The organism is Bradyrhizobium sp. C-145 (assembly GCF_023375135.1).
In the GTDB taxonomy this organism is placed as follows: domain Bacteria; phylum Pseudomonadota; class Alphaproteobacteria; order Rhizobiales; family Xanthobacteraceae; genus Bradyrhizobium; species Bradyrhizobium zhanjiangense.
In genome coordinates this window covers 4,521,855-4,751,010 of record NZ_CP088150.1, presented here as the reverse complement: position 1 = coordinate 4,751,010, position 229,156 = coordinate 4,521,855, and the positions used below count along the sequence as shown (strand labels likewise).

Genomic DNA, 229,156 nt, shown 5'->3' with positions numbered 1-229,156 from the left:
GCTTCCTGGTGTCGTACCTGTTCTACATCCGCCGGCCGTATCTGCCGGTCGAGCTGGCGAAGACGCAGCCGATGCTGTACCAGTTCCTGCTCAACAAGTGGTACTTCGACGAACTCTACGACGTCATCTTCGTCCGTCCGGCGAAGTGGATCGGCTATCAGCTCTGGAAGAAGGGCGACGGCTTCATCATCGACGGGCTCGGTCCCGACGGCGTCTCGGCGCGCGTGCTGGACGTCACCCGTAACGTCGTGAAGATCCAGACCGGCTATCTCTATCACTACGCATTCGCCATGCTGATCGGCGTCGCCGGCCTGATCACCTGGTTCATGTTCGGCTTTGGAGGCCAGTAAATGACAACCTGGCCCATCCTTTCCGTCACCACCTTCCTGCCGCTGGTCGGGACGCTGATCGTCTATCTCAGCCGCGGCGACGACGAGGCCGCGCAGCGCAACTCGCGCTGGATCGCGCTGTGGACCACGCTGATCACCTTCGCGGTGTCACTGATCCTGGTAGCGCGCTTCGATTCCTCGACCGCCGACTTCCAGTTCGTCGAGAAGGCGAACTGGCTCGCCACCGGCATCACCTACCACATGGGCGTGGACGGCATTTCGCTGCCCTTCGTGATCCTGACCACCGCCTTGATGCCGTTCTGCATCATCGCGAGCTGGAAGGTTACGAGCCGGGTGCGCGAATACATGATGGCGTTCCTGATCCTGGAAACGCTGATGGTCGGCACCTTCTCGGCGCTCGACCTCGTGCTGTTCTACCTGTTCTTCGAGGGCGGCCTGATCCCGATGTTCCTGATCATCGGCGTGTGGGGCGGTCCGCGCCGGGTCTATGCCTCGTTCAAGTTCTTCCTCTACACGCTGCTCGGCTCGGTCCTGATGCTGCTCGCCATCATGGCGCTGTACTGGAACGGCAACACCACCGACATTCCGACCCTGATGCACACGGCCGTGCCGCGGTCCTTGCAGACCTGGGCGTGGCTGGCATTCTTCGCCTCCTTCGCGGTGAAGATGCCGATGTGGCCGGTGCACACCTGGCTCCCGGACGCACACGTCGAAGCGCCGACCGCCGGCTCGGTGATCCTGGCGGCGATCCTCCTGAAGATGGGCGGCTACGGCTTCCTGCGCTTCTCGCTGCCGATGTTCCCGCTGGCCTCGCATGACTTCGCGCCGCTGATCTTCACGCTGTCCACCATCGCCATCATCTACACCTCGCTGGTGGCGATGATGCAGGAGGACATGAAGAAGCTGATCGCGTACTCCTCGGTCGCGCATATGGGCTTCGTCACCATGGGCATCTTCGCCGGCACCATGCAGGGCGTCGCCGGCGGCGTGTTCCAGATGATTTCGCACGGCATCGTCTCCGGCGCGCTGTTCCTCTGCGTCGGCATCGTCTACGACCGCATGCACACCCGCGAGATCGCGGCCTATGGCGGCATCGTCAACCGGATGCCGCTCTACGCCATGACCTTCATGGTCTTCACCATGGCCAATGTCGGCCTGCCGGGTACCTCCGGCTTCGTCGGCGAGTTCATGACGCTGCTCGGTACCTTCAAGACCTCGATCCCGACCGCGTTCTTCGCCACATCAGGCGTCATCCTGTCGGCGTGCTATGCGCTCTGGCTATACCGCAAGGTCGTGTTCGGATCCTTGGTAAAGCCGTCGCTGATGACCATCAAGGACCTCACCTTCCGGGAGTGCCTGACGCTGTTCCCGCTGATCGCGCTGACGATCCTGTTCGGCGTCTATCCGCAGCCGGTGCTCGACATGTCGGCCGCCTCGGTCCAGCAACTCGTCAACAATTACAACACCGCTGTGACGGCCGTGAAGGCCGCCGCACTGCTCCAGTGAGCGGGCAGGTCAGGACATCGCCATGAGCTTTGAGACTGCAGGATATCAACTGGCGCCGGTGCTGCCCGAGCTCTTGCTCGCGGTCGGCGCGATGGCGCTTCTGATGCTGGGAGCCTATCGCGGGCAGGAGACGACCAAGACCGTCACCTTGCTGGCGGTGGTGCTGCTGATCGTGGTCGGCGCGCTCGTCTACATGCAGCCCGCGGGCAAGCAGGTCACCTTCGGTGGCAGCTTCATCGTCGACGATTTCGCCCGCTTCATGAAGATCCTGGCCCTGATCGGCTCGGCGGTGACACTGGTGCTGTCGACCGAGTTCCTATCCGATCCGTCGCGGCGGATCTTCGAATATTCGATCCTGGTGCTGCTTTCGACGCTCGGCATGATGGTGCTGATCTCGGCCGGCGATCTGATCTCGCTCTATCTCGGCCTCGAATTGATGTCGCTGGCGCTCTACGTCGTGGCGGCCTCGAACCGGGACAATGCCAAGTCGAACGAGGCGGGCCTGAAGTACTTCGTGCTGGGCGCGCTGTCCTCGGGCATGCTGCTGTACGGCGCCTCGCTGATCTACGGCTTCACCGGCACCGTCAGCTTCACCGGCATCGCTACCGCCGCGACATCAGCGAATGTCGGACTGGTGTTCGGCCTCGTCTTCCTGCTTGCCGGCCTCTGCTTCAAGATCTCGGTGGTGCCGTTCCACATGTGGACGCCCGACGTCTATGAGGGCGCGCCGACGCCGGTCACGGCCTTCTTCGCCTCTGCGCCGAAGGTCGCCGCGCTCGCCGTCTTCACCCGCGCGACGCTGACCGCGTTCCCCGGCATCGTGCCGCAGTGGCAACAGATCCTGGTGTTCGTGTCGATTGCCTCGATGGCGCTCGGCGCCTTCGCGGCAATCGGCCAGAGCAACATCAAGCGCCTGATGGCCTATTCCTCGATCGGCCATATGGGTTTTGCCCTGGTCGGGCTTGCCTCCGGCACCGTCGAGGGTGCGCAGGGCGTACTGATGTACATCGTGATCTATGTGACGATGACGCTCGGCGCGTTCTCGGTCATCCTCGCCATGAAACGCAACGGCCAGGCGGTCGAGCAGATCAGCGATTTCGCCGGTCTGTCGCGGACCAATCCGCTGCTTGCCTTCTTCTTCGCGATGCTGCTGTTCTCGCTCGCGGGCGTTCCGCCGCTCGCCGGTTTCTTTGCCAAGTGGTACGTCTTCGTCGCCGCGATCAAGGCCAACCTGTTCACGCTCGCCGTCATCGGCGTGCTGACCAGCGTGGTGGGCGCCTACTACTATCTCGCCGTCGTCAAGACGATGTATTTCGACGAACCGGCCGGCCAGGTCGATCCGGTGCGCGTTGAGGTGCGGACGGTTCTGGCGGTCGCGGGTCTGTTCAACATCCTGTTTGCGCTGTTCGCGGGCCCGGTGGTGAGCGTGGCCTCCGCAGCGGCAAAGTCGCTGTTCTAGGATGGAGTTCGCGCTCGGTCCTCGCGCACAGGCCGCGGGCTTCAAGCTCGCGGCTTTCGAACGGACCGGCTCGACCAATACCGACGCGATCGAGCACGCCCGCGCCGGCGAACGCGGCCCGATGTGGTTCGTGACGTCCGAGCAGACTGCCGGCCGCGGCCGGCGCCAGCGCGCCTGGATCGCGCCACGGGGCAATCTCGCAGCCAGCATCCTCGAAGTCATGGACGTAGCCCCGGCGGTCGCCGCAACGCTCGGCTTCGCCGCCGGGCTGGCGGAAGAGGCCGCGCTGGAGAAGGTCAGCCTGGAGGCTGCGCTCCGCCTCGGCGAGGGCCGTCCCCGCTACGCCCTGAAATGGCCGAACGATGTGCTTGCCGGCGGCAAGAAGCTCGTCGGCATTGCGCTCGAGGCCGAGGCCATTGGCGATCGTCTTGCCGTCGTCGTCGGCATCGGAACCAATGTCGTGGCCGCGCCCGAGGGCACGCCGACGCCGGCGGTCTCGCTCGCCGCCCTCGGCGTCCAGATCAGCGCGGAGGATTTGTTTGCGGCGCTGTCCGACGCCTGGGTCGAGTTTCGCGGCATCTGGGACAATGGCCGCGGCTTTGCAGAGATCCGAAAGCTCTGGCTGGAGCGCGCCGTCGGCCTCGGCGAGAAGGTCGCAATCCACACGGGAACGATGACGCTGGAAGGCATTTTTGACACCATCGACGACACAGGCTGTCTGATCGTCCGCACCGCGGAAGGGCGGCGGGTGCCGGTTGCGGCGGGCGAGGTGTTCTTCGGCCCGGCCGCCTCCGTGGGAGCCGCGTGATGGCGAGGCCCGACGAACTGGTGTTTGCGCCGCTCGGCGGCGTCGGCGAGATCGGCATGAACCTGTCGATTTACGGCCTCGGCAACCGCCACCAGCGCGCCTGGCTCGCGGTCGATCTCGGCGTCTCCTTCGGTGACGAGGAGCATCTTCCAGGTATCGACCTGATCATGCCGGACATCTCCTTCCTGGAGAAGGAGCGCAAGAACCTGATGGGCCTGGTGCTCACCCATGCCCACGAGGACCATTTCGGCGCCATCATCGATCTCTGGCCGAAGCTGCAATGCCCGATCTACGCGACCAAGTTCAGCGCGGCGCTGTTCGAGGCCAAATGCGCCGCCGAGCGCGGTGCGCCCAACATTCCGGTGACGGTGGTCCCGTCCGGGGGGCGCGTCGATGTCGGGCCGTTCAACGTCGAGTTCATCCCGGTCGCGCATTCGATTCCGGAAGCGCATGCGCTGGCGATCCACACCGAAGCCGGCACGGTGCTGCACACCGGCGACTGGAAGATCGACCCGACCCCGACGCTGGGGGCCCCGACTGACGAGAGGCGCCTGCGCGAGCTGGGTGAGCAGGGCGTGCTCGCCTTGATCGGCGATTCCACCAACGCGGTGCGCGACGGCCGCTCGCCGTCGGAGGCCGAGGTCGCCCGGACCATCATTGATCTCGTGAAATCCGCCAAGGGCCGCGTCGCAGTGACGACCTTCGCCTCCAACGTCGCCCGCGTCAAAGCGGTGGCCGATGCGGCGAAAGCCGCTGACCGCGAGGTCGTCGTGGTCGGCCGGGCCATGGAGCGCGTGGTGCAGGTCGCGCGCGAGACCGGTTATCTCGACGGCGTGCAGAACTTCCGCTCGCCCGAGGTCTATGGCCATCTGCCGCAGGACAAGGTGCTGGCGCTGTGCACGGGAAGCCAGGGCGAGCCGCGCGCCGCGCTGGCGCGCATCGCCAATGACGACCACCCTGAAATCACGCTGAACCGCGGCGACAGCGTCATCTTCTCCTCGCGCACCATTCCTGGCAACGAGAAGGCGGTCGGCTCGATCATCAACAATCTGGTGCTCCAGGGCGTCGAGATCATCACCGATCGTGACCATCTGGTCCACGTCTCCGGCCACCCGCGCCGCGACGAACTGCGCGATCTGATTTCCTGGGTGAAGCCGCAGCTTCTGATCCCCGTCCATGGCGAGGCCCTGCATCTGCACGAGCACGCAAAACTTGCGCGCGCCGCCGGCGTGCCGCGCGTGCTGGTCTGCCGCAACGGCGACCTTGTCAAGCTCGGTCCCGGTGATCCCGGCATCGTCGGCGAGGTACCGTCGGGCCGTCTCTACAAGGACGGCATGATCCTGGAGGACGCAAAATCCCGCGCGGTGGTCGAGCGCCGCCGCATGGCGTTCTCCGGCTGTGCCTTCGTCGCCATCGCCATGACGGAGCAGGGCGAGCTCGCCGACGATCCCGAGGTCGATCTCGTCGGTATCCCGGACAAGAACAGGGCGGGTGAGGGCTTCGACGACATCGTCTTCGATGCCGTTGTCTCCACCATCGAAGGCTTGCCGCGGCCCCGCCGCCGCGATCCGGATGCGCTGGCCGAGTCAGTGCGACGCGCTGTCCGGGCCGTGATCAACGAACATTGGGGCAAAAAGCCCCCCTGTCTGGTACACGTGCTGACAGTGTAGACTAGGCGTGGTCTCCGGATCACGCTGTGAGGGAGAAGAAACATGCTGGGTCGCCTCAATCATGTCGCGATCGCGACCAAGGACGCCGTCAAGGCCGCAAAGATCTATGGCGCCGCATTCGGGGCGCAGATTTCGGAAGCCGTGGCGCTGCCCGAGCATGGCGTCACCACCGTGTTCGCGACGCTGCCCAACACCAAGATCGAGTTCATCGAGCCGCTCGGCGAAGCCTCGCCGATCGCAAAGTTCCTCGAGCGCAATGCCGACGGCGGCATCCACCACGTCTGCTACGAGGTCGTCGACATCATCGCCTCGCGCGACACGCTGGTGAAGGAGGGCGCGCGCGTGCTCGGCGACGGCGTGCCCAAGATCGGCGCCCACGGCAAGCCGGTGCTGTTCCTGCACCCCAAGGATTTTTCCGGCGCTCTGGTCGAGATCGAGCAGGCATAAGGCCGCCCCCATGGCCATCCAGATCTCAACGGCGATCGCGATCTACTTCATCATCTGGTGGATCGCGCTGTTCCTGACGCTGCCGTTCGGCGTGCGCAGCCAGCACGAGGACGGCGTCGGCGCGCCCGGCACCGACCCCGGCGCGCCGATCCTGACGCGGATGGGGCGCAAGCTGATCTGGACCACGATCATCTCGGCGATCATCTACGGCCTCGGCATGGCCGCTTATCACGCCGGCTATCTCTCGATCGAACGCCTGTCGAAGATGATGGGAATGCCGTTCTAGACGTTTTTTGCTGATTATTGTTTTGGGGGGGAAGAATGACTTTTCAGCGCATCGTCATCGCGCTTCTGGTGCTGATCGTCGCCGGCCTTGGCGCGATCGGCTATGTCGAATGGAAGATGGCGGTGCAGGTCCGCACCCTGAAGGTATTCGTCGAGGGCTACGTCTTCAACGAGGCGGTGATGGCCTGCGAGCAGGCCAAGAGCTCGACGCCGTTCAAATGGAACGGGGGCAAGAGCACCTCGGTGATCGGCCTGAACTCAGTCAAGCTGGACCAATACACCGTCAGCGCCAGCTACACGCTGGTGGCGGACAGCGTCTATTGTGATTACGATCCGATCAAAAGAAAGGCCGGGATCGGCTCGAGCTTCCTGGAGCGGGAGTAACGATCCGGCCATGTCAAGAGTATGATCCGGAAAAGTGCGAAGCGGTTTTCCGAGAAGATCATGCTCAAATAATAATCTAAAGCGCGATCTCATCGCGCCTTAGCATGGGATGGGATCGTCATGGCGCAGGAGCAGGGGGACTACCGGATTCTGCATGAGGGTGCCTTGCGGGATTATCTCGCAGGCCTGCCTGAAATCGCCGGACTTCTTGGCGGTGAGCCACTATCCTGGGCGATCACCGAAGTCGGCGACGGCAATCTCAACCTCGTCTTCATCGTCAAAGGTGGGCGCGGCGGCATCGCGGTGAAGCAGGCGCTGCCTTACGTGCGTCTCGTCGGCGAGAGCTGGCCGCTGCCGCTGTCGCGGGCCCATTACGAATATCTGGCGCTGTCGAAGCAGGCCCAGCTCGCACCCGGACTTGTGCCAGCGTTGTTGCATCACAACGAAGCTTTAGCGCTGACGGTGATGGAGCTGCTCGAGCCCCACATCATCATGCGCAAGGGGCTGGTTGCGGCAACGCAATATCCGCGCTTTGTCGACGACATCAGCACCTTCATGGCGCGGACGTTGTTCTTCACCTCCGATCTTGCGCTTCCCGCGGCCGAGAAGAAGCAGGGCATCGCCGCCTTCGCCGGCAATCACGCGCTGTGCAAGATCACCGAGGACCTGATCTTCACCGATCCCTACCGCATCGCCGAACAGAACCGCTGGACCGCGCCTTACCTCGATGGCTTGGCCGCGAGCCTGCGCGACGACATGGACCTGCATGTCGCGATCGCCCGGCTGAAGCTGAAGTTCATGGCAAGCCCCGAGGCGCTGATCCACGGCGACCTCCACACCGGCTCGATCATGGTCACGGAGAGCGAGACGCGGGTGATCGACCCGGAATTCGCGTTTTACGGCCCGATGGGATTCGACGTCGGCGCCGTGCTGGCCAACCTGCTGATGGCCTATTTCGCCGCCGCCGGCCACGAGCGCTCGCCGGCCGAGCGGGCCGCATTCGAGGGCTGGGTGCTGGAGACCGTCGAGCAGGCCTGGAACGAATTCGCGCGAAAATTCCTCGACCTCTGGCGGTCGGAGGCCAGCGGCGATGCCTATCCGGTCTCACTCTTTGCCGGCGAGAGGGGTGTCGCACGTCTTGAGGCCGAGCGGCAGGCCTACATGCAGCGCCTGTTCACTGATACGGTCGGCTTCGCAGCCGCAAAAACCATCCGCCGCATCTTCGGTCTCGCCCACAATATCGACTTCGAGCTGATCGAGGACCCGAAGAAGCGGGCGATCAGCGAGGCCCGCGCCGTGCGTCTGGCAAGGGCGATGATGGTGGAGGCGGCGGCGTTTCGGACGATCGCTGACGTCACCGGCGCCGCGCGTAAATTGCGGGATTGGACGCCGGAATTGTCAAACTGAGGACCTCGCGAGAGCACTCCGTCATTGCGACCAACGGGTTCGCGCGAAGCGCGGCCCGATGACAGGCTCCGCGAAGCAATCCAGAGTCCCTCTCCGGAAAGACTCTGGATTGCTTCGTCGCAAGGGCTCCTCGCAATGACGGTGGAGACAGCTGCGCTCGCAATGACGGGGAGGGATTGTCGCGGGACGTCAATAAAGCCGCACCGTGAGCAGGACGCCGTGCGCGATCCCTCGGGCTCAGATAACGATCCTGAGCTTGGTCGCGCCGATCGCGAAAAATGTTCACTGGTTCGGGTCGCTCGATGACGCATCGCGTCAATTGGCGGCTTGCATCGCCCGGGGGATACAACCTGAGACCGAGCTCTCCGTCGAAGGGCTGCTATCCGGAACCGGCATCGGTTGTCACCAAAAACGAAGCTTGCTTTCGACCGGCGACGAATGATCAAATCCCTGATCGGAATACCTGCGTTGTTGGGGGACACATGATGTTCAGGATGATTGCGGTCGTCGCTGGTTTGGGTCTGGCGCTGGTCACCACGGCAGAGGCCCAGACCCCGCGCAAGGGCGGAACCATCCGCATGACCGCGCCCTATGGCTCGAGCTTCTCCAGTCTGGACATTCACACGACACAGCGCGCCCAGGACGAGATCTACGCCAAGGCCCTGCATCGGTCGCTCTACATCTGGAATTCCGCGGAAGGCAAGCCGGTCCTGGAGCTTGCCAAGGAGGACGTGGTCTCGGGCGGAGGCCTGGTTCACACCTTCAAGCTGCGAGACGATGCCTATTTTCATAACGGCCGCAAGATGACGGCTGACGACGTCATCTGGTCGTACAATCGCATCATGGACGGCACCAAGGCCTATCCCGGCGCGCGTTTCGTCCGGGTGATCGAGGGCGCGGCCGCAGTGGAGAAGGGCCAGGCCAAGGAGATCTCCGGCCTGAAGAAGATCGACGACTTTACCGTTGAGATGAAGCTGACCGAGAAGGTCGATCCGGGCTTCTATTTCTTCAACGCGCTGACCTCGATCTATCCCGCAGACGAAGGTGCAAAGGAAAGCTTCATCCAGAAGCCGATCGGCCTCGGCCCGTTCAAGTTCGTCGAGCACGTGCCGGGATCGCGCATCGTCCTGGAACGTTGGGACCGGTTCTACAAGCCCGGCAAGCCCTATGCCGACAAGCTCATCGTGTCGGTCATGGGCGAGGCCGCGGCCCGCGATGTCGCCTTCCGCAACAAGGAGATCGACACCTCGGTGCTCGGGCCTGCACAATATGTCGCCTATCAGGCCGACCCTGACCTCAAGGGCACCATCGTCGAAGTCGCCGAGGTCTTCACGCGTCACATGGGGATGAATCCGGCATTCAAGCCGTTTGCCGATAAGCGCGTCCGGCAGGCGATCAACCACGCGATCGATACTGACCTGATCATCAAAAAGCTGGTCAAAGGCAAGGCCTATCGCGCCACCAGCTGGCTGCCTCTGACCTCGCCAATCTACGACAAGACAATGAAGCCCTACGCCTTCGATCCCGCGAAAGCAAAGCAGCTGCTTGCGGAGGCCGGCTATCCCACGGGCTTCGAATTCGAATGGACGACCAGTCAGAATGAAAGCTGGGGTCTGCCGATCGTCGAGGCCATCATCCCGATGCTGGACCGCGTGGGCATCAAGGTGAAGGTCAAGCAGGTCGAGACCGCGGTGCTGGCGGAGGTCATTAAGAAAGGCGACTTCCAGGCCTATGTCTATTCCATGGCGACAGGGCCGGATCCTCAGGCGGCGCTGAAATGCTTCTACTCGTCGACGCCGCAATCAGCCTGCAATTACACCTCCTTCAAGAACGCGGATTTCGACAAGCTGATCGACGAAGCCGGGCAGACCGACGACGCTGCAAAACGCGACCAATTGCTGCAGAAGGCCAATGCCCTGCTCTATGAGGAGGCACCGGTCTGGTTCTTCAACTACAACAAGGCGGTCATGGCGGTGCAGCCGTGGCTGAAGGGGATTCAGTTGAATGCGACGGAACTGACCCATCAGAACGTCGAGGACCTCTGGGTGGACGAGTCGTCGCCCGCCAAGTGACACGCGCTCTCACCCTCCCTCCATCGCAGCAAGCGATGAAGGGAGGGAGGAACAGTTGCAATGCTCGCCTTCCTGACCCGTCGAATCCTGCAAACCGTTCCGACCGTGCTGGCCGTGGTGCTGGTGGTCTTCGTGCTGTTCAGCGTGGTCCCGGGCAGCATCGTCTCGAGCATGAGCGATGACGGCCGAGGCGCAGCGGACCCGCAGGTCGTGGAGCGCATGAGAAAACAGCTCGGCCTCGACGATCCCGTTTACATGCGCTTTGGCTCCTACATCGCCAAGCTTGCGACCGGTGATCTGGGGACGTCGTTCCGGACCCGTGAGCCGGTGACGATCATGATCGCAAAACGGATGTGGCCGACGCTGCAATTGATATTCGCAGCCTTGACGTTTGCGATTGCGATTGGCGTTCCGCTCGGCTTCGTCGCAGCATTGCGACCGGGCGGCATCGTCGACACGGTCTCCATGGTTGTCGCCGTCTCGGGCCTGTCAATGGCCAAATTCTGGCTCGGGCTGCTGCTGATGTACCTGTTCGCCTTGAAGCTCGGCTGGCTGCCGAGCTTCGGCTATGGCGACGGCAGCCTCAAATATTTGATCCTGCCGGCGGTGACACTCGGCGTCTCGCCGATGGCGCTGCTGGCCCGGACGACGCGCGCCGCGGTGCTCGAGATCATGACCGCCGATTTTGTCCGCACGGCGCGCTCCAAGGGCATGAGCGAGATGCGTGTCGTGAAGTGGCACGTGATGCGCAACGCGCTCGTCCTGATACTCACGACAATGGGCCTGCAATTCGGTGCATTGATGGGACAGGCGGTCGTCGTCGAGAAATTGTTCTCGTGGCCGGGCATCGGCTCGCTGCTCGTCGACAGTGTCCTCCAGCGCGACATTCCCGCCGTTCAGGGCTCCATTCTCGTGGTGGTGCTGGCCTTTCTCGCGATCAATTTGCTGATCGACGTGCTCTACGGCGTGATCGATCCCAGGATCAGATACGCATGAAGCTCCGCGCCAATCTCATCATCGGTGGCGTATTGTTCGCGCTTGCGATCCTGGTCGGCCTGCTCGCGCCGTGGCTGGCGCACACCGATCCCGTCATGGACGCCAACCTCATGAACGCAGAGGAGGCGCCGAGCTGGACCTGGTGGTTCGGCACCGACGGGCAGGGCCGCGACATCTATTCCCGCGTCGTCTACGGTGCGCGCGTCTCGCTGACAGTCGGTATCGTCTCCCAGCTCATCAACAGCATCATCGGCGTGGCACTGGGCCTGAGCGCCGGGTACTTGGGCGGCTGGTGGGACGATGTCGTCAACGCCCTGACCAATCTCATGCTGGCGATCCCCTCCCTGATCTTCGCGCTGGCCATCATGGCGGTGCTTGGGCCCGGCCTGACCAGCCTGCTCATCGCGCTCGGCTTGACCAACTGGTCCTTCACCTGCCGGATCGCACGGGCCTCGGCTCTGTCGCTGAAGAGCCAGGGCTATGTGCAGGCCGCAACCGTGCTCGGCTATGGCGATCTGCGCATCATGATCACGCAGCTGCTGCCCAACATGCTCGGACCGATCGTCGTCATCGGCACGCTCGGCATGGGCAGCGCGGTCCTGTCCGAAGCCGCATTATCGTTCCTCGGCCTCGGCGTCCGCCCGCCGTTTCCGAGCTGGGGCAGCATGTTGTCGGAAGCCCGCGACCAGATCACGACGGCGCCGTGGCTCTCGGTTTTTCCCGGCCTTGCCATCTTCCTGACGGTGCTCGGCCTCAACCTGCTCGGCGACGGCCTGCGCGACATTCTCGATCCACAATCGCGGAGCCGGCGCACATGACGGGCTCGCCGCTGATCGAAGTCGAGGATCTGCGCATCGATCTCGACGACGGATCCCGCAAGGTGCCCGCCGTCGAGAACGTTTCGTTCCGCATCGATCGTGGCGAGACGTTCGGCTTGGTCGGCGAATCCGGCTGCGGCAAGAGCATCACGGCGCTCGCCTTGATCGGACTGCTGCGGCCACCGTTGTCGATTGGCGGTGGCGTCATCCGCTTCGAGGGGCAGGAGATCCAGAGACTTTCCGCCGCCGGGCAGCGGGAGCTGCGGGGCAACCGCATCGCGATGATCTTCCAGGAGCCGATGACGGCCCTGAACCCGGTCTCGCCGGTGGGACGGCAGATCGCCGAGATGTTCGTGCTGCACAAGGGCAAGAGCTGGCGGGAAGCCAACCAATTGGCGGTCGAGGCGCTGGCGAGCGTCCGCGTCCCCGCGCCGGAGCGGCGCGTGAAGGATTACCCGCATCAGCTCTCGGGCGGCATGCGTCAACGCGTGATGATCGCCATCGCGCTGGCATGCGGTCCGGATCTCCTGATCGCAGACGAGCCGACCACCGCGCTCGATGTGACCGTGCAGGCGGAAATCATCGAGCTGATGCGCAATCTGTGCGCCGAGAGAGGGACGGCGATCCTAATGATCAGCCACGATCTCGGCCTAGTCGCCAATGTCTGCCGCCGCGTCGCCGTCATGTATGCCGGCCGCATCGTCGAGGAGCGCGGCTCGGCCGATATCTTCCGAACGCCTTCGCACCCCTATACGCAGGGCCTCGTCGCCTCGCTGCCGCGGCTTGGCAGCCGCGCCGCGCTTGGCCGTAGCAGACTGAAGGAGATCGCGGGCGTCGTTCCGGCCATCACCAGCTTCCCAGACGGCTGCCGGTTCAATCCGCGTTGCGCGCAAGCGACCGATATTTGCCGGACCACCGCGCCAGAGACCGATTTGCTGGAAGCAGGCGGTCTTGTCAGGTGCCACCACCATGCATGAACCGCAGGGGAGAGCGGATGACGATGTCATCCTCAGCATCGAGGATCTCGCGGTTCATTTTCCGCTCGGGGGTGGCTTGCTGGGTCGCGAGAAGCGGCTGCTCCGTGCCGTCGACGGCGTCGATCTCAGCTTGAGGCGAGGCGAATGCCTCGGCCTCGTCGGCGAGTCCGGCTCGGGCAAGTCGACGGTCGCATTGTCGATCCTTGGTCTCCTGACGCCGACGCGCGGGCGCATCGTGGTGGACGGGCAGGTCGTCACGAACCGGCAATCCGGTGATCGGAAGGCGCTGGCCCGTATCGTGCAGATGGTATTTCAGGATCCGTACGCCTCGCTCAATCCGCGCCAGACCGTTTGTCGTGCGCTGGAAGATCCGCTGCGTGTGCACGGCGTGACCGCGAAAAGCGAGATCGAGGACCGCGTTGCGACGATGCTGCGGCATGTGGGCCTGCGGCCCGAACAGGCGGGCCGCTACCCGCATGAATTCTCCGGTGGCCAGCGCCAGCGCATCGGCATTGCGCGTGCGCTGATCCTCAATCCCAAGATCGTCATCTGCGACGAACCGGTCTCGGCGCTCGACGTCTCGATCCGTGCCCAGATCATCAATCTGCTGCTGGAACTGAAGGACACGCTCGGCCTCTCATTCATCATGATCAGCCACGACCTCGGCGTCGTCGAGCACATGAGTGACCGCGTCGCCGTGATGTATCTCGGCCGCATCGTCGAGAATGGCCACTGGCGCGAGATCTTCGAACGACCTGCGCACCCCTATACCCAAGCTCTGATCGCTGCCATCCCCGATCCCTTACGCCACGCACCGTTAGCGACGACAGGGGGCGACCTGCCCAATCCGCTCAATCCGCCAAACGGATGCGCGTTCAGCCCGCGCTGCCGCCACGCCGAAGCCCTGTGTCGCCGCGAGCCTGGGCCGGTGCTTGAAACGCGCCGCGACGGGCATGCGGTGCGGTGCTGGCGAAGCGACGAGATTGCGGCGCAGGCGAGATTGGCAACGACAGAGGGCCGCCTCAACGTCCGCTGATGCCGACCAGGCGAGGGCGGCGGTGGTTTGTGCGCGGGTTGTCGGCGAGGAAGGCGCGCAGCCATTCGCGGAAGCTGACGACTTCAGGGCAATCCGCGGTCCCTTCAGGCGCAACCAGCCAATCACCGAGACCAGCCCCCTCGCTGACCCGATCGCAGCGATAGCCCGGATGGTGGCCAAGACCGCGCGCGATCAGCAGGTCGACCTTGCCCTCGACCAGCTCGTGCAAGCCGGCGGGCTGCAGCACCCGCAGACCGATGTCTGGATGCGCGCTGCGAAACTCCGCCAATTCGAGGCGACGCAGGTCGACGCTGCCATGGACTCCCAATTGCAGCAGCGCCGCACCTGCCGGCTTCAATTGCGAGGTCGCCTCCGCAATGTGACGAAAGCCTTCGGATATCCCGGGCAGATAGGCCTGACCGGCCGCGGTCAGGATGAGCTGCTTATGTAGCCGATCGAACAGGCGTACGCCGAGGCGCGCCTCCAGGGCCTTCACCTGCTGCCCCACGGCGGCGGGCGTTACGTGCAACTCGTGCGCGGCCAATTTGAAGCTGAGATACCGCGCGGCGGCTTCGAATGCGCGGAGCGCATTGAGCGGAGGAAGGATGTAAGTCATCGCTGCCCAGTTTGTCACTGAATGGCCGCGCGCTTGCAATAGATTTTCTTGCGCTGAACCGCAGCAACATTGCTTTGCGCCGGCGCGATGCAGCCGGTTAGGGTCGATCGATCGCAAACCCGAGCGAACAGGAGACAATCTGACATGACTCAAATCGTCAGTCATAATCCACCATCGGTTCATGCTCCCGCCGGTGGCTACAGCATGGGGCTTGAATTCAGTCAGCATCGCCGCCTGCTGTTCATCAGCGGCCAGGTGCCCGAGACATCTGACGGCAGCGTGCCCGAAGGTTTCGAAGCGCAATGCGAGCAGGCCTGGCGCAATGTCATCGAGGTGCTCGCCGCCGCCGGCCTCGGCGTCACGCATCTGGTCAAGGTCACCACGTTCCTGACCGACATCAGTCAGGTCGTGCCCAATCGTGCCGTTCGCCGCAAGATGCTCGAAGGACACGAACCCGCGCTGACGGTCATGATCGCTGAAACCGTCGACAGCAAATGGCTGCTGGAGATCGAGGCGATCGCCGCGGAATGAAGCGGATCCAAGGGGCAATCGCTCACGGCGCCCGAAATGGAACGTCTCGCCGCGGAGCGTCAATTCATGTCGTCGGAGGACCAGACGTTACTTCGCGAGCAGGCTGCAACAGGCGGCACAAAAGCCATCAGGCTGGAAGGTAGCGGCGTTCTCAGACTCCGCCGTGCACGTGGTCGAGCTCTCTGCCACCACATCGTCATTGCGAGCGCAGCGAAGCAATCCAGAAATGATCCGCGGAAAGACTCTGGATTGCTCGCTGCGCTCGCAATGACGAGACTGGTACAGCGAGCGTCGCTCTATGTCCGTCATCCTGAGGTGCCGGAGCATAGCGGAGGCCTCGAAGGACGACGGCCCGGCTGCACATCTCGGCCGTTCCTCCTTCGAGGCTCCGCATACGATGCGTTCGCATCGCTTGCCCCGCACCTCAGGATGACGGATATTTGTTTGCGCTGAACGTCAGAGCGTTCAGGCAGCGCTGCCTCGGGCCGAAACATCGCTATGGTGCCATCCTGCTCCTGTTTTGCCCGACGTGTCAAATGGATTTCGTGAAATCCGCAATTGTACCGCGTCACCGGCAAGCCATTGATTCCGCTAGCCCCGGCTACTGTGCATGGGGTTGTTTTCGCACTTTTTTGTTTGAGCGCCGTCTACTCCGCCGCTTTTTCTCTCAGCCGCTGGGCGTAGACGTTGATGACCAGCGCCGCCAAGAGGATCAGGCCGCGGATCAGGATCTTCAGGAAGCTGTCGATGTTGACGTGGTCGAGGCCGTTGTTGAGGACGCCGAGCACGAACAGGCCGACGATGGTGTTGCCGATGCCGCCGCGGCCGCCGAACAGGCTGGTGCCGCCGACCACGACGGCGGCGATGGAGTCGAGCAGGTAGGTGTCGAACTCGTTCTGCTGCGCGCTGCCGAAATGGGCGACGCCGAGCATGCCGCCGATGCCGGAGCAGACCGCCGAGATCACCATCACCGCGCCGAGGATGAGCTTGACGTTGAGGCCGGAATATTCCGCCGCTTCGCGATTGCCGCCGACCATGTAGATGTAGCGGCCGAAGCGCGTGTAGGTCAGCACCAGATGCCCGCCGAGCAGCATGATGGCGGCAACGATGACGATCCAGGGAATGCCGCCGATCGAGCCCGAGCCGAGCGTCGTGATCAGGCTCGGCACCTTGTAGGCGATCTGGCCGCGCACCAGCAGGGCCGAGATGCCGGCCGCGATCTGCATCATCGCCAGCGTCATGATGAAGGAGGGGATGCCGATCACGGTCAGCCCCAGCGCATTGACGAGGCCGAGCAGCGCACAGAGCAGAATCGACAGGATGATCGCGACCGCGCCCGGCAGCGGCACATTGGCGATGTTGACGTAGGATTCCTGGAGCGTGAAATAGGCGACGGCGATGCCGGTGACGTTGGCGATGCTGGCGATCGACAGGTCGATCTCGGCGCAGAGGATCACGAAGGTGAGGCCGACCGCGATGATGCCAGTCACTGACACCTGGGTCAGGATGTTGCCGAGATTGTCGAGCGTCGCGAAGGAGGGGCTGGCGAAGGCGAAGAAGCCGGACAGGAAGATCAGGGTGAGGAACGGCGCGATGTTGCGCATCTGCGAGCGCAGGAAGGGCGCAACGCCCCGCGCTCGCGCAGCCGCCGCCGGAACCGTTTCACTGCTCGTCATGGTGCTGCTCCATCACGCCGCTTCCAGCAGGCGGTCCTTGCTGACCGGCTCGTTCCTGAATTCCCGCACCAATGCGCCGCGCTTGAGCACGAGGATGCGGTCGGCCAGCGACAGCACCGTTTCCGGCTCGGTCGACAGCACGATGATGGCAAGCCCCCTGGCGCGAAGGTCGCGGACGATGTTGATGACGTCGTTCTTGGCGCCGACATCCATGCCGCGGGTCGGCTCGCACAGCACCAGAAGCTTGGGCGGATAGGTCAGCCACTTTGCCAGCGCGACCTTCTGCTGGTTGCCGCCGGAGAGCATGCCGAGGTCGAGGCCGACCACGGGCGGCCGGATCTGCAACTGATCGACCTGGCGCTTGGCGATATCGCGCTCCTGTGCCGGCTTGAGCAGCAGGGACGAGATGCGATCCAAAATGCTGATCGAGATGTTCTTGTAGACCGGCTCCTGGTGAAACAGCATGTCGCGCCGGCTCTCCGGCACCAGCGCCACGCCCGCCCGCCGCGCCGCCGCCGTGCTGGCGAAGGTCTTTGGCGTACCCTCGACGGCGAGCGTGCCGCTGTCCGGCTTCAGCTTGCCGAACAGGATGCGCGACAGCTCCTGCTGGCCGCAGCCCATGAAGCCGTAGATGCCGAGCACCTCGCCGGCGCGGGCCTCGAACGAGACGTCCTGAAGGCTGCGGGCGAGGGATAGCTGGTCGACCTTCAGGACCACCGGACTGCCGCTCGGCCGCGGCAGCATCAAATCGTCGGTGTAGCTGTGCTCGAGCACCTCGCCGCCGCGGCCGATCATGGCCTCGATCAGCGCGCCCTTGCTGGTCGCGGCGCTCGCCGTCTCCGCGACTTTCCGTCCGTTGCGGAACACGGTGACAGTGTCCGACACGCGAAGAATGTCCTCGATGAAATGCGAGATAAAGACGATTGCGGTGCCTTCCTCGCGCAGTCGCCTGAGCGTTGCGAAGAGGCGCTCGACCTCGGGTGGGGAGAGGGCGGAGGTCGGCTCGTCCAGGATGACGATGCGCGCGCCGGAGAACAGCACGCGGGCGATCTCGATCAGCTGCTGAAGCCCGATCGGGAGGTCGCCGAGCCTGCTCATCGGGTCGACGTCGATGCCGAAGCGGGCGAGCTGCTCGCCGGCTTCGCGCGCCATCCGCCGCCATTGCACGAGGCCGAAGCGGTTGGTCGGCTGGTTGCCCAGGAAGACGTTCTCCGCGACCGTGAGGTCGGGCGCGACAGAGAGCTCCTGGTGCACCATGGCGATGCCGGCCGCATGCGCATCGCGCGCCGAGCGGAAATGCGTCTCCACCCCGTCGATCAGGAAGCGGCCGGAGAATTCGGCATGCACGCCGGCGATGATCTTCATCAGCGTGCTTTTTCCCGCGCCGTTCTCGCCGACGAGACCGTGGATCTCGCCGGGAAGAAGCGCGAAGTCGACACCACGAAGCGCTTCGACGCCGCCGAAGCTCTTCGTGATGCCCTTCAGTTCCAGGATGGGCGAACGAACCTCTGGCATGGAGGACTAAATCAGGAAATGGTCTTCCATCCACTGCATGCCGGGGGCATTTGCCTTGGTCACGACCGGGCCGTCAGTGACGACGTTTTTCGGGATGCCCTGTCCGCTCTTCTCGCCGCCGACCACGGCCGACACGCCTGCAATGATGGCGCCGCCATGGATGCGGCAGGACGGATTGCGCACGGTCGCGAACATGCGGCCCTCGCTCACCGCCTGGATCGCCGGCGGCATGGCATCGACACCGCCAATCAGGATGTTGGTGCGGTTGCGGGCCTTCATGATGTTGTAGGCGGCGAGCGCCATGTCGTCATTGTGGAAGAACGCCGCGTCGATCTGCGGATATTTCGTGAGATAGGTCTCCCAGAGGCGGGCGGTCTTGGAGACGTCCCAGTCGGCCGGCTGGGTGTCGAGCACCTCGATGCCAGGGAATTGCTTGACCACCGAGTTGAACCCCTTGGCGCGTCCTTGCGCGCCGGTGTGGCCGAGCGCGCCTTGCGTCATGATGATCTTGCCCTTGCCGCCCATGGCGTTGCACAGCGCCTGCGTCACCGAGGCGCCCATGAACTCGTTGTCGGGGGCAAGGAAGGAATGGACATTGATCTGGTCGAGCGGCGCGATCAGCGTATCCATGTCGATCACGGGCGTGCCGGCGTCGATCATCTTCTGCACGGGCTGGGTGAGGGTGCCGATGCCGAAAGCCTGGATCGCGACGAAATCCCATTTCTGCGAGGCCATGTTGTCGATCGCGGCGCGCTGCTTGACGGCGTCGAGCTGACCATCGAACCAGGTCACCTCGACATTGAACAGCTTGCCCCAGAATTCCGCGGCCTGCTTGCCCTGCGCGCACCAGGTGGCCTGGAGGCCTGCGTTGGAGAAGGCCGCTTTCAGCGGCTTCTCGGATCGTCCGACTTCGGCTGCAAGTGCTGGGTTTATGCCCATGCTGCCGAGGATGGCAGTCGCTGCGCCGGCGGTCGCTGCCGCCTGAAGAAGATCGCGCCTCGTCGTCGAGAAATCTTTCGTCCCGGACATCGCTCGCTCCCGTAAAATTTTATCGTCGGCGCGTCATTGCTTGCGCGACCGATGTCTGAAAGTGTCTCACAAGAGCTGACGTCACTCAATCTGCAATCAATCGCGCGATCGCAGCAAGCCACCCTTGGTGCAGCGCAAAGCGTCAGGCCGGCACGCCGGCGAATGCGTCGATCGCCACGAGCAATGCATCCCAGGCCTCTGCAATGTCCGGTGACCATTCATCACCGAGCAGATCGCGGAGCGTCTCCCTGATGATCGCAAAGAAGGCAATGAAGAGGTCGCGTGACGTGCCGTAAGCCTCGTGCGAGGCGGCCTCGCAGGCGATCAGCCGGAAATGCCCAGAACGCTCATCGGTGAAGTCGAGGACCGCCTCGATGGCCAGCGCGAGCATCGACCCCATCACGAGCTCGCTGCCTTGCGAGCGAAACATCATCCGGGTTTCCGGATGCTCTTCGAACAGGCGCTGATAGACCCTCGGCGTCAGATCGGCGCAGCGCGAGGCCGCCAGCTCAAAACTGCGTTCGATCGGATGGGGGGGGGGAGCCTTCATCGGTGCTTCAGCCATGCAGGCAAAAAAAGAGCGGGGCCCTGGCCCCGCTCAAAAATTGTGTCGACCCTATTATCCCCGATTCTAAGATTTGCTCTTGATTGACGGGGCGACGCTGCGTTTTGCGCGCCAGGGGCTCCTCCCGAGACTTGGACCACCAGGCCACGACCTCGCGGTCAGCGCCTGAGCAAGAGAATGCTAGATCAACTTTTCTCACTTGTCATCATTTTCGGCAACGATTGTTCAAAATAAGAGCAGCTGACGAAATGATCGGGTTTGCGGCTTTATAAGTATATGACAAATATAGGAAATCTGTGGACCGTGGGGGCCTTTGACTTGTCTCAAATGCCGGCCCTCCGACCTTGGGTAGGGGGCTCCGACCACAGTTTTTCGAGAAATTTGCGCCGGGGCAAGCAGACGGTGGAACTGACCTCGACTTGGGGCAGGCACGATGTTTAGTTAGCAGGCGAACGAATGGTTCGGCGGATGCACGCGCGGCTGCAAAAATTCCTACCCGTTGTCCTGCTCGCCCTGGCGATGCAGGTGCTGGCGCCGATTGCCGCCTGTCTGGCGGCCGGTCAGGCCGGTGTCGATCCGCTGTCCGCCGGCGTCATCTGCCACAGCGGGGGTGAGCAGGGGGGCCTGAACGATCAAACCGGCGGCCCCAGCGCACACGCCGGTGCGTGCGCGCTGTGTTGCCTGGCGCAGGCGGGCGCATCGCTCGATTCGCCGCCGCAGCCGGCGTTCGCGATTCCCTCCCGCCACGTCGAAAGCGTAGTGTGGCACGCGGCGGATGTATCTGCCGTTTTCACCCACAAGGGCTCAAGTACCCAGGCGCGCGCGCCTCCTCGAATTTCCTGACGACCTCCACCGTCGCCGCGGCTCGTCCGCTGGCGATTGATGCTGTCGAACAGCCGGGAAGAAAGCCGGCGTCAGGAATGCCCCATGTTACGTTGTCATGCCCGCCGCGGCGTGAGCATCGTTGCCATTCAGGCCGCGCTGCTGGCGTCGTCGAGCGGAGTTTTCGCTCAGAGCAGTAACGTCGTGCTGCCGCCGGTCACCGTCGATGCCCCCGCGGTAGTGAAGCCCAAGCCGCGCAAGCCGGCGGCGCGTACGGTCGCCGTCCAGAACCGGTCGGCAAAGCCCGCCACCGAGCGGGCCGCCCCCGCCGTCGCGGCCGAGCAAGGTGCAGGCAGTGCCCGCGTGTCACTCGAGCCGCCGGCCGCCGTGGCACGTTATCAATTGCCGCAGCGCTCCTTCAGCGTCACGGCGAAAGAGGTCGACGAGACTATCAACCTCAAGGACCCCGAGGACGCCGTCAAATATATGCCGAGCCTGTTCGTGCGGAAGCGCAACGACGGGGACAACAATGCCGTGCTCGCGACGCGAAGCTGGGGCCTCAATTCGAGCTCGCGGACGTTAATCTACTACGACGATCTCCTGATCTCGGCGCTGATCGGCAACAACAACACGAATGCCTCGCCGAAGTGGAACCTGATCTCGCCAGAAGCGATCGGTCGGGTCGACTATCTCAACGGGCCGTTCGCGGCCGCCTATCCCGGCAACTCGATCGGCGGCGTGCTGCTGATCTCGTCAAAGATGCCGGACAAGCCGTTTGCAGTCGCCAAGGAAACCGTGTCCGTGATGCCCTGGAATCAATACGGCACCAAGGACACCTACGTGACCAGCCAGACCAGCGCCGCTGCGGGCAATCGCGACGGCAAGCTGTCCTGGCTCGTCAGCGCCAACTATCTCGATAGCTACCAGCAGCCCCTGACCTACACGACGAGTGGCAGCATCCCGGCCGGTACGACCGGTGCGTTTTCGGCGCTCAACAAGCAGGGCGTTGCGGCCAACGTGGTGGGCACGGGCATCCTCGCGCATTCGCAGCAGACGTCCGGTAACATCCGCCTTTCCTATGACGTGACGGCGCAGGTGCAGGCGACCTATTCGTTTGCGATCTGGAATAACCACCAGGTCTCCGATCCCCAGACCTACTTGAAATCAGCAGCGACGGGTGCGCCCACATTCGCGGGCCTGTCCGGATTTGCCACGGGCAAATATGTCTGGGACCAGACCCATGTCAGCAACGCCGTTGCGATCAAGAGCGACACCAAGGGCACCTACGATTTCGACCTTTCGGCGTCGAGCTACAACTATCTCCAGGACATCCAGCTCAATCCGTTCACGATCACGCCCACAGGCGTCGGCTATTCCCAGAACGGGAAGATCACGAGGATGGACGGCACCAACTGGCAGAATGCCGATGCCAGGGGGATCTGGCGGCCGTATGGTTATGACGGACCGCACGAGGTCAGTTTCGGCATGCATGGTGATCGTTATCGCCTGGAAAGTCCCGTTTATGCGTCATCCGTTTGGAATACGACGGGAGACACCGGGACGGGCACGCTCTACTCGCAGGGGCAGGGTGAGACCCGGACCGGTGCGATTTGGCTTCAGGATGCCTGGAGGATCCTTCCCAATCTGAAGCTCACGCTCGGTGGTCGGTTCGAAACCTGGCGAGCCCAGGATGGTTTCAATATCAGCACCGCGACGAACGCTGCCGGCGCGATTACATCGATCGCTGCGGTTCAACAATCGCAACTCGCCTCGACGAATTTTTCACCGAAGGCGTCGCTGTCCTTTGATCCGAACAAGGACTGGAATATCACGGCAAACTTCGGGCAGGCCTATCGCTATCCGACCGTCATGGAGCTCTATCAGAACCTGACAGTCGGCGGCGTAGCGACGATCGCCAATCCCAACCTGTTCCCCGAGCAGGATCTGACAGGTGAGCTGAACATCGAGCGCAGATGGAGCGACGGCCGCATCCGCTTGACCCTGTTCCGGGAGCACACCGATCATGCGATCATCTCCCAGACCAACCTCGTCACCAATCCGATCACGAAGGTGCAAACGCCGACGACCGTGATCAGCAATGTCGATGCGATCAGGTTGCAGGGTATCGAGTTGTCCGCCGACAAGGACAACGTTCTCGTCAGTGGTCTGCAGCTGTTCGGCAGCGTAACTTATGTCGACTCGCGAATCCTGGCCGACGCGGGCTGGGCCGGAATTGATCCTCTGACGAATCTGCCCACGACTGTGGTCGGCAAGCGCGTGCCTTACGTGCCCGACTGGCGCGCTAAGTTCGGCGTGACCTACCGGCCGAACGATAGCTGGGCCTACACGGTTGCTGCACGCTACAGCGGCAAGCAGTACTCGACGCTGGACAACACGGATCGCGTCTCCCACGTCTATGGCGCGTTCGATAACTTCTTCGTTGTGGACTTGAAGGTGCACTATAACGCGACGAAGAACTTCGCATTCGACTTCGGCATCGATAATCTCTTCAACGAGCAGTACTTCCTGTTCCATCCGTTCCCGGGGCGAACCTTCATTGTCGCCGGCAAGTACACGTTCTGAGGGGTGGAGTGATGTTTACGACAAGAAAGGCAAAGGACATGACCAAGCTCTCACGCATCCTCGCGCTCGCAGCGCTTTCCGCCGCAATGTTCGCCGCCCCCGTGCGCGCCGACGACGTCAAGGCCGGCGATCTCGTCATCTCGCAGGCCTGGAGCCGGGCGACGCCGGGCGGCGCCAAGGTCGCGGGCGGCTATCTCACCATCGAGAACAAGGGGGCGGCGGCGGACAGGCTGGTCAGCGTTTCCGCCGACATCGCGGGGAAGGCCGAGATTCACGAGATGGCGATGGACAATGGCGTGATGAAGATGCGCCCGCTCGACAAGGGGCTCGTCATTGATCCCGGCAAGACCGTGAAGCTTGCGCCCGGCGGCAATCATTTGATGCTCCAGGAGCTAAAGGGCCCGTTCAAGCAGGGCGACAAGGTGCCGCTGACACTTCAGTTCGAGAATGCCGGCAAAGTCGCCGTCTCTCTCGACGTCCAGGCTGTTGGCGCGCCGGCGCCCGGCGGCGCCGGGCACTCCGGCCATATGGACATGAAGAAAATGCCGGATCACTCGGGAATGAAGATGTGATGAGGCTGATCTGGCCTCCGGGAGACCGAATATGTTGAAGCGATCCTGCCCGATCCTGATTGCTGCGTTCGCCATCTCGCCGGCGGCGGCGCACGTGTCGCTCGAGACGAAGCAAGCCACGGTCGGCGCGTCGTACAAGGCTGTGTTTACCGTACCGCACGGCTGTGCGGGCTCGCCCACGGTGAAGATCCGCGTGCAGATCCCTGAAGGGGTGATCGCTGTCAAGCCGATGCCGAAGGCGGGCTGGAACGTCGATGTCGTCGAGGGCAAATATGCCGGGGAATACGACTATCACGGCAACAAGCTCTCTTCCGGCGTCAAGGAGGTGATGTGGTCCGGCGGCAAGCTGCCGGACAAGAACTATGACGAGTTCGTCATGCACACGGTCCTGACTGGCTCGCTAAAGCCAAACACGACCCTGTACTTCCCCGTCGTCCAGGAATGCGAGACCGGCGTCAGCCGCTGGATCGAAATCCCGGCAGAGGGGGCAGGAGGGCATTCACACGAGGGCAAGTCGCCGGCGCCCGGGGTGAAGCTACTGCCGAAACCGTGATGCGCCTGCTCGCCGCGCTTGCGACGCTACTCATCGTTGTCGGCTTCGCGACCGGCGCGTCCGCGCATGCGGCGCTGGTCGCGGTCGAGCCGGCCAGCGGCAGCATGCTTGCGCGCGCGCCGAAGGCCGTGGTGCTGCGCTTCAACGAGGCGGTGACACCGGGCGCGGTCCAGCTGATTGATGGCACGGGCAGGGCGCGGGACGGTGTGCGCATCAACGCGTCGGGCGAAACGATTTCGGTTGCGGTGCCGCCGGACCTGCCGCAGGGCACGGCGGTCGTCAGCTATCGCGTGATTTCGCAGGACGGCCATCCCATCGCGGGATCGGTGGTCTTCTCGATCGGCCTGCCGACAGGGACGAAGCCTCCCGCGAATACAGAAGGCGGGTTGAGCGCGCTCATCTGGCTGGCGCGGGTCGGCCTTTACCTCGGGCTGTTTGTCGGCGTCGGCGGCGTATGGTTTGCGCGCTGGATCGCGTGGTCGATGACGGGCACGACCGTGCCGCGTGTGGCACTCGCGGTCGGCCTTCCGAGCGCGGTGGTGTCCCTTGGTGCGTTGGGCCTCGATCTCCTCGGCTTGCCGCCAGTGGCTCTTGCGACCATGGCCCCCTGGATGGTGGCGTTCGCGACGAGCGCGGGTCCCGCATCGCTGATCGCCATCGCCGCGATGCTGCTTGCGTTGGTGGCGCTGCGCAGCGCGTGGTACCCGCGCGGTCTTGCGTTCATCGCGTTCATCGGCGTCGGCCTGTCGCTGGCCATGACCGGGCACGCCGCCACGGCTCCGCCCGAAATGTTGACGCGGCCGGCGATTTTCCTCCATGGCCTTGGCGTCGCGTTCTGGATCGGGGCGCTGGCGCCCCTCGTTGCGCTGGTGTCGAAGCCGGTGGCCATGGCCTTGCCTGTCGTAAACCGCTTCTCCCGCACCGCCGTGCCGGTCGTCGCCACGCTGGCATTGACCGGCCTTGTGCTCGCCATCGTCCAGCTCGAAAAGCCATCGGCGCTGGTCGAGACCCGCTACGGCCTCATCGTTTCCATCAAGCTCGCGCTGGTCCTCGTGCTGCTCGCACTCGCCGCGCTCAACCGCTTTCACCTGACCCCGACGCTGGCAAGGGATCACGAGGCCGCGTCCCTCAAGCGCTCGATCCTGTTCGAATGCGCGATCGCACTCATCATCTTCGCGGTCGTCGCCGGCTGGCGCTTCACGCCGCCGCCGCGGAGCATCGTTCCGGAGACGCCCTTGGCGATCCATATTCACAGCGACAAGGCAATGTTCCAGGTGCTGGTGTCTCCTGGGAAGGCCGGCGTCGACGATTTCGTGCTTCAGCTCATGACCGGCGAGGGGACGTCGCTCGCGGCCAAGGAGGTGACATTGACGCTGAGTCTGCCTGAGCGCGGCATCGAGCCGATGGAACGGGATGCCTCGTTGGGGCCGGACGGCTACTGGCATGTCCGCAAGGTCGAGTTGCCCTTCGCCGGCCGCTGGCACGTGCGGATCGACGCGCTGGTGACCGACTTCGAGAGGATCACGCTGGAGGATGAACTGGAGGTGGCGTCGCCCTAGGAGCGCCGGCTTTGCAGGGCATGCTGCTGCTCAAGTCAAACCTGAAGTCGACGGAAAAATGACAGGAATTCCGCCGCGTTAGCGGCTTTTCCTCATTCTCGGTCTTGTGTTTTCGCTCCCAATCCGGTTTCACTGCAACCCGTCACTGATTCCTAGAGTGTTGCCATGCGGTTGTCGCGATTCTTTCTGCCCATCCTGAAGGAAAATCCGAAAGAGGCGGAGATCGTCTCGCATCGGCTGATGCTGCGCGCCGGCATGATCCGGCAGGAGGCCGCCGGCATCTATGCCTGGCTGCCGCTCGGCTTCCGCGTGCTCAAAAAGATCGAGCAGATCGTGCGCGAGGAGCAGGACCGCTCCGGCGCGATCGAGGTATTGATGCCGACCTTGCAGCTCGCCGATCTCTGGCGCGAGAGCGGCCGCTACGATGCCTATGGCCCGGAGATGCTGCGCATCGCCGACCGCCACAAGCGCGAGCTGCTGTACGGACCGACCAACGAGGAAATGATCACTGAGATCTTCCGCGCCTATGTGAAGTCCTACAAGAACCTGCCGCTCAATCTCTATCATATTCAATGGAAATTCCGCGACGAGCAGCGTCCGCGGTTCGGCGTGATGCGCGGCCGCGAGTTCCTGATGAAGGACGCCTATTCGTTCGACCTCAACGAGGCGGCGGCGCGGGTCGCCTACAACAAGATGTTCGTCGCCTATTTGCGCACCTTCGCACGGATGGGACTGAAGGCGATTCCGATGCGCGCCGAGACCGGCCCGATCGGCGGCGATCTCAGCCACGAGTTCATCGTGCTGGCAGAGACCGGCGAATCCGGCGTGTTCATCAATCGCGACGTGCTGGACCTGCCGGTGCCGGGCGAGGACGTCAATTATGAGGGTGACCTGACACCGATCATCAAGCAGTGGACCTCGCTGTACGCTGCGACCGAGGACGTTCACGATTCCGCGCGGTTCGAGCAGGAGGTGCCTGCGGACAAGCGGGTGAACACCCGCGGCATCGAGGTCGGCCAGATCTTCTATTTCGGTACGAAATACTCTGGGCCGATGAAGGCGCTGGTGGCCGGCCCCGATGGCGTCGACGTGCCGATCCATGGCGGCTCCTACGGTGTCGGCGTCTCGCGCCTGCTTGGCGCCATCATCGAGGCCTGTCACGACGACGCCGGCATCAAATGGCCGGAGGCCGTCGCGCCGTTCCGCGTCTCGATTCTCAACCTCAAGCAGGGCGATGCGGCCGTCGATGCGGCCTGCGAGAAGCTTTATGCCGAGCTCACGGCCAAGGGCGTCGACGTGCTCTACGACGACACCGACCAGCGCGCCGGCGCCAAATTCGCTGCCGCCGACCTGATCGGCATCCCCTGGCAGATCATGATCGGGCCGAAGGGGCTCGCCGACGGCAAGGTCGAGATCAAGCGGCGCAGCGACGGTGCCCGAGAGACCATGTCGCCTGCGGACGCGGTCGCAAGACTTGTGGGCTGATAAGGCTGGTTGGCTGAATATTGTTCATCGCGCGATATCGCGGCCGCCAATCCGGCCACAATTGACCCCGAATCATGGGATTATCGAGCGATGGATGAGACCATGACCGAAACCGTGCAGACCGCGCCTTTTGCGCCATTCGAGTGGATGCTGTCGGGGCGCTATTTGCGGGCGCGCCGCAAGGAGGGATTCATCTCGGTCATCGCCGGGTTCTCCTTTCTCGGCATCATGTTGGGCGTGGCGACGCTGATCATCGTCATGGCCGTCATGAACGGCTTCCGCAAGGAGCTGCTCGACAAGATCTTGGGTCTCAACGGCCATATCCTGGTCCAGCCGCTGGAATCGCCGCTGACCGACTGGAAGGACGTCGCGGACCGCCTCAGCCAGGTCGAGGGCATCCGGCTCGCTGCTCCCGTGGTGGATGGTCAGGCGCTGGCGTCTTCGCCATGGAACGCTTCGGGCGTCCTGGTGCGCGGCATCCGCTCCGACGACCTCAACAACCTCACCTCGATCGCCAAGAACATCAAGCAGGGCTCGCTCGAAGGCTTTGACGAGGGGCAGGGCGTCGCGATCGGCCGCCGCCTCGCCGACCAGCTGTCGCTGCATGCCGGCGACAGCGTGACGCTGGTGGCGCCGAAGGGCGCGGTCACCCCGATGGGCACGACGCCGCGCATCAAGCCGTACAAGATCGTCGCCGTGTTCGAGATCGGCATGTCCGAATACGATCTCGGCTTCGTGTTCATGCCGCTGGTGGAGGCACAGGCCTATTTCAACCGCAGCAACGACGTCACCTCGATCGAGGTGTTCACCACCAATCCCGACAAGATCGACGCCTTCCGCAAGGCAGTGACGGAGGCCGCGGGCCGCCCTGTGTTCCTGGTCGACTGGCGGCAGCGCAACTCGACCTTCTTCAACGCGCTCCAGGTCGAGCGCAATGTGATGTTCCTGATCCTGACCATGATCGTGCTGGTCGCGGCCCTGAACATCGTCTCCGGCCTGATCATGCTGGTGAAGGACAAGGGCAGCGACATCGCGATCCTGCGCACCATGGGCGCCTCGCAGGGCTCGATCATGCGCATCTTCCTGATCACGGGCGCCTCGATCGGCGTGGTCGGCACGCTGGTCGGCTTCTTCGTCGGTCTCGTGATCTGCCTCAACATCGAATCCATCAGGCAATTCCTGTCCTGGCTCACCAGCACCGAGCTGTTCTCGCCGGAACTCTATTTCCTGTCGAAGCTGCCCGCCGAGATCGACATCGGCGAGACCACGGCGGTCGTCGTCATGGCGCTGACGCTGTCGTTCCTGGCGACGCTGTACCCGTCGTGGCGCGCCGCGCGCCTCGATCCCGTCGAAGCGCTCCGGTACGAGTGAGGGGCTGATGGAGCAGCAGCAGGGGGCGGAAGATGTACCGGTCATTTATCTCCACGAGATAAAGCGGCAGTACTTGCAGGGCGAGGTGCCGCTGACGATCCTCGACGGCGCCAAGCTGGCGTTGTGGCGCGGGCAGTCGGTCGCGCTGGTGGCGCCGTCGGGCTCGGGCAAGTCGACGCTGCTGCACATCGCGGGGCTGCTCGAGGCGCCGGATTCCGGGGAGGTCTATGTCTCGGGCGTGCCGACCTCGCAGCTGCCTGATATCGAGCGCACGCAGCTGCGCCGCACCGATATCGGCTTCGTCTACCAGTCGCACCGGCTGCTGCCGGAGTTCTCGGCGCTGGAGAACGTCATGCTGCCGCAGATGATCCGCGGCCTGAAGAAGTCCGAGAGCGTCAAACGCGCCAAGGATATCCTGGGCTATCTCGGCCTCGGCGACCGCATCACCCATCGCCCGGCCGAGCTGTCCGGCGGCGAGCAGCAGCGCGTCGCGATCGCGCGAGCGGTCGCCAATGCGCCACGCGTGCTGTTTGCGGACGAGCCGACCGGCAATCTTGATCCGCATACCGCGGACCACGTCTTTCAGGCCCTGATGCAGCTGGTCAAGGCGACCCAGGTGTCGATGCTGATCGCCACCCACAACATGGAGCTCGCCAGCCGCATGGACCGGCGAGTCTCGCTGTCGAACGGCCAGGTCGTCGAGCTCGATTAAAAAAACGCGAAAACAACCCCATGCACAGTAGCCGGCTGCTGCCGGCCACGATCGGGGTCATGCATTGCAGCTATTTGATATATCCAGCAAATCGGCTGCGACGGCGCATCGCAGCGCCGCGCCGCCGTTACGGCCGAATCACGGTCAATTTGAACGTCCCGCTATTGGCCGCGGCTTGTGCCACCGCCTCGTTGGCGTGGTCGAGATCGAACGCCGTCACCTCGTACTCGTCGAGCCTGAGCAGCCCGGCGCGCACCAGCGCGATCAGGCGGCTGGCGGCGTCCGGCGGGTACATCCAGACGCCGTGGATGGTGATGCAGTTGCGCATGATCCAGGGGTAGGGCAACTCGAGCCCCGCGCCGCCCGCCATGCCGACGCCGCCCATCAGCACGACACGGCCGTAAGCGCGCACCGCCATGATCGCCGCGCGCACCACATTCGTGCTGACCGAGGGCGGCATGATGTCGAACACGCAGTCGATCGGGCCCGGTGCGGCGCGCTTCATGCTCTCGCGGTCGTCGTCCTCAACGCCGGTGAGCTTGACCGGCTTGACCCGCGCGCCGAAGCGGCGGACGAGGTCGGCCAGGATCTTCTCGTTGCGGCCGGGGGCGACCACGCAGGCCGCGCCCATCGCCAGCGCGACCGAGACGGCGGCGCTGCCGAAATTGCCGGTGGCCCCGCTCACCAGGACGGTCTCGCCTGGTCGCAGGTTCGCGGCGAGGAAGCCGCCATAGGGCACCAGGAGCGTGCCAAGGGCGCACCATTGCGTCGCTTCCTCCGGCGCGATCGCGCCGAGGCGTGTGACGTTCTCGGTCGGCAGGCGCATCTGCTCGGCAAACGAGCCGTGGCGAAAATGCTTTTGCAGGCGCAGGCCGCCGGGGCCGGCGGCGGTGAGCCCTTGCAGGGCGATGTCTGGCGCAACGGCATCGTCGCGCGAACGCACCGTCGGGTCGCAGAACACCCAGTCGCCGATGGCAAGCTTGGTTGCGTCCGGGCCGATCGCGCGCACCCGCCCAATGCCGCCGGGTCCGGGGATGATCGGCAGGTCGAGCGCATAATTGCGCGTCCCGTCGAAGACCTCGTTCATGTAGGACAGCACGCGCGTGGCGACGACGTCGACGATGACCTCGCCGGTGCCGAGCACCGGTTCGGGGGCATTCTCGATCACCAGCGGCGAACCGAAAGATTTGAGCACGGCAGCTTTCATGATGTTCACCTCAAAGTCGGTGAAGCGCATATGCGCCGCCTTGTAGGGGACATGAAGGCCTGGTATTATCCTAGTATTCTAAGGACCCTCCATCGCGGGAGCGACAACAATGGCCGACCCACGCCGCGTCGAATTCGGCGATTTCCTCAGGTCCCGCCGCGAAAAGCTATCGCCGAAATCCGTGGGTCTTCCGGCGGGCCGCCGGCGGCGCACCGCGGGGCTGCGGCGTGAGGAGGTCGCGCAGCTCGCTGGTATCGGCGTCGACTGGTACATCCGCCTCGAACAGGGCCGCACCGTCAGCCCCTCGGTCACCACCGTCGACGCACTGGCCCGTGCGCTGCGGCTCAGCAAGACCGAGCACGCCCATCTGAAGGCGCTGGCGCGCGACGGCGCGAGGGCCGCCTTCGTGCCCGAGATCGTGCCGCCGCCCATCCGGCGGATGATCGAGAGCCTGACGCAGCCGGCCTACATCACCGGCCGGCGCTGGGACGTGCTGGCCTGGAACGCGGCGGCCGAGGAGGTCTTTGGCTTCGGACAGCTGCCGGAGCAGGATCGCAATACGCTGCTGCTGGTGCTGACGAACAAGCAGACGCGAAAATTCTACGGCGCGGGCTGGACCGAGGTCGCCAAGAGCATGGTCGCGATGTTTCGCGCCACTCACGACGTCTGGGCCGGCGATCCCGCCTTCACCGAGCTGCTCACGCGACTGCGCCAGGGCAGTCCGGAATTCGTCAAATGGTGGGAGGCGCACGAGATCCGCAGCACCGCCTCGGGCCTGAAGACCATGAACCATCCGACCAAGGGCGTGCTCCGGTTCGAGCACACGAGTTTTCAGGCCAACGACGATCCCGCGCTGAAGCTCGTGATTTATACACCGGTGTAGGACACGGAGACACCAAGGCCAGCGCGTCTCCTTTCGAATGGCCGGAGACGTTGCTGGTCAATTTGGACTGAACCGCAGTAACGGGGAGTGGACATCTCGAAGGACACGAAGAAGCGGATCAAGGACTTGACCGTAACCACTCCGAGAAGGCCCGGATGGTTCGCGCGCGCGGATGGCCTGGCTTACTGACCACATGGAAGCCGTAGCCAGGCAAGCTCAACTTGAACGCCTTCACGAGCGTACCAGCCGCGAGGTCGTGTGCCACGAGCACATCACTGAAAACCCCGACTCCTTGCCCGGCGATCACCGCCTCGATGGCGTGCAGTTCCTCCCGGAAACTCAGGTGCTGCATGTCCTTGAACTGGGGCACTTCGCGCCACCCGCGCTGAGCCGCGGCGAGCCATCTCTGCCATGTCGGCGGCTCACGATCGGCCGGCGACCAATAGGAGTGAATCAGAACGTGGTTTGCAAGGTCGACTGGTCTCTTCAGGCGCTCCGTTGCAAGCAAACGCGGACTGCAAACCGGCCAGAATGTATCGCTGAAGAGATCATCGACGATTCCGTCTGTCGGCCGTGCCCGGCTAGTCGCATAGCGAATGGCGACATCGCCATCTCCGGCCTGCAAGTCGAGCACCGAGTCAGTGCCGATGACTTCCAGTGGCACATCGGGATGCAGCTTCCGCCACAGGGGCAGGCGGGGCACGAGCCAGCGGCTGGCAAAAGCATTGGTTGTCGTCACCCGGAGAGGCTGTTGGTCGCCTTCGTGCCTGACGGCCGCAATGGCAGCGGCAAACACCTCAAGGCCGCCACGAATGGCGGGGAAAAGCCGCGCTCCGGCATCGGTCAACGAGAGAGGCCGTGGTCTGCGGCGGAACAGCGCGCGACCACAATACTGCTCGAGCAACCCGATCTGGTGGCTGATCGCAGTTGGCGTGACGCCGAGTTCTGCCGCCGCTTTCTTGAAGCTCAGATGGCGGGCGGCAGCTTCGAAAGCACGCAGCTCGATCAGGGGCGGCAGCTTGTACATGCCGCCAGTCTAGGTGAAATCAATTCATCGTCACCTGAAATCTTCGGATTTGCTCCAAGACAGGCCACGATCGAGGATATGACGGGTCAAGCTGAGGAGACCATGTCATGTCGTCCATCGCATCTGTCGCCAGCGCTGCCGCCGATCTCAACGCCTCGTTCGGAGGACAACTCCTCAAGCCGGGGGACGAGGGCTACGAGGAGGCGCGAAAGATCCACAACGGGCTGGTCGACAAACGGCCGGCATTGATCGCCAGGTGCCGCAGTGTGTCCGATGTCGTGGATGCCGTCGTTCTTGCGACCAAGCTCGGCCTCGAGGTCGCGGTTCGCGGCGGCGGCCATAATGTGGCAGGTCGTGCGACCATCGACGGCGGTATCATGATCGACCTCTCGCCCATGAAGGGCGTCCGGGTCGACCCTGTCGGCAAGACGGTGTGGGCGCAGGGCGGGGTCACCTGGGGCGAGCTTAATCGCGAAACACAACTTCACGGGCTTGCGGTCACCGGGGGCGTGATCTCGACCACCGGGATCGCCGGGCTGACGCTCGGCGGAGGACTGGGCTGGCTGATGGGCAAGTACGGCCTCGCACTGGACAATTTGCGGGCCGTCGAACTTGTTACCGCCGACGGCAAGGTTTTGCGGGTCAGCAAGCAAGACGGGCCTGATCTGTTCTGGGCGATCCGCGGCGGCGGCGGAAACTTCGGGATCGCCACCAGTCTCGAATATGATCTTCATACGGTCGGGCCGATCATCACCGGCGGTCCGATCATCCACCCCATCGAGCGCTCCCGTGACGTGCTGGAATTCTTCCGGGCCAGCACGCGCTCGCTCGCGGACGAGCACATGTTATTCGCATCCCTGACCCATGCGCCCGATGGGTCCGGCACGGAGGTCGCGGTCCTGGTCACCAGCCATTGCGGTCCGGTGGCGGAGGCCGAACGAGCGATGCGGCCGCTGAAACAGTTCGGGGCTCCGATCCTGGATGCAGTCGGGCCGATGCCCTATTGCGAGCTCAACCGCATGCTCGACGCCAACTATCCGAAAGGCGCTTTCAACTATTGGAAATCGAACTTCCTGAGGGAGCTGAGTGATGGTGCGATTGGGACCATGATCGAATGTTTCGCGCGCTGTCCGACTCCCATGGGGCAGCTGCTTCTTGAGCACATCCACGGTGCGGCGGCCCGTATCGATGCCGGGGACACGGCATTTCCGCATCGGCAGGAAGGCTACAATTTCTTGATCCTCGCGCAGTGGACGCAGGCTAGCGATACGAGCCGCTGCATCTCCTGGGCGCGCGAAACCCATGAGAGGATGCGGCCCTTCTTTGCCTCCGGCCGCTATGTCAATTATCTCGATGATGATGAGACAGGCGATCCCGTCGCTGCTGCCTATGGACCGAACTACCGGCGCCTGCAGCGGATCAAGGCGAAATACGACCCGACGAACTTCTTCCGCATGAACCAGAACATCCGGCCGCTGGCCTGATTCCCGGCTGAGGATTTCGTCGCTCTCATCCTGTTCAGGATGTCAGTCGAAGGCGCTACGCTCCGGCCCGACTGCGGTTGGCCGGGCGTGCTGATCCCGGGGAGGATTCGAGAATGGCTGTCGTGTGCCGACCGGCTCGCATGGACGACTTGGCGAGAGCCGACGAGATCGTGGTCGCCAGCATCAACGAACTTACTGAGAGGCGGGGCTTTGGAAAAATGGCATCCTCCCGCCCGCAGAATTTTCAGGCCTTCTCGCTCACGGACGATCCCGGAGGTTTATGGGTCGCCGATGATGACGGAGAAATCGTCGGCTTCGCGTGGAGTTGGGTTTGTGGCGAGCTTTGGTTTCTGGCGCAGCTGTTCGTGACCCCGGATCGCCAGAGCGACGGCATTGGCAATCAACTCATCAGCAAGATGTTTGCTCACGCAGAGAAGCGCGGAGCATCTGTCAAAGCGCTGATCACCTTCACGTTCAACAACGTGTCTCAAGGCCTCTACATCCGCAACGGACTGTTCCCGCGCTGTCCGATCTACATGGTCAGCGTGTCTCGTGACCGGCTGGCGTCGCGGTTGGCTGAGCCGCGGCTTCGTCTTGAATCTCTCACGGCCAAGACGGCCGGGTTGGATGAGCTGGCGCCCATTGATGTCAGTGCACTCGGTGTTTCCAGGGAGAAGCATCATCGGTATCTCCTGGGCGACAGCCAGACGAGCGGGTTCACCATCCACGCCGGCAGCGAGTGCGTCGGGTATGTCTATATTTCGGATGGACACATTGGCCCGCTTGCCGTCCGCCGGCCAGATCTCATGGGCTCGGCGCTTGCTGCTGCGTTGTCGTTCGCGGCGCAGAGCGATCTTCCGACCATTTCGGCCTTCGTGCCGGGCGCGAGCGAGCCTGCACTCAAGGCGGCGATCGACCACGGGATGCGTCTGACGTTTCCGATGCTGCTGATGTCGAACCGACAGTTCGGAGATTGGGGCAGCTACCTCCCGCGCAATCCGGGTTTCATGTAGCTCAATCCAGATGCATTGAACGTGGCGTCGTGGGTGGCGGCCTCACCGGATGGATACAGGGGCTCATCGATCCTGCGCAGCTTGGCGCCGACCGTTCAGTGCGATCACGCCGTGATCGCCACCCGAAGCGGGGCTTTGATCGTCACGCTGGTGGGTGAAGGTCACCGAACTCGGAATCTGATCACGTAATACGGTCGATGATCTGAAGGAGCCGATCACAGGACGCCTCGATCCTCTTTAGCGGAGACGTCGCGACGCCCAGCAACAGTCCCGGGCGGGCCCAAGCCCTCGACGCATACCAGAGCGATAGCGGCGTGGGCGCCAGTCCAAGCGGTGCTGCTTCCCTGGCGATGGCAAGATCGGCTGCTTCCTTCGGCAACCGCAGGACAGCCGCCAATCCGGCAATCGCAACATTTGCAGTGCGCGGGCGAAGGTATTTCAGCAATGCATCGCCTTGCGCTGCGTAGACCCGCTTCGTTCGCCGAAGATGCCGGAGATAATGGCCGTCGCGCATGAAATCGGCGGTCGCGAGCTGCACCGCTGGCCCGGGCGCCGGCGCGAGGCACGCCGCAGTTTCGGCAAACCGCGACGCCAGTGCGGCCGGTGCAACCACAAAGCCGAGCCGCAAGGCAGGGGTTATGGTCTTGCTGAAGGAGCCGATGTGAATGACGCGGCCGGCGCGATCGAGGGAGGCGAGCGCCGGCGTGGCCCGGCCCTTGAGCTGAAGCTCGCTCAGATAATCATCTTCGATCACCCACGCCTTGTTTTGGGTCGCCCAGTCGAGCAGGCGCGAGCGTCTTGCCAGCGACAGCGTGAATCCGAGCGGCGCCTGCTGCCCTGGCGTCACCACAACCAGTGCCGCATCAGGCGCATGTTTCAAGCCGAAGTCGACATCGATGCCGTCAGCGTCAACCGGGATCGGCGCGATCGACAATCTCGCAAGCTCGAGGCCGCGCCGCGTAAAGGGAAAGCCGGGATTCTCCACCCAGACTTTCTTCTGCTCGAGACCAAGGACACGGAGCGCCAGACCAAGCCCGCCGCTAAAGCCGCTGGTGATGATGATCTGGGACGGCGCGCATTCGATCCCGCGCGCCAGCGCAAGGTAGGCCGCGATCTCGCGCCGCAACTCCAACTCGCCGCGCGGGTCACGGTAAATCGCCGGCGCGCTCACCTCAACGCGAACCGCCTGCGCGCGCATCCTCGCCAGCAGCGTCGCAGGAAGGGTCTCCTGCGCAGGCACGCCCATCTGGAAGATCGCCGGCCCTGCGGTGAGTTCCTGGTACATCTCCATGAATGAGCCGGGGGCCGGGGCTTTGTCCCGCCGAACGGGGAAGGACGGCCGGTCCACGACATGCGTGCCTGTGGCGCGGGCTGCAACGATCAGTTGGGCGGATGAGAGCTTTTCATACGCCGAACGCACGGTGCCGCGCGCGACGCCGAGCTGGGCCGCCAAATCCTGCCATGAGGGCAGGCGAGCGCCCGGGGCGAGCACACCGCTCTCGATGGCAGCTCTGATCCCCCTGTGGATCTGCTCCGCCAGTGGCGTCTTCGCGGATCGATCGAGCTCCAGCCGCAGCGATTTGGTCATGCACCTTGGTACACGAGTTTTGTAGGTTTTTGGTACTTTTTTGTGGACTAGTGCAGGGGCACCTAACGGGCGAAGGGAGCATTTCATCCCCTGATCCATCAAGGAGAAAGCAGATGAGTGAACGTCTCAACTACAACCGCATCGCGCCGGCAGGCGCGAAGGCACTGGGCGGCGTCTACGGCTACGTCATGCAGAGCGGACTGCCTGCGACACTGGTCACCCTCGTCTATCTCCGCGTTTCGCAGATCAACAACTGCGCCTATTGCTTGGACATGCACACCCGCGACCTGCTCAAGAGCGGCGTGAAGATCGAAAAGCTCGCGTTGCTGCAGGCATGGACCGAGGCCGGCAATCTCTTCGACGAACGTGAGCGCGCGGCGCTCGCCTGGGCCGAGACGGTGACCCGCGTCGCCGAGACCAACGTTCCGGATGAAGCCTATCAAGCCGCCCGCAAGGTCTTCAGCGAGCGCGAGCTGGTCGATCTCACGATCGCGATCAGCTTGATGAATGCGTACAATCGCATGTCGATCAGCTTCCGAAAGACGCCACAGGCTGCGCTCGAGAAGGCAGCCTGACCGCGAAGGGCATCAGCCGAAACAGAAACCAGGAGCCTGAAAATGACGAGTGTGATCTCCGGTGTCGAAATTCCTGACAGCAAGCTGGCGCGCGAAGCCACCGAGCTGGTGCGCAGTTACGAAGACGAGATGTTGTTCAACCATTCGGTTCGCGTCTATGTGTTCGGCGCGATCAAAGGGCTGCGTCAGAAGCTGAAGTTCGATTCCGAGCTGCTCTATGTCGCAGCGCTGTTTCACGACCTCGGCCTCGTTGATCACTACCACACCGAGACCAAGCGATTTGAGGTCGACGGCGCAGACGCCGCGCGCGACTTTCTGCAGGCGCGCGGCATTGCCGAGCCGCAGGCCGATCTGGTGTGGGAAGCGATCGCGCTGCACACCACCCCCGGCATTCCGCAATATATGAGGCCGGAGATCGCTCTCACCAACGCAGGCGTTCTGGTGGACGTCGTCGGTGTTGGATATGACGACTACACACCGGAGCAGCGCGACCAGGTGATCACTGCGTTTCCGCGTGGTGACTTCAAGAACGAGTTCCTGAAGGTGCAGACCTGCTCAGCCCTGAAGAAGCCGCAGACGACGTTCGGGACGGTCAATTTCGACTACATCGAAGATCACGACCCCAGCTTCCGCAAGCCAAACGCGTGCACGCGCATCCGCAACACGCCCTGGCAAAGCTGAGAGATACGAGGCCATAGGATCGTTGGGATTATCCGACGCCAGCGGCGGCAGGGCTCGATCGGCGAGGGGGCGTCGGTGTCCTTGATGGGAAATACGGGTTCACGATGCAGCTCGCCGAACGCCCGACGGCGAGATATCTGCACTGCTCAAGTGAGCCATAGCGGCAGTCGAAATAGCCGACGGGACCGTAGATCTGCATGCAGACCGGATAGCGCGGATCATAGGTCTGCGCGTGCGCAGGCGCGCTCGCAAGGAGCATGCTGGCTGCGATCAGCGTAGGCCACGCGCGGCGCATCTCAGCGCGACAGGAAATAGCCTGATGAATAGCCTGGCGTCTGCGCGCGCGGACGATTTTGATAGGCGTAGGGATCATCGCTCTGGCCTGCGAAGAACGGATTGGCGATGCAGGTCAGCGCGCGCCCCGATGCGCTCGCCTGACACTGCGCGTAGCTATCGAACCTGCAATTGCTCAGCCCCGGCCATTCGTCGCCGGTGAGACAGAATGGATGATTCTTGCCGAAGGCGCGCGCCGGCGTGCTTGCGTTGAGCGCGAGCGCAAATGTGGCGAGAGCGAGCGAAAATGTGGCGACAATGGGGAGAGTAACTCGGGCTCGCATCTGGATTCTCCAATCACGCGAATGTGCGCGCGACGTTGTTACGCGCGCATGCAGTTTATGTCGTGTTGTCGACATTGGAACTACAGAAAACACTTGTTTCATAGGGTTTCCCACGCGCTCTGCTAAACGTTCATTAATGAAGCGCGGCCCTTTGGCTCTAACTGTTGCGTCGAAGTTACAGCAATTCCGTCGATCGCTGATATGACGACCCACGGCCCGGGGGCCTACTGAAGAAACTGGAACGGGAATCAAATGAAGAAGAATTTGTTGCTTGCCGCTGTCAGCCTGATCGCGCTCAGCGCGGCTGCGCCGGCGGTGGCTGCTGACCTCGCGGCGCGGCCCTACACCAAGGCTCCGCCTGCGGCGATCGCTGCGGTCTACGACTGGGGCGGCTTCTACATCGGCATCAACGGCGGCGGCGGTTCGGCTCGCACCACCTGGGATTTCGTTGGCGTCGGCCGCGAAGGCTCGCACGATGCGACCGGCGGCACGGTCGGTGGTCAGATCGGCTATCGCTGGCAGTCCGGCCAGTTCGTGTTCGGCGTGGAAGGCCAGGGCAACTGGGCCGACTTCTCCGGCGACAATGTCAGCGCGCTGTTCGCCACCCGCAACCGCACCAAGATCGATGCGTTCGGCCTGATCACCGGCCAGGTCGGTTATGCCTGGAACAACGTCCTGCTCTACGTCAAGGGCGGTGCGGCTGTGGTCAGCGACAAGTACGAGATCTCCGACCTCGGCGGCGGGCTGCTCGCGTCGACCAGCGACACCCGCTGGGGTGGTACTGTTGGTGCCGGCCTCGAGTACGGCTTCGCGCCGAACTGGTCGGTTGGCGTCGAGTACAACCACATCTTCCTGGCCGACAAGGACGTGACGTTCGCCGGCTTCGCTGGCACGGAGCGCATCCGTCAGGACGTCGACATGGGCCTCGTCCGCCTGAACTACAAGTTCGGCGGCATGCCTATCGCGCGCTACTGAGACTGATCGCTCAATTCGAGCGTCGTCGAAAGCCCCGGCCTTGCGCCGGGGCTTTTTTATTGTTCGAGTTCAACAAGTTAACCATGCCCTTGCGGAATGGTTCAGGCGGCTTGACTCCTGAGAACGAAATGAGAACAATGTTCTTTATACGTTCTAGGCAAGGGAGCGAGACATGTTCAGGGTTTTCGTGGAAGAAGCGGCTGCACTGGCGTCGATCACGCTGTTCGTCGGGATGATCGCGATCTGGGCCCAGGTGATTCCGCAGCTCTGAGGAGGCGCGGTTGGGGAAAAGCGGGACGACGCGGCGGATTGGCCGCTCCGGCGTGGACTCTCGCGGCGCCACACCCCACCATCGGGAAGCGAGTCGGCCGGGCGAGTGCATAATGCCTTGAGGAGCTGGCGACCGCTCCACTTCACCTGCAAGAGGCCATTACGCGACCATGGCGAGCGCCGGATTTGTCCACCTTCACGTTCACTCGGCCTATTCGCTGCTCAAGGGCTCGATCAAGATCGCCAAGCTTGCCGAGCTCGCCAAGAAGGACCACCAGCCGGCCCTAGCGCTGACCGACACCGACAACATGTTCGGTGCGCTGGAATTCTCCGACAAGATGGCGGGATCCGGCATCCAGCCGATCGTCGGCTGCGAGCTCGCGATCGATTTCGGCGACCAGGATCCGAACGCGCGCAATGCGCTGGGGCCGTCGCGCGTGGTGCTGCTGGCGGCGCAGGAGCGCGGCTATCGCAGCCTGATGCGGCTGAATTCGCGGGCGTTCCTGGAGACGCCGGATACCCATGCCTCCCACATCAAGTTCGACTGGCTCGAAGGCGAGACCGAGGGCCTGATCGCGCTCACCGGCGGTCCGGACGGACCGATCTCGCTGGCGCTTGCCACCGGGCAGGCCGAAATTGCGGCGTTGCGCTGCGAGCGTCTCGCCAGCCTGTTCGGCGACCGCCTCTACATCGAATTGCAGCGCCACAACACCGACAAGGAACGCCGCATCGAGAGCGGCCTGATCGACATCGCCTATGCCAAAGGCCTGCCACTGGTCGCGACCAACGAGCCATATTTCGCCGCGACCGACGATTACGAGGCGCACGACGCGCTGTTGTGCATCGCCGGCGGGCGACTGATCGCCGAGACCGAGCGCGAGCAGCTCACGCCTGATCACCGCTTCAAGACCCGCGCCGAGATGGCGGTGCTGTTCGCCGACATTCCGGAGGCGCTGGCCTCGACGGTGGAGATCGCCGAGCGCTGCTCGTTCCGACCGATGACGCGCAAGCCGATCCTGCCGTTCTTCACCGTCGGCGCCGCATCGAGCTCGGATGCGGCCGCGGTCGAGGCCGCCGAATTGAAGCGCCAGGCGGAGGAGGGGCTCGCCAACCGCCTGCGCGTCCACGGCCTGTCGCAGGGCACGACGGAGGAGACATACGCCAAACGGCTTGCCTTCGAGCTCGACGTCATCATGCGCATGAAATACGCGGGCTACTTCCTGATCGTGTCGGACTTCATCAAATGGGCGAAGTCGCAAGGCATTCCGGTCGGGCCGGGCCGCGGCTCCGGCGCAGGCTCGCTGGTCGCCTGGGCGCTGACCATCACCGACCTCGACCCGATCAAGTTCGGCCTGCTGTTCGAGCGCTTCCTCAATCCCGAGCGCGTCTCGATGCCGGACTTCGACATCGACTTCTGCCAGGACCGCCGCGGCGAGGTGATCCAGTACGTGCAGCAGCGCTACGGCCGCGACCAGGTCGCGCAGATCATCACCTTCGGTACGCTGCAGGCGCGCGGCGTGTTGCGCGATGTAGGCCGCGTGCTGCAGATGCCCTACGGCCAGGTCGACAAACTCACAAAACTGGTGCCGCAGAATCCCGCTGCGCCGGTGACGTTGGCGGCTGCGATCGAGAGCGAGCCGAAGCTCCAGGCGTTCCGCGACGAAGACCCGGTGGTGGCGCGCGCCTTCGACATCGCCCAGCGCCTCGAAGGCCTCACCCGTCACGCCTCGACGCATGCGGCCGGCATCGTGATCGGCGATCGCCCCTTGAGCGAACTCGTGCCGCTCTACCGCGATCCCAAATCCGACATGCCGGTGACCCAGTTCAACATGAAATGGGTCGAGCCGGCGGGCCTCGTGAAGTTCGACTTCCTCGGCCTGAAGACGCTGACCGTGCTCGACGTTGCTTGCAAGCTGCTCAAGCCGCGCAACATCCACGTCGATCTCGCGACGCTGCCGATCGACGATGCCGAGAGCTACCAGATGCTGGCGCGCGGCGACGTGGTCGGTGTGTTCCAGGTTGAAAGCCAGGGCATGCGGCGCGCGCTGATCGACATGCGTCCCGACCGTTTCGAGGACATCATCGCGCTGGTGGCGCTCTATCGCCCGGGTCCGATGGCGAACATTCCGACCTATTGCGCGCGCAAGCACGGCGACGAGGAGCCTGATTATCTGCACCCCGTGCTGGAGCCGATCCTGAAAGAGACCTTCGGCGTCATCATCTACCAGGAACAGGTGATGCAGATCGCGCAGGTGATGTCGGGCTATTCGCTCGGCGACGCCGACCTGTTGCGCCGCGCCATGGGCAAGAAGATCCGCGCCGAGATGGACAAGCAGCGCGACATCTTCGTCGCGGGCGCGGTGAAGAACGGCGTGCCGAAAGGGCAGGCCGAGACCATCTTCGAGCTGCTGGCGAAGTTCGCCGATTACGGCTTCAACAAGAGCCATGCGGCGGCCTATGCGCTGGTGTCCTATCACACCGCCTACATGAAGGCGCATTATCCGGTGGAGTTCATCGCGGCGTCGATGACGCTCGATCTCAACAACACCGACAAGCTTTCCGAATTCCGCTCCGAGGCGCAGCGCCTCGGCATCAAGGTCGAGCCGCCGAACATCAATCGCTCGGGTGCGACCTTCGAGGTCGGCGAGAAGACGATCTACTACGCGCTCGCCGCGCTGAAGGGCGTCGGCATCCAGGCGATCGACCAGATCATCGAGGAGCGCACGAAGAACGGTCTCTTCACCTCGCTCGCCGACTTCGCCGCGCGGGTCAATCCGCGCGCGATCAACAAGCGCATCATCGAGAGCCTCGCCGCCGCCGGCGCCTTCGACACGCTGGAGCCGAACCGGGCGCGCGTCTTCGCCGGCGCGGACTCGATTCTGGCCGCCTGCCAGCGCGCGCACGAGGCCGCCACCATCGGCCAGAACGACATGTTCGGCGGCTCGGCGGATGCGCCCAGCATCATGCTGCCGCAGGTCGAGCCGTGGCTGCCGGCCGAGCGGCTGCGCCGCGAATACGACGCGATCGGCTTCTTCCTGTCGGGACATCCGCTCGATGATTACGCCACCGTGCTGAAGCGTCTGCGGGTGCAGAGCTGGGCCGAGTTCTCGCGCGCGGTGAAGACCGGCGCCACTGCCGGTAAGGTCGCGGCCACCGTGGTCTCGCGCATGGAGCGGCGCACCAAGACCGGCAACAAGATGGGCATCATGGGCCTGTCCGATCCGACCGGCCATTTCGAGGCGGTGCTGTTCTCCGAAGGCCTCGCGCAATATCGCGACGTGCTGGAGCCGGGCGCCGCCGTGCTGCTCCAGCTCGGCGCCGAGCTCCAGGGCGAGGACGTCCGCGCCCGCGTGCTGCATGCCGAGCCGCTGGATGACGCCGCGGCCAAGACGCAAAAGGGCTTGCGCATCTTCCTGCGCGACACCAAGCCGCTGGAATCGATCGCCAAGCGTCTCGCCGGACCCGAGATGGCGCCAGCGAACGGTGCCGCGCCGAAGATCGGCAGTCCCGGCATCGCGCCGCGCTCCAACGGCGACGGCGAGGTCTCGCTGGTGATGATGCTCGATCTCGAGACCGAGGTGGAGATGAATCTGCCCGGCCGCTTCAAGGTCTCGCCGCAGATCGCCGGCGCGATCAAGGCGGTCGCAGGCGTGGTCGACGTGCAGCAGCTCTAAGACCCGGTCTGCGCGATCCACACAGTGGTCGTGGGATGTGGTTGCAACCTGTCGCTGATTCCAGCTAGCATGCCCGGGGAATGGGCTGGGGTGTGCGATGCTGCGACGGGGCGCGTTGTTGTTGGCCGTCGGTGCGATGCTGGTGGGCTGTGTCAGCGATCAGGTCGGAACCGACTTTGCCTCTGTGTCGAAAAAGGTCGGGCCTCCGCGCGCCGGGCACTCGCGCGTCGTCCTGCTCCAGGACAAGAGGAATGGCCTCAGCATGGCGATCTGCGCCTGTGAGGTGAGGCTCGACGGTGCGCCGCTCGGCAAAGTCGTGGCTGGGAAATACGCCTATGCCGATCGGCCGGCGGGTCGCCACGAATTGCTGGTGACGGAGCTGATGTTTCCGGGCGACACCAAGCGCGAGATCGTAATGGAGGCCGGCCGGACGCACTTCTACCTCATCAAGAGCAGCCCCAGGCACGACGCAGCGACCGGCGGCGCGATCGTCGGCGGCTTGGCCGGGCTTGCCGTCGTTTCCGTGGCGACAGCAGGAGACGCCAATCCCGGGCCGGCCGAACTCGTTGCGCTGGACGAGGCGACCGCGCGGACGAAGCTCGCCGAGCTGCAAGCTGTGGAGTGAGGTGCGCTGCATGACGATCCGATCGCACAGGGTAGGGACTTGAAGGAGCCTTGCGCCGTTTCGAGCTGACTTGAGGCTGACTTGAGGGTGATCTGGAGCTGACGGCAGCAGCGGCGTGGCCATGCCATCGCCTCAATCCGAGCTTTTCGTTCAACCGCCGTTCAGCCGGCTGCGCGCTTCATGCGTGGTGGCACCTCAACAACAATAGCGGGCAAGCAAGCCATGCGTGGGACGCTCAAAGTCTTCATTTGCCTTCTCCTGCCGATCGTGGCCCTTGCCGCCGGCGCGCCGGGACCCGTGCGCGCCCAGCAGCAGGAAAAGCGCATCGCGCTCGTGGTCGGCAACGGCGCCTATGCCAAATCGCCGCTGGCGACCACCGCGAACGATGCCGGCCTGATCGCCCAAACATTGCAGGCGGCGGGCTTCGACGTCGTCGGTGCGCGCGATCTCGACGGCGATACGCTGCGCAAGAGTTTTCGCGATTTCATCCAGAAGGCGCAGGCCTCAGGCCCCGGCACCGTCGCGATGATTTATCTCGCCGGCTATGGCGTGCAGCTTGCCGGCGAGAACTATTTCATCCCGGTCGATTCCAACATCACCCGCGACACCGACATTCCGACCGAGGCCTTGCGCGTCAGCGACTATGTCCGCCAGCTCGCCGCCATTCCGCTCAAGGCCAACATCGTCGTGCTCGATGCGGCCCGCGCGCAGCCCTTCATCGAAGGCGGCCAGCCGATCGCGAGTGGCCTCGCGCTGGTTGAGCCCGAGGCGAACATGCTGATCGCCTTCAATGCGGCGCCCGGCACGGTGGCGCCGGAGGAGCCGGGCCCCTACGGCATCTATGCGCAGTCGCTTGCCGAGATGATCCGCACCGGCGGCCTGCCGCTGCCCGAGGTGTTCGATCGCGTCCGCCTGCGCGTCAACGAGGCCAGCAAGGGTGCGCAGGTGCCCTGGAACGAGCAAAAGATTACCGCCCCATTTTCGTTCTTCGAGCGTGGGCCGGACGCGCCACCGCCGGAGGCCGCGCCCGACCAGGTTGCCGCGATCCGCAGCAAGCCGATCCGCGATCTCGGCGTGCAGGATGCCTATGCCGCCGCGCTCGAGCGCGACACGCTGCCGGCCTATGAGGAATTTCTCGCGGCCTATCCGAATGATCCGCTCGCAAAGCGCGTGATGGCAATCGTCGCGGCGCGCCGCGAAGCCATCACCTGGCGACGGACCTATCGGACCGACACGCCGGAGGCCTATTGGTCGTATCTGCGCCGCTATCCGCGTGGCCCGCATGCGGCCGATGCGCGCCGGCGCCTGGCGATCCTCACCGCGCCGGCCGAGCCGCCGCCGTCCTTTGCGATGATCGATTACGACGTGCCGCCACCGCCGCCGGAGGAGGTGGTCTATGTCGATCGCCCCGTGCTGTATTTCAGCGATCCCGATTTCGGCTTCGCGCCGCCGCCGCCGCCCCCGGTCTACTATCTGCCGCCGCCGCCGCCGGATTTCGTCGTGCTGCCGCCGCCGCTGCCCGTGGTCGGCCTGTTCGTGCTGCCGCAGCCGGTGTTCGTGCCGATCCCGGCGTTCGTCCAGCCGCCGGTCTATGTCGCGCCGCCACCGAACAACATCATCTACCAGAACATCCACAACACCACGGTCATCAATACCGTGATCAACCGTCCGCCGGCCGCGCCGACGGGCGCGGCGCCCGCGCTGGGCAATCTGGCGCCAGCGGTTGCCGGACGCGCCAACCCGGCCGGTCCAGCGGTGCCACAGGCCGTCGTCCAGCGCGCTGCCCTGATCCAGCAGGGCAAGGCGCCGATGCCGCCGAGTGCGAGCATCCAGCCGACGGCTAGACCTACGGCTAGACCTGGAGCGCCTGCCGCGACGCCGGCGAATGTCGCTCCGACTGTTGCGCCAACCGCTGCGCCACCGACCAGGCTGCCGCAGGCCAACACGCTGCCGGTCCCTGGCGCTCACGGCGGCCCGCCGGCGCCGCCCGCGGGGGCGGGGCCTCTGCCGGGCGGAAGGCCCGTGCCGCCGACGGCGACTGCACCCGGTGCGCCGTCGCCGACCCATCCGGGGGCGCCGACGACTGCTGCCCCCGGCACAACACCGCCGGCTCATTCCGGTGCCCCAACGGCTGCCGCGCCAGGGACGGCTGCGCCCACCGCGACAAGCCCGGCCGCCGGACCCGGCCAACCGCCGAAGCCGCCGGTGGCACAGACCCCACCCGGGGCCGGCCCTGCGGATCACGCCAAATCCGCGACCCGCGAGCCGGCCAGCTTGCCGCCGCCAGCGGCGGGTGGGCACGGCACGCCTCCGATCACCGCCGGCAGACCGGTCACGCCGCCACCCTCGGCCGCGCGCGAGCCGATCAAGCCGCCGAATCATCCGTCGGCTGCGCCGGCGCAGGCTGCCCGGCCGTCCGCACCGCCACCGCGGCCGCAAGCCGTGGCACGACCGACGCCTCCGCCGCCGGCCGCCGTCGCGCGCCCGGCACCGCCGCCTCCGCCGCATGTCGCATCGCCTCCACCGGCACGGGTGGCTCCGCCCGTGGCGGCTGCGCGGCCGGCGCCGCCGCCGGTCACAAGGCCAGCGCCGCCGCCGATGGCACGGCCCGCGCCGCCGCCGCCGGTGGCTCGGCCGGCACCACCGCCGCCGCCTCGGATGGCCGTCGCGCCTCCGCCGCCGCCGCGCCCGGCAGCGCCTCCGCCACACCCCGCGGCTCCGCCGCCGGCGGCAAAGAAGTGCCCGCCGAACCAGCCGAAGTGCTAAGGCTCGGCCCGATCTCTCTAAAAAAGGGGCCTCTCGCGGGCGAAAACCGCCCCCCGAAATGCCCTTATTTCCTTGCTTCTGGCCGAAATGGCGCTATATAGCGCGCCATCTCACACGGAAACATGGCTCACAAGGCCGTCCGGTGGCAACCGGGGCGAGAACGCTCCGTTTTGCTCACACGTTTCCGGAGGAACCAACCGGAGAATTAGAACGATGGCGCTACCTGATTTCACCATGCGTCAGCTGCTCGAAGCTGGCGTGCACTTTGGTCACCAGTCTCACCGCTGGAATCCGAAAATGGCACCGTTCATTTTCGGCACCCGCAACAACATCCACATCGTCGACCTCGCCCAGACCGTGCCGATGCTGCACCAGGCCCTCCAGGCCGTCAGCGACACGGTTGCCAAGGGCGGCCGCATCCTGTTCGTCGGCACCAAGCGCCAGGCGCAGGACGGCGTTGCCGACGCGGCCAAGCGCTGCGCGCAGTATTTCGTCAATTCGCGCTGGCTCGGCGGCACGCTGACCAACTGGAAGACGATCTCGGCCTCGATCAAGCGCCTGCGTCACCTCGATGACGTGCTCTCGGGCGGCGAAGCCAATTCCTACACGAAGAAGGAGCGCCTGACGCTGCAGCGCGAGCGCGACAAGCTCGACCGCTCGCTCGGTGGCATCAAGGACATGGGCGGTCTGCCCGACCTGATCTTCGTGATCGACACCAACAAGGAAGACATCGCGATCCAGGAAGCCCAGCGACTCAACATCCCGGTCGCGGCGATCGTCGACACCAATTCGGACCCCAAGGGCATCACCTATGTGGTGCCGGGCAATGACGACGCCGGTCGCGCCATTTCGCTGTACTGCGATCTCATTGCGCGTGCGGCGATCGATGGCATTTCGCGCGCCCAGGGCGATTCGGGCATCGACATCGGCGCCTCGGCCCAGCCGCTCGCTGAAGAGCTGCCGGCGCCCTCGTCGAGCGGTTTCCAGGGTCTTGCAGGTCCCCGCGGCACCGCGGACGACCTCAAGAAGCTGCCGGGCGTGTCCGGTGCGATCGAGAAGAAGTTCAACGATCTCGGCATCTTCCACTACTGGCAGCTCGCCGAGCTCGACCACGACACCGCGCACACGATCGGCGAAGAAGTCGGTCTGCCGAGCCGTGCGGATGCCTGGGTGGCCAAGGCCAAGGCGCTGACCGCGGAAGCGGAATAGTCAAAAAGAGCGATGGGTTGGCCGGATAGGATCCGGCCACCATTTCAGTTGACGCGAATTCCTGAGATGGACCGCGGCGGGGTGCTTCGATGCCGCGCCGCGGCAAACCGGCAGGCACAAAGGATTTTCAACGATGGCAACGATCACAGCTGCGATGGTCAAGGACCTGCGCGAGTCGACCGGCGCGGGCATGATGGACTGCAAGGCCGCCCTGACCGAAAACGACGGCAACATGGAAGCGGCGCAGGACTGGCTGCGCAAGAAGGGCCTGTCGAAGGCCGCCAAGAAGTCGGGCCGCGTCGCGGCTGAGGGCCTGATTGGCGCGCTCACCAAGGGCACCAAGGGCGTCGTGGTCGAGGTCAACTCCGAGACCGATTTCGTGGCGCGCAACGGCCAGTTCCAGGGGCTGGTCAAGATGATCGCCCAGGTCGCGTTCGACGTCGGCGCCGATGTCGAGAAGATCAAGGCCGCCAAGGTCGGCGACGTCACGATCGAGACCGCCATCAATGACGCGATCGCCACCATCGGCGAGAACATGACGCTGCGCCGCGCCGCCCAGCTCGAAGTCAGCCAGGGCGTGGTGTCGCACTATGTCCACGGGGCTGTCGTCGACGGCGCCGGCAAGATGGGCGTGATCGTAGCGCTGGAATCGCCGGGCAAGGCCGACGAGCTCGCAACGCTCGGTCGCCAGATCGCGATGCATGTCGCCGCCACCAACCCGCTGGCGCTCGATCCGTCCGGCCTCGATCCGGCGGTCGTCAAGCGCGAGAAGGACGTGCTCGCCGACAAATACCGCCAGCAGGGCAAGCCCGAGAACGTGATCGAGAAGATCGTCGAGTCCGGCCTCAAGACCTATTACAAGGAAGTCTGCCTGCTCGAGCAGGCCTTCATCCACGACACCGGCAAGTCGGTGGCGCAGGCAGTGAAGGAGGCCGAGGGCAAGGTCGGCGGGCCTGTGAAGATCGCGGGCTTTGTGCGCTATGCTCTCGGTGAGGGAATCGAGAAGCAGGAAAGCGACTTCGCAGCCGAGGTCGCGGCGGCCAGCGGCAAGAAGTAAGCGCCGGAACACCTCCTTCCGGCGTGCCGCCGGAAGCGGCGCCCGGACAAGGAAAGTGCTCATGACTGATCCGGTCTATCGTCGCGTCGTGATCAAGCTGTCCGGCGAATACCTCGCGGGACAGCAGGGCTTTGGTATCGACCAGCCGACCGTGGACCGGGTTGCGGATGATCTGATTGCCGCCCGCAAGCTCGGCACCGAGGTCGCGGTCGTGATCGGCGGCGGCAATATCGTGCGTGGTGTCGAGGTGTCATCCCGCGGCGTATCGCGCCCGACCGGCGACACCATGGGCATGCTCGCCACCATGATGAACTGCCTCGCGCTGGAAGCGGCGATCGAGCGCAAGGGCTCGCCGGCGCGCACGCTGTCGGCCTTCGTCATGCCGGAGATTTCCGAGCTGTTCACCCGCGCCGCGGCGCACAAATACCTCGCCGAGGGCCGGATCGTGCTGCTCGGCGGCGGAACCGGCAATCCGTTCTTCACCACCGACACGACCGCGGTGTTGCGCGCCGCCGAGATCGGCGCCCAGGCGGTGCTGAAGGCGACCAATGTCGACGGCGTCTACTCGGCCGACCCGAAGAAGGATCCGACCGCCACGCGGTTCGACCGGCTGACGCATTCGCAGGCCATCGAGGGCGACTACAAGGTGATGGATGCCACCGCCTTCGCGCTTGCCCGCGAGACGTCGCTGCCTATCATTGTATTCTCGATCGCGCAGTCGGGTTCGATCGGTGCGATTCTGCGTGGTGCCGGCCACGGAACCATTGTCGCCGGCTGACGGCTCGTCGTCGCGCCCCGAGAGAAGGGCGCGGAGCGGTCGCCGGGATTTTGAAGGAGAAACGTGATGGCCACGGGTAGTTTCGACCTCAACGAAGTGAAGCGCCGCATGCAGGGCGCCGTCCAGTCCCTCAAGCACGAGCTTGGCGGCCTGCGGACGGGGCGCGCCTCCGCCTCGATGCTCGATCCGGTGCAGGTCGACGCTTATGGCACTCACATGCCACTCAATCAGCTCGCCACCGTCAGCGTGCCGGAGCCGCGCCTGATCTCGGTGCAGGTCTGGGACAAGTCGATGGTCAAGGCCGTGGAGAAGGCGATCGTCGATTCCAACCTCGGCCTGTCGCCCGCGACCGAAGGCCAGGTGCTGCGCCTGCGTATTCCCGAGCTCAACGAGGAGCGCCGCAAGGAGCTGGTGAAGGTCGCGCACAAATACGCGGAGGCCGCCAAGGTCGCTGCGCGCCATGTCCGTCGCGACGGTCTCGACGTGCTCAAGAAGCTCGAGAAGAATCACGAAATGTCGGAGGACGACCAGAAGCGTCACGCCGACGAGGTGCAGAAGGCGACCGACGGCACGATCACCGAGATCGACCAGCTGCTGGCCGCCAAGGAAAAAGAAATCCTCACGGTTTAAGGCATCGCCTTCATGTCCAACGCCGCCGCGCCCGCAACCGAAGGACCCGACCGGTCCGACGCGCCTGCGCATGTCGCCATCATCATGGATGGCAACGGGCGTTGGGCGGCTGCGCGCGGCTTGCCGCGTGCGGAAGGGCATCGCCGTGGCGTGGACGCGCTGCGCCGCGTGGTGCGCGCCTCGCACGAGCTCGGCATTCGCTATCTCACCATCTTCTCGTTCTCCTCGGAGAACTGGTCGCGCCCGGCGAGCGAAATCGGCGATCTCTTCGGCCTGCTGCGGCGCTTCATCCGCAACGATCTGGCGAGCCTGCATCGCGACGGCGTCAAGGTCCGCATCATCGGCGAGCGCGAAGGGCTCGAGAGCGATATCTGCGCGCTCCTCAACGAGGCGGAGGAGCTGACGCGCGACAACACGCGCCTCACGCTCGTCGTCGCCTTCAACTACGGCTCGCGGCAGGAGATCGCGAAGGCCGCGCAGAAGCTCGCGCGCGAGGTCGCAGAGGGCAGGCGGGATCCCGCCACGATCGACGCCGAGACGCTTGGCGCGCATCTCGATGCGCCCGACATTCCCGATCCCGATCTCATCATCCGCACCAGCGGCGAGCAGCGCCTGTCCAACTTTCTGATGTGGCAGGCCGCCTATAGCGAGCTCGTCTTCGTGCCGATCCACTGGCCCGATTTCGACAAGGCGGCGCTGGAAAGCGCGATCGCCGAATTTGCCAGGCGCGAGCGCCGTTTCGGCGGCCTGGTCGCGAAAACCGCCTCGTGAGCGAACCCGACGCCGCGCCGGCGGGCTCTGCGCCTGCCCCGAGCAATCTCGTGCTGCGGATCCTCGCCGCGCTCGTGCTGGCGCCGCTCGCCATTGCGCTCGCCTACGCCGGCGGCTGGCTGTGGGCACTTCTTGTCACCCTGGTATCGATCGGACTGTTCGCGGAATGGCTGATGGTGGTGGGCGCGGGCTCGGTCGCGCTGACTGGGACGGGGACTATCGTCATCGCCATCATGGGATTTTGCGTTGCCTTCGGCGCGCTCAAGACGGCTGTCATCGCCGGCTTCATCGGCGGTGCGATCGTGACGCTGATCGCGCGGGGCAAGTTCGTCTGGGCGGCTACCGGATTCGCCTATGCATCGGCAGCGCTGCTGGCCTCGATCCTGGTGCGGCAGGATCTCTTAAACGGGTTCGCTGCCCTGATGTTCGTGCTGCTCGTGGTGTGGGCGACCGATATCGGCGGCTATTTCGCCGGCCGCAGCATCGGTGGACCGAAGCTGTGGCCACGCGTGAGTCCCAAGAAGACCTGGGCGGGCGCTCTCGGCGGCTTTGTCGCAAGCCTCTTGGTTGCGGTGGGCTTCGCGGCTTGCGGGCTCGGAAAGATGGCGCCATTGCTGCTCGTCAGCGCCATCCTGTCGGTGGTATCGGCGTTGGGCGATCTGTTCGAATCCGCGGTGAAGCGGCGCTTCGGCGTCAAGGATTCCAGTCACTTAATTCCCGGCCATGGCGGACTTATGGACCGCCTGGACGGCTTTGTTGCCGCCATCCTGGCGGCATGGATTATCGGCTTTCTCCGCCATGGTGTGCATAGCGCTGGAAGCGGTCTTATGGTTTGGTGAGGATATGAGCGCGGTCCCATTGCGTAACAACAGGCTTGCTGCGTCTGCCGTCCGCAGCGTCACGGTACTCGGTGCCACCGGCTCGATCGGCGACAGCACGATGGATTTGCTGCGCGCCTCGCCCGAACGCTATCGCGTCGAGGCGCTGACGGCGAACGGCAATGTCGAAGCGCTGGCCAAGCTCGCGAAGGAATTCTCCGCGCGTTACGTCGCGATCGCCGACACCTCCAAGCTCGCCGAGCTGAAGGCCGCGTTGGCCGGGACCAGCACCGAATGCGGCGCCGGCGAAAGCGCGGTGATCGAGGCGGGTGCGCGTCCTGCCGATTGGGTGATGGCGGCCGTGAGCGGCGCCGCCGGACTGAAGCCGGCCCTGGCCGCGGTTGATCGCGGCGCGCATGTCGCGCTCGCCAACAAGGAATGCCTGGTCTGCGCCGGCGATTTCTTCATGCAGCGCGCGGCAAAGGCCGGCGCCTGCATCCTGCCGGCCGATTCCGAGCACAATGCTTTGTTCCAGGCGCTGAGCTCAGGCAATCGCGACGAGCTCGTCCGCGTCATCATCACGGCCTCCGGCGGCCCGTTCCGGACCTGGAAGCCTGCCGACATCGAGCAGGCCACGCTCGAGCAGGCCCTGAAGCACCCCAACTGGAGCATGGGCCAAAAGATCACGATCGATTCCGCCTCGATGATGAACAAGGGGCTCGAGGTGATCGAGGCGTCCTATCTGTTCGCGCTCGCGCCCGACGAGATCGACGTGCTCGTTCATCCGCAGTCGATCATCCACGGCATGGTCGAGTTTTCCGATTGCTCCGTCGTGGCCCAGCTCGGCGCGCCCGACATGCGGACGCCGATCGCGCATTGTCTCGGCTGGCCCGACCGTATCAAGGGTCCGGCGGCCAAGCTCGACCTGGCCAAGATCGGCCAACTGACCTTCGAGGCGCCGGATTTCGAGCGGTTCCCGGGCCTGCGCCTGGCCTTCGATTCGCTCCGGACCGGGAAGGGAGCGACCACGGTCTACAATGCTGCCAACGAGGTCGCCGTCGCCGCCTTCATCGCCGGCAAGATCTGGTTTGGTGCGATCGCGCGCCTGGTCGAGGCGACGCTGGACGACTGGGTCCGCAGCGGGAACCAGGCTCCGATGACCTCGGCCGATGATGCAATCTCCGTTGACCATGTTGCTCGAAATAGAGCTGCCGCCCTATTGCCTCAAATTGCCTTAAAGGCATCCTAGATGGTTCGGGGCCAGGGCCTTGCGGCGCTGGATGAGGGAATTCGATGATCGACTTTTTTGTCCATAGTTTCAATACGTTGAGCCATGGGCTCCTCGGTTACGTGATCCCCTTCCTGTTCGTCCTGACCATCGTCGTGTTCTTCCACGAGCTCGGCCATTTCCTGGTCGCGCGCTGGGCGGGCGTTCGCGTTTTAACCTTTTCACTCGGTTTCGGGCCTGAGCTGGTCGGTTTCAACGACCGTCACGGGACCCGCTGGAAAATCTCGGCGATTCCGCTTGGCGGCTACGTCAAGTTCTTCGGCGACGAGAGCGAGGCCTCGACCCCGTCGGCCGAGACGCTAGCGGCCATGACGGCCGAGGAGCGCGCCGGCAGCTTCCATCACAAGAAGGTCGGCCCGCGCGCCGCCATCGTCGCCGCCGGACCGATCGCCAATTTCATCCTGGGCGCGCTGATCTTCGCCGCCATGGCGCTGTACTACGGCAAGCCGAGCACGATCGCGCGCGTGGACGGCGTCGTCGCCGACGGCGCTGCGGCCGCGGCGGGCTTCAAGATCGGGGACGTCGTCGTCCAGATCGACGGCAAACCGATCGAGAGCTTTGCCGACATGCAGCGAATCGTTGCGATGAGCGCAGGTTCAGCGCTTGCGTTCCAGGTGAAGCGGGACGGCGCCATCGTGTCGCTGACCGCGACCCCCGCACTGCTCGAGCGCAAGGATCCCTTCGGCAACCGTCATCGTGTCGGCGTGCTCGGTGTCGAGCACAAGTCGCAGGCTGGTGAGGCCTCGACCGCTCCAGTGGGCATCGGCGAAGCGCTCAAGATCGGCGTCGAGCAGGTCTGGTTCATCATCACCAGCACCTTCAAGTTCCTGGGCTCGTTGTTCGTCGGAAACGGCAATCCCAACGAGGTCAGCGGCGTCCTGGGAATCGCGAAGATGTCGGGGCAGGCGGCCAGCGCCGGATTCCAGTTCGTGATCAATCTGTGCGCAGTGCTGTCGGTGTCGATCGGCCTGTTGAACCTGTTCCCGATCCCGCTGCTCGATGGCGGTCACCTTATGTTCTATGCGGCGGAAGTGGTCCGCGGCCGGCCGCTGTCCGAACGGACTCAGGAGATGGGGTTCCGAATCGGGCTCGGTTTGGTGCTGATGTTGATGGTATTTGCGACCTACAACGACATCCTTCGGATGGCGGCTTCCTGATAGGGGCTTTTTTGTGGCGTTGCTGTTGAGCAACGTCTTGGAATGAAATTGAAATTGCGGCGCGCTCGACCGTTTGCGGCGTCGGTGAAATTGGCTACAAGCGGCCTGAACTTGGGGAATCTTTCCAGATCGGCGTTGGGGTTGGGTCTGGTACGGAATGATAAGGGCGCGTTGCGCGATGAAGTTTGGACTGCGACTCCGGGGGGGCTTGCTCGCAACCCTGATCATGTTCGGCGCGCCGGTGGTTGCCCCGGTTGGGGCTGTTTTCGTGTCTTCGTCTGCGCTCGCTCAGACGGTCCAGTCGATTTCCGTCCAAGGAAATCGCCGTGTCGAGGTGGAGACGATCCGCTCCTATTTCAAGCCGGGCCCGGGCGGCCGCCTGGATCAAGGCGCCATCGACGACGGCCTGAAGGCGTTGATCGAGACCGGCCTGTTCCAGGACGTCAGGATCAATCGCGGCCCCGGCGGCCAGATCATCGTCTCCGTGGTGGAAAACCCGGTGATCGGGCGCATTGCCTTCGAGGGCAACAAGAAGATCAAGGACGAGCAGCTCACCGCTGAGGTCCAATCCAAGGCACGGGGCACCTTCTCCCGCGCCATGGTGCAGTCCGACACATTGCGAATCGCTGAGATCTATCGCCGGTCCGGCCGCTATGACGTGCGCGTCACGCCTGAAATCATCGAGCAGCCGAACAATCGCGTCGACCTGATCTTCACGATCGAGGAGGGCGCCAAGACCGGCGTCAAGTCGATCGAGTTCGTCGGCAACAATGCGTTCTCGTCTTATCGCCTGCGCGACGTCATCAAGACGCGCGAATCGAACCTGCTGAGCTTCCTCGCCAGCGGTGACATCTACGATCCCGATCGCGTCGAGGCCGACCGCGACCTGATCCGTCGCTTCTATCTCAAGCACGGCTTCGCCGACGTCCAGGTCGTGGCCGCGCTCACCGAATACGATCCGGAGAAGAAGGGCTTCAACGTCACCTTCAAGATCGAGGAAGGCGCGCAATACCGCGTCGGCGCGGTCGACTTCCGCTCCAGCATTCCGAATTTCGATCCCTCGTCGCTGCGCGGGTATTCGCGCGTCAGCGTCGGCTCGCTCTACAACGTCGAATCGGTCGAGAAGTCGGTCGAGGAGATGCAGATCGAGGCTTCGCGCCGCGGTTATGCCTTCGCCGTTGTTCGTCCCGGCGGCGACCGCAATTTCGAGGCCCATACCGTCTCCGTCGTGTTCAACGTCGACGAGGGCCCGCGCACCTATATCGAGCGCATCAACCTGCGCGGCAACACCCGCACGCGCGACTACGTGATCCGCCGCGAGTTCGACATCTCGGAAGGCGATGCCTACAACCGCGCGCTGGTCGATCGCGCCGAGCGGCGGCTGAAGAATCTCGACTACTTCAAGAGCGTGAAGATCACGACGGAGCCCGGCTCGTCGAGCGACCGCGTGATCCTGATCGTCGATATGGAAGAGAAATCGACCGGCGACTTCTCGATCTCCGGCGGCTACTCCACGACCGACGGCGCGCTGGCCGAAGTGTCGATCTCCGAGCGCAATCTGCTCGGCCGCGGCCTGTTCGCCAAGGCGTCGGTGACCTATGGCCAGTATGCGCGCGGTTACTCGCTCTCGTTCGTCGAGCCCTATCTGCTCGACTACCGCGTCGCGCTCGGCCTCGACCTCTATCAGCGCCAGCAGCTGGCCAACAGCTACATCTCTTACGGCACCAAGACGCTCGGCTTCTCGCCGCGCCTCGGCTTCTCCTTGCGTGAAGACCTGGCGCTCCAGCTGCGCTACTCGATCTACCAGCAGGAAATCACGCTGCCGTACTATCTGGCGAACTGTAACAACAATCTGGGAACGTCGGCCTTCAACCCGAGCCCGGCCTTCGCCGCCGTGAACGGCATCGACCTGAGCTCGACCAACGGCCTCGGCTGCTACAGCGATGGCGAAGCCTCGCTGCCGGTGCGCAAGGAGCTTGCCAACGGCAAGACCCTGACCTCGGCGCTCGGCTACACGCTGACCTACAACACGCTGGACAACAACAAGAATCCCACCGACGGTCTGCTCATCGACTTCCGGCAGGATTTCGCCGGCGTCGGCGGCGACGTCAGCTATCTGAAGACCGTTGCGGACGGAAAGTACTACGCTCCGCTGGTGTCTGACATCGTCGGCATCGTCCGTCTTCAGGGCGGTATTCTGACCAAGATCAACGATGATCTGCGGATGCTCGACCACTTCCAGATGGGCCCGAACCTCGTCCGTGGCTTCGCGCCGAACGGCATCGGCCCGCGCGACCTGAATCCTTTCGGTACGCAGGACGCGCTCGGCGGCACCAAGTATTGGGGCGCTTCGCTCGAATTGCAGATGCCGTTCTGGTTCCTGCCCAAGGAAGTGGGTCTGAAGGGCGCAGTCTATGCCGACGCCGGCGGTCTCTACGACTATAAGGGACCGACGAGTTGGACCGCTACCAACGAGGTCAATGTGCCGGGCTGTATCCCGTCGACCATCAATCCGACGAGCACCGGAACCTGTACCGGCCTCGTTTACGACGACAGCAAGGTGGTCCGCACGTCGGTCGGTGTCGGCCTGATCTGGCAGTCGCCGTTCGGTCCGCTGCGCTTCGACTACGCCGTGCCGCTCACCAAGGGCAAGTACGACCGCACGCAGGAGTTCCGGTTCGGCGGCGGCACCACGTTCTAATTCGATCAGCACGGCACGATCCGGATCACTGGAGCCGGTTTCCGAAAGGGATCGTGCCAATCCTGCAGATGAGGCATGATGCGGCCTGACCGCTTCATGCCGAAGCCGGACCGCGACGGGGTGGAATGGCGCAGCCGACCTTCTTCACAAAACCGCCTGCCTCAGCGTTGGCTGACATCGCCGCGCTGATCAAGGCGCAGCTCGTCGACCCCGAAAGGGGCGGCCGGATCATCACGGGCCTTGCTTCACTCGACGAAGCCGGCCCGATGCATCTGGCGTTCTTCGACAACCTGAAATATGCCGATCAGCTCAAGGCGACCCGGGCCGGGGCCTGCCTCGTCAGCCCGCGCTTCGAGGCCGAAGTGCCCGCGCATGTGGCCGTGCTGCGGGTGGCGCAGCCGTTCCGTGCCTTCGTCAGGATCGCGCGGGAATGGCACGGAGACGCGCTCAGGCCGCAATCCTGGGTCGGCAATGACGGCATCGCGCCGTCCGCCATCATCGATCCCACGGCTCGGCTCGAGGACGGCGTGATCGTCGATCCCCTGGCCGTGATCGGCCCGGACGTCGAGATCGGTAGCGGCACCGTGATCGGCGTCGGCGCGGTGATCGGCCCCGGCGTCAAGATCGGCCGGGACTGCAATGTCGGTGCCCGCACGGCCATCCAGTGCTCCCTGATCGGCAACAACGTGCTGATCCATCCGGGCTGCTCGATCGGCCAGGACGGCTACGGCTTCATCTTCTTCGGCCCCGAGGGCCACCTGAAGGTGCCGCAGACCGGGCGGGTGCTGATCCAGAATGACGTCGAGGTCGGCGCCAACACCACGATCGACCGCGGCTCCTTGCGCGACACCGTGATCGGCGAAGGGACCAAAATCGACAATCAGGTCCAGATCGGCCACAATGTGACGATCGGACGGCACTGCCTGCTGGCGGCCCAGATCGGCCTCGCCGGCAGCCTGACCATCGGCGACAACGTGGCGCTGGGAGCGAAGGTTGGCATCAACAACCACCTCAAGATCGGCGACGGAGCTCAGGTGACCGCCATGAGCGCCGTCAAGGACGACATCCCGCCGGGCGGACGCTGGGGCGGGCATTTCGCCAAGCCGACCAAACAGTGGTTCAAGGAGATCATCGCGGTGGAGCGCCTGGTGCGCGACAGCAAGGCCGATGCGAAGGACGAGGGACGGGAATGACGGTGGAATCACCTGTTAAGTTCGAACTGGTGGATATCAACGCGATCCTCCAGACCCTGCCGCACCGCTTTCCGATGCTCCTGATCGACCGCGTGATCAACATCCGCGCCGATTACAGCGGCATCGGCATCAAGAACGTCACCTTCAACGAGCCGGCCTTCCAAGGGCACTTTCCCGAGCGCCCGGTCTATCCCGGCGTGATGATGATCGAGGCGATGGCGCAGACCGCGGGCGTGATCGGCATCAAGTCGGTCGAGGGCACCGAGAAGCCGCGCGCGGTCTATTTCCTGACCATCGACAAGTGCAAGTTCCGCAAGCCCGTGCTGCCCGGCGATACCATCGAGTATCACATGCGTTCGCTCGGCCGCCGCAAGGCCATGTGGTGGTTTCACGGCGATGCCAAGGTCAACGGGCAGATCGTTGCGGAAGCCGACGTCGGCGCTATGCTGACGGACTGAGCGAAATCAGCCCTTGCGGACCGGCTCGCGTGTCCGGCACGCGTAGCTCCCGGTGGTCGCCTCGGGCTTGATATTTTGGTTGAAGAACTGCCCCATGGAGGGCGCGCCGAGGAGACGCTCGACCGTGTCGGGCGTCACGCCGCAATAACGGTCATAGGCTCCGTTGTTCGCGACAATCAGATCCTGCTGCTTGCGATCGTAACAGACCCGCTGAAGCACCGTGCTGCGGGTGATGTCCCGGCATTCAAATGACCCGAGATCGACGAGGTGGCGTTCGCCGGTCTCGACCGTCTCGGACACGATCGGAGCCGTCGCGAGCTGGGCGAGCAGAAGTGCCAGGGTCCTGACCACGATCACCTCAAGCTTCACATGAACCTGTTGATGGGCCGGGAAGGCCACCTCATCCGGCACATGAAACACGCCGAGATGATACGTCACTGGACAGATCGGGCATAGTCGCGCTAACCAGCCGAAAACCAAGCGACTTCAATACATAACCAGGACCTTCTTGACGAGTAAGATTGGCTTGATGAGCAAGATTGATCCCACCGCACGGGTCGCGGACGGCGCCGTGATCGGCGCGGGCACCGAGATCGGCCCCTATTGCATCATCGGCCCGAACGTCGTGATCGGCGCGAACTGCCAGCTGATCGGACATGTGCATGTCACGGCGCAGACCACGATCGGTGACGGTTGCACCATTTACCCGTTCGCCTCGCTCGGCACGCCGCCGCAATCGCTCAGCTATCGTGGCGAGCTGACGCAGCTCAAGATCGGCTCGGGCTGCATCATCCGCGAATCCGTGACCATGAATGCTGGCACCGTCGCAGGCGGCGGCGTCACCATGGTTGGCGACCGCGGGTATTTCATGAACTGCAGCCATGTCGGCCACGACTGCCATGTCGGCAATGACGTGATCTTCGCGACGTCGGCAACGCTCGGCGGCCACTGCGAGATCGGCGACTTTGTCTTCATCGGCGGCCTGTCCGCAGTGCACCAGTTCACGCGCATCGGCCCGCAGGTCATGGTCGGCGGTGTGTGCGGCGTGCGCGACGACATTATCCCGTTCGGCCTCGTCAACGGCCAGTATGCGGTGCTGGAAGGCCTCAATCTGATCGGCATGAAGCGGCGCAAGTTCACCAAGCAGCGGCTTGCGACCGTGCGCGGGTTCTACCAAAAACTCTTCCATGGTCCCGGCACTTTCGCCGAGCGGCTGGAGGCCGCGCGGCCGCTCGCGGGCGAAGACCCTGCGATCGCCGAAATCCTCGACTTCATCGGCAAGGGCAAGCGCCCGCTCTGTCTTCCCGCCATCGCGAAGTGATCGTAGGATGGCCGCGGGCATGACATCGGCGGCTGCGGAGATTTCCTCACCTGTCGGCGTGGTCGCCGGCGGCGGCGCGATGCCGTTCGCGGTCGCCGAATCGCTCGCCGCGCGCGGCATCACGCCGGTGCTGTTTCCGCTGCGCGGGGCCTGCGATCCGGCGCGGGTGGAGAAATTCCGCCACCGCTGGATCTCGGTCGGCCAGCTCGGCCGCGCGATGCGGCTGTTTCGCGAAGAAGGCTGCCGCGACCTGATCTTCATCGGCACATTGGTGCGCCCCTCGCTCTCGGAGATCCGCTTCGACGTCAAGACGCTGCGCCTGCTCGGAAACGTCATCCGCGCCTTCCGCGGCGGCGACGATCATCTGTTGTCCGGCGTCGGCCGCATCCTCGAGCAGGACGGCTTTCGCATGGTCGGCATCAAGGACGTCGCGCCCGATCTGCTGATGCCCGAGGGCTGCATCAGCCGCGCCTGGCCGAGCGACACCGGCAAGACCGACATCGAGCGCGGCCGGGCGGTGCTGACCGCGCTCGGTCCGTTCGACATCGGCCAGGCTGCGGTCGTGATCGACGGTCATGTCGTGGCGGTCGAGGATATCGAGGGCACCGACGCGCTGCTTGCGCGCGTCGCGCGGCTGCGCGAGGAGGGCCGTATTCGCGCGGCCATGGGCCGCGGCGTGCTGGTGAAGGCGCCGAAGAGCGGCCAGGACCTGCGCTTCGACCTGCCGACGATCGGCCCGCGCACCATCGAGGGCGTCGCAAAGGCGGGCCTTGCCGGCATCGCCGTCATCGCCGGCAACACGATTGCGGCCGAGCCGCAGGCGATGATCGCGCTCGCCGACGCCAAATACCTCTTCGTCATCGGCCTGCCGGCGTGATGCAGGGCCGCGATCCCAAGCGCAAGATCTTCCTGATCGCCACGGAGGAATCCGGCGACAGGCTCGGCAGTGCCTTGATGAAGGTGCTGCGTCAGCGCCTCGGCGACGGTGTGCAGTTCGAAGGCGTCGGCGGCCGCACCATGGCGCGCGAGGGGCTCGAGACCCTGTTTCCGATCGAGGAGCTCTCGATCGTCGGCTTCGCCGCCGTCATTCAGCAATTGCCGAAAATCCTACGGCTGATCCGTAAGACGGTCGACGCCGTGACCGAGGCCGCGCCCGACGCGCTCGTCATCATCGACAGCCCCGACTTCACCCATCGCGTCGCCCGCCGCGTGCGCTCGCGCAGTCCGGCGATTCCGATCGTCGATTACGTGTCGCCGCAGCTCTGGGCGTGGCGGCCGGGACGGGCGCGGACCATGCTCGGTTATGTCGACCATGTCCTCGGCCTCTTGCCGTTCGAGCCGGAGGAATACCGCAAGCTGGGCGGGCCGCCATGCAGCTATGTCGGCCATCCCCTGGTCGAGCAATTGGGCTCGCTGCGGCCGAATGCGGAGGAACAGAAGCGCCGCAACAGCGAGCCGCCGGTGCTCCTGGTGCTGCCCGGCAGCCGCCGCAGCGAGATCCGGCATCACCTCGAGGTGTTCGGCGCGGCGCTCGGCCGCTTGCAGGCGAAGGGGCGCGCGTTTGAATTGATGCTGCCGACCATGCCGCACCTCGAAGCGACCATCCGCGAGGGCATCGCGAATTGGCCGGTCCAGCCGCAGATCGTGATCGGCGAGAACGACAAGCGCGCCGCCTTCCGCATTGCCCACGCGGCGCTGGCGAAGTCGGGCACGGTGACGCTGGAGCTCGCACTGTCGGGCATTCCGATGGTGACGGCCTATCGCGTCGGCGCCATCGAGGCTTTCATCCTGCGCCGCGCGATCCGCGTCTCCTCGGTAATCCTCGCCAATCTCGTGATCGGCAAGGATGTCATTCCGGAGTATTTGCAGGAGGAGTGCACGCCGGAGAAGCTGGCACCGGCGCTCGCTGGGCTGCTGACGGATTCGCCGCTGCGCCGGGAGCAGGTCGAAGCGTTCGCCCGGCTCGATCAGATCATGTCGACCGGCAACAAGTCGCCGAGCGTGCTCGCCGCCGACATCGTGCTCGCGACGATGCGCAAGGGCAGGCGTTAAGACGGATTCGTAGGGTGGGCAAAGCGAAAGCGTGCCCACCATTTCTCCTCCTCAATTGCGTAGAGAGACGGTGGGCACGCTGCGCTTTGCCCACCCTACAGGACTAGCCGAGACCGCCATCGACCTGAAAGCATTGGCGCGTGATGCGCTGGCTCTCGTCGGAGGCGAGGAACAGCGCCATGTTGGCGATGTCGTCGGGTGTCACCGCATCGGGAACGGCCTGACGCGCGCGCATCTCGGCGATGGTCTGCTCGTTCGGATACCACAGCTGGCGCTGGCGCTCGGTGATCACCATGCCTGGCGCAATCGCGTTGACGCGAATGCGGTCGGGACCGACCAGCCTAGCCAGCGAGTTAGTGAAGCCGACGATCGCCGCTTTCGCGGCAGCATAGACCGGCAGCGCCGGCGCGCCACGCATCCAGGCGATCGACGACATATTGATGATCGAGCCGCCGCCGCGCGCCTGCATCTGCGGCACCACCGCTTGCGCCGCGAAGAAGACGTGCTTGAGGTTGACGCCGATCATCCAGTCGAAATCGGCCGGCGTCACCTCGGAGAGAACCTGGCGTTGATCGTTGGCGGCGTTGTTGACGAGAACGGCGGCATCGCCGAGCGAACGGTGGACCTCGGCCATCGCGGTGCGCAAGGCGTCGATGTTCAGGAGATCGCAGGGCACGAACAGCGGGGCGGTCCCGCCCCCTGCCGCCACCTCCCGCACCAGCGTTTCACCGGCCTTCGTGTCGATGTCGAGGAAGGCGATGCGGGCGCCCTGGGTCGCGAACGCCCGTACAAAGGCAGCGCCGATGCCACTGGCGCCGCCGGTGATCAACACCACGCGGTCCGCAAGGCCTGAATAGGTGGTCTTCGTCATGCGATCAGTCGCTCCGTCTCGGGGTCGAACAGGCAAATGCGGCGCGTGTCGAGCGCGAAGGAGGCGGACGCGCCGAGCGTGGGACGGATATCGGGCGAGATACGCGCCATCGCGGGCTCGCCCCCGAGCCGCAGCAACACCATCGTCTCGGCACCGGTCGGCTCGACCATTTCCACCGGCGCGTTGACGAGGACAGGTGCATCGCCGGAGAACGCGCGGCTGCCTTCGGCAATGCATTCCGGCCTGATCCCGAACACCACCTCGCGACCGACGAAGGATGCTGCGGCGTCATATCCTCTCAGGCGCAGACGAACCTCGTCCGGCCGCCCTGCGCCGATCACGACCACCGGCCCGTCACTCGCGGCCTCGAGCCGCGCCGGCATGGTGTTCATCGGCGGCGAGCCCATGAAGCGCGCCACGAACAGATTGGCGGGGTAGCGGTACACGGTATCGGGATCGGCAAACTGCTGCACGCTGCCCTGATGCATCACCGCGATCCGCGTCGCCATCGTCATCGCCTCGATCTGGTCGTGGGTGACATAGACGATGGTGGCGCCGATGCGCTGATGCAGCCGCTTGATCTCCATCCGCATCTCGACGCGCAGCTTGGCGTCGAGATTGGACAGCGGCTCGTCGAACAGGAAGAGCAGGGGATTGCGCACCAGCGCCCGCCCCATCGCCACGCGCTGGCGTTGGCCGCCGGACAATTGCGACGGCTTGCGGCCGAGCAGCGGCTCGATCTGGAGCAGTTTTGCGACGTTCGCGACCGACTTCTCCTGCTCGGCCTTCGGCACGTGGCGGCATTCCATGCCGAAGGTGATGTTCTGGCGCACCGTCATCGAGGGATAGAGCGCGTAGGACTGAAACACCATCGCGATGTCGCGGTCTTTCGGCGCGACGTCGTTGACGACGCGTCCGCCGATCTCGATCGTTCCCGCGCTCGGCCGGTCGAGCCCGGCAACGATGTTGAGCAGCGTGGACTTGCCGCAGCCGGACGGTCCGACCAACACGGTGAACTCCCCGCTCTCGATGTCGAGATCGATGCCCTTCAGCACCTCCAGATTGGCGTAGCGCTTGGACAGGGCGCGAATGCTTAGTGCTGCCATGACAAATCCATCATTTCACTGCGCCGGCGGTAAGGCCGCGCACGAAGTACCTGCCGCCGAGGAGATAGATCAACAAAGTGGGCAGCGCTGCGATGATCACCGCTGCGCTCTGCACGCCATGCTGCGGGATATCCGCAACTGCAGCAGATAGCGCGATGAGAGCAGCCGTGACGGGCTGCTGTTGGCCGCTCGTGAACGTCACGCCATAGAGGAATTCGTTCCAGATATGCGTGAACTGCCAGATCACGGTGACGATCAGGATGGGAGGCGAGAGCGGCAGAATGATGCGCCAGAAAATACGAAAGAACCCGGCGCCATCGATGCGCGCGGCCCTGATCAATTCATGGGGAATGGCGACATAGTAGTTTCGGCAGAACAGCGTGGTGAAGGAGAGCCCCTGGATGGTGTGAATCAACACGAGGCCCGCCAGCGTGTTGATGAGACCGATGTCCCGCAGCACGATGGTCCAGGGAAGCAAGCGCATCTGCTGGGGAAGGAACAGGCCGAGGGTCACGATGCCGTAGATCCAGTTGTCGCCGCGAAAACGCCAGAGCGACACGGCATAACCGGCGATCGCACCGAGCATGGTCGAGAAAATCGTCGCAGGAATCGTGACGAGCGCGGAGTTCAGCATGTACGGTCGGATGCCGGCGCAGGTCTCGGCGACGCAGAAGCCGCTCCAGGCAGCGACGTAGTTGCTCCAGGCCCATTGCTGCGGCCAGCCGATCATCGAGGCCTGCGCGATCTCCTCATTGCTGCGGAGCGAGTTCAGGACGACAACAGCCAATGGCGCGAGCCATGCTGCGGCGATCAGCGAAACGATGAGATAGATGAAAATCCGGCTTGGTGCGAAGGTTCGGTCACGCATGGGCCGCCCGCCGCCGCTGAAGATAACGCCACGCTGCATACGGCAGCAGGACCGCGAGAAGAATAAGCAGCATGAGCACCGCCGCCGCGGCCCCCCGGCCGAGCAGGCTGCGCTGGAACATCAGGTCGTAGACAACAAGTGCCGGCAGCTGGGTCGCGATTCCCGGCCCGCCGTTGGTGAGCGCGCGGACGAGGTCGAAAGCCGAAATCGCGAACTGCAACTGGATCACGACGACGGTGATGGTAATCGGCCAAAGCGTCGGCAGAATGATGCGCCGGTACATTCGGACCGGTCCCGCGCCGTCGATCTGCGCAGCCTTGATGAGGTCGGCGTCGACCGACCGAAGGCCGGCAAGGAAGAGCGCCATGGCGAAGCCCGAGGATTGCCAGATGGCAGCGATAACAATGGTCCAGATGGCCATGTCGCGGTCGATCAGCCAGTCGAATTTGAAGGAGGTCCAGCCGAGGTCATGGACCAGCTTCTGGATCCCAAGGCCAGGATTGAGCAGCCAACTCCAGACCGTGCCGGTGACCACGAACGACACCGCGAGGGGGTAGAGGAAGATGGATCGGAGCAGGTTCTCGCCGCGAATGCGCTGATCGAGCAGGATCGCAAGGATGAGGCCGGTCGCCGCGCTCAGCAGCACGAAAGCGCTGCCAAACAGCAGCAAATTGTCAAAGGCGATCTGCCAGTTCCGCGATGCCGCGACCGCCGTGTAGTTGCGCAACCCCACCCAGCCCGAGACCGGCACTAGAGTGGATGGCGTGAACGATATCCAGATCGTCCACAGCGAGAACGACACGAGGTGCGCGGCTGACAGCAGCAGCGGCACCCAGATCATCAGATATTCGGGCAGCCGGCGCACCACGTCCGAAGGCGCCGGCCGGCCCGATCTTGTCGCGACGATTTGGGTCAACGTGCGCTCTCGACTGCATCGGCAAGGCGGGTGACGGCTTGCTCCGGCTTGATCGTCTTGTTCTTCACGTATTCCGTGATCACGTCGATCATCGCTGCGGTCATTCCGTTTTCCTGAGCCATATTGTGCGCAAGGCTCAGAACCGCCTGATTGCTGGCAATAGCGTCTTTCAGGGCTGCTGCGGTCCGCCGTTGACCGTCCGACCAGCCTTCACCGGAAAGATCGACATCGGTGCGCACGGGTATTGATCCTGTAATCTGCGAATACATCGTCTGGATAGCGGGATCCATGACGAGCTGAGCCATCAGCATCTGACCGGCCTGGAGGTCGGGCTCCTTGCGCTGCCAGAAGATGAATGCATCAGCGTTCAACAGGAACACCGGCTTGCCATTGTCGCTGGGGCCCGGCGCAATCATGAAGTCGTCGAACTTGAAACCGGCATTGCGCAACACGCCCTGCGCCCATCCGCCCATGATCATCATGCCCATGTCGCCGTCGACGAAGCGTTTTAGGTTGGTCGAAAAGTGTTGGGCGCCGACGTTGGGATCCATCCAGTCGGCGATCCTGCGCACCTGTGCGAACGCGGCCTTGAGCTCGGGACCCTCCAGAGCTTTCTTGTCGAGATTCATGATGGCGGCGCGGTATGCGGTTGTACTGATGCCCGCCAGAGAAGCCTCGAATTTTTGTCCGTCGTCCGGGCGGGTACCACCGTTGGCGATGGGATAGGGGACACCGCCCGCTTTCATCTTTTCGGCAAGGTCATTGAAGTCTGCCCAGGTGATGGGGATCTTGTCGGCCTTGGCCTTGTCCATCGCGCGTTTGGACAGGAACAGCATGTTGGTGCTGTAGATCTGCAACGGCAGTGCGATCCACTTGCCTGCCGGCTTATGCAATCGTGAAAGATCTGGAGCGACGACCTTCTCGTAGCCGGCGGCAGCGACGACGGCGTCAAGATCGACGGTCGGGGCGATCTTCGACCAGGCTGCAATCTCGGGACCTTTGAGTTGCGAGCAGGCCGGAGGATCTCCGGCCATGATCTGAGCGCGCAGCTTGTTCATCATCTCGGTGGTGAAGCCGGGGACGGGCGAGTGCTGCCAGACCCCTCCCTTCTCCTCGAATTTCTTACCGAGCGCCGTGATGGCCGCCCCGTCGCTGCCCGCGGACCATTGAGAGATCGCGGTCAGGCGCGGCTTGACCGCGCCCTGGGCGCGGGCAAATGCCGGCAGCGCGAGTGCGGCAGCAGATCCAGCGAGCAGACGGCGCCTTGTTGTTGTGATCGGCATGGCAGTTCCTCCCGTGTTGAGTGCTTTGTGCGTTGAGGCCGCACGGTTCAGGGCATGTCAGGCGGCCTCCGTCGATGTGGCGGGCATGCCGCCGCGGCTGGCCAGGCAGAAGGCGGCGAAGGCCAGGGCAGCCTGCGGATCGTTGCCGGTCGAGGGTGGCACGAAGGCGATGGACACTTGCGCCAATGTCCGGCCGCCCAGTAGGCAGGCGTCGATCCCCTCGACCACGGCGTTGCGATCGTCATCGGAGAGCAGCGATGGCCAGCCGCTGATGGCGACGCCACCGCATGGCTTCACATTCAGCGTGTTGCCGATCGCAAGGCCAAGCCGGAACAGCCGCCGCCGCAACTCCTGCCGAACGCGCGTCGAGAGCGGGATCGCGTGCACCCATTCGCTGCCGAGCTGGAGCAATTCGGTATCGGAGACGCCGAGGAGCTCGGCCAAAGCGGCGAGCGAGGTATAGGCCTCGACGCAGCCGAGATGGCCGCAGCGGCAGCGCGGTCCCTCGGGTCCAAATACCATGTGGCCCAGTTCGACCGGCTGGAGTGCATCGGCTTCAGACGGGTCATCCATCCAGGCGCCGGCAACGCCGTGGCTGACAAAGACGAACAGATGCGTGCCGCTGAATGGATAGTTTTGCGTGCGGCAGCGGTGAAAGGTGGCGTGCGCCACCACCGAATTGGTGAATTCCAACGGCACGTCGGCAAACATCTCGCCGATCATGGCGCTGATGCGCCCGACGTCGCAGGGGATGATCGGATTGCCAGATATGGTCAACCGGCCAAGCCCCGGAATGGAGACGCCGATCTGTGAGAGCGTGATGTGGCGGCGGCGTGTCCAGTCGCGCAACAATGTCATCGCTTCGCGGAACACGCGGCCGACCGTCTCGACGGTTGGCGCCTTGGGCAACGGCAGACGCTCGATATAGTGCAGCTCGCCCGACAGACCACCGACGCCGACGCTGAGCCATTGAGCGGACAGCTCGACGGCTGCGAGCGCCACCGAGCCGTCGAGCGACACGAGACCCGTCGGGCCGCCGACGTAAGGGGCAGGGCGCCGCACTTCCTCGATCAGGCCCTCGGCCTTCAGGTCGAATAGGATGCGCGACAGGCTCGCCTCGGACAGGCGCACCGCCTTCGCCAGCGGCGGCCGAAACGAGCCGCCCGACTGGAGCAAATGAGTCAAAATGGCAGCGCGCGTCTGCCGCCGACTTCTCGGCTGCTCCGGCATTTCCATCCCTGTCGTCATTCTTACTTAGTGTAAGAATTTGCGCGCGGAGCGTTTCAGCTGTCAAGTGTTTGCCGGTCCGATGCGCCGACTTGTTGTTGTGCGCGGCAGCAACAGCGGTGTTTGTAGGGTGGGTTAGCCTTGCAGATGCGCGAAGCGCACCTGCAAGGCGTAACCCACCATGCTTCTGCACTGGCCGAACGAAGTCTCGTAGGGTGGGCAAAGCGAAGCGTGCCCACGACTTCGTATCTGTCGCGGACAGGTGGTGGGCACGCTGCGCTTTGCCCACCCTACGGCATCTGCTTAAAACAAAAACGGCGCCAGATGGCGCCGTTTCAAAAGCCGTGACGGCCGACGTTACCGCTTGTCGATCGGCACGTAGTCGCGCTTGGCGACGCCGGTGTAGAGCTGGCGCGGACGACCGATCTTCTGGTGGGGATCCTCGATCATCTCGCTCCACTGGCTGATCCAGCCGACGGTGCGGGCGACCGCGAACAGCACGGTGAACATCGAGACCGGGAAGCCCATCGCCTTCAGCGTGATGCCCGAATAGAAGTCGACGTTCGGGTAGAGCTTGCGGTCGATGAAGTACTGATCGCTGAGCGCGATCTTCTCGAGCTCCATCGCCACGTTCAGCATCGGATCGTTGCCATGGCCGGTCTCCTTGAGCACGGCGTGACACATCTTCTGCATGATCTTGGCGCGCGGATCGTAGTTCTTGTAGACGCGGTGCCCGAAGCCCATCAGGCGGACTTCAGAGTTCTTGTCCTTCACCTTGGCGATGAACTCGGGGATCTTGTCGACCGAGCCGATGTCGTAGAGCATATTGAGCGCGGCTTCGTTGGCGCCGCCATGCGCCGGGCCCCAGAGGCAGGCGATGCCCGCGGCGATGCAGGCGAACGGGTTGGCGCCGGAGGAGCCGGCGATGCGCACCGTCGAGGTCGAGGCGTTCTGCTCGTGGTCGGCGTGCAGGATGAAGATCTTCTCCAGCGCGTCGGCGAGGACCGGGCTCACCTTGTAGTCCTCGCAGGGCACCGCGAAGCACATGTTCAGGAAGTTCTCGGCAAAGCGCAGCGAGTTCTTCGGATAAACGAAGGGCTGGCCGACGGTGTACTTGTAGGCCATCGCAGCCAGCGTCGGGATCTTGGCGATCATGCGCATGGAGGCGACCATGCGCTGCTTGGGATCGTTGATGTCGGTGCTATCGTGATAGAATGCGGCCAGCGCGCCAACGGCCGCCACCATGATCGCCATCGGATGGGCGTCGCGGCGGAAGCCCTGGAAGAAGCGGGCCATCTGCTCGTGCACCATCGTGTGATGGGTCACGCGATAGTCGAAATCCTTCTTCTGCGCGGCGGTGGGGAGATTCCCGTAGAGCAGGAGATAGCAGGTCTCCAGGAAGTCGCCGTGCTCGGCGAGCTGCTCGATCGGGTAGCCGCGGTATTCCAGCACGCCCGCGTCACCGTCGATATAGGTGATCTTGGATTGGCAGCTCGCGGTCGAGGTGAAGCCCGGATCGTAGGTGAACAGGCCGGACTGGCCGTAGAGCTTGCCGATATCGATCACATCGGGCCCGACGCTGCCGCTGAGGATCGGAAGATCGTAATTCTTGTTTCCGACCGTCAGCGTGGCGGTCTTGTTGCTTGGTTTTGCGTCCATCGTAGGTCCCCGATGTGTGGTGAAACGGGCCGGAGCCGGAGGCCCCTGAGGAGATCGTTGGGGGCAGGCCGGATGTTCCAGAATGTACGGGGGAGATGGGTATATTATTGCTGTGTGCGCTGCAAGATCACCCCCACGCATGGTCGACTTACGTCGTAGATTGATCTTGAAGCCGGCCCAGGCTTTCCTGGCGTCCCAGGACGTCCAAAACCTCAAATATACCAGGCGACGTCGTCCGTCCCGTCAGCGCCGCCCGCAAGGGCTGGGCGACCGCGCCGAGCTTGAGACTATTTTCCTCGGCAAAGGTGCGCAGCGCGGCTTCCGTGCTGGCACCGCTCCATGTCTCGACTTTCCCCAGCGCGGAATGAAGCTGGCCGATCAGCTTGCGGTTCTCAGCTGTCAGCAGCGCCTGCGCCTTGGCATCGAGCTGCAGCGGCCGGTCGGCGAAGATGAAGTAGGCGCCGTCGATCAGCTCGATCAGCGTCTTGGCGCGCTCCTTCAGGGCCGGCATGGCCTTCAGGAGCTGCGCCCGCGTGGTGTCGTTTAACTTGGCCTTAATGTCGTCGCGGCTGGGCACGACGTGGTCGAGCACATCCTCGAACATCTTCACGAGTGATTGATCGTCGGCGTTGCGGATGTAGTGGCCGTTGAGATTCTCCAGCTTGGCGAAATCGAAGCGGGCGGCGGCACGGCCGACGCTGCCGAGATCGAACGCGGCGATCATCTCCTCGGTCGAGAAGATCTCCTGGTCGCCATGGCTCCAGCCGAGCCGGACGAGATAGTTGCGCAGCGCCGCCGGGAGGTACCCCATGGCGCGGTAGGCATCGACGCCGAGTGCGCCGTGGCGCTTCGACAGCTTCGAGCCGTCCGGGCCGTGGATCAGGGGGATGTGGGACATGCTCGGCAGCGCCCAGCCCATCGCATCGTAGATCTGCTTCTGGCGGGCGGCGTTGATCAGATGATCGTCGCCGCGAATGACATGAGTCACACCCATGTCGTGGTCATCCACCACCACCGCGAGCATGTAGGTCGGGTTGCCATCACCACGCAGCAGGACGAGGTCGTCGAGGTTCTCATTCTGCCAGACCACGCGGCCCTGGACCTGGTCCTCGATCACGGTCTCACCGGTCTGCGGCGCGCGCAGGCGAATGGTGGGCTTCACGTCGGCCGGGGCGGTCGCGGGATCGCGGTCGCGCCACATGCCGTCATAGAGGCGGGTGCGGCCTTCGGCGCGCGCCTTCTCGCGCATGGCGGCAAGCTCCTCGGCGGTGGCGTAGCAGCGATAGGCCTTGCCGTCGGCGAGCAGCTGCTCGGCGACCTCGCGATGGCGGGCGGCGCGGGCGAACTGGTAGATGACCTCGCCGTCCCAGCCGAGCTCCAGCCATTTGAGGCCGTCGAGGATGGCGGCGATGGCGGCCTCGGTGGAGCGCTCCCGGTCAGTATCCTCAATCCGCAGCAGCATCTTGCCGCCGTGCTTTTTCGCATAGAGCCAGTTGAACAGCGCCGTGCGGGCGCCTCCGATATGGAGGAAGCCGGTCGGCGAGGGAGCGAAGCGCGTGACGACGGAATCGGTCATTCTTGGCAGGGCCTATGCATTGGAGGCGGTGGTATATATCAGGACCGGAGCATAACTAAAGCCCGAGAGCGGACCTGCTAAGGCTTGGCGCGGCCCAGCGAATTTGGCAGAAGGACCGCTGATTTCCCTACAGGATTTTCGTAATGACAGAACCGGTGGCGACTGAGGTTGGGCGCGATTTCATTCGTGACATCATCCAGGCCGATCTCGATCAGGGCAAATACAAGGAGATCGTGACCCGGTTCCCGCCGGAGCCGAACGGCTATTTGCATATCGGCCACGCCAAGTCGATCGCACTCAACTTCGGCATCGCCCAGGAGTTTCCGGGCCGCTGCCATCTGCGCTTCGACGACACCAACCCGATCAAGGAAGAGCAGGAATATATCGATTCCATCCAGGCCGACGTGCGCTGGCTCGGCTTCGACTGGGGCAAGAACCTGTTCTTCGCCTCGGACTATTTCGATCGCCTCTATGAATGGGCGGAGCAGCTGATCCGCGACGGGCTCGCCTATGTCGATGACCAGACCCAGGAGGAGATCCGCACTTCGCGCGGCTCGCTGACCGAGCCCGGCAGGAACTCGCCGTTCCGCGACCGCTCGGTGAAGGAAAATCTCGACCTGTTCCGCCGAATGAAGGCCGGCGAATTCCCGAACGGGGCGCGCGTGCTGCGGGCCAAGATCGACATGGCCGCGGGCAACATCAACCTGCGCGACCCCGTGCTGTATCGCATCCTGCATGCGCATCATCCGCGCACCGGCACCAAATGGAGCATCTATCCGAGCTACGATTATGCCCACGGCCAGTCGGACGCGATCGAGGGCATCACGCACTCGATCTGCACGCTGGAGTTCGAGGACCATCGGCCGCTCTATGACTGGTTCATCGAGAAGCTGCCGGTGCCGTCAGAGCCGCACCAGTACGAGTTCGCGCGGCTGAATCTGACTTACACGCTGCTCTCGAAGCGTGTGCTGACCCAGCTTGTTCGCGAGGGCCATGTCGCGGGCTGGGACGATCCGCGCATGCCGACCATCGCGGGGATGCGCCGCCGCGGCGTGCCGCCGGCCGCGCTGCGCGAATTCGTCAAGCGTATCGGCGTCGCCAAGGCCAACAGCGTGGTCGATGTCGGCATGCTCGAGTTCTGCATCCGTGAGGAACTGAACCGCACGGCTCAGCGCCGCATGGCGGTGCTGAAGCCGCTGAAAGTGGTGATCGAGAACTATCCGGAAGGGCAGGTCGAGGAGCTCGAGGCGATCAACCATCCCGACGATCCCAGCGCCGGCACGCGCAAGATCAACTTCGGCCGCGAGCTCTATATCGAGCGCGACGACTTCATGGAGAATCCGCCGAAGAAATTCTTCCGCCTGTCACCGGGCAACGAGGTGCGGCTGCGCTATGCCTATTTCGTCAAGTGCACCGGCGTGATCAAGAACGAGGCGGGTGAGGTGGTGGAGCTGCGCTGCACCTACGATCCCGCGACCAAGGGCGGCAACGCGCCCGATGGCCGCAAGGTCAAGGCGACCATGCACTGGCTGCCGGCAGCGGCATCCAAGCCAGCGGAGATCCGCATCTACAACCAGCTGTTCTCCAATCCGAATCCGGATGCCTCGAACTTCGCCGCCGATCTCAATCCGCAGTCGCTGGAGATCCTGGCTGATGCCCGTGTCGAGGCATCGGTTGCGGAAAGCAATTCGATGGAGCCGATGCAGTTCGAGCGGCAGGGCTATTTCGTGCGCGACAAGGACTCGACGCCCGGCAAGCCGGTGTTTTCGCGCACCATCGGCCTGCGCGACACGTTTGCGAAGGAAGTCGCGAAAGGTTGAGATACGACATGAACAATGAGGCCGACGCCATCGTTTCCGCCATCATCGCGAAATGGTGCGCCGGCTTCGCGACGCTCGACGCGGCCGCGCTGTCGTCGCTCTATTCGAAGAATGCGTTCTTCTTCGGCTCCAACCCGACGCTATATCGTGGCAGGGACGGAGTCGCGGCCTATTTCAATGGCCTGCCGCGCTGGCGCTTGCCGAGCGTCCGCTTTTCCGAGGTGGCCGCGGCGCAGGTCGCGCCCAAAGTGATCAACATGGCCGCGATCGCCTCGTTCGACCTCGGCGAGGAGGCCGCGCCGCTGTCGGTCAAACTTACCTGGGCAATCGTGTGTGAAGGCGGCGACTGGAAGATCGCGAGCCACCACGTGTCGTCCAGGGTTGCACTGATCTAACGCCGGGGGCGTTCTTCATCGCATCCGGCTTCATCGGGCCGCTACAGCTTGTAGCCGATCTTTCTCAGGAGGTCCTTCCGCCACGCAATGTCAGCGTCGGTCTCGATACCCAGCGGTGAGGCGCCATCCACTACGCCGAGCACGCCGCGGCCAAGCTCCGTTTGCGCGACGATCACCTGCGTGGGGTTGGCCGTCGCGCAGTAGATGCGGCAGACCTCCGGCACCGCGCGCACGGCAGCCAGCACGTTGACGGGAAAGAACCCGTCGCCCAGGAAGATCAGGAAAGTGTGGCCGGCGCCGATGGCCGATGCATTGTCGCGTGCGAGAGAGAGGGCGGCTTCGTCATTACCTGACCAGCGCACCAGCCGCTTGCCGGAAGCCTCGCAGAAGGCCAACCCAAAGCGGATGCCCGGGACCGCGCCCACCAGCGCCTCGTGGAGGTCTTCCACGGTCTTGATGAAATGCGACTGGCCAAAGATGAAGTTGGCCGCGTCCGGTTTGACGATGGGCACCACGGTGAGTTCCATGGCTACGCTCCTATCGGCAGAGTTCCACATGTTAGGCCGCCGGAAGGTGATTGCAAGCCGTACAGCCGGCCGCGCAACGATCGCGATTACCGCACCCGATATTTGCTCGCGTAGTGCTTGCCGAGAATCTTGCGAGTCTGATCGGCCAGCCGCTTGTTACCAGTCGCCGGCCGCCTGGCGTGGCGCGTCTTCGGCTTTGGCCAATCCGTTCCTGAGCTCTGCTTTCTTGGCGTGCGCATAACTGCAGACCACGTTGCGACATAGCCATCGACATAACCATCTAAGGGACGAATCTCAACCGGGCCGCCGGTCGAAAGGCCAAGATCGCGGTCCGCACGGCCCTGGGATTCCCGATGGGCGCATCGGTGAAGAGGTCAATAGCGGGTATGCCAGGCGCCATGCCTTCATCTGGCCCGTCTAGGGGCCGTGCAATCCGAAATCCGTGAACAAAACAGTCATGATGTCAGCTGCTCCACACTATGACGGCGCCGCCGCCCGAGCCGCTTCGTGGAAGCGGCGGACTCGATCCAGGTCCTTGGCATGCGATCCGTCCTGATCCGTTCTCGTCTTGGAATCAACACCAGCTGGACGGACGGTGCGGATCGCTTCTGCGACGTTGTCCGGTCCGAGACCACCGGCAAGGACAACAGGAACGGGGGCGAGGTCCACGATCCGGCGGCTGATACCCCAGTCATGCGTCACGCCGAGCGCGCCGATCTGCTCGTCCGTGGCTCGATAGCTGTCGAGAAGCAGAAAGTCTGCAATGCCAACGTAGCTGCGGGCAATCGCGATGCTCTCCTCGCCGAACACCGGTATGCTCCTCATCACGACCATCCCGGGCAACATGCGTTTGAGCGAAGCAACGTCTTGCGGCGAAAGCAACTCGGCGCTGGCTCCCAAATGGACGATCGCGGGGTTGAGTTCGCGCGCCCATGAGGCAATCAAGGAGAGATCGCAGGTCAGAAACAGTGCTGAGAACTTCGATGGCGGTACAATCGCCGTGGCGATTTCGGAAGCTGCTGAGATCGGCAGCTCGCGCGGAAATCGGCCGTCTCCGACGAGCACACCGACATGATCGATGCCAATGGCTGAAACAGCGGACGCCTCTTCGATGGTCGAGATTTCATAAATCTGGGTCAACATCGCGCGTAACCTCCGCGGCGGACATTGAGCATAAAACATCCGAAGGCGGCGTTTGGCAAAGCCACAGCCTTCGTCGGCTAGCGGGAGTCGAAGATTAGGTCAGCTGCCCGGCCGGGACGCAGTCCCGGTCGCGCCGTCCCGCCCAATTCTATCGGGGAGTGCTTGTTACGAGAGTCAGGTCGTTGCCCTCTGCGCGACACATGCAAGCTGCTGTTCGGATTCAAAAATGACCCTCGTTCCGAACGGCCGGCATTCCCTATCCAGGGTTTGCCGGATCCATTCAATGTCGCGCCGCGATGGAATGGAGAGACGAAAGTTCTTGATCTGCATGGGAACCAGTTTGAGCGCATGGAGGCTTCCGCTGGTTGGATCCAGGTCGACGAAATACATCAACGCCAGGTCGTCGCGGTAGCGCTCGTAACCACGGATCCCCTCATAGTCGTTCAGAAAATCACCGCAGCCATAGAGTATAAGGCGGTCTCGATAGATTTCGATCGCTCTCGGATGGTGCGAAGAATGCCCGTGAACGATCGACACGCCTGCCTTGTCGACCAGGGCCCGGGCAAAAATCCTCTGCTCATCGGGAATGTCATATCCCCAATTGGATCCCCAATGGATCGACACCACCGTGAGATCGCCCGGCCTTCTGGCCGCCATGACCTGGTCAGCGACCTCGAACGCGCTCGCCCCGCTGAGGTCAGGCAGCAGGTTGACGCCCGGAGTGTCTGACATTGCAACCCACTTGAACGGGATTCCGCTCGATGTCGATCCGAACGCAAAGACCATGAGCCGCGCGTCGGCAAGGCTCAGCACTGCGGGTGCGCGCGCTTCCCGATCATTGCGGCCTGCGCCCGCCACCTTGATGTTGAGCTTCTGCAATGTCGTCAGCGTCTCTACTAGGCCGGCGCGACCCCAATCGAGCACATGGTTGTTGGCCAATAGACAGCAGTCGATCCCCGCGGCCGCGAGACAGTCTGCGTTCTCGGGGCTCATGCGGTAGTTGATGCCCTTATTCGCGCGGTCGTTGCTGCCCGTCACAGCCGTTTCGAGATTGATGATCCGCGCGTCCGGCTGCATGGACTCGAATTGGTCCAGTGCAGCGCCCCAGACGTAGGACGATCCATTGCGCCGCGGAATAGGCCCGTTCGCCTGCTCGGCGAGCTGCACGTAGCCAGACGCCGATCGCATGTAATCCTCGTAAATCTCGGGGCTACAGGGGTGCGCCAGCACCTGGTCGATGCCGCGGCCGCACATGACATCTCCGCATAGGAAGAGCCGCACCGGTTTCCGACACACCGCTGGCAGATGTCGTTCCTCGGACATGACTTTCCACTCCGGTCCTGCCGCTTAGCTCTTTGCGTCAGGTGCGAGATGCCCGAACGCCGCCATCACCTCGGCCAGCATCCGCTCCTGCTCTCCCGCATAGCGCGGAGAGAAGTGGAAGGGCTCGACGCGGCGCACATTGGCTTCCCGTGCGATTTCTCCGGCAGCCGTGGTTGTAAGATGAGCCCGCTCACTCGCCAGTGCGGCGTCGGCCCCCGCAAACGCCGCCTCGATGAAGAGGATGTCTGCATTCTGAATCAGCGCCACGATGGCGGCGCGATTGGCCGGCGTGTCGGCAACATCGGTTACATAGGCAATTTTCTGGCCCGCAGTGACCGTCACGAGATCGCGCAGGCTGGCGAGCGGAACGAGGCGATCTGACGTTGCCGTTTCATCGATGCGGATCAAATGATCGTCGGCGCGATGCTCGACGATGGCCTTCTTCAGCGACAGCAACCAGGGACCGACGGGCAGTCCGCGCTCCAACAGCCGGTTCTTCCATACGTTGACATGCGCTGCCTCCTGCAGCGCAAAGGCGAGGCAGGGCGTGCCATGTTCAAGGATCGCGGCGGACACGCGATGGGTCGGTTCATCGCAGAGTACGCCGCCAAAGGTCTTGCGAGAGACTGATGGCTCTGCTGCGAACGCCTTCCTCAGGTGGAACCGCGTGGTCGAGATGGAATCCGCCGTTCCGAGTTCGGTTACATCGAATACGAGATCGCAGGGATAGGTTTCGACCAGGTTCCAGCAATAGGCCTGAAGCTTGTGAAAGACGTGCTCGGCAAAGCCGGACGGACCGAACAGCTGCACCGATTTCTCATGCCCGACGAGCAAGCGAAGCAGATGGTCGAAGCCCACGAAATGATCAATATGTGCATGCGAGACAAAGACCTGGTCGACGCGCCGTATCCTCCGCGGCGCTAGTGAAGCAATCTCTCCGACATCGAACAGCAGACTTCGCTTTTCGAACAGCGTTTCGACATAGACCGTCGGGTCGCCGTAGCGACCGTTGACCAGGCTCGGATGGAAAAGTGGTCGCATGGCAAACTATTCTGCTGCAACAGCGCCCGATGGATTTCAGCCCGAGGAGAGAGCCATGAAACTCATTTCAAGCGCCTTCGCGGATGGTGCCGACAGGGGCCACGACGTGATTTTGGTCAGCCGCGGACGATCCCGCAGTGAGGACCGCTGTCAGATGTCGTAGTAGAGGTGGAATTCATAGGGATGCGGTCGCAGCCGGATCGCATCGACCTCCTTTTTTCGCTTGTAGTCGAGCCAGGTCTCGATCAGGTCGGCCGTGAAGACGTCGCCGCGCAGCAGGAATGCGTGGTCGCGCTGGAGTGCGTCGAGCGCCTGATCCAGCGATCCCGGTGTCGACTTCACTTGCTTGGCTTCGGCCGGTGGCAGGTCGTAAAGGTTCTTGTCGATGGGGCTGCCGGGATCGATCCGGTTGTCGATACCGTCGAGGCCCGCCATCAGCATTGCGGCAAAAGCCAGGTAGGGATTGCAGGAGGGGTCGGGTGAACGAAACTCGACGCGCTTTGTGCGTGGATTCGGCGAGTACATGGGAATTCGGCAGCAGGCCGAACGATTGCGTTGGGAGTAGACGAGGTTGATGGGGGCCTCATAGCCCGGCACCAGGCGCCGATAGGAGTTGGTCGTCGGGGCGCAAAGCCCGCACAACGCCCAGGCGTGGGTCAGGAGGCCGCCGATGTAGTAGCGGCCGAGCTGGCTCAATTCGGCATAGTCGCCCTGGTCGTAGAACAGGTTGGTCTCGCCATTCCACAGCGACTGGTGCACATGCATGCCCGAAGCGTTGTCCTCGAACAGCGGTTTTGGCATGAAGGTCGCTGTCTTGCCGTGCGCATGCGCGGTATTCTTCACCACATATTTGTAGATCATCAAATTGTCGGCCATGCGGGTCAGGGTTGTGAAGCGCATGTCGATTTCGTTCTGGCCGCCGGTTGCGACCTCGTGGTGATGAGCTTCGATCTGGATTCCCAGCTGCTCCATGGTCAGCACCATTTCGGTGCGTAGCGCCTGCATGCTGTCGGTCGGAGGAACGGGAAAATATCCCTCCTTAGGGCGCGGCTTGTGCCCCAGATTCGGCGCTTCCTCCGCGCCGGTGTTCCAGCTGCCTTCGCTGGAATCGATCTCGTGCATGGCGTAATTGATGCCTTGACCGTAGCGGACGTCGTCGAAGACGAAGAACTCCGCTTCCGGGCCGAAGTAACTCGTATCGGCGCGACCAGTGCCCTTGAGATAGGTTTCAGCCTTCTGGGCGATGTAGCGTGGATCGCGGCTATAGGATTGGCCGGTCACGGGGTCGCGGATGTTGCAGATGAGGACCAGCGTCGTTGCCGGACTATAGGGGTCGACGAAGGCCGTCGTCGGATCGGCGACGACCAGCATGTCGCTCTCCTGAATCTCCTGGAAGCCGCGGATCGATGAGCCGTCGAACCCGATGCCCTCCTCGAGCGCATCGACGCGCACTGCGCTCGGCGGGACGGAAAAATGCTGCCATACCCCCGGCAGGTCAGTGAACCGCAGATCGATCATCTGGACCTTCTCGTCCTTGATCGCCTTCACGAGATCTTCGGCCGTCGCACATTTTGGAAACATGGCTCGCTCCCAGCATCGTGGAGATGCGCGTCTTGCGGGTCGCGTTGCCGTTCAGCCGCAGCCGAACGGCTTGCGACGGATTGTGGTCCATACTCTGTGTTGCCGCCCCTCCAGCCTCAATCCGGCTTGGCGGCATTTGCGGTCAGGCGGCTACGCACGCCGGCTGCTTCAGCTTTGGTGAGGCCCGCGCATCAGCTTCATGGCGTCTTCGATATGCCGCCAGGTCTTGGCGAGCTCGAGTTCGCCCTTCGACTCGAGATCGATGGCGTTCTGGGCGGCTTCCGCAATGGCCTTGGGGCCATGTGCTTCCAGCAACTGCCGCGCATAGTCGTGGATTTCGATTTCTCGCATGGCGTCACCTCCTTCTTGTCCCGGGCGCAACGCGAGCGAGGTGCGGCCGGGACGATAGACGTCGACACCTGTCAAGCGCGGCTAGTCTGCATCCTGGTGCAGGCCCTCGCAAGGGCCCTTTCCGGGGCATGGGCTGCGAGGATTGGATGCGGCTTCTGTCGCGGCAACACGGCGCAGGTCGGAGGGATGCATTTTCTCAGCTCCGCCACCATCTAACCGGGAGAGAGGAGGTGAGCATTATGCGCATCCAACATTGGCAAGACGCTGCCAGCCTCCTGGTTGGCCTGTGGCTGGTTCTTTCGTCCTTTATCCTGGGCTTGTCCGGGGCGCCTGTCTGGGTCTCCATCGCGCTCGGGCTCGGCGTCATGCTGTTTGCCATCGAGGCACTTTTCATCCCGTCCTATCTGGAAGAATGGGGAGAAATGCTGCTGGGCCTGGCTCTGCTACTGGCACCTTGGACCATCGGCTATGAGCCGGTATCGGCCACGGTGAGCAGCGTGCTGTCCGGCACACTGGTGATCCTACTCGCTGTCTGGGAGCTGATGACCGATCGCGACTTCAGCACCTGGTGGCACGATCGTTGGCATCGCCTGGCCGGCTGAGAAGCGGTGCTAGTCGGGCGCCTGCTGACCGCCATGTGCTGGCGGCCGGGAGTTCGAGATCGGCTCGCTCGGGCGCGGTGCCGATGGGAACGATCGTCACTGCGCCTCGAGACGAACTCTCTGGTGCAGGGCCCCCGCGTCCTGCACCGGAATCATCAACCCATCACAATGCAGCTCTCGGCTCGATCGGCTCCCAGATGCTGATCTTGCGCGTTTCCGGCATCAGGAAGACGGCAAGCACGAAGCACACCGCGGGGACCACGATCGGATAAATCAGCGCATAGCCGATGCTGCCGGTCGCGGCGAATGCCGCCGACGTGATGAACGGCACCAATCCGCCACCCCAGCCATTGCCGATGTGGTACGGCACCGAGACTGACGTATACCTGATCCTGGCGGGAAAGAATTCCGCCAGAAACGCGCCGACCGGCCCATATACCATCCCGACATAGCAAACCAGGATGAAGATGATGAAGGTCGCGACCGGATAGTTGACGTTTCCGGGGTGCGTGACAGTCCCCAGCCACAGATACAGCGGATAGTACGTGATCGCGGCGAGCAGCATGCCGCCGAGGATCACCGGCTTGCGGCCAATCAGATCCGACAGCCAGCCAAAGAAGATCAGGCTCGGCGTGGCAATGAGCAGTGCGGCGCCCACGATGTAGGCGGAGGTCAGCGGGTCCACCTTGGAGACCTGCTGCAGGAAGTACAGCGCCCAGAACTGACCGCTGTACCAGACCACGCCCTGTCCGATCAGGACCACAATTGCGATCCCGATGTATTTGATGTTAGAGCTGAGGAAAGCCTCCTTCCAAGGATTCCTCGTCATCTGGCCGCGGGACCTGATCTCCTGGAAGATCGGCGTTTCCTGGAGCTGGAGCCGGATGTAGATCGCAATCGCCACCAGCAGGAAGGACAGCAGGAACGGAACGCGCCAAGCCCATTCGTCGAAGGCCTGGTTGCCGGCATATGTCCGCGTGAGGATGATGACGGCCAGCGACACCACGATTCCGAGAGTAGGCGAGGTCTGCAGCCAGCCGGTATAATAGCCGCGTCGATCGTCCGGCACATGTTCGGCGACGTAGGTGATGGCGCCACCATATTCGCCGCCCAGGCACAGGCCTTGGATCATGCGCAGGCCGAAGAGAACGAACGCCGCCGTCAGACCAATCGACTGGTAGGTCGGGATCAACCCGATCGCTCCCGTGCCGAGTCCCATTCCGCTGAGCGTAATGAGAAAGGTGTATTTGCGGCCGACCCGGTCACCCATCCATCCGAACAGGAAGGCACCCAGCGGACGGATGAGAAATCCTGCCGTGAAGAGCGCGATCGTGCTGAGGAGGGCGGCAACCGGGTGGGATTGCTCAAAGAACTTGACCGATAGAACTGCGGCCAAGCTGCCAAAGATGTAGAAATCATACCATTCGATGATGTTTCCCACCGATGCAGCGATGATCACGCGGCGAAAATCACTCGGTACCTGCATGTGCGACTCCTATGGTTTCAAGACGTCTCCTCGCTTGTTTCAGCGATCGATCTTCTCGCGGGGAGAGCGTGATGCGCGGCGTCGCAGGCGCCAATTCAAAGAGTTGCGTCGGCAACGTCTGACTTCAGGCGCACTTTCGCGCCACCTGAGAAGAGCTCCGGCGGCCTTAGAACCGCGAGCCACCACTGCCTTGCCCGTCCGTCGGGAAGGCGGGGAACCGTAGTGTAATCCCACCTCGGGCCGGCAACTTATGAGACTTTCGGCGCAATCGATCTGTCGCAGGACGCTTTGCGAACGAGATCGCAAGGGCTCGAATACTTCGCGACTTCTGGTCAAAGATGTCTCAGACGTTGCGAGGAATCCGGAAGAGATGCCAAGGCAGCACTCGCCGTGACGATGGAGGGGAAAAGTAGGGTCTCGCCGCGTTCGTTCCCGATCCGTACCGCTATTCGCGCAGCCGCACGTTCCGGTAGCCTCTGCACCCGTCGCGTAGCGTAAGGTGCAGGGGAATGGCGGAGCCGGTGCAGCCAGTACGCTCCCAGGGAGTCGCTGGAACGTGGCCGGTTGGCCGCGCCACATCGGCCGGCGGCTTTGCCCCGGCGGGCTTTGGTGCGTGGCCCGCGACCGTCGAGACGCTGCGCGAATGGGCGCGCGCTGAGGCCGGCGCCGGGCGGCTGTTGCCCTGGGTGCCCGTCGCCTTCGGTGCCGGCATCGCGCTCTATTTCGCCGCCGATCACGAGCCCGTGCTGTGGGTTGTTGCCGCGACGGCGGCCGCGCTCATGCTCGGCGCCGTCCTGTTGCGGCGGAGCCGGCTGTTCGCTCCCGCGATCATGATCGCGGCGGTGGCGGCGGGTTTTGCCATGGCGACGTGGAAGACGGCGCGCATCGCCCATCCCGTGCTGGCCAAGCCGCTCTATTCGGTGTCGCTGTCGGGCTTCGTCGAGACCCGCGACATCCGCGAGCGCACCGATCGCTTCGTGCTGCGCGTTACCGCGATGGAGGCGCAGCGCAGCGACGTCAGGCTGGAGCGCGTGCGCCTGTCGGTACGCAAGGGGACGGCGCCGGAGGTCGGCAGCTTCGTGCAGCTGAAGGCGCGCCTGATGCCGCCGATCTCTCCCGTGCGCCCGGGCAGCTACGATTTCTCCCGCGACATGTTCTTCCAGGGCATCGGCGCCTCCGGCTTCGTGATGGGCGCGATCACCGCTTCGGTGCCGCCGGATGCCGGTGGTCTGCGGCTGCGCTACGCGGCCTTCATGCAGGGCCTGCGCGATGCGATCGACGCGCGCATCCGTGCGACGCTCGAGGGCGACAACCGTGCGATCGCGACCGCGCTGCTCACCGGACGGCGCGATGCGATCACCACGCCCGTCAACGACGCCATGTTCATCTCGGGGCTCGGCCATGTGCTGTCGATCTCCGGCTATCAGATAGCGTGAAGCGTCACGAGCATTCAGGAAGCGTCAACATCCACAGATAACAATGGCTTAGCCGGCATCAGCACGTGACTGTCGGCGTCGCGGATGTTCACAATGGGTCATGTTGGCGTGCCCCACCTGCTTCCCAAAACTTAGGACTGCTTCCCATGATTTCGGATAGAGGGAATAGATGGACCGATGCCTCGGTTCGCAAACTGGTGGCGCCGGCCGGCAAGGCAGATTTCATTCACTGGGATCCTGAGCTGCCTTCCTTCGGTGTCCGGCTCCGAGGAGGGCGAGGCTCTTTTGTTGTTCAGTACCGGATTGGCCGGAAGCAGCGGCGCGAGAGCCTCGGCGACGTTCGAAAACTGGAGCTCAAGGACGCCCGCGAGATCGCCCGAAAGCGGTTTGCGCAGGTCGAGCTCCATATCGACCCGGTTGCCGATCGAAAGCGCCTGGAAGCGGAGCAGGCGGCGGAGGCCAACACATTCCTGAAGGCGGCGGAGGAGTACCTCGAGACCCGCGTGTCCAAGATGCGGCCCAATACCCACATCGCCGCCAAGCGCTACCTGCTCGACCACTGCCGCCCTCTGCACAAGAAGGGCGTCACGAAGGTGACTTTCGAGGACGTCGCGGGGCTGCTCCGCGAACTCGTCCGTGACCATGGTCCGACCTCGGCGGCCCGCGCACGTGGAACCCTAAGCGCCTTCTTCGTGTGGAGCATGCGCCAGGCCAAGGTGAAGTCCAATCCCGTGATCGGGACGGAGAACCCAATTGAGGGCAAAGAGCCGCGTGATCGTGTCTTGACCGACGACGAGATCCGGTCGATCTGGCGGCATTGCGGGGAGGATGACTTCGGCCGGATCGTGCGAATTCTACTCCTGACCGCGTGCCGACGTGACGAGATCGGCGCGCTGCGCTGGTCGGAGCTCGACCTGGACGCCGGGAAGATCGCTTTCCCCAAGGAGCGCATCAAGAACAAGCGCACATTCGTCCTACCGCTGCCGAAGACTGCTTGCGACATCCTGCGGGGAGTCCCCCGTCGGCATGGCCGAGAAACCGTGTTTGGAGGCGGCCCCAGCGGGTTCAATGCCTGGAGCTACAACACCCTTCGTCTTAACGCCGCCATCACCACTGCGGCCGGCAAGAGCTTGGCGCCTTGGCGGCTGCACGATCTCCGCCGTACGGTTCGGACCCGCCTTGGCAAACTAGGCGTGCTCCCGCACATCGCCGAGCTGGTTCTCAATCACGCCGGCCACAAGTCAGGCATCGGTGGGGTTTACGACCATCACACCTATGAGGCGGAGATCGGAGAAGCTTTGCGAAAGTGGGAGGCGCATCTGTTGGCGATTGTAGAGCCTGCCGATAACGTCATTTCGTTGCGACGGTGAAGCCGCTTCGTCAGGCCAACCAAGCGGAAAGAAACTGCTGAAATATAGGCCAATCTGGCACTTTTGCTCCGAGCAAAACTTCGGGCGAGCGCGCCGGAACTCTGTGGGGAGGTTTCGCCTCGGCCGTGTCGCCAAGCATCCGGGCAAGCATTCTAGCCACTATTGTAGAAACCGCTGCTGGACAGCGGTTTCTTTATTTGTGGAGCCGAAAGAAGTTGGAATAATTCGGAATTGGCGCAGTGCGTTGTTGCCAGTGTGCCGCCTGATTAATCCATGGGCGTCTTTGATGTTCATGGAGCTTTTTCAGTGACCGACGATCTCGCGCAGTCTGACATTCGGATGCTGTCCTTTGACGAGTGGTGCCAGCTAAACAGCTTCAGCCGTAGCACTGGGCAGCGTCTGTTGCGTGATGGCAAAGGCCCCCAGTTTGTGAGGATTTCTGCTCGGCGCATTGGCGTAACAATCGGCGAAAATCGCCGCTGGCTTGCGTCGCGCATGACCAGCAGCGCCGCCTGAAACGGTTGAGGCCCGGCGTGTCCGCACCGGGCCCCCTTAGCCATGTCCGAGAATCTGCCGAACCATCTTGCCGAGAAGGCCCGACGAAATGGCCGTAACGAAATCCAACGCCATCAGCAATGCACCTCTCGACCTGCTTCCGGTCGAGGTCGCGAAGCTGTGGAAGTCACCCCGCAACCGTAAGCAAACGATCGTCATTGCGATCAAGCATTACGAGGGGCATACATTCCTCGATTGCCGCATGTTCGGCACAAACGAGCAAGGCCAAAGCGTCCCCACCCAGCGCGGCGTCACAGTTGGAATCGCGCGGCTACCTGAATTTGCCGCTGGCGTTGCGAAAGCCTTGGCAAAGGCCCGGGAACTCGGCCTGATCGCGGAGGACGCGCAATGAACGCGCCTGTGCGACATCCGGAACGCTTGGTGCTTGGCGATTTCTCGGACTTCCTCGAGGTGTGCGGTTTTGAAGCTTGGTTCGTTGAGCGGGGATGGAAACCGAAACAACTCGCCGTCGACCAGCTGCAGAACCTGGCCTGGCTCTGGGATTTGACCCATGACGAGTTCGAGCAAGATCGAGTTCAGGCTGCCATGGGAGCTGCCTTCGCGAGCGTGCGGAGGGCTGGCTAATGGATGCCCATACCGAACAGCCATGGCTGCACGATCCGATGTATGGCGGCATGACTCCTGCTGCGGCCGAAGCGAGCTGGAGAGCTGCGCAGGCCCGCGCGGAGGCCGATAGCGCCTGGGAGCGAGAACATGGGCCCACTCATGATCGCTATCCCGCGAGTGCCGACGGCGAACCGGTGTACGACATCGGGACGCAACAGCCGATCGCAAGCCTCAACGAGTGGGACGCTGGCGACTTCGTCGATATGCCGCCGCCGCGGGAATGGCTGCTCGGTAACCAGTTCTGCCGCAAATTCCTGTCCGGCCTGCTCGCGCCGGGCGCTACCGGAAAGACTGCCCTGCGCACGCTCCAGTACCTGGCGCTCGCCACCGGGCGGCCGCTCACCGGCCAGCACGTGTTCAAGCGCTGCCGAGTGCTGCTGCTGAGCCTGGAGGACGACGACAGCGAGCTACAGCGCCGGCTCGCTGCGGCGCGCATCCATTACGAGATCGCCCCCGCCGACCTCAAGGGCTGGCTGTTCTGCGCTACGCCCAAGGGCATCAAGCTTGCCGACATGAGGGACGGAGCCCGCGTGCGAGGGCCGCTGGAGGCTATGCTGCGCAAGGTGATCCGAGACCGTCAGATCGACCTGCTTGGACTGGATCCCTTCGTGAAGCTGCATGCGCTGGAGGAGAACGACAACGGCGCCATGGACTTCGTCTGCGACCTGCTGGTCAAGCTCGCAATCGAGTTCAATATCGCGGTCGACGTCCCGCACCACACCAAGAAGGGCCTCCAGGTCGCCGGTGACGCCGATGCAGGCCGCGGCGCCAGCGCTGCCCGAGACGCCGGCCGGCTGATGTACACGCTCACCAGGATGACCGATGCCGAGCGCGACACTTTCGGCATCCCAGCCGAGGAACAGCGGCTGTACATCCGCTTGGACAGTGCGAAGGTGAACACCGCGCCACCGTCCGGCGAGGCCACGTGGTTCAAGCTGATCGGCGTCCGGCTCGAGAACGGTACGCCGGATTATCCGCAGGGCGACGAAGTGCAGACGGTCGTGCCGTGGAGCCCGCCAAAGACCTGGGACGGCATCAGCAGCGCCCAGCTAAACGCTGCGCTCGACGAGCTCGAGGCCGGCCTGCCGAACGGCCAGCGCTATTCCGACGCATCCAAGGCCGCCGATCGCGCCGCTTGGCAGGTCATCCAGCGCCATTGCGCCGGCCGCACCGAGCCGCAGTGCCGCGACATCGTGAAGACGTGGGTCAAGAACGGCGTGCTGATCCGGGAGGACTACGACGATCCAGTCACCCGCAAGCCGCTCAAGGGCCTCCGCGTCTGCCATGGAAAGCGCCCGTCATGACCTGCGCTATTGGCTCCAAATCAATGGCGCATCAATGGAGCGCTGTTGTCTGCTCCGTTATTGAAATTTCCCTAGGGCAGGGCATGGAGCAAAAGCGCGCTCCATTGCCCCTTGCTGGCATGGCGCGCCAATGGCGCAGAACCCGGCCTCGCGCGCATCCCAAACCACCCGCTATGCGCCACCGGCGCTCTGCCTCCGGCGACGCTTGGAGGCGCACCGCTGGCCAGTCGAGATCGATCGGACACGCTCAGGCCCACGTGCGAGGGGGGCGGGATGACCTCGATGCTGGCTTTGCCGCATTGATCGGCGAATTCTCGGCCTCTGATCGGTCGATTGCAGCCAGGCGCTGCGCCCAGCGATGCATCGGCTGCTTGGGCCGAGCCAGTTGCTATCATGAAAATCAATCCCAGGTGCTTCCCGTCGCTCGCCATGTCACCGGGAAGCATTGCCAAGCCGTTGATCTGGCTGCGATCGCTGGCCTAGTGGCATGTGTTGCAGCATCATCGGCGCGCCGGAAGGGATTTAAATACGCGCGCAACGAAGTGCGTCTAACAGTGGAAGGATGCGCGCCCGCGGCGAAACGGCCGAACTCGCCGAAATGCCAGGCTTTCCCGGCAAAAAGACCCGGGCACCCACCCCATGGGGGAAAAACGAGACCCTGCTGGATATTTCGAGCTGTCATCCCACTTTCGCGGCGGCCTTTCCCCAAATCTATTGCAGCAATTTGCAGCAAGACCGGGGGGCATTCGTGATGCAGCCGGTTGTCGTCGAGAGCGAGGCCGAGCTCCGGGCCCTGATCCGCGATCGGATTGCTGAGTTCGGGACCACATATGGCGCGGTTGAGGCCTACGCGGGCTTGCCAGAGTCGTACGTCGCGAAATTGATGGCGCCTTCCCGGATCCGCCGGTTTGGCAATCGATCGCTCCCGCTGCTCCTACAGGCCCTTGCGCTGGGCATTGCGCGGGTGGAGTTCGTCGAGGATCGTACCCGCACGGCAAAGGTTCGGAAGCGGCTGGTACCGCGGCGCCGGCGGCTGGTTCGTCCTGTGCCCCTCCATCAGGGCATTGCAGCAGAATGCAGTCAAGGCAATCTGTTCGGCAGCAACACCGAGGAGCCATCATGGCCAAGACCGACAAGCGATTGATCGGCGCGCGCGTCGACGAGGATTTCGCGGAGCGCGTCGAGGCGGCTGCCGAGCGGCAGGAGCGCAGCGTTTCCTCGTTCGTGCGTCATGTGCTCGCGGCGGCGATTGAGCCGAAGCAGCGGCAGGGAGAGGCGGCATGAGTGCTAACGACGGTTCCGGCTCGGCGACGCTCGGCGAGATGCTCCACGCAAACGACATGGCCGCGCAGGCGGCGGCGGCCGTGGCAGTATCGAAGCCTGTTCCGGTCGATCCGGTGATCCCACCGGACGCGTCCGGTGCAGCCGCCAGGCTGAACGAGTTGCGCGGTGATCCGGCCTGGCTGAACGAATATCTCGGTGGCTCCGTGCGACACGCGAAGGAAATGCGCGATTTGCGCGCCGTGATCGATCGGGGAGGCAATCCCGATGTTGACCGCGCCATTGCCGGCGTTCTGGATGATGCGCCGATCCAGACCTCGAAGCGGATGACGATGATCGGCACTGCCGAGATGCTGCGCGAAAGGGGTGTCAGCGACACGGGGGTGATCCGCCAGGTCTTGGCGGGCGATTCCGTCACGCCGCAGGAGCACGCTGCGGCGATGGAAACCAAGGCGCGGCTCATGAACGATCAGGCGTTTGTCGCTCGCTACACCGCTGGTGACGGCGAGGCCAAGCGGCAGATGACGCTGCTGAACGTGATCATTTCCAGCAGCATCAAGGTGGCGGCCGCATGATCTCGGTCCTTGGCCAGATGTCGCCAGCCGGCAGCGCCGCACTCGGTTCGGGGTACGGGGGCAGCGCGCTCCAGGATCAGGCGCGCGATGAGATCGAGGAAGTTCGTCGCAAGCGAATGCAGGCCGCTAAGGAGGCTGGCTATAGCCCCGCCGGCCAGGCGCTCGCGGTCGACTTCGGCGCGATGAGCGTGCCGGGTGCAGTTGCGTAAGGCGTACGGTCCCCGCAAGGGCAAGACCGCTTTGGACTGACGGGTCCCCGCAAGGGCAAGACCCCAACACCGGCCCCCGCCAAGGACAAGGCCACGAAGATACGGAACAGAGCGGGTGAGGGCGTTCAACGTCGCTTTTGCCGCTGAGAAGTCATGTCTGGATACGGAATAGATGGCGGAGATTGAGGCGATCAGCACCGAGGGGCCCGCGATGGCCGCGCTTAACGAGCGGCAGAAGCGCTTCGTACATGCGCTTTTCCTGGCGCCCAAATCGCACGGCTCTCGCACGTTCGCCGCAAAGGCCGCCGGCTACGGCACGCCGACGAGCTCGCGTCAGTCGCTGTCGCAGATCGGCCATCAGCTCTCCACCGATCCGAAAGTCCAGGCTGCGATCTCGGAGGTGTCTGCAACCTATTTGACGACGCTCGGCCCGCCGGCAGTTCGTGCTCTGCGGAGATTGCTCGACGATCCAAAGCACAAGGATCACGGCCGCGCGCTCGGCATCATCATGGATCGCGTCACGCCGGTGCAATCGACCGCCGTGCTGAAGGTGGAAGGTGAGGTGAAGGTCTCGGCTGCGGATGCCGCTGTCGTGCTGAAGCGCATCGAGGAATTGACGGCCAAGTTCATGCCATCGTTGGCGGCGCCGAAGATCATCGAGCATGAGGGGGCCGGCTAGTGTCTTACGGACACAGATACACTCTGGTCTGCGCAAGCCTCGCGAAGCGCGCGCTGACGGCCGCCGATATGCCGCCCGCGATGCGGCTGCAGTTTTTGACCTACCTCGAGAGGATGGTCGATCAGTGGTTGACCCCGGAGGTCATCGCGATGGTCGAGCCGATGGACGATAACGGGCTCGAACTATCCAAGGAAGCCGGCAAGCTTGGTTACAAGGGACGGCCCAGCGCCCTCGATGTCTACGCGGAGAAGTTCGATGTCTTCGCCGCCCTCAATCCCAGTTTGCAGCGAGCCTACAGTGCCGCATTTGAAAGGTACGGACGACGATGATCATCGACCACCCCAATCGCACCCACGCGGCCGCTTGTGTGGCGGCAGAGGGTACTAGGCAGCAGGCCGTTGCCGCTGCGATCGCAGCGGGCGGTGGAAGCGCCGTCGTTGCGGCAGCAGTACGCACGGCCGAGATCGCTTTCTATCGCGCACTCCGCGACAGCGCGATCGCCAACGGGCAGCAGAGCGCCCAGTTCTACCAGGCACTGCGCGACCTCGGTACCGGTGGCGCATGAGCTTGTGAGAGCTCCAGGGGGGCTGCGGAGCCCTTTCATCCGCGGCGGCCGGGACGCGGGGAGATCCCCGGCCACAATTCGCAAGGCGAGGAATGAGCGATAGAGAGACGGCCATCATCGGACTGAAGCGCGAAATCAAACTCGTTCGCGCAACAGCACGAGATCTGAGGGAGCAGAATGCGCGCTGGCGCAAGGTGTGCGTCACGTTACGCGGTCTCGCTGGTCTCGATGACGGGCAGTTTTGCAATCTGCTCAAGTCCGAGTCGCTTCCTGTCGAGTAGGTAGCGCGCACCGCAAGCGCGTCGCGGATCTGGCCTTCCGAAACGGGCCACGCCTTGGACATCGGCGCAAACGACCTCCGGCGGCTCACCGATTTGAGCTGATCTTTGAGGTCGGTCCATGCCTTTCCGTCTGGTGCGCCGCGCTGCGGCTACAGCCGCTTTCGTCGTCGCTTGTTTCCCTGCACGCGCACAGAGCGCCTATCAAATCCCCTGGCGTGACATTCCTGCAAGCCGATGCACGGTCGTTGTCGAGCCGGCCATCGGTGGCGGCCAGGCACTCACGCTCAAGTGCAAGGGACGCATCGACGTTCTGCTGACTATCTGCTCGGCTGAGCGGTGCGCGCCATGAGAAAGCACCTTTACGCCGTCCTCTCGCTTGCGCTGATCTTCGCACCGATCCCGGCGATAGCTCAGCAATTCCCAACGGTCGCATCAGGCACCGTCATTGGCCGAACGCAGTCAGGGACTGGGCCCGCGCAGGCGATCCCATTCTCGACGCTGATTGCCACGATGCTGGCGAGCTCGCCGACGATCCCGACGCTCAACACCACGACGGTGATTTATCAAGGAACTACCAGCGGCCAAGCGACGGTCAGTGCGCAGGCCGTTGCGGGCACGCCGACGATCAAATGGCCGAACACGTCCGGCACAGTTGCCACCAATGTGACATCTCCGCTCGTTTTGAACGCGGCCACTGGAAATATCAGTTGTCCGACCTGTGCCGGTGCAGTTTCCGGGTCGACGTTCATCGCGCCTTCGCGCACGTCGGCCGCGGCGCTCGATCTTTCGGCCTATGCGGTCGTCCGCACGCTCGGCTATGCGGATGGCGGTGATGGTGGCGGCGCACTGTTCAAGAAGGTCGGAACGGCGCCGTTCCTCGACAGCTTCATTCAGAGCGGCACGATTGTCGGCGGGTCAAGCTACACCAACGGCACTTACTATGGCGTTTCGCTCAATGGTGGCTCTGGCCTTGGAGCGGTCTGTCAGATAACGGTCTCGAGCGGGGCGGTCAGTGCAGTCAATTGCGCGACTCAGCCCGGCAACGGATATGCCGTCGGCGATGTGCTGACAGCAAGCAATAGCGTGATCGGTGGCACTGGCAGTGGTTTCACATACACCATTACTGCCGTCACCACGCCGACAGCGAGCTTCACCGATACTGCCGGCAACCATTGGCAATATGTGCCCGATACCATCGGAATCGTGAATGCAGCAGCATTCGGCGTGAAGAGCGATGGTGATGGGGCCGGATCCGGGACAAACGACTTCACCACGGTCCAGAATGCGCTGTTCTACGCGGCACGGCGCGGCCCCACCAATCCCGACGCCGGAGGCTTCCAGGGTGCGCGTGTCATAGTGCCGGCCGGCGTCACCAATCTGTGCTCTTCCCCCGCCGCGTCTCTGATCGTTCCGTTTGGCGTGATACTAGAAGGTGCTGTGGGCGGCACGACGTTGCGCGCGTGCAACAGCTTCGATCCGGGGACGCACGTCATCACGCTTGGCGATCCGAATTCGCACCTCGCGTCTTTTCGCTCTGGTCTGCGGGACCTTACGGTGTTCTTCAAGCGTGGCATCGCGGCCAACAACACTATTGCTCTCGTCTTTACCAACAGCACCCAAGACGGCATCGCGCTCGACAACGTTTATATGTACGCAGGACAGCGCAGCTGCCTGAACTTTCAAACCGGGTATGGTGGTGCATCAACGGTCGACATCAAGCACATAAGCTGCAACTTCGAAGGCTCGAACGCCGGAGCTCGTTTCAGCTACGGCACGACGGTGGTTCGCGTGCGCAGCGCGATCTTCGGGGCGCCATCGAGCGGAACGAACAACACTGTCAATACCGTGGAATTGGTGGGAAGTGGTGGGCTCTATGACTTCGACGGAGGCCACACAGAGCAAATCCCCAACGGGTTTAGTGTGAACATGTCAGCAACTGCATCCGTCACGATCAAGCACTGGACTGGAGGCTCCGGGTGCACCCAACTCGTCACGCTGGTGAGCACGAATACGGCAGGAAATCTCTCGCTGGAATCCGCGCAGAAGAACGGCTGCACCAAACTTGTGACGAACGGGCAGTCTGGCGGATCGGATAGGTCAGCCGACGTGACGCCGGCAAACGGTATCGTGTTCTTCAATCCGTGACCGTCATTTCAGGAGCGACAATGGCTGATCAGGATGACGACTGGGAGAAGATCGAGACCGCGGTGCCGGCGGATGACGGCTGGGAGCCTGTGCCGGCCGCTGAGCGGCCCGCGCCCGACGTCGGCGAGGCGCTGCCGGAGGCTTTCATGGCCCGCGTGCGCGCCGGCGAGGCGTTCAGCCGCGTGGTCCAAGCGGCGGGTAAGGGCGCCGCCGAGGGCATGGGGCCCGGCACCCCGACGGGCTTTGAGGACGACACCCTGAACTACCTGATCGAGAAGGGCGTCTTCCACGACCCGGCGACGGGCCGACCGGGCCCGCTGCAGATGGCGAACGAGGCTATCCTGATGCCGGCTGCCCAGCTCTGGCAGGGCATCACCAGGGCAGTCTCTGGGGCCATCCACGGCACTGGCGGGGCGATGGAGCAGCTCGTCACCGAGTTCGGCGGTTCGTCCGGCGAGGCCGCGCGCGCGAAGCGCGAGGTCATCAACCTCGGCAATTGGGCCATGATCGAGGGCGGCATGGGTCGGTTCTCGCGGCCGAGCGTGGAATCGATCGGACCGATGGACCGGCCGGTCGGGGGGCTGCCGACGCCGCAGGATTTCGCGGCCGCCACGAAGCTTCTGACCGAACCCCCGAAGGAGGGGATGATCCGCTTTTATCATGGAGCTTCCGAGTTCGCGAACCCTGCCGAATATGAGGCTTGGCTGACGCCCCAAGAGGCTTACGCTCGGAACTACCGGGGCGGTCCAAACAAAGTGCATTACGTCGATTTGACGCAGGGATGAGGCGGCGGCGCTTGGCGGCATCGACGACATCAACGGCAATCGGCCGCGCAACTTCCAAGCCGATCAGGCTATTTCCGCCAGGCTTCAGCCGCTTATCGTGGAGCAAAACCTGCGCCGGATGTGGGCGGAGGACGGCATCCACCCAGCGGAGGCCGTGCACGACGCGGCCACCGACGCCTTCGTGAGGCACGAGATCACCGCGCCGCGCGAGGTCATCAAGCTGGAGCCAGAGACCGAGGCCATCCTGGAGGAGACCGGCGGCAAGCCCGGCAGCCTGTCTGCGGCGGTCACTGAGCCCGGTGACATCCCATTGGACGTGCAGCCAGCCCAGCCGCCTGGAAGCCTCTCAGCGGCCGCCCACAAGGCCGTGGAGACTCTGTTCGACGTCGGTCGGGATATCCAGATGAAACTGGCCCCGATGGCGCGCGGCTCGGTCGAGAGCATGGCGACCGTCAAGGACTACATGAATGCGATGCGGCGCAATGCCTGGGACTGGTCCCGTATTGATACGGATATCCAGACACGGTTTACGCCCGAGCAGCGTGCGCGCATGTGGAACGCGATGGACGAAGAGAGCTTGTCCCTTCGGCTGGGCGAGCCCGAGAGTGCACGCCAGCATCAAGGCTTGGCCACGCTGACCCCGGAGGAACGGGCAGCCGTGGTCGAGCTCGACACCCGTCAGCAGATTGCCTGGCTTCGCGCGCGCGACCTCGGCATGGTCGAGGGCGAGGGTATTGCGATGCACGCGCCGCGCGTCGTCGTGAACATCCCCAAGGGACTCGATGGCGCCGGCGGCGACGGCATGCTGTCCCTGACCGCGATCGGCTACGACCTCCGGTCCCGGACTCCCTTCCTGAAGCACCGCAAGCACATGGAGGTCGAGGAGACCGAAAAGGCCATCCGCGAGAAGGTCGGCATGCAAATGGTGATGAAGCTCAAGGACAAGGCAGAGATTGACGCAGCGGTCGAAAAGATCACGGTCGCGCGCGACATCCGGACCGTGGCGCTGGCGACCGCCCAGCTCGAGGATGCCATCGCGGGCCGGACCTTGATCGAGAACATCAAGGACGTCGGCAAGCGCACCGGTGAGGATGTGGTCGCGGAGGGCTTCAAACCGGCCGAGGGCTGGTTCACTATCGACCATCCCTCCTTCAAGCAGTGGCGCCCGAAATTCCAGGAGGTCGACGGCAAGGTCGAGGCGGTCAAGGATGCCGCCGGCAATCCGGTGTTCGAGCAGGTCCCGATCTACGTCCGCGGCGATTTCGAGGGGCCCCTGCGTGCCGCTATGTGGGGCAAGTCAGGCGCGGCCTACAGCGGCATGATGTCGCTGAAGGGCAAGACCATGAGCCTGATCATGAACTCGCCCATGATCCATAACCTCGTCGAGTTCGGCCGCGCCATGCCAGCGATGCCGGTCCGGATGATGACGCTGAAGACATATTTCGATGGCTTCCGCGCCAAGCAGAACCCGGCTGTGATGCACGAGGCGATCGACGCCGGCCTCGTGCCCATCGGCAAGCGCTTCTTCAATCAGGACATCACCTCAGTCATGGAGACGCCGGACCTGACGCCGGGCCGGTCGTTCACGGCGAAGGCGCTGGCGATGGTGCCCGGCTGGTTCGACGAGGCGGCCGGCACCGCGGTGAAGCGGGCGATCGATAAGGCCGGTGACTTCTGGCACAACACGCTGCTCTGGGACCGGATCGCCGACCTTCAGGCCGGGCTCTATGTCAATTTTCGGTCTGACCTGATGGCCAAGGGCATGGACCAGCAGACGGCCGCTCGCATCGCCGCGCACTTCGCGAACCGCTACGCCGGCGCGCTGCCGAAGGAAGCCATGAGCGAGGCAGCCATCAAGGTCGCGAACTTCATGCTGTTCTCGCGGTCGTTCACGCTGGGCAACCTCGGCGTGATGAAGGACATGCTCACCGGCCTGCCGAAGGACGTGCTGGCGCAGATCGAGCGCGACGCCGGGATCCGGGCTGGTGCGATCGAGGGCGCCGATGTTGTAGCGCAGGAGGCAGCGCAATCGGCCAAGGTCATCGCTCGTCGCAAGGCCATGATGGTGGTCGGTCTCGACGTCGCGCTGATGTATGTCGGCAACTCGATTTTGCAGAGCGCGTTCAACGTGATGCTGGGCCAGAACGATCTCGGGCAGGAGGCGCATGAGTACCTTCGGCGCTTCCGCGACGTGCTCAACGATGCCCAGGTTCACCCCTTGCGACTGCTCAACCCGTTCGGTGTCGCCGAGCGGCTGAGCGCGACCGAGGACAACGAGCCCGGCCGGAAGGATCGCATCCTGGTCGGCTACGCCAAGGATGGCACCGCGATCTATGCCCGCAACCCGGTCGGCAAGATCGGCGAGGAGTTCTCCGGTTACTTCGGCAGCCCGATCGACATGCTGCGCAAGAAGCAGGGCACCATCGCGCGGCCGATAGGTCAGCTTATTTTCAACGATGCCGGATTTGGCCGGAAGATTTACGACCCAACCGCTGACGCGCCAGCCAAGTATGCCGGCAATGTCTGGGCGATCGTGAAGCATCTCGTCGGCTCCCAGCTCCCCGAGGGCCAGATCACAGCATTCTCCGATCTTGTGAAGGGTGAGGGCGACAGCAAGGTGAACGCTTTTCAGGCATTCGGCCCGCTCGCCGGCGTCACGTTCTCCAAGGGCGCGCCCGGCGGCCCGGCCGTCGGCGAAATGTACTATGCCAAGTCGCAGCATCAGTTCGCTGTCGACCAGGCGCTACCGGACATTCGCAAGCAGATCAAGCGTGGCGACATCGACGGCGCAATCGGCCGCATGACTGAGCTCGACATCCCGCAGCCGCTTCAGCGCTACTACATCAAGACGACGCTCAACCCGGCGCTGCGGATGAGCCCGCGCGCCGTGCGGGACTTCTACCTGCACGCCACCGACGAGCAGAAACAGCGGTTCGAGCGCGCCAGGCAGCGGTAGCTTCAGGCAGGAGATCGCGTTGCGTAAAACGCCTTGGCGAGCGGCAGAATGTCCGCGTGTGTACGTTTGAAGACCTGAAGCGTGTCCTCTGCTCTGGGCATGATGACAACGCCATCATGACTCGCGTAGCGAAAATCTTGTTGTTCGTGAAACGGATCCAGCCATTCGATGACTGTACGCAGTTCGTGACTGGTTGGCTTGTAGCCAAGGCGGATGGCTTCGTCATAGATCCTCATCAAACTGTGACTCAGCTTTCGGATTTTCTTTTCGTCCTCGCCTTTGCTCAAAATGAAGCTCTTCAGGATTAGTTCGAAGGCATGACCGAAGAGATAGTATCGCACACTGAAAAACGTGAACTCTTCCAGCGCTACTGCGGCGTTGGCGTACTCTTCTGCGTACCCTGCAAAACGCAGGCACTTCTGCTCGAGCGTTAGCTCGGTTCGCGTATGACGAATTTTTATGTTGAAAGCCATGGCACGGACTGAGGGGGCTGATTCGAAACCAGGAGAGCTTGACACGCAGTACGCGAACGAGCAGCCCAGAAACCCCGCAATCCACCGGGCGCTAAACGCCCCCAGAAGAGGACCCAAATCAGCGCGGTCGAGCGGAAGGGCGTTCAGCGCGATAGCCGCCACAGGATAGCCACGCCCACCAGGATGAGCATGCAGATTGCGGTGCGGCGGCCGATGCGGTTCATGATCACCACACCCCGAAAAGGAAGCCCCAGCCGTGAATGACCCCGACCGGAGGCACGGCGAAATCAATGCTGAACAACAGCCAATGCTGCGCCTTGGAGGCAGCATAGAGGCCGGCAAGCCAGCCAACGATGCCCACCAGTGCAACTGGGATGGCAACTAGAGCCATCCAGCCCCGCTCTCTTTTCATCGTTTGCCCCACAGCAGGAATATAGTTTCCCTGCAACCACAGGGCGCACGCAAGCGGTTTCCCCCATTTGAGGGGAATTGTTAATTGAAAAATCACCAAATCAGTGATGGATTGGTCAGTGGGCCTTAGAACCCGGACCTTGAGAGCGACAGTGACCGCTTGGCGGCGGTAGTGTCGAGCGCGACGAGCCTTGGCGGGCTTTGAGCGCGATGGCTGCACCTTGGCGGGTGCGCCGACCTGGCTGTGACGTATCACGGCCGGGGTGGCGTAGCAATGCCTTGGGCCGCCAAGCCCACGGCTGATGTCCAAGGGGAAACCCCAAAGGCTGCGCCGCGAGTCCTCAAGGCTCGTTCTAAGACCCCGGCTTTGCCGTCCGTCACGGCAAGCGGCCCTTAGAAGCCAAACCTTGAGAGCACGACCACCCATGACCATCATCCATTTGCCGCCCCATGCGGAGTCCACAGATTCGTTTCCCGCCCAAGCCAGTATCGGACAGCCCGGAACGGGAAGCCGCGCCGGTGACTCTTCCAAGCCCGCTGCGGGCCTATCACGCCGGACGGCACTCGCTAGCCTCGCTATGCTCCCGGTCGCTCTGCCGGCGGCTGCGGCGGCGACTGTCGACCCGATCTTCGCGGCGATCGACGCGCACCGGCAGGCCCATGCCGTGCACTTGGCCGCTATCGACGAGGCGGCACGCCTGGAAGACCTAACCGGTGAGAATTGGGGGGACATCACAGAACAGCCCTGCCAGGACGAGAACGACGCCTTCGATGTTCTGCTCCGCGCGACAGCTACCACGGTCCCCGGCCTTCTCGCCAAACTGACCTACCTACGCGCGATCGCGGAAGGCAAGGAAGCGTGGATGCTGGACGAGCGCGAGGGCAGTGCCCTGCACTTGATCGTCAGCTTCGCCGAGTCCCTGCAGAACATCGGGGTGATGGCATGAGCAGTATCATCGACTTCCAGAGCGCCGCCGATCGCGCCGCTGCTCATGCAAAGGCCTTCGTTCACATGGAGGGCGACGTCTGCGATCTAGAGCGCATGGCGCACATAGCCCTTGCGCAGATCCAGGATTGTTCTGTGCCGGATGACGACCATGGGTGTCGCGAGCTCGAGCTCGCCGTCTTCGCCGTAGCTCAGCTGACCATCATGGCGAAGGCCTTCCGCAAGAACTACGAGGCTGCCTATCGCGGTCAGGAGTGGCCGGAATGAAGCGCCGGCATCGATCGCACAGGAAGCGCGACCGGCAGCGGCTGATGGCGCACCGCCGACGGCTGAAGCGATAAGAACGACGGGCCCGCCGGTTCACGCTGGCGGGCCACCGTTTTTTCGGCTCTGATGATCACGCCAAGGAGCAGGTCCATGAAGAAATTCGAAGAGCTTCACATCGACGAGCAGATCGCGCTTGGGCTTGTTGTCCTTGAGAAGCTCGCGGAGTCTTCGTGCAACACGCTTCCCGACCTGCTCAAGAAGGAGGGCCGGTCTGCGCTAGATATCTGGCGCAACCTGTGCGGCGATGCCGGCTTAGACCTCTGCCATCCGTGGCCAGGCTTCCCCGAGGGGCCTGGAAAGCTTCCCCCAGCGAGGGGCGGCGATCGCCCGTACGGGGGCGACATTCAGGATGTTGGCGAACGGCTGAAAGCGATCTTGGCGCGGGTGCGCGCTGAGGAACATTGAGTTTGGCGGCGAGCTAGGATTTCGAGGCCGCGACGACCGCCACGAACACCACAGCCAACAGTATCCAGCCGACTATTGTGATGCCCATTGCAGCGCCCCCGGTCCCCGAGCGCACACTCTGCGTTTGCCGGCGGCTCATGTCCCTGAGTCAAATTGACTCGCCTTGGGTATGTCCCTGGTGCTTCCCGGGCCCCAATTTTGGGAAGCGAAGGCACGTTAAGACATTGAATTAGCTGCTCAAAATTTTCAGTTGACCGATCTCCGGCTATCACATGGCGGTTGTCGCCGGTGTCGTGTTCTTCGCGGTGCGTGCGCTACTGGCACTGATCCCGGGGCTGGCGGCGGGCTTTGCCATCAAGAAATGGTCGGCAGCTGCAGCGCTGGTGGCGGCCGCGTTCTATCTGCTGCTGTCAGGCGCGGAGGTCGCGACGCAAAGATCGTTTTTCATGACGGCGGTGGTGCTGATCGCGGTCATGGTCGATCGCCGCGCCATCACCTTCCGCACGCTGGCGGTGGCCGCGCTGATCGTGCTCGCGGTCGCGCCCGAAGCGCTGGTGCATCCGAGTTTTCAAATGTCCTTCGCCGCGACGCTCGGGCTGGTCGCGCTGGTACAGATCGGCATGCCGAACCTGTTTGCTTCGCCCGATCATTCGGCGACAGCGCGCATCGCGCTATGGGGCGGCCGCGAGATCGCGATGCTGTTCCTGGCCTCGCTGATCGCGGGGCTTGCGACCACGCCCTATGCCGCCTTCCATTTTCACCGTGTCACGCCGTTTGGCGTACTCGCCAATCTTGGCGCGATGCCGGTGGTTTCGGCGCTGGTGATGCCGGCGGGGCTGCTGGGATTGCTCGCGGCTCCCTTCGGGCTCGACGGCGTGTTCTGGTGGCTAATGGGGATCGGGATCGACTGGATGGTCGCGGTATCGCGCTGGGTGGCGGCACTGCCGGGCGCAGTCGGCCGCATCCCCGCCTTCGGCATCGCGCCGCTGGTCGCGGCAAGCCTCGGGATCATCGTGATGGGCCTGTTGCGCACCCCCTTGCGCTGGTCTGGTGCCCTGCTGCTACTGGCTTCCATTGCCTGGGGGCTGTCGGTGCGGCAGCCCGATATCCTGATTGCCGGAGACGACGCGAGCGTCGCGGTGCGCGGCCGCGACGGACACCTGCATGTGATCCGGACGAGCAAGGACGGCTTTCTGCTTAGGGAGTGGTTAGCTGCCGACGCTGATCCGCGCGACGCCGGGAGTAGCTCGCTGGCCGACGGCGTGTCGTGCGACGAGGCCGGCTGCGTGACGCCGCTCGCCGACGGGAGGCTGGTTGCGCTTTCCTTGCGGATCGACGCGCTGGCTGATGATTGCAGCCGCGCCGCGCTGGTAGTGACGCGGCGGCCCGCACCGCCCGATTGCGCGGCGATGGTGGTCGATCGGCAGCGTCTCACCAGCCAAGGCGCGCTGGCGTTGACGCAGCGTGGTGACGGTTTTGCGGTTCAGGCTGTGAGAGCAAGAGGCACAAGCCGCCCTTGGCTCCCGGCCGGCGCCGGCGAGGGTGATTTCGACGGAAGCCTCGCGCCGAAGGCGGCTACGGTCCGCAATCGGGACGCGACTCCGGCGGAGACCGACTTGCAGGTCGACGATTAAGGCCAGACGATTAAGAACAAATGCGAGGAGTTGGTCCGGGTCCAACCGGACTTCCGCAGAACATAAATCATACCATCTCGCCGGCCTCGGCCGGCGATGGCATTTTCAATCCTGGCCCGACCTGGTGGCCAGGAACGGCTCAGCCGATCGGCAGACGCGTGATCGTCGGCCGGCTGTCGGTATCGATCTGCGGCTTGTGCTCGCGCTCGCTGACCGGCTGCGTCACCGGCAGTTGCAGCACGGTTGCGTGCTGGCCTTCGACGAGCTGCGTCACCAGCACGTATTTGCCGTCGGGGAATTCGATCGCGTCATGATGGCGATCGGGAATGTGCGGATCGATCTTGCCGAACTTGCCGACGCGGGAGTTGATCGTGCGCGTCCAGATCCAACGATTGTCGTAACGGACGTTGTCGGCGAAGGCGAGCTCCGTTCCCGGCAGCAGGCAGACGGCCACGGTCGGGTCGGCCGCGGAAGCGAAGCCGCGCGTCGAGGTGCCGCGGAACGTTGTCGACACGATCGTCTCGCCGACTTCGGCGGGGCGCGATGCAACGGCATGCAGACTGTAGTCACACATCGGGTGCTCCTATTCGAAGATAGCAACCCGCGCCTCTTTCGGAGGCGCAAGCCTCTATCAGAGTGGAAGCACGTAACATTCTGCTTGGTTGTGGGCGAATCTGCGGCTGGCGTCAGTCGGATGCGATCACATTATCTTTCCCGAATCCAATAGGAACAAAGCTCGCTTCAGTGCATTTGGCGGATGCGAGCGTCAGCGGCCTGCGGGCGCCGACCATCCGGAATATGGCCAACTCGGCTGTGGCTGTCGCGCGACGGCACTTCGGGCGCTGCGGAATTGCTCACTCGTTGTCGCATACGCCGACTTGCGGGGATGGTGCTGCGATTGTGCTGCGAATGCTTGCGCTGCCGATGCAGCGATCAGCACAGTTGCGAAGGCGCTCAAAACGATCCTACGCATCGTTGTCTCCTCGATCTCTTGAGCCGCAAGGCGATGAGTGCTTCGGGCGGCATGCCGAGGACCTAGCGCTTGGAAAGGGGCCAGATAATCTGCCCGAGACCAGAAAGACTATCCAGCTGAAGCGGACAATCCGTCCGCTCCAATCGGAATCATCGGTATCGAATGACCACTGAGTCTTCTCAGTACTTGCGGTACAGTCCGATCAGCTTGCCCTGAATCTTCACCCGGTTCGGCGGCAGGATGCGCACCTCGTAGGCGGCGTTGGCGGGCTCGAGCGCGATCGAGGCGCCGCGGCGGCGGAAGCGCTTGAGCGTCGCTTCCTCGTCGTCGATCAGCGCCACCACGATGTCGCCGGTATCGGCGCTCTCGTTGCGCTGGATCAGCGCCATGTCGCCGTCGAGGATGCCGGCCTCGACCATCGAATCGCCGCGCACTTCGAGCGCATAGTGTTCGCCCGAGCCCAGCATGTCGGGCGGCACGCTGATGGTGTGACTGCGGGTCTGCAACGCTTCGATCGGCGTACCGGCTGCGATGCGACCCATCACCGGCACCGCAACGGGACGCTCGCCCTCGTCGGCGGGTGGGCTGGAGCTCGCGCGCACCTTGCCGAGATTGCCCTCGATGACGCTTGGCGTGAAGCCGCGGCGGTTGCCGGCGGCGGCCTGGAGCTCAGGCAGCTTGATCACCTCGATGGCGCGAGCGCGGTTGGGCAGGCGGCGGATGAAGCCGCGCTCCTCCAGCGCGGTGATCAGGCGATGGATGCCCGATTTCGAGCGCAGGTCGAGCGCATCCTTCATCTCGTCGAAGGAGGGCGGCACGCCGCTTTCCTTCAGACGTTCGCTGATGAACCGCAGAAGCTCGTATTGTTTGCGCGTTAACATCTCGACCAAAGTCCCCCGGTTGATGTCGTTCGATTCCGAGACGCTGAATTGGAGCGGCGAACCGCTACCTCCTCGAAACAAATCATGAACGGACACTATATGTTCGATATGTGTTCCGCAACTGCTTAATTTTGCGTGAACGCGACAAAGTTCGCGGAACGCGTGTGGTGGATGCGCTCAGACGGGCAGGCGCAGCACCTCGCAAGGCGAGCCGGCTCCGGCCTTCGGCGCGAACGGCGCGCGCACGAGAAGTGCCTGTGCCGCAGCGAGATTCGCAAGCAGCGAGGAATCCTGGTGATGGACGGGAACGGCCACCAGCGTGCCGTCGTCGCGCTGTTCCAGACGTGCGCGAAGATAATCCGCGCGCATATCGTTTGCGCCCACATCGCGGCCGAGCACGGCGCGCTCATGGCGGTGATGAATCACGGATCGACCCGACACCGCACGAATCAGCGGGACCATGAACAGGAAGGCGCACACATAGGAGGAGACGGGATTACCCGGCAGGCCGATCACGCGCATCGCGCCGAGCCGCCCATGCATCATCGGCTTGCCCGGGCGCATCGCAATCTTCCAGAACGCCATCGAGATACCTTCGTCCCTCAGCGCCTGCTGGACCAGATCGTGGTCGCCGACCGATGCGCCGCCGGTCGTGACCAGGATGTCGGCGCCGCTCTCGCGGGCGCGGCGGATGCCGGCGGTGGTGGCCTCCAGCGTGTCGGCGGCAATGCCAAGGTCGATGGTGTCGGCCCCCTCGCTGCGGGCGAGCGCGTGCAGGGCATAGCCGTTGGAATAGACGATCTGGCCGCGGCCGGGCGAGGCGCCTGGCATCACCAGTTCGTCGCCGGTGGCGAGGATCGCGACCTTCGGGCGGCGGCAGACGGCAAGCTGCGGGTGATTCATGGCGGCGGCGAGCGCGAGGTCGCGCTCGGTGAGACGGGTTCCCTTGCGCAGGAGCGCGTCGCCTTCGGCGAAGTCGACGCCTGCGGGGCGGATGTGCCGACCGGGAATCGCGGCTTCCTTGATCGTGATGCGCTTGCCGTCCGCGACCGTATCCTCCTGGATCACGACCGCGTCGGCTCCGTTGGGAACGACGCCGCCGGTGAAGATCCGCACGGCTTCGCCGGCGCCGACCGTTCCCGCGAACGGACGACCCGCCGCCACCTCGCCAATCACCGTCAGTCGGGAATCGATCGCCCCCGCGTCGGCCGCGCGCACGGCATAACCATCCATCGCGGACATTGCTTCCGGCGGCTGCGTGCGCAGCGCCGCCACGTCGCGGGCGAGCACACGGTGGAAGGCTACGTCGAGAGCAACCATTTCCTCGGTCAGAGGCTCCGCGCCGGCAAGCACGGCGGCAAGCGCATCGGAAACCGGCATGAGAGCCACGGCGAAAACTCCTGCTCGCGGACGAATTGGCAGGAAGCCTTCTAGCCGAGCGCGAGCGCAGAGGCAAAAGAGCAGCCGAGCGGGATGATCATCCCGACGACGCATTCGCAGGCAACGAGGGCGACGTCAGGCCCGGCGGGACATGATCTCCAGGACGAGGCAGATTGGTACCAGAGTGGCCATGGCTAGGACGAGAATGACCAGAGCCACGGCCAGCATCGATCAACTCTGCGTCTGTTCGCCCGAACTGACGCTAGGTGTCACGTCCGGAGCTTTGGGGCCCTGATCCTTATCCGGCAGCGGATCGGCCTGAGATTTCAGGTCGGCGGCCTTGCTGATGAGCTTGGCGGAGAGGCGCGAATCCGAGGTGGTTCTGGCGAATTCGAGCAGCAGAGAAGCTTGCTTTGTGAGGTAGGCTTTGCCCAGCACGAGAATAAGTCCGATGTAGAAGTCCCAACGGACTCATAGAGTCCGGAGGAAGTATTTCCGTTCCCGGAACTTTGTACAAAAATGCGCAAGGTGATTTGGTTCCGCATCCCAAGCAGATTTGGTCCTCGGAACCCAACCAGATCCGGCCGGGGCGTCGGCAGTCAAATTCCCAACGCTCGCAAGGCGTTGCCGACATCACCGGGCGAGGTGACATGCACCGCCGTCAATCCGCGCGCCCGCGCCCCTTCGACGTTCTCGGCAAGGTCGTCGAAGAACACGATTCGGCTGGCCGGCACGCCGATCGACGTCACGACATGGTCGAACGCCTCTGCATCCGGTTTGCGCAGGCCGATGCTGGACGACAAATAGAGCTCGCGGAAATGGCCGAGCACACCGGCATATTCCTTCGAGAAATAGTCGACATGCGGCCGGTTGGTATTGGAGAAGACATAGAGCGGCATCTGCTTGGCAGCGCGCGGCAAGAGCTCGGCGATATCGGGCATCTCGCCGGCGAAGATCGCGTTCCATCCCTCCAGAAACTGCGCATCGGAAATGTCGATCCCGAGCGATGAACGCAGCGATTGGAAATAATCCTCGTCGCTGATCTTGCCGACCTCGTGCAGCCGGTAGGCCTCGTCACGCACATAGCGCGCAACGATGGCCTCGGGCGGGCAGCCGGCATGTCCCGCCCAGCAGGCGATCGCCTTGGAGAAGTCGATATCGAGCACCACGCGTCCGAGGTCGAACAGGAGCGCATCGGCGCTGCCGGGAGAGAGCGAGGTCATCGTGTCCTTTCACTTCAGTATCGATAGGGATCGTGGTCGAACAGCGGGAACGCGCTGAACACGCTCGGCGCATTCGTTGCAGTCGCCTGATGCAGGCAGGACTTGTCGACCTCGGCGAACGAGGTGGCACCCAAGAGGCCGAGGCAGCGCAGCACTTCGTCCTCCAGCAGTTCCAGCATCCGCATCACGCCGGCTTCGCCGGCCGCCGCCAGCGCCCAGCATTGCAGCCGGCCGATGCCGACGATGTCGGCGCCCGCCGCGATCGCCTTGACGATGTCGGTGCCGCGGCAGAAGCCGCCATCGACCATGATCTTGGCGCGGCCCTTCACGGCCTCGACGATTTCAGGCAGCACATGCATGGCGCCGCGGCCGTGATCGAGCTGACGGCCGCCATGGTTGGAGACGTAGATCCACTCGACACCATGATCGATCGCGATCTGTGCGTCCTCGGCCGTGGCAATGCCCTTCAGGATCAGCGGGATCCTGAATTTGTCCTTGATCATCTTCACGGTCCGCCACTCCAGGCCCTTCTGGAAATCGCCGCCGGTGGCGCGCAGGCGGCTTTCGCGAACGTAGCGCTTGGCGATGTCACGTTCGCGACGGCTGTAATGGGCGGTGTCGACGGTCAGGCAGAATGCGGCATAGCCGTTCTTTTCGGAGCGGCTGACGACATCCGCGACGAAGGCATCGTCGCCGCGGACATAGAGCTGATAGAGCCGCAGCGCGTCGGGCGCGGCCTCGGCAGTCTTTTCCAGGCCGGGCTCGGACACGGAGCTCAACATGTGCGCCGCACCGAAGGTGCCGGCGGCGCGGGCTACGCTTGCCGCACCATCGGGATCGAAGATTTCGAGCGCACCGACCGGGGCGAGCACCACCGGCAGCCGCATCCTGCGGCCGAGTTGCTCGACCGAGCCGTCGACTTTGCGAACATCGCGCAGCACGCGGGGGCGGAAGGCGATCTCGTCCAGCGCCATCCGGTTCCGGCGCATCGTGGTCTCGGTCTCGGCAGCGCCGACGATGTAGTCCCAGGCATTCTGGTTGAGATTGGCGCGCGCTTTCCGGATGAATTCGTGCAGGTTCTGGAACGGCTCGTTGCTGGCGCCGAGTTCGACGTTCCTTTCCGGCCGGATGCGGGGCGCGTCGTTCATTGTTGTCCTCCCGAGAATTTGAAGTCTTATCGCCATCGCCTATCGCGTCCGGCCCTCCAAAACCATCCTAAAATCGCATAGCTGCGAGGCGTGGGCGGCCGACCGATGTCCGCTTTGCACAAAGTGGTTTCGGAACGTTGCCAAAAGTTTAAGCCGCGGCGAAGGGATTTCTTCGCCGTACCGCCGGCACGGCAGGCCGGCCTTGAAGAAACCAGAATGGTGTTGTGAGACGTGACTTGGATCGCCATTTGCTTGGCGGCTTCCAAGCCCGAGAGACAAGCCCCTCAAGAGAACCGCTAAGCAAAAGGCCAGTCAATCCATGCGGAAAAACCTGCTGTTCCCCCTGGGCGCGCTCACGGGAGCGTGTCTGACCCTTCTGGTAGCCAGTCCCCACGGCGGCGTGTGGGCGGCACGGGCGGCGGCGAGCGCGGATGATGCCTATTCCCAGCTCAACTTGTTTGGCGCGGTGTTCGAGCGGGTCAAGGCGAACTATGTCGAGAAGCCCGACAATGCCAAGCTGATCGAAGGCGCGGTTACGGGCATGGTGACCTCGCTCGATCCGCATTCGCGCTACATGAACGCCAAGGCCTGGACCGAGATGCAGGAGACTACCTCCGGCGAGTTCGGCGGGCTCGGCATCGAGGTCACGATGGAGGATGGCCTCGTCAAGGTCGTCTCGCCGATCGACGATACACCGGCCTCGAAGGCCGGCATCATGTCCGGCGACCTCATCAGCAAGATCGACGGCGAGGCCGTGCAGGGCATGACGCTCGAGCAGGCCGTCAACAAGATGAAGGGCCCGGTCGACACCAAGACCAAGCTCACCATCGTGCGTAAGGGGGCCGACGCGCCGCTCGACGTCGCGATCACCCGCGAGATCATCCATGTACGCCCGGTGCGCTTCCACGTCGAGAACGGCGACATCGGCTATATCCGCATCACCTCGTTCAACGAGCAGACCACCGACGGCCTGAAGAAGGCGATCGCGTCGATCTCCAAACAGGTCCCGTCGGAGAAGCTCGCAGGCTATGTGATGGACCTGCGCAACAATCCAGGCGGTCTGCTCGACCAGGCTGTCTCGGTGTCGAGCGCATTCCTTCAACGCGGCGAGGTCGTCTCGACCCGCGGGCGCAATCCGGAAGAGACCCAGCGCTTCACGGCGCATGGCGGCGATCTCACCAAGGGCAAGCCGCTGGTCGTGCTGATCAACGGCGGTTCGGCCTCGGCCTCGGAGATCGTCTCCGGTGCGCTGCATGACCACAAGCGTGCGACGCTGATCGGTACGCGCTCGTTCGGCAAGGGCTCGGTGCAGACGATCATTCCGCTCGGCGCCGGCAACGGTGCGTTGGCGCTGACCACGGCGCGCTACTACACGCCGTCGGGCCGCTCGATCCAGGCCCAGGGCATCGCGCCGGACATCGAGATCCTCCAGGACGTGCCGCCCGAGCTGAAGGGCCGGATGGACACCATGGCGGAATCCCAGATGCGCGGGCATCTGTCGGCCGCCGACGGCACCGAGCAGACCGGATCACAATCCTACGTCCCGCCGGAAGAGAAGGACGACAAAGCCCTGCATACGGCTTTCGACTTCTTGCACGGCGTCACCGCGAATGCGGTTGCCTCGAAGCCCGGGTCGAAGGCGGCGGTGCCGAACTAATTCTTGCGACGTCCGGACGCGCCCGGGAGTGGATCACCGCTCCCGGGCGATTTCGTTTTGGGGCCGCCGTCTCAGGTCGGGTTCATGGCGGCAAACGTTGCTTGGTAGCGGCTGTCGCGCTCGGCCGAGCGGCGAGCGCGGTCGCGCTCTACCAGCACTTCATCGCGGGGATGAAGCCGTCAACCCGGAGGGATCAGCCCGTTCGGTCGAAGCCCTAGCCTGCCTCGCGGCGGCGAATTTCCTCGCCACCGCGCTGGGCGAGACGGCTGCGATGCAGTGCGAACAACTCCAGCATCTTGTCGGCGGGTTTCGCGGCGCTGAACAGATAGCCCTGCATCTCGGAACAGCCAAGCGCGCGGAGCAGGCGCTGCTGCTCTTCGGTCTCGACGCCCTCGGCCGTGGTGGTCATGCGGCGGGCGGCCGCGAGGTTGACGACGGCCTGGACGATGCTGGCGGAGCCGTCGGGGCCGGCGATGTCGTCGACGAAGCAGCGGTCGATCTTGATCTTGTCGAAGGGGAAGCGGTGCAGATAGCTCAGCGACGAGTAGCCGGTGCCGAAATCGTCCAGCGCGATGCGCACGCCGATGGCGCGAAGCTGGTGCAGGATCGCGAGCGCTGCGTCGTCGTCGCGGATCAGCACGGCCTCGGTGATTTCGAGCTCGAGCCGGCTCGCCGGCAAATTGGAGGCGGCGAGCGCGGCCATGATCTTCAGCGCCAGCGTGCCGCTCTTGAACTGCACCGGCGAGACGTTGACGGCGAGGCGAATGTCGTCAGGCCAGTTTGCTGCATCCCTACAGGCGGTCGCCAGCACCCATTCGCCGATCTCGTTGATCAGGCCGGTATCTTCGGCGATCGGGATGAATTCGGCCGGTGAGACCATGCCGCGCTCGGGATGGCGCCAGCGTACCAGCGCCTCGCATCCCGTGATGCGGTCGTCCTTCAGGCCGAGGCAAGGCTGGTAATAGACCTCGAGGCCGCCATGAGCGATGGCGTGGCGCAGGTCGATCTCGAGCTGCCGCCGCTCGCGGATCTTGGCGTCCATCTCCGGTTCGAAGAAGCGATAGGTGCGGCGGCCGGCGGCTTTGGCCGCATACATCGCCATATCGGCATTCTTCAGGATCTGGTCCAGCGCGGTCCCGTGTCTCGGTGCAAGCGCGATGCCTATGCTGGCGTCCGTGGTGAGATGATGGCCCATGCAGTCGAACGGCATTCTAATGGTCTCGAACACCCGCGCGACGAGTTCATTGACCTCCTCCAGCGATGTTACTGCGCTCTGTACGATCGCGAATTCATCGCCGCCGAGCCGTGCCACGAAGTCCATCGGACCTGCGCAGCGGCGAAGGCTCTGTGCGACCGATTTCAACAGCTCGTCGCCGACGAGATGACCGAGTGCGTCGTTGACGCCCTTGAACTCGTCGATGTCGATGTAGTGCACCGCGATCTCTTCGCCGTCGGCGATGGTACCCAGCTCTTCGCGCAGATGCTCGTGGAACATGGCGCGGTTGGGCAGGTCGGTCAGCGCGTCGTAATGGGCGAGGTGGGTGATGCGTTCCTCGGTCCGCCGGCGCTCGGTGATGTCCTCATGCGTTGCGACCCAACCGCCATCCGCGAGCGGTTCGTTGACGATCTGGATCGAGCGGCCGTCGGAGGTGTCGACCACCATGGAGTTGCGCAGGTGGATGTCGCGCAGCACGCGCGCAACGTAGTCGTCGACATTGCCGGTGAACGAGCCCGTCGCCTTGCGATGGGCGATGATGTCGTGGAAGCTGCAACCGGGCTTCACGGTCTCGACCGACAGTCCGTACATCTCGATGTAGCGCTGGTTGCAGATCACGAGCCGCCGCTCGGCATCGAACAGCAGGAGGCCCTGCGTCATGTTGTTGACGGCGCGGTCGAGACGCTGCTTTTCCAGCGTCAGCCGTTCCCGCGAGAGGCGGTGCTGCTCCAGCAGCTTGCGCACGATCGCGATCAGCACGCCGGCGATGGCGAGCGCGGAAGAGGCGGCGACCGAGATCAGGATGCCGATCTGCTCGCGCCAGTCCGCCAGGGCCGCCGCGCGCGTCATGGTGGCCATGATCAGGATCGGAAAGTGGGGCAGGGCGCGCGAGGAGATCAGCCGGTCATCGCCATCGATCGGGCTCACGAAGCGACCGGCGAAGTGATCGAGCCCGAAAACCCTCTGATGCGAGAACGGGCCGGTCTTGAAATTCCGCCCCATCAATTCGCTGGAAAGGGGATAGCGGGCGAGCAGCGTGCCGTCTCGATGCAGCATCGAGATCGACGCGCCTTCACCGAGCACTACGGAAGCGAAGAACTTCTCGAAATTGGCGGGCTCGATGCCGCGCCCGACGACGCCCAGGAACTCGCCGCTCGGTCCAAGGATCTTGCGGACGATCAGGATGGTCCAGGCGCCCGAGATGCGGCTGTGCAGCGGCTCGATCAGCACGTCAGGCGAATAGGGATCGTATTTGAAGGTGCGGAAATAGGCGCGATCGGCAACGTTCACGTTCGGGGCCGGCCATGCCGTCGACGAGTTGACCAGATTCCCTTCGGCGTCGATGACATTGACGCCGCCCATGTAGGGCAGCGCCTCGATCTTCGAGCGCAGCATGCGGTGGATGTCCTGCCCCGCGAGGCGCTTGCGATAATCCTCCACATTATTGATGCCGGTTGCGCGGACGTGGTCGACGAAATCCTTCTGGATGACTGCGAAATCCTGCAATTGCTGGTCGAAATGATGGGCGAGCATCAGCACGGTGTTTTCGAGCTCGCGGCCGGAGTTGCGCAGCGCGCGTTCGCGGAAATTCTGTGCCATCAGCGTCGCGCCGACGGCGATCGCCGCGATCAGCAGCATGCCGCCCACCACCAACCAGCGGATCGGTCCGCTGCGCACGAAGGCCTGGTCAAAGAGGCGACTGCTGAATCTCGTCATCATGCTGGATCATTGCCGTGCACACGCCAGGATCAATTCTTGGCCCCGGAAACATCCGTTGGTTTACGGGAACGGTGTGGAGGCGAAGTTAGGAAGCGCGGTTAACGCGATATGAACGGCCGGGCACAAAGGCAACCGATGCGCGCGACGCAGGAGGTCGGTCGCTGAAATACGCTCTTCAGGCGCGGTAATGGCCGGACTTGCCGCCGAGCTTCTCGACGAGATGGATGCCCTCGATGCGCACGCCACGCTCCACCGCCTTGATCATGTCGTAGATGGTGAGGCAGGCGACCGAGACCGCCGTGAGCGCCTCCATCTCGACGCCGGTGGGACCAGTGACCTTGACGCTGGCGCGGACGAGGCAGCCCGGCAGTTTCGCATCGGGCTCGATCTCGACCGTGACCTTCGACAGCGCGAGCGGATGGCAGAGCGGGATCAGCTCGGAGGTGCGCTTGGCGGCCATGATGCCGGCGATGCGCGCGGTGCCGAGCACGTCACCCTTCTTGGCGTTGCCGGACACGATCAGATCGAGCGTCGCCTTGGTCATGATGACGCGGCCTTCCGCCACCGCAAGCCGCTCGGTCGCGGGCTTGTCCGTCACGTCCACCATCCGCGCTTCGCCGGAAGCGCCGATATGGGTAAGGGCAGGGCCGGCCTTGGAAGGCTTGCGCGCCATGTCAGCGCGTGCCCGTCGCGCGCGGTGCCGTCTCGCGCGCGAGTAGCGTGCGCGTGGCGGCGGTGACGTCGGCCTGCCGCATCAAGCTCTCGCCGACCAGGAAGGTCGACATACCGACGCGCTCGAGCCGCGCAAGGTCTGCGGCTGTGAAGATGCCGCTCTCACCGACCATCAGCCGGTCCGCGGGGATCAGCGGCGCCAGCGCCTCGCTGGTCGCAAGCGTGGTCTCGAAGGTGCGCAAATTGCGGTTGTTGACGCCGATCATGGGCGAGCGAAGTTTCAGCGCGCGGTCGAGCTCGGCACGGTCGTGGATTTCGATCAGCACATCCATGCCGTTGGCGAAGGCGGCATCTTCGAGATCCCTGGCGGTCGCATCGTCGAGCGCGGCCATGATGATCAGGATGCAATCGGCGCCATGCGCGCGAGCCTCCGCCACCTGATAGGTATCGAACATGAAATCCTTGCGCAGCACCGGCAATGAGGTTGCCGCGCGCGCCGCCACCATGAAGCCGAGATGGCCCTGGAACGACGGCGTATCGGTCAGCACCGAAAGGCAGGCGGCGCCGCCGGCCTCATAGGCTCTGCCAAGCTGGGGCGGATCGAAATCGGCGCGGATCAGTCCCTTCGACGGCGAGGCCTTCTTGATCTCGGCAATCAGCGCATAGTCGCCATTGGCGTGCTTCGCCTTGATCGCGCGCATGAAGCCGCGCGGTGCGGCTTGCGCCTTGGCCTGTGCCTCGACAATCGAGAGCGGCTGCGCGCGCTTGGCCGCGGCAATCTCCTCGCGCTTGTAAGCTTCGATCTTGGTCAGGATATCCGACATGTCAGGCTCAGCCGTTCGAGACCGCGATCAGATGTTTCAGCCGCGCGCTTGCGGCGCCGCTGTCGAGCGACTTCGCGCCGATCGCAACGCCCTCCTTGAGATCCTTGGCGCGTCCGGCCACGACCAGCGCGGCGGCAGCGTTGATCAGCGCGACGTCGCGGTAGGGGCTCGGCTTGCCGTCGAGCACGCCTTGCAGCGCGATCGCATTAGCCTCGGCGTCGCCTCCTTTGAGTGCGCCGGTCTCGCAGCGCGACAGGCCGGCCTCCTCAGGCGTCACCTCGAAATTCCGGATCTCGCCATTGTGGAGCGCGGAGACGAAGGTCGGGCCGGTCAGGGTGATCTCGTCGAGGCCATCGGAGCCGTGCACCACCCAGGCGGATTCCGAGCCGAGGTTCTTGAGCACCTGCGCCAGCGGTTGCACCCATTGCCGCGAGAATACGCCGACCATCTGCCGCTTGACGCCGGCCGGATTGGACAGGGGGCCGAGCAGGTTGAAGATCGTGCGCGTGGCAAGCTCGACCCGGGTCGGGCCGACGTTCTTCATAGCGGGATGGTGGGCGGGGGCGAACATGAAGCCGATGCCGCATTCGCGCACGCAATGTCCGACCTGCTCGGGCCTGAGGTCGATCTTCACGCCGAGCGAGGCCAGCACGTCGGCGGCGCCCGAGCGCGAGGACAGCGCGCGGTTGCCGTGCTTGGCCACCGGCACGCCGGCGCCCGAGACGATGAAGGACGCGCAGGTCGAGACATTGACCGAGCCGGAGCCGTCGCCGCCGGTGCCGACGATGTCGACGGCGTCGGGCGGCGCCGTCACGGCCAGCATCTTGGAGCGCATCGCCGTAACGGCGCCGGTGATCTCGTCCACGGTCTCGCCGCGCACCCTGAGCGCCATCAACAGGCCGCCCATCTGTGAGGGCGTGGCTTCGCCCGACATCATGGCGTCGAAGGCGGAGGCGGCTTCGTCACGCGACAGGCTGGCGCCGGTCGCCACTTTTCCAATGATCGATTTCAGGTCGTCCATCGCGTGCTTTCAACTCACTGGTTCGCGCCGGTCACCTGCGCGAAGGCGGCCTGATTAATGGTGGTCCCGATGTCGGTTTCAAGCTTGTTGACGTAGGAAGCGACCTGCTCCTCGGTCTGCGCGCGGTCGAGGCTGTCCTTCAGCTTCTTCACCGCGTCGGAAGCGGCGTCGACCACGGGTTCGACGATGTCGGTGACGCGGAAGATGATCACTTCGCTGCCGCCGCTCACGGGGGTCTGTCCGACGCCGTCCTTGGCGGTGCGGAAGGCGGCCGATACGACGGTTGCGGGTACGCCGGCAGGCGAGTCATCGCGCTTGAAGCCGGTCGCGGTCTCTACCTTGGCGCCGATCGCAGCAGCTTCATCGGCGAGCTTGCTGCCGGATTCGAGCTTCTGCACCATCTCGGTCGCTTTGGTCTTCAGCTTGGCCGCGACCTGGTCCTGGCGCCAGCGCGCCTCGACCTGGTCGCGGACCTCGTCGAGATTGCGGTCGCGCGAGGGCATGATCGCGATGACGTCGTACCAGACATAGCCGCCCTTGAACGAGATCGAGTCGTTGTCGACGCCGACGTCGGTGTTGAAGGCCTGCGACACCACGTCGAGCCCCTGCGGAATGTTGGCGACCGGCTGGCCGTTCGGGGCGCGGCCGGAACGGTCGACGGCGTCGATGGTCACCGCCGTGAGCCCGAGCTTCTGCGCCGCGTCGATCACGCTGGAGCCGCCGCCGCGCTCGTCCTCCATCTTGTCGCGGAGATCGGCGACCTTGACGCGCGCGCGCTCGGTCGCGATCTCGCGCTTGATCTCGCCCGCAACGCTGGCGTAGTCCGCTTCTTTGCCCGGCTCGATCTTGTCGACCTTGACGATCGCGACGCCAAGCCCGCCCTGGATCGGCTGGCTGATCTCGCCGGCAGGAAGCGCGAAGGCGGCATCGCCAACGGCCGGATCGAGCGAAGACTTGGTCACAAGCCCGAGATCGACGTCGGAGGCGCTCAGCCCGCGCTCCTTGCCGAGATCCTCGAACGTCATGCCGCCGACAAGGCGCTCGCGTGCGGTCTGCGCCTCCGCCACGTTCGGAAACACGATCTGCTGGATCTGGCGCTTCTCCGGCGTGCCGAGCCGGTCCTTGCGCTGGTCGAACGCCTTCTTGGCGTCCTCGTCCGACACCTCGGACCACTTGCCGATCTCCTCCGGCGAGACCACGACGAAGGCGATCTTGCGATATTCGGGCGCGCGGAACTGGACCTTGTGATCCTCGAAATAGGCGGCGAGCGTCTCGGGCGAGGGCGCCTCGATCTGGCCTGCCTGCGCGGCGTCGAGCCTGACGAACTCGATGGCGCGCTGCTCGCTCTGGAAGCGCGTCAGCGCGTCGAGCATGGTTTTCGGCGGCTCGAGGCCGGCGCCGATCGTGCCGGTGATCTGCCGGCGCAGCGACACTTTGCGCTGCTCGGCGACGTAGCGCTGCTCGGTATAGCCGAAATTGCGGATCACGGCCTGGAAGCGATTCGCATCGAAGTTGCCGCCGACGCCCTTGAAGTTGGGGTCATTCATGATGACCTGGCGGATCTGGTCGTCGGACTGGCCGAGCCCGAGCCGGCGCGCCTCTTCGTCGATGGCGGCTTCGGCGATGGTCTGCTGGAGCACCTGGCGGTCGAGGCCGAAGGCACGCGCCTGATCGGGCGTCAGCGGACGGCCGAACTGGCGGCTGATCTGTTGCAAGCGGTCGGTGTAGATCTGGCGGAACTCGTTGAGCGAAATCTCGGTGCTGCCGATCTTGGCCACCGTGGACTGCCCGAAGCCGCGGAAGATGTCGGCGATGCCCCAAATGCCGAAACTGACGATCAACACGCCCATCACCACGGCCATAATGGTCTTGCCGAGCCAGTTTGATGAGGCCTTGCGCATTCCTCGAAGCATTTGGTCCAACTTGTTTGGCAGGAGGGGAACGGGAGCGCGTCTTAATGCAGATTCCGCAAAAGCGCGTCACCAAATTGATAGATCATCATAAAGTGGCGGCTTTCCCCCCGCAACCTCGCCTCATGCGACGCCTCGAAGCTGCGGTTAATAGCCCCTGGTCTCTGGAACTGCGGCGACAGCTCTGCTAGCGCATGCACAAACCTCATTTTGCTGGACATTGACATGACCGACGCCATCCGACCGCTGATCGCCGGCAACTGGAAGATGAACGGCCTGAAAGCCCAGGCTGCCGAATTCGACGCCATGCTCAACGGCGCGGCGGACGTGGCTGCCAAGGCCGACCTGCTGGTCTGCCCGCCCGCAACCCTGGTCGCCACCTTCGCCGACAAGGCGCGGGGCACGAAGGTCGCGGTGGGGGCCCAGGACTGCCATCCCAAGGCCTCCGGCGCCCATACCGGCGATGTCGCCGCCGAAATGCTGGTGGACGCGGGCGCAACCGCCATCATCGTCGGCCATTCCGAGCGGCGCGCCGACCACGGCGAGGGCGATGCTCTGGTCCGGCAGAAGGCCGAGGCAGCCTGGCGCGCCGGGGCGACGGCGATCGTCTGTATCGGCGAGACGCAAGGCCAGCGCGATGCCGGCCAGACCCTGGATATCCTGCGTGGCCAGCTCGACGGCTCACTGCCGGAGGGCTCCACCGCGGCCAATCTGATCGTGGCCTATGAGCCGGTCTGGGCGATCGGCACCGGGCTGACACCCACAGCCAAGGATGTCGAGCAGATTCATGGCTTTATCCGGGAATTCCTGAGTTCCCGGTTCAAAACCGACGGTGCCAAGATGCGGATCCTTTACGGCGGCTCGGTCAAGCCCTCGAACGCGGCCGAGCTGATGGCGGTGAAAAACGTCAACGGCGCGCTGGTCGGCGGCGCCAGCCTGAAGGCGGCCGATTTCCTTGCGATCGCCAAGGGCTGCCCCTAGCTCATTCAAACCGTTGGTCCGGGGCCGATCGGGGGTGGCAATACCCCCTCCGATCGTGTAACACCGCGCAACTTCAGGAAAACCCGCGAAGCGCGATCGGCCGCCGTCAGGCGCCGCCCGCTTGTGACGGAAGGATACTATGCAGACCGTTGTCATCGTCATCCACCTCATGATCGTCGCCGTCATGATCGGCGCCGTCCTGCTCCAGAAGTCGGAAGGCGGCGGCCTCGGCATGGGCGGAGGCGCGGGCTTCATGTCGAGCCGCGGCACGGCGAACCTTTTGACGCGGACCACTGCGGTTTTGGCCGTTGGCTTCTTCCTCACCAGCCTGTTCCTGTCCTGGTACGCCGGCTACGACCGCAAGCCGTCGTCGATCATCGGCCAGCCGTCGCAGACCCAGCCGGCCGGCGGGGCGCCGATCGCGCCGCCGACCTCGGGCGGCATCCTGGATTCGCTGAAGAAGGCCGACGAGCAGCAGCAGAACCAGGCGCCCGCCGGCCCGCAGGTGCCGCGCTCGCAATAAAGCAGGGGGGCCATGCAGGGCGGCTTCTACCGTCTTGCAGCAAAAATCCCCATCAAGGCACTGTCACCACTTTCAGTTCTGGATCACCCACACAGGCCCGCAGAATCTTTGGGGCGGAATACGAATCGCTTTGGCGAATCGAATTCGAGGGATTAGAGGTTAAGTCCCATGGCGCGGTACATATTCATCACCGGCGGCGTGGTTTCTTCGCTCGGCAAGGGTCTGGCTTCGGCGGCACTCGGTGCGCTGTTGCAAGCCCGGGGCTACAAGGTCCGCCTCCGCAAGCTCGACCCCTATCTCAACCTCGATCCCGGCACGATGTCGCCGTATCAGCACGGCGAAGTGTTCGTGACCGATGACGGCGCGGAGACCGATCTCGATCTCGGTCACTACGAGCGCTTCACCGGCAGGCCGGCGACCAAGGCCGACAACATCACCACGGGGCGCATCTACCAGGACATCATCTCCAAGGAGCGCCGCGGCGATTATCTCGGCGCGACCATCCAGGTGGTTCCGCACGTCACCAACGCCATCAAGGAATTCGTCCTCGACGGCAATGACGATTACGACTTCGTGCTGGTCGAGATCGGCGGGACCGTCGGCGACATCGAGGGCCTGCCGTTCTTCGAGGCGATCCGCCAGCTCAAGAACGAACTGCCGCGCGATCACGCCGTCTACATCCATCTGACGCTGCTGCCCTACATCCCCAGCGCCGGCGAGCTCAAGACCAAGCCGACGCAACACTCGGTCAAGGAGCTGCGCTCGATCGGCATCCAGCCGGACATCCTGCTCTGCCGCACCGACCGCGCGATCCCGAAGGAGGAGCGGCGCAAGCTGGGGCTGTTCTGCAACGTGCGCGAAAGCGCCGTGATCGAGGCGCGCGACGTCGACAACATCTACGCTGTCCCTGAGGCCTATCACAATGCGGGCCTCGACGACGAAGTGCTCGCCGCCTTCGGCATCGGCTCGCGGATTCCGCCGGAGCTGCGGAGCTGGCAAGAGATCAACGAGCGAGTCCGCAATCCCGAAGGCAACGTCACCATCGCCATCGTCGGCAAGTACACCGGCATGAAGGATGCGTATAAGTCGCTGATCGAGGCGCTGTCGCATGGCGGCATCGCCAACAAGGTGAAGGTCAATCTCGACTGGATCGAGAGCGAGATCTTCGAGAAGGAAGATCCCGCGCCCTTCCTCGAGCACGTCAACGGCATCCTGGTGCCCGGCGGCTTCGGCCAGCGCGGCGCGGAGGGAAAGATCAAGGCGGCGCAATTCGCGCGCGAGCGCGACGTGCCGTATTTCGGCATCTGCTTCGGCATGCAGATGGCTGTGATCGAGGCCGCGCGAAACCTCGTCGGCATCGAGGACGCCAACTCCACCGAGTTCGGTCCGACCAAGGAGCCCCTGGTCGGCCTGATGACGGAATGGCTGCGCGGCAACGAGCTCGAGAAGCGCTCGCAGGCCGGCGATCTCGGCGGCACGATGCGGCTCGGGGCCTATCCGGCAACGCTCAATCGTGGCAGCCGCGTCTCAGAGGTCTATGGCGGCGCGACGGAAATCTCCGAGCGCCACCGCCATCGCTACGAGGTCAACACGGCCTACAAGGACCGCCTCGAGCAGCACGGCCTGAAATTCTCAGGGCTGTCGCCCGACGGCGTGCTGCCGGAGATCGTCGAGTACGAGGATCATCCGTGGTTCATCGGCGTCCAGTTCCACCCCGAGCTGAAGTCGCGGCCCTTCGAGCCGCACCCGCTGTTCGCGTCCTTCATTCAGGCGGCGATGGTGCAGAGCCGGCTGGTTTGATCATTCAGCTTGATCGGCCGTGAAGCCTCTGGCGACGAATGCGATCCCGTGACGACCTTGACCCGCGGCCGCCGCGTCAGCCTGTAGACGGCAGCGGGTGGCACGTTCAGCATCGCCCGATCCACCAGCCTGGCGCGCAGGCCCAGCCGATCGAGCACCGGGCGCGGCACCGGGCAGCTCATGCCATAGGTGAACTGATAGAACGCGCCGCCCGGGCGGATGTAGCTGAATGCGCCACTGACGATCGAGACGACCTTGCGCATTGACATGTTGAGCAGCGGCAATCCGCTGATCACGGCGCCGACCGGCGCGCCTTCATAAAGGCGATGCGTGGTGAGCCGGGCAGCATCCATCCACAACACGCGAGCCCCGGGAAAGCGCATCTGCAGCAGCTTCATGAAATCGGAGCCGTACTCGACCAGCGTGAGGTCTTCCTGGCGCACGCCGCGCTTCAAAAGCTTGTAGGTGAATGCGCCGGTGCCGGGCCCGAGCTCGAGAATCGGCCCCGTCGATGCGCTGATCTCGCGCGTGATGAGATCGGCCAGTGCCGCGCTCGACGGCGCGATCGCTCCGACCTGGCGCGGGGCAGACATCCAGGCGAGGAAGAACGAGAGGAAATCGTTGGGCATGCGCACTCCGGTATTTTGCTTCGCGCCTCGCAAATCAGAGGCGGCTCGCAATCTCACGGGAATGCATTGCGACAGCATTGCGGAGGCGATGCGGACCAAGATCAATTGGCGCGAATCGGCGGCAATGTGATCCGGAAGCATGCGCCGCCGTTCGCTCCATCCAGCACCGAGACGTGGCCGCGATGCAGCTGCACGATCTCGCGAACCATGTTGAGGCCGAGGCCGGCACCGCGATCGAGCGGCGTGAGCCGATAGAACGGCTCGAAGATCAGCTCGTGTTGATCGGGCGGAATGCCCGCGCCCTCGTCGGTGACTTCGATGCATGCGGGCTCGCGGACGCGGATGCCGATCGTGCCGCGGCGCGGGCCGTGCTGGATGGCATTCTGCACGAGGCTGGTCAGCGCGCGTTCGAGCGCGGCCGTGTCGCCGAGTGTCTCGATCGGTGTTTCCGGTGCGTCGAGCGCCAGCTCGTAACCCGCAGCGATGGCAAGCGGGGCAAGCTCGGCGGCGACACCCTGGGCGATTGCGACGAGGTCGACCCGCGCGAAAGGATGTCCGCAGCGGTCGAGTCGCTGGATGTCGAGCAATTGCTCTGCGAGCGTGGCGAGCCGCGCGGCATCCTCGATCAGGCGGGTCTTGTCGGGTCCCGGCGGAAGTGACTCCAGACGCGTGTTCAGGATCGCGATCGGCGTGCGCAGTTCGTGTGCGGCATCGGCGACGAAGCGCTTGTGGCGGGCATAGCCTTCGTCGAGCCGCGCCAGCGCGTCGTTGATCGCGGTCACGAGCGGCACGACCTCCAGCGGAATGTAATCCGCCGACAATCGCGCGCCGCGCTGGTGAATATCGATCCGCCGCGCCTGGTCCGCGGTCGTATCCAGTCCCCTGAACGCGCGCCGCAAGATCATCGGTGTTGCGATGAATGTCGCGGTCCCCATCAACAGCAGGCCGGGAAGTGCGATGCCGAGCAACACGAGCGACGTCGTGAACACGGCCTTGGCACTGGTCAGTTTTCCCTGCGTCGCCGTGATGACCTGCACATTGCCGGCCCCGGTGTCGATGCGCTTCAGCCGTGCCGGCGGCTTGCGCGGATCGTCCTCGAAGAGCTGCCAGCCGAGCCGCGCCTGGCTGATCTGGTCGAGGGCGCCGCCGATGGCGGCGAATTCGCCCGGGACGGGCCCCTCACTGAGGGAATGCCCCTGCCTGTCGCGAACCAGCAACCAGAGGTCGGGGGTCTCTGCGCGCAACTGTTTCAGCTCGTCGGTCGGTCGCAGTGTGAGGCCACCCTGGGCATCGCGCGCGAGCGCATGCTGCACGATGTCGATTACGCGGTCCTCGTCCCGCTGGGTCAGCACGAAGCCCGAGGCGCAGAGCGCGCCGACGACGATGGCGACGAGAGCGACGAGCAGCGCGGCCTGCAGTGAAAGCAGCCGCCAGCTCAGCCGCGAGCGCAGGCAGTATGGGTCGTCGTGCCGGCTCACGGCAGCTTCTTCAGGAGATAGCCGACGCCGCGGATGCCGTGGATCTCCACGCGCGCATCGGCCTCGGACAGTTTGCGGCGCAGCCGCGACACGTGCGTATCGAGCGCATTCGACTGGATCTCGTCGTCGAAACTGTAGACGGCTTCTTCCAGCGCCGAGCGCAGCACCGTCCGGCCCATGCGGCGGACCAGGGCTTCCAGCACCAGGAGCTCGCGCCGCGGCAGCTCGAGCGGAGCCCCGCCGACGGTTGCCTCGCGATGGCCGAAGTCGAAGGCGAGGCGGCCGGCGCGCATGATGTCGGGCTGCAGCCGGCCGGGCCGGCGCAGCACGGCGCGCAGACGCGCCAGCAATTCCTCCACCGCGAACGGTTTTGCCAGATAGTCATCCGCCCCTCCGTCGAGTCCGGCGACCCGGTCGGCGAGCTCGCCGCGCGCCGTCAACACGATGATCGGTACGCCGTCGGCGCGCGCCCTCAGTTTCGGGATCAAAGCGAGACCGTCGCCATCGGGAAGCTGGCGATCGAGCAGGACGGCGGCGTGGACATCGGCAGAAATGGCCTCTTCGGCCTCGGCGAGCGAGGAGGCATGGTCCACCACCATGTCGTAGCGCTTCAGCGCCGACGCCAGTGCATCAGCCATTTCGGCCTCGTCCTCGACGAGTAAAATCCGCATGGTCGGCCACCTCAACCTCAACCGCGCCATTCTAGCGGCCGCATCATTGCGGCAGCATTGCGGGAACCAGTTGCGGCGGAGTGGCCCCGATCGACCTCAAGCCATGCGCAGAACGCCACAGGGGCAACCGGGCGGGGCTCACGACACCGTCGGGACCAGCCGCTATAACCGCCGGACCTGTTCAGGGAGGAACATGAATGATCTACGAAATGCGCCAGTATCGCTGCGTGCCCGGCCGCCTGCCGGCACTGCTCAAACGGTTCGAGACCGCCACGCTGAAAATTTGGGAGAAGCACGGCATCAAGCAGGCCGGGTTCTTCACCACGCTGATCGGCGAATCCCACCAGGAGCTGACCTATTTCCTGGCCTGGGAGTCACTGGCCGAGCGCGAGACGAAGTGGGGCAAGTTCACGACCGATCCGGACTGGCTCGAGGCGCGGGCGAAGTCCGAGGCCGACGGCCAGATCGTCGCCAACATCGTCAGCCAGATTCTGGCGCCGACCGCCTTCTCAGTGGTCAAGTAGCGATCCCTCGCGTGGCGAGGAACCCTGGCGCAACCCTGATATTCTGACCGCCCTGGCCGAATAGGGTTGATCCGACCCTCATCGGGGCTATGGTCGCGCCGAAACGAGGGATTTGCCTTGAGCTCTTCGACGTCAGCGGCGCCGGTCGTCACCATTGGCACGGTCAAATTCGGCAATGACCTGCCGATCTCGGTCATTGCCGGGCCATGCCAGCTCGAGAGCCGCCAGCATGCGCTGGAGGTGGCTTCCGCGCTGAAGGAGATCGCGGCGCGGCTGAACATCGGCCTCGTCTACAAGACCTCGTTCGACAAGGCCAACCGCACCAGCGCATCCGCGGCGCGCGGGCTGGGCCTCGCGCAGTCGCTACCGATCTTCGCGGAGATCCGTTCCTCGCTTGGCTTACCGGTGCTGACGGACGTGCACGAGGCCACGCAATGCGCCGAGGTGGCGCAGGCCGTCGACGTCTTGCAGATACCCGCCTTCCTGTGCCGGCAGACCGATCTCCTTCTCGCTGCGGCCGCGACCGGAAGGGTCGTGAACGTCAAGAAGGGCCAGTTCCTGGCGCCCTGGGACATGGCCAATGTCGTCACCAAGATCACCAGCGCGAACAATCCCAACGTGCTCGTCACCGAGCGCGGCGCCTCCTTCGGCTACAACACGCTGGTCTCCGACATGCGCGCGCTGCCGATCCTGGCGCGCACCACCGGCGCCCCTGTCATCTTCGATGCCACCCATTCGGTGCAGCAGCCGGGCGGGAAGGGGACGTCGTCGGGCGGCGAGCGCGAATTCGTGCCGGTGCTGGCACGCGCGGCTGTAGCCGTTGGCGTGGCTGGCGTTTTCATCGAGACCCATCCCGATCCTGATCGCGCGCCCTCCGATGGCCCCAACATGGTGCCGCTGCGCCAGTTCGAGGGGCTGATCGCTAGACTGATGGCGTTCGACGCGCTCGCCAAAGAATCTGTCAAAACCGGCCCGCGCTGATGCAGCACGGCGAGGCGCGGCCGCACGATCACGGCTTGCCGACAGCGCTCTACGTCATATCAGGCGCAAGCTTCGCCGCAGCGCTCTCGGCACGCGCGCTCGATCCGGTGCTGCCGCATGTCGCCGAGGACTTTGGCGTCAGCATCGCGACCGCCGCGGGTTTTGCCGCGGTGTTCGCCTTCACCTTCTCGATCATCCAGCCCATAATTGGCGCTGCCGCCGATCTGTTCGGCAAGACGCGGCTGATGATCGGCTGCCTCGCGCTGCTCGGCCTTGCCAACATCCTCGGCGCGCTCTCGACCTCGTTCTCGGTTTTGTTTGCGACCCGCATTCTCGCCGGCATCGGCTCCGGCGGCGTGTTTCCGGTGGCGCTGAGCCTGACCAGCGATCTCGTTGGGCCCGAGAAACGCCAAGTCGCGATCAGCCGCACGCTCGCCGGCGCGATGACCGGCAATCTGCTCGGCGCCTCGGCCTCCGGGCTGATCGGCGATTTTCTCGGCTGGCGCGGCGTGCTCGCAGTGCTCGGCGTGCTCGTGATCGTCGCCTCGATCGCGGTTGCCGCCGGCTTTCACGGCGCCAAGGTCAAGCATCCACCGAAGACCAGCCTATCGGCGCTGAAGGCCGGCTATCGCACCATCTTCACCAATCCGAACGCCTATGTCTGCTACTCGGCCGTGTTCATCGAGGGCTGTTGCGTGCTCGGCCTGTTTCCCTATATCGCCTCGTTCCTGTTCGAGCTCGGCCAGACCTCGCTCTCGATCGCCGGCATCGTCATCGCGGGCTTTGCGGTCGGCGGCTTGTTCTACACGCTGACGGTGTCGCGCCTGCTGCCGTGGCTCGGCATGAAGGGCATGATGATCGCGGGCATGACGCTGGTTGCCTCACAGCTCATTGCCGTCGCCTTCGGGCCACGCTGGGAAGTGCAGGCCCTGAATCTCATCGTGATGGGATGGGGCTTCTACATCGCCCACGGCTGTCTGCAGGTCTTCGCCAGCGAACTCTCGGTCGAGGCACGCGCCACCGCGCTGTCGCTGCATTCGTTCTTCTTCTTCATGGGGCAGACCGTGGGGCCGCTCGCCTATGGCTTCGGCCTCCAGCACGCCGGCAAGATGCCGACCCTGTTCGCGAGCGCCGTGATCATGATGGTGCTGGGCTTCGTCTGCGCCCGGCTGCTCAAGCAGCGGGCGCCGTCAGACGCGCGGGCCTGAGCACGTCGGTCAATGCCGCGCCAAGTGGGACAACAGCGAGCTATCCCCGCCCGCGATAGGGCGCGACGCCTTGCTCCGGCGCCCACAGGCCCTTCGGCACACGGCCGGTCTGCCAGAAAACGTCGATCGGGATGCCGCCGCGCGGGTACCAGTAGCCGCCGATGCGCAGCCATTTCGGCTTGATCTCGCTCGCGATACGCTTGCCGATCATCACGGTGCAGTCCTCGTGGAAGGCGCCGTGATTGCGGAAGCTCGCCATGTAAAGTTTCAGCGATTTCGACTCCAGCAGCCACGCACCCGGCGCGTAGTCGATCACCAGATGCGCGAAATCCGGCTGTCCCGTGACCGGGCAGAGTGAGGTGAATTCCGGCACGGTGAAGCGCACCAGGTAGTCGGTGCCCTTTTGCGGATTGGGCACGCGGTCGAGCTGGGCTTCTTCCGGTGTGTGCGGCCACTCGACCGCACGACCGAGCTGGAGGGATTTCTTCGCCATCGTCGTCACATCCTGTTTCGGATGCCGGGATGGACGCAAATGGCGCGGCCGTCAACCGGCCGCGATCGTCTGGATCATGACGATCCGGTCGTTGCCGGATTCGCAACCCCACAGCTCGCCCGGCCTGCCGTCGAGCTGGCGCACATTGGCATTGGCTTTGTCGCTGGCGAAGACGTTGAAGCGCTCGGTCGTGGGATCGAAACGGACGATGGCGTTGGCGGAGAAATCGCTCAGCCAGACCTTGTCCTTGTCGTCGACATAGACCGCGTAGGCGCGGGGACGTTCGCCCGGCAGCTTCCACGTCTTCCACGAGCCGTCGGCGGGATCGTGCACCGAGACATGCCCGCTATTCCACTCGCTGACCCAGATCCGGCTCTTTGAATCCGACCAGACGCGCCGTGAGCCCGCATTCGGTGTCGGCGGCTGCACGACGCGGGCATTGCCGTTTGCAAGATCTACTTTGGCGATGTAGCTGCCGGCGAGGGAGGCGTACCAGATGTCGCCCTTGGGCGTGACGGTGATGCCGTAGGGCCCGATGCCTTTTGGTGCCTTGAAGACCGTCATCTCGCCCGACTTCGGCGTGAGCCGGCCGTAATAGCCGGACTGACCGGTGAACCAGTACGTGCCGGCCTTATCGAACACGCCGGTGTTGAGATTGGCGGAGGCGAACTTTTCCGGCAGGCGGAACAGCGTGACCTTGAGATCGCCGGGGTCGACCCGCGCGATCGCGTTCTGGCCGCCTTCGGTGATCCATGGCGCGCCGTCGGGGCCGATGGTCACGCCATGCGGGGCGGCGCCCTGGCCGAGGCTGACCGTCTTGAAGGTGCCATCCTTTGGATCGAGTCTGCCGAGCAGGCCCTTGCCCTGCGCCGTGAACCACACGGTGCCGTCAGGAGCGGGCGTGAGATCGTGCAGGCCGATGCCTGGGCTGATCGGGAAGTATTTTGTCCGGAACGGGCCTTCCTGCGCAAAGCTTGGGCGGGCGGCGAGGAGGGCGGCGCTCGAGGCAAGAAACTGGCGGCGATTCATGGCGTTACCCCGACTGTCTAGGATTGAGGATGGACGCGCGGAGCAGATGTCGTCGAGCATAATCTGAGGTTCTTCACGCGTCAGTCGAAGCGGCTCGTCCAAGCGTTCACATTTGCTTGCGGCCCGTGTAAGACCCGCGACACCGATCAGCCCTAACGAACGGAAGTGCACATCATGACCGCCATCATCGACATCATCGGCCGCGAAATCCTCGATAGCCGGGGCAATCCCACCGTCGAGGTCGATGTCGTGCTGGAAGACGGCGCGCTCGGCCGCGCCGCGGTGCCGTCGGGAGCCTCGACTGGCGCCCATGAGGCAGTGGAACTGCGCGACGGTGACAAGGCCCGCTATCTCGGCAAGGGCGTCTCCAAGGCAGTCAGCGCCGTCAATGGCGAGATCTTCGAGGCCCTGAGCGGCCTCGATGTCGAGCAGCAGGCCCAGATCGACCAGATCATGATCGACCTCGACGGCACGCCGAACAAGAGCCGGCTGGGCGCCAACGCGATCCTCGGTGTGTCGCTGGCCTGCGCCAAGGCGGCCGCGAACTCGCTCGACATGCCGCTCTATCGTTATGTCGGCGGCACCTCGGCGCGGCTCCTGCCGGTGCCGATGATGAACATCATCAATGGCGGCGTGCATGCCGACAACCCGATCGACTTCCAGGAATTCATGATCCTGCCGGTCGGCGCGTCGAGCTTTGCCGAGGGCCTGCGCTACGGCGCGGAAGTCTTCCACACGCTGAAGTCCGAGCTGAAGAAGGCCGGTCACAACACCAATGTCGGCGACGAGGGCGGCTTCGCCCCGAACCTGCCGTCGGCAGACGCGGCGCTCGACTTCGTCATGAACGCGATCGGCAAGGCCGGCTTCAAGGCGGGCACCGACATCGTGCTCGGGCTCGACTGCGCCTCGACCGAGTTCTTTAGGGACGGCAAATACGTCTATGAAGGCGAGGGCAAGACCCGCTCGATCTCCGAGCAGGCCAAGTATCTCGGCGATCTCGTCGCGCGCTATCCGATCGTGACGATCGAGGACGGCATGTCGGAAGACGACATGGACGGCTGGAAGGAGCTCACCGACCTCATCGGCAAGAAGTGCCAGCTCGTCGGCGACGATCTCTTCGTCACCAACGTCAAGCGCCTCGCCGAAGGCATCAAAGCGGGCCGAGCCAACTCGATCCTGATCAAGGTCAACCAGATCGGCACGCTGACCGAGACGCTCGCCGCCGTCGAGATGGCGCACAAGGCCGGCTACACCTCTGTCATGTCGCACCGCTCGGGCGAGACCGAGGATTCCACCATCGCCGATCTCGCGGTTGCCACCAATTGCGGTCAGATCAAGACCGGCTCCCTTGCGCGGTCCGACCGCACCGCCAAATACAACCAGCTCCTGCGCATCGAGCAGCAGCTCGGCAAGCAGGCGCTCTATGGCGGCAAGGCGGCACTGAAGGCGCTGGCATAAGCCGGCGCTTCGACTCGCGAAAAGAGGACAGGGGAGGATCGACATGAGCGACGGCAAGACCGGACTGCAGCTGCGTTCGCTGCTGAAGAAGAGCGGCGAGCTGGAATTGTCCCTCGTGAATGTCCCGACACCGGAGCCGGCCGACGATGAGGTCGTGGTTCGCGTCGAAGCCACGCCGATCAACCCCTCCGACCTCGGGCTCCTGATCGGGGCCGCCGACATGTCGGCGGCTCAGGCTTCCGGCACGAAGGACGCACCGGTGATCACCGCGAAAATGCCTGAGGGCGCGATGCGGATGATGGCGGCCAGGTTCGATCAGTCATTGCCGGTCGGCAACGAGGGCGCCGGCACGGTGATTCGGACCGGATCATCGGACGCGGCGAAGGCGCTGATGGGCAAGACGGTGTCGATGATCGGCGGCGCGATGTACACGCAGTATCGCGTGCTGAAGGTCCGCGACGTCATGGAGCTGCCGGCAGGGACCACGGCGGCCGACGGTGCCTCCTGGTTCGTCAATCCGCTGACCGCGCTCGGCATGACCGAGACGATGCGCCGCGAGAACCACAAGGCGCTGGTGCACACGGCCGCCGCCTCCAATCTCGGCCAGATGCTCAACAAGATCTGCATCAAGGATGGCATCGGTCTCGTCAACATCGTGCGCAGCAAGGAGCAGGCCGACATCCTGCACAAGATCGGCGCCAAGCATGTCGTGGATTCCAGCGCGGCGAGCTTCATGGACGACCTCACCAACGCGCTGGTTGAGACCGGCGCCACGATTGCCTTCGACGCCATTGGCGGCGGCAAGTTGGCGAGCCAGATCCTCACCGCGATGGAGATCGCGGCCAACAAGACCGCGAAGGAATACAGCCGCTACGGCTCCAACGTCTACAAGCAGGTCTATATCTACGGCAGCCTCGACACGCGGCCGACCGAGCTGAACCGCTCGTTCGGCCTGAGCTGGGGCGTCGGCGGCTGGCTGCTCACGCCATTCCTCCAGAAGATCGGTCCGGCCGAGATCGGTCGCCTGCGCCAGCGCGTCGCGTCCGAGCTCAAGACCACCTTCGCCAGCCACTACACCAAGGTGGTCTCGCTTGCGGAGGCGCTCGATCCAGCCAACATCGCGGTGTACGCCAAACGGGCCACCGGCGAAAAATTCCTCATCAACCCGAATAAGTCGTGACGCGCAACGGCGTCCAGGCCTGTTCGAATTTATGCCTGAGCCGTGGGGCGAATGACGATTTCGCCGACGTCCACGCTATCCGGCTGCGCAATCGCGAAGGCCATCGTCTCCGCGATTGCGCTCGCCGGAATGGCCATCGCCTTCATGCTTGCCTGCCCTTGCTCCCGCAACGCGGAATCCGTCATGGAGGACGGCAGTTCGGTGTCGACATAACCGGGTGAGATGGTCGTCACCCGAAGTGAGGGGCCGGCCTCCTGACGAAGCCCTTCGGAAATCGCCCTGACGGCATTCTTCGATCCCGCGTAGACCGCCATTGTCGGAACGATCTTGATGCCGGCGGTCGACAGGGTGTTGATGAAATGACCGAAGCCCTGACGTCGGAAGACGGGCAGGGCGGCGGCGATTCCGTAGAGCACGCCTTTCACATTCACGTCGATCATGTCGTCCCAGTCGTCGACCCTCAGGTCGTCGAGGCGGGAAATCGGGGCAATCCCCGCATTGTTGATCAGGACGTCCAGCTTCCCGTATCGGTCCGTGGCAAGTCCGACGAGCCTGGCGACATCCTTGCGTTGCCTGACGTCGGTGACGAGGTACGACGCCTTTCCGCCCTTTGAGGCGATGCTCGCGGCCAGAATCTGCAGCCGGTCGGCGCGCCGTCCGCCGAGGATCATGATGGCGCCACGTTCTGCGAGATGCCGGGCGGCGGCTTCGCCAATTCCGCTGCTGGCGCCCGTGATGGCGATGACCTTGCCTGCGATGCCTGTCATAGATGTTCCACGCAATTCGTTGCGAGATGAACTTCGCATCGGAATCGAGGTTGATCTATGCTCGAAGTGCTCGAAAATCGTCGAGATCGGATCAAGGCTTGGACAAACCCTCGGATAGGCACAAGACCCCGGACCCGCTGTCTCAGGTCTTCTCGCTCCTGAACGTTCGCGCTGCGCGTTGCACGAGGTTCGAGGCGGGCGGCAATTGGTCGTATCGGTTCCCGGCCAAACCCGCCCTTAAGTTCGGCGCGGTCATCCGAGGTGATTGCTGGATCGATTTCGGCGACGAAGCCCATCATCGGCTTGTCTCCGGCGACTGCTTTCTTCTGGCCAAGGCACCAGCCTATGTTCTGGCCAACGACCAACGCCTTGCTCCCGAAGACGGTATAGCGGCGTTCGATTGGACGCAGTCGGATGTCGCGCGTCACGCGGGCCGCGATACCGTTCTGCTTGCCGGCAGTTTCGGTTTCGAAGCGTCGGACGCCGGATTGCTGCTCGATGCGCTCCCTCGCTTTCTGCTCATACCGTCGCGCAGTCCGTCCGCAGCCGTCATTCATTCCACGCTCGAGATTCTCGACCTTGAAATCAGGGGGACGGGAATCGGAGCGGCCGTACTCACCGACAGGCTTGCCGACGTCCTGCTCGTCCAGGTGCTCCGCGCGGCGCTGGATCAGGATGCCGGCGAGGGTTTGGGATGGATCAACGCACTGGTCGACGCCAGGATCGGCAAGGCCATCAGGCTGATGCACGAAGACGCCGCTCATCCCTGGACCCTGGAAGCATTGTCCGAGGCGATCGCCATGTCGCGATCCGCGTTTTCGAAGCGGTTCAAGTCCCTGGTGGGGCTGGCGCCGCTCGACTACCTCCTTCGATGGCGAATGCGACTTGCACGCGATCTTCTTCGACGTGGAGCGACCGTTTCGGCAACGGCCGCGCAGCTTGGATACTCGTCGGAGAGCGCCTTCGGACACGCCTTCAAGCGAGTCTACGGCCAGGCACCGAAGCGATACTGGCGCAGACAGGCGATCGCCGAAAAATTCCCCATGAACCCAAATAAATTATCGTGATGTGCGACGGCACGTCACCGGAAGAAGGGACTTGCCTTCTGAGCGAAGCGGGGGATTATTCCCGCCGCCGTTGAAAGCGGAAAAACCGCAAGGCGTTCAGAAGGGGACCTCTGCATGACCGACCTCAATCGCCGTCACCTGCTCGCAGGTGCCGCCGCCCTCAGTGCGGCCGCCGTTACCGGGCTTGGACCGACCACCGCCAATGCCTCAGTGCCGCCGGCTGGGACGCAGGCGCCGGGCTTCTACCGCTACAAGGTCGGCAGCTACGAGTGCACCTCGATCAACGACGGTGCGCGCACCTTCCCGATGCCGGAGAAGTTCGTCGTCAACATACCGAAGGATGAGGCGCTGGCCGCGGGCGAGGCGGCCTACATGCCGAAGGGCATGGTCACGGTGCCGTTCAATCCGCAGCTCATCAACACCGGCTCCAAGCTCGTGCTGATCGATACCGGCAACGGCGTCGCCAATCTCGAGCCGAGCAAGGGCGCGGTCGGCCGCACCCTGCAAAATCTCCAGGCCGCTGGCGTCGATCCCAAGAACATCGACGTCGTGCTGCTGTCGCATCTGCATCCTGATCACACCAACGGCCTCCGTCTCGCCGATGGCGCGCTCGCCTTCGCGAATGCGGAGATCATGGTGCCGGGCAAAGACTGGGAGTTCTGGACCAGCGAGGACAACGTCGCCAAGGCTGAGTCCAACCCGATGATGAAGAACTATTTCGCCAACGTGAAGAAGACCTTTGCCGGCCTCGAATCCAAGGTCACCAAGTACGAGTGGGGCAAGGAGGTCGCGCCCGGCATCACCTCGATCGCGACGCCGGGCCACACGCCAGGCCACACCTCGTTCGCTGTCGCGTCGGGCGATGCCAAGGTGCTGATCCAGTCCGATGTCACCAACATTCCGGAATTCTTCCTGCGCAATCCGGACTGGCACGTGATCTTCGACGCTGATCCGGCGATGGCGCAGGCGACGCGCCACAAATTCTACGACATGGCGGCGGCCGAGAAAGCGACCGTGATCGGCTTCCACTTCACCTTCCCGTCGGTCGGGCATGTCGTGAAGGACGGCGCCAAATATCGCCTGATCCCGTCGGCCTGGAATCCGACAATCTGACCTGACCTAGACGTTTGGGCGAGAGATCGGGCCGCCGCTTGGCGGCCCGAATGTTTTGGCCAACAGTCAAAGGGCGCGATGTCGCCCGGAGAAGCCAAGGGGTACGTTCGAGAAACACAGCGTTTCCAAATCGAGCCAGTTCATGCACTTGCATCCATCGGTCCGGATCGCTTAAGTGCGCCCCCGGCACTCCCGCTCAAGTTCGAAGGACACTCCATGGCCTACAATATCGTCGTAATCGCCGGCAGCGTGCGCAAGGCCGGCTTTTCGCTCAAGATCGCCAATGCGCTCGCCAAGCTCGCACCTAGCTCGCTCAAGCTCGAGGTGATCACGCCGGCGGGCATCTCGTTCTTCAACCAGGACCTTGAGGGCGCGCCGCCCGCGGACTGGCTGGCGTTCCGCGATAAGCTTCAGAAGGCGGACGGCGTCATCTTCGTCACGCCCGAATACAACCGCTCCATCCCTGGCGCGCTGAAGAACGCCATCGACGTCGCCTCGCGGCCCTATGGCAAGAGCTCGCTCAATGGCAAGCCGGTCGGCATCATCTCCAATTCGCCGGGCCCGCTCGGCGGGGTCAGCGCGGCCAAGCATTTGCAAACCATCCTGCCTGGTATTAGCGGTCCGATCATGCAACAGCCGGAGACCTATCTGAACGCCATTGGCGACGCCTTTGATGCCGAGGGCAATCTGGTCAAGGAGTCGCTGAAGCCTGTGCTCCAGGCCTATATCGACGCCTTCGCGGCGCACGTCGCGAAGCATCACGGCTGAGGCCGAATACCCCGCGGCGATACCGGAAGTCCTCATCCTGAGAGGAGGCGCGCTAGCGCCGTCTCGAAGGATGGCCGCGGGCGAGATCCGGGCCTTCATGGTTCGAGATGGCCGCTGCGCGGCCTCCTCACCATGAGGGTCTCGAAGTGCGTGGCGCGGGCCGGGCGCATTAGCACTCCCTTAACCAACCTGTCCCATCTTCCCAAGATGGTCTCCCGCGCGCGCCTGAAATCGATCCTGACCGGCCTTGCCCTCTATGCGATGGCGGCGGCCATCGTCGGCTATTTCGGCGTCAACGCCTACACCGGCAAATACGGCCTCAACGCCCGCCAGGAGCTGGACCAGGAGATCATCGCGCTGACCAGCGAGCTGGCACAGCTCAAGCGCGAGCGCGCCAGGAGCGAGCAGCGCGTCTCGTTGCTGCGCACGTCCAGGATCGATCCTGATATGCTGGACGAGCGGGCGCGCTACCAGCTCGACTATGTCAATCCGCACGATCTCGTTCGGATGATCCCGGCGAAATAGCGTTTTCGCTGCATTCGAAACCGGCAACGAAAGCGGCTGCCGATCGCCGCCAATTCAGCCCTCAACTGTACCGAAAGTCGTAGGCCAAGAAGCAGTCGGCTGCCTTGACGGCGCCACAGCAAGGGGGCTCATGCCTCGCAGTCGCCCAAGATTGACGCAGATCAACCGGGCCGTGCCGGTACTGCCTAGACTGCCTTCCGGAGGAAACAAGTGATGAATGGGTCAATGCCCCCGCATCACGCGGCCCGCGTCGAGGCCGCCATCGCGTCAGGCCAGGCGGCCCGGTCCGCGCTCGTGGCCTCGTGGCGCCGCTCGTCCCGATTGCATCATCTCGATCCTGCCGGGCGCAGCTCACCGATGCGGCTCACCGAAGCCGAGCTGGATCAGGCCCGCGAGCGCATCGCGCCGCTGCTGGCGGCCGCACAAGGTGCGATGGACCGGCTGTATCAGGCCGTCGGCGCGAGCGGCTGTTGCGTGTTGCTCGCGGACGGCGAGGGCGTTCCGGTCGATCGCCGTGGCACGCCGGGGGACGATGCGACGTTTCAATCCTGGGGCCTGTGGACCGGCGCGCTCTGGAGCGAGGAGCACGAGGGCACCAACGGCATCGGCACCTGCCTCGTCGAGCAGCGTCCGCTGACGATCGATCGCGACCAGCACTTCTTCGCCCGCAACACGCTTTTGAGCTGTACCGCCGTTCCAATCTACGATCACGAGGCGGCGCTCGCAGGCGTGCTCGATGTCTCCTCCTGCCGCGCCGACCGCACCGACGCGTTCTCCAGCTTGATCGCGCTGGCAGCGGGCGAGGCGGCCAAGCGTATCGAGGCCGACCTGTTTCGCAGGGCCTTCAGCCATGCCCGCATCGTTCTGACGCAGGGCCCGGACGGTAGTTGCGGCGGCCTCATCGCCGTTGATGCGGACGATCTCGTGATCGGCGCAACCCGCTCTGCCCGGATCGGACTCGGGATCGCCCTCGGCCGGGCACTGCAGCCGGTGCCCGCGGCCGATCTCCTCGGCGGCGACACTGCACACGACCACCTTGCCGGCGGTCAGCGCGCGGTGTTGCAGCGGGCGATGCTCCGCGCGGGTGGCAACGTTTCGGCGGCCGCCAAGGCCCTCGGCGTCAGCCGCGCCACGCTGCATCGGAAGCTGAAGCGGTTCGAGCTGAACCACTGAGCTTTCTATTTCCGTCATTGTGAGCGAAGCGAAGCAATCCAGAATCTTTCCGCGGGGACAGTCTGGATTGCTTCGCTTCGCTCGCAATGACGGTGTGGAAGCTGCAAGTGCTCAATCTTGCGCTGCCTCGCCCACGACTGTCGCAGAACTGCGACAGGTCGGCGCCATCATCTCTCCCGCCCGGGCTGACAGAAAACACCTCCCGCATCATCGTCGGCGCAAGTCGCGACCACGCGACGAATTGCGCGAACAGCAAACATCGGGAGTGATCAATGAACAAGGTGGAATTCCTCAGCGTCACCAAAGTTCCCTTCGCCGAACGCTATGACAATTTCATCGGCGGCAAATTCGTCGCGCCGATCTCGGGCAAATATTTCGACAATGCCTCGCCGGTCACCGGCCAGGTCGTCTGCAAGATCGCGCGCTCCGACGCGCAGGACGTCGAGGCGGCCCTCGATGCGGCGCATGCGGCGAAGGCCGCGTGGGGCCGCACCAGCGTCGCCGAGCGCGCCGCGATCCTGAACCGGATCGCCGACCGCATGGAGGAGAACCTCGAGCGTCTCGCCATCGCCGAGACCTGGGACAATGGCAAGCCGATCCGCGAGACCCGCGCCGCCGACCTGCCGCTCGCCATCGATCACTTCCGCTACTTCGCCGGCGTCGTGCGCGCCCAGGAAGGCTCGATCGGCGAGATCGACCACGACACCATCGCCTATCATTTCCACGAGCCGCTCGGCGTGGTCGGCCAGATCATTCCCTGGAACTTCCCGCTGCTGATGGCCTGCTGGAAGCTTGCGCCCGCGCTGGCCGCCGGCAATTGCGTCGTGCTCAAGCCCGCCGAGCAGACGCCGGCTTCGATCATGGTCTGGGCCGAAATCATCGCCGACATCCTGCCGCCGGGCGTCCTCAACATCGTCAACGGATTTGGCCTGGAAGCCGGCAAGCCGCTCGCTTCCAGCCCGCGCATCGCCAAGATCGCGTTTACCGGCGAGACCACGACGGGCCGGCTGATCATGCAATATGCCAGCCAGAACCTGATTCCCGTCACGCTGGAGCTCGGCGGCAAGTCGCCGAACATCTTCTTCAACGACGTCACCGCGGAAGACGACGACTTCTTCGACAAGGCGATCGAAGGCTTCGTCATGTTCGCGCTGAACCAGGGCGAGGTCTGCACCTGTCCGAGCCGGGCGCTCGTGCATGCGGATATCTATGACCGCTTCATGGAGCGGGCGCTGAAGCGCGTCGCCGCGATCAAGCAGGGCGATCCGCGCGACGCCACCACCATGATCGGCGCGCAGGCCTCGGGCGAGCAGCTGTCCAAGATCCTCTCCTATATCGACATCGGCAAGCAGGAGGGCGCGAAGGTGCTGGCCGGCGGCGGACGTGCCGAGCTTGCGGGCGATCTCGCCGGCGGCTTCTACGTGCAGCCGACGGTGTTCGAGGGCCACAACAAGATGCGGATCTTCCAGGAGGAGATCTTCGGCCCCGTGGTCTCGGTCACGACCTTCAAGACCGACGAGGAGGCGCTCGCGATCGCCAATGACACGCTCTACGGCCTCGGAGCCGGCGTCTGGAGCCGCGATGCCAACCGCTGCTACCGCTTCGGCCGGGCGATCCAGGCCGGCCGGGTCTGGACCAACTGCTACCATGCCTATCCCGCGCATGCGGCCTTCGGCGGCTACAAGCAGTCGGGCGTCGGGCGTGAAACCCACAAGATGATGCTCGATCACTACCAGCAGACCAAGAACCTCCTGGTCAGCTACAGCCCGAAGAAGCTTGGCTTCTTCTGATCGGTCGGCGGAGAGGGCGGCGTCGTTTCGGCGCCGCCCATTCCGAATGTCAGGTCCCGGTCGCCTCAACGCTTCTTGACGCGGTCACGAATCTGAGTGTGCGGCAGCCTTGCATCGATTTGTTGCCCGATCGGCGCCAAAGATTTTCCAATATTACGATCACGTTGCAGTGCGGCATAATGAAAATCGTGCCATGCCGCCGCGGTGCTTTCCAACGGTGTTTGACTTGGGTTAGAGAGGGCGAAAGTTTTCTCTGACCCGGAATTCCCATGGCCGCACCCAAGAAAGCCGCCGCAAGCACTCCACAGGACAAGACCGACGGCGGTTCGCCCCCGGAATTCACCAGGGAGCAGGAGCTCAAGGCGCTCCGCGACATGCTCCTGATCCGGCGCTTCGAGGAAAAGGCCGGCCAGCTCTACGGTATGGGCGCAATCGGCGGCTTCTGCCACCTCTATATCGGCCAGGAGGCCGTGGTGGTTGGCATGCAGATGGCCCTGAAAGAGGGCGATCAGGTCATCACCGGCTATCGCGATCACGGTCACATGCTCGCCACCGGCATGGAGGCCAACGGCGTCATGGCCGAGCTCACGGGTCGCCGCGGCGGCTATTCCAAGGGCAAGGGCGGCTCCATGCACATGTTCAGCAAGGAGAAGCACTTTTACGGCGGCCACGGCATCGTCGGCGCGCAGGTCTCGCTCGGCACGGGTCTCGCCTTTGCCAATCACTATCGTGGCAACGGCAATGTCAGCGTCACCTATTTCGGCGACGGCGCGGCCAACCAGGGCCAGGTCTATGAGAGCTTCAACATGGCGGAGCTCTGGAAACTGCCGGTGATCTTTGTCATCGAGAACAACCGCTACGCCATGGGCACCTCGGTCTCGCGTGCCTCGGCGCAGCAGGATTTTTCCAAGCGCGGCGCGTCCTTCAACATTCCCGGCAAGCAGGTCGACGGTATGGATGTCCGCGCCGTGAAGGCTGCGGGCGAGGAGGCGGCGGCCTGGTGCCGTGCCGGCAAGGGTCCCTACATCCTGGAGATGCAGACGTACCGCTATCGCGGCCACTCGATGTCCGATCCTGCAAAATATCGCACGCGTGAGGAGGTCGAGAAGGTCCGCCACGACCAGGATCCGATCGAGCAGGTGCGTAACCGCCTCTTGGCGGCCAAGGTCACCGAGCAGGATCTGAAGGCGATCGACGCCGAGGTGCGCGACATCGTCAACGCATCCGCCGATTTCGCCCAACATGATCCCGAGCCGGATGCCGCCGAGCTCTGGACCGACGTTTACCGCTGAACGCGCGCAAGCTTTCTTTTGGAGTCGATATGCCAATTCAAGTGCTGATGCCCGCGTTGTCGCCCACGATGGAGAAGGGCAACCTCGCCAAATGGCTGAAGAAAGAGGGCGAGCCGATCAAGTCGGGCGACGTCATCGCCGAGATCGAGACCGACAAGGCGACGATGGAGGTCGAGGCGACCGATGAGGGCACGCTCGGCAAGATCCTGATCCCCGAGGGCACTGCCGATGTTGCGGTGAACACGCCGATCGCGACCATTCTCGCCGACGGCGAGAGCGCCGCCGATCTCGCGAAAGCACCCGCACCGTCCAAGCAGGAGAAGGCTGCGGAGTCCGCTCCGCCCACCGCTGCCAAGGCCGAAGCGCCTCAGCCCAAGGCCGCGCCAGCCGCGCCGCAGGCCGTGGCCGAGCCCGATCCCGAAGTACCCGCCGGCACGGAGATGGTGACGCAGACCATCCGCGAAGCCTTGCGCGACGCCATGGCCGAAGAGATGCGCCGCGACGCCGATGTCTTCGTGATGGGTGAAGAGGTCGCCGAATATCAGGGCGCCTACAAGGTCACCCAGGGCCTGCTCCAGGAGTTCGGCGCCAAGCGCGTCATCGACACCCCGATCACCGAGCACGGCTTTGCCGGCGTCGGCGTCGGTGCCGCGATGACCGGCCTCAAGCCGATCGTCGAGTTCATGACCTTCAACTTCGCCATGCAGGCGATCGACCAGATCATCAACTCCGCGGCCAAGACGCTGTACATGTCCGGCGGTCAGATGGGCTGCTCGATCGTGTTCCGCGGGCCCAACGGCGCCGCTGCGCGCGTCGCCGCCCAGCACAGCCAGGACTATTCGGCCTGGTACTCGCACATTCCCGGTCTCAAGGTGGTCGCGCCGTATTCCGCGGCCGATGCCAAGGGGCTGCTCAAGGCCGCGATCCGCGATCCCAATCCGGTGATCTTCCTCGAGAATGAGGTGCTCTACGGTCACACCGGGCAAGTGCCCAAGCTCGACGATTTCGTGATTCCGATCGGCAAGGCGCGCATCGTGCGCTCCGGCAGCCACGTCACCATCATCTCCTGGTCGAACGGCATGACCTATGCGCTCAAGGCCGCCGACGAGCTCGCCAAGGACGGCATCGAGGCCGAGGTGATCGACCTGCGCACGCTGCGCCCGATGGATACCGAGACCATCATCAACTCGGTCAAGAAGACGGGCCGTGCGGTGACGGTGGAGGAGGGCTGGGCCCAGAGCGGCGTCGGCGCCGAGATCGCCGCGCGCATCATGGAGAATGCCTTCGATTATCTCGACGCGCCGGTTACGCGCGTCTCCGGCAAGGACGTGCCGATGCCCTATGCCGCGAACCTGGAGAAGCTCGCGCTGCCCTCGGCGGCGGAAGTCGTCGAGGCCGCCAAAGCCGTCTGCTACAGGTAGACCATGGCGGGCCCGAAGGAGCAGCCACTGCCGCCCGACGTCATGACCCGCGAGGACGCGGTCGAGATCCTGCGCGTGTTCGTGCTGGACGGCGGGCTATCGATGGCGTTCCAGCGCGCCTTCGAGGAGCCCGACATGTGGGGCCTGCTGCTCGTCGATCTCGCCCGTCATGCCGCGCGCGCCTATGCGCGCGAGAGCGAATATACCGAAGAGGACGCCCTGAACCGGATTCTGGACATGTTCCAGGCCGAGATCGAGCGTCCCACCGACACCGGCACGACGACGCCGCGCGGCAAGGGGCACTGACGTGGCGATCGAATCCTATCACTACGATTTCATGCTGGAGGCGATCCGCGAGGCGGAAGCCTCGATCGCGCAAGGTGGCCTGCCGATCGGCGCGGTGCTGACGCGCGACAACAAGATCATCGCCCGCGGCCATAACAACCGCGTGCAGGAGAACAACGTGATCCTGCACGGCGAGATGAGCTGCCTGCGCGAGGCGGGCGCAATCACGTTCCACGACACAATCATGTACACCACGCTGTCGCCTTGCTCGATGTGCGCCGGCGCGCTGGCGCTGTTCAAGGTCAAGCTGGTGGTGATCGGAGAATCCGTCACCTTCCCAGGGTCCAAGGACATCCTCGACAAGTTCGGCATCCCCTGGATCGATCTTGCCGACGACCGCTCCATCACCATGATGAAGACGTGGCGTTCCAATCCCGCCAATGAGCGCCTGTGGCAGGGCGACATCGGCAACTAAACCTGGTCTGTTCGTCTTCGCTGTCGAAGGCGACGTTTTGAGAAGTTCTTCGTGAGGTCAGCATGCCCATCAACATCCTGATGCCCGCTCTCTCGCCGACAATGGAGAAGGGCAACCTCGCCAAGTGGCTGAAGAAGGAAGGCGACAAGGTCAAATCCGGCGACGTCATCGCCGAGATCGAGACCGACAAGGCGACCATGGAGGTCGAGGCGATCGACGAGGGCACGATCGCCAAGATCCTGGTGCCCGAAGGCACGCAGGACGTCCCGGTCAACGACGTGATCGCGGTGCTGGCCGGCGAGGGCGAGGACGTGAAGGCCGCGGGCGCCGCGAAGCCGACCGCCTCGGCTGCACCGCCCAAGGCCGCTGAGGCACCTGCTGCTGCACCGGCACCTGCTCCGGCCGCACCGAAGGCGGCGCCGGCACCGGCGGCGCAGGCTGCAGCTCCCGCCGCGCACGGCAACGGCCATGGCGGTCGTGTGTTCTCATCGCCACTGGCGCGCCGTATCGCTAAGGAAGCCGGCATCGATGTTGCGATGGTCACGGGCACCGGCCCGCACGGCCGCGTGGTCGCGCGCGACGTCGAGCAGGCCAAGTCCGGCAAGGGCCTCAAGGCGCCTGCGGCGGCGCCGTCCGGGGCGCCGGCAATCGCGCCGACCATGTCGGACAAGCAGATCCTGTCGCTGTTCGAGCCTGATACCTACGACATCGTCCCGCATGACGGCATGCGCCGCACCATCGCGCAGCGCCTAACCGCGTCGATCCAGAACGTCCCGCACTTCTATCTCACCATCGACTGCGACATCGGCAAGCTGCTGGTCGCGCGCGAGGAGATCAATGCGGCTGCTCCCAAGGACAAGGAGAAGAAGCCGCTCTACAAGATCTCGGTCAACGACTTCGTCATCAAGGCGATGGCGGTCGCGCTGCAGAAAATCCCGAACTGCAACGTCAGCTGGACCGAAAGCGGCATGGTCAAGCACCACCATTCCGACGTCGGCGTTGCCGTCGCGATGCCGGGCGGCTTGATCACGCCGATCATCCGCAAGGCGGAGACCAAGACGCTCTCCACCATCTCCAACGAGATGAAGGATTTTGCCGCGCGCGCCCGCTCGCGCAAGCTGAAGCCTGAGGAATACCAGGGCGGCACCACTGCCGTCTCCAACCTCGGCATGTACGGCATCAGCCACTTCACCGCCGTGATCAATCCGCCGCACGCGACCATTCTGGCCGTGGGCACCAGCGAAGAGCGTCCCGTCGTGCGCGGCGGCAAGATCGAGATCGCGAACATGATGAGCGTGACCTTGTCCTGCGATCACCGCGCCATCGACGGCGCGCTCGGCGCCGAGCTGATCGGTGCGTTCAAGCAGCTGATCGAAAATCCCGTCATGATGATGGTCTGACGCGGCGGCAGAGGGGGCAACCTTGCATGTCCGCTGGCCATGGATATCGCTGCTGCTCGGAGCCGTTGTCGCGCTCAATCCGATCGGACTCGATTTTCTTCACTCCGCCTTCCTGTCGGGAGAGCAACTGTCGCGAAACATCGCTCAACCCATTGTGTTGAGCGCGCTGGCCATTCTGGTCCTGGTCGGGATCATCGAATGGCTGGTCAGGTTTGTTGTCTTCAAGCGCCGCGCCCGCGGCGCTTCTTGAGTTGAACGGGAGCCGCCATGGCCGATACATCCTTCGACGTCATCATCATTGGCTCCGGTCCCGGCGGCTATGTCACCGCGATACGCGCCGCCCAGCTCGGCTTCAAGACGGCGATCGTCGAGAAGTCGTATCTTGGCGGTATCTGCCTGAACTGGGGCTGCATCCCGACCAAGGCGCTGCTGCGTTCGGCCGAGATCTATCACTACATGCAGCACGCCAAGGATTACGGCCTCTCGGCCGAAAAAGTGTCGTTCGATCCGAAAGCCGTGGTGCAGCGCTCGCGTGGCGTCTCGAAGCAGTTGAACACGGGCGTCGGCTTCCTGATGAAGAAGAACAAGGTCAGCGTGATCTGGGGCGCGGCCTCGATCGACGCACCCGGCAAGGTCACCGTGAAAAAGTCCGATGTCGAGGCGCCGAAGGGCTCGCTGGGCGAGGGGACCTACCAGGCCAAGCACATCATCATCGCGACCGGCGCGCGGCCGCGCGTGCTGCCGGGGCTCGAGCCCGACCAGAAGCTGGTCTGGACCTATTTCGAGGCGATGGTGCCGGACCGGATTCCGAAGTCGCTGCTGGTGGTCGGCTCCGGCGCGATCGGCATCGAGTTCGCCTCGTTCTTCCACACCATGGGCTCTGACGTCACCGTGGTCGAGGTGCTGCCGCAGATCCTTCCCGTGGAGGACGCGGAGATCGCAGGGCTCGCGCGGAAACGCTTTGAGAAGATGGGCATGAAAATCATGTCCTCGACCAAAGTCACAAAACTCGAGAAGAAGGTCCATAGCGTCGTCGCCACCATTGACGACGGCAAGGGCAAGCCTGTCACGACCGAGTTCGAGCGGGTGATCTCGGCGGTCGGCGTCGTCGGCAACATCGAGAATCTCGGCCTCGAAAAGCTCGGCGTCAAAGCCGACCGCGGCATCATCGTGGCCGACGGCCACGGCAAGACCAATGTCCCCGGGATCTACGCCATCGGCGACGTCGCTGGTCCCCCGATGCTCGCGCACAAGGCCGAGCATGAGGGTGTGATCTGCGTCGAGGCGATCAAGGGCCTCAATCCGCACCCCATGGACAAGAACATGATCCCGGGCTGCACCTATTGTCATCCGCAGGTCGCCTCGGTCGGTCTCACCGAAGCCAAGGCCAAGGAGAATGGCCGCGAGATCCGAGTCGGCCGCTTCCCCTTCGTCGGCAACGGCAAGGCGATCGCGCTCGGCGAGGACCAGGGTCTGGTCAAGGTGATCTTCGACAAGAAGACCGGCCAGCTTCTCGGCGCTCACATGGTCGGCGCTGAAGTCACCGAACTGATCCAGGGCTATGTCGTCGCCATGAATCTTGAGACCACGGAAGAAGAACTGATGCACACCGTGTTCCCGCATCCGACGCTGTCGGAGATGATGAAGGAAGCCGTGCTGGATGCTTATGGACGGGTGCTGAATATTTGACGGGCTGGGCTTCGCGTCTCTCGGCTCCGTCATCCTGAGGTGCGAGGCCAGCGGTGCAGAGCACCGTTGGGCGAGCCTCGAAGGATGAACGGCCGAGATGCAGCAGCCGGGCTCGTCGCCCTTCGAGGCCCTCCATCCGGCGCGTGGCGCCGCATGGAGAACACCTCAGGGTGACGGGTCTGATAGAGAAATACGAAAACAAGAAGAGGGAATGAACCCATGCACGACAACGACAACCTGACCATCGAACGTCCGACCTTCGTCACGCATCTCGAATGCGCGATGGAGGGCGATCATTACCCCGCCGACCAGGTCCATAACCTCTCCAAGGCCGGCAAGCCGCTCCTGGTGCGCTACGACCTCACCGGGGTGAAGAAGGCGCTGACCAAGGACGCTTTGGCCCAGCGTCCCGGCGACATGTGGCGCTACCGCGAGCTGCTGCCGGTGCGCAAATGCAAGGACATCGTCTCCCTCGGCGAGGTCACGACGCCGCTGATCCGGCTGCCGAAGCTCGGCGCCAAACTCGGCGGCGGCGAGATCATCGTGAAGGACGAAGGACGGCTGCCGACCGGCTCGTTCAAGGCGCGCGGCCTCGTGATGGCGGTGTCGATGGGCAAGGCGCTCGGCATCAAGCACATGGCGATGCCGACCAACGGCAACGCCGGCGCGGCGCTCGCGGCCTATGCGACGTCGTGCGGCATCAAGACTACGATCTTCTGCCCAGCCGACACACCGGAAGTGAATGTCAGCGAGATCGAGCTCCAGGGCGCGACCGTCTATCGCGTCAACGGCTATATCGACGATTGCGGCAAGATCGTCGGTGAGGGCAAAGCAAAAGTCGGCTGGTTCGACACGTCGACGCTGAAGGAGCCGTACCGCATCGAGGGCAAGAAGACGATGGGCCTCGAGCTCGCCGAGCAGCTCGGCTGGGACGTGCCCGACGTGATCTTCTATCCGACCGGTGGCGGCACCGGCCTGATCGGCATGTGGAAGGCGTTCGACGAGCTCGAGAAGATCGGCTTCATCGGCTCGAAGCGTCCGCGCATGGTCGCGGTGCAGGCCTCGGGCTGCGCGCCGATGGTGCGGGCCTATGACGCCGGCACCGAGCATGCGACGCGCTGGGAGGATGCGCACACCATCGCTTCCGGCATTCGCGTTCCGCAGGCGATCGGCGATTTCCTGATCCTGCGCGCAGTGCGACAGAGCAAGGGTTTTGCCATCGCGGTCGACGACGACAAGATCTCGTCGGCGCTGAGCGAGGTTGCGCGCGAGGAGGGGCTGCTGCTGTGCCCCGAGGGCGCCGCCACCTACGCCGCCTACAAACAGAGCCTCGCCGACGGCCGCGTCAGCAAGACCGACCGCGTGATGCTGTTCAACTGTGCGACCGGCCTGAAATATCCACTGCCGCCGGTCACCCGCACGCTCGATCGTCACAAGCCGATCGACTACACGCAGTTCTAGAGCATGGTCCGGAAAAGTGTGCTGCAACGGTTTTCCGAAAAGATCATGCTCAAACGATAACCTAGAGCGCGATGACGATTCATCCTAGTCTCATCGCGCTTTAGATTAGCGCGGCAATACGCCACGATTGATCCCTCTTCCCGTACGCGGGCAGAGCGCCAAAAATAATAAAGACATTGCTGGGGAGAGGACCATGAAGGCCGCTTGGGCTGCGCTGATTGCCATTCTCGCTTTTGCAGGCGCCGCGCGCGCCGACGATTATCCCACGCGTCCCATCACAATCATCGTGCCATTCGCGGCCGGCGGGCCGTCGGATGCAATGGCGCGGGTGCTTGCGGAACGCATGCGGGTCTCGCTTGGCCAGCCCGTGGTGATCGAGAACGTCACCGGTGCGGGCGGCTCGATCGGCGTCGGCCGCGCCGTGCAGTCACCGCCGGACGGCTACACCATCTCATTCGGCCATCTCGGCACCCACGTCGCCAACGGTGCCGTCTACAAGCTCAAATACGACCTCGTCGCCGACCTCGAGCCGGTGGTGCTGTTGCCGAGCAATCCGATGATCATTGTGAGCAAGAACGCGGTGCCCGCGGTCTCGCTGAAAGAGTTCATTGAGTGGCTAAAGTCGCGGCCATCGCCGCCCACCGCAGGCACCGCCGGCGCGGGCTCCGGCAGCCACATCGCCGGCGTCTATTTCGAGAGCGTCTCCGGCATCAAGCTGCAATACGTGCCGTATCGCGGCACCGCGCCCGCCCTCAACGATCTCATCGCCGGCCAGATCGACCTCATCGTCGACCAGACCTCCAACTCCATCAACCAGGTCCGCGCCGGCACCATTCGCGCCTACGCCATCACCGACGACAAGCGCCTGCCGTCGGCGCCGGAGATTCCAACCGCGGCGGAGGCGGGTCTCAAGGGTTTCAACATGACGCTGTGGTCGGGCATGTGGGTGCCGAAAGGGACGCCGAAGGAGATCGTGACCAAGCTCAATGTGGCGGCCGTGGAAGCGCTGAACGATCCCGGAGTGAGGAAGCAACTCGAAAGCCAGGGCCTGGAGATGACGCCCAAGGATCAGCTCACGCCAGAAGCGCTCGGCACCCGCCAGAAGGCCGAGATCGCAAAATGGTGGCCGATCATCAAGGCGGCCAACATCAAGGTGGATTGAGGCGGCGGTGCTGTTGTCAGCGTGTCGCCTTCGCTGACCGCCGGACAATCACTTCATGGTTTCGCCACCTGCTGCCAGCGCCACCTCCAGGCATTGCATCAGATCCGAGGCGGCGAACGGCTTACCGAGGAAACAACTTGCCCCCGCTTTAAACGCACGCACACGCACGCTCTCATCCGGAAAAGCAGTGATGAAGATGAATGGCGTCGCCGACCCCTGCGCGCGCATCTGCGTCAGCAGATCGATTCCAGTGACCGACGGCATCTGCACGTCCGCGATCACGCACGAGGTGTCGGTCGAATCGGCCGACCGCAAAAATTCCTCGGCGGAGGCGAATGTGTGGACGATGTATCCGCGGGATTCCAGGAGATTGTTGATCGCGGCCCGCACGTAGGGATCATCATCAAGCACCGAAATGACCGAAGCCACTGACAAGACGTCCGCTCCTCGCTCGGGATTACGCTTGCCGTCGCCACGGCCACACCTAAACGTGCAAGGTGGACCTGCCAGCCACCATTGGAAACTCATACTTAGGTTTGTACGTCGGGCTTGCTGGGTCGAATCCCGAGCGCCTCGCTCATCCTCACGAGGTCGGCCAGCGACTTCGCGCCCATTTTCCGCATGATCTGGCCGCGATAGATCTTGACGGTGATTTCCGCCAAACCGAGCTGGGCGGCCACTTGCTTGTTCATCAGGCCCGACGTCACCAGTGACAGGACGTCCCGCTCCCGCGAGCTGAGTGACTCGAAGCGTGATCTGACGTTCGAGACCGTCTTGTTAAGATCGCGGCGCTTGCGGTCTCGCTCGATCGCGGCCTGGACCGCGTCCAGGATGTCCTGGTCGCGAACCGGCTTGGTCAGGAAGTCGATCGCGCCGCTCTTCATGGCCCGAACAGTCATGGGAATATCACCATGACCGGTGATGAAGATGATGGGCGTATGGATATTTGCCTTGGCAAGATCGGTCTGCAGCTCGAGGCCGCTTGTTCCGGGCAGGCGGATGTCGAGCACCAGGCAACTGGGGACTTCTGGCGGCTTGGCCTGCAGGAGTTGCGGCGCCGAGCCGAATGCTTCGACCTTGAGGCCGACCGACTCGAACAGATTGGTGAGCGCACGGCGCATGGACGCGTCGTCGTCGACGATGAAGACGATTGGCTGATCGCCGTCCTCCTTGGGCGAAGTCCCCGCGCGCTCGGTCACAATGCGTCCTCTCGATGGAGCGGCAGCGTGATCTGAAAGGTCGCGCCATGCTCCCGGTTCGGTATGGCGGAAAGTCGTCCGCCATGGGCCTCGATAATGGAGCGGCAGATCGACAGGCCCATGCCCATGCCGGAGGACTTCGTGGTAAAGAACGGCATGAACAGGCGGTCCATTGCCTGTTCGCAGATGCCGACGCCGCAGTCGGATACGCTCACCAGCACCGCGCCATCGTCGTCGGCCGCTGAACGGATCGCCAGCTCGCGCGGGCGATCATGGATGCCTTCCATGGCCTCGATCCCGTTCTTGATCAGGTTGATCAGGACCTGCTGCAATTGAATGCGATCGCCAACGATCCTGGGCAGTGCCGACGACAGCTCCATTCGGACCGACACGGCATGGCTGGCCATCTCGCGCTGAACGAGCGCGACGGCCTCGCGCACGACCACGCTGACGTCGAGCGGAGCCATCTCGATTTCGGAACGCTTGGCGAGCGCCCGAACGTGACGGATCACGTCGCTGGCACGCTTGCCGTCCTCGATGATCCACTCCACGGAGCGGCGCGCTGCCTTGAGGTCGGGCGGACTGCGTTGCAGCCAGGCGACGCAGGCGTCGGCGTTTGCGATCACGGCGGCGAGCGGCTGGTTGATTTCATGGGCGATTGAAGCGGTCAGCTCACCCAGTGTCGTGACGCGCGTGACATGGGCGAGCTCGGCTTGGGCCTTGCGCAGCGCGTCTTCGGCCTGATCGGCCCGGATGGCCGCGGTCACGTCGGTGCAGACGCCCCGATAACCCAGAAAGGCCCCGTTGGCGTCGAAAAATGGCTTGCCGCTGGTCCGGACATAGATCGGGTGTCCGTTGCGGTCCTTGCTGCGGTACACGAGATCGCGGAACGGAATGTGGGCGTCGAGCGCCGCCCGATGTTGTCGCCATTTTTCGGGCTCGAGATCGGAGTCCGGAGCAATGTCCCAACGCGTGAGCCCGATCAGGCCTGCGGGGGCGGCGACGGTATCTGAATGTTCCGATACTTGGGTGACGCGATGGTCTGGCCCCGTCTCCCAGAACCAGTCGGAGGCAGTTTCGGCATAGTCGCGAAAGCGCTGCTCGCTGTCACGAAGCCTGCGTTCTGCCTCCTTGGTCGCCGTGATGTCGGTCACCGATCCCACGAACTCCACGTGACCGCCGGCATCTCGCGTCGCCCGGGCGACGGCTCGGACGTACTTGATGGAACCGTCGGGCATCACCAGCCGGTATTCGTGATCGTAGTCTTTCCCCTCGCGCGCCGCCCGGCCCGTGGTCTTCTGCACTGCGAGCCGATCCTCCGGATGGATCCGCTGGAGCATGAACGGGATCTCTGGCTTGGTCCCTTCGTCGCATTGGAAGATGCGATAGGTCTCCTTGGACCAGGTGATCTCGCCGGTTGCGGCCCTCCAGCCGAAACTGCCGGTGTGGCTCAATTCCTGCGCCTGGGCGAGGTAAGCTTCGCTCTGTCGCAGCGCATTCTCCGCTTCTTTGCGCTCGGTGATGTTCTCGCAGGCGACCAGCACGATTGGCCCGCCATTGGCCCGCAGCATGGTCTTGGCGTTCTCGCGCACCCATAGCACCGAGCCGTCCTTGCGAACCTTCCGAATCTCCCAGGTGTGTGACTGATCGATGGTCTCAAGGCACAGCGCGACACACGCGCGGACGAAGTCGCGATCTTCCTCGAAAAAGACATCCAGCACCGATCGGCCGATCAACTCCGCGGCCGTATAGCCCAGCTGCGCCGCGCCGAACGTGTTCACGTTGATCACGGTTCCGCTCGGGTCGACCATGAAATACATGACCGGGTTGTGCTCGAAGACTTGCTGCCACTGCTTGACCGCCTCCAGCAGACCGGCGTCACCGGTCTCAGTGCGCGGCTTGGGGGTGACAACTTGCTTGACGCAGCCGGCGAGGAATTGCGCGGCTGACTTCCCGAACGTGGCTGCCCGGCCCGGCTTCATCGCAGACGCTCCCGGCGCTCTCTGCGTGAACGCAAGTAGAGCACGTTGCCGCCGGAGGAGCAATTCCGCCAAAGTCGGATGGCGACTGCGACATTGGCCTTGGAATTGGCTGCTCGCCGCCCTGTTCGCCGCAGCGCATCAAGCACGTCGTGCCGGGCAAGTTTTTCACGGTTGCCGTGCAGCTTGTGCGTCGTTCGCCGTCTCGTTGAACATGGGCCATCGCGAGAGTCCCGGGCGACTACGGGACAAACCTAAGTATAGCTCCTCCATTCCTAGTCATGTCGGCCAATTACCTCCGTACAATTGAGCGTCTTGTTCTGGGGGGACTAGTCTCACGGCCAATCGGGAGTGTCGACCAGCCAATCGCAGTGTTCGCACGAGAACCGGGTCTGAAGCGTATAGCCCCGGGCGCTTTCACCGACACGGGCAGGCGACCAGCGACGAGGCAGCTGCATTTCTCGACACGCAGCCGCGATCTCCGCAACTCACGACCCGCGTGAATTCGAAGGAAACCAATAGGCAAGAGCGCAAGCAGCCGAAAGAGGGAGAGAACAATGTGCGATACGTCGCAACTTCCTGAGCGTCGCCTATCCGAGTCCGAACGTTGCCCTTCGATCAAGGGCTGTGCGGTGTGTGGCGGCAAGTTTGGTCTGATCCGCTACTATTCCTGGCGCACTGCGCTCTGCTCCAAGAAATGCGTTGATCGCTTCCGCACACGCCGCGAACGCGACCGCCGGTGGCTGTTTCGGGCGCAGGTCGCGTGAGGACTGAATTGGAGAGCTGACATCTAATCCGGGAGCCCGTGCGTTGATCCGTTCATGCAAGCTCTTGTGCGCGATGGTTCTCCTCGGCGCCGCTGCGACGGCCCAGGCGCAGGAGACGGGACACGGCACCGTTCATCGCCAGCACCCACCCCAGGACCAGGCGCTGCACGAAAAATTCTATTCGACCTGGCACATGCCGGACAATCCGAGCCTCAGTTGCTGCAGCAACGCGGACTGCTATCCGACCGACATCAAGTACATCGACGGCCGGCTGTATGCACGGCGCAGGGAGGACGGGAGATTCATTCTGATCCCACCGCAAAAAGTGGAGCGAAACAGAGATAATCCGGACGGCCGAAATCATCTTTGCGCTCCACCGCCCGCACTGTCTCCGATGGACAGCGTTTACTGCTTCGCTTTGGGAGGTGCCACATGAGATTCGCGTTCGTCCTCGTGAACGGTCGGACCCCGTTCCGGCAAACCTGGTGCATGCAGTGCTGCGAGCCGATCGGCGGCAGCTATCTCCGCGAGATCGCGACCCGTCTGCCTTACTGCGATTATCAGTGTTACGCATTGTTCTGCGAGGCGCTCGCGAAAGATCGCGTGAGGGCGGCTTCATGAAATTCGTGGTGGTCAATCACGAGCCCCCGTTGCGCGCCGCCACGTGCAGCGCATGCTCGCGGTCAATCGGGACCGGCTATGTCCGGCATGTGCGGACACAACGCTGTTACTGCGACACCGATTGCTACCGTCGCGGCGAACTCGCCACGTTCTTCATGCAATGGTCGATGCCCGGGCGCACAGAACCGGCCGTGGGTAACGTCGAGCTCGCCGCTGGCAACATGATCGAGATGTTGGCGGTCCTGAGTGCCGTCTCGTGCTGGAGCTGCACGATACACGCCTGGACCTTCGCAAGAGCGTTGACCGGCGCATATTTGGGCGGTGGCGATCTGATCGATGGAAGGAGGTGACACCTGGCTGCGCGACTATACGCGCGTGGAAGCCGCAGCACCGTGCCCCCGCAGGCGCCGCGTCCAGCCCCGGCGGCGTTGACTAGGGAGCGGGTGCTGCGGTCGCCACGGGTGCGGTTGCGCTGACCTCGTGCGTGACGACGCGCTGGTCGCTCTTGCCGGCGATCATGCTGCTGTCTTCGAACCGCGCACGGTAGACGAGGACGTTCTCGATCACCCGCTGGACGTAGTTGCGCGTCTCCGACAGCGGGATGCGCTCCACCCAGTCGACCGGATCGACCTTGGGATCTCTGGGATCGCCACGCGCCTGCACCCATTCGCGCACACGGCCGCGGCCGGCATTGTAGCCGGCGAAGGTCATGATCTGGTTGCCGCGATATTCCGACAAGAGCGCGCTGAGCTCGGCCGCGCCCATCTGGGTGTTGTAGACGGGATCGGAGACCATCCTGTCCCAGTCATAGGTCAGGCCGAAGCGTTTGGCGGTGTCGCGGCCCGCTTCCGGCGTCACCTGCATCAGCCCGACCGCATTGGCAGGCGACTTGTCGCGCTGGTCGAACGAGCTTTCGGTGCGCGCCACCGAATAGATCACGCTGGTCTCGATCGCGGGTGCGACCTGCTTGTGCTCGGGAATGCCGATGGTGGGAAAGGCATAATGGTCGAGTGCAAGCCCGCGCGCCAGGGCCGACTTGCCGACCTCCAGCATCACGCGTGCGTCATTGCGCTGTCCGGCGAGCGCGGCGAGCGCTTCGAGCGCCGCGGCGTCGGTGCTCTCCTTGGCAAAATCCTCGGCATAATAGAACACGACGTCGCGCTCGCCGATATCGTATAGCATGTTGGCTGCGCGTACGCGCTCGTCCGCCAACTGCGTGTCGGCGGCGGCCAGCACGGGCGAGGGCGCGCGCAGCTCGATCCGGTCCAGGCCAAGCTTTGCGCGAGCGAGCTGACCGTAATAGGCGGTCTGATAGCGCGCCGCCGCCCGATAGCTCATGCGCGCGTCGGCTGTAGCACCCATCGCCTCGGCGGCGCGGCCGCGCCAGTAATGGGCGCGCGACAGCGCGATTGGATTGGCCGATCCCTCGTCGATCGCGGCGAAGTGCACCATCGCCGTCCTGGGATCGTCGAGATAGCGCAGCGCGATCCAGCCGCACATGAAGTGGTAGTCGACGCGGTAGACTTCTTTCTCCGGCACCGCGGCCGTGCGCACTACGTCATAGGCAGTCTTGAACTTGCCCTGGTCGAGCAGCTTGCGCGCCAGCAGGCGGCGCTCGCGCCACCAGGCATCGGTGTCCTGCGCGGCCATCGTGTCGGGTCGGGCGGCGAGGATCACCTCGGCTGCGTCGTCGATGCGGTCGTTCTGAAGATGCCACTGGGCGCGGCACAGCACATAGCCGAGATCGCGTCGCGCCTCGGTCGAGACGTCCTCGAGATAGTCCTTGGCCTTGCTCGCCTTGCCGGTGACTGCGGCGCAGGCCTTCACGATCGCCAGCGCATCCTCGCCGAGACGTTTGGCCGCGCGCCTTGCGCCTGCGTAGTCCTTGGCGCCGAGGCGCTTGTCCATGCGCGCGCGGTGATCGTCAGCGGACAGAAGATCGCTGAACGCCGCGTAGGAATCTTCTTCGCTCCGCTCGGACAATTCGTCCGTGCGCCAGGCCTCGCGCACGAGACGCGCGGCCCTGTCGGTCTCGCCTTCAGTGAGCAGTACGCGGGCCAGCGCGAACTTGCCCTTGGCGCTGGTCGGCCGGTCCATGGTGAATTTGTGTACGGTGGCCGCGTCACTCTTTTCCTGCCACAGCCGCGCCTCGGCGCGGCGGCGGAGCAGGGCGCTGCTCGGCCAGTCCGGATTGGCGGCGAGGAAGGCGGCGTAGCGCTTGAAATTCGCCATGCTCTCTGAGTGGCGCAGCATGAACCAGTCCGCAAGCCTCTGTCCGGCGGGGTCAGTGATCCGGTCACGCGCGGCGCCCGCATCTTCGGTCTTGCCCTTGCGCGCGAGGTCGATCGCATCCTTCAGCGCGGCGAGATCGCCGGTCAGCGGCGGCGGTGCCGGCTTGTCCGAGGGCTCGTCGACCGCTTTCTTCGGCCGGCGCTTGGCCTCGGCGTGCTTGCCGTGCCGCGCTTTGCCGGCCGAGGCATGGCGCTGCTTGCCGGCTTTCGCCTCATGCGTCTTCTTCGGCGCGGATGATTTATGATTGCTCTTCGCCGCCAACTCGGTGGGAAGGAGGGCCATCGTGGCCACGGCAACGACACACGCGAGCGAGCGTAGGCACTGGTTCATTCCATGGTCCCCCTGCGAAACCACTACAAACCAAGGTCCGCGACGACATGCGGCTTGAGAATCAAGAGACGACACCAAACGATGTCATGACATCGTTTCGCATTCCTCACGCTCTCGCGACAATGCGGCAAAATACGGATGGGAACTCGGGAACTTCCGAAATAGCGGAAAAGGCAGCATGTTTAACCTTTGTTAACGATTGGCTCGCGCGACGGTTGCGTACGGTTCACCGCGTCAGAAAGGCGAGATTGCGCGTGTTCCCACCGCTAAATCCGGTGTATTGAGTTCCCTCGCTTCATCCTTTCAGCCTTTGCCCTGCACCTATGCCGATTTTCAACCAGTCGATCCGGCGCAAGATCGTCGGCATCGCCCTCGGATTGATCGTCCTGATGCTGGTCACCTCGATCCTGTCGATGGTGATGTCGAGCAAGGTCGGCGTCCTCCTGGACGAGCTGACCAACCGCTACATCCCGGCCTACGGCCATCTGGCGCGCGCCAACATCCGCTCGCTGGAGCGGGCGCTGGCGCTGCGGCGCATGGTCATGTCCAAGATGCAGTCGCCGTCGGACGAGGAGGCCTACGCGGCGCGGGTGCGCGAGTTCGAGCAGACCGACCGCAGGATCGAGGAGGAGGCCGAGAGCGCACGCACGCTCATCAACGCCATCATCAACGATCCCAGGACACCGTCCGACAATGCCGCGCTGGCGCGGATCGAGCTCCGCATCGAGACCGCCGTCACTGAGCTGCGCCGCGATCTGACCGAGGACCACGCAAAGCTGGCCAAGCAGGTCGATGCCAGACAGATGGCGGAGGCCCGCGGCACGCTGGAGCACATCGACGTGCTGCGCGACCAGTTCAATCAGAAGATCGATGCGATCCGCGCCGACATGCTGGCGCAGGTTTTCTTCAGCACGTCGCAGGTGATTAGCCATCAGCACCAGGCGATCATCGTATCGGGCATCGTGACCTTGCTCGCAGCGATCGTTGGATTTGCCTTTGCGCTCCTGGTGAGTAGCGGCATCACGCGCCCGGTGCGGCTGCTGCTCGCCGGCACCCGCGAGGTCGAGGCGGGCCGGTTCGACAAGCCCATTACCGTCTCCACCCAGGATGAGATCGGCGAGCTTGCCGCGGCCTTCAACCGCATGATCGAGCAGCTCCGCCACAACGAGCGCATCCGCGAGACCTTCGGCCGCTACATCGACCCGAAAGTGGTGCAGGGCCTGATTGACCGGCCGGAGGTCGCCATCGACGGCCAGCGCCGGGTCATGACCATCATGTTCTGCGACATGAGCGGCTTCACCTCGATGAGCGAGGGCGTGACCCCGCGCGGCCTCGTCAAGGTGATGAACCACTACTTCACGGTGATGTCCGGCCCCATCCGCAGCAATCGCGGCATCATCGACAAATATATCGGCGATGCCATCATGTGCTATTGGGGCCCGCCCTTCATCGAGGAGGACGAGCAGGCGATGCTCGCCGGCCTTGCCGCCATCGAGATGGCCGATCAGGTGCCCGCGCTCCAGAAGCAGCTGCCGGATCTGCTCGGCATCCGCGCCATGCCGGCGCCGTGCGATCTGCGCATCGGCATCGCCACCGGCGAGGTCCTGACCGGCAGCATCGGCTCCGACCTGATGATGAGCTTTACCGTGATGGGCGACGCCGTGAACCTCGCCTCGCGGCTGGAGGCCGCCAACAAGGCCTACGGCACCCGCGTCCTGGTCTCGCAAGCAACGGCGGATGCGATCGGCTCACAGCTCGAACTGCGTGAGATTGATCGCGTCGCGGTCGCGGGGCAGCGCGCACCGCAGGCCGTCTTCGAGGTGATGGGCAAGGCCGGCGCACTCACCGATGCGCAAGCGCGCCTGCGCACGCACTATGCCGAAGGCCTTGCCGCCTATCGCGCCGGGCACTTCGACGACGCCCGCGCCGCCTTCAACGCCGCGCTCGAAGCGGTCCCCGGCGACGGTCCCTCGCGCACGCTGCTCGGCCGCATCGCGCAGTTCGAGGTCAACCCGCCGGACGTGGGTTGGGACGGCGCCTGGCGGTTGGAGCAGAAATAGCATTGCCTGCCGTCCGGCGTCGCCGACCGGAAAAAACGATTCTACTCCATAACGATGTTCGCCGTGACCTATTTCCCGGGCTTAGGCTCGACGTCCCTGAGGCGTCAGATGGGGACACGCCGATGACACACCTTGAGGACAGGCTCGAACGGTTCGAGACGCTCTCCGCCGAGTGCGAGCTGATTGCCAAGCTCGCCACCGACAGCACCAAGCGCGAGTTCTATCTGAAGCTCGCCGAGCAGTACCGCCAGCTGGCAGTGGATATGCGGCAGGCGATCGCGACCAGCGCTGCTGCTTGAGGCCGACTGCAATCCGTTCTTAACATTTGGCGCGCATTCTCAGGCGCATGCGGGCGTCGCTGATTGGCGATGGCTCGTAGTGGGAAGGCCGGGGTTCGTTGCAATGCAGCGCCTCGCGAGTGTCACTTGCCATGTTTGACGGGCAATCCCATGCGTCTCGTTGCAGTGATCATATTCGCGCTCATGACGGCGGCCTGCGATCAGGAGCAGGACATCACCGGCTCGACGTCGACCTGCCCGATGCGAAACTACAGCTACAATCCTCGCGACATGAACCAGTGCGTCAGCGCCTGCAAGTCATGCGATCACGGCACCACGGTCACCTGCACGACCTCCTGCACCCTCAAGGGGGCTCGCTGAGTTCTTGATGCTTGTGGCCAAAATCGCCGGCGCGCCAAAAGACAGGAGGCTGTCGGCGGTGCCCAGGCACCGGAACGATTCACTTGGATTAATCATTGAAGGAGGCGGGCAGGACGCGTGGAGTCCGATTGAATGGGTATGCTCGATCCCGGCCGGTTCCTAGTGTCGTGCTCGCATTGCGACGCTTGGCCGATGGCTGCCAACGTCAAACGTTCAAGCTGGTCGGCATTCCCGCGTGAGGTCCGTTTCGTGTGTCGGCGCTGCCGCCGCGAGGAGACCGCGATTGTCTCTGCCTCCGGCGAACTGACGCCGATCAAGCGCATCGATGTTCCGCCACGCGACGTCGCCATCGCTTGGGCGCAGGCCCAGCGCCCGCGAGGGCGGACGTAGCTGCCGGGCCTCTGCTTGCGGGACGCACCGGCAGCGGCGAGTGGTCGCTGCCAGATGCAACCAGTCGATTGACTCCCGGGCTGCACGACTCGTAAAAGATCCGCGACGGTTCTCCTCACGGAGATCAAAAGGGAACGTGGTGCGAGATTTTCCCAACGCCGGGATCTTCTCAATGCCATGGCTGCCCCCGCAACTGTAAGCGGCGAATCTCTCGTCCTATGCCACTGGGAATCTCGGTCCTGGGAAGGCGACGGAGAGGTAACGACCCGCGAGCCAGGAGACCTGCCGTCAGCCGTGGTCACACGCGAAGATGTCGGTCGGGGAGTACAGACATTAGCTTCACCGGAGCGATTGATCGCTTCGTCGTGAAACCTCGTTCGCTGTGACGTGCCACTGACGTCCTGCCGAGGTTTTGTTCGCATGTCTTCCGTTTCCGCCGCAATCCGGTGCCGTCGCACGGCCTGGCTGGCGTCCAGCTTCATCATTCCCGTTCTTGTCCTCAATATGAGGGGCGTCCGCGCCCAGACTGCCGCCGAGCAGTTGCCGCCGGTCGAAGTGACCAGGGCCGACGATCAGAACCGCACGCGTGCCAGGGCGAGCAGCGATGGCGACATGGGGAGACGCCGTGCGACGCCGAACGGCGCGCCGACAGGGACCGGCTCGGCCGGCTTTGGCGGTGAGGCGGCCAGCAACAATGGAGGCATCGTCGACGCCGCCACGACCGTCATCACCGCCGCGGACGTCGCCCATTCGCCGTCGCAGACGCTTGCCGAGATCATCTCGACGCAAGTACCGGGCGCCCAGATCACGACGTTCTATGGCGGTCCGATCGGCGCCAAGACCGGTGTCGACCTGCGCGGCTTCGGCGCGTTCGCAACGACCAACACGCTGGTGCTGGTCAACGGACGGCGGCTGAACGACATCGACATGGCGCAGGTGGACCTTGCCACCATCCCGCTCAATTCGATCGAGCGCATCGAGATCACGCGCGGCAATTCCGGTGCGGTGCTCTATGGGGACAACGCGGTCGGCGGCGTCATCAACATCGTCACCAAGAACGGCGTCGGCGGACCACCCATGGCCGCGGGCATCGAGGTCGGCTTCGGCTCGTTCAACACCAGGCTCGCCAACGTCTCGACGTGGCTCAATTCCGGTCCGTGGTCGACCTCGTTTTACGGCAACACCGTCAAGACCGATGGCTATCGTGACAACAATCGTTATTCCCAGGAGAACGGCGTCGGCAATCTGAACTACACGACGCCGGGGTTGACTGCTTTCCTGTCCGTGACCGGCGACAATCAGGAGCTGCGACTGCCGGGCGGCCGCACCGTCGATCCCTCGATCGGTCTCGACGAGCTCGCGACCAACCGGAAGGGGACCAGCACGCCCTTCAACTATGCCAACCAGCAAGGTTTTGGCGCGACAGCGGGCTTCACAAAAACCCTGGTGAACGGCGTCGATCTCATCGTCGACGGCGGCCTGCGCGACAAGAGGCAGCAGAGTGCATTCTTCTCCAGTCCGACGCCGGCGCCCGCCTTCTTCACCTCGACCTATGTCGACGCCGATCTGACGACATGGTCGATCACGCCGCGGCTCAGCGTGAAGAGCCTCCTGCTCGGAATGCCGTCGCAGCTCTTGACCGGCATCGACTATTACGATGCGAGCTTTCAGCAGAACCGCGGCGCCGGCCAGGGTCTCGCCGCCTGGCACAATTACGACCTCAGGCAGCAGACCGTTGCGGGCTATTTTCAGCACACATTGGGTGTGACGCCCACGACCGACGTTTCCTATGGCGCGCGGGTGCAGACCATCAGTCTGTCGGCACGTGACAATTTTGATCCGGCGGCTCCGTTCAACGCCGACATCGGCGCGCACCCGCTCAGGAGCGACGAGACCCAGTATGCGCTGCACCTCGGTGCCGAGCATCGCCTCAACGACATTGTCTCGCTGTTCGGCCGCGCCGCGCGGTCGTTTCGCACGCCTGACGTCGACGAGCGGGTGTCGTCAGGACCCTCATTCGATCCCTTCTTCAATCCACTGCCGCGAACGTTCCTGCTCAAGACCCAGACCTCGCAGGATGTCGAGGCTGGGCTACGTATCAAGGGAGGCGGTCTTCAGATGCAGAGCAGTCTCTATCTGATGGACCTCGCCAACGAGATCCATTTCAATCCAATCCTGTTCTACAACGCCAATCTCGATCCGACCCGTCGTTACGGCTCGGAGACCAGTGTCTCCTATCGCGTCAACGACGCGCTGCTCTTGCGCGCCGGCATGGCTTATACGAGGGCTGTCTTCCGAGGGGGCGTCTGGGCGGGCAATGACGTGCCGCTGGTCTCGCGCTACACCGCGAGTGCGGGTGTCACCTGGAACATCTGGCAGAACTATGTCGTGCTCGACGCCACCGCGCGATTCTGGAGCGAGCGTCGCATGGACAACGACCAGGCCGGAACGCAGAAGCCGATCCCTGCCAATGGCACGATCGACCTCAAGCTCAGTGGTCAATATGAGCGGTACTTCTGGTCGCTCAGCGTCAACAATTTGCTGAACGCGCTCTACTACGACTATGCAGTCGCAAGCACCTTTACCGACGGTCGCTTCAGCGCCTATCCGCTGCCCGGCCGCAGCTATCTGCTCAAAGCCGGCGCCACGTTCTGACGTCGATAGGGCTGTCACACGTCCCCAAATGCACTAGAATTCGAATAGAAGGAGATCACTTATGGCTCTCAGCATCCAGCCGTCTCACGCCGACCGTCTGCGGCTTCACCCGGTCGCGCCGCGTCTTGCGCCGATGTTCTGCTTTGCGCTGCTGACGGCGTCATGCGCGCTCGCAAGCTTCGCGCTCGCCTGTGCAACACCGTTCGCGGCCTTTGCCGTCGTCGCGGCCGCGATGCTGCCGCTGCGCCCGGCGCTGCTCGTCGTCACTGGCGCCTGGCTCGTCAACCAGACCATCGGCTTCGGCGCGCTGCACTATCCCATCGACGGCAGCACCATCGCCTGGGGTTTTGCGATCGGCGCGGCCGCGCTGCTGGCGACCACCGTTTCGTCTGCGGTGCTGCGCATGCTGCCGCAGGGCCGCACGCCGCTGGCGCTGGCCGTCACGCTCGTCGCCGCCTATGCGGCCTATGAGCTCGCGCTGCTCGCCGCGACGCCGTTCCTGGGGGGAGAGGGCGCCTTCACCGCAGCCATCGTGATGCGCCTTGGGCTGACCAGCGCCGCCTGGCTCGCCGGTCTCGTCGCCGCCTGCGAGATCGTCCGCCTGCTCGATCCGTTCGGGCGCAAGCGAGCGATGTCGGCCTGAGCGCCGCTACGTTCGACGTCGTGGCGCCATCGGGGCTGCAGGATTTTGCTGTGTCGCTCTCTGTCAATCCTCGTTCGCGAAAATATTCCACTTTACCGAAATTCGGATTTGTCGTATGTGTCGCTCATCCCGGCTCACCCTTGAGGGGCGATCATGTGTCGTGATGATCGCAGAGCCGGGCTTGCGGTGGACGCGGCAGCGTCGGGCGCGAGAGCTAAGGGCAGGGCGGATTGCTCTCCGTGAGCCCTTAAGGCTTCGCGCGGACGGACGGCGCTGTCAGGTTCGTCGTGCCAGCATTTCGATGGCAACGTGCACAACGCCGTCGAACCCTGTGGTGCCAACGAACCGCGCGTACGGCAAAACCGTGTGGTCCTTTCCGCCAGCGATATTTTCGGTCCGTTGAAATCGCCGGAAGTGCCTGAAGATAAAGACATATTGCTGCTTCTGCCGGACGGGCGAAAAGCCCGTCCGAACCTGCTGGGCCCTAATAGGCCCTAGTTTCACATGGGTGCGCTGACGCGGCCCGGTCCCGGTCCCCTTAGCCCGTCCCCGGCCGCGCTCTACGGCCTTTCCTGCGGCCTTGCCTATGCGCTGGCGCGGCCCTGTTCGGTGTCCTGTGGCCCTGTCGCTCTGGCGCGCCGTGCGGGCTTCCTGCGGGCTCTGACGCCTTCCCGTCGCTTGCCGCCCTGCTGCCGAGACTGTGGAAACCGGGAAACAACCGGCATCTCTCCGCCAAACAGGTCTACGCTCGTCTGCGACCGAGTTTGGGGAGGGCGATATGGAGTTCGAGCTTAAGGGCGCGCTGAAGAAGTATCGTCGGATGCGATCATGGCGGCGCGCCGGAATGGCGATCATGGCATTCGGTGCGATGTCAGCGCCGTGGGTTCTCGATCTGGGGCGGACGGACGGGCTGATATTGCGCTTGTCCTGTGGATGACTGGCGAACTCGAAATGCGATTGAAGACAATCCAGACACGGCTTGCCGGAATGAACGATCAACTGAATGCGCTCACCCGCAGAGACCCCGATCACGGTCCGGATGCTGATTTGATCCTCGAACTCAACGACTGGTGACGAGAGGGGCACGATCAATGAAGGCATTAAGGGTCATCGGCTATGTCTGCCTCTCGCTCGTTTCCGTCTACAGCGTCGTCTTTAGCGACAGCAAAAACTTCCAGTGGCTGGTGGTCGCCTGTTGGGCTGCGGTCTTTTACTACTGGTGGATAGAGGATCGAGATGCTCGCAAGATCAGAGAGGAAAAACGGTTTCAAGAACTCGCTTCGCGGGTAGCCTATCTCGAACGTCAGACAAGAACGCTTGAGTATCAGGTTGGGGAGCTCCAGCGCGTGTCATCAAGGGGCGGAACATGGTCTCCGCCAAGCTGAGGTGTCGTTGGCGCTCGCGACGCTGGCGTGGCTGTCGTCTGCGCACCGGCTAGCAGCGCGGGAATTTCAGTCGTCGTTCCAGAGAGACAATAGGCCGTGCTTGTGGCCGAGATTTTCCCGGTCCAATCCGACTTTCACTCGCCACTCCCAGTGCTCAGGGAGTGTCTTGTTGTGCTTCTCCCTGTTGCATTTTGCATGGGCCAACAGAAAATTTGATCGATGATCGAGCCCTCCCTTCGCTAGCGGCCTCATATGATCGACCTCTCCCTCTTCCGGGCGCTCTATTTGCTCAAAACAACAAAGGCACAGGCCGTTTTGTCGTTTCCACAATTTTTGCTTGATCTCCAACGGAAAGCTTCGTCGAGCGCCATTCCCGGCGTGTGCTCGCTTCGCATCTCGAGTTTTGCGGCCTTCTGGATTGTGCTTATCGCGCTCTCTCGAAGCCTTGTTCATACAGGCCCGGCAATATCCTTTCAAAGTTTTGCCGGACGGGGCTGATCCAAAGAACTCTCTCGTTGCTGCCTTCGTCTCGCCGCAGCGCGTGCACGTCCGGACCGCTCCCAAATTCACTTGCGCTCCCCCAAAAGTCCCGACCGATCCAAAGCAGCGACCAGCCGAACTCAGATGTTAGCACGGGTTTGTTCACGAACGTCGAGACCAAGCTGACGCATGGCAAAAAATGGTTCCCAATGGCCGACGTGGGAGCCAGCGGTCTGTTGGCGCTCGATGGCGATGACGCGATGGAGCGCACAAGCAGGATGTTTGCCCCATCAGGGGCGACCGTAGAAGGATGGCGCTCCCTCGCAAGGTAGTCAGGGTCCTTCGGAGGGTGCCGCGCGCGCGGGGACCGCGCGACCGCGCCGTATGAGGATATTTGCAATTTCTCATTTCGCTGTAAATTTTGTACCATCTCGCACACAAAGGCGGTGCGTGTTGTGGCGTGTCGTCCGACATTGTCGAAGTCCGAGCCCTTCCGACCGCCAGTGCAGTTTTGGCGCAAACCGGACATTTGGCCGGACCGAAAAGTCTCGGCCAATACCGGAAGTGACGAAATGAACGTATAATGGATGCCGTGCGTGACGTGAGGGGGGCGAACAATGATCAACCGACTATCATTCATTGTTGCTCTGGTCGCATCGACGGCCATCGGCGTGAGTGCCGCCTCGGCGCATCATCCCGGCATCGGCGGTATCGGTGGTGCAGGCGGCATCCTGACGATAGGCGCTGGCACCCTCGACGAGGGGCAGTTCGCGTTTTCCGCTTTCATCGATTATCTCCGGCTCAAGCAACTGAGCGAACCGACGCTGCTCGCGAACGTCGGCAACGGCGTCCATGGCCTGCAAACAGTCGAGAGCTACGGTGTTGCGCTTGCCTATGGCATCACCAACGATCTCACGGTGTCGGTGCGCCTGCCATGGGTGCGCCGCACCGGCATCCTCGAAGCCGTGCAGGAAGACCCGGCTGCTCCCGCCACAGTGCGTGACCGTGGCAATACATCGGGTTTCGGCGATGTCACCGTACTTGGTCAATATCGCTTCGTGAACAATCAGGTCAGCGGAACGCAGGCGGCAGTGCTATTTGGTGTCAAGGCTCCGACGGGTACGACCGACTTGGTTGATCGGTTCGGTGAAATCTTCGAGGCCGAATTTCAGCCCGGATCGGGCTCTTGGGATTGGCTTTTCGGCGCAGCGTTGAGCCAGCGCTTAAATCCCGCGTTGAGCTTCCATGCCAACGTGCTGGCGATTGCTAATGGCACCGGAACGCAAAACACCAACCTCGGCAACCGCTTCCTTTATAATGCCGCGCTTTCCTACCGGGTCTTCGGCGAGACCGCGAGCGAGCCGCATACGCACGATACACGGAACGCTTATGCGCATGCTGGTCATGACCACTCGAGGGTGATCACGAAGGCTTCAACGGTGACCGCGCCGCACGGTCACGTTGCGCTCGACGCATTACTCGAGATCAACGGCGAATGGCATGACAAGCAACGAATTGCCGGGATCAGCGATCCCAATTCGGGCGGCAACACGATCTTCGTTTCGCCGGGTCTTCGGCTGACCATGGATAACTGGTCGAGCTACGTGCTTGTCGGCATTCCGGTCGTCAACAACTACAACGGTGTGCAAGCCACCCCCGCATGGCGCACTTTGGTGGGGGTCTCCGCCGTCTTTGGCCCCTGATCGGCGACGAAGTCCGCTGTCGGTCAAAACGCGACTTGTGTTCTACGTCGGCTCTTAGGCCGGACCGGACGTTTACGGCCTGCTCCGCTGCTTGATCGCCCACAGCCGGTAAGCTTCGTCCTCGTAAGGGTCGGCGGCTGTCGGCGGCGGGACTAGCTTGGCCCCTTCCTTGCGGAAATGATCGAGACCGCGCCCCAGCTTTTTCCCGGTGAGTGTGTGCTGATCGTAGGCCGAGTCGGGGATTGTCGGTGCGTAGCCCTCCAGCGATGACCGCAGGCCTATGGCGGCTGCGAAGTGGCAGCCAGCACGGGACTTCGGTGACCGGCACATCATGCGGATGGCATTGCCGATCATCAGCCGGGCTTCGCCGATGCTCTTGCTGTAGCGGTCCCTTGATGCCGCGAGCGATGCTGCGACGAACGGGAAGACGTGCGGCGCTGCCAGTGTGTCGAGGTCTTCATGGCAGATTACTTCGAGCCTGTTGCAGACCATCGTGTGGAAGGCTTTGGAGGTGTGCATGAGTTCGACGGCGAATTCCATTGCTTCACGCTCCATGCCCCGGCGGATGCATTTCTGCATCGCTGAGACGCAGGCCATCGCGGGAAGGCCGCTCTTGGTATCGGGGATCATCGGCCTGCTCCGTCGCGCGAGATGGGGAGAACGATGGTCTTTCCCGCGACCATGGCCGCGACGACCGCGCGGGCCGCTTCGAGTGACCGGGCGTAGACAGTGAAAATCGGTTTCGGAAAATTATGATCGGGTGTCGTCTGATAGACGATGAAGGGCTGCACGGCTTGCTCCTGTGATTTGTTGGAGCCTGAAGGCAGCCATGCACCCCGAGCGCAGTCTATTCATGTTTTCCCGAAAATTTCATTGTCCCCGCCACTTTCGCGGGCTTGGAGTGTCCGGGTGCTTCACCCGCGACCGGCGCGGGTTGCGTCGTCCCCGTTGTGCCCGGCGCGTTGTCCACCGCTATCCCTAGCGGCTTGCCTGCCCGGCGTGCTGCCGTGCATTTTCTCGCCATGGGCACCAAGTCACGCGAGACCATTTACGGCGGGTCAGTCCGGGCGGCGGCTGAGCGCGCGACGGAGGCGCGCAAGCAAGCCGACCGGCTCGCCTGCGAGGCGTGGAATAAGCGCATGCTCGCCTTCAAAGGACCGGCGCAGCCGTCGCCGACGCTGGGCGATGCCCTCAATGCGGGTTACGGCTATCTGGAAGTCCGGTGCCTCGGCTGTGACACAAATCAGACCGTCGCGCTCGACATCGTGCGGCGACCGAAGTCAACGCCAGTTCATGAGCTGGAGCGCTACATGCGGTGCAAAGACTGCTCGCAGGTGCGCGGCTATCCGTACAAGCGCAGCCATTTGGTGGCCCTTCGGCGCACCAAGATTTCGGCGAGCGATCCGCCATCAACGTGGTGGCCGGGGTGAGAGGTGAAATGATCATGGGGGAGCGACGATGAACGGGAGCCGCTACTACGTGGTGCGATCAGAGGGCACGAAATACGGCATAGGCTTTGGCAGCGCGCTCGCTATCGCCATCAGCTACACCACCAACAAGTCGATCCTCTGGGCGATCATTCACGGCATTCTGGGCTGGCTGTACGTGATCTACTTCGCACTATTCTGGTCGTAGCCGTCGCCGATGTGCAACCTGTACAGCATCACCACCAACCAAGCCGCGATCATCAACCTGTTTCGCGTGATCAACCGCTACGTAGGCAACCTCGCGCCGATGTCGGGCGTGTTTCCTGACTACCCGGCGCCAGTAATCCGCAACACCGACGCGGGCACCGAGATGGCGCTGATGCGCTGGGGCATGCCGCCGCCGCCACGCACAGGCGGACCGCCGGTCACCAACATCCGCAACACATCGTCGCCGCACTGGCGCGGCTGGCTCAAGCCGGAGAGCCGGTGCTTGGTCCCGGCCAACAGCTTCGCCGAGTACGCGCCGGAGCCGAACCCGGAGACAAAGAAAAAGGACGTTGTCTGGTTCGCGCTCAACGAGGACCGGCCACTGTTCGCCTTCGCTGGCATCTGGACGACGTTCAACGGTGATCGCGGCACGAGGTCCAAGCCGGTGCCGGGGCCACATCAGGTCTACGGCTTTCTGACCACAGCGCCGAACGCGGTGGTCGAGCCGATCCACCCGAAGGCCATGCCAGTAATCCTGACGACCGACGAGGAGCGCGATGTGTGGATGCGCGCGCCGTGGGACGAGGCGAAGGCGCTGCAGCGGCCATTGCCGGACGAAGCGCTCCGGGTCGTGATGCGCGGGGCCGACAAGGAAGACAAGATTGCAGCATGAACTAGATGGGGGTGCAAATGGCTTTCACTTGGCCGAAGGGACTTAGCCAAGAAGACGAGATGCTGCTCGCGACGGGAGCGTTAATCACTAGTGCCGCCTCCCTCGAATTCTTCTTTTATGTTGTCCTCGAATGCCTCACCGAGAGAGAGGGCCAACGTCATTGCGAGGCCATTTGGCAATCTCATCGAAGCACTCGCTCACGTATCGACATGGTCCTAGCGGCGGCCCGGCTCAATCATCTGGAACCGGGCTTGCTCGCGAAAATCGAAGAGTGCGCGGGGCACATGAAGGGCATCAGCAAGCTTCGCAATTACTATGGCCATGCGCGGTTTGTACGGCAGGAGGGCTCAGCAATGTACGAGGGTTTTGTTTTAGCTTCGGAACAAGAAACAAGGGCAGGAGCCGACCCCGTAAGAACCACTATCAAGGTGATTAATTCCGAGACCATCAAGGAATTGAAGGATGCTGTAGACCGGGCCGAACGCCTTTACGAGCAGATGCTTCAGACTGCACATCGGTTGCGCGCACACACCGGCGCTGTACACGTAGAGCTTCCCGCCCTGACATAAGTCTCCGCCCGGAATACCGAAGCAGCGGCACACACACCTCAGCGAACAATAGATGCCTGAACTAATTGTGCCTGCCTCGATGGAAGAACTCATCAAGCGTTACGACGCTAAGGAAGAGCCGTTCGGCGAATTCGCCATCAGCGGCGAGTTGAACGCGGCGCGCATGGCGTTGATCGATCCCACCGAGGCCGAGGCTGCCGGAGCATGGGCGGAGGTTCTGGCGTTTGCGCTGTCAGCGGGCGGGCACGAAAATCCATGGAACAGTTACTTCGGGCCGATGGGATCAAGCACCGACGGTGACGGAAAAACGCTTTACTTCCCCGACATCTCGGGAACCCCTCCTGCCACCATCGACCATTGGGCTGCTCGGGCAAGATCGCTCAAGCATCCCTTCCTGAGGGCACGTTATGCCGATCTCGCTTGGGAGATGAGCGGTCTCATCGGAAAGCGTCGGCGCGATGTCGACGACGCCCGGATCGCCATCGATGCCTACCTTGATGCGATCCAGCGCATGGCCGAGGACCACGAGCATGTGCGGTTTGCAATCCGGGCGCTCGACCTAGCGGTCTTGATCAGGGATAAGGATCGCACCGATCGAGCGCGAGCTGCACTGATGGGCGTGCATCGATCGCTGATGCAAAACAAAGGTGGTTTGTGGTGGTACACAGTCGACCGGCTGCTCGAAGACAAAAAGGCAGACGTCACTGATGTAGAGCGCGCCGAGCTAGTCTCCGACTTGGAGAGCATCGTTACTACAGGTTCTAACACCAATGATCCTGCGCAGTTCAACCCCCACGAAGCCCAAGATGCCGCCGAACGTCTGATCCGGTATTACGGCCGCTTCGGCGAAGTCGACGACATCAAGCGCCTCCGTAAGGCGGTCGGCGCGTCGTTCGAGCATTTTGCAAGCAACGCAGATCCCATGCTCGCGGCAGCGCTGTTGCAAACGGCCACCGACCAGTACCGCAAGGCTGGACTAAAGGAGGACCATGACCGCACCCGCATAATGATGCAGCAGAAAATCGGTGCAGCGGGCGAGAACCTTCAGTCCTTCGAGCGAAAGATCGAGATACCACGTGACGATATGGAGAAGTTTCTCGACCTAATTGTGGTCGACGACCTAGCCACGACCTTTGTGCGCATTGCACGAGAGTTCTTGCTGAGCCGCGCCGAGCTTGAGCAGCAAGTACGACAGATGCTTAAGGAAGCGCCACTCATGGCTCATATCCCGGCAACAATCATGGCCGACAACCACGTTGCGGCCAAGATCGGCTCAGTGGAAGATGACCCGTTCGGCCGCCTAATGCATCAGACTAATTTTGCATTCCAGTTTGCCAGGCTATGGCTCGCTCAAGCCTTTCGACGGTTGTTCGAAAGACACGAGGTGGCGCCGGAGCATTTCGCCGGTTGGGCCAACCGGCACGGCTTGTTCGATGACATGGGCCTGCTCCTGGAAGGTCTCCGCGCTTGGGAGCGGGAGGATCATGTGAAGGCCGCGCATGTGCTCGTTCCGCAGGTTGAGTACGCGCTGCGTAAAGTGGCGGACGATCTTGGCGTGCCGATCACAAAGGCCCACCCGGTGGTTTCTGAAGCGAGTGTCGCAATCGGAATGGGTGAAATTCTGTACAACGAAAAAGTCGCCGAAGCTCTCGGTCCCGATGTTACATTACACCTTCAGGCGCTATATGCCGATCCGCGCGGAATGAACCTGCGCAACCAGATCGCTCATGGCTTGATGGAGGCGGGCCAGTTCTACTGGCATCCTGCCAATTTGATTGTACATTCGCTCCTCATGCTGGGCTTGTGGAAAGAGTTTGGCGTAAAACCCAAGAATTGAGACGCGCGACCCGGATCGTCCGCGCCGATCAAGTTCTGTTTGAGCGGGTGAGGCTCAATGCCAGCAAAGCCCGCCCTGACGGACCAGAGCGGTAGCTTAGGAGCACCGTTCGCTCTGGTCCCGTCCGCCCGGCGGCTTGCTGGCACACTGCCGGGCATCGGAAGCCGCCACAACAGAAGTACAGAAGCCCCCGGTTCTCCGTGTCCGGCCAATCAACCCGTACGCGCCCGACGTCCTTTGCCGCGCGCCCGATGCGGATCGAATTCATCAACCGCGTTCTGCCAAGCAATGATCGTAAGCGCTTAGCCATGACCCTATTGAAGCTGGCTTGACGTTTTGCGGAATCGCCACGGCATGAGGTCATCGATCCTGCTGTGGGGATGGCCGTCGATGATCGCCTCGAGTGTTTCAGCGATGTAGGCAACCGGGTTGACGCTGTTGAGCTTGCAGGTGGCGACGATCGACGCCAGCATGGCCCAGTTTTCGGCCCCGATTTCATGGCCCGCGAAGAGCGCATTTTTTCTGGTTAGGCAGACCGGCCGGATGGCGTTCTCGACCGGGTTGGTGTCGAGTTCGAGACGCCCGTCTTCGAGGAAGCGGGTCAGCCCCTGCCAGTGATTGAGCGCATAGCGGATGTCCTCGGCGAGCGTTGAGCCGCTGGAGATCATAGAAAGCTGCTTCTCAAACCACGGTTTTAAAGCCGCGATGAGGGGCAGCGAGTGCTCCTTGCGCGTGGCCAACCGGACGTCCGGCGACGAGCCGCGCACCATGGCTTCGATGGCGTAAAGCTGCGCGATGTGTCGAACGGCGGCCTCGGCGATCGGAGACTTGCTGTTGCGCACCAATTTGACGAAGCGCCGGCGCAAATGGCTCCAGCAATGCACGAGCGTCCACGGCCCTTGCGGTCGAACGACCTCGGTCAGCCGGTCATAACCGTCATAGGCATCGCATTGCAGGTAGCGTCCGCCAAAACCGTCGAGGAACTGCTCAGCAAAGGCACCGCTGCGACCAGGGGCATATCGGAACAGCACGATCGGCGGACTTGGCCCGCTGTGGCCGCGGTCGTCTGAGGCGATCGCCCAGAAGTAGCCTTTCTTCGTTTGGCCGCGCCCCGGATCGAGTACCGGCGCCCTGGTCTCATCCATGAACAGCCGATCCGCCATAGCCAGGTGGTGGCGCATGTGGTCCGCGATGGGCTGAAGATGGAAGCAGGCGCGGCCAGACCAGTTGCCCAGTGTCGCCCGATCAAGCCGGATCCCCTGGCGCGCATAGATCTCGGCCTGACGGTAAAATGGCGTGTGGTCGCCAAATTTGGAGACGATCACGTGCGCGATGGCCGCTTCGGTCGGCAGCCCGCCGGGCACGACGTGCTCCGGTGCGTGCGCCTGCACGACGGGGCCCGAGCAGCGGCGACAGATATATTTCGGGCGGCGCGTGACCAACACCCTCCATTGCGCCGGGATCACGTCCAGGCGTTTGCTGACGTCCTCGCCGATCTTCGCCATGGCGCCGCAACCGCACGGACAGAGCGTGCTTGCGGGCTCGATGATCCGTTCCACCTGCGGCAAATGGGCAGGCAAGCAGCCGCGATTGCGATGAGGACCTTGATCCGGCACGTTCCGCGATCGGCCGTTGATCACAGCCTCGGCTCTCTCCTGCGCCGCGTCCAAGATGCCTTGCGCGATCTCCACGTCTTCCAGCGGTAAGTGATACTGATCTGGCCGCAGCTTCTCGGACTTCGAGCCGAACTTCTCGCGGCGCAATTCGCCGAGAATGATCTCTAGCCGACGCCGCGCTTCCTCCGACGCCGCCAGCGCCCCCTGATGCTCGCTCAAGGCCGCCTGCGTTTGCGCCAAAAGCGCCTTGAGGCGTTCGTTTTCGTCGCGCAGCGCCGCGATGCTCATGTGCTATTTCGAGCACATCGGCGCCACACGTGCCACGCTCAAAATAGCGGCCGAGTCATTCTGCCGCAGTTATCCAGCGACCTGCGGCCGCCGCGCTTCTTCCGGGCGGACCAACCTCCAATCCAGCCCCTCGAACAAGGCCGCGAACATCGCCGGCGACATCCGCATCACGCCGTCCGCGATCGTTGGCCAAACGAACTTGCAACCTTCGAGGCGCTTGTGAACCAACACCAGGCCCGTTCGGTCCCACACCAAAATCTTGATTCGGTCCGCTCGTTTCGATCGGAACACGAAGGCTGCGCCGCTGAACGGGTCAAGACGAAGCATCTCCTGCACCTTCACCGCAAGCCCATCGTGGCCACAGCGGAAGTCGATCGGCCGCGTTGCAACGTAAATCTTCAGATCAGCACCGGCCGCAATCATCGTGATGCTCGCAGCACGCGGATCACCCGGGACAGCTGCTCGGCATCAATGGCCGTATCCGTCCGCAGCACGATATCACCAATCGCGATCTCAAGCTTGATGGCCGGAGCCTGACGCTCTTCCAACGCACCTCCCACCACCAGCGGCGCGAATGTCGGCTGGGACGCTTCGCACGCCGGCAGCAGGCCTCGCTGTCGAAAGCGCCGTCGCCAATCGTAGATCTGCCAGCGCGTCGCTCCGTGCTTGCGCGCCACCTCGGCCACCTGGGCACCGGGCAACAGACTCTCGGCGACGATCCGAGCTCTCTCAGCTTCCGAGCGCACGCGCCGCCCCGACGGTCCTTCCAGAACTTCCAACCGGCTCAGCGACCCTGGGCCGTCTAAATGGACGTCCTTTTTGCTGTCCAATCCCATCTCAAACCTCCGTCCAACCCGGAGGCTTCTTCGCACAGCTATTCCGATCCCGAAGCAAGGGTTCCGGCTAAGCGCTTACCAATGATCTCGTCCTCAAACCAGACGCGCCGGTTCGGGCTGATGTAGGTCGCTTTGGGGAAGCGGCCGGATTTCTCCATGCGGTACAGGGTGGTGCGACCGACCGGGATAATCTCCAAAACCTGCTTTTCGTTGAGCATGCGGCGAGGACGAGGTTTAGCCGGTGCTACGTCCTCGGTTTCGGCTTCGCGTTGATCGGTTACTATCATCGCAATCTCAAGGTGATTCCAGCGGTGTCGCACCCGCTGTACCTGCCGCGCCGAAGGTTTCGTGGGCCAGCGATCCCTTCCGGGCGAGCAACGCTGTTAACAATATTCCCGGTTTGGCTGGGAAGTCTCTTAGCAAAAGCGAGGCGCGAGCTTGTTCTGCGTATAGAATGGCGCATTTGCTGCCAACGAAAACCGGCGGAGCATTTTCGTGCTGCAGACTTGCGTTCCAATCGGCCAGCCCGAATGACCAAGCACAGGCCGTCCCCGAGCAAGGCAGGACGTCGTCAGCAGCAGCTCGAGAAGCTGCTGGAGCTGATGGGCATCGGCGGTTCAGCGGTGGACCACTTTGATCGATTCGCAACGACGCAAAATCTTGAGGAAATCAAACGCCATTATTCGCTCCAGCTGGCGGCAGGGAGCCCGCCGGCTCGCAAGCGCGTGAAACAATATTGTGCGGCGATCACCAAGGTGCTGAGCCTTTCAAACAAAATCGGACCAGAATTCTTTACTGGCGAAATCGAAAAGGCGGGATGGGCTCGGCGCAACCCGCACGCGGATGAGATGACGCTGCACATGCTGATGGAGGAGCACAGCGACAAGCGGGACAATGTGGTCGCCGTATTGACGGAGCGCCGTTTGGATATCGATCATTGGCTCAAGACTACCGGTGATAACTACCACAAGCGAGTTGTGACGAAACTGGCGGTGGAACCGTTTGTGCGGCTACTTATCGAACGGGGGACTATTTCAAGTAGCAAGCCACTGCCGCGTTCACAGCTCGCGCAGCTGGTTGAAGCGCTATTCGACTGGCTTGGCGTCGAGCAGCGGTTTCGGCTTACCCCCGTCGCAATTGCGACGACTTCCAGAAGGTTGGCTAATGCCAACCCGCGATAGTCAGCGGACGGAAAACTGTCAGCCGCATTTCGTGTCCTTTGGCGCGACTTAGCCTCAGAATGAAAAAACCCCACCGCAATAGTGCGGCGGGGTTTTTCAAAACTGGGGTCGCATCCCAGTCTTGGCTCAAGTCTCGGCTGCACGATGATAATGCCATGGCTGTCGCGACCCCGCAAGAGCGGAGTCTCCATCCATGGGTTTCACTGTCGTCCCTCCCGGCCGCAAGCCGAAGCCGCCGATCACGTTGCATCGCTTCATGCAAAATGCCTTCCGCGACATCGAGCGCATCACGCGTATGGCGCTGATCTGTGCGCCAATCGACAGCTGGTCGCTGGCGTTTTTCACGGATCTCATCCGTGCGATGCGCAATGCCGCGAATGAGCTGGAGCGTGCTGTCGAGCTGCGCGTTGCCGAAGATCGCGCGCTTCACCAGGAGAAGCTCGCTGCGATCCGTGAACGCGAAATCGACGCGCGTTTGCACAAGTAGCCGCGGCGCGACAATGAGCACTACTGACATCGTTTCGCAGTCAGCTGACGAAGACATCGCCCAAAGCGATGTCGACGTCGCCGGTCAGGCCGACCTGGCAGGCGCGCAACTGACCTTAATCACAAAACTGGACGAGCCGTCGCTGATGTCGAAGCGGCTGTCGTTGAACGACGACGGCTCGCTGAACAGCGACGGCTCGAAATGCTGGATGAGCAAGGGCATAGCTGCGCGCGCATTCGCCGCCACCGCGGCTATGCTTGCCCGCATCATCGTCGCTTGTCGTTCCAATCAAGCGATCGCGCTCGGCTCGATCGCGAAAGACATCGCCGCTCCGGTTCACATCGTCACGAAAGAGCGCATCACGGAGAGCCCTGGTTGCATTGCCCGGACCCGCGATTTCATCGACTATCGGTCGGGCGTGCCGTCCTGGCTCCTGATTGATTTCGATTCCAAGGGCATGCCTCCGGAAGTCAAGGCCAAGATCGAGTCCTGCGGCGGCATGTGGGAGTGTCTGCTCAAGATCGCTCCTGGTCTCGGGGGCGCCGCCCGCGTCAGCCGCTCCAGCACGAGCGCTGGATTGTCTCGTGGCGATACCGGTAACCTGATCCTCGGCTCGGACGGTGAACATCACTACTTGCTCGTCGCTGACGGCGGCGATATCGAGCGCTTCCTGAACGATCTGCACGATCGGTGCTGGTTGAATGGATTCGGCTGGCACATGATCAGCCGTGCGGGCACCTTGCTCGAGCGGAGCATCGTGGATCGCATGGTGGGCTTTGGCGAGCGCTTGTGCTTTGAGGGTGCTCCCTTGATCGTCCCGCCGCTCATCCAGAACGCTCCGAAGCGAGAGCCTCGCGTCTTTGACGGCCAAGCGATTGACTCCAGCCGCGTCGTGCCGCCGCCGACCGAGTACGACCGGCACCGGATCGACATGGCCAAGGCTGACAGCAAGCGAGCCTTGACCAAAGCTGCCGCCGAGGTCGCGAATAAGCACGATCAAGATCTCGCCAAGGCCGTCTCAGCTCGATCAGGCAAGCCGATCGCTACCGCGTTGCGTTTGATTAAAGCGCGGCACCAGGGCGTGCTCTATCCCGACATTGATTTGGAATTCGATCGCCTTGGTAGCGTCACCGTCGGCGCCGTCCTGGCGGCGCCGGAGCGCTACGTGAATGAAACGCTTGCCGATCCGCTGGAGGGCGTGTCGTACGGCCGTGGCAAAGCCATGGTCATGCGAGGACGCGAGGGCGATCTCGTGATCCATTCATTTGCGCATGGTCGTTCGTTCTATTACCTGCGTTACGATCTGGCATCAGCAAAGGCGATCGTCATCGCCGGACCCGCCGCCGGCATGGTGGATCACGCGATGGCGATCCTCGCTCAAGCCAAGCTTGAGCTGAACGAGCTCGACGACTTTGCTGCATCGGTGGCAAAGGCCGCCGGCGTGAGCGTGCGCACAGTCAAGGCGCGAATGAAGAACGAACTCGCTGAGCGAAAGATCCAGGCACGAAAAGTTGCTGCGGAAGCGACGACCGATGCCCGTATTGTTCGTCCGCTTCCGTACGCCAATGAGGAATTGCTGCCGACAGTCACCTTCATCGACGCTGTTCTCGCAAAAGACGACAGCCCCGAACCCCCGATGCGCAACGCAAATGGTGTTCCCGTTCGAATCGACGAAAAGGAGCCATGGGCTCTCCATCTTTTGACGTCCGGTTCGGCAAACGCGACTGCTCGCCCCGATGAGCTGATGAAGGCGCCGACCCAGCCGGTGATCATCGAGTTGACGGCGAGCAGCCTGCAGATGCTGATCGAGAAGCATCTCCGCTGGAAGAAGGTCCGCAAAGATGGATCTTTCTATTTTGCGGCAACGCCATTGCCGTTCATCAAAGCGTTGTTTGACTATGCAGACAGCGAGATGCCCGTTGTCCGCGGGATCAATCAGGCGCCGCTCGTGACTGCAACCGGACGAGTGATCGACGGAAACGGCCTGGATCGGGCTCTCGGTGTTGTGCATCGCATCGATCCCGCCCTGCGTGCGTGCCTGCCTGCCGGCAAGCCGACGGACGACGAGGCTCGCGCGGCGCTGGAATTTCTGATGCGTGAATGGCTCATTGATGTGGCTCTCGATGATGCCGGCAAATGCGTCGTCATCGTTCTCGCGATCACCCTGTTGCAGCGCGCGCTGCTCGCCGAGCGGCCGGCATTCTTCGTCACGGCGGCCCAGCGCGGTGGCGGCAAGACGACGTTGATTCAGATGATCGTCGCGGCAATTCTTGGCCGACCTGCTGCGGCGGCGGCCTGGTCGGATAACGCGGAGGAGCGAAAAAAAGCGTTGTTCTCGTATCTGCGTCAAGCTGTCGGTGTGTTGATCTGGGATAACATCAGTCGTGGATCCACGATCAGCTGTCCCCATATCGAGGCCGCGCTCACTGCGCCCGAGATCTCAGATCGCGTGCTGGGCGTTTCCCTGTTCGAGACCGTGCCGGCGTCGACCATCCAGGTCTTCACCGGCAACTCGATCGCGCCTCGTGGCGACATGGCAAGCCGGTCATTCATCCTGTCGTTGAACGTCGATCGGCCCGATCCGGAGAATCGTGATTTCAAGCACTGCGATCCGGTGGGCTGGACGCAGGCGAACCGCGCGCGTGTCCTTCGGGCGCTCTATCTGATTCTGGTTGTCGGCATTCAGAATCGGCCGAGTGATCAACAGGCGAAAACGCGCTTCAAGAGCTGGTGGAACTTGGCCGGATGGCCGGTTGAATATGCGGCAGCTTTGGTCGGCATTGACTTCGATTGCGGCAAGCTCCTCCTGGCCGGCGAGGCCCAGGACGAAGAAGCGAGCACGACGTCGCGTGTCCTGACCGCGCTTTGGACGCGGTTCGGTGAGGAGCAGTTCACCGCGAGGTCAGTGGCATCGCTGCTCTCGGACTACAACCTCGCTACCGACGAGGATGCCGCTGAGCTTGCGGACGGATTGGCGGAGTTGGCGCAGAAAGCGGTTGAGAAGGCGACCGCGCGGGGTATCGGCAAGCTCTTCCAGAAGCATTTGACCGGCCGCCCAACGTGGATCGAAGACCGCGTCGCGTTCCTGCGCCGCGTCCCTGGTCATCAGCAGAATCTGTACCGGATCGAGATCCGTGGGACGGCTGGCGAGCGTCCGTCGCCTGCAAAGTTCGGCGATGGTGACGACGATCCTTTTTCGGATCCGAAATGACGAGAGATGCCGCTGCAAAGGGGAAAGAGGGGAAAGAGGGGAAAGTTTACAGCCTCGTCGAACGGGAATGCGCGAATTTCGGAGCGACCTCTCTCCCAGGTTTTCGAGAAGATCTACGAGGCGCTGGCTTTGACATTCCCCACATTCCCCCTTTCCCGGGCGACAACAAGCGCGGCTGGCGCGTCGGGCATCCTCAGATTCGGAATCAGGCAAACCCGCGATTTGTTTCGCAATTGGCACACAGAGCTATTTGAAACCGCCATGAACATTCACGAACTTAAAGGTCCTGCAGTTATCCACGAGCAACTGATCAAGGCTCGTGCCGAACTTGAGGCGAAACTCCGCTCCGCGTCGGGCAGTTCTGAACGAAAATTTCTGGCCGATCAGATTGCGACAGTGGAACTTGTTCTTCAGGAAGTGAGCAAGGAACGGAATCGGCCGGCAATGTATCGTGAGCTTGATGAGCTCACCGACCGTGAACGCGTGATGGCTCGCATCGCCAAGAGCATCGGGCGCGGACGCGATGTCGTATACCACGGCACTCGCGCCCTTCCGGAAGTGATGCGAGCGGGCAAACTCGTTCCGCCCAATCTCGCAGAGTTCGCTGTTTTCTTCACCCGCTCCGCAGAGCTGGCCGCCTATTTCGCCTGCCTCAGGGGCGAGAAGAAAGAGCGGCGTTCAGCCGGCGTATTGATCCTGGACAAGAGTTCGCTGCGCCAGAGCTATCGCTTGGAGCCCAATCGCTACGATCCATTAGATGGCCGCAACGAGCGCGAGGAGGCCGTCTGGGGACGGACAATAAGTTTTCGGCGTCATCTCCTGGGAGTTGTCAGCGAGGCGAATGTTAGCGAAGTGTTGGGCCCGCCTGAGTGGCCGTATCTTCCTCCCGGGTTCGTGCGTTGGCCGGAAGCAAAGCGTCGCAAGTTCAATGAGCGACAGTTGGCATCGGGGCGCGAGTTCGTTGCCAAAGGCCGCGCAGCGGTGCGGGACCTTATTGTTTCAGAGCGATTCCTGAAGAGCAAAATGAAATGAACTCCCTGTAGCCGGTGGGGGATCCAAAGCATTTGGGTCCTTCCCAGACCGGGGCACATGCGGGTCGCACTTGCGCGCAGCATATTTGTACCGTATAGTACAAAATGAGGAGTCAGAAGGAAAATGGCGACAATCGCCGAAGCGGCAGCTCACATTTGTTGCTCGCGGTCGCAGTTCGATCAATATCTTGCCGAAGGCGTGATCACGCGTCAGCCATCCGGCAAGTACGATCTCGACCAAGTGCGTCGCGAGGTTTTGGCGCACCTGCGTTCGGTCGCGGCCGGTCGGGGAGGCGCGGCGGGCAATAATCTAACTGAGGAGCGCACGCGCCTTGTGGCCGCGAAACGTCGCCGCGAGGAGCGCCGGGATGCTTTCGAGGCAGGCCAACTTGTGGAGCTTGAATCCGTCTGCCGTTGTCTGGAGGAAACTCTCGTCGGCATGCGCAACCGTCTCCTCAACCTGCCTGGCGAGACGGCCTTTTTGCTGGCGATGCGTCCGCAAGCCGAATGCTACGAAATTGTGGACGCTGCTGTTCGCGTGGCCCTCGAAGAAATTGCGGATCCGGCCTGGACCGCCGCACGTGTCGCTGCTGCCGGCATCGAGAGCAAGGGAGTGAAGAGTGATGACAAAGAAGAAGATGTCGCCGATGTGGCTTGAGGGCGAACCGCGCGCCGGCTTTCGTATTCTCGCCAACAGCGAGGTGGAGATGATGACGGAGGCGGAAACGTATGCGTTGATCATGCGCGCTGTCCGCGAAGGCATGCGGGGTGCTGGCTGGGCGCCGTTGGAGCAGACACTGCACTGATAATCCTGAGGTGTTCAACCGCTCACTTCGCGGTCATAAAGTGATGTTCGCCGATTGTCCGGTCGCGGTTGTCCGTGCGCGCCAGCCCTCTTCGAACGCAGCCAAAATCAAGAGTTGGCTATCAGGCGGGTGCCGCCGGGTCGTCCCACGCGATCAGCGGCTTCCTAATGTTCTCCCCAATCCCCGGATTGCACGTCGTAGCCCGCTGCCCGCAGATCACGGAGCAGCTCGGCCGGCATCAGATGGACTTGGCGAAAGTTCGTAAGTCGAGGCTTTCGCTTGGCGAGATATCGATGCCGGACGTACCGGCCGGCGTGGGCGTCGCCTTCGACCCCGTGGTCTTCCACCAGGAAGATGCTATCTCTCGTCGGTTTGGAGAACCTGTAGGTGAGTTCGAGGCTTCGGCGACTATCGATTCGGCCGCATGCATCGGGCCGGCCCCCTGAGCCGTGGAATCTGACGTCATGCCGCCCGGGCCATCGAGCGTCGCCGGCGCTTCACATGCTGGATGAGTTGCGCGAATGTCATGGCATTGAGCACCCGGTCGGGCGGCACCCGCCCTTCCGGGCCATCTCGACGCCCCAATGCATGTGATCGAGCTCGGGAATCGAATCGGCATCCGGATTGATGCTCATGATCCAACCGAAGGGGAGCGCCGCCTGGTGCCAGCGCCCAGTCCAGGTCGAGCCTCCAGGATGGGCGTTGATCTCCACGGCGACGTCGTGCTTCGCGCAGGCGCGTAGCACCTTCTCCGGCCGCAGGCCCGGCACCCTGAAGAGCCTCCGGGACGCTGGCGGAATCCCTTACGCAGTTTCTCCAGACTTGGATGTGTGCCGGTGCGGTGAAGCTTGGTGACGATGTCGGCGATGGCGTCGCCGACGCCAGGGATCTCGGTCAGCCTGTCCTCTGCGATCAGACGCTCCAGGTCGGCCTTGAGCCTCGCCACGTCTCGCGCCTGGCGAAGCGTCGAGCATCTTGCCGGCGAAAAGGGAGCCGCACTTCGTCCATCCGGCGTAAGACCAAGTGAACCGCGATGCCGAGCATTCTTGACGGCCTCTTTGACATTGTCATCTCGATCACTCTTGGCGACCTTGCCTTGCGCCTTGGCGCCCGCGCGTAGCCGCTCGATGAGCTGTTCGAACGAATGGGATAAATGATCGTGGTTCTGGTTTCTGACCAGCTCGTTGCTGACACGCAAGGCGAGGGCGCGCTGCAGGATCACTGATGGCCCGCAAGATTCCGCGGGGCCCTTCGTCGCGCTGGGCTCTTGCGCCAAAGAACCCCGTAGATCCACGGAGGGGAGGAGAGTCCTAATGCGCCGCCGCTCAGAAACGAGACTGATAACTCTCTGACTTAATGATTAAGCGGAAGTTTGTCGCGCGGCTATAGACGCCCGCCGAAATCTGCGGCAGATTGCAGTTCAATTAGCTTGACCAATCGTTGCCTCTTAATTGCGGGCAAGGGTTAATTTCGAAGAGACATACCAAGAAGAATTTTGTGTGCGGAATGCAGGGCCGGACACGAAGCGGGCAGGAGTTAGGCGTTCGGAGTCTTTTCACGGTGAGGCCGACGAGCGAATAAAAGAGGGCAATTGCTTGTCGGTTGAAACGCTCGCGGATTTTCTTGAACGAGCGTTGGTGATTTCACTGAACTGATTTCGACTGCAATCACGCCTGCTCTGCGTCAGCAGAGTTTGGGAGTGTGAATTGAGTCTCGTTAGTTTTATCCGGAAGGTCGAGCCGCTAATCCACTGGTCCGACTTTGAAACGCGCCTGCTTGCGAGCTCGAATTCTCCTTCTTGGCCATGCGACCCTTCGATCGAACCCTGCGTCACACTGGCGAATGATCTCCCAGTTCTGATTGATCAGCTGCCCTTCGAGCCAGCTTTGGACGTTGGTAAGAGGTTCATTTTCGCGGGCGTGATCCATTCGACACGGGCTCCTCGTCCTGTGAAGGCGCCATTTCGCTGTCACCCCATCAAACCATCGTCGCAGAATTCGAGGCCATACCGGCATCCGTTTTATCGAATAGCTGAGTCTATAGTTACGCGCGAATTGTACGAAGAGAATATTGGAGCAAATTAATGGCAACAGCTAGCGGCACCACCCCTCTCACAGGTACCAGCGGCAACGACAATTACGTCGGCGGGTCGGGCAACGATACGCTCTCCGGTGGTGCCGGGGATGATCGGCTTAATGGTGGCTCAGGGAGCGATACTCTCGATGGGGGCAGCGGGTTTGACACCGTCCTCGGCGGGTCCGGAGCAGATACGCTTATTTTCAAAGCATACGAGAACGAGTACTTGCTGGGCAGCACATACGTTGCAGGATCAGGTGCACTGCCCGGGACGCTTACAGGCGGCACACTCTATGACAATGGGGTGGCGCAGAGCGGAAGTACCTTTAAGGGATACGACAATTACGACGGCGGCAACGGCAACGTAACGAGCGGAACCGCGGAGGTCGACACTCTTAAGATCTATATCAGCGTTCAACAGAGCAACGACGCCGCATTCATGCAGGCCCTTAACACCGAAATAACTTATTTCAATACCGTCTGGTATCCGGCTCACAAAAACAATCAGACTGGGCAGGCGGATCAGACGGTCTACGAGTTCAAGAGCATCAACCTGAAGGTCAGCGCGATCGAAAACATCGCGCCAGTTATTGTAGATCGTACGACCAATCATGCACCAACTGCGAACAACGACAGCCGTTCGGCAACTGAAGATGTAACGCTCGTTGCGGCCAGCGTACTTGGCAACGACACGGATGCCGATGGCGGAGACTTGGAAGTTGCCGTAGTGAAGGTGGGTGCGACCACAATTGTCGACGGTGGGGTTGGGGATCTGGACGGTGTCGCCAACGGCTCCATCAAGTTCAGTACCACGGCGGGCGGAACGGCGACGCTGGACACTGAGACCGGCACTTTCAGTTACGTGCAGAGTGGGGCCTATAACCATCTATCCGCCGGAGAGACAGGCAGCGACAGCTTCCAATACCAGGCGACGGATGGCATTGGATCCAGTGGCTTTGCGACGGTTTCGGTGACGATCACCGGCACCAATGACGGGCCGGTTGCGGTTGCGGATACCGCCAGCGGCAGCGAGAACCAGGCGCTGACGATTGACGTGCTGGCAAATGATACGGACGTCGATGACGGCCACGTGTTCACGCTGCTGTCGGCGAGCGCGCCGTCCAACCAGGGCAGCGCCAGCGTGGCGAGCAACAAGCTGGTGTTCGACCCCGGCACGGACTTTGATCATCTGGCCGAGGGCGCCACGGCCACCGTGACGCTGAACTACACGATGCAGGACGAGCACGGGGCGCAGTCCAGCTCGACCGTGACGGTGACGATCACCGGCACCAATGACGGGCCGGTTGCGGTTGCGGATACCGCCAGCGGCAGCGAGAACCAGGCGCTGACGATTGACGTGCTGGCAAATGATACGGACGTCGATGACGGCCACGTGTTCACGCTGCTGTCGGCCAGCGCGCCGTCCAACCAGGGCAGCGCCAGCGTGGCGAGCAACAAGCTGGTGTTCGACCCCGGCACGGACTTTGATCATCTGGCCGAGGGCGCCACGGCCACCGTGACGCTGAACTACACGATGCAGGACGAGCACGGGGCGCAGTCCAGCTCGACCGTGACGGTGACGATCACCGGCACCAATGACGGGCCGGTTGCGGTTGCGGATACCGCCAGCGGCAGCGAGAACCAGGCGCTGACGATTGACGTGCTGGCAAATGATACGGACGTCGATGACGGCCACGTGTTCACGCTGCTGTCGGCCAGCGCGCCGTCCAACCAGGGCAGCGCCAGCGTGGCGAGCAACAAGCTGGTGTTCGACCCCGGCACGGACTTTGATCATCTGGCCGAGGGCGCCACGGCCACCGTGACGCTGAACTACACGATGCAGGACGAGCACGGGGCGCAGTCCAGCTCGACCGTGACGGTGACGATCACCGGCACCAATGACGGGCCGGTTGCGGTTGCGGATACCGCCAGCGGCAGCGAGAACCAGGCGCTGACGATTGACGTGCTGGCAAATGATACGGACGTCGATGACGGCCACGTGTTCACGCTGCTGTCGGCCAGCGCGCCGTCCAACCAGGGCAGCGCCAGCGTGGCGAGCAACAAGCTGGTGTTCGACCCCGGCACGGACTTTGATCATCTGGCCGAGGGCGCCACGGCCACCGTGACGCTGAACTACACGATGCAGGACGAGCACGGGGCGCAGTCCAGCTCGACCGTGACGGTGACGATCACCGGCACCAATGACGGGCCGGTTGCGGTTGCGGATACCGCCAGCGGCAGCGAGAACCAGGCGCTGACGATTGACGTGCTGGCAAATGATACGGACGTCGATGACGGCCACGTGTTCACGCTGCTGTCGGCCAGCGCGCCGTCCAACCAGGGCAGCGCCAGCGTGGCGAGCAACAAGCTGGTGTTCGACCCCGGCACGGACTTTGATCATCTGGCCGAGGGCGCCACGGCCACCGTGACGCTGAACTACACGATGCAGGACGAGCACGGGGCGCAGTCCAGCTCGACCGTGACGGTGACGATCACCGGCACCAATGACGGGCCGGTTGCGGTTGCGGATACCGCCAGCGGCAGCGAGAACCAGGCGCTGACGATTGACGTGCTGGCAAATGATACGGACGTCGATGACGGCCACGTGTTCACGCTGCTGTCGGCCAGCGCGCCGTCCAACCAGGGCAGCGCCAGCGTGGCGAGCAACAAGCTGGTGTTCGACCCCGGCACGGACTTTGATCATCTGGCCGAGGGCGCCACGGCCACCGTGACGCTGAACTACACGATGCAGGACGAGCACGGGGCGCAGTCCAGCTCGACCGTGACGGTGACGATCACCGGCACCAATGACGGGCCGGTTGCGGTTGCGGATACCGCCAGCGGCAGCGAGAACCAGGCGCTGACGATTGACGTGCTGGCAAATGATACGGACGTCGATGACGGCCACGTGTTCACGCTGCTGTCGGCCAGCGCGCCGTCCAACCAGGGCAGCGCCAGCGTGGCGAGCAACAAGCTGGTGTTCGACCCCGGCACGGACTTTGATCATCTGGCCGAGGGCGCCACGGCCACCGTGACGCTGAACTACACGATGCAGGACGAGCACGGGGCGCAGTCCAGCTCGACCGTGACGGTGACGATCACCGGCACCAATGACGGGCCGGTTGCGGTTGCGGATACCGCCAGCGGCAGCGAGAACCAGGCGCTGACGATTGACGTGCTGGCAAATGATACGGACGTCGATGACGGCCACGTGTTCACGCTGCTGTCGGCCAGCGCGCCGTCCAACCAGGGCAGCGCCAGCGTGGCGAGCAACAAGCTGGTGTTCGACCCCGGCACGGACTTTGATCATCTGGCCGAGGGCGCCACGGCCACCGTGACGCTGAACTACACGATGCAGGACGAGCACGGGGCGCAGTCCAGCTCGACCGTGACGGTGACGATCACCGGCACCAATGACGGGCCGGTTGCGGTTGCGGATACCGCCAGCGGCAGCGAGAACCAGGCGCTGACGATTGACGTGCTGGCAAATGATACGGACGTCGATGACGGCCACGTGTTCACGCTGCTGTCGGCCAGCGCGCCGTCCAACCAGGGCAGCGCCAGCGTGGCGAGCAACAAGCTGGTGTTCGACCCCGGCACGGACTTTGATCATCTGGCCGAGGGCGCCACGGCCACCGTGACGCTGAACTACACGATGCAGGACGAGCACGGGGCGCAGTCCAGCTCGACCGTGACGGTGACGATCACCGGCACCAATGACGGGCCGGTTGCGGTTGCGGATACCGCCAGCGGCAGCGAGAACCAGGCGCTGACGATTGACGTGCTGGCAAATGATACGGACGTCGATGACGGCCACGTGTTCACGCTGCTGTCGGCCAGCGCGCCGTCCAACCAGGGCAGCGCCAGCGTGGCGAGCAACAAGCTGGTGTTCGACCCCGGCACGGACTTTGATCATCTGGCCGAGGGCGCCACGGCCACCGTGACGCTGAACTACACGATGCAGGACGAGCACGGGGCGCAGTCCAGCTCGACCGTGACCGTGACGATCACCGGCACCAATGACGGGCCGGTTCTAGCTCCGGTGAATGCTGGATCTATTTCGGAAATCGATCAGAGTGCGAGCACGGTTGATTCCGGGCTTTCTGGTACCCTCGCCGGAGCGGACATTGACAGCAATGCGCTAACGTACGGTATTGGAGGAATCGGGGTCATCGTCAACGGCGACGGCACAGTAAGCAAGGTCGGCACTTACGGGACGCTGACGGTCGATACCATTTCCGGGACCTACAGTTTTGCCAAGAACGTGGCGGCCATCGAGGCCCTCGACGCCGGCGATTCTGACAGCGACTCTTTCACGGTGACCGTGAACGATGGCAATGCGGCGCCCGCGACTCAGACCTATACGGTACAGGTGGTGGGGGCCTCCGACGTTCCTCCGACGCTATCGATAAACGATGTAACGGTCAGTGAAGGGGCCGGCGCGACTTTCACACTGTCCCTAAGCTCTGCTTCCGGACAAAGCGTGTCAGTTCAATATGCAACGGCGAACGGTACAGCGGACGCATCTGATTATGCGGCAGCCAGTGGAACGGTGACCTTCGCACCGGGCGAGGTTAGCAAGACAGTCACCGTGGCGACAGTTAACGACTTGCTGGACGAACCGAACGAGACATTCACGGTCAATCTGGGCAATTCGACCAATGCAACGATCCTAGATGGTCTGGGTGTAGGTACGATTCTTGACAATGATAATCCTCCTAGCATCACGATCAACGATGTACCAATCAATGAAGGAGCCGGTGCGACCTTCACCGTTTCCCTAAGCGCTGCGTCCGGACAAAGCGTGTCAGTTCAATATGCAACGGCGAACGGTACAGCGGACGCGTCTGACTATGCTCCAGCCAGCGGAACGGTTACCTTCGCACCGGGCGAGGTTAGCAAGACCTTCACCGTGGCAACGACTAATGACTTGCTCGACGAACCGAACGAAACTTTTACTGTCAATCTGAACGCGCCGACCAATGCAACAATCTCAGACGGGGTAGGTATAGCCACGATTCTTGATAACGATAATCCTCCAACTATCTCGATCAGCAATGCGGCGGTGACGGAAGGCGGTTTGTTAAATTTTACCGTCTCGCTGAGCGCGGCGTCTGGGAATACTGTTTCGGTGAATTACCTTTCGGCTAATGCAACAGCCCTTTCGGGCGACTACGCCTCTGTTTCCGGTACTTTGATCTTTGCTCCCGGTATCACCAGCCAGACTATTACAATTCAGACAACTCAGGACACGATCGCCGAGCTGTCCGAAGCGCTGATCGTGAATCTTAGTAGCCCAGTAAACGCAACGATTCTCGACGCCAAGGGAGTTGGGACAATTGGCGACAACGACGCGCTTCCGGCTAATGCTACAACTGTCAATGTGGGGACCGGCACTAACTCTAGCGCTGCCAATGCCGTTAACATCGACAACTTGGTGCTTCAACTCTCCAACGACCCCGAGATTACGTCTGCAAGTTCGCGCCCCTCAGTCACCATCGCGGCAACAGGTACAATTAACGAATTCGATTATTACAAGTTTACTGTGACAACGAATGGCACATTGGTCGTTCTGGACATTGATCACGGACAGGATTCGACCGGGAACATAGGAAACGTCAGCCATTACGATTCTTGGATCAACATACTAAACTCTAGCCAAACGATCATAGCCTCTAATGACGATTCGTCACCGGTAGATCCGGGTAGCGTTCACCACAACGATTCATTCTTGGCGGCAACATTGAACGCCGGTACCTACTATGTGCAGGTGGGGCGCTGGGCGAGCGGAGATCCTGACGGAACTACATTCAATGCCGCCGTCACCTATGAACTGCAGGTCTCATTAACTCCACCGACAGTGACCGATCCTCTGATCCTCGATCTGGGGCAAAACGGGTACACTTTTTCCTCAATCGCCGAAGGGGTTTCGTTCGATATAAATGGTGATGGAACCCGCGATCAAGTAGCCTGGAATTCCTCTGGCGATGGGATTCTCGCAATGGATCTCAATGGTAATGGCTTGATTGACGATGGCACCGAACTATTCACTCCTGTTTTTGGTGCAGGCAGTTTCTCTTCCGGCGGAGAGGCTCTCGCTTCGCTTGACTCTAATCATGATCAGTTGATTGATAGCAACGACCAAGCCTTTCAGAATCTTCTGATTTGGAAAGATGCCGACGTCGACGGTTCGACCGACGAGGGTGAACTTACGAGTCTTTCCGATGCAGGCATTGAGACAATTGAGGTCCCCTCAACCCCAACGAGTAATGAAATTAGCGGCCAAGAAGTAATAGGAGAGGGCATTTTCACGCGCGCCGATGGCTCCTCTGGTTCCTATGTGGAGGTAGCGCTTGACGTTGCGACGAATGCTCCGCCGGAAAACAAACTGCTCACCGGTGGGGACGGCGACGACATGATCTTCGGCTTGGCGGGAATCGGCGAGACCTTCGCGGGGGGCGCCGGTGCAGACACGTTCGTTTTCAATGACGTTAAAGCTGCTGACATGGTCGCTGATTATCAATTCGGCGAGGACAAGGTAGATCTGACCTCGTTGTTGGACATCGGGGACGGTGACGTCCACGATTTCGTGTCCTACGATTCGCTGAACGGCACCCTTAAGGTCGATCTTGATGGTGCCGGTGGAGGCGAAGCGGTTACGATTGCGACCTTTAACAACACGCCACAGAATTTGACCATTATCGTCGACAACGGGCTTCATATTCTCTGATGGAGCCCTCTTTGAGGAGCCGTGGCTGTTCCTAGGAAGGAGTTCGTGAATGCGCTTGGCGGGGTGGTCTGGCACGCGGGCCAGCACGTCGGCTGCCCTCGCCGAGCCTCGAGCAAGTATTCTGAGGACACCGGTTAACAAACCCTTACCTCGAAATTACAAATTACGTCCGCTTCGAGCCCATTTTCTCAAGTCGCTTTCCTTATGAGAGGGCGACCCCCGGGGGCGGGGCGGGAGTGCGGGGGCCAAGCGAGTGCATGGGCTTGTGACAAAGCCGAGGACGGTGCCAACCAAGCGCCTGCTCGCGCTTGGCGTCGGTCTCACTCTGGGCTTTTCCGGCATCTGTGCGGCCATCCTCTGGGAAATGGCCGAGAAGGATTTTCAGCACGCAAAGGAGGCTGCCACCAATCTCGTGGCCAGCATCGCGAGCGAGATCGACCGCAACATCGAGCTGTATGATCTGTCCTTGCAGGCCGTCGCCGATGGCGTGAAACTGCCTGAGATCAACCGCGTCAGTCCTGAACTCCGGCAGGTCGTCTTGTTCGACCGGGCCGCAACGGCAAAGGATCTGGGTTCAATTCTGGTTCTCGACGCGGCGGGGAACGTCAGGCTGGACTCCCGAACCGTCAGGCCGCGCGAAGCGAACTTTGCCGATCACGATTTTTTCCGGGTGCATCAGGAGCGGCCGGATGCAGGACTTTTCATCAGTGCACCCTGGGTCACGCCTGACGGGGAATATCTCATCAGCCTGAGCCGGCGCATCAGCGGCCGCGACGGCTCCTTTGACGGCATCGCCGCCGGCAGCATGCGGCTGAGCTATTTCCACAACCTGTTCAGAAAGCTGGATTTCGGTCCCAAGGGTGCGATGACGCTGTTTAGCAGCGACGGAACGATCCTGATGCGTGCCCCCTTCGACATCACCAAGCTCGGGCAAAGCATCAAGGACGCGCAGATATTCAAGTATTTTCCCGCGCGCAGCTCCGGCTTCTATACGACGAAGTCCATAGTTGACCAGGTCAGCCGCCTGTACGTCTTTCAGCAGGTCGGGACACATCCCTTGCTGCTGGCGGAAGGCATCGCGCTCACGAGTATCTACGCAGATTGGTGGCAACAGCTGTGGTGGATCGGCCTTGTGGTGGCCGCGCTTGTCGCATTCTCGATCGCTCTGATGTTTTACCTGTTGGCGGCGCTGAAGCGCCGCGCGGCCGCGGAAAACCAGCTCGCGGTTCTGGCTACAACCGACGCCTTGACGATGCTCGGCAACCGGCGCAGCTTTGATGATGCCCTGGCCGTCGAGTGGCGCCGGGCCTCGCGCGCTCGCACGCCTGTCTCGCTGCTGATGATCGATGTCGATCAATTCAAGGCATACAACGACAGACACGGACACCAGGCTGGCGATGCCGTGCTTGCAACCGTCGCGCAATGTATTGCGAGCAGTACGAAACGCCCATCCGATCTTGGTGCCCGCTATGGCGGGGAAGAGTTCTCCGTGCTGCTGCCGGGCGTCGGCAAGGCCGGGGCATTCGAAGTCGCTCGCCAGATCCGCGAGAAGTTGACGGTCCTGCGCCAAACGCAGGGCGAACTGCCGACGGTCAGCATTGGACTGGCGTGCATGGTCCCTGGCGAAGACTACGTGCCGCACGATCTTGTCAGGGCGGCGGACGTAGCGCTTTACGCGGCCAAGCACGACGGACGCGACCGCGTGGTCGCCAGCCCAGGCGGGGAACGGATCGCGAGCGAAAAGCGAGTCGCCTAAAGCGGGATGAGGTTAGGTTGAATCGATCTGGGATTCTTAAATCAGAGTCTCCCTGATTCACCATCCTGGCTGAAATGGAGGCCTTATGTAATGGTGTTGGGGTTAGCCTCCAAAGCCCAAGCCCTAAGATCTGTGTCTGATTGAGCTGGGGGCTCAGCCCTCAGGCGAACCGCGGCTTATCGCTCTGGTGTGCTCCTCTCCCCGCTGGCGAGGTTTGGCAGCGGAAGCCCACGACGCGCGAGAATTACAATGTAATGTCAATGACACATGAGTTCGCAATTTTACTCTGAATGGCGTGCCATTCAGAACAGCCCAACTTGGAAACTCAGTACGTCTTAAGCACCATGAGCTCTCCGGCATCCGCCGATTCGAACATGCGAGAAATGGTTGACCGGACGCCCCCCGCTTCACCGCTCATTCCCGGCTCGTTTATCAACCAGGGCGTATACGTCTTGGACAGAAAGGTGGTTGAATTGGCCAGCCTCGCCGAGTCCTTGCGCGAAAAATGGACCGCATCGCGAGTTTCCCTTGCAGAGGCCGCCCTGGACCTCAACCAAGGCTCGGTTTCCATGGCTGCCGAGGCCGAAGACACCAGCCGCCAGTCCGACGTGACCGCATCACTCTTGCGTCTGAGGCGACTGGACGAACCGCCTCGCGCGTGAGCAATGCATCAGATCGAATCAACGGTGAGGTTCGAATGCTGCGAGATAGAGTTCGGAGTTTCCTGCAACGTCTGCAGATTGCGTAGTCGCTGCACCAGGATCTTAACACGTCGCGATCAGGCCGGTGTGGCGGGGCCCCCAGCCCTGGGCCGCTTGCATGTGTCTCGCCTCGCGGACGTAAGGAATCGCAGCCTAAGGTAGGAGCAAACGGCTATCGAGCAGATGGTGTTGAGCACGGTCGGGCGTTGGAAGGCCGATAATGCTCCTGCCAACACCGACCGTCCATGTTGCCGTTCGCAGAGGCGACGACTCAGCTTGGCGTGAACGAACGACGAGGGCGATGGACATGGAGGCTTAGTCGCCTGCGTCGCTGGGCGGCGTACGATCAAGTCAGCACCTGACATTGGCTCGACGCGCCATACGCATCGAACTCGAACAGAATCCCATCAGGCCTATCAGTGCGAGGCTCGAGCCCGCATTTCGCTCTCTGCGACACGACGCCGCATCGCGTTCTGGTTGCGTAATACCATCGGGCACGACCAAATAATGGGCGAGTAAGAAACCCTTAATTATTCGAAGACAAGGATTGAACAATTTTAGATTGATTTGCGCAATGCATTCCCAGCATTGGGTCGGTGGAGACCACAATGTCAAACGTGCTAAATTTTACGAGGCCAAGCCGCGTATCTAAACAATCGTGTCCCAGTGGCGATCCGACGCTGTCGCCGCCGGATCGCCAACCATTCTCGCAGGTCGAAGTCTTGCGCATGAATGCAACGCTGGAAATTGCCGGCGCCATTACCCTGCTGGAAGCGAGTCACCTGCGAATACGAAAGATGGCAGCAGAGATCGCAAATCCCTCAATCAAGGCAAAGCTGCAAGGTGATCTGAGGCTGATCGAGCAAATGCTCGAAATCGCCAAGTCGAAAGCGTCCACCACGTAGAATTTTTGTTTTCGTTCCAATTTGGAAAGTCATTGCAATGCTTACGAACGTCAAGATCGCCGGTCGCCTTATGATCGACTTCGGCTTACTCCTAGTATTGACGGCCGCGATCGGCGGGTACTCAATCTATGCCTCCTACAACGCGAATGACGCTTTCGCGGTGGTGGTCAGACAAAAGAATCACGTCGTCGATGACGAGCGCATAGAAAAGCGTGTCTTCGAGGCACGCATGCACGTTTGGCTTGCTCTAGCGACCGATGACCAGTTGCATTGGGCAAAGGCCACCGACGCTTATAGGAAGGCGCTCGTACTACTCGATGAGCTCATTGCCGACACGAAGGACGCCGCCCGCCTGATCCGGGCCAAGGAGCTGAAGGCGGCGGTCGAAGACAACCAAGCTAAGGCGCTCAGGCTGAGGGAGTTCAAGGGAAGAAATACCGCTCTGGATACCTCAGAGGCAAAGTCGGCAGTCAGTGCAGCTCTCGCGGCTGGGGCCAATATTGAAACCATTGCTGAGCCACTCGCCGAGGATTACGAGAAAGCGTCGCAAGCGACGGTATCGAGGGCGGAAGAGAATCTTGTCACAGCCATAAAGATGGCCTCGGTCCTCGGGATTCTGAGTCTGCTGATTGGTGTTGCGCTCTCGGTCGTTACCTCGCGGAGCATCAGCACCCCGATTCGAGCGCTGACCGGTTCGATGTTGGAGCTTGCAAATGGAAATTTTGATGTTGTGCTTCCTGGTCTTGGTCGCCGAGACGAAATTGGTGCGATTGCAAGTGCGGTTGAACGCTTCAAGCTCAAGGCGGCCGAAAAGGCACGAGCCGAAGCCGAGGCCAAAGCCGACCAGGATCGCATGGCGGCCGAGCAGCGGAAGGCGGATATGCGCAAGCTCGCTGATCTGTTTGAAGCCGCCGCGGGCGAGATTGTCGAAACCCTCTCCTCTGCGTCCACTGAGCTCGAGGCCTCCGCCGGGTCGCTGACGAAAACCGCCGATTCGGCCCAGCATCAATCCAGCGCAGCCGCATCAGCATCCGAGCAGGCCTCAGCGAGCGTGCAGTCGGTCGCTTCGGCCACCGAAGAAATGGCGGCTTCGGTCAACGAGATCAGCCGGCAGGTGCAAGAATCAGCACGCATTGCCGGTGCAGCGGTGCGCCAGGCGGAGGGCGCTGATGAACGAGTCCATTCGCTTTCGCAGGCCGCAAGCAAGATAGGAACGATCATCGAGATCATCAATGCGATCGCCGGACAAACCAACCTTCTTGCCTTGAATGCGACGATTGAAGCGGCTCGGGCTGGAGAAGCTGGTCGCGGATTCGCGGTCGTTGCGTCAGAGGTAAAAACCCTGGCTGAACAGACGGCCAAGGCAACCAAGGAAATCAGCGATCAGATCGTCGGAATCCAGTCGTCCACCCGCGAGTCCGTTGCGAGCCTCAACGAGGTTAGCGGCGTCATTAGGCGGATTTCAGAAATTTGTGCCACCATCGCCGCAGCGGTCGAGGAGCAGGGCGCCGCCAACCACGAGATTACGCGCAACGTACAGCAGGCTGCGATTGGGGTTGCCGAGGTCGCCTCGAACATCGCCGAGGTGAACCGGGGCGCTGGCGAAACGGGCACTGCATCTACCCAGGCTCTTGCCGCGGCGAAATTGTTGTCTCAGGACAGCAGCCGTTTGAAGCTGGAAGTACAGAAATTTCTAGCTAACGTGCGGGCAGCTTAGCCAGCAGCGAACATTGAAGCTTTTGGCTCGCAGGACTTTAGCCGAACCGTGCGAGTTTCGACCGCCCTTTACCAAAAATGCATCCAGCGCAGGAGAGAAGGTACTTTAGCAATGAGTGAAGTCATTCAACTAAAACTCAAGAGCCCAAGATCCGCCGACGACAGCATCGAGATAATCGCGACGCGATACCCGGATCTCGCTGATGCCATGGTCCATTTCGCTCGCATCAAGAGCCTCTCGAAGGAGATGTTAATCGTCGCGCTCAATCAGCTCGACGACGCAGCTCGCTCAACGCGAGAGAGAGCAACGTCTTCCTCAGAAACGTCTGCTCTGCACCAACTGGGCATGTTCTTGTCGATCCTCGCGCAGCTTCGCACTACCATCAATCGGCTGTGAGCGTGCGGTTATCGTGCCGACTTTCCTCGCATCGAGGAGCGAAAGGCCGGTCCTGGATGCGGTGAGATTGATCGTTCTCTAGGCAGGGTCCGCTCAGCGGAGTGAACTGCTTCATCAGACTGCTTACGCAGTGGATCGTTGACCCAAGAAGGGCAGGGTCGGGGAGGACTTGATAACCGGATGGAGCCTTACAGTGCGCGCAATCGCCCAGGGAGGGAGAAGCGGTCAGATTGAATTGCTGGTGAACTATACGGCCGGGGATGGCTTTTTATTCCGTCAACGTGCGCTTGCTGCAATCAGGCGGGACTTGCAACTCAACGTGGCCGGCCTGACCGTTGCCCTTCTTCTCTCCGGGCTGTTCTCGTGGATGTTGGCACGCGGATCATCGGCCCAGTCGCGATTGCCTCCAAAGCGGCAATGAGCATTGCTGATGGTGACTTGAATACGGACGTTCCGAAGGGCAGCGTGATGAGCTGGGTACCCTCCTGAGCGGAATGGGGAGGATGCGGGACAACATCAAGGCGATGATGGATCGCCAGGCGGCCCAGCGGCGCTCGGCCCAGGCACGCCTGTCCGGGTGCCCTCCAGAAGTCCCGCGAGGGCGTCCTCCTCGATAGTGGCGATGGCCAGATCGCCCTTCCAATTCCAGAGCCAAGCGAATTCATTCATTGCGTGCCACAGCTCGTTCACCCCGGTTGGTTGCGGGGGGCGCGGGTATCAAGCGAGGACAACTCACCCTGACTCACTCTCCGAGGCAACTTTAGCGATGGCGAGCGTGGAAGCCCACTCCCGGACGGTAGGTGGCTGCGGGTCAGCCGCAGCCCGACCTAGGAGGGCGGGTTATGCTCGTCTACAGCGACATTACCGGTTTGAAGCAGCTTCCGACGCTGCACCCGACGATGATGCGATGGCCCACCAGTTCATAGGGCGCTCTTGTTGCGCTGGCAGCATCCAAACAGAGGGCTCTGCGGCCCGATCAGTTCATCCCGCTTGAAGAAATGGTCTCATTGCTCCGCTCGGGGAAAGGTCAGCGAAAGCGATCACGGGCGCCCTGGCGTCATCCCGTTGGTAGCGTCGCGCCGCTACCCCGCGAGCGCCCGCCCGCACCAGCCGCAACTCTGGCGTGGCTAAGGGAGGGGAAGGCCTAGTGTGCTCTTTCAGGAGGTTGTCCATCTGGTCCTCGGCAATACAGGTCGATCACGTACAATTCACGCAAAAGTTGTCCTCGGTTTGTCGAGCAGCGTCAGGGAGTAACAATCGCTTAAAGGAAGATCGATACAAACTCTAGCACGAATGGGCACGGGGCTGACAGCAATTTGGTCCTGGTCCGGGGAGAGAGACGACCGCCCGAGATGCATTGGGGCCGGAGGGCGTCATTTTTGATGTTTTCGGGGCATGTCATGTTTTCCAAGATCTCCATACGAACCAAGATTACCGCGGTCGTCGCCGGCCTCTTGCTGGCTCTGATCGCCACCGGCGCTTTCGCAGTCTGGAATATGCAGGTGATCAACGCAGCGGTCGTCGACATCCGGAGCAACTGGCTTCCGAGCGTCCGCGTGATCGGCGAGTTGCGCGCAACCACCATCACTTACCGCAACGCTGTGCGGCAGCATCTTTTGTTCGACCGTGTGCAGGACAAGGCGGACCTTGATAAGCGCATCGAGCCGATCGTTGAAAGGATGGCGCAGAACATTGCGGACTACGAGAAGCTAATCTCCGCTCCGCAGGAGCGTGCGCTCTTTGACGAATGGCACGGCCTCTGGAACGAGTACATGAGGGGCGCTCAGGAGGTGCTGCTTCTGTCGCGCGCTGCGGCTGGTCGTTTTCCTCAAGAGGCCAACGATCTCAACAGTAGGACCGTGAATCCCATTGGCCTCAATGCCGATAAGGTCCTGGCGAGTGCCATTGACCTCAACAACAAGGGCGCGGACGCTGCGGGAGCCGAGGCCGCGATCGCCTACAGTCGTGCGGTCAAGACCCTAGTGACGACAGTGACGATCGCCGGAATCCTCGGTGCCCTCGTTGCCTTCTTCGTGATGAGAACCGTATCGCAAGGCATCAAGGCAATCGTCTCGCCGATGCAGGCCCTCAGCGCCGGCGATCTGTCGGCAGAAGTAACCCATCAGGGCGAGCGCACCGAGATCGGCCAGATGGCCGATGCGTTGCAGGTGTTCAAGCAGGCGCTGATCGCCAAGAAGGATGCAGAGGAGGCGCGAGCCGAGCAGGAGCACCAGCAGGCCGAGCTCCGGAGCCGCGAGATGCATCGCCTTGCCGACCTGTTCGAAGGTGCGGTGGGCGAAATCGTTCAGACGGTCTCCTCTACGTCGAGCCAACTCGAGGCATCGGCGGGCACGCTGAGGGCGACGGCCGAGCGTACCCAAGATGTAGCGACCGGCGTCGCTGCCGCCTCCGAGGAGACGACGACCAATGTCCAGTCGGTGGCGTCCGCTTCCGAAGAGTTGGCCGCGTCGGTGGGAGAAGTCGGCCGGCAAGTGCAAGAATCCTCGCGCATCGCCACCGAGGCGGTGCAACAGGCCAGGGTCACGAATGAGCAGATCACCCGCCTGGCGCAAGCGGCCGTGCGAATTGGCGACGTCGTCGACCTTATCAACAGCATCGCAGCGCAAACCAATCTCCTAGCACTCAATGCGACGATCGAGGCCGCGCGCGCGGGTGATGCCGGTCGTGGCTTCGCGGTCGTGGCGAGCGAGGTCAAGGCGCTGGCTGAACAGACCGCGAAGGCCACCGAGGAGATCAGGTTGCAGGTCAGTGGTATGCAGGACGCCACCGGAAAATCGGTCGCGGCCATTGCCGATATCGGCGGTACTATTTCCAGAATGTCCGAAATCGCGACCGCCGTGGCTGTTGCAGTGGAGCAGCAGGGCGCGGCGACGGGCGAAATTGCCCGGAACATCCAGCAGGCGGCCCAGGGCACCGGCGACGTCAGCGTCGGCGTCGCCGACGTGCAACGCGGCGCAGCCGAGACGGGCAGCGCATCGGCTCAACTCCTGTCATCTGCCAGGCTTTTGTCGCGCGATTCGACACGTCTCAAGGACGAGGTCGCGCATTTCCTGCGCACTGTTCGCGCGTGATCGGTCTCGGTGCAGAAGCAGGTTCAGCTCCAACGGCTTGGCAGTTCCGGGGGACGCCCTGAGTTGCCGACCGGCTCCTCAGGTCTTGGCCCAACTCGGAGTGCGCCAGTTTAGCTGGCAAAGAATAGGAGGTGAAAGTCCCCCACGGGGTAAGGAATAGCCAACCGCCCCGACCCCGAGTGATGCACAGCGACCCGCGAGGGGCGACGTGAAGCGTTCACAGGGGAGACCACGGGCCAGTATTGAGCTGCGAAACGGGTCCAATTTCGAGGTGCCGATCTCGTTCCGTTGAAGAGAAGGCAACATCGTCCCATGACGTAGTGGCTTGCATGGGAAGAACCTCGCGCAGTCGGAGACCTTGTGCACGTGGAGAAGTTCTTTGCACGGAAACTGGGAGATCTCATCCGTGTCCGGAGAGGCACGCCGGACCGGTTCATGAAGGCGACAGCCGAACGATGAGCACGTACGCGGATGAGAAGTCGGACGAGGGAGTATTACCGATGAAGCGGCCGAACAAAGAGGGCGCGCCCTCAGTGGAGGCCGTGGAGGAAAGGACCTCGCCCGAGGGGAATAACGGCGGCCAGGCGACCGCGGCCCGGACACAGCGCCGGGGTACCGCGTCGAACGGGCTTGCCGCCGTGCGCCAAGCGGCGCGACAGAGCAAGAGTGTGCGGTTCACCGCACTGCTGCATCACATCACCGTCGACCTCCTGGAGCAGAGTTACTGCGCACTTGAGCAAGACTCGGCGCCAGGCATCGACGGCGTGACATGGCAGGCCTACGGAGAAAACCTCGAAGAGAAACTGACGGATCTGCGCGACCGCATACACAAGGGCGGCTACCGCGCCCGCCCGGCCCGACGGACCTACATCCCGAAGGCGGACGGATCTCAGCGGCCGCTCGCCATCTTGTGTGTCGAGGACAAGATCGTCCAGCAGGCGGTCGCGACAGTTCTGGAAGCCATCTACGAGGAGGACTTCGTCGGTTTTTCCTATGGATTTCGACCGGGGCGCGGTCAGCACGATGCGCTGGACGCTCTTCACGTCGGCATTCTCAGGAAGCGAGTGAACTGGGTGCTGGATGCGGATATCCGGGGCTTTTACGATGCCATGGCCCACGCGTGGATCATCCGTTTCCTCGAGCACCGTATCGCGGATAAGCGCATCCTGCGCCTGATTGCGAAGTGGCTCAAGGTCGGCATCATTGAGGATGGACGCGTGACGCGCAGTCAGTGCGGCACGACGCAAGGGGCGGTGATTTCACCGATCCTTGCCAACGCTTACCTGCACTACGCGTACGATCTGTGGGTCCACAGATGGCGGCAGACCAAGCGACCGGCGACATGATCATCGTGCGCTTTGCCGATCATACGATCGTTGGCTTTGAGCACGAGCATGAGGCGAAGGACTTTCTGCAGGACCTGCACGAAAGACTGCGCTCGTTCGAACTGGCGTTGGACCCGGACAAGACCCGGCTGATCCGCTTCGGTCGCCACGCGGCCAAGCAACGTGAGAGACGTGGCGAAGGGAAGCCCGAAACGTTCGATTTCTTGGGCTTCACCCCCACTTCTGCACGCGATCACGCAAGTGGGGCTCTTTCGTCATCGGGCGCAAGACGATCAAGAATCGCATGCGAGCCAAGCTCAAGGCGATCAAGATGGAGTTGCGCAAGCGTATGCACGACCCCGTCACGCAAACCGGGAGCATGGGTGAAGCAGATGCTGCAAGGGCATCTGAACTACTTTGCCGTCTCGGGTAACCACCCGAGCACGTGGTGGTTCTGCAATCAGGTGCGGTGGCTCTGGCTGAAGACGCTTCGGCGACGGAGTCAGAAGGCCGATCTCTCCTGGGAGCGCTTCATCCGCCTCGTCGAACGCTTCTTTCCGCCAATTAAGACACTACACCCGCTGCCCTGTCACCGTTTCGACGCCAAAACCCGAGGGAGGAGCCCGGTGCGTTAGCAGCGCTCGCCGGGATCTGGGCGGGGGGCGAGGAGCAATCCTCGTCCCTAGCGCGACCATCGAGGCACTGGTTTTGACCATGTTGTTTGTGCGACATTCTGGCCAACATGAAGGTCTTTTGAAAGGGCGTGGGACCTTATACACTTCTTTAGAGCTGCTTTTCGGGACGTGCCGACGTCTCCATTCGAGTGAAATGGCAGCGGGGAATGCCGTCGGCGGGCATCTCACCCTCAATAGATCCGACGTCCTTTTGTGCCGGTCTCCTCACCGAGCATTCAGCGTGCGGGCAGGCACGTGAAATGCTTCGTTTGATCGCAACGAGGAAGTGCCGCCCATGGCTGGAAAAAAACATCCCGAACCAAGCGATCCGGCGGCGGGCAATGGAATTTTGAGTCGCCGCGTCTTTCTTGAAGGCGCTCTCGTTTTCGGTGCGACCGGTGCGGGGCTGTCCGGCGGATCGGCAGAACAGCTTACGGTGCAGCCGTGGATGAAGGTGCCGGGTGCGGGATTTGCGGGCTATGGCCAGCCCTCACCGTTCGAAAGCAGGGTGGTCAAAGTGTTTCCGCCGCCGCCGAACCCGCCCGGTGTCGGCGCGTCACGCACGCCGCTGCACATGCTCGACGGAATGATCACTCCATCCGGACTGCATTTCGAACGTAGCCATTCCGGCACCCCAGAAATAGATCCCGATCAACACCGGCTGGTGATCCATGGACTTGTGAAGCGTCCGCTTGTGTTTACGGTCGAAGCGCTATCGCGCTATCCGATGCAATCGCGCATCGCTTTCATCGAGTGTGGCGGCAACAGCCTGGCGCTCAACGCGCCTCAGGTCCAGCCGCTCAATGTGGCGGCTATTCACGGCCTCATGGGTTGCTCGGAATGGACTGGCGTGCGGCTCTCCACGTTGCTCGACGAAGCCGGCATCGAACCCGAGGCGCGCTGGGTGATCGCCGAGGGCGCTGATGCTGCCGCCATGAGCCGTAGCATCCCACTCACCAAGGCGATGGATGATGCGCTGCTCTGTCTCTATCAGAACGGCGAGCGAGTGCGGCCTTCGAATGGCTATCCGGTGCGGCTGCTGTTGCCTGGTTTTGAGGGCAACATGAATGTGAAGTGGCTGCGCCGCCTCAAGCTGACTACCGGCCCCGCCATGACCAAAGACGAAACATCGAAGTACACGATCCTGCTCAAGAACGAAAAGGCCTGGCAGTTCGTGTTTCCGATGGAAGTCAAATCCGTCATCACGCGGCCGTCGCCGGGGCTCGCCCTGAGGGGACCGGGATTCTACGAGATTTCCGGACTTGCCTGGTCGGGCAACGGCAACATCCGGCAGGTCGACGTGTCGGCTGACGGCGGACGAAGCTGGGCGCCGGCGGCTTTGCAGGGCCCGATCCTGCCAAAGGCCCCCGTGCGCTTCCGCGCAGCGTGGCAATGGAACGGCGGTCCCGCCGTGCTGCAGAGCCGCGCCACCGACGACACGGGCATGGTGCAGCCAACGCGCGCACAGTTCGCCGACGAGCGCGGCTTACGTGGGATTTATCACTACAACGCCATCGCAAGCTGGCGCATCGACGAGAAGGGGGAGGCCAGCAATGTTTACGCTTAAACCCATTGCAGTCTGCGTAACTATGCTGACCATTGCACCGCCGGCCCTGGCCCAAGCCCCGCAGCTCGGCCAACCAATCACGCCCGCTGATATCGAAGCGTGGGACATCAGCATCGGACCGGATGGCGCAGGTCTGCCGCCTGGTCGCGGCACCGCAATCGAGGGGGAAGCGATCTATGTAGCGAAATGTCAGGCCTGTCACGGCGAGAAGGGAACCAGCCCCAGTGTGGCGCTCGCTGGAGCGCTCGCCGGCGGCATGGGCACACTGGCGCCGAACAAAACACCGATAAAGACTGTGGGAAGTTACTGGCCCTACGCAACGACGCTGTTCGATTACACCCGTCGCGCAATGCCATTCCAGGAATCGAAATCGCTGACCGCGGACGAGGTCTACGCCGTATCGGCCTATATCCTCAATCTCAACGGCATCGTCGGATCGAACGATGTGATGGATGCGCAGTCGCTGCCCAAGGTGAGAATGCCGAACCAGGATGGGTTCATCCCGTTCCCGCGCAATCCGAAGTAGCTTCGGGGCGACCTTGATCGGCTAGTGGCCCCTGACTGACCTCCGCCAGAGCGCTGGGATGTCCGCTTCGTAGAGGTGACCCGACCAATGTCATTGTGGCTACCAGGGCAGCCTTTGAGCTGACATTGCCGCGCTCATTGCGCTGCAGCGCGGTACAGACAAGCCCAAAAGCTGCTATACTCGCGAGCAGTCTCTGGCTGGAGCAGCACATGAGACGACGCGAATTCATCACATTACTCGGCAGCACGGCTGCGATGTGGCCACGCCTAGCACGCGCGCAACGGCCGCATCGCATCCCCAAAATTGGTGTCCTCTGGCATGCCGCCAACATCGAAGAAGAAACTCCGTACTATCAGTCCCTGGTTGAGGGGTTCAGGAAGCAGGGCTATGTCGACGGACAGAACATAACGCTAGAACATCGCTTTCCTGATGAAGTGCCCGAGGTTTTCGACAGGATGGCAGCCGAACTCGTATCTTTAATGTGTGATGTATTGGTTGGTGCCGGGGCGGCTGCGCCGCACTTAAAGAAGGCGACCAAAACAATTCCAATAGTCTTTCTGTTCGGTTTTGACCCTATCGGAGCCGGCCTGATCGAAAACTTTGCACGACCCGGTGGGAATGTTACGGGATTGTCGAATTTTTCTGTCCAGCTCAGTGCGAAGCGATTGCAGTATCTTAAGGAGATTGTCCCGACGGTTACGCGTGTTGGCTTGCTCATCAATCCAAACGTCAAAATATCGAGCCTCTATGTTCAGGAGGCGACCGAGGCAGGGATAAAGCTCGGCGTTGATACCCAAGGTTTCGAGGTCCGCGCGCTCGGCGATTTCGAGCCCGCATTTGACGCGATGGTAAAGGCAGGCATGCAAGGGGTGGTCGCTAACGGCGAAAGCTTGATCTTTCAGGCTAGGAAAGTGATCGCGGATCTCGCACTTGCGCGTAATTTGCCGAGCTGCGGCTACGTAAGAGAGCTTCTTGAGGCTGGAGGTCTTATCTCCTATGGAGTTGACCAGCGGGCGATGGCCCGCCGTGCGGCGGTTTACGTTGATCGGATTTTGAAGGGTGAAAAGCCCGCCGAATTACCCGTGGAGCAACCGACCAGATTTGAGCTGCTCATCAACCTAAGAACTGCCAACGCGCTCGGTGTGACCGTGCCTCCTACACTGATCGCCAACGCCGACGAGGTAATCGAATAGTGCATGCTACAAGTGCGGTAGACTGTTGTTGGCCCTTAGTCGAACCACGATAATCCCGTCGTGATGTCGGTTATCGTCGGTAGAGCAGACGTGTGGCCGCGCTCGCTTCGAAGGCCGCTTATGACCCAACTCGGACATTAGCAACTCACCCGACAAAACAAAGTCGGCTATGATGCGCTGGCTTACCACGCAGCCAATGTAAGGGCCCGCGCATGAACGATACTGCGATCCCCGATGGTTTCGAGCTCCGAACACGGCGGAGCCCTCTCACCGATCCTTGGGAGCCATTGTATTCAAAGCGGACGGACAAAGTCGTGATCATTGGATTGCGGTTGGCAGAGCCGCATACCAATGGTCACGGGCTAATTCACGGCGGGCTAATTGCGACGCTCGCTGATATCGCGATGGGCTATAGTTGCGGTTATCAGTTAGGCGCGGCGCAATTGGTGACGATCGGGCTCGCAGTGGATTACATCGGAAGCGCGCGGGTCGGACAATGGCTCACCGTCGAGCCGGAGGTGATCAAGACTGGCAGCACCATCTGCTTCGCGCAATGTTTCGTCAAAGCCGACGACGATGTCATCGCACGGGCGAGTGCGACATTCCGCGTGGTGCGTCAAACGGATCAAGCGCCTGCCTCGGGCGGTCGACGCTAGAGCCCGCGAGTCTCAACATGGATGTCCGCCTGTGGCCCTTCGCGACATTTGCACCGCCACCAGACCTCGGTCGCGAACGGGGCATAGCGGAAGTCGACGTACAGCCGAGTGTTGCAGATGGCGACGCTCGTGACCCATCGCGACAAAGTCCGCCCGAGGCTTCGATGTTGGCCGTGAGGAGTAAACCGGGCGTTGGCTTCCGGTGCTTCGGTGATAGTGTGAGCTGCGGTACCGAACGAAGCGACAGCGGTTTGCACGCGGTCGATAGCTGCTGGTGGAACGCATGAGCACACTGGAGCCGCCCGAGACGCGCTATACCCGGAGTGGCGAATTAAACATCGCCTATCAAGTGATGGGCGATGGTCCGATCGATTTGATATTCGTGCCAGGAATGATTACTCACGTGGAATTCCTACATGAAATTCCAGGCTATACCGATTTCCTGGACCGCCTCGCTACTTTTGCGCGGGTCGTTATTTTTGATAAGAGCGGCCAAGGCCTGTCTGATCGATACCTCGGCATGCCATCGTTCGAGCAGCGCATCGACGATGTCAGAGCCGTCATGGACGCGATCGGATCGAGGCGCGCGGTGCTGTTGGGCTGCTCTGAGGGCGGGTCGATCAGCGTCATGTTTGCTGCGACCTTTCCCGAAAGGGTCTCGCACCTCGTGCTCTTCGGCGCCTTTGCACGATTTAGCAGTGCCCCCGGCTATCCATTCAGGCCGTCGGGAGAGGACATAGTGAACCGCGTGGACAACTTGTGGGCAGCCGGCTGGGGTACTGGGGTAACCCTCCGCCACTTTCTCCCAAGCCACGCGGATGAGCCCGATGTTGCTCGACGGTACGCCAAGCTGGAACGCCTGGCATTTAGTCCAGGCGCTCTCAAGATGGCGGCTCGGTACAACATCGAGATCGATGTGAGGGCCATTCTTCCTTCCGTTCGAGTGCCGACGCTGGTGATACACCGTCAAAACGATGTCATGTCCATCGAGAATGGGCAGTTCTTGGCCTCGCAAATTCCGGGCGCTCAATTCTTGTGCTACGCAGATTGCAGTGACCACCTCATTTTTCCCGGAGACAGGCCGCGCTTGTGCGGCGATATCGAAGAGTTTGTTACGGGTCACCGGGAGCTGACTGCGCTGGATAGCGATCGCGTGCTGGTGACGGTGCTCTTTGCCGATATCGTCGATTCAACTCGGCGGGCGGCTGAGATGGGCGATCAGGCGTGGCGCCGGGTGCTTGATGAACACGACCAAACGGCGCGACACATCGTGATGCAGCATCGCGGGAAGCTAGTCAAAACGACCGGCGATGGATTTCTCGCCACGTTCGACGGACCGGGGGAGGGCAATCCGTTGCGCGCTGGCATTCGAAGCCGCAACGAGGCGCTTGGGTTTGCCTGTGCGGGCGGGGCTTCATACCGGCGAGATTGAGTTGCGCGGAGGGGATATCGGGGGTATCGCCGTACATGCCGCCGCGCGTGTAATGGCACATGCCGGACCAGATGAAGTGTTGGTGTCGCGAGTCGTCACCGGCCTAGTTGCCGGTGCCGGGCTGAAGTTCTCAGACCGCGGGACTCACGAGCTGAAGGGTCTACCCGGCCGATGGGACATCTTCGCGGCGAGCGCGTAATCGAGATAGGAGTTAGTATGCGCAACCGTTCCTTTGCCTATCGGAGAAGCCGTCGCTCGCCGGTTCGGGGTCTGCTTCGCGTGGCCGAGCGCGACGCGAATTGCTCGCGTTGAGCTTTTCTCAGTTTGACCCAAAGGCGAACTCATGAACTGGCACCAGATTTCTACGTTGGCGGGTCGATGCTGGACGGAACATTGGTGCTATGATTTTGCCGTCAAGGCCCGCTGAGCTTCTGGACCAGGGGATCATCCCTATGACGCGAAATAGCGACTTTGAAAATGCACTTCGCGAAAGTGAGCAACGGTTGCGCTGGCTCGCCTCCATAGTCGAATCCAGCGACGACGCGATTGTGAGCAAGAATCTCGATGGCATCATTTTGAGCTGGAACAGGGGTGCCGAGCGCATCTTCGGCTACTCGCCCAGTGAGGCGATTGGTCAGCCCATTACGCTTGTTATCCCTGAGGACCGGCAAAGCGAGGAGCGCGAGATACTTACTCGCATCAGGCGAGGTGAGCGCATCGACCATTTTGAGACTGTTCGCCAAACTAAGCACGGCAGCCTCATTGTCGTTTCGCTGACCGTTTCTCCTGTCAAGGATTCCAGCGGCAAGATCGTTGGCGCATCAAAGATCGCGAGAGATATCACCGAGCAAAAGAAAAATCAGGAGATGATCACGACATTGGCACGCGAGGCCGAGCACCGCAGCAAGAACATGCTCGCGAGCGTTCTGGCAGCAGTTAATCTTTCTCAATCAAGCTCGCCTGAAGATCTCAAACAGACGATTGTTGGGCGGATCGAAGCGCTTGCGAGGGTTTGCTCGCTCTTTGTCGCGACACGCTGGATAGGCGCCGATCTATCGGCGATTGCCGAACAGGAACTCGCTCCATATTCGGGGAAGGGACTGCTGATGGATGGACCGCATATCGTGTTAGAACCCGGCGTCGCTCAGGCAATTGCCATGACGCTGCACGAGCTGGCCACCAACGCCGCGAAGTACGGTGCTTTGTCCCAGTCCAACGGCCAGGTCCACCTGCAATGGTCGCACGAGGCTCGCGGTCAATTGGATCTACGCTGGACCGAGACAGGCGGTCCCGCCGCGCAGGAACCCACGCGAAAGGGCGTTGGTGGCCGCATCATTGAAGGAATGATCACTCAGCTAAAGGGAAAAGTTCACTTTGACTGGCGCAAAGACGGACTTGTCTGCGAAATTACACTGCCGGTCTGAGATCGCAACAAGCCCGATAGAGGCGGGAGGGGTAGGTGGGAGATTGAGATGGATGATCGAACCGTGCGACTGGCGTTGGAGCGCCATTGGGATGCTTCGGACACGAGCGACTTTAAGACCGAACACGAGATCTATCACGAGGATGCTGTGCTTGATTATCCGCAATCCGGCGAGCGGATACGGGGCCGGCACAACATTCAAGAGAGCAGGTTCGTCCAGCCAAACAAGAAGCGTTTTACGGTCCGGCGAATTATCGGGAGCGGTAATCTCTGGGTCACTGAATTCGTGCTTACCTACGACGATATGCCATCATACGCGGTGAGTATCATGGAATTCCGCGAAGGACTGGTCGCCAACGAAACGCAATATTTCGCCGATCGGTTTGACCCTGCACCCTCGCGTGCGCATCTTGTTGAGCGAGTGAGCTAGCGACGCCCTGCCTTCGCGACTGCTCATGGCCCATCGCTTCCGTTGACGAAGTGCAGCGACATGTCGGTTCACAAGGGTAGGCCGGAAGTTCGCATCCGAGAGCCAAACCGACGCGATTGACCCGAACCGGATGTTTGGCAATCCGACAAGAGACGTCGTGCGGGAAACGTCGAACAACTCGCTGCAAACAGAAGGGATGGCCCGCAGTTCAATGCAGCCTCACCCCCTCCATCCGGCCTTACTCAGACCGTCGACGAGATGCGCGTGGTCTTGTGGACGAAACCACGGGGCTCTGTTGCGGACATACATATCTAAGGCCCCCGGTGCGCGCGAGACGGCCTTTTCCAGTTCTTCCTTCGCTTCCGCTGTGCGGCCAAGCTGGCCCAGCGCCGCCGCGGACCAGCGGTAGATCATCGGAAAATTCGGATACGACCGGATCAGGCGTTTTGCGGCCTCGATCGAAGCCTCGTATTCGCCGCAGAAATATAAACCGCACGCAATGTGCAACAAGCGGACTGCCAGATAGGGATCGCGGGGATCGAGCCTGATACACACGTTGAGAGACATGACCCCCTCCTTGTGCCGTCCGGCAAAGATCAGCGTCGCGCCTCGATGGCCATGCGCGATCGCCAGATTTGGACTCATAGAGAGAGCTCGCTCGATCTCCGCCAACGCATCGTCGGCCTCGCCGCGTGCTTGCAAGGCCCAGCCAAGGCACGAACGGGCTTCGGCATCGGCACCATCGAGCGCGACCGCCCGCCGGGCCAAGGCCTCCGCCGAGCGTTGCGCGTCTCGCAGGCCAATCTTCTGGTAGAGCGCGGCCGCTTGCAGCTGGTACAGAGCGAGCGCGCTGTAGCTGCCGCTGAAGGTCGGGTCGAGATCGATCGCCTGTCTGAAGAATTTCTCGGCGCTTTCATCGTCCTCTGCGGTCGCTTTGCCCAGATGCCACAGGCCGCGCTGATAGGCGGCCCAGGCATCAAGGCTGCCCGGCGGCCTGCGCATGGCGCGTCGGAGCTCGGCGTCTGCAATGGCTCACCCGCTTCCTCAACGTCGAACGGCACCTTGTCGCGCGCGTGATTGAAGACAGTCTGAGAGATACAGATGCCGCCGGGTTCGGCGATGCTCTCGAGCCGGGCCGCAATGTTGACGCCGTCTCCAAAAATGTCATGGGCTTCGACGATGATGTCACCGATATTGAACCCCACACGGAAGAGAATGCGCCTGTCTTCCGCGTCGTCGCAGGTAAGTGCGTTGATGCGGGACTGAAATTGCATGGCAGCCCGCACCGCTTCGACTGCACTTGGAAACTCAGCCAAAAACCCGTCGCCGGTGTTCTTCACGATGCGGCCGCCGTGCTGCGCAATTGCGGGCTCGATACCTCCGGCGAGAAGGGCCGTCAGCTTGGCGTGTGTCGCCTCTTCGTCATTGTGCATGAGCCGAGAATAGCCGGCCACGTCGGCGGCCAAGATCGCTGATAATCTTCGCTCGACTCGGACCCGCTCTTGCACCATGGCCGCACCAGGCCCCACCGACCCACCATACTCTAAACGGATCAGAGCGCAGCGCCAAACGCGCTTTGACTTTCGGTCATGCGCTAAGTTGAAACGTCAACTGTGCTGACCCGGGGTGCGCCTGAGCTGACCCGCGGTGCGCACCAAATAGAGATCGAGTCCGGGCCGCCAATGTCGCCTTCTGTGAAGGGTTTCGGATGCCGGCCCAATGATTGACGGTGCCGCGGGCTCCGAGGGTCGGCGTCCGAAAGCCTCCAAGGGAGGAAACCGCGGGAGGGGATACGTTGGTGGTGCGGCGTGCGCTATGGGGATTTGAGCGCCGCGGGCGGAGCGTGCGATTGGGATCGAGCCGACGCAGCAAGCTGGCTGACGATGCCGCGGCTGATGGAAGAGCGACAGATTGCGTCGAACGCAGCAAATTGTCGGGCGATTTTAGACGACAGCTTTACATCTGAGTGCACTCTGCCGTGGCCGGTCGAGAGCCGGCGCGTGTAACGAGCAGATTTGTAGGACTTTGACGCGGTCATGAGGTGTCGATCCTGATGACGCTCTGAGGACCTGTTGGCTGGTACCGTGACGTTGCACCGCGCGCGAAGACCTCGATGACGATCATGCGACCGCCGCAGCACGGACAGCTCGGCTTGCTGGGATCGATGGCGGCAGCGGTGGGCTCATCTTGAGGTTTTGCAACGGCGAGCAGCTCACGGGCGCGGGCGATGTTATCGGCGCAAGCGCCTTTGGCGAACAGGCCGTAGTGGCGGATGCGGTGGAAGCCGCGTGGCAGCACGTGGATGAGGAAGCGGCGGATGAACTCGAAGGTCCCGAGCGTCATCTGCTTGTAGCGATCACGGCCCTCGATGCGATAGTCCTTCCACTTGAAGGTGACGCCACGCTGGTCGCAGGCAATCAGGCGGCTGTTGGCGATGGCAACACGGTGGGTGTAGCGCGACAGATAGGCCAGCACTGCCTCGGGACCGCCGAACGGCCGCTTGGCGTAGACGACCCACTCGGCCTTGCGCAGCGGGGTGAGGTAAGCTGCGAAGGATTGCGCCTCGGCGAGGTGGGCGTAATCGCCGAAGAAGCTGAGGCGGCCGGCTTGGTGGGCAGCGACGAGCTTCTCCAGGAACACGCGCCGGAACAGGCGGGAGAGTACGCGCACCGGCAGCAAGAAGCCCGGCCGGCACGATATCCAGCGCTTATTGTCCAGCGAGATGCCGCCGCCCGGCACGATCATGTGCACATGCGGGTGATGGGTGAGCGCCGAGCCCCAGGTGTGCAGCACGGAGGTAATGCCGATCCTGGCCCCCAAATGCTTCGGATCGGCGGCGATCGTCAGCATGGTCTCGGCCGAGACCTTGAACAAGAGGTCGTAGAGGACGGTCTTGTTCTGGTAAGCGATGTCGGCGATGGCCGCCGGCAGCGTGAACACCACATGATAGTACGGCACCGGCAGCAGCTCGGCCGCGCGGTCGGCAAGCCATTCCTTCGCGGCGGCGCCCTGGCACTTCGGGCAGTGCCGGTTGCGGCAGGAGTTGTAGGCGATGGTCGTATAGGCGCAGTCCTCACAGCGCGCGACATGGCCGCCGAGGGCTGCCGTGCGGCAGCGCTCGATCGCCGACATCACCTTGAGCTGGTGGAGGCTGACATGGCCGGCATGGGCCTTGCGCCATGCCGGGCCATGGTCGCGGAAGATATCCGCAACCTCCAAAGCCGGGCGCGACACCGCTTTGGCGTCAGCCGGGCGGCCGGATCTCCTTGAGTTTGAGCGCGATGTGCTCCAGCGGGCTCATGACCTCGCTGATCGTCTTGGTCGCGACGCGGGTATACAGCGCCGTGGTGTCGAGCTTGGCATGACCGAGCAGCACCTGGATCACGCGGACATCGATGTTCTGCTCCAGGAGGTGGGTAGCGAAGCTGTGCCGCAAGGTGTGCAGCGAGACGCGCTTGTTGATCTCCGCCATTTGCGCAGCGGCGTGACAGGCGCGATTGAGCTGGCGCGTGGTCATCGGCTGCGCCGGATCGCGTCCCGGGAACAGCCAACCCTGCGGACGCGCCGCCTTCCACCAGGCCCGCAGCAGGTCCAGCAGGCTCGGCGATAGCATGACGTGACGGTCCTTGCCGCCCTTGCCCTGCTCGACGCGGATGATCATGCGCTTGCTGTCGATATCGGAGACCTTGAGCGAGACCACTTCAGTGGCGCGCAGGCCAGCGCCGTAGGCCACGCTCAAGGCCGCCTTGTACTTCAGCCCCGGCGCGGCATCGAGCAGCCGCGCCACTTCCTCGACGCTGAGCACCACCGGCAGCTTGCGCGGCTCGTGAATGACATGGGTGTGTTCGACGATCTCGTGGCGCTTGAGCGTGACCCGAAAGAAGAACCGCAGCGTCGAGACGGTCTGGTTGATGGTCGGCACGCCAACGCCGCTTGCCGTCAGATGTAGCTGATAGCGGCGCACGTCCTCGAAGGTCGCCGTATCCGGCGAGCGCCCGAGAAACGCGGCGAAGTTCTTGATTCTTTGCACGTAGTCATGTTGGGTCTTCGGCGCGAGCTTGCGGATCGTCATGTCCTCGATCATGCGCCGGCGCAACGGGCTCATTGCCTCGTCGGTCATGGGGATGCTCCTGTCTTGGATGAAGGTTGCGAACCCCTCATCTCAAGACAGGACGCCCCGTCGCGCTATCGTCTTGGCTGTGTCGCCAGCCCCGGGGTCCTACCGCGCGAGCGGTTTAGTCCTTTGGCCCATACCGACGAAATCGGGCGTTCGTCCACCTGTCGGCTGCTGACGGTAAAGCGGACCTCACCCCCGTCGGCGAGATCGACGCGATTGACCCAACTCGGACCTTTAGCAGTTCGACGTAGTCAATGGGCCGCGCCACCCCCGGCAAATTTACGAGTTGAGGCCGTGACCGCCCAACTCACTCAGTAGGGCTCGGGCCTCCTGGAGGTCGACGGTATCGAAGCCTTCGGTGAACCAGCCGCAGATTCCCGTGAGGAGATCCAGCGCATTGTGTCGCTCGCCGCGTTCGGCCCAGAACCGAGCGAGCGAGGTCGCGGCGCGGAGCTCGAGGGACTTGGCTTGCTGATTGCGCGCGATCGCGAGCGCCGTTCGAAAGCAAGCCTCACAAGCCGGACCGTTTGCTGGACTGCGGCGAAGCAGCAATTCGCCCCTAAGCCGATGCAGCTCGGCCTCGTAAAAGCGTTCCGCCCGTTCCTGAACAATGCCGAGTCCCTGGGCGAGAACCGTGAGCCCCTCATCGATCCGGTTCGCTTTTTCACATGTTTCGGCAATCAGGGCGAGAAAACACGGCTGCCAGAGTCCAGCGCCTGTCGCGCGGAGATCGGCCAGCCCCTGCCGCATTTGCGCGATACACTCGTCAGGCTTCTGTCCGCTTTCGCTCAGCGCCCAACCGTGCAAGATCGCCCCCATCGGCCTCCAGAGGGGATAGCCGTGCTCGCTACAGAGCCGGATGGCTGCCTGTGCCATTTCTTCTGTGCTGGGCACTTCGCGGCGGAACTGGCGCAGCCATGCGGCCCAGACCAACGCCAAAGCGCGGCTGTGAGGATGCGAGAGTTCGTCAGCCAAAGCGAGCGCTCGCTGGCTTCTATCGAGGGCATGATCGGCAAAGCCCAGAAACCACCAGGCGAGAGCTGCATAAGAAAGACAGACGACGCCAGGATCAATGCCGTAGGTGTAGGCATGCGACCGCAGCAGCTTCGCATCGTAGAGTGCTGTCCCTTCCTCCAGTTTGGCGCGGGCGAGAGCTACCTCTCCAAGCCAGAGCAAGGGCACGCCATGAGCTCGGTGGGCCTCCACGAGCAGGGTCTGATCGCCCAGGCTCTGCCCCAGCTCGGTGAGCTGCTCCCCGACCTCGCGCGCCGCGATCAGATCGCCGCGGACGTGATAGATCCTGTACAGGCCGTGCAGCACCGGGAAAAGCTGGGGCGTGAGTTCGATGTGGCTACACAACGCCCTTGCCCGAACATAGGCCTGCTCCACCTCCGGCGCGGCATAGCCCTTGGTCGCCATCAGCGCCGATCCGAGCGCCAATTGCAGTTCTAGCTCGCGTTGCGCGCGTTCGGTGGAGTCTGGAGAAGCCTCGAGCAGCTCCAATCCGCGGGCCAAGTGACTGATCGCCTCCAGGTAGGCCGAGCGCTCCAGGGCTCGTGCGCCCGCCCTCTGGAGGTAAGCGACGGCCCGCTCTTTCAGCCCCGCCTCCGCATAGTGATGGCCGAGCAGCTCGGGCTCGGTCTCAGCAGATTCCGGAAAATGCTCTTCCAGCACGGCGGCAATCCTCGCATGAAGCTGCTGGCGACGGCTCCGCAGCAAGCTGCGATAAGCCACCTCATGCACGAGCGCGTGCTTGAAGCGGTAAGTCGCGTTCGGCGGTGTGCCGCGGCAGAATACAAGTTCCGAAGCACACAATCCTTTGAGTGCATCTTGCAGCGTGGCCTCACTCAGAGGGGCGGTCATGGAGACCAAGTCGTAGGAGAACTGCGCGGCGGCGATCAGGGTGAGACTCCAGCGACAATCAAGGTGAGACTGCGCCGATGGGGACGGACCGAAGGGAGGGCGTAGCCCGACCGGAGGACCGTCCCCATCGGCGTCGCGCGTTTTTGGACCCGTCTGGCGGCTGGGCGGGGCTGGTGCAAGCTTTTGATTCGTCTCGACAAGAGGGAATCGATGCCTTGCCTGGCCTTCACATCACCGACCACCAGATGAGGCTGTACATGACCTACCGACTGACATTGTCCCCCGAAGCGGCCGCGGCCAAGGCGGGGTTCTCGAAAGCGAGTGCGTATCGGATTGAGGGCGATGCGCGCCCGCCATCGCAGAAGAAGGCGCCGAGGGGCCGGCGACGATCCGATCCACTCGCGCCCTATTGGGACGCCGAGATCGTTCCGATCCTGAAGGCTGCTCCCGGCATCCGCGTGATCGGTGTGCTGGACGAACTGCGCCGGCGGCATCGCGACCTCAACCCCAACATCCGACGCACGCTGGAGCGGCGCATCAATGCGTGGCGGGCGCTCAACGGCCCCGAACAGGACGTGATCTTCCGCCAAGAGCACGAGCCCGGGCGGCTGGGTCTGTCCGACTTCACCGACGTGAGCGCGCTCGGCATTACCATCGTAGGTGAGCCACTCGATCACCGGCTCTATCACTTCCGGTTGGCGTTCTCCGGCTTCGAGCATGCCCATGTCGTGCTCGGGGGCGAAAGCTTCGTCGCCCTGGCGGAGGGCTTGCAGAACGCCCTGTGGGCGCTTGGCGGCGTTCCACGGGAGCATCGCAGCGACAGCCTATCGGCGGCGTTCCGCAATCTGGCGGCTGACGCGCGTGAGGATCTGACACAGCGCTACGCTGCGCTGATGGGCCACTATGGCATGGCACCAACACGCAACAATGCGGGCATTGCACACGAGAACGGCTCGATCGAGAGTGCGCACGGCCATCTCAAGCGCGCACTGGAAGATGCGCTGTTGCTGCGGGGGACGCGCGACTTCGCCAGTCTCGATGCCTACCGGGCTTTTGTCGACGAGATTGTCGGCCGGCGCAACGCCAATCTCGCCAAGCCGATCGCGCTCGAGAAGGAGGCATTGGCGCCGCTGCCGAAAGGCCGCACGACCGACTTCGACGAGAAAGTGATCCCGGTGACGTCGTCAGGCGGCTTCATCCTGCGGCGCGTGTTCTACACCGTTCCTTCAAGGCTGATTGGCCATCGCCTGCGTGTGCGCATCTTCGACGACCGGCTCGAATGCTTCCTCGGCGTCACGCCGGTTGTGACGTTGCGGCGCGGTCGGCCTGTGTCGGAGAGCCAGGGCGGGCATGTCGTCGATTATCGGCACGTCATCCATGCCCTGCGGCGCAAGCCGATGGCGCTCCTCAACCTCGTCTATCGCGACCAGCTCTTCCCGCGCGCCGCTTACAGACGCCTGTTCGAGACCTTGCGGGAGCACGGTGACGATCGGCGCGCCTGCAAGGTGACGGTCGAACTTCTAGCGCTGGCCCACGAGCGAGCCTGCGAAGCCGAGCTCGCCAAGGCGATCGCGATGGATCTGGACGCCGGACAGTTACCCGATCTTGCCGCGCTGCGCGACCGCTTCCGACCCGAGGCGGCCTCGATCCCGCGCGTCGCCGTCAAGCTGGCGCCGCTCGACGTCTACGATGAACTCGCCTCCGTCAGCGTCATGTCGGGCCGCTCGAATCTGGGAGAGGCAGCATGACCAGCATCGCCACCTCCGTCGATGCTGCTCGTGTCGAGTTGCTTCTCAATGAGCTCCGCCTGCCGGGCGTCAAGGCGATCTGGCCGAAGCTCGCCGCACAGTCGGACAAGGAAGGGTGGCCTGCCGCCCGCTTCCTCGCCGCCCTTGCCGAGCACGAGGCATCCGATCGTACCCGCCGTCGGATCGAGCGACACATGGTGGAAGCGCGTTTGCCCGCCGGCAAGACGCTCGCCACCTTCGACTTCGAGAGCGTGCCGATGCTATCAAAGGCACAGGCGATGGCGCTCGCTGCCGGCGACGCCTGGTTGAAGGCCGGCGCCAATTTGCTCTTGTTCGGTCCACCGGGCGGCGGCAAGACCCATCTCGGCGCGGCGATCGGCCTGGCTCTCGTCGAGAACGGTTGGCGCGTTCTCTTCGCGCGCACCACTGATCTGGTGCAACGGCTGCAGGTCGCGCGGCGCGAGCTGGCGCTGGAGTCCGCGATCGGCAAACTCGATCGCTATGACCTCCTGATCCTCGACGACATCACATATGTGAGCAAGGATCAGGCGGAAACCAGTGTGCTGTTCGAGTTGATCGCCGCCCGCTACGAACGACGCTCGCTGCTGATCACGGCCAATCAGCCATTTGGCGAATGGGGGCGTATCTTCCCGGACCAAGCAATGACGTTGGCTGCCATCGATCGTTTGGTCCACCACGCCACGATCCTCGAGATGAACGTCGAAAGTTACCGTCGAAAAGTTGCCCTCGATCGCAAGCGCGGTCCAGGCCGGCCGCCTGTTCACACTACCCCCAACGAACTCGACAAGACTGCGATTGACGCTGGCAGCGCCGCTTGATTGTCGCGCAGCGTCAATCAACGCTTGCCAAGCCGGCGGCCAGCGTCAATTATCTCCTGACTCGGCCGCCTCGTCTCATCTTGATTGACGCGCCGCTCTCATCCTGATTGTCGCGCTATAGAGAACTCCCGACCGATGCAGGCCGCGATTTGCGCCACTTGCTTGACGGGAGCGAACCGGTCGAGGCGAGCCATGAGGCTGTCGTGCAGCGTGGCCGGGATCGCGAGCGGCGGCAGGGGACCGCTGAGAATGTAGCGGTCGCTTTGCTCAGCCAGCATGCCGGACTCTAGGACTGTCTTAGTCAGCTCCTCGACGAACAACGGCACCCCATCTGTCCGGGCCAAGACCTGTGCGAGCACTTCCGTGGGCAGTGCCTTGCCGCCCGTCAGCTGTTCGATCAGGGACGTGCCCTGCCGGCGCCCGAGGCGGCTGAGAGTCAGCAGCGTGAGATGCGCGTGGCCAGTCCAGCGCGGGGAAAACTCGGGACGGCAGGTGATAAGCACCAGGATGGGCAGAGTCTGCACGCGCTCGATCGCCGACTCCAGCCATTCCAGCGTGGTCGGATCGGCCCAATGCACATCCTCATAGACGGCCAACACTGGCCGGTGCGCGGCCAGTCCCGTCAGTTGATCCATGAGCGCCTCGAAGGTGCGCCGCTTCTGCTGCTCTGGGCTTAGCTCGAGCGGTGGATAGCGGTCGGCGATCGGGATCGACAGCAGCGTGGCGAGTACCGGCGCGGCCCCGGCGACGTCCCGGGTTGCCGCGGCGATGAGCGCCTCCAGCTTATCGAGCTTCTCCAGCGGGTCGTCATTCCGGGCAAAACCAGCGGCTCGTTCGAGCAGATCGATTACGGGATAGAGCGGACTCGTCTGATGGAACGGCGAACAATAGTGACTTAACGGCGTGTAGGTCTCCCTTGCGAGACGCTCGCGCAGCGCACGGACTAGGCGCGACTTGCCGATGCCGGGCTCGCCCGACAACAGAACAACCTGCCCCTCGCCGTCACGGACCCGTGCCCACCGGTCGAGCAGCAGCGCCAGCTCCTGTTCGCGGCCGACGAGCGGCACCATCCCTGTCCCGTGCAGGGCCTCGAAGCGGTCCTCCGCTGCGCTTTGCCCCAGCACAAAAACGCGCACCGGCTCGCCAAAGCCAGCCAGCCGTCGCTCGCCAAGATCTTCAACCTCAAACAGCCTACCGAGGAGGCGGCACGTGCGTTCGGCAATCACGACCTGTCCGGGTCGTGCCAGTACCTGCAGCCGCGCGGCGAGATTGGGGGTCTCGCCGATGACGTCGCGCTCCTGAGCCTCCCCCGAGCCGACCAGATCGCCGACGACGACGAGACCGGTCGCGACGCCGACGCGCGCGGCCAACGGTTGGCCGCCCGGAGATGCGAGCCCAGCTACGGATAGAGTGACGGCGAGGCCGGCCCGGGCAGCCCGTTCCGCATCGTCCTCGTGCGCTTTAGGCCAACCAAAATAGGCCAGGACACCGTCACCCATGAACTTGGCGACATGCCCCTCGTAACGCGAAATCTCACCCGCGACCGTGTCCTGATAGCCGCGGATGACCTTGCGCATCTCTTCCGGATCGAGCCGCGACGCCAGCGCAGTCGAGCCAACCAGGTCGACGAACATCACCGTGACCTGGCGCCGCTCGGCCTCAGACGGCTGCAGGGCCGTTCCGGGTACCGCGGCGGGTGCGGTTATGGGAGGTGTCGTTGCCGGAACTGAGCTGGCGCGCAGAGCTGTTATCGCCGCGAGCAACTTTCGGCGATGGCCGATCGAACTCACGCCGAGTCCGATCAGATCCTCGGCCGTGAGATCGGCAAGGATCTCAGCGTCGACGTCGTTCTCGCGGAACGCCTGCTCGTACTGTCCCATCCCCAGACCACGCAGCCAGGTAGCGACGTCCATGGGCTCCTCCCGCTCCACGGTCCTCTGAGCGTTAGGTACTCCAGCCTACCTCAAAATGATGTGCAGGGGGCGCGGTGAAACGTCACGAGTTGACTGCGGAGGAAGGGCAGCTTCTGGCCTATACCGACGAAATCGGGCGTTCGTCCACCTGTCGGCTGCTGACGGTAAAGCGGACCTCACCCCGTCGGCGAGATCGACGCGATTGACCCTGAGCCGACTTGGTGGCTCACTCGATATTGCGTTCGGCGCGGCCTGCCATAGGTGCTGGTACCGTTTGCATCTCTGGCTCCTCCGAATCGTGGGGCCTTAACACCACCTACATCCATGGCGCTCATGCGCCGTAGGAGGAGCCGTCCACAGCATCAAAATCGGGTTGTGCGTGGCCCCGTCTTCGGCGGTGCCTGAGAGCGCCGACTGCCCCACAGTCAGATCGCCTGGGCGATGATCACGCTATGTGGGCCGACGAGTGGCCGCCTCTCTGCCTTGTGCCAGCCGGTCTCGCGCAACCACGCCTCGGCATCGTCTTCGCCATAGGCCTGACCCTCACCCGAGATGATCAAGAACTCCCCCGACATGAGGGGCGCGGCCAGAGGCTGCGTGTGATCCGAATCCATCCAAAGATCGACGAGCAGCAGGTGCGTTCCCTGCGCCGCGTGCCCGCGCAACTTGCGTAGCAGGTCAACATTGTGCGCGGCGGAGAGCACATGGACTGTATTGGCGAGCAACAGAACGTCATGTCCCGGAGGCAGCGGATCGCTGACCAGATCGCCCTCGACCACGTCGATCCGGGCTCCCTCAGGCTCTCCCGCGAGCCGTCGACGCGCCACCTCGCAAGCGCCAGGCAACTCGAATAGAGTGCCGTGCATTGCCGCGTGCCGTCGCAGGACGGCGATCAAGAACGAGCCGGTCCCGCCTCCAATATCAAGCAGTCGGCGATGCTGCGAAAAGTCGTAATTGGCTGCCAGTGCCGCTGCCGTCGTCGCCGAAAAGGCTTCCACCCCGGCCGAAAAGATCTGCTGTTCCTCGGGGCTGAATTGGCCGAACTTCGCCCGCCCTGCGCCGGCGCGCACCGCTTCTTCCAGAGTAAGCCAGCCTGGGTAGCTGATGCGGTTCCAGAAGCGCAGCATCGGCCGTAGGTCAAGGCCGGACCGTCCGGCGAGAAAGGCCGCCGCGGCCTCACTGTTGCGATAGTGCTCGCCATCACGCTCCAAGAGGCCGACGCTTACCATCGCATCGGCGCTGATACCGGCGGTTCGCCGCGGGATGCCACATGTCGCGGCGAGTTCGTCGAGCGTTGCCGGACCCTGCGCGAGACCAGTGAACAATCCGATTTCACTAGCGACAAACAAATGCTTCGCAGCCATGAAGCCCATGGCGATCTCCATGATCGGATCGGGTGTGACCTTAGCCATTATGTGCTTTCCCTTAGACGGAATACGGAGGATCTTGGTCGTAACACAGCGCAGATTGGGCAAACAGCTGCGGCAATGTTTACTTTCCGCCGAAGCGACCAGTTACTCGCCATCGCGCTGACTGCGGGAACGGCGCATCCGCGCCGCCGACCTCATTGGGAGACCTGTCGCATGTCAAGGAATGAAACCGGTCGACGGTTCTCAAAACGGTGGTACACTTGTCGTGACGCCTTCTGACGAAGCTGGTAGAGTGTCCTTTTTCAGGGAACCATCGTGGTGGAAGAGCGTGTTGAGAGGAGGTTGGCAGCGATCTTCTGCGCCGATGTCGCCGCGTATTCACGCCTCATGGGCTCGGATGAGGAAGGGACGCTCGCGGCCCTCAAGAGCCATCGCCGAGAGCTGATCGACCCGCTAATTACCCAGCACCAGGGGCGCATCGTCAAGACGACCGGTGACGGCATGCTGATCGAGTTCGCCTCGGTCGTCGACGCCGTGCGTTGCGCGGTGGTCATGCAGCAGGGGATGGAGGACCGTAACGCCAACATCTCCGAAGGGCAGCGCATCCGCTTTCGGATCGGCATTAATCTCGGCGACATCATCCTCGACGAAGGCGACATCTTCGGTGACGGCGTCAACGTCGCCGCCCGGCTTGAGGCTCTGGCCGAGCCCGGCGAGATCTGCGTCAGCGCCTCAGTGCGCGAGCAGGTCGGTGAAAAGCTGCCGATCGGGTTCGTGGATAGGGGCGAACACACCGTTAAGAACATCGCACGGCCGGTGCACGTCTATCGCGTCGACAAGCACGCCGAGGTGCGCAGCATAGCAGAGAATAATCCGGCAACGGGGCTGCTCTCGCTACCTGACCGACCGTCGATCGCGGTGTTGCCGTTCCAGAACATGAGCGGCGATGCGGAGCAGGATTATTTTGTCGACGGCATGGTTGAGGATATCATCACCGGCCTGTCGCGCATCAAATGGTTGTTTGTGATCGCGCGAAATTCAAGCTTCGCTTACAAGGGCCAATCTCCCGACATTCGCCAGGTCGGACGCGAACTCGGCGTGCGCTATGTGCTCGAAGGCAGCGTGCGCAAGGCGGCGGCCCGCGTCCGCATCACCGGCCAGCTGATCGAGGCGGAGACCGGCCGGCATATCTGGGCCGAGCGCTACGACCGCGCAATGGACGATGTTTTCGCGCTGCAAGACGAAATGACAATGAATGTTGTCGCCACCATCGAACCGAGCCTGCGCCAAGCTGAGGTGGAGCGCGTCAAACGCAAGCGGCCGGACAACCTGGATGCTTACGACTTGGTGCTGCGCGCAACGCCTCTTGTCGTTGCCGGGATGCCGGAAACCGCCTTGCGGGCTCTGCCCTTACTGGAACGCGCGCTCACCCTTGAACCCGACTACGCGCTAGCACACGGTCATGCGGCGTTTTGCTATGAAAATCTGTTTGTGCGCGCCGGAAGGCGCGACGAGCATCGACAGGGGGCGATCCGCCACGCCCATGCTGCCATCGCCTACGGCCGCGACGATGCCACGGCGCTGACCTTGGGAGGGTTCAACGTGGGCATGATCGAGCATGACCGTGCCGCCGCGCGGGAGGCGTTCGAGGCCGCAATAGTGTTGAGCCCGTCCTCGGCTTTTGCTTACATTCTCGGCAGCATCCAACTTGGCTTTGCCGGCGACGTGGAGCGCGCGATCGAATGGGGCGAGCGAGGCCTGCGCCTGAGCCCGTTAGACCCCTGGAGCTTTGTGGCCTGCCATGGGATGTTCCTCGCTCATTTCCAGGCCGGGCGCTTCGAGCAGGCGATGAGCGCGGCCCGTAAGTCGATCCCGCATAATCCCGGCTTCAGCATTTCCCATATGTTCCTGGCGGCGGCGCTCGCAAAGCTCGGGCAGATCGACGACGCGAAGGCCGCCGCCTCGCGGGTACTCGCACTTCAGCCCGGTTTCAGTATCGCCGAGTGGTGCGCGGCGACCGATCCCGTGCCAGCGATCGCTCTGCCTCTCAGCGACGCTCTGCGCGCAGCCGGTTTACCAGAATAGCAAGGCACATCGAAGACGCCGGTCCCGGGGGCGATCACCGGAAGAGCGATGAGTCGTCAGAGGTGCCAACCCGTGCCGCAGCATCGCGGAACCGAGAGCTGGCGCTCACGCTAGCGACCGTTCCGCGTGCTATGGTCTAGACATCGTGCGATGCTTGGGTTGGCTGCTGCAGTGCATGAGTCCGTTCATGGCCCGATGCTGCCTAGCTCGATGCTCGTCCAAGCGTCGGCTGTCGAGTGTAGACCGGAAGCGGCTTGCAGCGGCCTAGACCGCCGATTTGGCCCGACTCGGACATCGCTGAGCCGTCCACCGATGTTTCGAAAGTGCGACTGCGGAACAGGTCTCGAATGCTCAGTCGCGGGTCATCGAGATTATCTTGAAGTCCTTGTCGAGCTTGATGTCGAACTGCCCGTCCTTGCACTTGGCGTCATCGACTTCAAAGTAGCCGCTGCCTTCGGTCTCCTTTTCCATCTTGCCGCCCGTGCAGCCAAAAACTTCCAAGGCAGCCCTGATCTTCTCGGCCTCTGTGGGTGTCACGGGGGTGTCAGCAAGGGCGAAAGTGTTGCTTGCAAGTGCGGCAGCGAACGCGATCAAGAAGGGCTTCATCTGTGCTTCTCCATTCAGCAAACGAAAAAACAGCTCAAACTTTGTTCCAACACACGAAAGACTCACCGATGAGTCAGTCACCTGTCGGCGTTATTCTGAACTCAGGCCGTTCTCGCAGGTAAGACGCCATCCGCATTTCTTCGATCTATGCTCTTGATAGTCATGCGGTACTCGAAAAGCTTACTTGGTGCTGGCCTGTTTCAGCTCAGCGGGGCTCTAGCTGATCGCCATTGAAAATGTGCAACATGCCCGAGAAGGCAGGATGATCCGCTTCAACGACATACCGGACTGCGCCCGCCCGACTCGTAAAGACCGAAACGATGAAACCCGGATATTCGTAACCTGATCGCTTCTTTACTCGGTCGCCTACATTGAACGGTGCGTCTGTCATTTAATTCCCCGTGGCCATCTTAGTTGGCGGCCTCTTTCATATCAGGCTAAGCCGGGAATGTCGCCTGTTGGGCCCTTAGCCGAAGAAGGCTAAGGCCATTGCGGTGTCGGCTGTCGAGGGTACAGCGGCACGACAACGGGCCCGCCGGTTCACGCTGGCGGGCCTTCTACTTGATCCCGTGCCACGTCCGCTCCCAGCGAGCGGAGATCGGCGCCCATTCAGCATCGCTGAGCGGCCGGCGCGCGAACATCTCTGTTGCCTCTCTGGGGCTCTTGGCCCGCAATTCCAACGCTACCACCACCATCGCGGCCGGCTCATCATCCGGGAATGCCCGGATGTACCGCTCTGCGCGACGCCTCCTTATTGCTCTAGTGATAAATTCTAGCATCTCAAGCCTAGGCTAGAGTGACCCAAGAAACTGCCAGATCAACAGCAACACCACAATCACCAGCATGGCGTAGACCGTTCTGCGGCCGATCCGGTTCATTCTAGAACCTCATATTCGAACGCCACGCTCTCGGGGGCGTTCTCCTCGGACCTCGGTCTGCAGGACTTCGGCGTACATACCTTAGTTTATTGTCACAGTGTTTTCCAATTCTCACCAATTTTGCGGGCCAGCAAACGAGCGCAAATGCGAACAAGGAGACTTACGGGGGACACATTTGTGGCCATCAAAAATGTCGTCATTCCTTTGGACGATGAATATCTGCAGAAGGCAGCAAAGGAGCGCGGAATCTCCCGCTCCAAGCTTGTGCGATTTGTTATGGAGAAGGTTGTGAGCGACGAACTCGTTCCCGCTATTCTCGGAGAGGGCGACTTGTCGAACGTTGAGCCGCCTCCGCAAAAGTATCGACGCTTTCGGCATCCAGCATAGGCGTGACGCTCGATCCAACACAAGCGCTCCTAGGCTACCGCACCTACCAAGGGACAGCCGACCTTGGACGATCATCATCTGGAGCAACTAATTCAATGGTTGGTCACAATGCTAATGGGGCAATCGATCGTGCGTTGCACGAGGTGCAGGCCGCGCGGCGTGATCTCACCTTAACCGCCTTCAGCGTGCGGCAGGCAGAAGCTGTTCGCAGAATAGATAGAGCCCAAGCCAGGCTTGCTAATCTGGGCAGTCCCGGAACCGCGGGGCATACCGGCCTTCTCACGACAACGCGTCCGTCACGCGATCCATAGCGGGATGACTGCGGCGGGCCATTATCCGACGCCCTCATTCCAGCACATCGTACTCGAAGGCGACGCCTTCCGGATCGTTTTCATCGAGCCAAGCCTGAGCGATTTCCTCGGTGGCAAAGACCTTCAGATCCTTACCTTGATCGTAAATCCAAACCGTCACAGTTCGCGCTCCATCGCAGGATGACTGCGGTTCTTGACCTTGATCCAGAACTTTTGCCGGCCGCCGCGGTAAGGCCGATCGCGATGTTTGGAGACCAGGCCCTCCAGGCCCATCCGGCACGCCGCCCGAAAGAGGTCGGGGCCAATCTCGCCTCGCTCGAACGGTGCTACGCTGATCCCATCCGGCCGGCGGGCCCAATAGCTGCTGCAGATTTGCTTTGCGCATGTGGAGGGGCAGGGACCGCAGGTCGTCGCCGCCCATCGCAAGGATATCGAAGGCGTAGAGCTGCACCTCGTGGTCGTCTTGCCGGCTGTGCAGCGCGTTGAAGTCGCTGATGCCGTCCACCCCAAGGATCACGGCCTCGCCATCGATCACAAAGCGCTTCTGCCGGTTCTTCAGCGCGGCCTCAGCAATCCAGGGGTAGCGCTTCGTCCAGTCGGTGCCGTTGCGAGAGAGCAGGCGCACGCGTTCGTTCTCCCGGATGACCAGCATCCGATAGCCGTCATGCTTCACTTCATGAATCCAGTCCGGCCCGTTCGGGACCTGCTTGCCGGCGGTCGCCAGGCACAGCTCGAATGCCATACGCATGGACCGAAGATAGGAGCCCGCCACGGATTTTACGAATCTGCTGAAGTTCCTGCGGGGAACAGTGCTAAGGCGTACAGACACCGCGATGAACGATGAGTAGCCTCGTTTCGCTTGGCCCTTGCTAGCCCGAGGGCCCAGCTTCCTCCAGCGGCCCCGGCCTCACCCCTCGAGCGCCCCCCGGCCGGGGCCGTCTTTGTGAAGGGGGCCGCCCGACTGAGGCAGCTTTGCTTTTCAGGCGCTTGCGCTCGCACGCGGCCTTGATCTCGAACAGGACGACTATTGATCCGACCATCGAGGCGCCGATCGCCACCATTATCAGAATCATCTCAGTCATGGTTCTGATGCTAACACCGGCCTCGGGCAGTTCATCCATCGTCCGGCGGCTCGGGATGCCAGACCTTGGGGATTGGAATTTGGAGCACTTTTTCCGAAAGAGCGAGCCGTTGATACGACTCCCGTAGTTTCTCTCTGGCGCGTTCTGTCCCGGCTTTGACGCGCTCGATCTTGGCAGTGACGAGCCTGGCAACAAAATCTGTCTCTTCGTCCGGCATGGGGACGCCTCCCGCTGCAAGCCGACAGATTAACTTAGGTTAGTTTTCCCGGTTCCATCTCGCGCATTGCCGTCTCAATCCACCTTTTGTCTTAGTGGCAGAGGCGGTCGGCGACGCGCATGATAGAGCCGTCGGGGCTGGCCTGAGCAGCGGACCTCTCGGCCCTGTGCTGCGGATTCGGTGCGGACCTCCAGGTGGCACGGGGCCGATTTGTCTGCTCAGTGGATTTCGCCGCGGCTCAGCAATCGGACGTAGGTCCCGCTCTCGTGCAGTTCGATCCAGCCGCGCTCAATGGCGAACTTCAGGCCATCACCGAACTCGCTGGCGCTGCCCTTGAGCGTATAGAGGAACGGCGCGTTGATCTTCTCGATATGGATGCGGCCGTCCTGCACCGGTTCGATGCTGGCCGCGAGCTGGACGAACTGGCGGGCGGCGGCTTCCGGTTTGGCGTAGGGGCGTGCCTCAACGTGTTTCATGCGCCGTGTCCAGTGAGCTTGTCTCGTTCGGTGCGGGCGATGGTCTTCGCCTCGGCCTCGGCCTGCTTCCGGGTCAGCAGATCCGGCGGAAGGCGGCGGCTCGGCATGTCGTCCATTCTGACCGATAGCCAGCTGGGGGCTCGCATAGCGACCAAAGAGCAGTTCGGCCACATTGCGACGGAGCCAGTACAACGAAATACTTTCCGTCTTTTAACGGAATGCCAAGGCGAACTTAAGGATCAGCGATCCTCTTTAGGTCTGCTCTCGGGAGGATGACTGGCGGTACAGGATAGCAGGAGCAGAATGCTGATCCGAGCAGACATAAACGCGATCGGCACAGCTCCAGCCCATCGCGAAATTCACTCAGTTCTTCTCCGGCCCAATGCTTCTGCTGTCTGCCCCGTTAACCAACCAAATGCGCGGGCGCCACGTCTCCGATATGAAGCTACTTCGGCTCTTGCTTGCCAGCTAGTTTGCGAGCAGCCGAGCTAAGCTCCAGCTCTCAGATCTGTTCGACCAACTGCTCTATGATCTCTTCACAGTCAGATGAGGTCAGTGAATACACGCCGCGCACGCCAGTTGGTTGGAGAATCGTCGCCATCATGGCTTTTGACGCTCATACGCGTTGGTCCAAAAATTAAGATCGTCAAAAAATCAATCACAAGTAGATGCGAAAGATGAACGACACGCAACGGCAAGGACTTTACTTCGGCTCCGTGTTACGGGCGACGCTGGCGCAAATGTTGCGGTACGCGTCTTGCGTGACACAAAGTCGTTCGCGGCTTACGAAACAGTTCGTTAGCTTTTGCGTGTCTAGCTAGGAGCGTGCCGCTTACCGCCGACGGCACATTGGAATGGGAATGCCGGCCCCGGCTGTTTACCCCATCCTGCGGCTGGGGCCGTTTTTGAACTTTCGCAGCATTGTTCAACCCGGTCACAACCATGTTTAGAGGCATTGCTATCGCGCTATTTGCAATGGGTATCTTTTCTCAGCTTGATCGCGCGCTTTTCTATGGCCGCAATACCGACGCGGCACTCGGGCTGATGCGCGAGATTGGCCGAGGCTTTGGGCTGTAGGTCTTTTGCTCGGCATTTCCCTGGTCTAGCCATGCCGCACCTTCCGAACCCCAATCCCGTTCGTCCCGGTCCTGGTCCTGAACAGCGACTGCGTGAATTGCAGCGCCGTTTCCGTGCGGTACCGGCGCGCCATGACCGTACTACTAAGCTGCGGTGGGCTATGATGGCATTGATCGCAATCGCTGCCATTTTGGTTGCCTATCCGGCTATTTGGCTCCTTGTTTCGAGTTCTTGGCCGATCACGACAACCCTCAGACATATCGCGTCCGCGCCCAACTGTGAGTTTGCCCGCTTAGTCGGCTTGGCACCCGCGAGACGGGGGGAGCCCGGCTATTGGAAACACCACGATCGCGACGGGGATGGAGTTGCTTGCGAGCCATGGCCGTCACGGCGGGGAGCTGCTTCGCCGCGATTCCCGCTCAACAACGGCTAGACCAAAAGGCTCAACGGTCCAGTCGTTTCCGGCGCTCGCAACGGCTACTTCTTCAACAGTATTCCGATGGTTCGCGCCATTCGCCTAACCGATCCGGCGTGGCGGCCCAATTCGGCGGTTATCTCCGATGCGCCAACGCCTTGGCGGGCCAGCGTGACCAATCGTCGGACCTCCTGCTCGGCCCATTGCTTTGGCTTTGGCGTTTTCATGGTGCGGCGCTCGATCCGCACCAGTTAACCCGCGAGTCTAGTTGCCAACACTTGGGAAATTTACCGGTGGGCTCCCGGCCTTGAGGCTGGCCCTCGCCGTTGAACGGCAAGCTCGATGCAAGCAAGACGCCTCGCGCCGTAGCGACCTTATCGTTCGGCCCCCACCAACGTCGGCCTGTGAGCCGTCATTGTGATTGTCGGCTATCGGCCGTAAACCGGGGGCTTGCCACGACCGCCGCTTGTGACTCATAGCGGGCATCCCGGTGGGATGAGCCGTTCCCCTAGGTTTGCGTTATGGATTTTCCTAAATCGGTGCTCGCCGAGCGTTCCGGTTATCGTTATCGGCTCGTCTGGCTCAAGCCTCTCCGCACGAGCCGGACAGCGTCGATGTAGGGATAGCGCCAACACCACGAGCGTCTTTGACGCGGGCGGGCGGTTTATGGGCAGACGACAATGACGACGCACACGCAAGCAAAGAAACGAGACCCAAATGCCTGCGAATGCAGATGACCAATGCTGCGTCTACTACATGACGTAAGCTGCACCGGACGGTTACATCGGCATCAACTCCAATCAGGCGCGAATAAGAACGCATGGCTGAGCTGCGGGGCGGGCAAACAAAAAGCCCCCGACAGGAACCCCATCATGGGAATTCTTTGGGGGCTATTTTTGGCGAAGCTCGTATTCAAAAAATGCGAGGCTTCTATTTGCACACCCGGCCCGGTTCGTCTTGCCCGGCTGCTCCTGTTGTTATCCCGTTCTCAGTCGCCACAGCACCAGCTTGGTCAATTGCCATAAAAATCACAGGACACGCACATATGACCAGCTTTATCAAAGTTCTTCTTAGCATCGTAGCCTGAGTCGCGCAGATTCTGCCTATAAAGTGCCGAAGCAGGCTGTTCGCCAAGACTACCGCCTGCTGGAACACCAACAGCCGCCATGCTTGATCCAACACGGTGCATTTTATGGAATGATGAACCATGACGCTGACCAGCATCAGCTGATACGACACCAACAGCTAATATAGCTGCAATAAGAAGCGCGGTCTTCATGATACACCTCCTGTAAGGCAACGTAGTTGTTGCCAAAGCAAGGAGCGCGCGTGCTCGATCTCGAGCCAGCGGTCTCCAATACGATGTAAGATGATGGTCGGAGCGCGGATTGCAGACACGGGCCGCCCTCGGATGCGCCAAACAGAACCGCGCGCTCTGAACCGACTTTCTCCAAAATCGTCTGCACGTCGTGCATGCGTTGCTCAAGGGTGAAGATCTGCGATCCTCGGTCTGACATTCCGGTGCCGCGCGTGTCGAAAATGATAAGGCGGAAGAATGATGCCAGGCGACGGAAGAACGCGCTGCGTTCCGCCACGTGCCAGCTCGCCTCAACGTGCGAGACGAAACGCGGGACGAATACCAAATCCAACGGTCTATTTCCAAGGACCCGATAGGCGATGTGAACGTCATCGCTCTTGACGTAATGAGTTGCCGGTGCGGCCATAAGACACCTGATCCGGACTTGCTCCGTTCGTCAGAGCCAAAGATACTCCTCGCGGGCAACCGTGCCAACCTGGCGCGACAGCGTCCGCAGTTGGGCCCTGAGCCGAACATGCACCAGCCGAATTTCCATGTCGGCTGTCCGCAGAAGACCCGACATTGGCCCGTCCACCGCCGCTCCCCGGCCGGCCTCGTAAGCTCAACTGACGAGCTGCCTCGGCAACACCATCACGATATTGATCTCGCGCTCCAGTATCTTTGAGGCAATGATCGATATGTGCAGCGCGAATTCATCCTCGATCTTAGCGGCGGTGTCCTCGTCCTTGACGTAGACGAACAGAATATCCCCATCGACTTCATCGAACCGCACGCCTGCGAAGAGGCGGTCGAACGTCCTTGCGCCGACCATGAGCGCCATGCGTGCTTGGATCGCTTGGTCGTGGATATCGGTGATTGCATACGTCGAATATGGGGCCGAAGCACACCCGGGACAAGTGCTCAGAACCTTGTGCTACGGCTCGATCTTCCTTCGGAGCCACTATCACGACTTGAGCGCGTTCATCGGGCAACGGCCGTTGCAGCGTCTTGGCCTTAATCCCATGCCGCGCGCATCTAGACATCGTGCCCGTTAAGGAACTGGTTACTAGTCACTGTCACCATTTGCATATTAGGTCGCCATATGCGGCGGCACATTCTGAGAACGGTTTAATATTTCGGCACGCCCGGTTGGCGGTCTCTTGAAGGAGAGGCCCAATGTTTAAGGGCTTCACGGTGGCAGTTGTGGCGCTGGTCAGCACGGCGCAGCTGGATCAATACCTAACCAACGGTCGGTACACCGACGCGGCCATGACTATGCTACGGCAAATCAGGCACGCGTTTGGGTTTTGAGATACCGGGATAATTTTACGGTGCGTGATGGAAAGCATCTCCTGGGCTGATCTCAACGCGGAGGAGCAACGCACCATTGCGATCTTGGGAGCCGGACTTTCTATCGAGCTGTGTGACCCCGTTGCTCTCCTGACTTTAAGGCGGCTAGGTCTGATCGTAGGCTTCCACTTGACGGCCGCTGCACACAATTTGCGTAGAGACGTTGTTTTCGGCGAACTCGGGGCGCGTGATTGCGTGACGTAGCCAAGCGCACGACCGCGAAAAGACGGTCGAAATTCCTCGCCGACGATGAGCGCGATGCAGGATCGCTTAGTCATGAGTATCGGTCAGTCGCGCGGCCCCCTTTGGACTTGAGATCCTGGCACGCCATCGCTCTTCAAAAGTGTCAAAGTCTTTCAATGCCAACGCTCGTGCATCTAATGGATTGCCGGGCTTGCTAGCTATGACAATGCCTTTAGCTTCTCCGCGAGAACCGGGTTCGGAGGAGACCTCTGTAGGCCACTCCAGCAGTGATTTCGAAAGCATGGGCTTGCCCGCGTACCAGCATTTTCGTCCGTCGATGAGACGATAGGACCACCACTGACCTTGCGGATTTGTCGGGATTGCAGCGGCGCAATGTTGCTTAGCATGCACGCTTGTCATTTCGAGCGACGAGAGCGCAGCAATGCAAACGGTTAAAGCAAACGATTGAAGCGGTTTGCTCATGGGCGCGCTCAATTGCCGTGTTGCTGCAATCGACTTACAGCAACGAGCAAGGCGGGGCGTTCGAGAACTTCCAACAACTTTTCAAGGATATGCGCATTATCCTTAGGACAGGGCCGAAGGTATTCTTCCAATATGAGTTGCGCTTCGCTAATCGCTTGCAGGGCTAATTGCTGATCAGTCATCGCTGCTTACTCATCGATAAAATGCGCATAAAATGCGCTGAGAAGGCTAGCGAATGGAGAAATCAAGTCAGCTTTGGGGAATATCCCCGCTCTTTTTTTTCACTTTTTGTTTCAAATGCCAACTTGCCATCGTGGCAGTGTCGCGGCGCTGCCTCGATCAATGTGCGCAGATAGCCATGCGAAAGGACCTGTTGCGAGCGGAGGGATCGCGGCGACCGAGTATTTTTTAGGCTACCGCCCGATCTTCCTTCTCCGCCCCGCGCATCACGATCTGAAGCACATCATCCGGCAACGGCCGTTGCAGCGCCTTGGCCTCACCCCACGGTGCGCGTATCCAGACATCGCGGTCCTCATCGGTCGCCAGGATCACCGGCATCGCGTTGGATGGATCGGCTCGACGACGGCATTCGGCGTTTGTCGTCAGAAAACCATAGACGAGGTGCGGACCGGGGATCGGCTTGGACTTCGTGCTGCGAGCGCCCGCCACGTGCGTCTGTATCCTAATTCCCACACTTGCGACCAAAGAGCGTCTGTTTGTCGCTTTTCGAACCGACAGGCTAAATCCGCTCGGTTCCAACTCCACTATTGGAAGTAACTCACCGGTGGGGAGGCGAAATGGAACGTTCCCTGTTAATTGAGATGACGCGCGACAAGTATGTCGAGCGGTGCAAGCAACGGGCGTTCGATCATCTCGACCGAGGTGATCTTAAGAACGCGGTCGCCTCGTTTGTCGGCAATATGAACGCGCGTCCCGATTGCGAATTGCCGCACTACTTAGCAACCCTTGGCGCTTCGCTGCTAACGGCGAACGATGCGCTCGGCTGGAGGAACGCTCATTGAAGGGTTGAGGTGACGATCCGATAAACGCGGGCCTTGGAGCCGTGGGCATGGCGCACTACCGAGCTTACCTTTTGGACCAGTACCACCACGTTATAAGCGTGGCCAATTTGCAATGTGCCGACGAGCAGGAAGCACGAGAACGTGCTGAACAGTTAGTTGATGTCAACGATGTCGAGCTATGGCAACTCGATCGCCGTATTGCGGTGTTTGAAGCTGTCACAAGCCGAACCTCGAAGTCGGCGGCGAAGGTAAGGCCACGGCGCCCTCCAGACGAATGAAGCGTGTGTGACAGTTCAGCGCTATCTCAGCTCCGGCTTCGGCATTATGATCACGGGCGCCCGGTAGTTCGGGAAGACGCCGGACATCGGTAGGTTGCCGACTTGACCTACGCGGAAGAGCGCGGGGATGGCGGCTTGTTTGGTGGTGATGCTCTAGAGGTTGCACATCAGAACACGAGCCGCCAACGCACTCGCCCTAGCTCAATCCCTTCTCGGTAACGCGCAACGTGCGGAAGTAATAGCCTTGTCTCTGAACGGCTGACCTGATCTCGTCGCTGACTTTGCAGACCCTCTTTCTGCTCTTGCGCCACTTCTGCCTAGAACCAAGCACGGGTACCGCTGAGCCTGTGCCCAGGACGAGCAAGTCGCGTTTATCGTTGCGATAGACATCAAACATCTTTCACCCCCACTCATCGTGCTGAAGTAAACAATGAAATATTGTTCGGTCTCGACCGAGCAGCTTAACATCTCAGATGTCCACGCGGGTTGTAAATGTGCAACGCTCGCCGTGTTCCGGAACGAACTGATGCAAGCCCAAGCGGATCAGCGTCATCTCGGTCCGGCTTGCGCGTTGCGGATCACGCGGAGCAGGTTGCACATGGGTTAGGCCAAGGGCTCGGTTTCTTGCGGTCGGTCGAGTTGAAGAGCTACCGAATTCCGCCACAACTACGTGAGCAAATGCGCGGATGCTCGAAATCCCACGCCGCTGCGATCACTGCGAAGAAGAGTTCGCACCAGAAGAGCTGACCGTTCTTGCGGCACCGGCCGGGGACGGCGAGCTGATCTGCGCTCGGTGCATCGAAGTCAAGCTCCGTCGAGCTGTCGCGAAGCTACCGCGCGGTGATAACTGATAGCCCCCAATGGAGACCGGGGCGATTTTTAGTGCCCGTCGGCTAGTCGTTTTCTCTGGCTGCTGCGGCAAGAAGCGCAACGTGTGCTGACTTAGGCCGCCTGAACCTACTTAAGTCTCACGAAGCTCTGTTGAACGCTCGTTAAATCATAGATGAACCCTCGCCAAGCCGCGCGCCTCTCGTCACACCGCGCGAGCGAACAAGCTGCTTAAGACGTTGTAGAATGTCTGGAACGTGGGGATCAGCAAGAGCCCAAATCCGCAAGCATAGAAAGAAGCGGCAAGCAGCCTCCAAAGTGGCTTACTATGATCATAAGCCATATAGCTTAGAGCAAGGATATCGTTGCGCGTTTCCGAATCGAACGACGTGTCTGCGACTTGATCGACCCACCATTCCTCCGTTCTGCGGCTGAAGGCCATGGGCCGCACTAGCTTCCATGGATCGGGGAGCCCAGATTCGTCGTCCTGATATTGGGAATGATCGTCAGGAACGGATCCGTTTTTGCGGCACCATTCGCCATAGACCTCAAGTATTACTGTCAGGAAGAGCCTTAGAAAATCGACAGGCTCGCCAAGCCTTCTCAAGGTTCGAGATGCAGCCGTTAGGGGGAAATAATCATCGTATATGTTCCATTGCCAGAAACAGAAATGGTGGGCCGCATGACGCAGCAAGATCCGAAACCTTGGCTTAGTCGCCAATGGAGCCTCGACACTTTGGTAATTTGTAACGGTCGGATACTCCTTGATAGACTCAGGGCAGAAAAGAGCGAAGAGGGCGGACCCGAAACCAAGAAAGCTTAGTCCAAAGTATGCGAAGTATAAGCGCGAGAGGGTAAGAGTGTGCGCTGTGACTTTAGTTTCGTCTGAGCGATCACTCGCAAGGTGAAACCAACGGCTTACCACCTCAGGGGAAATGCTCAGTAAGTTCACGACGGCCTGATTGAACAGAATAACTGAGCCCAAAAATGGCACGATGATAGTCAAGCTAAGAAGTCGTGACTGTCCAATCCTGCGAATAGACGACCAAGAAATGTGCGATAGCGGGCGGCT

213 protein-coding genes, 4 pseudogenes and 1 riboswitch (2 of these 218 only partly in view) are annotated in these 229,156 nt (G+C 62.8%); of the genes and pseudogenes, 142 read left to right on the top strand and 75 right to left on the bottom strand.

Annotated elements, in window-relative coordinates:
• The 15 genes from nuoL to LRP30_RS22095 all read left to right on the top strand — a co-directional run.
• A protein-coding gene (nuoL, locus tag LRP30_RS22165) for an NADH-quinone oxidoreductase subunit L (protein WP_128933449.1) crosses the window boundary here: on the top strand, positions 1-350 show its 3' end. The gene continues 1,738 nt to the left of window position 1, outside the view; 350 of the gene's 2,088 nt are visible here — the last part of the coding sequence; its start codon lies off the left edge, out of view; the stop codon is at positions 348-350.
• Positions 351-1,856, top strand: a complete 1,506-nt coding sequence (locus tag LRP30_RS22160; RefSeq protein ID WP_091885968.1) for an NADH-quinone oxidoreductase subunit M — start codon at positions 351-353, stop codon at positions 1,854-1,856.
• A gap of 22 nt (positions 1,857-1,878) precedes the next feature.
• Positions 1,879-3,315 (top strand): NADH-quinone oxidoreductase subunit NuoN, encoded by a 1,437-nt coding sequence (gene nuoN / locus LRP30_RS22155; RefSeq protein WP_249761677.1) that lies wholly within the window; start codon positions 1,879-1,881, stop codon positions 3,313-3,315.
• A gap of 1 nt (position 3,316) precedes the next feature.
• Positions 3,317-4,123 carry a biotin--[acetyl-CoA-carboxylase] ligase gene (locus LRP30_RS22150; RefSeq protein ID WP_249761676.1) on the top strand — a complete coding sequence of 269 codons (807 nt, stop codon included), beginning with the start codon at positions 3,317-3,319 and terminating at the stop codon, positions 4,121-4,123.
• Positions 4,123-5,793, top strand: coding sequence for a ribonuclease J (locus tag LRP30_RS22145; protein WP_249761675.1), 1,671 nt, complete (start codon positions 4,123-4,125; stop codon positions 5,791-5,793). The genes LRP30_RS22150 and LRP30_RS22145 overlap by 1 nt, the downstream gene beginning before the upstream one ends.
• A 42-nt stretch (positions 5,794-5,835) precedes the next feature.
• On the top strand, positions 5,836-6,240 hold the full coding sequence (mce, locus tag LRP30_RS22140) for a methylmalonyl-CoA epimerase (RefSeq protein ID WP_011087668.1): 405 nt from the start codon (positions 5,836-5,838) through the stop codon (positions 6,238-6,240).
• Between the two features lie 10 nt (positions 6,241-6,250).
• Positions 6,251-6,526 carry a DUF1467 family protein gene (locus LRP30_RS22135; protein ID WP_128941766.1) on the top strand — a complete coding sequence of 92 codons (276 nt, stop codon included), beginning with the start codon at positions 6,251-6,253 and terminating at the stop codon, positions 6,524-6,526.
• Positions 6,527-6,561: 35 nt separating this feature from the next.
• Positions 6,562-6,909 (top strand): hypothetical protein, encoded by a 348-nt coding sequence (locus LRP30_RS22130; protein ID WP_128941765.1) that lies wholly within the window; start codon positions 6,562-6,564, stop codon positions 6,907-6,909.
• A 120-nt stretch (positions 6,910-7,029) separates the two neighbouring features.
• A complete protein-coding gene (gene mtnK, locus LRP30_RS22125; protein WP_249761674.1) occupies positions 7,030-8,316 on the top strand; it encodes an S-methyl-5-thioribose kinase in 1,287 nt (428 codons plus the stop codon).
• A 256-nt stretch (positions 8,317-8,572) separates the two neighbouring features.
• Positions 8,573-8,758: a hypothetical protein gene (locus LRP30_RS22120; protein WP_249761673.1), complete on the top strand. Its 186-nt coding sequence runs from the start codon at positions 8,573-8,575 to the stop codon at positions 8,756-8,758.
• 40 nt (positions 8,759-8,798) lie between these two features.
• The gene (locus tag LRP30_RS22115) at positions 8,799-10,388 is read left to right on the top strand and encodes an ABC transporter substrate-binding protein (RefSeq protein ID WP_249761672.1); all 1,590 of its coding nucleotides are present in this window, start codon (positions 8,799-8,801) and stop codon (positions 10,386-10,388) included.
• Between the two features lie 60 nt (positions 10,389-10,448).
• The gene (locus LRP30_RS22110) at positions 10,449-11,384 is read left to right on the top strand and encodes an ABC transporter permease (protein WP_128946162.1); all 936 of its coding nucleotides are present in this window, start codon (positions 10,449-10,451) and stop codon (positions 11,382-11,384) included.
• Entirely contained in the window at positions 11,381-12,202 is an 822-nt protein-coding gene (locus LRP30_RS22105; RefSeq protein ID WP_128946161.1) for an ABC transporter permease, read from the top strand. Before LRP30_RS22110 ends, LRP30_RS22105 begins: the two co-directional genes overlap by 4 nt.
• Positions 12,199-13,179 carry an ABC transporter ATP-binding protein gene (locus LRP30_RS22100; RefSeq protein WP_128933459.1) on the top strand — a complete coding sequence of 327 codons (981 nt, stop codon included), beginning with the start codon at positions 12,199-12,201 and terminating at the stop codon, positions 13,177-13,179. Before LRP30_RS22105 ends, LRP30_RS22100 begins: the two co-directional genes overlap by 4 nt.
• Positions 13,172-14,215, top strand: a complete 1,044-nt coding sequence (locus tag LRP30_RS22095) for an oligopeptide/dipeptide ABC transporter ATP-binding protein (RefSeq protein ID WP_249761671.1) — start codon at positions 13,172-13,174, stop codon at positions 14,213-14,215. Before LRP30_RS22100 ends, LRP30_RS22095 begins: the two co-directional genes overlap by 8 nt.
• On the opposite strand, the gene LRP30_RS22090 is transcribed toward LRP30_RS22095, so the two are convergent.
• Positions 14,202-14,831 carry a LysR family transcriptional regulator gene (locus LRP30_RS22090; protein WP_249761810.1) on the bottom strand — a complete coding sequence of 210 codons (630 nt, stop codon included), beginning with the start codon at positions 14,829-14,831 and terminating at the stop codon, positions 14,202-14,204. The genes LRP30_RS22095 and LRP30_RS22090 overlap by 14 nt on opposite strands.
• 204 nt (positions 14,832-15,035) lie before the next feature.
• On the opposite strand from LRP30_RS22090, the gene LRP30_RS22085 reads away from it, so the two are divergent.
• Positions 15,036-15,362 (top strand): RidA family protein, encoded by a 327-nt coding sequence (locus LRP30_RS22085; RefSeq protein ID WP_249761670.1) that lies wholly within the window; start codon positions 15,036-15,038, stop codon positions 15,360-15,362.
• 647 nt (positions 15,363-16,009) lie between these two features.
• Here the strand turns inward: LRP30_RS22085 and LRP30_RS22080 are convergent.
• The 4 genes from LRP30_RS22080 to LRP30_RS22065 all read right to left on the bottom strand — a co-directional run bounded on the left by LRP30_RS22080 (position 16,010) and on the right by LRP30_RS22065 (position 20,132).
• On the bottom strand, positions 16,010-17,038 hold the full coding sequence (locus LRP30_RS22080; protein ID WP_091885921.1) for an ABC transporter permease: 1,029 nt from the start codon (positions 17,036-17,038) through the stop codon (positions 16,010-16,012).
• A gap of 12 nt (positions 17,039-17,050) precedes the next feature.
• Complete coding sequence (locus LRP30_RS22075) at positions 17,051-18,553, bottom strand: sugar ABC transporter ATP-binding protein (protein ID WP_249761669.1); 1,503 nt, start codon at positions 18,551-18,553, stop codon at positions 17,051-17,053.
• Positions 18,554-18,559: 6 nt separating this feature from the next.
• A complete protein-coding gene (locus tag LRP30_RS22070) occupies positions 18,560-19,582 on the bottom strand; it encodes a sugar ABC transporter substrate-binding protein (RefSeq protein ID WP_091885915.1) in 1,023 nt (340 codons plus the stop codon).
• Positions 19,583-19,724: 142 nt separating this feature from the next.
• Positions 19,725-20,132 carry a globin gene (locus tag LRP30_RS22065; RefSeq protein WP_249761668.1) on the bottom strand — a complete coding sequence of 136 codons (408 nt, stop codon included), beginning with the start codon at positions 20,130-20,132 and terminating at the stop codon, positions 19,725-19,727.
• 471 nt (positions 20,133-20,603) lie between these two features.
• On the opposite strand from LRP30_RS22065, the gene LRP30_RS22060 reads away from it, so the two are divergent.
• The 8 genes from LRP30_RS22060 (at position 20,604) to LRP30_RS22025 (ending at position 29,804) form a co-directional block, all read left to right on the top strand.
• Positions 20,604-20,990 (top strand): DUF2946 domain-containing protein, encoded by a 387-nt coding sequence (locus LRP30_RS22060; protein WP_128933464.1) that lies wholly within the window; start codon positions 20,604-20,606, stop codon positions 20,988-20,990.
• Positions 20,991-21,074: 84 nt separating this feature from the next.
• A complete protein-coding gene (locus tag LRP30_RS22055) occupies positions 21,075-23,552 on the top strand; it encodes a TonB-dependent receptor (RefSeq protein ID WP_249761667.1) in 2,478 nt (825 codons plus the stop codon).
• Positions 23,553-23,590: 38 nt separating this feature from the next.
• On the top strand, positions 23,591-24,124 hold the full coding sequence (locus LRP30_RS22050) for a copper chaperone PCu(A)C (RefSeq protein ID WP_249761666.1): 534 nt from the start codon (positions 23,591-23,593) through the stop codon (positions 24,122-24,124).
• 31 nt (positions 24,125-24,155) lie between these two features.
• Entirely contained in the window at positions 24,156-24,677 is a 522-nt protein-coding gene (locus LRP30_RS22045; protein ID WP_249761665.1) for a DUF1775 domain-containing protein, read from the top strand.
• Positions 24,677-26,236 (top strand): CopD family protein, encoded by a 1,560-nt coding sequence (locus tag LRP30_RS22040; RefSeq protein WP_249761664.1) that lies wholly within the window; start codon positions 24,677-24,679, stop codon positions 26,234-26,236. Before LRP30_RS22045 ends, LRP30_RS22040 begins: the two co-directional genes overlap by 1 nt.
• Positions 26,237-26,401: 165 nt before the next feature.
• The gene (gene proS, locus LRP30_RS22035) at positions 26,402-27,721 is read left to right on the top strand and encodes a proline--tRNA ligase (RefSeq protein ID WP_249761663.1); all 1,320 of its coding nucleotides are present in this window, start codon (positions 26,402-26,404) and stop codon (positions 27,719-27,721) included.
• Positions 27,722-27,811: 90 nt separating this feature from the next.
• On the top strand, positions 27,812-29,092 hold the full coding sequence (locus LRP30_RS22030; protein WP_249761662.1) for a lipoprotein-releasing ABC transporter permease subunit: 1,281 nt from the start codon (positions 27,812-27,814) through the stop codon (positions 29,090-29,092).
• Between the two features lie 7 nt (positions 29,093-29,099).
• The gene (locus LRP30_RS22025; protein ID WP_128956480.1) at positions 29,100-29,804 is read left to right on the top strand and encodes an ABC transporter ATP-binding protein; all 705 of its coding nucleotides are present in this window, start codon (positions 29,100-29,102) and stop codon (positions 29,802-29,804) included.
• 127 nt (positions 29,805-29,931) lie between these two features.
• Here the strand turns inward: LRP30_RS22025 and LRP30_RS22020 are convergent, their stop codons facing one another.
• On the bottom strand, positions 29,932-31,011 hold the full coding sequence (locus LRP30_RS22020; RefSeq protein ID WP_249761809.1) for a zinc-binding alcohol dehydrogenase family protein: 1,080 nt from the start codon (positions 31,009-31,011) through the stop codon (positions 29,932-29,934).
• Between the two features lie 109 nt (positions 31,012-31,120).
• Between LRP30_RS22020 and LRP30_RS22015 the strand changes: the two genes are divergently transcribed.
• A complete protein-coding gene (locus tag LRP30_RS22015) occupies positions 31,121-31,894 on the top strand; it encodes a helix-turn-helix transcriptional regulator (RefSeq protein ID WP_091885882.1) in 774 nt (257 codons plus the stop codon).
• A gap of 118 nt (positions 31,895-32,012) precedes the next feature.
• Here LRP30_RS22015 and LRP30_RS22010 read toward each other — a convergent pair whose 3' ends face one another.
• Entirely contained in the window at positions 32,013-32,921 is a 909-nt protein-coding gene (locus LRP30_RS22010; protein ID WP_249761661.1) for a LysR substrate-binding domain-containing protein, read from the bottom strand.
• Positions 32,922-33,028: 107 nt separating this feature from the next.
• Between LRP30_RS22010 and LRP30_RS22005 the strand changes: the two genes are divergently transcribed.
• Positions 33,029-34,405 (top strand): FAD-binding oxidoreductase, encoded by a 1,377-nt coding sequence (locus LRP30_RS22005; protein WP_249761660.1) that lies wholly within the window; start codon positions 33,029-33,031, stop codon positions 34,403-34,405.
• A 140-nt stretch (positions 34,406-34,545) separates the two neighbouring features.
• Positions 34,546-35,418 (top strand): GNAT family N-acetyltransferase, encoded by an 873-nt coding sequence (locus tag LRP30_RS22000; RefSeq protein ID WP_249761659.1) that lies wholly within the window; start codon positions 34,546-34,548, stop codon positions 35,416-35,418.
• A 181-nt stretch (positions 35,419-35,599) separates the two neighbouring features.
• Here the strand turns inward: LRP30_RS22000 and LRP30_RS21995 are convergent, their stop codons facing one another.
• Positions 35,600-37,006, bottom strand: coding sequence for a PLP-dependent aminotransferase family protein (locus tag LRP30_RS21995; protein WP_249761658.1), 1,407 nt, complete (start codon positions 37,004-37,006; stop codon positions 35,600-35,602).
• A 113-nt stretch (positions 37,007-37,119) separates the two neighbouring features.
• On the opposite strand from LRP30_RS21995, the gene LRP30_RS21990 reads away from it, so the two are divergent.
• Both LRP30_RS21990 and LRP30_RS21985 read left to right on the top strand, forming a co-directional pair.
• Positions 37,120-37,581 carry a carboxymuconolactone decarboxylase family protein gene (locus tag LRP30_RS21990; protein ID WP_249761657.1) on the top strand — a complete coding sequence of 154 codons (462 nt, stop codon included), beginning with the start codon at positions 37,120-37,122 and terminating at the stop codon, positions 37,579-37,581.
• 42 nt (positions 37,582-37,623) lie between these two features.
• Complete coding sequence (locus LRP30_RS21985; protein WP_249761656.1) at positions 37,624-38,262, top strand: HD domain-containing protein; 639 nt, start codon at positions 37,624-37,626, stop codon at positions 38,260-38,262.
• Positions 38,263-38,290: 28 nt separating this feature from the next.
• On the opposite strand, the gene LRP30_RS21980 is transcribed toward LRP30_RS21985, so the two are convergent.
• Together LRP30_RS21980 and LRP30_RS21975 are read right to left on the bottom strand one after the other, a co-directional pair.
• Positions 38,291-38,557, bottom strand: coding sequence for a DUF3551 domain-containing protein (locus LRP30_RS21980; protein ID WP_249761655.1), 267 nt, complete (start codon positions 38,555-38,557; stop codon positions 38,291-38,293).
• A 1-nt stretch (position 38,558) separates the two neighbouring features.
• A complete protein-coding gene (locus LRP30_RS21975; RefSeq protein ID WP_128956472.1) occupies positions 38,559-38,879 on the bottom strand; it encodes a DUF3551 domain-containing protein in 321 nt (106 codons plus the stop codon).
• A gap of 252 nt (positions 38,880-39,131) precedes the next feature.
• On the opposite strand from LRP30_RS21975, the gene LRP30_RS21970 reads away from it, so the two are divergent.
• From LRP30_RS21970 to fabZ, 15 genes are all read left to right on the top strand, one after another.
• The gene (locus LRP30_RS21970) at positions 39,132-39,854 is read left to right on the top strand and encodes an outer membrane beta-barrel protein (RefSeq protein ID WP_249761654.1); all 723 of its coding nucleotides are present in this window, start codon (positions 39,132-39,134) and stop codon (positions 39,852-39,854) included.
• A 440-nt stretch (positions 39,855-40,294) separates the two neighbouring features.
• The gene (dnaE, locus tag LRP30_RS21965; protein WP_249761653.1) at positions 40,295-43,798 is read left to right on the top strand and encodes a DNA polymerase III subunit alpha; all 3,504 of its coding nucleotides are present in this window, start codon (positions 40,295-40,297) and stop codon (positions 43,796-43,798) included.
• 97 nt (positions 43,799-43,895) lie between these two features.
• Positions 43,896-44,423, top strand: coding sequence for a DUF2846 domain-containing protein (locus LRP30_RS21960; RefSeq protein ID WP_164935035.1), 528 nt, complete (start codon positions 43,896-43,898; stop codon positions 44,421-44,423).
• Positions 44,424-44,645: 222 nt separating this feature from the next.
• Positions 44,646-47,189, top strand: a complete 2,544-nt coding sequence (locus tag LRP30_RS21955) for a caspase family protein (protein WP_249761652.1) — start codon at positions 44,646-44,648, stop codon at positions 47,187-47,189.
• 213 nt (positions 47,190-47,402) lie between these two features.
• Positions 47,403-48,398, top strand: a complete 996-nt coding sequence (locus LRP30_RS21950) for a 30S ribosomal protein S2 (RefSeq protein WP_128933482.1) — start codon at positions 47,403-47,405, stop codon at positions 48,396-48,398.
• Positions 48,399-48,531: 133 nt separating this feature from the next.
• A complete protein-coding gene (tsf, locus tag LRP30_RS21945; protein ID WP_128933483.1) occupies positions 48,532-49,455 on the top strand; it encodes a translation elongation factor Ts in 924 nt (307 codons plus the stop codon).
• A gap of 61 nt (positions 49,456-49,516) precedes the next feature.
• Positions 49,517-50,233 carry a UMP kinase gene (gene pyrH, locus LRP30_RS21940; RefSeq protein ID WP_128933484.1) on the top strand — a complete coding sequence of 239 codons (717 nt, stop codon included), beginning with the start codon at positions 49,517-49,519 and terminating at the stop codon, positions 50,231-50,233.
• A 66-nt stretch (positions 50,234-50,299) separates the two neighbouring features.
• Positions 50,300-50,863 carry a ribosome recycling factor gene (frr, locus tag LRP30_RS21935; protein WP_091885834.1) on the top strand — a complete coding sequence of 188 codons (564 nt, stop codon included), beginning with the start codon at positions 50,300-50,302 and terminating at the stop codon, positions 50,861-50,863.
• A gap of 12 nt (positions 50,864-50,875) precedes the next feature.
• Positions 50,876-51,634, top strand: coding sequence for an isoprenyl transferase (locus tag LRP30_RS21930; RefSeq protein ID WP_091885831.1), 759 nt, complete (start codon positions 50,876-50,878; stop codon positions 51,632-51,634).
• Positions 51,631-52,473 (top strand): phosphatidate cytidylyltransferase, encoded by an 843-nt coding sequence (locus LRP30_RS21925; protein WP_128941741.1) that lies wholly within the window; start codon positions 51,631-51,633, stop codon positions 52,471-52,473. The genes LRP30_RS21930 and LRP30_RS21925 overlap by 4 nt, the downstream gene beginning before the upstream one ends.
• Positions 52,474-52,477: 4 nt before the next feature.
• On the top strand, positions 52,478-53,701 hold the full coding sequence (gene dxr, locus LRP30_RS21920) for a 1-deoxy-D-xylulose-5-phosphate reductoisomerase (protein WP_249761651.1): 1,224 nt from the start codon (positions 52,478-52,480) through the stop codon (positions 53,699-53,701).
• A gap of 44 nt (positions 53,702-53,745) precedes the next feature.
• Positions 53,746-54,897 (top strand): RIP metalloprotease RseP, encoded by a 1,152-nt coding sequence (gene rseP, locus LRP30_RS21915; protein ID WP_128945923.1) that lies wholly within the window; start codon positions 53,746-53,748, stop codon positions 54,895-54,897.
• Between the two features lie 178 nt (positions 54,898-55,075).
• A complete protein-coding gene (bamA, locus tag LRP30_RS21910; protein WP_128933488.1) occupies positions 55,076-57,598 on the top strand; it encodes an outer membrane protein assembly factor BamA in 2,523 nt (840 codons plus the stop codon).
• A 125-nt stretch (positions 57,599-57,723) separates the two neighbouring features.
• The gene (gene lpxD, locus LRP30_RS21905; protein ID WP_249761650.1) at positions 57,724-58,791 is read left to right on the top strand and encodes a UDP-3-O-(3-hydroxymyristoyl)glucosamine N-acyltransferase; all 1,068 of its coding nucleotides are present in this window, start codon (positions 57,724-57,726) and stop codon (positions 58,789-58,791) included.
• Complete coding sequence (gene fabZ, locus LRP30_RS21900) at positions 58,788-59,249, top strand: 3-hydroxyacyl-ACP dehydratase FabZ (protein ID WP_091885814.1); 462 nt, start codon at positions 58,788-58,790, stop codon at positions 59,247-59,249. Before lpxD ends, fabZ begins: the two co-directional genes overlap by 4 nt.
• A gap of 6 nt (positions 59,250-59,255) precedes the next feature.
• On the opposite strand, the gene LRP30_RS21895 is transcribed toward fabZ, so the two are convergent.
• Positions 59,256-59,600 carry a KTSC domain-containing protein gene (locus LRP30_RS21895; protein WP_249761808.1) on the bottom strand — a complete coding sequence of 115 codons (345 nt, stop codon included), beginning with the start codon at positions 59,598-59,600 and terminating at the stop codon, positions 59,256-59,258.
• A gap of 178 nt (positions 59,601-59,778) precedes the next feature.
• Between LRP30_RS21895 and lpxA the strand changes: the two genes are divergently transcribed.
• The 3 genes from lpxA to lpxB are packed head-to-tail and all read left to right on the top strand — an operon-like array spanning position 59,779 to position 62,622.
• On the top strand, positions 59,779-60,570 hold the full coding sequence (lpxA, locus tag LRP30_RS21890) for an acyl-ACP--UDP-N-acetylglucosamine O-acyltransferase (protein ID WP_249761649.1): 792 nt from the start codon (positions 59,779-59,781) through the stop codon (positions 60,568-60,570).
• Between the two features lie 19 nt (positions 60,571-60,589).
• Entirely contained in the window at positions 60,590-61,447 is an 858-nt protein-coding gene (gene lpxI, locus LRP30_RS21885; RefSeq protein WP_164935034.1) for a UDP-2,3-diacylglucosamine diphosphatase LpxI, read from the top strand.
• Entirely contained in the window at positions 61,444-62,622 is a 1,179-nt protein-coding gene (gene lpxB, locus LRP30_RS21880; RefSeq protein ID WP_249761648.1) for a lipid-A-disaccharide synthase, read from the top strand. The genes lpxI and lpxB overlap by 4 nt, the downstream gene beginning before the upstream one ends.
• Positions 62,623-62,725: 103 nt before the next feature.
• Here the strand turns inward: lpxB and LRP30_RS21875 are convergent, their stop codons facing one another.
• The 8 genes from LRP30_RS21875 to gltX all read right to left on the bottom strand — a co-directional run bounded on the left by LRP30_RS21875 (position 62,726) and on the right by gltX (position 72,128).
• Positions 62,726-63,493 (bottom strand): SDR family oxidoreductase, encoded by a 768-nt coding sequence (locus LRP30_RS21875; RefSeq protein WP_249761647.1) that lies wholly within the window; start codon positions 63,491-63,493, stop codon positions 62,726-62,728.
• Entirely contained in the window at positions 63,490-64,599 is a 1,110-nt protein-coding gene (gene ugpC / locus LRP30_RS21870; RefSeq protein WP_249761646.1) for a sn-glycerol-3-phosphate ABC transporter ATP-binding protein UgpC, read from the bottom strand. Before ugpC ends, LRP30_RS21875 begins: the two co-directional genes overlap by 4 nt.
• A 10-nt stretch (positions 64,600-64,609) precedes the next feature.
• Entirely contained in the window at positions 64,610-65,467 is an 858-nt protein-coding gene (locus LRP30_RS21865; RefSeq protein ID WP_164939525.1) for a carbohydrate ABC transporter permease, read from the bottom strand.
• Positions 65,460-66,383, bottom strand: coding sequence for a sugar ABC transporter permease (locus tag LRP30_RS21860; protein ID WP_249761645.1), 924 nt, complete (start codon positions 66,381-66,383; stop codon positions 65,460-65,462). The genes LRP30_RS21865 and LRP30_RS21860 overlap by 8 nt, the downstream gene beginning before the upstream one ends.
• Positions 66,380-67,666 (bottom strand): ABC transporter substrate-binding protein, encoded by a 1,287-nt coding sequence (locus LRP30_RS21855; RefSeq protein WP_249761644.1) that lies wholly within the window; start codon positions 67,664-67,666, stop codon positions 66,380-66,382. The genes LRP30_RS21860 and LRP30_RS21855 overlap by 4 nt, the downstream gene beginning before the upstream one ends.
• 57 nt (positions 67,667-67,723) lie before the next feature.
• Entirely contained in the window at positions 67,724-68,902 is a 1,179-nt protein-coding gene (locus LRP30_RS21850) for an ROK family transcriptional regulator (protein ID WP_249761643.1), read from the bottom strand.
• Positions 68,903-69,250: 348 nt separating this feature from the next.
• Positions 69,251-70,552, bottom strand: a complete 1,302-nt coding sequence (gltA, locus tag LRP30_RS21845; RefSeq protein ID WP_128933499.1) for a citrate synthase — start codon at positions 70,550-70,552, stop codon at positions 69,251-69,253.
• A gap of 148 nt (positions 70,553-70,700) precedes the next feature.
• The gene (gene gltX / locus LRP30_RS21840; protein ID WP_128942754.1) at positions 70,701-72,128 is read right to left on the bottom strand and encodes a glutamate--tRNA ligase; all 1,428 of its coding nucleotides are present in this window, start codon (positions 72,126-72,128) and stop codon (positions 70,701-70,703) included.
• Between the two features lie 143 nt (positions 72,129-72,271).
• Here gltX and LRP30_RS21835 point away from each other — a divergent pair, with 143 nt between their 5' ends.
• Together LRP30_RS21835 and LRP30_RS21830 are read left to right on the top strand one after the other, a co-directional pair.
• Entirely contained in the window at positions 72,272-73,948 is a 1,677-nt protein-coding gene (locus LRP30_RS21835) for a glutamine--tRNA ligase/YqeY domain fusion protein (RefSeq protein WP_249761642.1), read from the top strand.
• 8 nt (positions 73,949-73,956) lie between these two features.
• The gene (locus tag LRP30_RS21830) at positions 73,957-74,343 is read left to right on the top strand and encodes a nuclear transport factor 2 family protein (RefSeq protein ID WP_128945911.1); all 387 of its coding nucleotides are present in this window, start codon (positions 73,957-73,959) and stop codon (positions 74,341-74,343) included.
• 41 nt (positions 74,344-74,384) lie between these two features.
• On the opposite strand, the gene LRP30_RS21825 is transcribed toward LRP30_RS21830, so the two are convergent.
• From LRP30_RS21825 to LRP30_RS21800, 6 genes are all read right to left on the bottom strand, one after another.
• Positions 74,385-74,870, bottom strand: a complete 486-nt coding sequence (locus LRP30_RS21825) for an adenosine-specific kinase (RefSeq protein ID WP_128933503.1) — start codon at positions 74,868-74,870, stop codon at positions 74,385-74,387.
• A 477-nt stretch (positions 74,871-75,347) separates the two neighbouring features.
• A complete protein-coding gene (locus LRP30_RS21820) occupies positions 75,348-76,013 on the bottom strand; it encodes a phosphoribosylanthranilate isomerase (protein WP_249761641.1) in 666 nt (221 codons plus the stop codon).
• A 174-nt stretch (positions 76,014-76,187) separates the two neighbouring features.
• Positions 76,188-77,336, bottom strand: coding sequence for a CapA family protein (locus LRP30_RS21815; protein WP_249761640.1), 1,149 nt, complete (start codon positions 77,334-77,336; stop codon positions 76,188-76,190).
• A gap of 24 nt (positions 77,337-77,360) precedes the next feature.
• The gene (locus tag LRP30_RS21810; RefSeq protein WP_249761639.1) at positions 77,361-78,377 is read right to left on the bottom strand and encodes an MBL fold metallo-hydrolase; all 1,017 of its coding nucleotides are present in this window, start codon (positions 78,375-78,377) and stop codon (positions 77,361-77,363) included.
• A gap of 150 nt (positions 78,378-78,527) precedes the next feature.
• Positions 78,528-79,958, bottom strand: a complete 1,431-nt coding sequence (gene glnA / locus LRP30_RS21805) for a type I glutamate--ammonia ligase (protein WP_249761638.1) — start codon at positions 79,956-79,958, stop codon at positions 78,528-78,530.
• Between the two features lie 168 nt (positions 79,959-80,126).
• Positions 80,127-80,309 carry a hypothetical protein gene (locus LRP30_RS21800; RefSeq protein ID WP_164935201.1) on the bottom strand — a complete coding sequence of 61 codons (183 nt, stop codon included), beginning with the start codon at positions 80,307-80,309 and terminating at the stop codon, positions 80,127-80,129.
• Between the two features lie 239 nt (positions 80,310-80,548).
• Here LRP30_RS21800 and LRP30_RS21795 point away from each other — a divergent pair, with 239 nt between their 5' ends.
• Positions 80,549-80,911, top strand: coding sequence for an SPW repeat protein (locus LRP30_RS21795; RefSeq protein WP_164935205.1), 363 nt, complete (start codon positions 80,549-80,551; stop codon positions 80,909-80,911).
• Between the two features lie 163 nt (positions 80,912-81,074).
• Here the strand turns inward: LRP30_RS21795 and LRP30_RS21790 are convergent, their stop codons facing one another.
• A complete protein-coding gene (locus tag LRP30_RS21790; RefSeq protein ID WP_128933509.1) occupies positions 81,075-82,397 on the bottom strand; it encodes an MFS transporter in 1,323 nt (440 codons plus the stop codon).
• Between the two features lie 509 nt (positions 82,398-82,906).
• Between LRP30_RS21790 and LRP30_RS21785 the strand changes: the two are divergent.
• The 16 genes and pseudogenes from LRP30_RS21785 to LRP30_RS21710 form a co-directional block, all read left to right on the top strand.
• Positions 82,907-83,830 (top strand): annotated as a pseudogene (locus tag LRP30_RS21785) (ComEC/Rec2 family competence protein); the annotation flags it as partial.
• Positions 83,831-84,030: 200 nt separating this feature from the next.
• On the top strand, positions 84,031-85,203 hold the full coding sequence (locus LRP30_RS21780; RefSeq protein ID WP_249761637.1) for a tyrosine-type recombinase/integrase: 1,173 nt from the start codon (positions 84,031-84,033) through the stop codon (positions 85,201-85,203).
• A 306-nt stretch (positions 85,204-85,509) separates the two neighbouring features.
• Positions 85,510-85,719, top strand: a complete 210-nt coding sequence (locus LRP30_RS21775; RefSeq protein WP_249761636.1) for a transcriptional regulator — start codon at positions 85,510-85,512, stop codon at positions 85,717-85,719.
• An 88-nt stretch (positions 85,720-85,807) separates the two neighbouring features.
• Positions 85,808-86,110: a hypothetical protein gene (locus LRP30_RS21770; RefSeq protein WP_249761635.1), complete on the top strand. Its 303-nt coding sequence runs from the start codon at positions 85,808-85,810 to the stop codon at positions 86,108-86,110.
• Positions 86,107-86,343 (top strand): hypothetical protein, encoded by a 237-nt coding sequence (locus LRP30_RS21765; RefSeq protein ID WP_249761634.1) that lies wholly within the window; start codon positions 86,107-86,109, stop codon positions 86,341-86,343. Before LRP30_RS21770 ends, LRP30_RS21765 begins: the two co-directional genes overlap by 4 nt.
• Positions 86,343-87,689 carry an AAA family ATPase gene (locus LRP30_RS21760; protein ID WP_249761633.1) on the top strand — a complete coding sequence of 449 codons (1,347 nt, stop codon included), beginning with the start codon at positions 86,343-86,345 and terminating at the stop codon, positions 87,687-87,689. Before LRP30_RS21765 ends, LRP30_RS21760 begins: the two co-directional genes overlap by 1 nt.
• Before the next feature lie 562 nt (positions 87,690-88,251).
• Complete coding sequence (locus tag LRP30_RS21755) at positions 88,252-88,833, top strand: hypothetical protein (RefSeq protein ID WP_249761632.1); 582 nt, start codon at positions 88,252-88,254, stop codon at positions 88,831-88,833.
• A complete protein-coding gene (locus tag LRP30_RS21750; protein ID WP_249761631.1) occupies positions 88,809-88,973 on the top strand; it encodes a ribbon-helix-helix protein, CopG family in 165 nt (54 codons plus the stop codon). The genes LRP30_RS21755 and LRP30_RS21750 overlap by 25 nt, the downstream gene beginning before the upstream one ends.
• A gap of 56 nt (positions 88,974-89,029) precedes the next feature.
• Positions 89,030-89,545 (top strand): hypothetical protein, encoded by a 516-nt coding sequence (locus LRP30_RS21745; RefSeq protein ID WP_249761630.1) that lies wholly within the window; start codon positions 89,030-89,032, stop codon positions 89,543-89,545.
• A complete protein-coding gene (locus LRP30_RS21740) occupies positions 89,542-89,754 on the top strand; it encodes a hypothetical protein (protein WP_249761629.1) in 213 nt (70 codons plus the stop codon). Before LRP30_RS21745 ends, LRP30_RS21740 begins: the two co-directional genes overlap by 4 nt.
• A 172-nt stretch (positions 89,755-89,926) precedes the next feature.
• On the top strand, positions 89,927-90,433 hold the full coding sequence (locus LRP30_RS21735; protein ID WP_249761628.1) for a hypothetical protein: 507 nt from the start codon (positions 89,927-89,929) through the stop codon (positions 90,431-90,433).
• A 68-nt stretch (positions 90,434-90,501) separates the two neighbouring features.
• Positions 90,502-90,762 (top strand): hypothetical protein, encoded by a 261-nt coding sequence (locus LRP30_RS21730; protein WP_249761627.1) that lies wholly within the window; start codon positions 90,502-90,504, stop codon positions 90,760-90,762.
• Complete coding sequence (locus LRP30_RS21725; protein WP_249761626.1) at positions 90,759-90,998, top strand: hypothetical protein; 240 nt, start codon at positions 90,759-90,761, stop codon at positions 90,996-90,998. Before LRP30_RS21730 ends, LRP30_RS21725 begins: the two co-directional genes overlap by 4 nt.
• Before the next feature lie 626 nt (positions 90,999-91,624).
• On the top strand, positions 91,625-93,424 hold the full coding sequence (locus LRP30_RS21720; protein ID WP_249761625.1) for a hypothetical protein: 1,800 nt from the start codon (positions 91,625-91,627) through the stop codon (positions 93,422-93,424).
• Positions 93,425-93,444: 20 nt separating this feature from the next.
• Positions 93,445-94,209: a hypothetical protein gene (locus LRP30_RS21715; RefSeq protein ID WP_249761624.1), complete on the top strand. Its 765-nt coding sequence runs from the start codon at positions 93,445-93,447 to the stop codon at positions 94,207-94,209.
• Positions 94,210-94,306: 97 nt separating this feature from the next.
• The gene (locus tag LRP30_RS21710) at positions 94,307-97,165 is read left to right on the top strand and encodes a hypothetical protein (RefSeq protein WP_249761623.1); all 2,859 of its coding nucleotides are present in this window, start codon (positions 94,307-94,309) and stop codon (positions 97,163-97,165) included.
• A gap of 2 nt (positions 97,166-97,167) precedes the next feature.
• Here LRP30_RS21710 and LRP30_RS21705 read toward each other — a convergent pair whose 3' ends face one another.
• A complete protein-coding gene (locus LRP30_RS21705) occupies positions 97,168-97,800 on the bottom strand; it encodes a hypothetical protein (RefSeq protein ID WP_249761622.1) in 633 nt (210 codons plus the stop codon).
• A 64-nt stretch (positions 97,801-97,864) separates the two neighbouring features.
• A complete protein-coding gene (locus LRP30_RS21700) occupies positions 97,865-98,359 on the bottom strand; it encodes a hypothetical protein (protein WP_249761621.1) in 495 nt (164 codons plus the stop codon).
• Positions 98,360-98,474: 115 nt separating this feature from the next.
• Between LRP30_RS21700 and LRP30_RS21695 the strand changes: the two genes are divergently transcribed.
• Positions 98,475-98,996 (top strand): hypothetical protein, encoded by a 522-nt coding sequence (locus tag LRP30_RS21695; RefSeq protein ID WP_249761620.1) that lies wholly within the window; start codon positions 98,475-98,477, stop codon positions 98,994-98,996.
• Positions 98,993-99,262, top strand: coding sequence for a hypothetical protein (locus LRP30_RS21690; RefSeq protein ID WP_249761619.1), 270 nt, complete (start codon positions 98,993-98,995; stop codon positions 99,260-99,262). Before LRP30_RS21695 ends, LRP30_RS21690 begins: the two co-directional genes overlap by 4 nt.
• Here LRP30_RS21690 and LRP30_RS21685 read toward each other — a convergent pair.
• The gene (locus tag LRP30_RS21685) at positions 99,244-99,414 is read right to left on the bottom strand and encodes a hypothetical protein (RefSeq protein WP_249761618.1); all 171 of its coding nucleotides are present in this window, start codon (positions 99,412-99,414) and stop codon (positions 99,244-99,246) included. The two genes, LRP30_RS21690 and LRP30_RS21685, sit on opposite strands and share 19 nt — an antisense overlap.
• On the opposite strand from LRP30_RS21685, the gene LRP30_RS21680 reads away from it, so the two are divergent.
• Positions 99,413-99,727 (top strand): hypothetical protein, encoded by a 315-nt coding sequence (locus tag LRP30_RS21680; protein ID WP_249761617.1) that lies wholly within the window; start codon positions 99,413-99,415, stop codon positions 99,725-99,727. The two genes, LRP30_RS21685 and LRP30_RS21680, sit on opposite strands and share 2 nt — an antisense overlap.
• A 257-nt stretch (positions 99,728-99,984) precedes the next feature.
• A pseudogene (locus LRP30_RS21675) lies at positions 99,985-101,361 on the top strand (ComEC/Rec2 family competence protein); the annotation flags it as partial.
• A gap of 139 nt (positions 101,362-101,500) precedes the next feature.
• Here LRP30_RS21675 and LRP30_RS21670 read toward each other — a convergent pair.
• The 6 genes from LRP30_RS21670 to LRP30_RS21645 all read right to left on the bottom strand — a co-directional run bounded on the left by LRP30_RS21670 (position 101,501) and on the right by LRP30_RS21645 (position 106,966).
• Positions 101,501-101,935 (bottom strand): hypothetical protein, encoded by a 435-nt coding sequence (locus tag LRP30_RS21670; RefSeq protein WP_164934889.1) that lies wholly within the window; start codon positions 101,933-101,935, stop codon positions 101,501-101,503.
• A 578-nt stretch (positions 101,936-102,513) separates the two neighbouring features.
• Positions 102,514-103,215: a transcriptional repressor LexA gene (lexA, locus tag LRP30_RS21665; RefSeq protein WP_091886069.1), complete on the bottom strand. Its 702-nt coding sequence runs from the start codon at positions 103,213-103,215 to the stop codon at positions 102,514-102,516.
• Between the two features lie 177 nt (positions 103,216-103,392).
• Positions 103,393-104,604 (bottom strand): gephyrin-like molybdotransferase Glp, encoded by a 1,212-nt coding sequence (gene glp / locus LRP30_RS21660; protein WP_249761616.1) that lies wholly within the window; start codon positions 104,602-104,604, stop codon positions 103,393-103,395.
• A gap of 222 nt (positions 104,605-104,826) precedes the next feature.
• Positions 104,827-105,033, bottom strand: a complete 207-nt coding sequence (locus LRP30_RS21655) for a hypothetical protein (RefSeq protein ID WP_128933513.1) — start codon at positions 105,031-105,033, stop codon at positions 104,827-104,829.
• Positions 105,034-105,194: 161 nt separating this feature from the next.
• Positions 105,195-105,818: an HAD family phosphatase gene (locus LRP30_RS21650; RefSeq protein WP_249761615.1), complete on the bottom strand. Its 624-nt coding sequence runs from the start codon at positions 105,816-105,818 to the stop codon at positions 105,195-105,197.
• Positions 105,819-105,832: 14 nt separating this feature from the next.
• Positions 105,833-106,966 carry an alpha-hydroxy acid oxidase gene (locus LRP30_RS21645; protein ID WP_128940982.1) on the bottom strand — a complete coding sequence of 378 codons (1,134 nt, stop codon included), beginning with the start codon at positions 106,964-106,966 and terminating at the stop codon, positions 105,833-105,835.
• 319 nt (positions 106,967-107,285) lie between these two features.
• On the opposite strand from LRP30_RS21645, the gene LRP30_RS21640 reads away from it, so the two are divergent.
• A complete protein-coding gene (locus LRP30_RS21640) occupies positions 107,286-108,623 on the top strand; it encodes a S41 family peptidase (RefSeq protein ID WP_128933516.1) in 1,338 nt (445 codons plus the stop codon).
• A gap of 214 nt (positions 108,624-108,837) precedes the next feature.
• On the opposite strand, the gene LRP30_RS21635 is transcribed toward LRP30_RS21640, so the two are convergent.
• The 5 genes from LRP30_RS21635 to LRP30_RS21615 form a co-directional block, all read right to left on the bottom strand.
• The gene (locus LRP30_RS21635) at positions 108,838-111,558 is read right to left on the bottom strand and encodes an EAL domain-containing protein (RefSeq protein ID WP_249761614.1); all 2,721 of its coding nucleotides are present in this window, start codon (positions 111,556-111,558) and stop codon (positions 108,838-108,840) included.
• Positions 111,559-111,733: 175 nt separating this feature from the next.
• Entirely contained in the window at positions 111,734-112,231 is a 498-nt protein-coding gene (gene moaC, locus LRP30_RS21630) for a cyclic pyranopterin monophosphate synthase MoaC (RefSeq protein ID WP_249761613.1), read from the bottom strand.
• Position 112,232: 1 nt separating this feature from the next.
• Positions 112,233-113,054 (bottom strand): indole-3-glycerol phosphate synthase TrpC, encoded by an 822-nt coding sequence (gene trpC, locus LRP30_RS21625; protein ID WP_249761612.1) that lies wholly within the window; start codon positions 113,052-113,054, stop codon positions 112,233-112,235.
• Positions 113,055-113,061: 7 nt separating this feature from the next.
• A complete protein-coding gene (gene trpD, locus LRP30_RS21620) occupies positions 113,062-114,075 on the bottom strand; it encodes an anthranilate phosphoribosyltransferase (protein WP_128933520.1) in 1,014 nt (337 codons plus the stop codon).
• A 14-nt stretch (positions 114,076-114,089) separates the two neighbouring features.
• Positions 114,090-115,988 (bottom strand): SurA N-terminal domain-containing protein, encoded by a 1,899-nt coding sequence (locus tag LRP30_RS21615; RefSeq protein WP_249761611.1) that lies wholly within the window; start codon positions 115,986-115,988, stop codon positions 114,090-114,092.
• A 222-nt stretch (positions 115,989-116,210) separates the two neighbouring features.
• Between LRP30_RS21615 and tpiA the strand changes: the two genes are divergently transcribed.
• The 3 genes from tpiA to LRP30_RS21600 all read left to right on the top strand — a co-directional run bounded on the left by tpiA (position 116,211) and on the right by LRP30_RS21600 (position 119,289).
• The gene (tpiA, locus tag LRP30_RS21610) at positions 116,211-116,966 is read left to right on the top strand and encodes a triose-phosphate isomerase (protein WP_249761610.1); all 756 of its coding nucleotides are present in this window, start codon (positions 116,211-116,213) and stop codon (positions 116,964-116,966) included.
• Positions 116,967-117,105: 139 nt separating this feature from the next.
• Complete coding sequence (secG, locus tag LRP30_RS21605; protein WP_128933523.1) at positions 117,106-117,489, top strand: preprotein translocase subunit SecG; 384 nt, start codon at positions 117,106-117,108, stop codon at positions 117,487-117,489.
• Positions 117,490-117,657: 168 nt separating this feature from the next.
• On the top strand, positions 117,658-119,289 hold the full coding sequence (locus tag LRP30_RS21600) for a CTP synthase (protein WP_128933524.1): 1,632 nt from the start codon (positions 117,658-117,660) through the stop codon (positions 119,287-119,289).
• Here LRP30_RS21600 and LRP30_RS21595 read toward each other — a convergent pair.
• The 3 genes from LRP30_RS21595 to LRP30_RS21585 all read right to left on the bottom strand — a co-directional run bounded on the left by LRP30_RS21595 (position 119,256) and on the right by LRP30_RS21585 (position 122,067).
• Positions 119,256-119,918, bottom strand: a complete 663-nt coding sequence (locus LRP30_RS21595) for an rRNA adenine N-6-methyltransferase family protein (protein ID WP_249761609.1) — start codon at positions 119,916-119,918, stop codon at positions 119,256-119,258. The two genes, LRP30_RS21600 and LRP30_RS21595, sit on opposite strands and share 34 nt — an antisense overlap.
• Before the next feature lie 101 nt (positions 119,919-120,019).
• Positions 120,020-121,396: a HAMP domain-containing sensor histidine kinase gene (locus LRP30_RS21590; protein ID WP_249761608.1), complete on the bottom strand. Its 1,377-nt coding sequence runs from the start codon at positions 121,394-121,396 to the stop codon at positions 120,020-120,022.
• Positions 121,393-122,067 carry a response regulator transcription factor gene (locus LRP30_RS21585; protein ID WP_249761607.1) on the bottom strand — a complete coding sequence of 225 codons (675 nt, stop codon included), beginning with the start codon at positions 122,065-122,067 and terminating at the stop codon, positions 121,393-121,395. Before LRP30_RS21585 ends, LRP30_RS21590 begins: the two co-directional genes overlap by 4 nt.
• A 197-nt stretch (positions 122,068-122,264) precedes the next feature.
• On the opposite strand from LRP30_RS21585, the gene LRP30_RS21580 reads away from it, so the two are divergent.
• The 3 genes from LRP30_RS21580 to LRP30_RS21570 all read left to right on the top strand — a co-directional run bounded on the left by LRP30_RS21580 (position 122,265) and on the right by LRP30_RS21570 (position 124,780).
• Positions 122,265-122,591, top strand: coding sequence for an NIPSNAP family protein (locus LRP30_RS21580; protein WP_128940991.1), 327 nt, complete (start codon positions 122,265-122,267; stop codon positions 122,589-122,591).
• A gap of 117 nt (positions 122,592-122,708) precedes the next feature.
• Positions 122,709-123,572 (top strand): 3-deoxy-8-phosphooctulonate synthase, encoded by an 864-nt coding sequence (kdsA, locus tag LRP30_RS21575; protein ID WP_249761606.1) that lies wholly within the window; start codon positions 122,709-122,711, stop codon positions 123,570-123,572.
• On the top strand, positions 123,572-124,780 hold the full coding sequence (locus LRP30_RS21570; protein WP_128945892.1) for an MFS transporter: 1,209 nt from the start codon (positions 123,572-123,574) through the stop codon (positions 124,778-124,780). Before kdsA ends, LRP30_RS21570 begins: the two co-directional genes overlap by 1 nt.
• Positions 124,781-124,820: 40 nt before the next feature.
• On the opposite strand, the gene queF is transcribed toward LRP30_RS21570, so the two are convergent.
• Positions 124,821-125,273: a preQ(1) synthase gene (gene queF, locus LRP30_RS21565; protein ID WP_249761605.1), complete on the bottom strand. Its 453-nt coding sequence runs from the start codon at positions 125,271-125,273 to the stop codon at positions 124,821-124,823.
• A gap of 51 nt (positions 125,274-125,324) precedes the next feature.
• Positions 125,325-126,302, bottom strand: coding sequence for a lyase (locus tag LRP30_RS21560; protein WP_249761604.1), 978 nt, complete (start codon positions 126,300-126,302; stop codon positions 125,325-125,327).
• A gap of 174 nt (positions 126,303-126,476) precedes the next feature.
• Here LRP30_RS21560 and eno point away from each other — a divergent pair, with 174 nt between their 5' ends.
• Complete coding sequence (gene eno, locus LRP30_RS21555) at positions 126,477-127,760, top strand: phosphopyruvate hydratase (protein ID WP_249761603.1); 1,284 nt, start codon at positions 126,477-126,479, stop codon at positions 127,758-127,760.
• 43 nt (positions 127,761-127,803) lie between these two features.
• Positions 127,804-128,940, top strand: a complete 1,137-nt coding sequence (locus LRP30_RS21550) for a zinc-binding dehydrogenase (RefSeq protein WP_091885673.1) — start codon at positions 127,804-127,806, stop codon at positions 128,938-128,940.
• Between the two features lie 29 nt (positions 128,941-128,969).
• On the opposite strand, the gene LRP30_RS21545 is transcribed toward LRP30_RS21550, so the two are convergent.
• A complete protein-coding gene (locus LRP30_RS21545; protein ID WP_249761602.1) occupies positions 128,970-129,707 on the bottom strand; it encodes an SDR family oxidoreductase in 738 nt (245 codons plus the stop codon).
• A 98-nt stretch (positions 129,708-129,805) separates the two neighbouring features.
• Between LRP30_RS21545 and LRP30_RS21540 the strand changes: the two genes are divergently transcribed.
• From LRP30_RS21540 to LRP30_RS21470, 15 genes are all read left to right on the top strand, one after another.
• Positions 129,806-130,774, top strand: coding sequence for an AraC family transcriptional regulator (locus LRP30_RS21540; protein ID WP_249761601.1), 969 nt, complete (start codon positions 129,806-129,808; stop codon positions 130,772-130,774).
• Positions 130,775-130,888: 114 nt separating this feature from the next.
• Positions 130,889-131,887, top strand: coding sequence for an MBL fold metallo-hydrolase (locus LRP30_RS21535; protein WP_249761600.1), 999 nt, complete (start codon positions 130,889-130,891; stop codon positions 131,885-131,887).
• A 216-nt stretch (positions 131,888-132,103) separates the two neighbouring features.
• Positions 132,104-132,655: an NAD(P)H-dependent oxidoreductase gene (locus LRP30_RS21530; protein ID WP_249761599.1), complete on the top strand. Its 552-nt coding sequence runs from the start codon at positions 132,104-132,106 to the stop codon at positions 132,653-132,655.
• Between the two features lie 207 nt (positions 132,656-132,862).
• Positions 132,863-133,180 (top strand): septum formation initiator family protein, encoded by a 318-nt coding sequence (locus LRP30_RS21525; protein WP_008567889.1) that lies wholly within the window; start codon positions 132,863-132,865, stop codon positions 133,178-133,180.
• A gap of 213 nt (positions 133,181-133,393) precedes the next feature.
• Positions 133,394-134,353 (top strand): GAF domain-containing protein, encoded by a 960-nt coding sequence (locus tag LRP30_RS21520; protein WP_164939519.1) that lies wholly within the window; start codon positions 133,394-133,396, stop codon positions 134,351-134,353.
• A gap of 272 nt (positions 134,354-134,625) precedes the next feature.
• Positions 134,626-136,143: an aldehyde dehydrogenase gene (gene adh / locus LRP30_RS21515; RefSeq protein WP_128933539.1), complete on the top strand. Its 1,518-nt coding sequence runs from the start codon at positions 134,626-134,628 to the stop codon at positions 136,141-136,143.
• A gap of 269 nt (positions 136,144-136,412) precedes the next feature.
• Positions 136,413-137,435 carry a pyruvate dehydrogenase (acetyl-transferring) E1 component subunit alpha gene (pdhA, locus tag LRP30_RS21510; RefSeq protein ID WP_128933540.1) on the top strand — a complete coding sequence of 341 codons (1,023 nt, stop codon included), beginning with the start codon at positions 136,413-136,415 and terminating at the stop codon, positions 137,433-137,435.
• Between the two features lie 29 nt (positions 137,436-137,464).
• On the top strand, positions 137,465-138,856 hold the full coding sequence (locus tag LRP30_RS21505) for a pyruvate dehydrogenase complex E1 component subunit beta (RefSeq protein ID WP_249761598.1): 1,392 nt from the start codon (positions 137,465-137,467) through the stop codon (positions 138,854-138,856).
• A 3-nt stretch (positions 138,857-138,859) separates the two neighbouring features.
• Entirely contained in the window at positions 138,860-139,162 is a 303-nt protein-coding gene (locus tag LRP30_RS21500) for a DUF5076 domain-containing protein (protein ID WP_027559362.1), read from the top strand.
• Position 139,163: 1 nt separating this feature from the next.
• Positions 139,164-139,616 (top strand): nucleoside deaminase, encoded by a 453-nt coding sequence (locus LRP30_RS21495; RefSeq protein ID WP_128945880.1) that lies wholly within the window; start codon positions 139,164-139,166, stop codon positions 139,614-139,616.
• Positions 139,617-139,678: 62 nt separating this feature from the next.
• A complete protein-coding gene (locus LRP30_RS21490) occupies positions 139,679-141,016 on the top strand; it encodes a pyruvate dehydrogenase complex dihydrolipoamide acetyltransferase (protein ID WP_249761597.1) in 1,338 nt (445 codons plus the stop codon).
• 22 nt (positions 141,017-141,038) lie between these two features.
• Positions 141,039-141,266 (top strand): hypothetical protein, encoded by a 228-nt coding sequence (locus LRP30_RS21485; RefSeq protein WP_249761596.1) that lies wholly within the window; start codon positions 141,039-141,041, stop codon positions 141,264-141,266.
• A gap of 17 nt (positions 141,267-141,283) precedes the next feature.
• Positions 141,284-142,705, top strand: coding sequence for a dihydrolipoyl dehydrogenase (lpdA, locus tag LRP30_RS21480; protein ID WP_249761595.1), 1,422 nt, complete (start codon positions 141,284-141,286; stop codon positions 142,703-142,705).
• Between the two features lie 219 nt (positions 142,706-142,924).
• On the top strand, positions 142,925-144,166 hold the full coding sequence (locus LRP30_RS21475) for a threonine synthase (protein ID WP_128933546.1): 1,242 nt from the start codon (positions 142,925-142,927) through the stop codon (positions 144,164-144,166).
• 193 nt (positions 144,167-144,359) lie between these two features.
• Positions 144,360-145,328 (top strand): tripartite tricarboxylate transporter substrate binding protein BugD, encoded by a 969-nt coding sequence (locus LRP30_RS21470; RefSeq protein ID WP_249761594.1) that lies wholly within the window; start codon positions 144,360-144,362, stop codon positions 145,326-145,328.
• A gap of 48 nt (positions 145,329-145,376) precedes the next feature.
• Here the strand turns inward: LRP30_RS21470 and LRP30_RS21465 are convergent, their stop codons facing one another.
• The 3 genes from LRP30_RS21465 to LRP30_RS21455 all read right to left on the bottom strand — a co-directional run bounded on the left by LRP30_RS21465 (position 145,377) and on the right by LRP30_RS21455 (position 148,509).
• Entirely contained in the window at positions 145,377-145,763 is a 387-nt protein-coding gene (locus LRP30_RS21465; RefSeq protein WP_164939530.1) for a response regulator, read from the bottom strand.
• Between the two features lie 95 nt (positions 145,764-145,858).
• A complete protein-coding gene (locus LRP30_RS21460) occupies positions 145,859-146,527 on the bottom strand; it encodes a response regulator transcription factor (protein ID WP_164934896.1) in 669 nt (222 codons plus the stop codon).
• Positions 146,524-148,509, bottom strand: a complete 1,986-nt coding sequence (locus LRP30_RS21455; protein WP_249761593.1) for a PAS domain S-box protein — start codon at positions 148,507-148,509, stop codon at positions 146,524-146,526. Before LRP30_RS21455 ends, LRP30_RS21460 begins: the two co-directional genes overlap by 4 nt.
• A gap of 807 nt (positions 148,510-149,316) precedes the next feature.
• On the opposite strand from LRP30_RS21455, the gene LRP30_RS21450 reads away from it, so the two are divergent.
• From LRP30_RS21450 to LRP30_RS21440, 3 genes are read left to right on the top strand one after another with little or no spacing between them, the layout of a single operon-like run.
• Positions 149,317-149,709: a hypothetical protein gene (locus LRP30_RS21450; protein WP_091885606.1), complete on the top strand. Its 393-nt coding sequence runs from the start codon at positions 149,317-149,319 to the stop codon at positions 149,707-149,709.
• Positions 149,706-149,894, top strand: a complete 189-nt coding sequence (locus tag LRP30_RS21445) for a hypothetical protein (protein WP_128933553.1) — start codon at positions 149,706-149,708, stop codon at positions 149,892-149,894. The genes LRP30_RS21450 and LRP30_RS21445 overlap by 4 nt, the downstream gene beginning before the upstream one ends.
• Complete coding sequence (locus LRP30_RS21440; RefSeq protein ID WP_249761592.1) at positions 149,891-150,244, top strand: hypothetical protein; 354 nt, start codon at positions 149,891-149,893, stop codon at positions 150,242-150,244. The genes LRP30_RS21445 and LRP30_RS21440 overlap by 4 nt, the downstream gene beginning before the upstream one ends.
• An 82-nt stretch (positions 150,245-150,326) precedes the next feature.
• Here the strand turns inward: LRP30_RS21440 and LRP30_RS21435 are convergent, their stop codons facing one another.
• Positions 150,327-152,516 (bottom strand): lytic transglycosylase domain-containing protein, encoded by a 2,190-nt coding sequence (locus tag LRP30_RS21435; protein WP_249761591.1) that lies wholly within the window; start codon positions 152,514-152,516, stop codon positions 150,327-150,329.
• 323 nt (positions 152,517-152,839) lie between these two features.
• On the opposite strand from LRP30_RS21435, the gene LRP30_RS21430 reads away from it, so the two are divergent.
• The 10 genes from LRP30_RS21430 (at position 152,840) to LRP30_RS21385 (ending at position 162,491) form a co-directional block, all read left to right on the top strand.
• Entirely contained in the window at positions 152,840-154,576 is a 1,737-nt protein-coding gene (locus LRP30_RS21430) for an adenylate/guanylate cyclase domain-containing protein (RefSeq protein WP_249761590.1), read from the top strand.
• A gap of 122 nt (positions 154,577-154,698) precedes the next feature.
• Positions 154,699-154,875, top strand: a complete 177-nt coding sequence (locus LRP30_RS21425) for a hypothetical protein (RefSeq protein WP_164934897.1) — start codon at positions 154,699-154,701, stop codon at positions 154,873-154,875.
• Between the two features lie 150 nt (positions 154,876-155,025).
• A complete protein-coding gene (locus LRP30_RS21420) occupies positions 155,026-155,235 on the top strand; it encodes a hypothetical protein (RefSeq protein WP_091885589.1) in 210 nt (69 codons plus the stop codon).
• Between the two features lie 132 nt (positions 155,236-155,367).
• Positions 155,368-155,625 (top strand): hypothetical protein, encoded by a 258-nt coding sequence (locus LRP30_RS21415; RefSeq protein ID WP_128933557.1) that lies wholly within the window; start codon positions 155,368-155,370, stop codon positions 155,623-155,625.
• A gap of 89 nt (positions 155,626-155,714) precedes the next feature.
• Positions 155,715-155,930: riboswitch (cobalamin riboswitch) on the top strand.
• A 115-nt stretch (positions 155,931-156,045) separates the two neighbouring features.
• The gene (locus LRP30_RS21410; protein ID WP_249761589.1) at positions 156,046-158,280 is read left to right on the top strand and encodes a TonB-dependent receptor; all 2,235 of its coding nucleotides are present in this window, start codon (positions 156,046-156,048) and stop codon (positions 158,278-158,280) included.
• 61 nt (positions 158,281-158,341) lie between these two features.
• Entirely contained in the window at positions 158,342-158,923 is a 582-nt protein-coding gene (locus LRP30_RS21405) for a hypothetical protein (RefSeq protein ID WP_249761588.1), read from the top strand.
• Between the two features lie 828 nt (positions 158,924-159,751).
• The gene (locus tag LRP30_RS21400) at positions 159,752-159,997 is read left to right on the top strand and encodes a hypothetical protein (protein WP_249761587.1); all 246 of its coding nucleotides are present in this window, start codon (positions 159,752-159,754) and stop codon (positions 159,995-159,997) included.
• A gap of 17 nt (positions 159,998-160,014) precedes the next feature.
• Positions 160,015-160,308, top strand: coding sequence for a hypothetical protein (locus tag LRP30_RS21395; RefSeq protein ID WP_249761586.1), 294 nt, complete (start codon positions 160,015-160,017; stop codon positions 160,306-160,308).
• 252 nt (positions 160,309-160,560) lie between these two features.
• Positions 160,561-160,806 (top strand): hypothetical protein, encoded by a 246-nt coding sequence (locus LRP30_RS21390; protein ID WP_249761585.1) that lies wholly within the window; start codon positions 160,561-160,563, stop codon positions 160,804-160,806.
• Between the two features lie 599 nt (positions 160,807-161,405).
• The gene (locus tag LRP30_RS21385; protein WP_249761584.1) at positions 161,406-162,491 is read left to right on the top strand and encodes a transporter; all 1,086 of its coding nucleotides are present in this window, start codon (positions 161,406-161,408) and stop codon (positions 162,489-162,491) included.
• Between the two features lie 72 nt (positions 162,492-162,563).
• Here LRP30_RS21385 and LRP30_RS21380 read toward each other — a convergent pair whose 3' ends face one another.
• Positions 162,564-163,031, bottom strand: a complete 468-nt coding sequence (locus tag LRP30_RS21380; protein WP_249761583.1) for a hypothetical protein — start codon at positions 163,029-163,031, stop codon at positions 162,564-162,566.
• A gap of 86 nt (positions 163,032-163,117) precedes the next feature.
• The gene (locus LRP30_RS21375; protein ID WP_164934583.1) at positions 163,118-163,282 is read right to left on the bottom strand and encodes a hypothetical protein; all 165 of its coding nucleotides are present in this window, start codon (positions 163,280-163,282) and stop codon (positions 163,118-163,120) included.
• Positions 163,283-163,513: 231 nt separating this feature from the next.
• Here LRP30_RS21375 and LRP30_RS21370 point away from each other — a divergent pair, with 231 nt between their 5' ends.
• The 5 genes from LRP30_RS21370 to LRP30_RS21350 are packed head-to-tail and all read left to right on the top strand — an operon-like array spanning position 163,514 to position 167,204.
• Positions 163,514-163,921, top strand: a complete 408-nt coding sequence (locus tag LRP30_RS21370; protein ID WP_128939501.1) for a hypothetical protein — start codon at positions 163,514-163,516, stop codon at positions 163,919-163,921.
• Positions 163,922-163,949: 28 nt separating this feature from the next.
• Complete coding sequence (locus tag LRP30_RS21365) at positions 163,950-164,126, top strand: hypothetical protein (RefSeq protein WP_164934582.1); 177 nt, start codon at positions 163,950-163,952, stop codon at positions 164,124-164,126.
• 9 nt (positions 164,127-164,135) lie between these two features.
• Positions 164,136-164,798, top strand: a complete 663-nt coding sequence (locus tag LRP30_RS21360) for an SOS response-associated peptidase (RefSeq protein ID WP_249761582.1) — start codon at positions 164,136-164,138, stop codon at positions 164,796-164,798.
• Between the two features lie 59 nt (positions 164,799-164,857).
• A complete protein-coding gene (locus LRP30_RS21355; RefSeq protein ID WP_249761581.1) occupies positions 164,858-165,367 on the top strand; it encodes a hypothetical protein in 510 nt (169 codons plus the stop codon).
• A 52-nt stretch (positions 165,368-165,419) separates the two neighbouring features.
• Positions 165,420-167,204 (top strand): DUF4209 domain-containing protein, encoded by a 1,785-nt coding sequence (locus LRP30_RS21350; protein WP_128939261.1) that lies wholly within the window; start codon positions 165,420-165,422, stop codon positions 167,202-167,204.
• Positions 167,205-167,518: 314 nt separating this feature from the next.
• On the opposite strand, the gene LRP30_RS21345 is transcribed toward LRP30_RS21350, so the two are convergent.
• The 4 genes from LRP30_RS21345 to LRP30_RS21330 form a co-directional block, all read right to left on the bottom strand.
• The gene (locus LRP30_RS21345; RefSeq protein WP_249756789.1) at positions 167,519-169,108 is read right to left on the bottom strand and encodes an IS66 family transposase; all 1,590 of its coding nucleotides are present in this window, start codon (positions 169,106-169,108) and stop codon (positions 167,519-167,521) included.
• Positions 169,109-169,177: 69 nt separating this feature from the next.
• Complete coding sequence (tnpB, locus tag LRP30_RS21340; RefSeq protein WP_249756788.1) at positions 169,178-169,450, bottom strand: IS66 family insertion sequence element accessory protein TnpB; 273 nt, start codon at positions 169,448-169,450, stop codon at positions 169,178-169,180.
• A 77-nt stretch (positions 169,451-169,527) separates the two neighbouring features.
• Positions 169,528-169,944, bottom strand: a complete 417-nt coding sequence (locus LRP30_RS21335) for a transposase (RefSeq protein WP_249756787.1) — start codon at positions 169,942-169,944, stop codon at positions 169,528-169,530.
• A gap of 38 nt (positions 169,945-169,982) precedes the next feature.
• Positions 169,983-170,231 (bottom strand): AlpA family phage regulatory protein, encoded by a 249-nt coding sequence (locus LRP30_RS21330; RefSeq protein ID WP_249761580.1) that lies wholly within the window; start codon positions 170,229-170,231, stop codon positions 169,983-169,985.
• Positions 170,232-170,474: 243 nt separating this feature from the next.
• Between LRP30_RS21330 and LRP30_RS21325 the strand changes: the two genes are divergently transcribed.
• From LRP30_RS21325 to LRP30_RS21300, 6 genes are all read left to right on the top strand, one after another.
• A complete protein-coding gene (locus tag LRP30_RS21325) occupies positions 170,475-171,125 on the top strand; it encodes a hypothetical protein (protein WP_128942702.1) in 651 nt (216 codons plus the stop codon).
• A 193-nt stretch (positions 171,126-171,318) separates the two neighbouring features.
• Entirely contained in the window at positions 171,319-171,612 is a 294-nt protein-coding gene (locus tag LRP30_RS21320) for a hypothetical protein (protein ID WP_128942701.1), read from the top strand.
• A 13-nt stretch (positions 171,613-171,625) separates the two neighbouring features.
• On the top strand, positions 171,626-174,823 hold the full coding sequence (locus LRP30_RS21315; RefSeq protein WP_249761579.1) for a hypothetical protein: 3,198 nt from the start codon (positions 171,626-171,628) through the stop codon (positions 174,821-174,823).
• A 261-nt stretch (positions 174,824-175,084) separates the two neighbouring features.
• A complete protein-coding gene (locus tag LRP30_RS21310; RefSeq protein ID WP_128942699.1) occupies positions 175,085-175,855 on the top strand; it encodes a hypothetical protein in 771 nt (256 codons plus the stop codon).
• 123 nt (positions 175,856-175,978) lie between these two features.
• The gene (locus LRP30_RS21305; protein ID WP_249761578.1) at positions 175,979-176,512 is read left to right on the top strand and encodes a hypothetical protein; all 534 of its coding nucleotides are present in this window, start codon (positions 175,979-175,981) and stop codon (positions 176,510-176,512) included.
• A complete protein-coding gene (locus LRP30_RS21300; protein WP_249761577.1) occupies positions 176,478-176,660 on the top strand; it encodes a hypothetical protein in 183 nt (60 codons plus the stop codon). The genes LRP30_RS21305 and LRP30_RS21300 overlap by 35 nt, the downstream gene beginning before the upstream one ends.
• A 524-nt stretch (positions 176,661-177,184) precedes the next feature.
• On the opposite strand, the gene LRP30_RS21295 is transcribed toward LRP30_RS21300, so the two are convergent.
• A complete protein-coding gene (locus tag LRP30_RS21295) occupies positions 177,185-177,430 on the bottom strand; it encodes a hypothetical protein (RefSeq protein ID WP_346016234.1) in 246 nt (81 codons plus the stop codon).
• 1,313 nt (positions 177,431-178,743) lie between these two features.
• On the opposite strand from LRP30_RS21295, the gene LRP30_RS21285 reads away from it, so the two are divergent.
• From LRP30_RS21285 to LRP30_RS21210, 17 genes are all read left to right on the top strand, one after another.
• Entirely contained in the window at positions 178,744-185,466 is a 6,723-nt protein-coding gene (locus tag LRP30_RS21285; RefSeq protein WP_276017376.1) for an Ig-like domain-containing protein, read from the top strand.
• 283 nt (positions 185,467-185,749) lie between these two features.
• Positions 185,750-187,222: a sensor domain-containing diguanylate cyclase gene (locus tag LRP30_RS21280; protein ID WP_249761576.1), complete on the top strand. Its 1,473-nt coding sequence runs from the start codon at positions 185,750-185,752 to the stop codon at positions 187,220-187,222.
• Positions 187,223-187,596: 374 nt separating this feature from the next.
• Positions 187,597-187,884 (top strand): hypothetical protein, encoded by a 288-nt coding sequence (locus LRP30_RS21275; protein WP_249761575.1) that lies wholly within the window; start codon positions 187,597-187,599, stop codon positions 187,882-187,884.
• Positions 187,885-188,531: 647 nt separating this feature from the next.
• Complete coding sequence (locus LRP30_RS21270) at positions 188,532-188,828, top strand: hypothetical protein (RefSeq protein WP_249761574.1); 297 nt, start codon at positions 188,532-188,534, stop codon at positions 188,826-188,828.
• 37 nt (positions 188,829-188,865) lie between these two features.
• Positions 188,866-190,545 (top strand): HAMP domain-containing methyl-accepting chemotaxis protein, encoded by a 1,680-nt coding sequence (locus LRP30_RS21265; protein WP_249761573.1) that lies wholly within the window; start codon positions 188,866-188,868, stop codon positions 190,543-190,545.
• Between the two features lie 111 nt (positions 190,546-190,656).
• Complete coding sequence (locus tag LRP30_RS21260; RefSeq protein ID WP_091897071.1) at positions 190,657-190,941, top strand: hypothetical protein; 285 nt, start codon at positions 190,657-190,659, stop codon at positions 190,939-190,941.
• A 193-nt stretch (positions 190,942-191,134) separates the two neighbouring features.
• Positions 191,135-191,362 (top strand): hypothetical protein, encoded by a 228-nt coding sequence (locus tag LRP30_RS21255; RefSeq protein WP_176946055.1) that lies wholly within the window; start codon positions 191,135-191,137, stop codon positions 191,360-191,362.
• Positions 191,363-192,341: 979 nt separating this feature from the next.
• Positions 192,342-194,033, top strand: a complete 1,692-nt coding sequence (locus LRP30_RS21250; protein ID WP_249761572.1) for a methyl-accepting chemotaxis protein — start codon at positions 192,342-192,344, stop codon at positions 194,031-194,033.
• 500 nt (positions 194,034-194,533) lie between these two features.
• Complete coding sequence (locus tag LRP30_RS45255; RefSeq protein WP_346016233.1) at positions 194,534-195,379, top strand: reverse transcriptase domain-containing protein; 846 nt, start codon at positions 194,534-194,536, stop codon at positions 195,377-195,379.
• Positions 195,376-195,993 (top strand): maturase, encoded by a 618-nt coding sequence (locus tag LRP30_RS45250; protein ID WP_346016232.1) that lies wholly within the window; start codon positions 195,376-195,378, stop codon positions 195,991-195,993. The genes LRP30_RS45255 and LRP30_RS45250 overlap by 4 nt, the downstream gene beginning before the upstream one ends.
• Positions 195,994-196,327: 334 nt before the next feature.
• On the top strand, positions 196,328-197,599 hold the full coding sequence (gene soxC, locus LRP30_RS21240; RefSeq protein ID WP_249761806.1) for a sulfite dehydrogenase: 1,272 nt from the start codon (positions 196,328-196,330) through the stop codon (positions 197,597-197,599).
• A complete protein-coding gene (locus tag LRP30_RS21235; protein WP_249761571.1) occupies positions 197,586-198,125 on the top strand; it encodes a cytochrome c in 540 nt (179 codons plus the stop codon). Before soxC ends, LRP30_RS21235 begins: the two co-directional genes overlap by 14 nt.
• Positions 198,126-198,334: 209 nt before the next feature.
• Positions 198,335-199,318 carry an ABC transporter substrate-binding protein gene (locus LRP30_RS21230; RefSeq protein ID WP_249761570.1) on the top strand — a complete coding sequence of 328 codons (984 nt, stop codon included), beginning with the start codon at positions 198,335-198,337 and terminating at the stop codon, positions 199,316-199,318.
• A gap of 212 nt (positions 199,319-199,530) precedes the next feature.
• On the top strand, positions 199,531-199,974 hold the full coding sequence (locus tag LRP30_RS21225) for a PaaI family thioesterase (protein ID WP_249761569.1): 444 nt from the start codon (positions 199,531-199,533) through the stop codon (positions 199,972-199,974).
• A 283-nt stretch (positions 199,975-200,257) separates the two neighbouring features.
• A complete protein-coding gene (locus LRP30_RS21220; RefSeq protein WP_249761568.1) occupies positions 200,258-201,406 on the top strand; it encodes an adenylate/guanylate cyclase domain-containing protein in 1,149 nt (382 codons plus the stop codon).
• Positions 201,407-201,858: 452 nt separating this feature from the next.
• A complete protein-coding gene (locus tag LRP30_RS21215; protein WP_130219228.1) occupies positions 201,859-202,830 on the top strand; it encodes a PAS domain S-box protein in 972 nt (323 codons plus the stop codon).
• A 48-nt stretch (positions 202,831-202,878) separates the two neighbouring features.
• Complete coding sequence (locus LRP30_RS21210) at positions 202,879-203,259, top strand: nuclear transport factor 2 family protein (RefSeq protein ID WP_091899093.1); 381 nt, start codon at positions 202,879-202,881, stop codon at positions 203,257-203,259.
• A gap of 219 nt (positions 203,260-203,478) precedes the next feature.
• Here LRP30_RS21210 and LRP30_RS21205 read toward each other — a convergent pair whose 3' ends face one another.
• On the bottom strand, positions 203,479-204,261 hold the full coding sequence (locus LRP30_RS21205) for a hypothetical protein (protein WP_249761567.1): 783 nt from the start codon (positions 204,259-204,261) through the stop codon (positions 203,479-203,481).
• A gap of 71 nt (positions 204,262-204,332) precedes the next feature.
• Here LRP30_RS21205 and LRP30_RS21200 point away from each other — a divergent pair, with 71 nt between their 5' ends.
• Positions 204,333-204,734, top strand: a complete 402-nt coding sequence (locus LRP30_RS21200) for a hypothetical protein (protein WP_249761566.1) — start codon at positions 204,333-204,335, stop codon at positions 204,732-204,734.
• A gap of 559 nt (positions 204,735-205,293) precedes the next feature.
• On the opposite strand, the gene LRP30_RS21195 is transcribed toward LRP30_RS21200, so the two are convergent.
• The 3 genes from LRP30_RS21195 to LRP30_RS21185 all read right to left on the bottom strand — a co-directional run bounded on the left by LRP30_RS21195 (position 205,294) and on the right by LRP30_RS21185 (position 209,239).
• Complete coding sequence (locus tag LRP30_RS21195) at positions 205,294-206,493, bottom strand: IS91 family transposase (RefSeq protein WP_249757957.1); 1,200 nt, start codon at positions 206,491-206,493, stop codon at positions 205,294-205,296.
• A gap of 10 nt (positions 206,494-206,503) precedes the next feature.
• Positions 206,504-207,379, bottom strand: coding sequence for a site-specific integrase (locus LRP30_RS21190; protein WP_249757956.1), 876 nt, complete (start codon positions 207,377-207,379; stop codon positions 206,504-206,506).
• 276 nt (positions 207,380-207,655) lie between these two features.
• Positions 207,656-209,239 carry a hypothetical protein gene (locus LRP30_RS21185; protein WP_249761565.1) on the bottom strand — a complete coding sequence of 528 codons (1,584 nt, stop codon included), beginning with the start codon at positions 209,237-209,239 and terminating at the stop codon, positions 207,656-207,658.
• A 245-nt stretch (positions 209,240-209,484) separates the two neighbouring features.
• Here LRP30_RS21185 and istA point away from each other — a divergent pair, with 245 nt between their 5' ends.
• Both istA and istB read left to right on the top strand, forming a co-directional pair.
• Entirely contained in the window at positions 209,485-210,987 is a 1,503-nt protein-coding gene (gene istA, locus LRP30_RS21180; RefSeq protein ID WP_249761693.1) for an IS21 family transposase, read from the top strand.
• A complete protein-coding gene (gene istB, locus LRP30_RS21175) occupies positions 210,984-211,826 on the top strand; it encodes an IS21-like element helper ATPase IstB (RefSeq protein ID WP_249756397.1) in 843 nt (280 codons plus the stop codon). The genes istA and istB overlap by 4 nt, the downstream gene beginning before the upstream one ends.
• 98 nt (positions 211,827-211,924) lie before the next feature.
• On the opposite strand, the gene LRP30_RS21170 is transcribed toward istB, so the two are convergent.
• Entirely contained in the window at positions 211,925-213,739 is a 1,815-nt protein-coding gene (locus tag LRP30_RS21170) for an AAA family ATPase (RefSeq protein ID WP_249761564.1), read from the bottom strand.
• Positions 213,740-214,164: 425 nt separating this feature from the next.
• Positions 214,165-215,151: an acetylserotonin O-methyltransferase gene (locus LRP30_RS21165; protein WP_249761563.1), complete on the bottom strand. Its 987-nt coding sequence runs from the start codon at positions 215,149-215,151 to the stop codon at positions 214,165-214,167.
• Positions 215,152-215,496: 345 nt separating this feature from the next.
• On the opposite strand from LRP30_RS21165, the gene LRP30_RS21160 reads away from it, so the two are divergent.
• The gene (locus LRP30_RS21160) at positions 215,497-217,194 is read left to right on the top strand and encodes an adenylate/guanylate cyclase domain-containing protein (RefSeq protein ID WP_249761805.1); all 1,698 of its coding nucleotides are present in this window, start codon (positions 215,497-215,499) and stop codon (positions 217,192-217,194) included.
• Between the two features lie 351 nt (positions 217,195-217,545).
• On the opposite strand, the gene LRP30_RS21155 is transcribed toward LRP30_RS21160, so the two are convergent.
• Positions 217,546-217,800, bottom strand: a complete 255-nt coding sequence (locus tag LRP30_RS21155) for a hypothetical protein (RefSeq protein ID WP_249761562.1) — start codon at positions 217,798-217,800, stop codon at positions 217,546-217,548.
• 1,055 nt (positions 217,801-218,855) lie between these two features.
• On the opposite strand from LRP30_RS21155, the gene LRP30_RS21150 reads away from it, so the two are divergent.
• Entirely contained in the window at positions 218,856-219,065 is a 210-nt protein-coding gene (locus LRP30_RS21150) for a hypothetical protein (RefSeq protein ID WP_128933102.1), read from the top strand.
• A 345-nt stretch (positions 219,066-219,410) separates the two neighbouring features.
• Here LRP30_RS21150 and LRP30_RS21145 read toward each other — a convergent pair whose 3' ends face one another.
• The 8 genes and pseudogenes from LRP30_RS21145 to LRP30_RS21105 all read right to left on the bottom strand — a co-directional run.
• On the bottom strand, positions 219,411-220,118 hold the full coding sequence (locus tag LRP30_RS21145) for a hypothetical protein (protein WP_346016231.1): 708 nt from the start codon (positions 220,116-220,118) through the stop codon (positions 219,411-219,413).
• Positions 220,119-220,489: 371 nt separating this feature from the next.
• Positions 220,490-220,675, bottom strand: a complete 186-nt coding sequence (locus tag LRP30_RS21140; protein WP_249761561.1) for a hypothetical protein — start codon at positions 220,673-220,675, stop codon at positions 220,490-220,492.
• Positions 220,676-220,893: 218 nt separating this feature from the next.
• Positions 220,894-221,151 carry a hypothetical protein gene (locus tag LRP30_RS21135; protein ID WP_249761560.1) on the bottom strand — a complete coding sequence of 86 codons (258 nt, stop codon included), beginning with the start codon at positions 221,149-221,151 and terminating at the stop codon, positions 220,894-220,896.
• 2,504 nt (positions 221,152-223,655) lie between these two features.
• Positions 223,656-223,922, bottom strand: a complete 267-nt coding sequence (locus LRP30_RS21125; RefSeq protein ID WP_128942899.1) for a hypothetical protein — start codon at positions 223,920-223,922, stop codon at positions 223,656-223,658.
• A gap of 640 nt (positions 223,923-224,562) precedes the next feature.
• The gene (locus LRP30_RS21120) at positions 224,563-224,781 is read right to left on the bottom strand and encodes a hypothetical protein (RefSeq protein WP_249761559.1); all 219 of its coding nucleotides are present in this window, start codon (positions 224,779-224,781) and stop codon (positions 224,563-224,565) included.
• A gap of 779 nt (positions 224,782-225,560) precedes the next feature.
• Positions 225,561-225,956, bottom strand: coding sequence for a hypothetical protein (locus LRP30_RS21115; protein WP_249761558.1), 396 nt, complete (start codon positions 225,954-225,956; stop codon positions 225,561-225,563).
• A gap of 8 nt (positions 225,957-225,964) precedes the next feature.
• Entirely contained in the window at positions 225,965-226,138 is a 174-nt protein-coding gene (locus LRP30_RS21110) for a hypothetical protein (protein ID WP_164934602.1), read from the bottom strand.
• A 226-nt stretch (positions 226,139-226,364) separates the two neighbouring features.
• A pseudogene (locus LRP30_RS21105) lies at positions 226,365-226,607 on the bottom strand (SOS response-associated peptidase); the annotation flags it as partial.
• 146 nt (positions 226,608-226,753) lie between these two features.
• Between LRP30_RS21105 and LRP30_RS21100 the strand changes: the two are divergent.
• Both LRP30_RS21100 and LRP30_RS21095 read left to right on the top strand, forming a co-directional pair.
• Positions 226,754-226,978 carry a hypothetical protein gene (locus LRP30_RS21100; protein ID WP_249761557.1) on the top strand — a complete coding sequence of 75 codons (225 nt, stop codon included), beginning with the start codon at positions 226,754-226,756 and terminating at the stop codon, positions 226,976-226,978.
• 47 nt (positions 226,979-227,025) lie between these two features.
• Positions 227,026-227,256 (top strand): hypothetical protein, encoded by a 231-nt coding sequence (locus tag LRP30_RS21095; RefSeq protein WP_249761556.1) that lies wholly within the window; start codon positions 227,026-227,028, stop codon positions 227,254-227,256.
• A 48-nt stretch (positions 227,257-227,304) separates the two neighbouring features.
• Here LRP30_RS21095 and LRP30_RS21090 read toward each other — a convergent pair.
• The 3 genes and pseudogenes from LRP30_RS21090 to LRP30_RS21080 form a co-directional block, all read right to left on the bottom strand.
• Positions 227,305-227,406 (bottom strand): annotated as a pseudogene (locus LRP30_RS21090) (SOS response-associated peptidase); the annotation flags it as partial.
• 46 nt (positions 227,407-227,452) lie between these two features.
• Positions 227,453-227,653 (bottom strand): hypothetical protein, encoded by a 201-nt coding sequence (locus tag LRP30_RS21085; protein WP_128932289.1) that lies wholly within the window; start codon positions 227,651-227,653, stop codon positions 227,453-227,455.
• A gap of 636 nt (positions 227,654-228,289) precedes the next feature.
• Positions 228,290-229,156 carry the 3' portion of a hypothetical protein gene (locus tag LRP30_RS21080; protein ID WP_249761555.1) on the bottom strand. 48 nt of this gene lie beyond the right edge of the window, so the window shows 867 of its 915 coding nt (coding positions 49-915); the start codon falls outside the window, past its right edge; its stop codon occupies positions 228,290-228,292.

What these genes read in the sequence shown, in the direction of transcription:
- LRP30_RS22160 (WP_091885968.1), top strand. Translation starts at nt 351, where the DNA reads ATGACAACCTGGCCCATCCTTTCCGTCACCACCTTCCTGCCGCTGGTC.
- nuoN (WP_249761677.1), top strand. Translation starts at nt 1,879, where the DNA reads ATGAGCTTTGAGACTGCAGGATATCAACTGGCGCCGGTGCTGCCCGAG.
- LRP30_RS22150 (WP_249761676.1), top strand. Translation starts at nt 3,317, where the DNA reads ATGGAGTTCGCGCTCGGTCCTCGCGCACAGGCCGCGGGCTTCAAGCTC.
- LRP30_RS22145 (WP_249761675.1), top strand. Translation starts at nt 4,123, where the DNA reads ATGGCGAGGCCCGACGAACTGGTGTTTGCGCCGCTCGGCGGCGTCGGC.
- mce (WP_011087668.1), top strand. Translation starts at nt 5,836, where the DNA reads ATGCTGGGTCGCCTCAATCATGTCGCGATCGCGACCAAGGACGCCGTC.
- LRP30_RS22135 (WP_128941766.1), top strand. Translation starts at nt 6,251, where the DNA reads ATGGCCATCCAGATCTCAACGGCGATCGCGATCTACTTCATCATCTGG.
- LRP30_RS22130 (WP_128941765.1), top strand. Translation starts at nt 6,562, where the DNA reads ATGACTTTTCAGCGCATCGTCATCGCGCTTCTGGTGCTGATCGTCGCC.
- mtnK (WP_249761674.1), top strand. Translation starts at nt 7,030, where the DNA reads ATGGCGCAGGAGCAGGGGGACTACCGGATTCTGCATGAGGGTGCCTTG.
- LRP30_RS22115 (WP_249761672.1), top strand. Translation starts at nt 8,799, where the DNA reads ATGATGTTCAGGATGATTGCGGTCGTCGCTGGTTTGGGTCTGGCGCTG.
- LRP30_RS22110 (WP_128946162.1), top strand. Translation starts at nt 10,449, where the DNA reads ATGCTCGCCTTCCTGACCCGTCGAATCCTGCAAACCGTTCCGACCGTG.
- LRP30_RS22105 (WP_128946161.1), top strand. Translation starts at nt 11,381, where the DNA reads ATGAAGCTCCGCGCCAATCTCATCATCGGTGGCGTATTGTTCGCGCTT.
- LRP30_RS22100 (WP_128933459.1), top strand. Translation starts at nt 12,199, where the DNA reads ATGACGGGCTCGCCGCTGATCGAAGTCGAGGATCTGCGCATCGATCTC.
- LRP30_RS22095 (WP_249761671.1), top strand. Translation starts at nt 13,172, where the DNA reads ATGCATGAACCGCAGGGGAGAGCGGATGACGATGTCATCCTCAGCATC.
- LRP30_RS22090 (WP_249761810.1), bottom strand. Translation starts at nt 14,831, where the DNA reads ATGACTTACATCCTTCCTCCGCTCAATGCGCTCCGCGCATTCGAAGCC.
- LRP30_RS22085 (WP_249761670.1), top strand. Translation starts at nt 15,036, where the DNA reads ATGGGGCTTGAATTCAGTCAGCATCGCCGCCTGCTGTTCATCAGCGGC.
- LRP30_RS22080 (WP_091885921.1), bottom strand. Translation starts at nt 17,038, where the DNA reads ATGACGAGCAGTGAAACGGTTCCGGCGGCGGCTGCGCGAGCGCGGGGC.
- LRP30_RS22075 (WP_249761669.1), bottom strand. Translation starts at nt 18,553, where the DNA reads ATGCCAGAGGTTCGTTCGCCCATCCTGGAACTGAAGGGCATCACGAAG.
- LRP30_RS22070 (WP_091885915.1), bottom strand. Translation starts at nt 19,582, where the DNA reads ATGTCCGGGACGAAAGATTTCTCGACGACGAGGCGCGATCTTCTTCAG.
- LRP30_RS22065 (WP_249761668.1), bottom strand. Translation starts at nt 20,132, where the DNA reads ATGAAGGCTCCCCCCCCCCATCCGATCGAACGCAGTTTTGAGCTGGCG.
- LRP30_RS22060 (WP_128933464.1), top strand. Translation starts at nt 20,604, where the DNA reads ATGGTTCGGCGGATGCACGCGCGGCTGCAAAAATTCCTACCCGTTGTC.
- LRP30_RS22055 (WP_249761667.1), top strand. Translation starts at nt 21,075, where the DNA reads ATGTTACGTTGTCATGCCCGCCGCGGCGTGAGCATCGTTGCCATTCAG.
- LRP30_RS22050 (WP_249761666.1), top strand. Translation starts at nt 23,591, where the DNA reads ATGACCAAGCTCTCACGCATCCTCGCGCTCGCAGCGCTTTCCGCCGCA.
- LRP30_RS22045 (WP_249761665.1), top strand. Translation starts at nt 24,156, where the DNA reads ATGTTGAAGCGATCCTGCCCGATCCTGATTGCTGCGTTCGCCATCTCG.
- LRP30_RS22040 (WP_249761664.1), top strand. Translation starts at nt 24,677, where the DNA reads ATGCGCCTGCTCGCCGCGCTTGCGACGCTACTCATCGTTGTCGGCTTC.
- proS (WP_249761663.1), top strand. Translation starts at nt 26,402, where the DNA reads ATGCGGTTGTCGCGATTCTTTCTGCCCATCCTGAAGGAAAATCCGAAA.
- LRP30_RS22030 (WP_249761662.1), top strand. Translation starts at nt 27,812, where the DNA reads ATGGATGAGACCATGACCGAAACCGTGCAGACCGCGCCTTTTGCGCCA.
- LRP30_RS22025 (WP_128956480.1), top strand. Translation starts at nt 29,100, where the DNA reads ATGGAGCAGCAGCAGGGGGCGGAAGATGTACCGGTCATTTATCTCCAC.
- LRP30_RS22020 (WP_249761809.1), bottom strand. Translation starts at nt 31,011, where the DNA reads ATGAAAGCTGCCGTGCTCAAATCTTTCGGTTCGCCGCTGGTGATCGAG.
- LRP30_RS22015 (WP_091885882.1), top strand. Translation starts at nt 31,121, where the DNA reads ATGGCCGACCCACGCCGCGTCGAATTCGGCGATTTCCTCAGGTCCCGC.
- LRP30_RS22010 (WP_249761661.1), bottom strand. Translation starts at nt 32,921, where the DNA reads ATGTACAAGCTGCCGCCCCTGATCGAGCTGCGTGCTTTCGAAGCTGCC.
- LRP30_RS22005 (WP_249761660.1), top strand. Translation starts at nt 33,029, where the DNA reads ATGTCGTCCATCGCATCTGTCGCCAGCGCTGCCGCCGATCTCAACGCC.
- LRP30_RS22000 (WP_249761659.1), top strand. Translation starts at nt 34,546, where the DNA reads ATGGACGACTTGGCGAGAGCCGACGAGATCGTGGTCGCCAGCATCAAC.
- LRP30_RS21995 (WP_249761658.1), bottom strand. Translation starts at nt 37,006, where the DNA reads ATGACCAAATCGCTGCGGCTGGAGCTCGATCGATCCGCGAAGACGCCA.
- LRP30_RS21990 (WP_249761657.1), top strand. Translation starts at nt 37,120, where the DNA reads ATGAGTGAACGTCTCAACTACAACCGCATCGCGCCGGCAGGCGCGAAG.
- LRP30_RS21985 (WP_249761656.1), top strand. Translation starts at nt 37,624, where the DNA reads ATGACGAGTGTGATCTCCGGTGTCGAAATTCCTGACAGCAAGCTGGCG.
- LRP30_RS21980 (WP_249761655.1), bottom strand. Translation starts at nt 38,557, where the DNA reads ATGCGCCGCGCGTGGCCTACGCTGATCGCAGCCAGCATGCTCCTTGCG.
- LRP30_RS21975 (WP_128956472.1), bottom strand. Translation starts at nt 38,879, where the DNA reads ATGCGAGCCCGAGTTACTCTCCCCATTGTCGCCACATTTTCGCTCGCT.
- LRP30_RS21970 (WP_249761654.1), top strand. Translation starts at nt 39,132, where the DNA reads ATGAAGAAGAATTTGTTGCTTGCCGCTGTCAGCCTGATCGCGCTCAGC.
- dnaE (WP_249761653.1), top strand. Translation starts at nt 40,295, where the DNA reads ATGGCGAGCGCCGGATTTGTCCACCTTCACGTTCACTCGGCCTATTCG.
- LRP30_RS21960 (WP_164935035.1), top strand. Translation starts at nt 43,896, where the DNA reads ATGCTGCGACGGGGCGCGTTGTTGTTGGCCGTCGGTGCGATGCTGGTG.
- LRP30_RS21955 (WP_249761652.1), top strand. Translation starts at nt 44,646, where the DNA reads ATGCGTGGGACGCTCAAAGTCTTCATTTGCCTTCTCCTGCCGATCGTG.
- LRP30_RS21950 (WP_128933482.1), top strand. Translation starts at nt 47,403, where the DNA reads ATGGCGCTACCTGATTTCACCATGCGTCAGCTGCTCGAAGCTGGCGTG.
- tsf (WP_128933483.1), top strand. Translation starts at nt 48,532, where the DNA reads ATGGCAACGATCACAGCTGCGATGGTCAAGGACCTGCGCGAGTCGACC.
- pyrH (WP_128933484.1), top strand. Translation starts at nt 49,517, where the DNA reads ATGACTGATCCGGTCTATCGTCGCGTCGTGATCAAGCTGTCCGGCGAA.
- frr (WP_091885834.1), top strand. Translation starts at nt 50,300, where the DNA reads ATGGCCACGGGTAGTTTCGACCTCAACGAAGTGAAGCGCCGCATGCAG.
- LRP30_RS21930 (WP_091885831.1), top strand. Translation starts at nt 50,876, where the DNA reads ATGTCCAACGCCGCCGCGCCCGCAACCGAAGGACCCGACCGGTCCGAC.
- dxr (WP_249761651.1), top strand. Translation starts at nt 52,478, where the DNA reads ATGAGCGCGGTCCCATTGCGTAACAACAGGCTTGCTGCGTCTGCCGTC.
- rseP (WP_128945923.1), top strand. Translation starts at nt 53,746, where the DNA reads ATGATCGACTTTTTTGTCCATAGTTTCAATACGTTGAGCCATGGGCTC.
- bamA (WP_128933488.1), top strand. Translation starts at nt 55,076, where the DNA reads ATGAAGTTTGGACTGCGACTCCGGGGGGGCTTGCTCGCAACCCTGATC.
- lpxD (WP_249761650.1), top strand. Translation starts at nt 57,724, where the DNA reads ATGGCGCAGCCGACCTTCTTCACAAAACCGCCTGCCTCAGCGTTGGCT.
- fabZ (WP_091885814.1), top strand. Translation starts at nt 58,788, where the DNA reads ATGACGGTGGAATCACCTGTTAAGTTCGAACTGGTGGATATCAACGCG.
- lpxA (WP_249761649.1), top strand. Translation starts at nt 59,779, where the DNA reads ATGAGCAAGATTGATCCCACCGCACGGGTCGCGGACGGCGCCGTGATC.
- lpxI (WP_164935034.1), top strand. Translation starts at nt 60,590, where the DNA reads ATGACATCGGCGGCTGCGGAGATTTCCTCACCTGTCGGCGTGGTCGCC.
- LRP30_RS21875 (WP_249761647.1), bottom strand. Translation starts at nt 63,493, where the DNA reads ATGACGAAGACCACCTATTCAGGCCTTGCGGACCGCGTGGTGTTGATC.
- ugpC (WP_249761646.1), bottom strand. Translation starts at nt 64,599, where the DNA reads ATGGCAGCACTAAGCATTCGCGCCCTGTCCAAGCGCTACGCCAATCTG.
- LRP30_RS21865 (WP_164939525.1), bottom strand. Translation starts at nt 65,467, where the DNA reads ATGCGTGACCGAACCTTCGCACCAAGCCGGATTTTCATCTATCTCATC.
- LRP30_RS21855 (WP_249761644.1), bottom strand. Translation starts at nt 67,666, where the DNA reads ATGCCGATCACAACAACAAGGCGCCGTCTGCTCGCTGGATCTGCTGCC.
- LRP30_RS21850 (WP_249761643.1), bottom strand. Translation starts at nt 68,902, where the DNA reads ATGGAAATGCCGGAGCAGCCGAGAAGTCGGCGGCAGACGCGCGCTGCC.
- gltA (WP_128933499.1), bottom strand. Translation starts at nt 70,552, where the DNA reads ATGGACGCAAAACCAAGCAACAAGACCGCCACGCTGACGGTCGGAAAC.
- gltX (WP_128942754.1), bottom strand. Translation starts at nt 72,128, where the DNA reads ATGACCGATTCCGTCGTCACGCGCTTCGCTCCCTCGCCGACCGGCTTC.
- LRP30_RS21835 (WP_249761642.1), top strand. Translation starts at nt 72,272, where the DNA reads ATGACAGAACCGGTGGCGACTGAGGTTGGGCGCGATTTCATTCGTGAC.
- LRP30_RS21830 (WP_128945911.1), top strand. Translation starts at nt 73,957, where the DNA reads ATGAACAATGAGGCCGACGCCATCGTTTCCGCCATCATCGCGAAATGG.
- LRP30_RS21825 (WP_128933503.1), bottom strand. Translation starts at nt 74,870, where the DNA reads ATGGAACTCACCGTGGTGCCCATCGTCAAACCGGACGCGGCCAACTTC.
- LRP30_RS21820 (WP_249761641.1), bottom strand. Translation starts at nt 76,013, where the DNA reads ATGTTGACCCAGATTTATGAAATCTCGACCATCGAAGAGGCGTCCGCT.
- LRP30_RS21815 (WP_249761640.1), bottom strand. Translation starts at nt 77,336, where the DNA reads ATGTCCGAGGAACGACATCTGCCAGCGGTGTGTCGGAAACCGGTGCGG.
- LRP30_RS21810 (WP_249761639.1), bottom strand. Translation starts at nt 78,377, where the DNA reads ATGCGACCACTTTTCCATCCGAGCCTGGTCAACGGTCGCTACGGCGAC.
- glnA (WP_249761638.1), bottom strand. Translation starts at nt 79,958, where the DNA reads ATGTTTCCAAAATGTGCGACGGCCGAAGATCTCGTGAAGGCGATCAAG.
- LRP30_RS21800 (WP_164935201.1), bottom strand. Translation starts at nt 80,309, where the DNA reads ATGCGAGAAATCGAAATCCACGACTATGCGCGGCAGTTGCTGGAAGCA.
- LRP30_RS21795 (WP_164935205.1), top strand. Translation starts at nt 80,549, where the DNA reads ATGCGCATCCAACATTGGCAAGACGCTGCCAGCCTCCTGGTTGGCCTG.
- LRP30_RS21790 (WP_128933509.1), bottom strand. Translation starts at nt 82,397, where the DNA reads ATGCAGGTACCGAGTGATTTTCGCCGCGTGATCATCGCTGCATCGGTG.
- LRP30_RS21770 (WP_249761635.1), top strand. Translation starts at nt 85,808, where the DNA reads ATGGCCGTAACGAAATCCAACGCCATCAGCAATGCACCTCTCGACCTG.
- LRP30_RS21765 (WP_249761634.1), top strand. Translation starts at nt 86,107, where the DNA reads ATGAACGCGCCTGTGCGACATCCGGAACGCTTGGTGCTTGGCGATTTC.
- LRP30_RS21760 (WP_249761633.1), top strand. Translation starts at nt 86,343, where the DNA reads ATGGATGCCCATACCGAACAGCCATGGCTGCACGATCCGATGTATGGC.
- LRP30_RS21755 (WP_249761632.1), top strand. Translation starts at nt 88,252, where the DNA reads ATGCGCGCCCGCGGCGAAACGGCCGAACTCGCCGAAATGCCAGGCTTT.
- LRP30_RS21750 (WP_249761631.1), top strand. Translation starts at nt 88,809, where the DNA reads ATGGCCAAGACCGACAAGCGATTGATCGGCGCGCGCGTCGACGAGGAT.
- LRP30_RS21745 (WP_249761630.1), top strand. Translation starts at nt 89,030, where the DNA reads ATGGCCGCGCAGGCGGCGGCGGCCGTGGCAGTATCGAAGCCTGTTCCG.
- LRP30_RS21740 (WP_249761629.1), top strand. Translation starts at nt 89,542, where the DNA reads ATGATCTCGGTCCTTGGCCAGATGTCGCCAGCCGGCAGCGCCGCACTC.
- LRP30_RS21735 (WP_249761628.1), top strand. Translation starts at nt 89,927, where the DNA reads ATGGCGGAGATTGAGGCGATCAGCACCGAGGGGCCCGCGATGGCCGCG.
- LRP30_RS21730 (WP_249761627.1), top strand. Translation starts at nt 90,502, where the DNA reads ATGCCGCCCGCGATGCGGCTGCAGTTTTTGACCTACCTCGAGAGGATG.
- LRP30_RS21725 (WP_249761626.1), top strand. Translation starts at nt 90,759, where the DNA reads ATGATCATCGACCACCCCAATCGCACCCACGCGGCCGCTTGTGTGGCG.
- LRP30_RS21720 (WP_249761625.1), top strand. Translation starts at nt 91,625, where the DNA reads ATGAGAAAGCACCTTTACGCCGTCCTCTCGCTTGCGCTGATCTTCGCA.
- LRP30_RS21715 (WP_249761624.1), top strand. Translation starts at nt 93,445, where the DNA reads ATGGCTGATCAGGATGACGACTGGGAGAAGATCGAGACCGCGGTGCCG.
- LRP30_RS21695 (WP_249761620.1), top strand. Translation starts at nt 98,475, where the DNA reads ATGACCATCATCCATTTGCCGCCCCATGCGGAGTCCACAGATTCGTTT.
- LRP30_RS21690 (WP_249761619.1), top strand. Translation starts at nt 98,993, where the DNA reads ATGAGCAGTATCATCGACTTCCAGAGCGCCGCCGATCGCGCCGCTGCT.
- LRP30_RS21680 (WP_249761617.1), top strand. Translation starts at nt 99,413, where the DNA reads ATGAAGAAATTCGAAGAGCTTCACATCGACGAGCAGATCGCGCTTGGG.
- LRP30_RS21685 (WP_249761618.1), bottom strand. Translation starts at nt 99,414, where the DNA reads ATGGACCTGCTCCTTGGCGTGATCATCAGAGCCGAAAAAACGGTGGCC.
- LRP30_RS21670 (WP_164934889.1), bottom strand. Translation starts at nt 101,935, where the DNA reads ATGTGTGACTACAGTCTGCATGCCGTTGCATCGCGCCCCGCCGAAGTC.
- lexA (WP_091886069.1), bottom strand. Translation starts at nt 103,215, where the DNA reads ATGTTAACGCGCAAACAATACGAGCTTCTGCGGTTCATCAGCGAACGT.
- LRP30_RS21650 (WP_249761615.1), bottom strand. Translation starts at nt 105,818, where the DNA reads ATGACCTCGCTCTCTCCCGGCAGCGCCGATGCGCTCCTGTTCGACCTC.
- LRP30_RS21645 (WP_128940982.1), bottom strand. Translation starts at nt 106,966, where the DNA reads ATGAACGACGCGCCCCGCATCCGGCCGGAAAGGAACGTCGAACTCGGC.
- LRP30_RS21640 (WP_128933516.1), top strand. Translation starts at nt 107,286, where the DNA reads ATGCGGAAAAACCTGCTGTTCCCCCTGGGCGCGCTCACGGGAGCGTGT.
- LRP30_RS21635 (WP_249761614.1), bottom strand. Translation starts at nt 111,558, where the DNA reads ATGATGACGAGATTCAGCAGTCGCCTCTTTGACCAGGCCTTCGTGCGC.
- moaC (WP_249761613.1), bottom strand. Translation starts at nt 112,231, where the DNA reads ATGGCGCGCAAGCCTTCCAAGGCCGGCCCTGCCCTTACCCATATCGGC.
- trpC (WP_249761612.1), bottom strand. Translation starts at nt 113,054, where the DNA reads ATGTCGGATATCCTGACCAAGATCGAAGCTTACAAGCGCGAGGAGATT.
- trpD (WP_128933520.1), bottom strand. Translation starts at nt 114,075, where the DNA reads ATGGACGACCTGAAATCGATCATTGGAAAAGTGGCGACCGGCGCCAGC.
- LRP30_RS21615 (WP_249761611.1), bottom strand. Translation starts at nt 115,988, where the DNA reads ATGCTTCGAGGAATGCGCAAGGCCTCATCAAACTGGCTCGGCAAGACC.
- tpiA (WP_249761610.1), top strand. Translation starts at nt 116,211, where the DNA reads ATGACCGACGCCATCCGACCGCTGATCGCCGGCAACTGGAAGATGAAC.
- secG (WP_128933523.1), top strand. Translation starts at nt 117,106, where the DNA reads ATGCAGACCGTTGTCATCGTCATCCACCTCATGATCGTCGCCGTCATG.
- LRP30_RS21600 (WP_128933524.1), top strand. Translation starts at nt 117,658, where the DNA reads ATGGCGCGGTACATATTCATCACCGGCGGCGTGGTTTCTTCGCTCGGC.
- LRP30_RS21595 (WP_249761609.1), bottom strand. Translation starts at nt 119,918, where the DNA reads ATGCCCAACGATTTCCTCTCGTTCTTCCTCGCCTGGATGTCTGCCCCG.
- LRP30_RS21585 (WP_249761607.1), bottom strand. Translation starts at nt 122,067, where the DNA reads ATGCGGATTTTACTCGTCGAGGACGAGGCCGAAATGGCTGATGCACTG.
- LRP30_RS21580 (WP_128940991.1), top strand. Translation starts at nt 122,265, where the DNA reads ATGATCTACGAAATGCGCCAGTATCGCTGCGTGCCCGGCCGCCTGCCG.
- LRP30_RS21570 (WP_128945892.1), top strand. Translation starts at nt 123,572, where the DNA reads ATGCAGCACGGCGAGGCGCGGCCGCACGATCACGGCTTGCCGACAGCG.
- queF (WP_249761605.1), bottom strand. Translation starts at nt 125,273, where the DNA reads ATGGCGAAGAAATCCCTCCAGCTCGGTCGTGCGGTCGAGTGGCCGCAC.
- LRP30_RS21560 (WP_249761604.1), bottom strand. Translation starts at nt 126,302, where the DNA reads ATGAATCGCCGCCAGTTTCTTGCCTCGAGCGCCGCCCTCCTCGCCGCC.
- eno (WP_249761603.1), top strand. Translation starts at nt 126,477, where the DNA reads ATGACCGCCATCATCGACATCATCGGCCGCGAAATCCTCGATAGCCGG.
- LRP30_RS21550 (WP_091885673.1), top strand. Translation starts at nt 127,804, where the DNA reads ATGAGCGACGGCAAGACCGGACTGCAGCTGCGTTCGCTGCTGAAGAAG.
- LRP30_RS21545 (WP_249761602.1), bottom strand. Translation starts at nt 129,707, where the DNA reads ATGACAGGCATCGCAGGCAAGGTCATCGCCATCACGGGCGCCAGCAGC.
- LRP30_RS21535 (WP_249761600.1), top strand. Translation starts at nt 130,889, where the DNA reads ATGACCGACCTCAATCGCCGTCACCTGCTCGCAGGTGCCGCCGCCCTC.
- LRP30_RS21530 (WP_249761599.1), top strand. Translation starts at nt 132,104, where the DNA reads ATGGCCTACAATATCGTCGTAATCGCCGGCAGCGTGCGCAAGGCCGGC.
- LRP30_RS21525 (WP_008567889.1), top strand. Translation starts at nt 132,863, where the DNA reads ATGGTCTCCCGCGCGCGCCTGAAATCGATCCTGACCGGCCTTGCCCTC.
- LRP30_RS21520 (WP_164939519.1), top strand. Translation starts at nt 133,394, where the DNA reads ATGAATGGGTCAATGCCCCCGCATCACGCGGCCCGCGTCGAGGCCGCC.
- adh (WP_128933539.1), top strand. Translation starts at nt 134,626, where the DNA reads ATGAACAAGGTGGAATTCCTCAGCGTCACCAAAGTTCCCTTCGCCGAA.
- pdhA (WP_128933540.1), top strand. Translation starts at nt 136,413, where the DNA reads ATGGCCGCACCCAAGAAAGCCGCCGCAAGCACTCCACAGGACAAGACC.
- LRP30_RS21505 (WP_249761598.1), top strand. Translation starts at nt 137,465, where the DNA reads ATGCCAATTCAAGTGCTGATGCCCGCGTTGTCGCCCACGATGGAGAAG.
- LRP30_RS21500 (WP_027559362.1), top strand. Translation starts at nt 138,860, where the DNA reads ATGGCGGGCCCGAAGGAGCAGCCACTGCCGCCCGACGTCATGACCCGC.
- LRP30_RS21490 (WP_249761597.1), top strand. Translation starts at nt 139,679, where the DNA reads ATGCCCATCAACATCCTGATGCCCGCTCTCTCGCCGACAATGGAGAAG.
- lpdA (WP_249761595.1), top strand. Translation starts at nt 141,284, where the DNA reads ATGGCCGATACATCCTTCGACGTCATCATCATTGGCTCCGGTCCCGGC.
- LRP30_RS21475 (WP_128933546.1), top strand. Translation starts at nt 142,925, where the DNA reads ATGCACGACAACGACAACCTGACCATCGAACGTCCGACCTTCGTCACG.
- LRP30_RS21470 (WP_249761594.1), top strand. Translation starts at nt 144,360, where the DNA reads ATGAAGGCCGCTTGGGCTGCGCTGATTGCCATTCTCGCTTTTGCAGGC.
- LRP30_RS21455 (WP_249761593.1), bottom strand. Translation starts at nt 148,509, where the DNA reads ATGAAGCCGGGCCGGGCAGCCACGTTCGGGAAGTCAGCCGCGCAATTC.
- LRP30_RS21445 (WP_128933553.1), top strand. Translation starts at nt 149,706, where the DNA reads ATGAGATTCGCGTTCGTCCTCGTGAACGGTCGGACCCCGTTCCGGCAA.
- LRP30_RS21440 (WP_249761592.1), top strand. Translation starts at nt 149,891, where the DNA reads ATGAAATTCGTGGTGGTCAATCACGAGCCCCCGTTGCGCGCCGCCACG.
- LRP30_RS21435 (WP_249761591.1), bottom strand. Translation starts at nt 152,516, where the DNA reads ATGAACCAGTGCCTACGCTCGCTCGCGTGTGTCGTTGCCGTGGCCACG.
- LRP30_RS21430 (WP_249761590.1), top strand. Translation starts at nt 152,840, where the DNA reads ATGCCGATTTTCAACCAGTCGATCCGGCGCAAGATCGTCGGCATCGCC.
- LRP30_RS21425 (WP_164934897.1), top strand. Translation starts at nt 154,699, where the DNA reads ATGACACACCTTGAGGACAGGCTCGAACGGTTCGAGACGCTCTCCGCC.
- LRP30_RS21420 (WP_091885589.1), top strand. Translation starts at nt 155,026, where the DNA reads ATGCGTCTCGTTGCAGTGATCATATTCGCGCTCATGACGGCGGCCTGC.
- LRP30_RS21415 (WP_128933557.1), top strand. Translation starts at nt 155,368, where the DNA reads ATGGGTATGCTCGATCCCGGCCGGTTCCTAGTGTCGTGCTCGCATTGC.
- LRP30_RS21410 (WP_249761589.1), top strand. Translation starts at nt 156,046, where the DNA reads ATGTCTTCCGTTTCCGCCGCAATCCGGTGCCGTCGCACGGCCTGGCTG.
- LRP30_RS21405 (WP_249761588.1), top strand. Translation starts at nt 158,342, where the DNA reads ATGGCTCTCAGCATCCAGCCGTCTCACGCCGACCGTCTGCGGCTTCAC.
- LRP30_RS21400 (WP_249761587.1), top strand. Translation starts at nt 159,752, where the DNA reads ATGGCGGCGCGCCGGAATGGCGATCATGGCATTCGGTGCGATGTCAGC.
- LRP30_RS21395 (WP_249761586.1), top strand. Translation starts at nt 160,015, where the DNA reads ATGAAGGCATTAAGGGTCATCGGCTATGTCTGCCTCTCGCTCGTTTCC.
- LRP30_RS21390 (WP_249761585.1), top strand. Translation starts at nt 160,561, where the DNA reads ATGATCGACCTCTCCCTCTTCCGGGCGCTCTATTTGCTCAAAACAACA.
- LRP30_RS21385 (WP_249761584.1), top strand. Translation starts at nt 161,406, where the DNA reads ATGATCAACCGACTATCATTCATTGTTGCTCTGGTCGCATCGACGGCC.
- LRP30_RS21380 (WP_249761583.1), bottom strand. Translation starts at nt 163,031, where the DNA reads ATGGAATTCGCCGTCGAACTCATGCACACCTCCAAAGCCTTCCACACG.
- LRP30_RS21370 (WP_128939501.1), top strand. Translation starts at nt 163,514, where the DNA reads ATGGGCACCAAGTCACGCGAGACCATTTACGGCGGGTCAGTCCGGGCG.
- LRP30_RS21365 (WP_164934582.1), top strand. Translation starts at nt 163,950, where the DNA reads ATGAACGGGAGCCGCTACTACGTGGTGCGATCAGAGGGCACGAAATAC.
- LRP30_RS21360 (WP_249761582.1), top strand. Translation starts at nt 164,136, where the DNA reads ATGTGCAACCTGTACAGCATCACCACCAACCAAGCCGCGATCATCAAC.
- LRP30_RS21355 (WP_249761581.1), top strand. Translation starts at nt 164,858, where the DNA reads ATGCTGCTCGCGACGGGAGCGTTAATCACTAGTGCCGCCTCCCTCGAA.
- LRP30_RS21350 (WP_128939261.1), top strand. Translation starts at nt 165,420, where the DNA reads ATGCCTGAACTAATTGTGCCTGCCTCGATGGAAGAACTCATCAAGCGT.
- LRP30_RS21345 (WP_249756789.1), bottom strand. Translation starts at nt 169,108, where the DNA reads ATGAGCATCGCGGCGCTGCGCGACGAAAACGAACGCCTCAAGGCGCTT.
- LRP30_RS21335 (WP_249756787.1), bottom strand. Translation starts at nt 169,944, where the DNA reads ATGGGATTGGACAGCAAAAAGGACGTCCATTTAGACGGCCCAGGGTCG.
- LRP30_RS21330 (WP_249761580.1), bottom strand. Translation starts at nt 170,231, where the DNA reads ATGATAGTAACCGATCAACGCGAAGCCGAAACCGAGGACGTAGCACCG.
- LRP30_RS21325 (WP_128942702.1), top strand. Translation starts at nt 170,475, where the DNA reads ATGACCAAGCACAGGCCGTCCCCGAGCAAGGCAGGACGTCGTCAGCAG.
- LRP30_RS21320 (WP_128942701.1), top strand. Translation starts at nt 171,319, where the DNA reads ATGGGTTTCACTGTCGTCCCTCCCGGCCGCAAGCCGAAGCCGCCGATC.
- LRP30_RS21315 (WP_249761579.1), top strand. Translation starts at nt 171,626, where the DNA reads ATGAGCACTACTGACATCGTTTCGCAGTCAGCTGACGAAGACATCGCC.
- LRP30_RS21310 (WP_128942699.1), top strand. Translation starts at nt 175,085, where the DNA reads ATGAACATTCACGAACTTAAAGGTCCTGCAGTTATCCACGAGCAACTG.
- LRP30_RS21305 (WP_249761578.1), top strand. Translation starts at nt 175,979, where the DNA reads ATGGCGACAATCGCCGAAGCGGCAGCTCACATTTGTTGCTCGCGGTCG.
- LRP30_RS21300 (WP_249761577.1), top strand. Translation starts at nt 176,478, where the DNA reads ATGACAAAGAAGAAGATGTCGCCGATGTGGCTTGAGGGCGAACCGCGC.
- LRP30_RS21285 (WP_276017376.1), top strand. Translation starts at nt 178,744, where the DNA reads ATGGCAACAGCTAGCGGCACCACCCCTCTCACAGGTACCAGCGGCAAC.
- LRP30_RS21275 (WP_249761575.1), top strand. Translation starts at nt 187,597, where the DNA reads ATGCGAGAAATGGTTGACCGGACGCCCCCCGCTTCACCGCTCATTCCC.
- LRP30_RS21270 (WP_249761574.1), top strand. Translation starts at nt 188,532, where the DNA reads ATGTCAAACGTGCTAAATTTTACGAGGCCAAGCCGCGTATCTAAACAA.
- LRP30_RS21265 (WP_249761573.1), top strand. Translation starts at nt 188,866, where the DNA reads ATGCTTACGAACGTCAAGATCGCCGGTCGCCTTATGATCGACTTCGGC.
- LRP30_RS21260 (WP_091897071.1), top strand. Translation starts at nt 190,657, where the DNA reads ATGAGTGAAGTCATTCAACTAAAACTCAAGAGCCCAAGATCCGCCGAC.
- LRP30_RS21250 (WP_249761572.1), top strand. Translation starts at nt 192,342, where the DNA reads ATGTTTTCCAAGATCTCCATACGAACCAAGATTACCGCGGTCGTCGCC.
- LRP30_RS45255 (WP_346016233.1), top strand. Translation starts at nt 194,534, where the DNA reads ATGAAGCGGCCGAACAAAGAGGGCGCGCCCTCAGTGGAGGCCGTGGAG.
- LRP30_RS45250 (WP_346016232.1), top strand. Translation starts at nt 195,376, where the DNA reads ATGATCATCGTGCGCTTTGCCGATCATACGATCGTTGGCTTTGAGCAC.
- soxC (WP_249761806.1), top strand. Translation starts at nt 196,328, where the DNA reads ATGGCTGGAAAAAAACATCCCGAACCAAGCGATCCGGCGGCGGGCAAT.
- LRP30_RS21235 (WP_249761571.1), top strand. Translation starts at nt 197,586, where the DNA reads ATGTTTACGCTTAAACCCATTGCAGTCTGCGTAACTATGCTGACCATT.
- LRP30_RS21230 (WP_249761570.1), top strand. Translation starts at nt 198,335, where the DNA reads ATGAGACGACGCGAATTCATCACATTACTCGGCAGCACGGCTGCGATG.
- LRP30_RS21225 (WP_249761569.1), top strand. Translation starts at nt 199,531, where the DNA reads ATGAACGATACTGCGATCCCCGATGGTTTCGAGCTCCGAACACGGCGG.
- LRP30_RS21220 (WP_249761568.1), top strand. Translation starts at nt 200,258, where the DNA reads ATGAGCACACTGGAGCCGCCCGAGACGCGCTATACCCGGAGTGGCGAA.
- LRP30_RS21215 (WP_130219228.1), top strand. Translation starts at nt 201,859, where the DNA reads ATGACGCGAAATAGCGACTTTGAAAATGCACTTCGCGAAAGTGAGCAA.
- LRP30_RS21210 (WP_091899093.1), top strand. Translation starts at nt 202,879, where the DNA reads ATGGATGATCGAACCGTGCGACTGGCGTTGGAGCGCCATTGGGATGCT.
- LRP30_RS21205 (WP_249761567.1), bottom strand. Translation starts at nt 204,261, where the DNA reads ATGCGCAGGCCGCCGGGCAGCCTTGATGCCTGGGCCGCCTATCAGCGC.
- LRP30_RS21190 (WP_249757956.1), bottom strand. Translation starts at nt 207,379, where the DNA reads ATGACCGACGAGGCAATGAGCCCGTTGCGCCGGCGCATGATCGAGGAC.
- LRP30_RS21185 (WP_249761565.1), bottom strand. Translation starts at nt 209,239, where the DNA reads ATGACCGCCCCTCTGAGTGAGGCCACGCTGCAAGATGCACTCAAAGGA.
- istA (WP_249761693.1), top strand. Translation starts at nt 209,485, where the DNA reads ATGAGGCTGTACATGACCTACCGACTGACATTGTCCCCCGAAGCGGCC.
- istB (WP_249756397.1), top strand. Translation starts at nt 210,984, where the DNA reads ATGACCAGCATCGCCACCTCCGTCGATGCTGCTCGTGTCGAGTTGCTT.
- LRP30_RS21170 (WP_249761564.1), bottom strand. Translation starts at nt 213,739, where the DNA reads ATGGACGTCGCTACCTGGCTGCGTGGTCTGGGGATGGGACAGTACGAG.
- LRP30_RS21165 (WP_249761563.1), bottom strand. Translation starts at nt 215,151, where the DNA reads ATGGCTAAGGTCACACCCGATCCGATCATGGAGATCGCCATGGGCTTC.
- LRP30_RS21160 (WP_249761805.1), top strand. Translation starts at nt 215,497, where the DNA reads ATGGGCTCGGATGAGGAAGGGACGCTCGCGGCCCTCAAGAGCCATCGC.
- LRP30_RS21155 (WP_249761562.1), bottom strand. Translation starts at nt 217,800, where the DNA reads ATGAAGCCCTTCTTGATCGCGTTCGCTGCCGCACTTGCAAGCAACACT.
- LRP30_RS21145 (WP_346016231.1), bottom strand. Translation starts at nt 220,118, where the DNA reads ATGGCATTCGAGCTGTGCCTGGCGACCGCCGGCAAGCAGGTCCCGAAC.
- LRP30_RS21140 (WP_249761561.1), bottom strand. Translation starts at nt 220,675, where the DNA reads ATGCCGGACGAAGAGACAGATTTTGTTGCCAGGCTCGTCACTGCCAAG.
- LRP30_RS21135 (WP_249761560.1), bottom strand. Translation starts at nt 221,151, where the DNA reads ATGAAACACGTTGAGGCACGCCCCTACGCCAAACCGGAAGCCGCCGCC.
- LRP30_RS21125 (WP_128942899.1), bottom strand. Translation starts at nt 223,922, where the DNA reads ATGAAGACCGCGCTTCTTATTGCAGCTATATTAGCTGTTGGTGTCGTA.
- LRP30_RS21120 (WP_249761559.1), bottom strand. Translation starts at nt 224,781, where the DNA reads ATGGCGCTCATGGTCGGCGCAAGGACGTTCGACCGCCTCTTCGCAGGC.
- LRP30_RS21115 (WP_249761558.1), bottom strand. Translation starts at nt 225,956, where the DNA reads ATGAGCAAACCGCTTCAATCGTTTGCTTTAACCGTTTGCATTGCTGCG.
- LRP30_RS21110 (WP_164934602.1), bottom strand. Translation starts at nt 226,138, where the DNA reads ATGACTGATCAGCAATTAGCCCTGCAAGCGATTAGCGAAGCGCAACTC.
- LRP30_RS21100 (WP_249761557.1), top strand. Translation starts at nt 226,754, where the DNA reads ATGGAACGTTCCCTGTTAATTGAGATGACGCGCGACAAGTATGTCGAG.
- LRP30_RS21095 (WP_249761556.1), top strand. Translation starts at nt 227,026, where the DNA reads ATGGCGCACTACCGAGCTTACCTTTTGGACCAGTACCACCACGTTATA.
- LRP30_RS21085 (WP_128932289.1), bottom strand. Translation starts at nt 227,653, where the DNA reads ATGTTTGATGTCTATCGCAACGATAAACGCGACTTGCTCGTCCTGGGC.